General features: G+C 67.0%; 207 protein-coding genes and 3 tRNA genes (2 of these 210 only partly in view). 118 read left to right on the top strand and 92 right to left on the bottom strand.

Going from position 1 to position 230,686, the window contains the following annotated elements; all coding sequences use genetic code 11:
- From DMB86_RS12265 to DMB86_RS12250, 4 genes are all read left to right on the top strand, one after another.
- Positions 1–677 carry the 3' portion of a histidine phosphatase family protein gene (locus DMB86_RS12265; RefSeq protein ID WP_227878344.1) on the top strand. It extends 100 nt beyond the left edge of the window, so the window shows 677 of its 777 coding nt (coding positions 101–777); its start codon lies beyond the left edge, outside the window; its stop codon occupies positions 675–677.
- A 128-nt stretch (positions 678–805) separates the two neighbouring features.
- A tRNA-Ala gene (locus tag DMB86_RS12260) sits at positions 806–881 on the top strand.
- Between the two features lie 50 nt (positions 882–931).
- Positions 932–1,007 (top strand) — tRNA-Ala (locus DMB86_RS12255).
- Between the two features lie 118 nt (positions 1,008–1,125).
- Positions 1,126–1,539, top strand: a complete 414-nt coding sequence (locus DMB86_RS12250; protein WP_113719542.1) for a YchJ family protein — start codon at positions 1,126–1,128, stop codon at positions 1,537–1,539.
- Between the two features lie 35 nt (positions 1,540–1,574).
- On the opposite strand, the gene DMB86_RS12245 is transcribed toward DMB86_RS12250, so the two are convergent.
- Positions 1,575–2,546, bottom strand: a complete 972-nt coding sequence (locus tag DMB86_RS12245) for an MIP/aquaporin family protein (RefSeq protein ID WP_113718058.1) — start codon at positions 2,544–2,546, stop codon at positions 1,575–1,577.
- A gap of 175 nt (positions 2,547–2,721) precedes the next feature.
- Between DMB86_RS12245 and DMB86_RS12240 the strand changes: the two genes are divergently transcribed.
- Together DMB86_RS12240 and DMB86_RS12235 are read left to right on the top strand one after the other, a co-directional pair.
- A complete protein-coding gene (locus DMB86_RS12240; protein WP_113718057.1) occupies positions 2,722–3,909 on the top strand; it encodes a class I SAM-dependent methyltransferase in 1,188 nt (395 codons plus the stop codon).
- A 182-nt stretch (positions 3,910–4,091) separates the two neighbouring features.
- A complete protein-coding gene (locus DMB86_RS12235; protein WP_113719541.1) occupies positions 4,092–5,294 on the top strand; it encodes an ROK family transcriptional regulator in 1,203 nt (400 codons plus the stop codon).
- 10 nt (positions 5,295–5,304) lie between these two features.
- Here the strand turns inward: DMB86_RS12235 and DMB86_RS12230 are convergent, their stop codons facing one another.
- The gene (locus tag DMB86_RS12230; RefSeq protein ID WP_113718056.1) at positions 5,305–5,502 is read right to left on the bottom strand and encodes a hypothetical protein; all 198 of its coding nucleotides are present in this window, start codon (positions 5,500–5,502) and stop codon (positions 5,305–5,307) included.
- Between the two features lie 483 nt (positions 5,503–5,985).
- Here DMB86_RS12230 and DMB86_RS12225 point away from each other — a divergent pair, with 483 nt between their 5' ends.
- From DMB86_RS12225 to DMB86_RS12210, 4 genes are all read left to right on the top strand, one after another.
- On the top strand, positions 5,986–6,948 hold the full coding sequence (locus DMB86_RS12225) for a methylenetetrahydrofolate reductase (RefSeq protein WP_113718055.1): 963 nt from the start codon (positions 5,986–5,988) through the stop codon (positions 6,946–6,948).
- Between the two features lie 58 nt (positions 6,949–7,006).
- Positions 7,007–9,322 (top strand): 5-methyltetrahydropteroyltriglutamate--homocysteine S-methyltransferase, encoded by a 2,316-nt coding sequence (gene metE, locus DMB86_RS12220; RefSeq protein WP_113718054.1) that lies wholly within the window; start codon positions 7,007–7,009, stop codon positions 9,320–9,322.
- Between the two features lie 219 nt (positions 9,323–9,541).
- Entirely contained in the window at positions 9,542–10,411 is an 870-nt protein-coding gene (locus DMB86_RS12215) for a DUF222 domain-containing protein (protein WP_171814465.1), read from the top strand.
- Between the two features lie 163 nt (positions 10,412–10,574).
- The gene (locus tag DMB86_RS12210) at positions 10,575–12,068 is read left to right on the top strand and encodes an aldehyde dehydrogenase family protein (RefSeq protein WP_113718052.1); all 1,494 of its coding nucleotides are present in this window, start codon (positions 10,575–10,577) and stop codon (positions 12,066–12,068) included.
- A gap of 163 nt (positions 12,069–12,231) precedes the next feature.
- Here the strand turns inward: DMB86_RS12210 and DMB86_RS12205 are convergent, their stop codons facing one another.
- On the bottom strand, positions 12,232–13,164 hold the full coding sequence (locus tag DMB86_RS12205) for a LysR family transcriptional regulator (RefSeq protein WP_113718051.1): 933 nt from the start codon (positions 13,162–13,164) through the stop codon (positions 12,232–12,234).
- Between the two features lie 526 nt (positions 13,165–13,690).
- Here DMB86_RS12205 and nrdH point away from each other — a divergent pair.
- From nrdH to DMB86_RS12180, 5 genes are all read left to right on the top strand, one after another.
- Positions 13,691–13,945, top strand: a complete 255-nt coding sequence (gene nrdH / locus DMB86_RS12200) for a glutaredoxin-like protein NrdH (protein ID WP_113718050.1) — start codon at positions 13,691–13,693, stop codon at positions 13,943–13,945.
- Between the two features lie 125 nt (positions 13,946–14,070).
- On the top strand, positions 14,071–14,547 hold the full coding sequence (gene nrdI, locus DMB86_RS12195; protein WP_113719540.1) for a class Ib ribonucleoside-diphosphate reductase assembly flavoprotein NrdI: 477 nt from the start codon (positions 14,071–14,073) through the stop codon (positions 14,545–14,547).
- A 14-nt stretch (positions 14,548–14,561) separates the two neighbouring features.
- Positions 14,562–16,682: a class 1b ribonucleoside-diphosphate reductase subunit alpha gene (nrdE, locus tag DMB86_RS12190; protein WP_113719539.1), complete on the top strand. Its 2,121-nt coding sequence runs from the start codon at positions 14,562–14,564 to the stop codon at positions 16,680–16,682.
- A gap of 162 nt (positions 16,683–16,844) precedes the next feature.
- Positions 16,845–17,822 carry a class 1b ribonucleoside-diphosphate reductase subunit beta gene (nrdF, locus tag DMB86_RS12185; protein ID WP_113718049.1) on the top strand — a complete coding sequence of 326 codons (978 nt, stop codon included), beginning with the start codon at positions 16,845–16,847 and terminating at the stop codon, positions 17,820–17,822.
- 78 nt (positions 17,823–17,900) lie between these two features.
- Positions 17,901–18,371: an NUDIX domain-containing protein gene (locus DMB86_RS12180; RefSeq protein ID WP_171814604.1), complete on the top strand. Its 471-nt coding sequence runs from the start codon at positions 17,901–17,903 to the stop codon at positions 18,369–18,371.
- A 36-nt stretch (positions 18,372–18,407) separates the two neighbouring features.
- Here DMB86_RS12180 and DMB86_RS12175 read toward each other — a convergent pair whose 3' ends face one another.
- Together DMB86_RS12175 and DMB86_RS12170 are read right to left on the bottom strand one after the other, a co-directional pair.
- Positions 18,408–20,039: an AMP-binding protein gene (locus tag DMB86_RS12175; protein WP_113718048.1), complete on the bottom strand. Its 1,632-nt coding sequence runs from the start codon at positions 20,037–20,039 to the stop codon at positions 18,408–18,410.
- Between the two features lie 36 nt (positions 20,040–20,075).
- The gene (locus DMB86_RS12170) at positions 20,076–21,392 is read right to left on the bottom strand and encodes an FAD-dependent oxidoreductase (RefSeq protein WP_113718047.1); all 1,317 of its coding nucleotides are present in this window, start codon (positions 21,390–21,392) and stop codon (positions 20,076–20,078) included.
- Positions 21,393–21,747: 355 nt separating this feature from the next.
- Here DMB86_RS12170 and DMB86_RS12165 point away from each other — a divergent pair, with 355 nt between their 5' ends.
- The 4 genes from DMB86_RS12165 (at position 21,748) to DMB86_RS12150 (ending at position 24,424) form a co-directional block, all read left to right on the top strand.
- A complete protein-coding gene (locus DMB86_RS12165) occupies positions 21,748–22,200 on the top strand; it encodes a DUF4262 domain-containing protein (RefSeq protein WP_171814464.1) in 453 nt (150 codons plus the stop codon).
- Positions 22,201–22,341: 141 nt separating this feature from the next.
- A complete protein-coding gene (locus DMB86_RS12160) occupies positions 22,342–22,887 on the top strand; it encodes a DedA family protein (RefSeq protein ID WP_227878343.1) in 546 nt (181 codons plus the stop codon).
- A 20-nt stretch (positions 22,888–22,907) separates the two neighbouring features.
- Complete coding sequence (locus tag DMB86_RS12155) at positions 22,908–23,720, top strand: thioesterase family protein (RefSeq protein WP_113718045.1); 813 nt, start codon at positions 22,908–22,910, stop codon at positions 23,718–23,720.
- On the top strand, positions 23,717–24,424 hold the full coding sequence (locus tag DMB86_RS12150) for a lipoate--protein ligase family protein (RefSeq protein ID WP_113718044.1): 708 nt from the start codon (positions 23,717–23,719) through the stop codon (positions 24,422–24,424). The genes DMB86_RS12155 and DMB86_RS12150 overlap by 4 nt, the downstream gene beginning before the upstream one ends.
- Before the next feature lie 20 nt (positions 24,425–24,444).
- Here the strand turns inward: DMB86_RS12150 and DMB86_RS12145 are convergent, their stop codons facing one another.
- From DMB86_RS12145 to DMB86_RS12135, 3 genes are all read right to left on the bottom strand, one after another.
- Positions 24,445–25,053 (bottom strand): MBL fold metallo-hydrolase, encoded by a 609-nt coding sequence (locus DMB86_RS12145; protein ID WP_113718043.1) that lies wholly within the window; start codon positions 25,051–25,053, stop codon positions 24,445–24,447.
- Positions 25,053–26,138 carry an S-(hydroxymethyl)mycothiol dehydrogenase gene (locus DMB86_RS12140; protein WP_113718042.1) on the bottom strand — a complete coding sequence of 362 codons (1,086 nt, stop codon included), beginning with the start codon at positions 26,136–26,138 and terminating at the stop codon, positions 25,053–25,055. Before DMB86_RS12140 ends, DMB86_RS12145 begins: the two co-directional genes overlap by 1 nt.
- Before the next feature lie 139 nt (positions 26,139–26,277).
- Positions 26,278–26,535 (bottom strand): mycoredoxin, encoded by a 258-nt coding sequence (locus DMB86_RS12135; protein WP_113718041.1) that lies wholly within the window; start codon positions 26,533–26,535, stop codon positions 26,278–26,280.
- Between the two features lie 143 nt (positions 26,536–26,678).
- Between DMB86_RS12135 and DMB86_RS12130 the strand changes: the two genes are divergently transcribed.
- Positions 26,679–27,380: an SOS response-associated peptidase gene (locus DMB86_RS12130; protein ID WP_236783332.1), complete on the top strand. Its 702-nt coding sequence runs from the start codon at positions 26,679–26,681 to the stop codon at positions 27,378–27,380.
- Between the two features lie 18 nt (positions 27,381–27,398).
- Here the strand turns inward: DMB86_RS12130 and DMB86_RS12125 are convergent, their stop codons facing one another.
- The 4 genes from DMB86_RS12125 to DMB86_RS12110 all read right to left on the bottom strand — a co-directional run bounded on the left by DMB86_RS12125 (position 27,399) and on the right by DMB86_RS12110 (position 30,589).
- Entirely contained in the window at positions 27,399–28,100 is a 702-nt protein-coding gene (locus DMB86_RS12125) for a hypothetical protein (protein ID WP_113718039.1), read from the bottom strand.
- A 10-nt stretch (positions 28,101–28,110) separates the two neighbouring features.
- Positions 28,111–29,445 carry an LCP family protein gene (locus tag DMB86_RS12120; RefSeq protein ID WP_113718038.1) on the bottom strand — a complete coding sequence of 445 codons (1,335 nt, stop codon included), beginning with the start codon at positions 29,443–29,445 and terminating at the stop codon, positions 28,111–28,113.
- A 181-nt stretch (positions 29,446–29,626) separates the two neighbouring features.
- Positions 29,627–30,058 (bottom strand): VOC family protein, encoded by a 432-nt coding sequence (locus tag DMB86_RS12115; RefSeq protein ID WP_113718037.1) that lies wholly within the window; start codon positions 30,056–30,058, stop codon positions 29,627–29,629.
- A gap of 24 nt (positions 30,059–30,082) precedes the next feature.
- Complete coding sequence (locus DMB86_RS12110; RefSeq protein WP_113718036.1) at positions 30,083–30,589, bottom strand: GNAT family N-acetyltransferase; 507 nt, start codon at positions 30,587–30,589, stop codon at positions 30,083–30,085.
- 272 nt (positions 30,590–30,861) lie between these two features.
- Here DMB86_RS12110 and DMB86_RS12105 point away from each other — a divergent pair, with 272 nt between their 5' ends.
- The 6 genes from DMB86_RS12105 (at position 30,862) to pdxS (ending at position 39,388) form a co-directional block, all read left to right on the top strand.
- Entirely contained in the window at positions 30,862–31,203 is a 342-nt protein-coding gene (locus DMB86_RS12105) for a DUF6504 family protein (protein ID WP_113718035.1), read from the top strand.
- Positions 31,196–34,927 carry a DNA polymerase III subunit alpha gene (locus tag DMB86_RS12100; RefSeq protein ID WP_113718034.1) on the top strand — a complete coding sequence of 1,244 codons (3,732 nt, stop codon included), beginning with the start codon at positions 31,196–31,198 and terminating at the stop codon, positions 34,925–34,927. Before DMB86_RS12105 ends, DMB86_RS12100 begins: the two co-directional genes overlap by 8 nt.
- A gap of 230 nt (positions 34,928–35,157) precedes the next feature.
- Entirely contained in the window at positions 35,158–37,167 is a 2,010-nt protein-coding gene (thrS, locus tag DMB86_RS12095; protein WP_113718033.1) for a threonine--tRNA ligase, read from the top strand.
- 20 nt (positions 37,168–37,187) lie between these two features.
- The gene (locus DMB86_RS12090) at positions 37,188–37,724 is read left to right on the top strand and encodes an HIT family protein (RefSeq protein ID WP_113719536.1); all 537 of its coding nucleotides are present in this window, start codon (positions 37,188–37,190) and stop codon (positions 37,722–37,724) included.
- 29 nt (positions 37,725–37,753) lie between these two features.
- On the top strand, positions 37,754–38,380 hold the full coding sequence (gene pgsA, locus DMB86_RS12085) for a phosphatidylinositol phosphate synthase (protein WP_113718032.1): 627 nt from the start codon (positions 37,754–37,756) through the stop codon (positions 38,378–38,380).
- A gap of 159 nt (positions 38,381–38,539) precedes the next feature.
- Positions 38,540–39,388 carry a pyridoxal 5'-phosphate synthase lyase subunit PdxS gene (pdxS, locus tag DMB86_RS12080; protein WP_236783372.1) on the top strand — a complete coding sequence of 283 codons (849 nt, stop codon included), beginning with the start codon at positions 38,540–38,542 and terminating at the stop codon, positions 39,386–39,388.
- Between the two features lie 102 nt (positions 39,389–39,490).
- Here the strand turns inward: pdxS and DMB86_RS12075 are convergent, their stop codons facing one another.
- From DMB86_RS12075 to asnB, 3 genes are all read right to left on the bottom strand, one after another.
- Positions 39,491–40,219, bottom strand: coding sequence for a GNAT family N-acetyltransferase (locus DMB86_RS12075; RefSeq protein ID WP_113718030.1), 729 nt, complete (start codon positions 40,217–40,219; stop codon positions 39,491–39,493).
- A 3-nt stretch (positions 40,220–40,222) separates the two neighbouring features.
- Complete coding sequence (locus tag DMB86_RS12070; RefSeq protein WP_113718029.1) at positions 40,223–42,247, bottom strand: M3 family metallopeptidase; 2,025 nt, start codon at positions 42,245–42,247, stop codon at positions 40,223–40,225.
- A gap of 113 nt (positions 42,248–42,360) precedes the next feature.
- A complete protein-coding gene (asnB, locus tag DMB86_RS12065) occupies positions 42,361–45,045 on the bottom strand; it encodes an asparagine synthase (glutamine-hydrolyzing) (RefSeq protein WP_113718028.1) in 2,685 nt (894 codons plus the stop codon).
- A 143-nt stretch (positions 45,046–45,188) separates the two neighbouring features.
- Between asnB and pdxT the strand changes: the two genes are divergently transcribed.
- The 9 genes from pdxT (at position 45,189) to DMB86_RS12020 (ending at position 55,116) form a co-directional block, all read left to right on the top strand.
- Positions 45,189–45,887: a pyridoxal 5'-phosphate synthase glutaminase subunit PdxT gene (gene pdxT / locus DMB86_RS12060; protein ID WP_113719535.1), complete on the top strand. Its 699-nt coding sequence runs from the start codon at positions 45,189–45,191 to the stop codon at positions 45,885–45,887.
- Positions 45,888–45,889: 2 nt separating this feature from the next.
- Positions 45,890–46,645 (top strand): YebC/PmpR family DNA-binding transcriptional regulator, encoded by a 756-nt coding sequence (locus tag DMB86_RS12055; protein ID WP_113718027.1) that lies wholly within the window; start codon positions 45,890–45,892, stop codon positions 46,643–46,645.
- A 3-nt stretch (positions 46,646–46,648) separates the two neighbouring features.
- Positions 46,649–47,236, top strand: coding sequence for a crossover junction endodeoxyribonuclease RuvC (ruvC, locus tag DMB86_RS12050; protein ID WP_113718026.1), 588 nt, complete (start codon positions 46,649–46,651; stop codon positions 47,234–47,236).
- Positions 47,237–47,295: 59 nt separating this feature from the next.
- Entirely contained in the window at positions 47,296–47,949 is a 654-nt protein-coding gene (ruvA, locus tag DMB86_RS12045) for a Holliday junction branch migration protein RuvA (protein ID WP_113718025.1), read from the top strand.
- Positions 47,950–47,991: 42 nt separating this feature from the next.
- Positions 47,992–49,077, top strand: a complete 1,086-nt coding sequence (gene ruvB / locus DMB86_RS12040; RefSeq protein ID WP_227878748.1) for a Holliday junction branch migration DNA helicase RuvB — start codon at positions 47,992–47,994, stop codon at positions 49,075–49,077.
- A 221-nt stretch (positions 49,078–49,298) separates the two neighbouring features.
- The gene (gene yajC, locus DMB86_RS12035) at positions 49,299–49,748 is read left to right on the top strand and encodes a preprotein translocase subunit YajC (protein ID WP_227878342.1); all 450 of its coding nucleotides are present in this window, start codon (positions 49,299–49,301) and stop codon (positions 49,746–49,748) included.
- Positions 49,749–49,839: 91 nt separating this feature from the next.
- Positions 49,840–51,609, top strand: coding sequence for a protein translocase subunit SecD (secD, locus tag DMB86_RS12030; RefSeq protein ID WP_113718024.1), 1,770 nt, complete (start codon positions 49,840–49,842; stop codon positions 51,607–51,609).
- Positions 51,609–52,601 carry a protein translocase subunit SecF gene (gene secF / locus DMB86_RS12025; protein WP_113718023.1) on the top strand — a complete coding sequence of 331 codons (993 nt, stop codon included), beginning with the start codon at positions 51,609–51,611 and terminating at the stop codon, positions 52,599–52,601. Before secD ends, secF begins: the two co-directional genes overlap by 1 nt.
- Before the next feature lie 205 nt (positions 52,602–52,806).
- Positions 52,807–55,116: a RelA/SpoT family protein gene (locus tag DMB86_RS12020; protein ID WP_418202328.1), complete on the top strand. Its 2,310-nt coding sequence runs from the start codon at positions 52,807–52,809 to the stop codon at positions 55,114–55,116.
- Positions 55,117–55,177: 61 nt separating this feature from the next.
- Here DMB86_RS12020 and DMB86_RS12015 read toward each other — a convergent pair whose 3' ends face one another.
- The 3 genes from DMB86_RS12015 to DMB86_RS12005 all read right to left on the bottom strand — a co-directional run bounded on the left by DMB86_RS12015 (position 55,178) and on the right by DMB86_RS12005 (position 58,539).
- Complete coding sequence (locus tag DMB86_RS12015; protein WP_113718021.1) at positions 55,178–55,762, bottom strand: hypothetical protein; 585 nt, start codon at positions 55,760–55,762, stop codon at positions 55,178–55,180.
- 93 nt (positions 55,763–55,855) lie between these two features.
- Positions 55,856–57,616 (bottom strand): DUF349 domain-containing protein, encoded by a 1,761-nt coding sequence (locus DMB86_RS12010; protein WP_227878341.1) that lies wholly within the window; start codon positions 57,614–57,616, stop codon positions 55,856–55,858.
- Between the two features lie 122 nt (positions 57,617–57,738).
- Entirely contained in the window at positions 57,739–58,539 is an 801-nt protein-coding gene (locus tag DMB86_RS12005) for a peptidylprolyl isomerase (RefSeq protein WP_227878340.1), read from the bottom strand.
- Positions 58,540–58,785: 246 nt separating this feature from the next.
- Here DMB86_RS12005 and hisS point away from each other — a divergent pair, with 246 nt between their 5' ends.
- A complete protein-coding gene (gene hisS, locus DMB86_RS12000) occupies positions 58,786–60,132 on the top strand; it encodes a histidine--tRNA ligase (protein ID WP_113718020.1) in 1,347 nt (448 codons plus the stop codon).
- 263 nt (positions 60,133–60,395) lie between these two features.
- Entirely contained in the window at positions 60,396–62,195 is a 1,800-nt protein-coding gene (gene aspS / locus DMB86_RS11995) for an aspartate--tRNA ligase (RefSeq protein ID WP_113718019.1), read from the top strand.
- A 50-nt stretch (positions 62,196–62,245) separates the two neighbouring features.
- On the opposite strand, the gene DMB86_RS11990 is transcribed toward aspS, so the two are convergent.
- On the bottom strand, positions 62,246–62,743 hold the full coding sequence (locus tag DMB86_RS11990) for a hypothetical protein (protein ID WP_113718018.1): 498 nt from the start codon (positions 62,741–62,743) through the stop codon (positions 62,246–62,248).
- 153 nt (positions 62,744–62,896) lie between these two features.
- Here DMB86_RS11990 and DMB86_RS11985 point away from each other — a divergent pair, with 153 nt between their 5' ends.
- Positions 62,897–63,877 (top strand): GNAT family N-acetyltransferase, encoded by a 981-nt coding sequence (locus tag DMB86_RS11985; RefSeq protein WP_113718017.1) that lies wholly within the window; start codon positions 62,897–62,899, stop codon positions 63,875–63,877.
- Between the two features lie 58 nt (positions 63,878–63,935).
- Here the strand turns inward: DMB86_RS11985 and DMB86_RS11980 are convergent, their stop codons facing one another.
- Positions 63,936–64,604 carry an acVLRF1 family peptidyl-tRNA hydrolase gene (locus DMB86_RS11980; RefSeq protein WP_418202274.1) on the bottom strand — a complete coding sequence of 223 codons (669 nt, stop codon included), beginning with the start codon at positions 64,602–64,604 and terminating at the stop codon, positions 63,936–63,938.
- Between the two features lie 34 nt (positions 64,605–64,638).
- On the opposite strand from DMB86_RS11980, the gene DMB86_RS11975 reads away from it, so the two are divergent.
- From DMB86_RS11975 to nusB, 14 genes are all read left to right on the top strand, one after another.
- On the top strand, positions 64,639–66,072 hold the full coding sequence (locus DMB86_RS11975) for a replication-associated recombination protein A (protein ID WP_113718015.1): 1,434 nt from the start codon (positions 64,639–64,641) through the stop codon (positions 66,070–66,072).
- Positions 66,073–66,432: 360 nt separating this feature from the next.
- Entirely contained in the window at positions 66,433–67,059 is a 627-nt protein-coding gene (gene rpsD / locus DMB86_RS11970) for a 30S ribosomal protein S4 (RefSeq protein WP_113718014.1), read from the top strand.
- Between the two features lie 134 nt (positions 67,060–67,193).
- Positions 67,194–67,568, top strand: a complete 375-nt coding sequence (locus DMB86_RS11965) for a DUF948 domain-containing protein (protein WP_113718013.1) — start codon at positions 67,194–67,196, stop codon at positions 67,566–67,568.
- 79 nt (positions 67,569–67,647) lie between these two features.
- Positions 67,648–67,884 (top strand): hypothetical protein, encoded by a 237-nt coding sequence (locus tag DMB86_RS11960; RefSeq protein ID WP_113726201.1) that lies wholly within the window; start codon positions 67,648–67,650, stop codon positions 67,882–67,884.
- A 78-nt stretch (positions 67,885–67,962) separates the two neighbouring features.
- The gene (alaS, locus tag DMB86_RS11955; protein WP_113718012.1) at positions 67,963–70,641 is read left to right on the top strand and encodes an alanine--tRNA ligase; all 2,679 of its coding nucleotides are present in this window, start codon (positions 67,963–67,965) and stop codon (positions 70,639–70,641) included.
- 5 nt (positions 70,642–70,646) lie between these two features.
- A complete protein-coding gene (gene ruvX, locus DMB86_RS11950) occupies positions 70,647–71,249 on the top strand; it encodes a Holliday junction resolvase RuvX (RefSeq protein ID WP_113718011.1) in 603 nt (200 codons plus the stop codon).
- A complete protein-coding gene (gene mltG / locus DMB86_RS11945) occupies positions 71,246–72,541 on the top strand; it encodes an endolytic transglycosylase MltG (RefSeq protein WP_113718010.1) in 1,296 nt (431 codons plus the stop codon). The genes ruvX and mltG overlap by 4 nt, the downstream gene beginning before the upstream one ends.
- 24 nt (positions 72,542–72,565) lie before the next feature.
- Entirely contained in the window at positions 72,566–73,438 is an 873-nt protein-coding gene (locus DMB86_RS11940; protein WP_335645001.1) for a shikimate dehydrogenase family protein, read from the top strand.
- A gap of 29 nt (positions 73,439–73,467) precedes the next feature.
- Positions 73,468–74,667: a chorismate synthase gene (aroC, locus tag DMB86_RS11935; protein WP_113718008.1), complete on the top strand. Its 1,200-nt coding sequence runs from the start codon at positions 73,468–73,470 to the stop codon at positions 74,665–74,667.
- Complete coding sequence (locus DMB86_RS11930) at positions 74,667–75,245, top strand: shikimate kinase (RefSeq protein WP_113718007.1); 579 nt, start codon at positions 74,667–74,669, stop codon at positions 75,243–75,245. The genes aroC and DMB86_RS11930 overlap by 1 nt, the downstream gene beginning before the upstream one ends.
- Positions 75,242–76,333 (top strand): 3-dehydroquinate synthase, encoded by a 1,092-nt coding sequence (gene aroB / locus DMB86_RS11925; protein ID WP_113718006.1) that lies wholly within the window; start codon positions 75,242–75,244, stop codon positions 76,331–76,333. Before DMB86_RS11930 ends, aroB begins: the two co-directional genes overlap by 4 nt.
- Positions 76,334–76,834 carry a tetratricopeptide repeat protein gene (locus tag DMB86_RS11920; protein ID WP_113718005.1) on the top strand — a complete coding sequence of 167 codons (501 nt, stop codon included), beginning with the start codon at positions 76,334–76,336 and terminating at the stop codon, positions 76,832–76,834.
- 71 nt (positions 76,835–76,905) lie between these two features.
- Positions 76,906–77,469, top strand: coding sequence for an elongation factor P (gene efp / locus DMB86_RS11915; protein ID WP_113718004.1), 564 nt, complete (start codon positions 76,906–76,908; stop codon positions 77,467–77,469).
- Complete coding sequence (nusB, locus tag DMB86_RS11910) at positions 77,469–77,915, top strand: transcription antitermination factor NusB (protein WP_113718003.1); 447 nt, start codon at positions 77,469–77,471, stop codon at positions 77,913–77,915. Before efp ends, nusB begins: the two co-directional genes overlap by 1 nt.
- A 19-nt stretch (positions 77,916–77,934) precedes the next feature.
- Here nusB and DMB86_RS11905 read toward each other — a convergent pair whose 3' ends face one another.
- Positions 77,935–79,275 (bottom strand): PrsW family glutamic-type intramembrane protease, encoded by a 1,341-nt coding sequence (locus tag DMB86_RS11905; protein WP_129545521.1) that lies wholly within the window; start codon positions 79,273–79,275, stop codon positions 77,935–77,937.
- A gap of 128 nt (positions 79,276–79,403) precedes the next feature.
- Between DMB86_RS11905 and pyrR the strand changes: the two genes are divergently transcribed.
- From pyrR to DMB86_RS11840, 13 genes are all read left to right on the top strand, one after another.
- On the top strand, positions 79,404–80,012 hold the full coding sequence (pyrR, locus tag DMB86_RS11900) for a bifunctional pyr operon transcriptional regulator/uracil phosphoribosyltransferase PyrR (RefSeq protein ID WP_113719529.1): 609 nt from the start codon (positions 79,404–79,406) through the stop codon (positions 80,010–80,012).
- The gene (locus tag DMB86_RS11895) at positions 80,009–81,037 is read left to right on the top strand and encodes an aspartate carbamoyltransferase catalytic subunit (RefSeq protein ID WP_113718001.1); all 1,029 of its coding nucleotides are present in this window, start codon (positions 80,009–80,011) and stop codon (positions 81,035–81,037) included. Before pyrR ends, DMB86_RS11895 begins: the two co-directional genes overlap by 4 nt.
- Entirely contained in the window at positions 81,034–82,368 is a 1,335-nt protein-coding gene (locus DMB86_RS11890; RefSeq protein ID WP_113718000.1) for a dihydroorotase, read from the top strand. The genes DMB86_RS11895 and DMB86_RS11890 overlap by 4 nt, the downstream gene beginning before the upstream one ends.
- Positions 82,368–82,925 carry a PH-like domain-containing protein gene (locus DMB86_RS11885; protein ID WP_227878339.1) on the top strand — a complete coding sequence of 186 codons (558 nt, stop codon included), beginning with the start codon at positions 82,368–82,370 and terminating at the stop codon, positions 82,923–82,925. Before DMB86_RS11890 ends, DMB86_RS11885 begins: the two co-directional genes overlap by 1 nt.
- Positions 82,918–84,129: a glutamine-hydrolyzing carbamoyl-phosphate synthase small subunit gene (gene carA / locus DMB86_RS11880; RefSeq protein ID WP_113717999.1), complete on the top strand. Its 1,212-nt coding sequence runs from the start codon at positions 82,918–82,920 to the stop codon at positions 84,127–84,129. Before DMB86_RS11885 ends, carA begins: the two co-directional genes overlap by 8 nt.
- The gene (carB, locus tag DMB86_RS11875) at positions 84,129–87,467 is read left to right on the top strand and encodes a carbamoyl-phosphate synthase large subunit (protein WP_113717998.1); all 3,339 of its coding nucleotides are present in this window, start codon (positions 84,129–84,131) and stop codon (positions 87,465–87,467) included. Before carA ends, carB begins: the two co-directional genes overlap by 1 nt.
- Positions 87,460–88,326: an orotidine-5'-phosphate decarboxylase gene (pyrF, locus tag DMB86_RS11870; RefSeq protein ID WP_113717997.1), complete on the top strand. Its 867-nt coding sequence runs from the start codon at positions 87,460–87,462 to the stop codon at positions 88,324–88,326. Before carB ends, pyrF begins: the two co-directional genes overlap by 8 nt.
- Before the next feature lie 114 nt (positions 88,327–88,440).
- On the top strand, positions 88,441–88,761 hold the full coding sequence (gene mihF, locus DMB86_RS11865; RefSeq protein ID WP_113717996.1) for an integration host factor, actinobacterial type: 321 nt from the start codon (positions 88,441–88,443) through the stop codon (positions 88,759–88,761).
- Positions 88,758–89,378, top strand: coding sequence for a guanylate kinase (gene gmk, locus DMB86_RS11860; protein WP_418202273.1), 621 nt, complete (start codon positions 88,758–88,760; stop codon positions 89,376–89,378). Before mihF ends, gmk begins: the two co-directional genes overlap by 4 nt.
- Before the next feature lie 35 nt (positions 89,379–89,413).
- Positions 89,414–89,671 (top strand): DNA-directed RNA polymerase subunit omega, encoded by a 258-nt coding sequence (rpoZ, locus tag DMB86_RS11855; RefSeq protein ID WP_113717995.1) that lies wholly within the window; start codon positions 89,414–89,416, stop codon positions 89,669–89,671.
- Between the two features lie 25 nt (positions 89,672–89,696).
- Positions 89,697–91,133, top strand: coding sequence for a bifunctional phosphopantothenoylcysteine decarboxylase/phosphopantothenate synthase (locus DMB86_RS11850; RefSeq protein WP_113719527.1), 1,437 nt, complete (start codon positions 89,697–89,699; stop codon positions 91,131–91,133).
- A gap of 78 nt (positions 91,134–91,211) precedes the next feature.
- On the top strand, positions 91,212–92,414 hold the full coding sequence (metK, locus tag DMB86_RS11845) for a methionine adenosyltransferase (RefSeq protein WP_113717994.1): 1,203 nt from the start codon (positions 91,212–91,214) through the stop codon (positions 92,412–92,414).
- Between the two features lie 191 nt (positions 92,415–92,605).
- Positions 92,606–94,819, top strand: a complete 2,214-nt coding sequence (locus DMB86_RS11840) for a primosomal protein N' (RefSeq protein ID WP_113717993.1) — start codon at positions 92,606–92,608, stop codon at positions 94,817–94,819.
- Positions 94,820–94,965: 146 nt separating this feature from the next.
- Here DMB86_RS11840 and DMB86_RS11835 read toward each other — a convergent pair whose 3' ends face one another.
- The 5 genes from DMB86_RS11835 to DMB86_RS11815 form a co-directional block, all read right to left on the bottom strand.
- Positions 94,966–96,750: an HNH endonuclease signature motif containing protein gene (locus DMB86_RS11835; RefSeq protein ID WP_113717992.1), complete on the bottom strand. Its 1,785-nt coding sequence runs from the start codon at positions 96,748–96,750 to the stop codon at positions 94,966–94,968.
- 440 nt (positions 96,751–97,190) lie between these two features.
- Positions 97,191–98,318 carry a glycosyltransferase family 4 protein gene (locus tag DMB86_RS11830; RefSeq protein WP_113717991.1) on the bottom strand — a complete coding sequence of 376 codons (1,128 nt, stop codon included), beginning with the start codon at positions 98,316–98,318 and terminating at the stop codon, positions 97,191–97,193.
- The gene (locus DMB86_RS11825; RefSeq protein WP_113717990.1) at positions 98,315–99,238 is read right to left on the bottom strand and encodes an alpha/beta fold hydrolase; all 924 of its coding nucleotides are present in this window, start codon (positions 99,236–99,238) and stop codon (positions 98,315–98,317) included. The genes DMB86_RS11830 and DMB86_RS11825 overlap by 4 nt, the downstream gene beginning before the upstream one ends.
- A 19-nt stretch (positions 99,239–99,257) precedes the next feature.
- Positions 99,258–100,091: an aldo/keto reductase gene (locus DMB86_RS11820; protein WP_113717989.1), complete on the bottom strand. Its 834-nt coding sequence runs from the start codon at positions 100,089–100,091 to the stop codon at positions 99,258–99,260.
- Positions 100,092–100,153: 62 nt separating this feature from the next.
- A complete protein-coding gene (locus tag DMB86_RS11815) occupies positions 100,154–101,116 on the bottom strand; it encodes a sugar-binding transcriptional regulator (RefSeq protein ID WP_418202272.1) in 963 nt (320 codons plus the stop codon).
- Between the two features lie 191 nt (positions 101,117–101,307).
- Between DMB86_RS11815 and DMB86_RS11810 the strand changes: the two genes are divergently transcribed.
- From DMB86_RS11810 to holA, 8 genes are all read left to right on the top strand, one after another.
- Positions 101,308–103,086 (top strand): glycerol-3-phosphate dehydrogenase/oxidase, encoded by a 1,779-nt coding sequence (locus DMB86_RS11810; RefSeq protein ID WP_113717987.1) that lies wholly within the window; start codon positions 101,308–101,310, stop codon positions 103,084–103,086.
- A 79-nt stretch (positions 103,087–103,165) separates the two neighbouring features.
- On the top strand, positions 103,166–103,906 hold the full coding sequence (locus DMB86_RS11805) for an MIP/aquaporin family protein (RefSeq protein WP_113717986.1): 741 nt from the start codon (positions 103,166–103,168) through the stop codon (positions 103,904–103,906).
- A gap of 119 nt (positions 103,907–104,025) precedes the next feature.
- Positions 104,026–105,540 (top strand): glycerol kinase GlpK, encoded by a 1,515-nt coding sequence (glpK, locus tag DMB86_RS11800; RefSeq protein ID WP_113717985.1) that lies wholly within the window; start codon positions 104,026–104,028, stop codon positions 105,538–105,540.
- A gap of 274 nt (positions 105,541–105,814) precedes the next feature.
- On the top strand, positions 105,815–108,319 hold the full coding sequence (leuS, locus tag DMB86_RS11795) for a leucine--tRNA ligase (RefSeq protein WP_418202327.1): 2,505 nt from the start codon (positions 105,815–105,817) through the stop codon (positions 108,317–108,319).
- Between the two features lie 34 nt (positions 108,320–108,353).
- A complete protein-coding gene (locus DMB86_RS11790) occupies positions 108,354–109,337 on the top strand; it encodes a DegV family protein (RefSeq protein WP_113717983.1) in 984 nt (327 codons plus the stop codon).
- A gap of 60 nt (positions 109,338–109,397) precedes the next feature.
- On the top strand, positions 109,398–110,222 hold the full coding sequence (locus DMB86_RS11785) for a ComEA family DNA-binding protein (protein ID WP_171814460.1): 825 nt from the start codon (positions 109,398–109,400) through the stop codon (positions 110,220–110,222).
- A gap of 215 nt (positions 110,223–110,437) precedes the next feature.
- Entirely contained in the window at positions 110,438–112,144 is a 1,707-nt protein-coding gene (locus DMB86_RS11780) for a ComEC/Rec2 family competence protein (RefSeq protein ID WP_113717981.1), read from the top strand.
- 70 nt (positions 112,145–112,214) lie between these two features.
- Positions 112,215–113,210, top strand: coding sequence for a DNA polymerase III subunit delta (holA, locus tag DMB86_RS11775; RefSeq protein WP_113717980.1), 996 nt, complete (start codon positions 112,215–112,217; stop codon positions 113,208–113,210).
- Positions 113,211–113,314: 104 nt separating this feature from the next.
- On the opposite strand, the gene rpsT is transcribed toward holA, so the two are convergent.
- Both rpsT and DMB86_RS11765 read right to left on the bottom strand, forming a co-directional pair.
- The gene (rpsT, locus tag DMB86_RS11770) at positions 113,315–113,575 is read right to left on the bottom strand and encodes a 30S ribosomal protein S20 (protein ID WP_113717979.1); all 261 of its coding nucleotides are present in this window, start codon (positions 113,573–113,575) and stop codon (positions 113,315–113,317) included.
- A 171-nt stretch (positions 113,576–113,746) separates the two neighbouring features.
- A complete protein-coding gene (locus DMB86_RS11765; RefSeq protein WP_113717978.1) occupies positions 113,747–114,331 on the bottom strand; it encodes a type II toxin-antitoxin system PemK/MazF family toxin in 585 nt (194 codons plus the stop codon).
- 207 nt (positions 114,332–114,538) lie between these two features.
- Between DMB86_RS11765 and lepA the strand changes: the two genes are divergently transcribed.
- The gene (lepA, locus tag DMB86_RS11760; protein ID WP_171814459.1) at positions 114,539–116,395 is read left to right on the top strand and encodes a translation elongation factor 4; all 1,857 of its coding nucleotides are present in this window, start codon (positions 114,539–114,541) and stop codon (positions 116,393–116,395) included.
- Positions 116,392–117,621: a radical SAM family heme chaperone HemW gene (gene hemW / locus DMB86_RS11755; protein ID WP_113717976.1), complete on the top strand. Its 1,230-nt coding sequence runs from the start codon at positions 116,392–116,394 to the stop codon at positions 117,619–117,621. The genes lepA and hemW overlap by 4 nt, the downstream gene beginning before the upstream one ends.
- 355 nt (positions 117,622–117,976) lie before the next feature.
- Here the strand turns inward: hemW and DMB86_RS11750 are convergent, their stop codons facing one another.
- Both DMB86_RS11750 and DMB86_RS11745 read right to left on the bottom strand, forming a co-directional pair.
- Positions 117,977–118,369, bottom strand: a complete 393-nt coding sequence (locus DMB86_RS11750) for a DUF4870 domain-containing protein (protein ID WP_227878338.1) — start codon at positions 118,367–118,369, stop codon at positions 117,977–117,979.
- A gap of 68 nt (positions 118,370–118,437) precedes the next feature.
- A complete protein-coding gene (locus tag DMB86_RS11745) occupies positions 118,438–119,322 on the bottom strand; it encodes a DUF3097 domain-containing protein (RefSeq protein WP_113717974.1) in 885 nt (294 codons plus the stop codon).
- A 186-nt stretch (positions 119,323–119,508) separates the two neighbouring features.
- Between DMB86_RS11745 and hrcA the strand changes: the two genes are divergently transcribed.
- The 3 genes from hrcA to DMB86_RS11730 are packed head-to-tail and all read left to right on the top strand — an operon-like array spanning position 119,509 to position 122,480.
- Complete coding sequence (gene hrcA, locus DMB86_RS11740; protein WP_113717973.1) at positions 119,509–120,522, top strand: heat-inducible transcriptional repressor HrcA; 1,014 nt, start codon at positions 119,509–119,511, stop codon at positions 120,520–120,522.
- Positions 120,523–120,575: 53 nt separating this feature from the next.
- The gene (gene dnaJ / locus DMB86_RS11735; protein ID WP_113717972.1) at positions 120,576–121,703 is read left to right on the top strand and encodes a molecular chaperone DnaJ; all 1,128 of its coding nucleotides are present in this window, start codon (positions 120,576–120,578) and stop codon (positions 121,701–121,703) included.
- Positions 121,704–121,709: 6 nt separating this feature from the next.
- Positions 121,710–122,480, top strand: coding sequence for a 16S rRNA (uracil(1498)-N(3))-methyltransferase (locus DMB86_RS11730; protein WP_113717971.1), 771 nt, complete (start codon positions 121,710–121,712; stop codon positions 122,478–122,480).
- Between the two features lie 19 nt (positions 122,481–122,499).
- Here DMB86_RS11730 and DMB86_RS11725 read toward each other — a convergent pair whose 3' ends face one another.
- A complete protein-coding gene (locus tag DMB86_RS11725; RefSeq protein WP_171814458.1) occupies positions 122,500–123,456 on the bottom strand; it encodes a GerMN domain-containing protein in 957 nt (318 codons plus the stop codon).
- Positions 123,457–123,874: 418 nt separating this feature from the next.
- On the opposite strand from DMB86_RS11725, the gene DMB86_RS11720 reads away from it, so the two are divergent.
- The 5 genes from DMB86_RS11720 to DMB86_RS11700 all read left to right on the top strand — a co-directional run bounded on the left by DMB86_RS11720 (position 123,875) and on the right by DMB86_RS11700 (position 129,588).
- Complete coding sequence (locus DMB86_RS11720) at positions 123,875–125,062, top strand: PhoH family protein (RefSeq protein WP_113717969.1); 1,188 nt, start codon at positions 123,875–123,877, stop codon at positions 125,060–125,062.
- Entirely contained in the window at positions 125,059–125,532 is a 474-nt protein-coding gene (ybeY, locus tag DMB86_RS11715; protein WP_113717968.1) for an rRNA maturation RNase YbeY, read from the top strand. Before DMB86_RS11720 ends, ybeY begins: the two co-directional genes overlap by 4 nt.
- On the top strand, positions 125,529–126,887 hold the full coding sequence (locus DMB86_RS11710; protein ID WP_113717967.1) for a hemolysin family protein: 1,359 nt from the start codon (positions 125,529–125,531) through the stop codon (positions 126,885–126,887). The genes ybeY and DMB86_RS11710 overlap by 4 nt, the downstream gene beginning before the upstream one ends.
- Entirely contained in the window at positions 126,880–127,845 is a 966-nt protein-coding gene (gene era / locus DMB86_RS11705) for a GTPase Era (RefSeq protein WP_227878337.1), read from the top strand. Before DMB86_RS11710 ends, era begins: the two co-directional genes overlap by 8 nt.
- A 117-nt stretch (positions 127,846–127,962) precedes the next feature.
- Positions 127,963–129,588, top strand: coding sequence for an LCP family protein (locus DMB86_RS11700; protein ID WP_171814457.1), 1,626 nt, complete (start codon positions 127,963–127,965; stop codon positions 129,586–129,588).
- 18 nt (positions 129,589–129,606) lie between these two features.
- Here DMB86_RS11700 and DMB86_RS11695 read toward each other — a convergent pair whose 3' ends face one another.
- Positions 129,607–131,571 (bottom strand): M13 family metallopeptidase, encoded by a 1,965-nt coding sequence (locus DMB86_RS11695; RefSeq protein WP_113717965.1) that lies wholly within the window; start codon positions 131,569–131,571, stop codon positions 129,607–129,609.
- Positions 131,572–131,852: 281 nt separating this feature from the next.
- Here DMB86_RS11695 and leuA point away from each other — a divergent pair, with 281 nt between their 5' ends.
- The 3 genes from leuA to DMB86_RS11680 all read left to right on the top strand — a co-directional run bounded on the left by leuA (position 131,853) and on the right by DMB86_RS11680 (position 135,350).
- Entirely contained in the window at positions 131,853–133,592 is a 1,740-nt protein-coding gene (gene leuA / locus DMB86_RS11690) for a 2-isopropylmalate synthase (RefSeq protein WP_113719525.1), read from the top strand.
- Positions 133,593–133,770: 178 nt separating this feature from the next.
- Positions 133,771–134,523, top strand: a complete 753-nt coding sequence (gene recO, locus DMB86_RS11685) for a DNA repair protein RecO (protein WP_113717964.1) — start codon at positions 133,771–133,773, stop codon at positions 134,521–134,523.
- A gap of 5 nt (positions 134,524–134,528) precedes the next feature.
- Complete coding sequence (locus tag DMB86_RS11680) at positions 134,529–135,350, top strand: isoprenyl transferase (RefSeq protein ID WP_113717963.1); 822 nt, start codon at positions 134,529–134,531, stop codon at positions 135,348–135,350.
- An 89-nt stretch (positions 135,351–135,439) separates the two neighbouring features.
- Here the strand turns inward: DMB86_RS11680 and DMB86_RS11675 are convergent, their stop codons facing one another.
- Positions 135,440–138,406 (bottom strand): Tn3 family transposase, encoded by a 2,967-nt coding sequence (locus tag DMB86_RS11675; protein ID WP_113717962.1) that lies wholly within the window; start codon positions 138,404–138,406, stop codon positions 135,440–135,442.
- Positions 138,407–138,484: 78 nt separating this feature from the next.
- Complete coding sequence (locus tag DMB86_RS11670) at positions 138,485–139,057, bottom strand: recombinase family protein (protein ID WP_113717961.1); 573 nt, start codon at positions 139,055–139,057, stop codon at positions 138,485–138,487.
- 304 nt (positions 139,058–139,361) lie between these two features.
- On the opposite strand from DMB86_RS11670, the gene DMB86_RS20305 reads away from it, so the two are divergent.
- Positions 139,362–140,147: a hypothetical protein gene (locus DMB86_RS20305; protein ID WP_129545520.1), complete on the top strand. Its 786-nt coding sequence runs from the start codon at positions 139,362–139,364 to the stop codon at positions 140,145–140,147.
- Here the strand turns inward: DMB86_RS20305 and DMB86_RS20300 are convergent.
- From DMB86_RS20300 to DMB86_RS11660, 3 genes are all read right to left on the bottom strand, one after another.
- A complete protein-coding gene (locus tag DMB86_RS20300) occupies positions 140,144–140,665 on the bottom strand; it encodes a hypothetical protein (RefSeq protein ID WP_129545519.1) in 522 nt (173 codons plus the stop codon). The two genes, DMB86_RS20305 and DMB86_RS20300, sit on opposite strands and share 4 nt — an antisense overlap.
- Positions 140,666–141,160: 495 nt before the next feature.
- Positions 141,161–142,231 carry an alpha/beta hydrolase gene (locus DMB86_RS11665; protein WP_113717960.1) on the bottom strand — a complete coding sequence of 357 codons (1,071 nt, stop codon included), beginning with the start codon at positions 142,229–142,231 and terminating at the stop codon, positions 141,161–141,163.
- Positions 142,228–143,901: an FAD-binding dehydrogenase gene (locus tag DMB86_RS11660; protein WP_113717959.1), complete on the bottom strand. Its 1,674-nt coding sequence runs from the start codon at positions 143,899–143,901 to the stop codon at positions 142,228–142,230. The genes DMB86_RS11665 and DMB86_RS11660 overlap by 4 nt, the downstream gene beginning before the upstream one ends.
- Before the next feature lie 137 nt (positions 143,902–144,038).
- On the opposite strand from DMB86_RS11660, the gene DMB86_RS11655 reads away from it, so the two are divergent.
- Positions 144,039–145,106, top strand: coding sequence for a quinone-dependent dihydroorotate dehydrogenase (locus tag DMB86_RS11655; protein WP_113717958.1), 1,068 nt, complete (start codon positions 144,039–144,041; stop codon positions 145,104–145,106).
- 47 nt (positions 145,107–145,153) lie between these two features.
- On the opposite strand, the gene DMB86_RS11650 is transcribed toward DMB86_RS11655, so the two are convergent.
- Together DMB86_RS11650 and DMB86_RS11645 are read right to left on the bottom strand one after the other, a co-directional pair.
- On the bottom strand, positions 145,154–146,158 hold the full coding sequence (locus tag DMB86_RS11650; protein WP_113717957.1) for an aldo/keto reductase family protein: 1,005 nt from the start codon (positions 146,156–146,158) through the stop codon (positions 145,154–145,156).
- A 38-nt stretch (positions 146,159–146,196) separates the two neighbouring features.
- Positions 146,197–146,799, bottom strand: a complete 603-nt coding sequence (locus DMB86_RS11645) for a DUF3043 domain-containing protein (RefSeq protein WP_227878336.1) — start codon at positions 146,797–146,799, stop codon at positions 146,197–146,199.
- Positions 146,800–146,870: 71 nt separating this feature from the next.
- Between DMB86_RS11645 and DMB86_RS11640 the strand changes: the two genes are divergently transcribed.
- From DMB86_RS11640 to DMB86_RS11620, 5 genes are all read left to right on the top strand, one after another.
- The gene (locus tag DMB86_RS11640) at positions 146,871–148,298 is read left to right on the top strand and encodes a dipeptidase (protein WP_113719523.1); all 1,428 of its coding nucleotides are present in this window, start codon (positions 146,871–146,873) and stop codon (positions 148,296–148,298) included.
- A gap of 117 nt (positions 148,299–148,415) precedes the next feature.
- A complete protein-coding gene (locus DMB86_RS11635) occupies positions 148,416–148,799 on the top strand; it encodes a HesB/IscA family protein (RefSeq protein WP_113717956.1) in 384 nt (127 codons plus the stop codon).
- A 183-nt stretch (positions 148,800–148,982) separates the two neighbouring features.
- Positions 148,983–149,852: an aa3-type cytochrome oxidase subunit II gene (gene ctaC / locus DMB86_RS11630; protein ID WP_113717955.1), complete on the top strand. Its 870-nt coding sequence runs from the start codon at positions 148,983–148,985 to the stop codon at positions 149,850–149,852.
- Between the two features lie 12 nt (positions 149,853–149,864).
- Complete coding sequence (gene ctaD / locus DMB86_RS11625; protein WP_113717954.1) at positions 149,865–151,571, top strand: aa3-type cytochrome oxidase subunit I; 1,707 nt, start codon at positions 149,865–149,867, stop codon at positions 151,569–151,571.
- Positions 151,568–151,969, top strand: a complete 402-nt coding sequence (locus DMB86_RS11620) for a cytochrome c oxidase subunit 4 (RefSeq protein WP_113717953.1) — start codon at positions 151,568–151,570, stop codon at positions 151,967–151,969. The genes ctaD and DMB86_RS11620 overlap by 4 nt, the downstream gene beginning before the upstream one ends.
- 112 nt (positions 151,970–152,081) lie before the next feature.
- On the opposite strand, the gene DMB86_RS11615 is transcribed toward DMB86_RS11620, so the two are convergent.
- Positions 152,082–152,369, bottom strand: coding sequence for an HPr family phosphocarrier protein (locus DMB86_RS11615; protein ID WP_113717952.1), 288 nt, complete (start codon positions 152,367–152,369; stop codon positions 152,082–152,084).
- A 93-nt stretch (positions 152,370–152,462) separates the two neighbouring features.
- On the opposite strand from DMB86_RS11615, the gene DMB86_RS11610 reads away from it, so the two are divergent.
- Positions 152,463–153,230, top strand: coding sequence for a GntR family transcriptional regulator (locus DMB86_RS11610; RefSeq protein ID WP_113717951.1), 768 nt, complete (start codon positions 152,463–152,465; stop codon positions 153,228–153,230).
- Between the two features lie 143 nt (positions 153,231–153,373).
- Here DMB86_RS11610 and qcrB read toward each other — a convergent pair whose 3' ends face one another.
- The 4 genes from qcrB to ctaE form a co-directional block, all read right to left on the bottom strand.
- Entirely contained in the window at positions 153,374–155,050 is a 1,677-nt protein-coding gene (qcrB, locus tag DMB86_RS11605) for a cytochrome bc1 complex cytochrome b subunit (protein ID WP_113717950.1), read from the bottom strand.
- Between the two features lie 2 nt (positions 155,051–155,052).
- Positions 155,053–156,081, bottom strand: coding sequence for a cytochrome bc1 complex Rieske iron-sulfur subunit (qcrA, locus tag DMB86_RS11600; protein WP_113717949.1), 1,029 nt, complete (start codon positions 156,079–156,081; stop codon positions 155,053–155,055).
- Between the two features lie 96 nt (positions 156,082–156,177).
- Positions 156,178–156,966: a cytochrome bc1 complex diheme cytochrome c subunit gene (gene qcrC / locus DMB86_RS11595; RefSeq protein WP_113717948.1), complete on the bottom strand. Its 789-nt coding sequence runs from the start codon at positions 156,964–156,966 to the stop codon at positions 156,178–156,180.
- Positions 156,967–157,058: 92 nt separating this feature from the next.
- On the bottom strand, positions 157,059–157,697 hold the full coding sequence (gene ctaE, locus DMB86_RS11590) for an aa3-type cytochrome oxidase subunit III (protein WP_171814456.1): 639 nt from the start codon (positions 157,695–157,697) through the stop codon (positions 157,059–157,061).
- Positions 157,698–157,883: 186 nt separating this feature from the next.
- Between ctaE and trpD the strand changes: the two genes are divergently transcribed.
- A complete protein-coding gene (trpD, locus tag DMB86_RS11585) occupies positions 157,884–158,948 on the top strand; it encodes an anthranilate phosphoribosyltransferase (protein ID WP_252120227.1) in 1,065 nt (354 codons plus the stop codon).
- 45 nt (positions 158,949–158,993) lie between these two features.
- Here trpD and DMB86_RS11580 read toward each other — a convergent pair whose 3' ends face one another.
- Positions 158,994–159,275 (bottom strand): Lrp/AsnC family transcriptional regulator, encoded by a 282-nt coding sequence (locus DMB86_RS11580; RefSeq protein ID WP_113717945.1) that lies wholly within the window; start codon positions 159,273–159,275, stop codon positions 158,994–158,996.
- A 75-nt stretch (positions 159,276–159,350) separates the two neighbouring features.
- On the bottom strand, positions 159,351–159,743 hold the full coding sequence (locus tag DMB86_RS11575; RefSeq protein WP_171814455.1) for a DUF3054 domain-containing protein: 393 nt from the start codon (positions 159,741–159,743) through the stop codon (positions 159,351–159,353).
- A gap of 151 nt (positions 159,744–159,894) precedes the next feature.
- On the opposite strand from DMB86_RS11575, the gene DMB86_RS11570 reads away from it, so the two are divergent.
- Positions 159,895–160,368, top strand: coding sequence for a VOC family protein (locus tag DMB86_RS11570; RefSeq protein WP_113719521.1), 474 nt, complete (start codon positions 159,895–159,897; stop codon positions 160,366–160,368).
- Positions 160,369–160,416: 48 nt separating this feature from the next.
- Here DMB86_RS11570 and DMB86_RS11565 read toward each other — a convergent pair whose 3' ends face one another.
- The 4 genes from DMB86_RS11565 to DMB86_RS11550 all read right to left on the bottom strand — a co-directional run bounded on the left by DMB86_RS11565 (position 160,417) and on the right by DMB86_RS11550 (position 163,019).
- A complete protein-coding gene (locus tag DMB86_RS11565; RefSeq protein ID WP_113717944.1) occupies positions 160,417–161,139 on the bottom strand; it encodes an AAA family ATPase in 723 nt (240 codons plus the stop codon).
- Complete coding sequence (locus DMB86_RS11560; RefSeq protein WP_171814454.1) at positions 161,136–161,657, bottom strand: YbaK/EbsC family protein; 522 nt, start codon at positions 161,655–161,657, stop codon at positions 161,136–161,138. The genes DMB86_RS11565 and DMB86_RS11560 overlap by 4 nt, the downstream gene beginning before the upstream one ends.
- Positions 161,658–161,729: 72 nt before the next feature.
- Positions 161,730–162,047: a DUF4190 domain-containing protein gene (locus tag DMB86_RS11555; protein WP_171814453.1), complete on the bottom strand. Its 318-nt coding sequence runs from the start codon at positions 162,045–162,047 to the stop codon at positions 161,730–161,732.
- 138 nt (positions 162,048–162,185) lie between these two features.
- Positions 162,186–163,019, bottom strand: coding sequence for a methyltransferase domain-containing protein (locus tag DMB86_RS11550; protein ID WP_113717941.1), 834 nt, complete (start codon positions 163,017–163,019; stop codon positions 162,186–162,188).
- Between the two features lie 48 nt (positions 163,020–163,067).
- Between DMB86_RS11550 and DMB86_RS11545 the strand changes: the two genes are divergently transcribed.
- On the top strand, positions 163,068–163,874 hold the full coding sequence (locus tag DMB86_RS11545) for a helix-turn-helix domain-containing protein (protein WP_113717940.1): 807 nt from the start codon (positions 163,068–163,070) through the stop codon (positions 163,872–163,874).
- Between the two features lie 345 nt (positions 163,875–164,219).
- Positions 164,220–165,269 (top strand): alpha/beta hydrolase family protein, encoded by a 1,050-nt coding sequence (locus DMB86_RS11540; protein ID WP_193926254.1) that lies wholly within the window; start codon positions 164,220–164,222, stop codon positions 165,267–165,269.
- 62 nt (positions 165,270–165,331) lie between these two features.
- Here the strand turns inward: DMB86_RS11540 and DMB86_RS11535 are convergent, their stop codons facing one another.
- The 9 genes from DMB86_RS11535 to acnA all read right to left on the bottom strand — a co-directional run bounded on the left by DMB86_RS11535 (position 165,332) and on the right by acnA (position 176,011).
- Positions 165,332–166,387, bottom strand: coding sequence for a zinc-dependent alcohol dehydrogenase family protein (locus tag DMB86_RS11535; protein ID WP_113717939.1), 1,056 nt, complete (start codon positions 166,385–166,387; stop codon positions 165,332–165,334).
- A gap of 543 nt (positions 166,388–166,930) precedes the next feature.
- Positions 166,931–167,188, bottom strand: coding sequence for a hypothetical protein (locus DMB86_RS11530; RefSeq protein ID WP_129545518.1), 258 nt, complete (start codon positions 167,186–167,188; stop codon positions 166,931–166,933).
- 880 nt (positions 167,189–168,068) lie between these two features.
- Positions 168,069–170,459, bottom strand: a complete 2,391-nt coding sequence (locus tag DMB86_RS11525) for an ATP-binding cassette domain-containing protein (RefSeq protein WP_113717937.1) — start codon at positions 170,457–170,459, stop codon at positions 168,069–168,071.
- A 69-nt stretch (positions 170,460–170,528) separates the two neighbouring features.
- Positions 170,529–170,879, bottom strand: coding sequence for a VOC family protein (locus DMB86_RS11520; protein ID WP_113717936.1), 351 nt, complete (start codon positions 170,877–170,879; stop codon positions 170,529–170,531).
- A gap of 177 nt (positions 170,880–171,056) precedes the next feature.
- Entirely contained in the window at positions 171,057–171,623 is a 567-nt protein-coding gene (locus tag DMB86_RS11515; RefSeq protein WP_227878335.1) for a GNAT family N-acetyltransferase, read from the bottom strand.
- A gap of 14 nt (positions 171,624–171,637) precedes the next feature.
- A complete protein-coding gene (locus DMB86_RS11510; protein ID WP_171814313.1) occupies positions 171,638–172,120 on the bottom strand; it encodes a P-loop nucleotide/nucleoside kinase family protein in 483 nt (160 codons plus the stop codon).
- Between the two features lie 38 nt (positions 172,121–172,158).
- The gene (locus DMB86_RS11505) at positions 172,159–172,500 is read right to left on the bottom strand and encodes a phosphotransferase (protein WP_113717935.1); all 342 of its coding nucleotides are present in this window, start codon (positions 172,498–172,500) and stop codon (positions 172,159–172,161) included.
- 58 nt (positions 172,501–172,558) lie between these two features.
- Positions 172,559–173,101 (bottom strand): GNAT family N-acetyltransferase, encoded by a 543-nt coding sequence (locus DMB86_RS11500; protein ID WP_113717934.1) that lies wholly within the window; start codon positions 173,099–173,101, stop codon positions 172,559–172,561.
- Between the two features lie 114 nt (positions 173,102–173,215).
- A complete protein-coding gene (acnA, locus tag DMB86_RS11495; protein ID WP_113717933.1) occupies positions 173,216–176,011 on the bottom strand; it encodes an aconitate hydratase in 2,796 nt (931 codons plus the stop codon).
- Between the two features lie 142 nt (positions 176,012–176,153).
- Here acnA and DMB86_RS11490 point away from each other — a divergent pair, with 142 nt between their 5' ends.
- From DMB86_RS11490 to DMB86_RS11480, 3 genes are all read left to right on the top strand, one after another.
- Complete coding sequence (locus DMB86_RS11490) at positions 176,154–176,339, top strand: hypothetical protein (RefSeq protein WP_113717932.1); 186 nt, start codon at positions 176,154–176,156, stop codon at positions 176,337–176,339.
- Positions 176,336–176,992 carry a peptide deformylase gene (locus DMB86_RS11485; protein ID WP_113717931.1) on the top strand — a complete coding sequence of 219 codons (657 nt, stop codon included), beginning with the start codon at positions 176,336–176,338 and terminating at the stop codon, positions 176,990–176,992. The genes DMB86_RS11490 and DMB86_RS11485 overlap by 4 nt, the downstream gene beginning before the upstream one ends.
- Before the next feature lie 78 nt (positions 176,993–177,070).
- A complete protein-coding gene (locus DMB86_RS11480; RefSeq protein ID WP_113717930.1) occupies positions 177,071–178,015 on the top strand; it encodes a methyltransferase domain-containing protein in 945 nt (314 codons plus the stop codon).
- Between the two features lie 91 nt (positions 178,016–178,106).
- Here the strand turns inward: DMB86_RS11480 and yczE are convergent, their stop codons facing one another.
- Positions 178,107–178,814: a membrane protein YczE gene (gene yczE, locus DMB86_RS11475; protein ID WP_227878334.1), complete on the bottom strand. Its 708-nt coding sequence runs from the start codon at positions 178,812–178,814 to the stop codon at positions 178,107–178,109.
- Between the two features lie 59 nt (positions 178,815–178,873).
- Here yczE and yczR point away from each other — a divergent pair, with 59 nt between their 5' ends.
- From yczR to DMB86_RS11455, 4 genes are all read left to right on the top strand, one after another.
- Positions 178,874–180,283: a MocR-like transcription factor YczR gene (yczR, locus tag DMB86_RS11470; RefSeq protein WP_113717929.1), complete on the top strand. Its 1,410-nt coding sequence runs from the start codon at positions 178,874–178,876 to the stop codon at positions 180,281–180,283.
- A 63-nt stretch (positions 180,284–180,346) separates the two neighbouring features.
- Complete coding sequence (locus DMB86_RS11465) at positions 180,347–180,832, top strand: NfeD family protein (protein WP_113717928.1); 486 nt, start codon at positions 180,347–180,349, stop codon at positions 180,830–180,832.
- A 91-nt stretch (positions 180,833–180,923) separates the two neighbouring features.
- Entirely contained in the window at positions 180,924–181,859 is a 936-nt protein-coding gene (locus DMB86_RS11460; protein WP_113717927.1) for an SPFH domain-containing protein, read from the top strand.
- A gap of 264 nt (positions 181,860–182,123) precedes the next feature.
- Positions 182,124–182,465, top strand: coding sequence for an RNA polymerase-binding protein RbpA (locus DMB86_RS11455; RefSeq protein ID WP_113717926.1), 342 nt, complete (start codon positions 182,124–182,126; stop codon positions 182,463–182,465).
- Between the two features lie 98 nt (positions 182,466–182,563).
- Here DMB86_RS11455 and DMB86_RS11450 read toward each other — a convergent pair whose 3' ends face one another.
- From DMB86_RS11450 to DMB86_RS11365, 18 genes are all read right to left on the bottom strand, one after another.
- A complete protein-coding gene (locus tag DMB86_RS11450; protein WP_113719518.1) occupies positions 182,564–183,295 on the bottom strand; it encodes a polyprenol monophosphomannose synthase in 732 nt (243 codons plus the stop codon).
- A gap of 507 nt (positions 183,296–183,802) precedes the next feature.
- Positions 183,803–185,440, bottom strand: a complete 1,638-nt coding sequence (locus tag DMB86_RS11445; RefSeq protein ID WP_113717925.1) for an amidohydrolase — start codon at positions 185,438–185,440, stop codon at positions 183,803–183,805.
- Between the two features lie 110 nt (positions 185,441–185,550).
- Positions 185,551–188,424, bottom strand: a complete 2,874-nt coding sequence (locus DMB86_RS11440) for a DEAD/DEAH box helicase (protein WP_113717924.1) — start codon at positions 188,422–188,424, stop codon at positions 185,551–185,553.
- 165 nt (positions 188,425–188,589) lie between these two features.
- The gene (gene tatC, locus DMB86_RS11435; RefSeq protein ID WP_113719517.1) at positions 188,590–189,384 is read right to left on the bottom strand and encodes a twin-arginine translocase subunit TatC; all 795 of its coding nucleotides are present in this window, start codon (positions 189,382–189,384) and stop codon (positions 188,590–188,592) included.
- Between the two features lie 59 nt (positions 189,385–189,443).
- Complete coding sequence (gene tatA / locus DMB86_RS11430; protein WP_418202271.1) at positions 189,444–189,743, bottom strand: Sec-independent protein translocase subunit TatA; 300 nt, start codon at positions 189,741–189,743, stop codon at positions 189,444–189,446.
- A gap of 22 nt (positions 189,744–189,765) precedes the next feature.
- Entirely contained in the window at positions 189,766–190,098 is a 333-nt protein-coding gene (locus tag DMB86_RS11425) for a hypothetical protein (RefSeq protein WP_227878332.1), read from the bottom strand.
- Between the two features lie 48 nt (positions 190,099–190,146).
- The gene (locus DMB86_RS11420; protein ID WP_129545517.1) at positions 190,147–192,261 is read right to left on the bottom strand and encodes a helix-turn-helix transcriptional regulator; all 2,115 of its coding nucleotides are present in this window, start codon (positions 192,259–192,261) and stop codon (positions 190,147–190,149) included.
- A gap of 190 nt (positions 192,262–192,451) precedes the next feature.
- Entirely contained in the window at positions 192,452–192,847 is a 396-nt protein-coding gene (locus tag DMB86_RS11415) for an FKBP-type peptidyl-prolyl cis-trans isomerase (RefSeq protein ID WP_113717921.1), read from the bottom strand.
- 23 nt (positions 192,848–192,870) lie between these two features.
- On the bottom strand, positions 192,871–193,848 hold the full coding sequence (locus tag DMB86_RS11410; protein WP_113717920.1) for an FKBP-type peptidyl-prolyl cis-trans isomerase: 978 nt from the start codon (positions 193,846–193,848) through the stop codon (positions 192,871–192,873).
- Positions 193,849–194,038: 190 nt separating this feature from the next.
- The gene (gene pafA, locus DMB86_RS11405) at positions 194,039–195,412 is read right to left on the bottom strand and encodes a Pup--protein ligase (RefSeq protein WP_113717919.1); all 1,374 of its coding nucleotides are present in this window, start codon (positions 195,410–195,412) and stop codon (positions 194,039–194,041) included.
- A 2-nt stretch (positions 195,413–195,414) separates the two neighbouring features.
- Entirely contained in the window at positions 195,415–196,146 is a 732-nt protein-coding gene (gene prcA, locus DMB86_RS11400; protein ID WP_113717918.1) for a proteasome subunit alpha, read from the bottom strand.
- A 2-nt stretch (positions 196,147–196,148) separates the two neighbouring features.
- The gene (gene prcB / locus DMB86_RS11395) at positions 196,149–196,970 is read right to left on the bottom strand and encodes a proteasome subunit beta (protein ID WP_113717917.1); all 822 of its coding nucleotides are present in this window, start codon (positions 196,968–196,970) and stop codon (positions 196,149–196,151) included.
- A gap of 5 nt (positions 196,971–196,975) precedes the next feature.
- A complete protein-coding gene (locus DMB86_RS11390; protein WP_113717916.1) occupies positions 196,976–197,182 on the bottom strand; it encodes a ubiquitin-like protein Pup in 207 nt (68 codons plus the stop codon).
- 129 nt (positions 197,183–197,311) lie between these two features.
- Positions 197,312–198,889 (bottom strand): depupylase/deamidase Dop, encoded by a 1,578-nt coding sequence (gene dop / locus DMB86_RS11385; protein ID WP_113719515.1) that lies wholly within the window; start codon positions 198,887–198,889, stop codon positions 197,312–197,314.
- 14 nt (positions 198,890–198,903) lie between these two features.
- Positions 198,904–200,697, bottom strand: coding sequence for a proteasome ATPase (gene arc, locus DMB86_RS11380; protein ID WP_113717915.1), 1,794 nt, complete (start codon positions 200,695–200,697; stop codon positions 198,904–198,906).
- A gap of 99 nt (positions 200,698–200,796) precedes the next feature.
- Complete coding sequence (locus DMB86_RS11375) at positions 200,797–201,906, bottom strand: tRNA (adenine-N1)-methyltransferase (RefSeq protein WP_113717914.1); 1,110 nt, start codon at positions 201,904–201,906, stop codon at positions 200,797–200,799.
- Positions 201,907–202,024: 118 nt separating this feature from the next.
- Positions 202,025–203,170 carry a site-2 protease family protein gene (locus DMB86_RS11370; protein WP_113717913.1) on the bottom strand — a complete coding sequence of 382 codons (1,146 nt, stop codon included), beginning with the start codon at positions 203,168–203,170 and terminating at the stop codon, positions 202,025–202,027.
- Positions 203,167–203,916 carry an HAD family hydrolase gene (locus tag DMB86_RS11365; protein WP_113717912.1) on the bottom strand — a complete coding sequence of 250 codons (750 nt, stop codon included), beginning with the start codon at positions 203,914–203,916 and terminating at the stop codon, positions 203,167–203,169. Before DMB86_RS11365 ends, DMB86_RS11370 begins: the two co-directional genes overlap by 4 nt.
- A 113-nt stretch (positions 203,917–204,029) precedes the next feature.
- On the opposite strand from DMB86_RS11365, the gene DMB86_RS11360 reads away from it, so the two are divergent.
- Complete coding sequence (locus DMB86_RS11360; protein WP_227878743.1) at positions 204,030–204,911, top strand: PAC2 family protein; 882 nt, start codon at positions 204,030–204,032, stop codon at positions 204,909–204,911.
- Positions 204,912–204,966: 55 nt separating this feature from the next.
- Here the strand turns inward: DMB86_RS11360 and mshC are convergent, their stop codons facing one another.
- Positions 204,967–206,253, bottom strand: coding sequence for a cysteine--1-D-myo-inosityl 2-amino-2-deoxy-alpha-D-glucopyranoside ligase (gene mshC / locus DMB86_RS11355; protein ID WP_113717910.1), 1,287 nt, complete (start codon positions 206,251–206,253; stop codon positions 204,967–204,969).
- A gap of 216 nt (positions 206,254–206,469) precedes the next feature.
- Complete coding sequence (locus tag DMB86_RS11350) at positions 206,470–207,306, bottom strand: undecaprenyl-diphosphate phosphatase (protein ID WP_113719514.1); 837 nt, start codon at positions 207,304–207,306, stop codon at positions 206,470–206,472.
- Positions 207,307–207,391: 85 nt separating this feature from the next.
- Here DMB86_RS11350 and DMB86_RS11345 point away from each other — a divergent pair, with 85 nt between their 5' ends.
- Positions 207,392–208,321: an aldo/keto reductase gene (locus tag DMB86_RS11345; protein ID WP_113717909.1), complete on the top strand. Its 930-nt coding sequence runs from the start codon at positions 207,392–207,394 to the stop codon at positions 208,319–208,321.
- Positions 208,322–208,345: 24 nt separating this feature from the next.
- Here the strand turns inward: DMB86_RS11345 and DMB86_RS11340 are convergent, their stop codons facing one another.
- Positions 208,346–208,615, bottom strand: a complete 270-nt coding sequence (locus DMB86_RS11340) for a hypothetical protein (protein WP_113717908.1) — start codon at positions 208,613–208,615, stop codon at positions 208,346–208,348.
- A 114-nt stretch (positions 208,616–208,729) separates the two neighbouring features.
- Between DMB86_RS11340 and DMB86_RS11335 the strand changes: the two genes are divergently transcribed.
- The gene (locus DMB86_RS11335; RefSeq protein WP_113719513.1) at positions 208,730–208,969 is read left to right on the top strand and encodes a DUF5703 family protein; all 240 of its coding nucleotides are present in this window, start codon (positions 208,730–208,732) and stop codon (positions 208,967–208,969) included.
- Here the strand turns inward: DMB86_RS11335 and DMB86_RS11330 are convergent, their stop codons facing one another.
- The gene (locus DMB86_RS11330) at positions 208,970–210,121 is read right to left on the bottom strand and encodes an acyl-CoA dehydrogenase family protein (protein ID WP_113717907.1); all 1,152 of its coding nucleotides are present in this window, start codon (positions 210,119–210,121) and stop codon (positions 208,970–208,972) included. It lies immediately after the preceding gene.
- Between the two features lie 8 nt (positions 210,122–210,129).
- A complete protein-coding gene (locus DMB86_RS11325) occupies positions 210,130–211,434 on the bottom strand; it encodes a M20/M25/M40 family metallo-hydrolase (protein ID WP_113717906.1) in 1,305 nt (434 codons plus the stop codon).
- 195 nt (positions 211,435–211,629) lie between these two features.
- Here DMB86_RS11325 and DMB86_RS11320 point away from each other — a divergent pair.
- A tRNA-Leu gene (locus DMB86_RS11320) sits at positions 211,630–211,712 on the top strand.
- A 109-nt stretch (positions 211,713–211,821) separates the two neighbouring features.
- On the opposite strand, the gene DMB86_RS11315 is transcribed toward DMB86_RS11320, so the two are convergent.
- Complete coding sequence (locus tag DMB86_RS11315) at positions 211,822–212,148, bottom strand: tyrosine-type recombinase/integrase (RefSeq protein ID WP_227878331.1); 327 nt, start codon at positions 212,146–212,148, stop codon at positions 211,822–211,824.
- Here DMB86_RS11315 and DMB86_RS20600 point away from each other — a divergent pair.
- Positions 212,074–212,655, top strand: coding sequence for a hypothetical protein (locus tag DMB86_RS20600; protein WP_171814312.1), 582 nt, complete (start codon positions 212,074–212,076; stop codon positions 212,653–212,655). The two genes, DMB86_RS11315 and DMB86_RS20600, sit on opposite strands and share 75 nt — an antisense overlap.
- A 64-nt stretch (positions 212,656–212,719) precedes the next feature.
- Here DMB86_RS20600 and DMB86_RS11305 read toward each other — a convergent pair whose 3' ends face one another.
- Together DMB86_RS11305 and DMB86_RS20595 are read right to left on the bottom strand one after the other, a co-directional pair.
- Positions 212,720–213,430 (bottom strand): DUF732 domain-containing protein, encoded by a 711-nt coding sequence (locus tag DMB86_RS11305; protein ID WP_113717904.1) that lies wholly within the window; start codon positions 213,428–213,430, stop codon positions 212,720–212,722.
- 600 nt (positions 213,431–214,030) lie between these two features.
- Positions 214,031–214,519 carry a hypothetical protein gene (locus tag DMB86_RS20595; RefSeq protein WP_113717903.1) on the bottom strand — a complete coding sequence of 163 codons (489 nt, stop codon included), beginning with the start codon at positions 214,517–214,519 and terminating at the stop codon, positions 214,031–214,033.
- A gap of 268 nt (positions 214,520–214,787) precedes the next feature.
- Here DMB86_RS20595 and DMB86_RS11295 point away from each other — a divergent pair, with 268 nt between their 5' ends.
- A complete protein-coding gene (locus tag DMB86_RS11295) occupies positions 214,788–215,273 on the top strand; it encodes a sigma-70 family RNA polymerase sigma factor (protein WP_236783331.1) in 486 nt (161 codons plus the stop codon).
- A complete protein-coding gene (locus tag DMB86_RS11290) occupies positions 215,270–216,025 on the top strand; it encodes a zf-HC2 domain-containing protein (protein ID WP_113717901.1) in 756 nt (251 codons plus the stop codon). The genes DMB86_RS11295 and DMB86_RS11290 overlap by 4 nt, the downstream gene beginning before the upstream one ends.
- Positions 216,026–216,064: 39 nt before the next feature.
- Here the strand turns inward: DMB86_RS11290 and DMB86_RS11285 are convergent, their stop codons facing one another.
- The 5 genes from DMB86_RS11285 to DMB86_RS11265 form a co-directional block, all read right to left on the bottom strand.
- Positions 216,065–217,444: an NAD(P)-binding protein gene (locus DMB86_RS11285; protein WP_171814452.1), complete on the bottom strand. Its 1,380-nt coding sequence runs from the start codon at positions 217,442–217,444 to the stop codon at positions 216,065–216,067.
- A 76-nt stretch (positions 217,445–217,520) separates the two neighbouring features.
- On the bottom strand, positions 217,521–218,063 hold the full coding sequence (locus DMB86_RS11280; RefSeq protein WP_113717899.1) for a COG4315 family predicted lipoprotein: 543 nt from the start codon (positions 218,061–218,063) through the stop codon (positions 217,521–217,523).
- A 166-nt stretch (positions 218,064–218,229) separates the two neighbouring features.
- Complete coding sequence (locus tag DMB86_RS11275; RefSeq protein ID WP_113719511.1) at positions 218,230–219,129, bottom strand: MaoC family dehydratase; 900 nt, start codon at positions 219,127–219,129, stop codon at positions 218,230–218,232.
- 23 nt (positions 219,130–219,152) lie between these two features.
- Positions 219,153–220,514 (bottom strand): 3-oxoacyl-ACP reductase, encoded by a 1,362-nt coding sequence (locus tag DMB86_RS11270; protein WP_113719510.1) that lies wholly within the window; start codon positions 220,512–220,514, stop codon positions 219,153–219,155.
- A 5-nt stretch (positions 220,515–220,519) separates the two neighbouring features.
- Positions 220,520–221,881 (bottom strand): acetyl-CoA C-acetyltransferase, encoded by a 1,362-nt coding sequence (locus tag DMB86_RS11265; protein WP_113717898.1) that lies wholly within the window; start codon positions 221,879–221,881, stop codon positions 220,520–220,522.
- Between the two features lie 64 nt (positions 221,882–221,945).
- On the opposite strand from DMB86_RS11265, the gene DMB86_RS11260 reads away from it, so the two are divergent.
- Positions 221,946–222,665 carry a TetR/AcrR family transcriptional regulator gene (locus tag DMB86_RS11260; protein ID WP_227878329.1) on the top strand — a complete coding sequence of 240 codons (720 nt, stop codon included), beginning with the start codon at positions 221,946–221,948 and terminating at the stop codon, positions 222,663–222,665.
- Positions 222,662–224,737: an acyl-CoA dehydrogenase family protein gene (locus DMB86_RS11255; protein WP_113717897.1), complete on the top strand. Its 2,076-nt coding sequence runs from the start codon at positions 222,662–222,664 to the stop codon at positions 224,735–224,737. The genes DMB86_RS11260 and DMB86_RS11255 overlap by 4 nt, the downstream gene beginning before the upstream one ends.
- Here DMB86_RS11255 and glgA read toward each other — a convergent pair.
- Positions 224,700–225,941: a glycogen synthase gene (gene glgA / locus DMB86_RS11250; RefSeq protein ID WP_113717896.1), complete on the bottom strand. Its 1,242-nt coding sequence runs from the start codon at positions 225,939–225,941 to the stop codon at positions 224,700–224,702. The two genes, DMB86_RS11255 and glgA, sit on opposite strands and share 38 nt — an antisense overlap.
- A gap of 104 nt (positions 225,942–226,045) precedes the next feature.
- Between glgA and glgC the strand changes: the two genes are divergently transcribed.
- The 4 genes from glgC to pepN all read left to right on the top strand — a co-directional run.
- Positions 226,046–227,518: a glucose-1-phosphate adenylyltransferase gene (gene glgC, locus DMB86_RS11245; RefSeq protein WP_113717895.1), complete on the top strand. Its 1,473-nt coding sequence runs from the start codon at positions 226,046–226,048 to the stop codon at positions 227,516–227,518.
- On the top strand, positions 227,515–228,954 hold the full coding sequence (locus DMB86_RS11240) for an SDR family oxidoreductase (protein ID WP_113717894.1): 1,440 nt from the start codon (positions 227,515–227,517) through the stop codon (positions 228,952–228,954). Before glgC ends, DMB86_RS11240 begins: the two co-directional genes overlap by 4 nt.
- Positions 228,948–230,030, top strand: a complete 1,083-nt coding sequence (locus tag DMB86_RS11235) for a YeiH family protein (protein ID WP_227878328.1) — start codon at positions 228,948–228,950, stop codon at positions 230,028–230,030. Before DMB86_RS11240 ends, DMB86_RS11235 begins: the two co-directional genes overlap by 7 nt.
- A gap of 66 nt (positions 230,031–230,096) precedes the next feature.
- A protein-coding gene (pepN, locus tag DMB86_RS11230; protein ID WP_472239149.1) for an aminopeptidase N crosses the window boundary here: on the top strand, positions 230,097–230,686 show its 5' end (the start). The gene runs 2,098 nt beyond the window's last position; 590 of the gene's 2,688 nt are visible here — the first part of the coding sequence; it begins with the start codon at positions 230,097–230,099; its stop codon lies off the right edge, out of view.

Raw genomic sequence — 230,686 nt, 5'->3', positions numbered from 1 at the left:
GGCACGGGCGAACATCCTGGAATGCGGCCCGCCGATTCCAGGGCCAAAGCGACATCCCGCTCGATGAGGTGGGGGCCGCGCAGGCGGAGCGGGCAGCCGGACTGCTGGCCGGCAAGCTGGCCGCCTTCCCGGTGCCCGACGCGGTAAAGATCGTCTCCTCCGACCTGTCCCGGGCGGTCAATACCGCCCGCGCGCTCTCGGCGCTGACGGGCGGGGACGTCACGATGGACCCGCGGCTGCGGGAAACGTTTGGCGGCCGCTGGGAGGGACTCTCCTTCGACGAGATCGAGCGCGCCTACCCTGCCGAGATCAAGCTGTGGCAGCTGGACGAGCCCAATGTCCGGGCCGGTGGGGGAGAGACCCGGGCGGAAGTGGCGGGACGCATGGTGGACGCCATCCTGGATGGGGTGGCGGGCACGCCCGAGGGAAGCACCCTGGTGGTGGCCACGCATGGCGGGGCCACGCGCGTGGCGCTGGCCAAGCTGCTCGGCCTGCCCGAGGAGCTGTGGCGCACCCTGTCCGGACTGTCCAACTGCCACTGGTCCGTGGTGGAGCAGTCCCAGCCCTCGCTGGCAGGCGCCAGCCAATGGCATTGGCGGCTGACCGAACACAACGTGGGCACCCTGCCGCAGCCGTTTGAAGCGCCGGAAGACCTTGCCGAACCGGTGGAAGACTAGGCCCTTTTGGGCCAAAATCGGCATATAACCGGGGACCGGCAGTCCGATTTGGCAACCCGAAGATACGTGTTCTAGGATAGACAAGTTGCTTCGGCCAAGACCGGGAGGTCAGGGAAGGGCACGGGTTTGGGGCTGTGGCGCAGCTGGTAGCGCACCTGCATGGCATGCAGGGGGTCAGGGGTTCGAGTCCCCTCAGCTCCACCAAACACAGAGTGGTCACCACACTGGTTTGCAATTGAATACCACCGAGTTTTGGGGCTGTGGCGCAGCTGGTAGCGCACCTGCATGGCATGCAGGGGGTCAGGGGTTCGAGTCCCCTCAGCTCCACCAAAACAAGAAGTCCGAAGTGTTGCACCGGGGTCCGGCCCGGGCAGCAATCGGACTTCTTCGTGTTTAAACGCCATCGGCTCCCGGTCCGGTTCGATGCGAGAATGGTGCCGTGACCACGATGGATCAATACCCGGTTCCTGCCGGCGGAGACGCACGGAGATGCCCGTGCCTCAGCGGCGACACCCTCGCGGCGTGTTGCGGCCGGTTCCTCCACGCGCCCTCCGGAACCACGTTCCCGCCGACGGCGGAAGCCCTCATGCGCTCCCGCTACACGGCCTTTGCCACCCTGTCGGCGGACTATCTGCTGCGCACCTGGCACCCGGACACCCGCCCCGACACCCTGGAACTCGACCCGCAGCAGCACTGGTACCGCCTGGAGATCCTCAACACGGCGCGCGGCGGCCCGTGGGACAACGACGGCGTCGTGTCATTCAGGGCCTGCTACCGCCACAGGGGCGTCCGCGACAGCCTCGCCGAAACCAGCCGGTTCGTGCGGCTGGGCAAGCAATGGCTGTACGTGGACGCGCTGTAGACGTAGGCGCGTGGCGCCCCCGGGCCCGGGCGGCCCTACTCCTCGTCGGACGTGCTGCCGCCCTCAGTGGTCCGTCCGGGTTCAGCGGACTCCGCCAGCGCCTGGCGGGCGTGCAGGATGTCCCCGATGAACCAGTCATAGAGGAAGACGCCGATCACGCCGCCGACCAGCGGGCCGACGATCGGCACCCAGAAGTACCAGCTAAACGCTCCCGGGATGCCGCTCACCGTGCCCGGGAGGGCTACATCGCCCCAACCGGCCATCCAGGCGAACAGCCGCGGGCCAAAATCACGGGCCGGGTTGATGGCGTATCCGGCGTTGGCGCCGAAGGACATGCCAATGGCCGCCACGGCCAGCCCGATGATCAGCGGGCCCAGATTGGCCTTTACCGCCATGTTCCGCACGTCGATGATGGCCACAATCAGGATCACCAGCAAGGCGGTGCCCAGCACCTGGTCGATGAACGGGATGGTCAGGTTTCCGTTGAAGTACGGTGCCGGGAAGGTGGCGAAGATGGAGAAGGTGATGAAGCCCTTTCCGGTGTCCCTTGCCTGGTTTCCGAGCGCCTTGTTAAACGCGTCTATGGCGTTGTAATACACCAGGTACAGCAGCGCGGCCGCGGCGAACGCGCCCACCACCTGCGCCACGATGTACGGAATGACCTTGTTCCAGGCAAACTTTCGCCGGACCGCGAACGCCAGCGTGACGGCGGGGTTGATGTGGGCGCCGCTCACCCCGCCGGCAACGTAGACCCCCATGGCCACCGCGAGTGCCCAGCCCCAGGTGATCAGCAGCCAGTCGCCCGCTCCCTGGAAGAAGACGGTGGCCCCTGCCGTGCGGCCGCTGCCGGGCAGCGCCGCCACGGCCATGGCCACCACCCCGTCCCCAAAGAGAATGAGGACGAAGGTGCCCATAAACTCGGCCAGGCACTCGCCCCACAGACCCCCCACGCGCTTCAGGCCACTTCCATTGCGCAAGGTGTTCCGCAGTGGAGTAATTTCGCTCATGATAACCCCTTAAGTCGTCTTTGACGGCGACATCGCTGTTGACTCGAGTGAATGTCTTGATTCTAGGACGGATGTGATACGAAACACATGTCGACTATGTCACACCGCCACGGCGCCCGGCGCGCCGCTAAGCTTGGTGGATGCCCCGCCGCCGGGGAAACATTGAAGGGGCACCATGAACGGCACGCAGCACCCGGGCCCGTCCGGCCCGGCCACCGACACCTTTGACTTCGCCGCCCTGCGGCGCCTGCCGGACATTGAGGCTGCGAACCTCTTCGCCCACGACGCCACGGACGAGCTGATCCTGGCCGCAGCGGCCGAACGGCTGGCCGGCCTGGCCGCCGGCCCGGGCGGTGCTTCACTGACAGTGGTGGGTGACCACTACGGCGCACTGGCACTGGGCGCCGCAGCCATGCACGGACTCACGGGCGTCCGCGTCCACCAGGATGCGCTCTCGGGCGAGCTGGCCCTGGCAAACAACGCCCAAAGGCTCGGTCTCGCAGGCCGGTGCACCTCCATGCCGCTCTCGGACACTCTTTTTGCCGGTGCTTCCCTGGTCTTATGGCAGCTGCCGCGGAGCTTGGACGAGCTCGATGAGACGGCGGCGCTGATCCGTGCCCACGCCACACCGGGGGTCACCATCATTGCAGGGGGACGGCTCAAGCACATGACACTGGCCATGAATGATGTTCTGGCCCGCCACTTCCACGAAGTGTCGCCGGGCCGGGCCTGGCGGAAGTCCCGCCCGCTTGAGGTGCGCGGGCCGCGGGAGGGGGCGCCGGCGTCGGCCTTTCCACACAGCGAGTTCAACGAGACCCTCGGCTTGTGGCTGTGCGCCCATGGGGCCACCTTCGGCGGCACCAAGCTCGACCACGGCACGCGCTTCCTCCTGGACTTTGAGCCCCGGATGCGCACGGCCGGGAGCGCCATCGACCTTGGCTGCGGCAACGGGAGCATCGCCGCCGTCCTGGCGAAGGCACGGCCCGCGCTGCAGGTCTGGGCCACCGACCAGTCCGCCGCCGCCGTGGCATCCGCCGGCGCGACGGCGGAGGCGAACGGGCTGGGGACGCGGATCACCGCGGTGCGCGACGACGCCCTGGCCAGCTTCCCCCCGGCGTCCGCCGAACTGGTGGTGCTGAACCCACCGTTCCATGTGGGGGCAGCCGTCCACGCCGGCATCGCCCTCAAGCTCTTTGACGCGGCCGCGCGCGTTCTGGCACCCGGCGGCGAGCTGTGGACCGTCTATAACAGGCACTTGGACTACCGGGCGCAGCTGAACAAACGCGTGGGGGACACGGACGTCATGGGGAGGAACAGCAAGTTCACCGTGACGCGGTCCGTCGCGGCGGGGCGCCGTGAGTGACTCTGCGCCGGAAGTGAGACCGCGCACTTTCCGTGGCCTGCCGGACTGCCACAGCCTAAAGGGGTAGTGTTTCAGCGGAGGCCGGGGACGCCTCGCCGCCAATGGTCGTGTTGCAAGGAGCTGACGTGGATGTTCCAGGGGCAGGGGTGCCACAGCGGCGCCGCGGCACGAACCTGCCGAAAATGGGCGATTTCAACCAGGCCGTCATCCTGGACTCCATCCGCCGCTCCGTGGAGGGGCTGAGCCGGGTGGAACTGGCGGGCTCGGCCGGACTGGCAGCCCAGACCGTATCCAACATCTGCCGCCGCCTTCTGGACGCCGGCCTGATCATGGAAGCGGGCAAGGAGGCCTCCGGCCCCGGCAAGCCGCGCACCATCCTGCGTCTGAACCCCAAAGGCATGTACGCCGTCGGCGTCCACATCGACCCGGCCGTGACCAGCATTTCCCTCGTGGACGCCATCGGCACGGTGCTTGAATCGCTGGAACGCCCCACCGACCTGGCCAGCACGCCCGAGGACTCGGTGGCCGCCTTGGGCCGGGAAATCCGCGCCGTCATTGACCGCTCCGGGGTGGACCGGCTCCGCGTCGCCGGGGTGGGCGTAGCCACGCCGGGCCCGATTGACGCCGCCACCGGAACGGTGGTGGACCCGCCGCACATGCCCGGCTGGCGCAGGGTGCCGGTACGCAGCATCCTCCAGGAGGCCACGGGCCTGCCCGTCGTCATGGACAAGGACGTCACCGCGGCGGTGGTGGCGGAACTGTGGACCGGCGCCACCGGCAACGCCACGAGCCTGGTCTACATCTACATCGGCACGGGCATTGGAGCGGGGCTGATCCTCGGCGACGAGGTGGTGCGCGGCTCCTCGGGCAATGCGGGCGAAATCGGCCATATCATCACCGACCCCGACGGCCCGGTGTGCGACTGCGGGCGGCGCGGCTGCGTCAAGGCCAACTGCATGCCCGAAACGCTCGTGGCCGAGGCCCGCGACCTGGGAGTGCTGCCGCCGACGGACCCCGCGAACCCGACGGGCCTGCAGCAGGACCTGGCGGCGCTGGCGGCCGCTGCGGAAAATGGCAACGCGGCGGCATCGGGCATCCTCGCCCGCTCCGCCCGGCGCATGGCCGCCGTCGTCTCGGCGCTGACCAGCCTGCTGGACGTGGAAAGGGTGGTCTTTGGCGGCCCGTTCTGGCCCCCGCTGTCCGCCACCTACCTCGCACAAGTCCCGGGAATCGTGCGGCAGCTGAGCGTGACCGGCAACGTCCACGCCCTGGACATGGCCGGCACACGGCTGTCCGGCGAGGAAGCCGTGGGCGCTGCCTGCCTCGTCATGGAAAAGACGTTCAGCCCCAACGCCGGCCAGCTGCTGCTGGACGCGAAGGGCTGAAGCCGCCGCGTCAGTCCACGGACTCGACAATTGTGCCGAACGGCAGTCCTTCGTCGATGTGCGCCTGCACCACATGGGGATCCAGCACCACCCTGACACCGTTGATTTGACCGGCGGTGGACTGTTGCAGAATTGGCCTGACTGTGGCGATGAAGGACTCGTCCTTGCCCTCAAGGTAGCTCGCGTATGACTCCGGTAACTGTTTCATGCCCCCACAGTAGCCCGGGGGCCCGCGGGGGAGAAGAGCCAGGGGGAACATCTGCCCATGGCGCGTGGCCTGCCGTGGCGGTCGGGGCATCAAGCCGGCGGTGGGACCCTGCGTGGGAGCGCCCCCGGGGCGCGGTGGGCGCTTAATTCGATCCGGCGGTGCCTGACGGGAGCCCCACGGTTCAAATCGACGGAAACAATCCGTAAGAACGCGCAAAATTCGGTGTGGCGCTTGTCGCCGCGGGCGGTGTTGCGTAGTGTGGGTGGTGCGTTGGTTCTCCAACGTGTGTCAGCGACCCTTCAATTGTTCAAGGGTGTGGGTGCCCCCATGTGGGCCTGACATTTGCTTGGCGGAACTTCCCACCGGCCGCGGTCCGCGGCGACGGTGGCCTGTCTCCGCTGCCACCAAAACGACAACCCGTCCAGCCCCCGGTGTTCTAGATGCCGCACGGGGCAGGGCCGACCCCTCGCCAAGGATCAGCAAATGTCCCCACCCGTCAGCCATCAGTCGCCCCCGGGCACCAGTGCACCGATCGCGCTCTCCTACGAACTCTTCCCGCCCCGCAATGAAACGGCCTCGGCGTCCCTGTGGGACACCATCCGCGAACTGGAGGGCACCAACCCGGACTACGTCTCCGTCACCTACGGGGCGAACGGCAGCAACCGGGACACCGCCGTCGACCTTCTCAACAGGCTCATGACGGAAAGCACGCTGCGGCCCCTGGCCCACCTGACATGCGTGGGCAACTCGGCCGCCGAGCTGGCCGGGACCATCGCCGAGCTGCTGGACCACGGCGTGCGCGGGATATTGGCCCTCCGCGGGGACCTGCCCACGAAGCCCGCCGACGCGCCGGACGCCGGGTCGCTGCGGTACGCGCAGGACCTGATCGAACTGATCCGGCACGTTGAACAGCAGAGGTCCGCCCTGCTGTGCGCCGGCAGGGTGGCCATTGGCGTGGCGGCGTATCCGGCCAAGCACCCCGAATCGCCGTCCATCGAGCACGACCTGGAGGTGCTGTTGGCCAAACAGCGCTCGGGCGCCGATTTCGCCATCACCCAGGTGTTCTTCCACGCGGACCAGTACCGGGAACTGGTGACCCGGGCCCGCCGGGCCGGCGTCACCATCCCGCTCATTCCCGGCGTCATGCCGCTCACCAGCCTGCGGCGCGTCAGGAGGCTGGGCGAGCTGACCGGCGTCGAACCTGCCCCGGCGCTGCTGGATGCGCTCGGACGGACCACCGGGGCCGCCGAAGCGCGCCGGATCGGCGTGGCCGCCACAGTGGACCTGGCACTGGCTGCGCTGGACGCCGGGGCACCCGGCATCCATCTCTACACCTTCAACGAACACGCCGCCGCCCTGGACGTGCTGGACAGGCTCGCGCTGCCACGTCCGGCCCGCCCCGGGCCGCTCCGGCGCACCGCACTCCCCGAACTTGTGCAGGCCTAGGAACCATTTCCCGGCCCCGCATCACCGCCGACCGACCCCATACCCCGAAGGAAAACCCATGAACTCCACACCCGCATTCCCCGCTGCCTCCCTGCTCGGCTACCCCCGCATCGGCCGCCGCCGCGAACTGAAGAAGGCCGTCGAAGCCTACTGGGCCGGCACCATCGACGAAGCCGCGCTCGACACGGCCGCCCAGGAAATCCAGCTCACCACCGCCCGGCGGCTCTTCGACCTGGGGCTGACCGAGGCCGCCTCGATCCCCGGCACGTTCTCCTACTACGACCAGGTGCTCGACGCCACCACGCACATCGGCGCCGTCCCCGCCCGCTTCGGCGAGCTGCGCAGTGCCGCCGGCAGGCTGGACATCAACGCCTACTTCACGCTGGCCCGCGGCACCGCCGAGATCCAGCCGCTGGAAATGACGAAGTGGTTTGACACCAACTACCACTACCTGGTGCCGGAAATCGGGCCCGAGACGGACTTTTCGGTCACCTCCAACCGCATCGTCGAGCAGTTTGAACTCGCCAAGGCCAATGGCTTTGAGACCCGGCCCTACCTGGTGGGCCCGGTGACCTATCTGCTGCTCAGCAAGGCCTCCGACGACGCCCCCGCCGGCTTCTCCCCGCTGTCCCGCCTGGAGGACGTGCTGCCGGTGTACGCCGAACTGCTGTCGCGCCTGGCCGCCGCTGGGGCCGCCTGGATCCAGCTTGACGAGCCGGCCCTCGTTTCGGACCAGGACGTGCCGGTGGCCGAGGTCAAGGAGGCCGTGGCCCGCAGCTACGACGTGCTCACCTCCGCCACGGAGCGTCCGGCCATCCTGGTCTCCACCCCTTATGGCGCGCTGACGGAACTGCTGCCCACGCTGGCCGCCACCGCCATCGACGCCCTCCACATCGACGCCTTCAAGGGCGCCGTGCCCTCCGCGGGCGAGCTGGCCCTGCTGGCCGGCAAGACCGTGGTGGCGGGCGTGGTGGACGGACACAACATCTGGCGCAACGACCTCGCCGAATCCGCCGCCCGCCTGGATGCGCTGAAAGACGCCGGACTGACCGTGGCCGTGTCCACCTCCACCTCGACCCAACACGTCCCGCACGACGTCGAGGAAGAGGCCCAGCTTTCCGCCGAGCTGCGCAGCTGGCTGGCCTTCGCCGACCAGAAGGTGGGCGAGGTGGTGACGCTGGCCGCCCATGTGGGGGACCCGGCGTCGGCCGCCCCCGCCCTCGCAGAGGCCACGGCCGTCATCGCCTCCCGCGCCGCGGCGGCCGGCGTGAGGCGCCCCGAGGTGCGCGCGCGACTGGCGGCGCTGACCACGGCGGACTTCAGCCGCTCCTCCTTCTCCGTGCGGGAAGCGGCCCAGGAGCAGACATTGCACCTGCCGCCGCTGCCCACGACCACCATCGGCTCGTTCCCGCAGACCAGCGAAATCCGTGGCGCCCGCGCCCGGGCCAACAAGGGCGTCATCACGTCTGAGGACTACACGCAGCTGATGAAGGCTGAAATCAAGCGCGTCGTGGAGCTGCAGGAAGAGCTCGGCTTTGACGTCCTGGTCCACGGGGAACCCGAGCGAAATGACATGGTCCAGTATTTCGCCGAGAACCTTGAAGGCTTTGACGTCACGGTGCACGGCTGGGTGCAGTCGTACGGCAGCCGCTGCACGCGTCCGTCCATCCTGTGGGGTGACGTCACCCGCGAGCACCCCATCACGGTGGAGTGGGCCGCCTTTGCGCAGTCGCTGACGGAGAAGCCCATGAAGGGCATGCTGACGGGCCCGGTGACCATCCTGGCGTGGAGCTTTGTACGGGACGACCAGCCGCTGGGCGAGACCGCGAACCAGGTGGCCCTGGCGCTGCGTGGTGAGATTGCCGACCTGGAAGCCGCCGGCATCAAGGTCATCCAGGTGGACGAGCCCGCCCTGCGCGAGCTGCTGCCGCTGCGCCGCGCCGATCAGCCCGCCTACCTGGACTGGTCCGTGAACTCCTTCCGCCTTGCCACGGCCGGTGCCGCCGACGGCACGCAGATCCACACCCACCTGTGCTACTCGGAATTTGGGGCAGTCATCGACGCCATCGACGGGCTGGACGCCGACGTCACCTCCATCGAGGCGGCCCGCTCCCGCATGGAGGTTGTTGGCGACCTGGAAAGCCACGGATTCGGCCGCGGCGTGGGCCCGGGCGTGTACGACATCCACAGTCCCCGCGTCCCCGGCCGGGCCGAGGTCTCCGAGCTGCTGGGCAAGGCGGTCAGGCATGTTCCCGCCCGCCAGCTCTGGGTCAACCCGGACTGCGGCCTGAAGACGCGCGGCTACGCCGAGACCGAGGAGTCCCTGCGCAACCTCGTCGCGGCCACGAAGGACGTGCGCGCCCAGCTCGTGTAGCTTTCTGTCGAACCTGTTGGTTCGTGCTGGGCCTCAGTGGTCCCGGCGCCAGCCTCTGATGTACGACGGCGGCCCCTCCTGTGGGGGCCGCCGTCGGCCGTTTAACGGGCGGTGCCTCTTCCACAGGGGGGCCCTGCCGGCGGCTGCCGTGGACGGCAGCCCAACTTCGGTGCCGATGCATCGCCCTCCGGTGCCGTGCCTGTTGCCGTGGACGGCCGCGTGCGCGACGTTGTCAAGGCGGCAGGCGCGGCCTTGATTGACGCCATCAGGGAGTTGGAGAACGTCAAGAACGCCGCCAGTGCGGCACAGGCGAAGGCCGAGGTCCTGTTCGAGGTGGTCGAACGCACCCGGCAGGTACAGGCGGGGATCAAGGGGAGCAGTCTCGGAAGGGGGACCGTGCTCGCCCTGGCGCTGGCCCGCCGCGAGTCCCAGTGGAAGGCCGCCCGGCGCCTCGCTTCGGCCACCAGGATTGTTCGGGAAATGCCCCGGACCATGGAAGCGTGTTCGAACGGTGTTCTCACGGAACGCAGGGCAGCAATCATTGAGTCCGGCACGGAGTTCCTCACCCCGGAACAGCGGCTGGCCATTGACGAGACCATTGCCGGCGACCCTGACACGCTTGAGTCCCTGGGCGACAAGGAACTGGACGCGGCGGTCAAGCAAATGGCGTATGAGTTTGACCGCGAGGCATTCACCAAGCGCCTCCGGAAGGCCGAAGGCGAACGGCACGTCAGCCTTCAGCCTGTGGCCGACGGCATGGCCGCGCTGAGGGCGCTCCTGCCGCTCAGGCAAGGCGTTGCCGTGCTGAAAACGCTGGCTGCCGTCGCGGACTCCGCCCGCAACGCCGGGGACAAGCGCACCAAGGGGCAGTCGATGGCTGACGTCCTTACCCACAGGCTCCGCCAGCACCTTCCCTGTGGGGAGTCAGAGGCCGCTGGGACTTCGGCCACCACCTCCGGGGGCGGCGTCTGCCTCACGGCAGGGGAGACGGACATCCACCTCCATTTCCAACGGGCAGGGCCTGTGTCAACGCTGCAACCTGGCCAAGGAAGTGCCCGGGTGGAGCAGCCATGCAGCCACGGGGCCTGACGGACGGCCCGTCACCATCACGCGGACGCCGAAGGGGCACAGCTACAGCTCCACCAAGCCGGTGCTTCCGGGCGCCGCACGCCGGGCAAGCCCGTCGCGGCTGACGGGCTCCACGGCTTCCGACCCACCGGACGACGTGCCTTGACGCGGGTACATTGAGACCATGAGCACATTTGCATCCCCGTTGGAAGCTGACGGGAGCGGTTCTGGAACCGCCGGGAATGACGCACGGGATTTCGCCGGGCCTATCCGTGAAACGGTCTCGGCTACACGGGCGGTCTTCACGTCGGGCGTGACCCGGCCCCTTACATGGCGGCTGGCCCAGCTCAAGGCCATGAACCAAATGCTCCTGGACCACCGCAGCGACTTCACCGCTGCGCTCGCCGCCGACCTGGGCAAGAACCCCTCCGAGTCGTGGCTGACGGAGATCGGCTTCCTGACCGCCGAGATCGCCAACACCGCCAAGCACCTGGAACGGTGGCTCGCGCCGCGAAGGGCCGACGTACCGCTGGCCCTCCAGCCAGCCAAGGCGCACACCGTTCTGGAACCCCTGGGCGTCGTGCTGGTCATCGCGCCGTGGAACTACCCGGTCCAGCTTCTCCTGGGTCCCGTCATCGGCGCGCTCGCAGCCGGCAACACCGTGGTGGCCAAGCCCAGCGAGATGGCACCGGCGTGCTCGGCGGCCCTGGCCCGCTGGATCCCCAAATACCTGTCCGGCGCTGTCACGGTGGTGGAGGGCGGTGCGCCGGAGACGACCGCATTGCTGGAACAGCGGTTTGACCACGTCTTCTATACCGGCAACGGGCGCGTCGGCCGCATTGTCATGGCGGCCGCGGCCAAGCACCTGACACCGGTCACCCTGGAATTGGGTGGCAAATCCCCTGTGTACATCGACGACACCGTGGACATGAAGGCGGCTGCGGCACGCATCGCTTGGGGAAAATTCATGAACGCGGGCCAGACCTGCGTCGCACCGGACTACGTCCTGGGAACCGGCGATGCGCTGGCCGGGCTTGCCGCGGAGCTGCCGCGGTCCATCCGTGCCATGTACGGCGAAAATCCAGCGCACAGTCCGTCCTATGGGCGCATGGTCAACGACGCCGCCTTTACCAGGGTGGCCGGGATGTTGGACCGGGACCTGCAGCAGGATGGCATGTCCGCGCTCGTCTGTGGAGGCCACCATGATGCCGCCACGCGGTACATTGAGCCCACGGTGATCCACGTGGAGGTCGGCGCGGCACTCATGGAGGGAGAGATCTTTGGCCCTGTCCTGCCACTGGTGACGGTGGACTCGGCGCAGGAGGCCATGCGCTTTATCAACGCCCGGGACAAACCGCTGTCGATTTACGTCTTCAGCGAGGACCGCGGCGTGCGGTCCGGCTTTTCCGAACAGACGTCGTCGGGTGCCCTGAACTTCGGGGTACCGGCGGCGCACCTGTCAGTTCCTGCCCTGCCGTTTGGCGGGGTGGGGGAGAGCGGCATGGGCAGTTATCACGGGCAGCACTCAGTGCAGGCGTTTTCGCACCGGAAGGCAGTCCTGGACAAGCCGCTGGCACCGGACACCCTCGCCTGGATCTACCCGCCGTTCGGCATCTTGAAGAGGCAGGTCATCGAACGCTTCGTGGCGCCGGCAAGGAAGCGGTTGGGCAACGGCTGATGCACCGGAGACGGCGCGGCTCCACAGCGGGCGGCAGAGGACTTCATTGCGCCGGACGATGAGCCGGCGCAGGTAGGAGCCGAGGAACGGGCCCTGGACCTGGTGGTCAACGTACCGGTTGGGCCTTCGCCTATGTGGCCGGTGACCACCCCGCCGACGCCGCTCATGCTGGTGTGTCCAGCGAGCTGGTGCGCGTCAGTTCGCCCATGATGCCGGAGAGCTTGTCCATGAACACCTCAGTCCGCGCGGTATGCCTGTCGTTGATCAGCAAGGCGAAAATATTGCGGGCCAGACGGATTTCCGGCACGTCCAGCACCACCACGTCGTCCGGCCGCCGGGTCAGTGCCAGTTCGGGCACCAGTGCAGCGCCAAGGCCGACGGAGGCCAGTTGGAGGCTTGCGTTGAAGTCGTCGCTGTACGCGGCAACCCGCGGGTGCAGGTTGCAGCTGGCAAACAGCCGTTCGATCACTGTTGCGTCGCTGGTCCCCGGATGGTGCATGATCCAGGGCATGTCGGACAGCTGCGCCGCCGTCACATGGGCGCCAGGCCGGATGCCCCACACCTTGGGCAGCACCACACGGAAGTTGTCGTCGCCCATCCATTGCCGGTTGAGGGTGTGGGGCCAGGCCAGTCCCGCCTGACCCACCTGATAGACCAGTGCCACGTCCAGCTCCCCGCCGATGCGAAGCCCCGATATGGTCTGCGGCGGCTCACCTACCGAGACATGGAGGCTGATGCCCAGCCCGGGCCAGTCGGCGCTGCGCAGCAGCCGGGGTAGGACGTAGGTTGCCAACGATGGAAAAATGCCCAGCCGGAGTTCCTGGGTGGTGCCGTGCTCCGTCCTGGCACTGGCGGCCAGCAGTGCGTCGATGTCCGTCAACACCTTTGACGCGTGGCGGCTCATTACGAGCGCAGCTTCCGTGGGCGCTATGCTGCGGGCCGTGCGCTGGAAGAGGGTCACGCCGGCGTCGCGCTCAAGGGCGGACATTTGCTGTGAAACGGCCGAAGCCGTGTAGCCGAGCACCGTGGCGGCCGCGGCGAATGAACCGCGCCGCACTACTTCCAGCAGGGTTTTCAGGTGGACCGGGTTGATCACTCCATGCTCCTTCCCGCATCGCGCCCTTGCGTCCCTGCGGCTTCACGCACCGGGCCTGTCCCGACTGGTCCTGCAAGCATATGTCCGCCGGCCATGTCGGGTGGCGCTGCCGGAAGCCGGGGACCGTGACAGTACGGCGTCGGGCGGTGCGGCGCCCGGCCGCCGTCGGCAGGTGGACGCGACACGCCGTCACCGCGCGACACGCCGCCCTGAATTAAGTGGGCAACTACTCCACAGGCTGTGGACAGCGGGCACTTAAACGTTGGATTCCTGCGCTTTTATGCTGCCCCGTCTGTGGACTATCGGTGCATAAAATGACATACTTGTAATACATCATCTTGGGGTCGTTCCGGAGGACGTGCACTACATGTAGTATCGACTACATCAAATCAAGCAGTTCGGAAAGTCATCCGAAACGCTGGCGAGGCCGTCGCAAAAGCTGTCAGGCCCCACCGACAGTGAGCGCGCCGTACGCGGGACGCACTTGCCAATTTCACACCGTTTTTATGACAAGGGGATCTCGATCATGACCGTCACGGTTTACACCAAGCCCGCCTGTGTTCAGTGCAATGCCACGTACCGGGCCTTGGACAAAAAGGGCATCACGTACCAGAGCGTGGACATCACCGAGGATCCCGCAGCGCTGGAACGGCTGCTCAGCCTTGGCTACCAGCAGGCACCCGTCGTGATCACGGACGCCGACCACTGGTCGGGCTTCCGCCCGGACAAGATCGCTGCCATCAGCCAGTCGAGCGTGAACGAAGCGTCAAACGTCGCTTAGGCCCCGGCAGGGATTGAACCTGCCGGGCCACGAACTTCTCGTGCCGCAAGCGCACGAAATAGTGGGGCTGACCGCCCCTGCGTCGGCCCCACAACAGCAGGCAAGTACCGCAGGAAGTGATGACCATGTCAGCCGTTGCAGCAACGCCGGCTTTTGGCTTGGAAACCGGAAGGCGGACAAACAGCCGCCTGATCTATTTCTCGTCGATCTCCGACAACACCCACCGGTTTGTCGAAAAGCTCACCATGGATGCAGCCCGCCTGCCGCTCTACACCCATGCGCAGACAGTGGTGGCGCTTGAGCCGTTTGTCCTGGTCCTGCCAACGTATGGCGGGGATTCCGGACACGGGGCAGTGCCCAAGCAGGTCATCAAGTTCCTCAATGTGCCGGGAAATCGGGAGTTGATCCGCGGCGTCATTGGAGCCGGGAACACAAATTTTGGTGAAACGTATTGTTTGGCCGGGGACATCATCTCGGTCAAATGCAAGGTACCGCATCTGTACCGTTTTGAATTGATGGGCACGTCCGAAGACGTGGACCGCGTTCACGAAGGATTGGAAGAATTTTGGACACGATTGTCTCAGCAGCAGACCCGGCCGTGAAGTCGGCCAAAGACATGCCCGCGGCCTGGGAGGGCCTTGGCTACCATGAGCTGAACGCCATGTTGAACCTGTACAACGCCGACGGCGAAATCCAGTTCGACGCGGACCGCGCCGCTGCCCGGCAGTACTTCCTGCAGCACGTGAACAACAACACCGTTTTCTTCCACGACTTGGAGGAAAAGCTGGACTACCTGGTCAAGAACGAATACTACGAGCGCGAGACGCTTGACCAGTACACGATGAACTTCATCCGCGACCTTTACAACCACGCGTACAAGAAGAAGTTCCGCTTCGAGACGTTCCTGGGCGCGTTCAAGTTCTACACGTCTTACACACTGAAGACATTCGACGGCAACCGCTTCCTGGAACGCTACGAGGACCGCGTGTGCATGGTCGCACTGCACCTTGCCCGCGGCGACGAGCAGCTTGCGCTGAAAATGGTGGACGAGATCATCGAAGGCCGCTTCCAGCCGGCCACGCCCACGTTCCTGAACGCCGGCAAGAAGCAGCGCGGCGAGCTCGTCTCCTGCTTCCTGCTGCGCATCGAGGACAACATGGAGTCCATCGGCCGCTCCATCAACTCCGCCCTGCAGCTCTCCAAGCGCGGCGGCGGCGTGGCGTTTGCGCTGACGAACATCCGTGAGGTCGGCGCGCCGATCAAGCAGATCGAGAACCAGTCCTCCGGCGTCATCCCCGTCATGAAGCTCCTGGAAGACAGCTTCTCCTACGCCAACCAGCTCGGTGCCCGCCAGGGTGCCGGCGCGGTGTACCTGCACGCCCACCACCCTGACATCAACCGCTTCCTGGATACCAAGCGCGAGAACGCCGACGAAAAGGTGCGCATCAAGACCCTCTCCCTCGGTGTGGTGGTCCCGGACATCACCTTCGAGCTGGCCAAGCGCGACGAGGACATGTACCTGTTCTCCCCGTATGACGTCGAAAAGGTCTACGGCATGCCGTTCTCCGACATTTCGGTCACCGAGAAGTACTACGAGATGGTGGACGACGCCCGCATCAAGAAGACCAAGATCAAGGCCCGCGAGTTCTTCCAGACCCTCGCGGAGATCCAGTTCGAGTCCGGCTACCCCTACATCATGTTTGAGGACACCGTCAACCGGGCCAACCCGATCGACGGCAAGATCATCATGAGCAATCTCTGCTCGGAGATCCTTCAGGTCTCGCAGCCGACCAGCTACCACGACGACCTTTCCTATGACGAGACCGGCAAGGACATCTCCTGCAACCTCGGCTCGCTGAACATTGCCAAGACCATGGACTCCCCGGACTTCGGCAGCACCATTGAGACGGCCATCCGCACGCTGACCGCGGTGTCGGACATGTCCAACATCACCTCGGTGCCGTCCATCGCCAAGGGCAACGACCAGTCGCACGCCATCGGCCTGGGCCAGATGAACCTGCACGGTTACCTCGCCCGCGAGCGGGTCCACTACGGCTCCGAAGAGGGCCTGGACTTCACGAACATCTACTTCTACTCCGTGGTCTACCACGCCATCCGGGCGTCGAACCTGATCGCCAAGGAAACCGGTTCCACCTTTGCCGGCTTCGAGAAGTCGACGTACGCCAGCGGCGAGTTCTTCGACAAGTACACGGACGCCGAATGGGCGCCCCAGACCGCCAAGGTCGCTGAACTGTTCGACGGCATCCACATCCCGACCCAGGACGATTGGCGCGAGCTGAAGGCCTCCGTCATGGAGTATGGCATCTATAACCAGAACCTGCAGGCCGTCCCGCCCACGGGCTCCATCAGCTACATCAACAACTCCACCTCATCCATCCACCCGGTGGCGTCGAAGATTGAGATCCGCAAGGAAGGCAAGCTGGGCCGCGTGTACTACCCGGCTCCCTACCTGACGAACGACAACCTCGAGTATTACCAGGACGCGTACGAGATTGGCTTCGAGAAGATCATCGACACCTACGCTGCCGCCACGCAGCACGTGGACCAGGGCCTGTCCCTGACGCTGTTCTTCAAGGACACCGCCACCACGCGCGACATCAACAAGGCCCAGATCTACGCCTGGAAGAAGGGCATCAAGACCATTTACTACATTCGTCTCCGCCAGCTCGCGCTGGAAGGGACGGAGGTGGAGGGATGCGTCAGCTGCATGCTATGACAACTTTAATACGTTGATTGTAGTGGCGCTTCATGGGACCACGGGCATGGGCGGCCACACGATAACTGAAGAGCACGGCGGCGGCGAGTCCCGCCGTCGTGCCTTTGGCTTAAAATTGACTAGGCCCCAGCGGCCCCAGGCTTTTATAAAGAAAGAAGAACCATGACACCGGAAAAGCTGAAGTTGGCGAGCCACGTAACGGCCATCAACTGGAACCGCATTGAGGACGAGAAGGACGTTGAAGTCTGGAACCGCCTGGTCAACAACTTCTGGCTGCCGGAAAAGGTGCCGCTGTCCAACGACATCCAGTCGTGGGCCACGCTGACCCCGGAAGAGCAGCTGCTCACCATGCGGGTGTTCACCGGCCTGACCCTGCTGGACACACTGCAGGGCACGGTGGGCGCCGTCTCGCTGATCCCGGACGCCATCACCCCGCACGAGGAAGCCGTCTACACGAACATCGCGTTCATGGAGTCGGTACACGCCAAGAGCTACTCCTCGATCTTCTCCACGCTGTGCTCCACGAAGGAAATCGACGAGGCCTTCCGCTGGTCGGTGGAAAACGTGAACCTGCAGAAGAAGGCGCAGATCATCGAGTCGTACTACTACGGCGACGATCCCCTCAAGCGCAAGATCGCGTCGACCCTGCTGGAATCGTTCCTGTTCTACTCCGGCTTCTACCTGCCCATGTACTGGTCCTCACGGGCCAAGCTGACAAACACGGCAGACCTGATCCGCCTCATCATCCGCGACGAGGCCGTGCACGGCTACTACATCGGCTACAAGTACCAGAAGGGCCTGGAGGGCCTCTCCGAAGAGCGCAAGGCGGAGCTGAAGGACTACACCTTCGAGCTCATGTACGAGCTGTACGAGAACGAGGTCCAATACACGCATGACCTCTACGACTCCGTGGGCCTGGCCGAGGACGTGAAGAAGTTCCTGCACTACAACGCCAATAAGGCCCTGATGAACCTGGGCTACGAGGCCATGTTCCCCTCGACTGTCACGGACGTGAACCCGGCCATCCTCTCCGCCCTGTCCCCGAACGCGGATGAGAACCATGACTTCTTCTCCGGTTCCGGTTCCTCGTACGTCATCGGCAAGGCTGTGAACACCGAAGACGACGACTGGGACTTCTAGCCCTTGTCTAAACCTGAGTCGGCGCATCCCGACAGTGCAGCCGCGGCAGCCCGGTTCGTCCGGGATGCCGCGGCCGTTGTGCGCCCAGGCCACATTGCCGGGCCCCGGGACCCCGGCGACGCCTGGGTGGACGGCGACGCCGGCAAGTTCTGGGGGAAGTTCGGCTCGGCCGGGCTTCTGGTGTTCGACGCCGGACGCGGAGTCCTGCTGCAACACCGGGCGGTCTGGTCCCACCACGGCGGCACGTGGGGGCTGCCCGGCGGCGCCCTCCACGAGGGCGAAAGTGCGGTGCACGGCGCGCTGCGCGAGGCCTGGGAGGAAGCCGGAGTGCCCAGGGAAAAGGTTGAGCTGCTGTTCACCTCCGTGTACGACGTCGGCTACTGGCGCTACACCACGGTTGCCGTGCAGGCGGTCACCCCCTTTGCGGCCACCATCAGCGACCCGGAAAGCCCGGCGCTGGACTGGGTGCCGCTGGACAGCGTCGAGAGGCTGCCTCTGCATCCCGGCTTTGCTGCGGCATGGCCCGGGCTCCGGCGTCGCCTGCACTAGCCCGTCCTTGGATCTCGACAAGCCCGACCACCGGACTTACCCCAGGCCCAGCAGCTCCACGGTCCGCTGGCGCATGTCCATCTTGCGCACCTTGCCCGTGACCGTCATGGGGAATTCATCCACCACCAGCACATAGCGCGGCACCTTGTGACGGGACAGATGCCCTTCGCAGAAGGCTGCCACGCTGGCCGCGTCCAGCGGCGCCGCGCCCGGTTTCATCAGCAGCCAGGCGCACAGCTCCTCGCCGTACTTGGGGTCCGGGACGCCGATGACCTGCACGTCGGCGATGTCCGGGTGCGTGTACAGGAACTCCTCGATCTCACGCGGGTACAGGTTCTCCCCGCCGCGGATCACCATGTCCTTGATCCGCCCGACGATGTTGACATAGCCGTCGTCGTACATGACGGCGAGGTCGCCGGTGTGCATCCAGCGTGCGGAATCGATGGTGGCTGTTGTCTTGTCGGGGTCGTTCCAGTAGCCGAGCATCACCGAGTAGCCGCGCGTGCAGAACTCGCCGGTTTCCCCGCGCGGGACCGTCAGCCCGGTGGCCGGGTCGATGATCTTCACCTCGAGGTGGGGGTGCACCCGGCCCACGGTCTCGGTGCGGTGGGCCACGTCGTCGTCGGGCTGGGTTTGCATCGACACCGGAGAGGTCTCCGTCATGCCGTAGGCGATGGACACCTGCGCCATGTGCATCTCCGTCATGCAGCGCTTCATGACCTCCACGGGGCACGGGGAGCCGGCCATGATGCCGGTGCGCAGGCTGGAGAGGTCGTAGGAGGCGAAATCGGGCAGGTTCTGCTCGGCGATGAACATGGTCGGCACGCCGTACAGCGTGGTGCAGCGCTCGTCCTGCACGGCCTGCAGGGTGGCGGCCGCGTCAAAGGACGGTGCCGGGATGACGATTGCCGCCCCGTGCGAGGTGGCGCCCAGGTTGCACATGACCATCCCGAAGCAGTGGTAGAACGGCACGGGCACGCACAGCCTGTCCGCCTCCGTGAAGCTGATGGACTCCGTGACGAAATAGCCGTTGTTGAGGATGTTGTGGTGGCTGAGCGTGGCGCCCTTCGGCGAGCCCGTGGTCCCGGAGGTGTATTGGATGTTGATGGGGTCGTCGGTGCTCAACGTGGCCATCGCACGTGCGAGCGCGTCCGCCGGCACTGCGTTCCCGCCCGCCACGAGCGCGTCCCAGGAAGGGGTGCCGATGTAGACGGTCTCGGTCAGGTCAGGGCACTCGGCGCGGATTGCCTCGATCATGCCCGCGTAGTCCGAGCCGCGGAATTTGGGCAGGGCCACGATCATCCGCATCCCGGACTGCCGCACGGCGTATTTGAGCTCATGCAGGCGGTAGGACGGGTTGACGTTGACCAGGATTGCGCCAATCTTTGCGGTGGCGTACTGGATGAGGACCCATTCGGGAACGTTGGGGGCCCAGATGCCCACGCGGTCGCCCTTGGCTACGCCGGCGGCGAGGAGCCCGCGGGCCAAGGCATCGATGTCGTGGTCCAGCTGGGCGTAGCTCCAGCGGCGGCCGGACGGAACGTCAACGAGGGCCTCCCGGTGTGGAAAACGCGCGGCGGTATCGGCGAAGTTCGCGCCGATGGTGTCACCGAGCAGCGGGATGGTGGAGGTTCCGGAGGTGTAGGAGAGGCGGGCTTGATTGGTCATGGTTCGATGCTAATGCCCGGAAACGGTTAACGTGCGCTAACTCACATGCGAAGTGTGCGCAGCGGGAAGGCCGCGGAGCCGTTCTGGCAGGAAGCCACGCCCCACCAGCCTGGCCATGACCGGGCGGGCGGCCCTGGACCCGAGGGTGGCCAGCCGGGCCTGCCACCAGGGCATGGAATCAAGGTTGGCCGCCGACGCGCCGGAGACGATCTTATGGACCTGCTGCTGAAGCGGCTGCATCAGCCGCACCGGCCATTCCCGCCGGTGCTGGATCCGACGCACGGCTTCGTCGGTGGGGAGGCCGGCGAGCAGAGGGGGCGCCAGCAGCCGGGCGGCCGCCACGGCATCCTGCACGGCATAGTTGACCCCGACACCAAAGACCGGGCTCATTGCATGGGCGGCGTCGCCGATGCACAGCAGTCCCGGCACCGACCACTGCTTCAGGCGGTCCAGTTGCACGGACAGCAATTTGACCTCCTCCCAGTCCAGCAGCGATTCCACTGCCTGGCCCAGGAACGGGGCGCTGGTGCGAATTCGCTGCCGAAACGCGGGCAGCCCGTCTGACCGGATCTGCGCGAAACCGCCCTTGGGGATCAGCATGCCCATCTGGTAATAGCCGGTGCGCGGGATGGTGATCAGCATGGTGCCTTGGCGCAGGTAGCCAAGCGTGTCCGGCGGCGGAGACGGGGGAGTGGGCAGCCGGAACCACAGCACGTCAATGGGAACACCCAGCGTCTCCGGTCGCAACCCGGCGGCGTCGCGGAGCTGGGAGGCGCGGCCGTCCGCCGCGACCGTCAGGGGCGCGGTGATCCGCAGGGCGCCCCCTGGCGCCTGCGCCAGCACGCCGGAGACGGCGGGGCTCGAAGCGGCCGGGCTCGTAGGGGCCGGGCTCGTAGGGGCCGGGCTCGTAGCGGCTGGCCCGTCGTGGAGCAGACCGGTGGCCTCGGTCTCCATGAGCAGGTGGAAGTTGTCCAGCTTCCTGGCCTCCTGCGCCAGGAGGTCCAGAAAATCCCACTGCGGCATCAGGGCAATCCGCTTGTTGGGGCCGCCCAACGTGCCGAAGTCGACGGGCGTCAGGCGCGTTCCGCCCACCACAACGTCAAGCGTGGTGATGCTGTTTTGGGGAATTCGCAGGAACTTCGCGCGCAGGCCCAGCTGGTCGATCAAGTCCAGGGTGGAGGGGTGGATCGTGTCTCCCCGGAAGTCCCTGAAGAAGTCCGCGTGCTTCTCCAGGACGGTGACATCAACCCCTTCGCGGGCCAGTAGGAGCCCCAGCATCATGCCCGCAGGCCCGCCGCCGGCAATGCAGCAGGTGGTCTCCATTGCGGTTTCACCAGGTACAGCTTCAGTCATGGGGCGCCTCCGGTGCCGAGCCTTGGCTTGCCCCTCCGATGCTACGCCCCGGCGTGGGAGTGCGGCAGTGTCCACGGCGGCGGTGTCCAAGGTGGCGGTGTCCAAGGTGGCTGTCTCCGAGCCGGCGGTGTCCGATCGACCGGCTTCCAGTCGGGCGTCCGGTGGCGGGCGTGCAGTCCAAAAGTAACGCGTGCAGTCCAAGGGGAAGTCGCCAATAGTCCCTGCACAGCAGCGGGCAGGTGGCGGAGGATCCACAATCGGTTCTGCGGGCCGGCTGCCCTTCCAGCCAAACGGGAAGACTTGAATCCTGAAGGCACGAAGGAAGGAGCGGGACGTGTGCGACATGTGCGACGGAATGACATGGGAGCAGGTTCGTGAGCGGAACAGGAAACGGATAGCCCGGTACGGGTTCACCACCGTCCTGGTTGAAGGCTCTCCTGGCTCGCCTCCGTTCGGCTACACCATGGGACTCACGAAGTCGGGGCACCCGGAACTGCTGGTCACCGGCCTGGCCGACGGGGCGGCGCAGACAATACTGGGCCTCTTTGCGACGATGGTGCTCTCGGGGCGGCAGTCGTTTGTCGCCGGCGGGTCGTGGCTGGGGGATGAATGCGCGGTGTACTTGCTGGAGGTTCTCCATCCGGAAGACGTCTTGATCTGGGCACATGAGATGTACGGGCGCCGCTTGTCGGCCATCCAGCTGGTCTGGACCGACGACGAGGGCCGGTTTCCATGGGCGCCCAATGCCAACCCGGAGCTCGAGCAGCCCTTGCATGGAATCCTGCCGCCATCCTGGGGCACAGGCTGAACGACCGGGCTGAAACGCGGGCCGTGGAAGGCCGGGCCCAAGAACCGGCCATTAGCGGAACCCGACGGGCGTTCGCTACGATGAAGGGAGCCAATTAGTGCAAGTTTAAGTTGCGGAATTTCTTACGGGGGCAGTACACGAATGATGGACAGCATCGGCTCCCTGCCGTTCCTGTGGGCCTACCTGGCGCTGTTTGTCGTCGTCATGCTGCGCTCCAACGCCACCTATTGGGCGGGCCGGGGCATTGCTGCAGGAGGCCGGAAGACGAGACTGCAGCGCTATCTCGACTCCGCTTCGGCGACGAGGGCGGAGAAGGCCGTTGCCAGGTGGGGCGCCGCTGCCGTGAGCGTGAGCTTCTTGACCATTGGTGTCCAAACCGCCGTCAACCTGGCCGCGGGACTGGGCCGGATGCCATTGCGCCGCTACATCCCCGCCACCGTGGTGGGGGCGTTGGCATGGGCGGCCATCTACGCCACCGTTGGCCTGGCGGCCTTCGACGCCGCTGTGGCCGCTGCCGCCGGATCGCCCGTGGCCCTGGTGCTTCTGCTGATCCTTGCCGGCGCCGCTGCCCTGGGCGCCCACTTGTTCCGAGTGTCCCGCCGTCGCACGTTGGACCGTGCGGCCCTGGACGACTGCCCCGTCATGAACCCGGAGCTCGACGCCGGCCCGTCAATGCCAGGTCCCTGACGGGCGGTAAAGTCGTACCCATGCAGGAAACCACCACGGCCATCCAAGCGGAGGCGTACTACCGCCATTTGGGCGGCGACCTTTACGAGTCCACCCGCCACGCCCAGGGGGCGTGGAACGACCACGAACAGCACATGGCGCCAGTGACGGGTCTGATGGTCCGGGCGCTGGAGCGGTTCCAGCCGCGCGAGGGCATGCGGCTGACCCGGTTCAACTTCGACATCTTTGGCCTGATTCCGGCCGGCGCTTTCAGCATCGAAACGACGGTGCTGCGCCCGGGGCGGACCATTGAGCTGCTGCAGGCGGCGTTGATCGCCGGCGGCCGGATCGCCGTGCGCGTGACCGCGTGGCGCATGCTGACGGTTGACACGGGCGCAGTGGCGGCCGTCGAGGACGAACCTTTCCCGTCCTTGGAAGAGTCCGAGACGTGGCACGGCCTGAACGTCTGGCCCGGCGGGTTCATCGCCTCGCTCGAAGGACGTACGGTCGACGGGCACCGGCCCGGCCGCGGCCGCGCCTGGCTGCGCACGCCCCACGGGATGGTTGACGGCGAACCGACCTCGGCGCTGGTGCGGCTCCTGGGACTGGTCGACAGTGCCAACGGCATTGCCGCGCGCGTGCCACCCGGGGCGGGCAGCTACATGTTCCCCAACGTAGACCTGTCGGTGCACGTCTATCGTGAGCCGGAAGGGGAATGGCTGGGGCTCGACACGAAGGTCACCTTTGCCGGCGACGGCATCGGCCTGACATCTTCGGTGCTGCACGACGTCAAGGGGTCGTTCGGGCACTCCGAACAGATCCTGACGGTGCGTCCCATCCCGCACGCCAGGTGAGCCGCTTTCTCGCGCCCCGGCTGGCGGTGCACCGGCAGCCGGCATCGCTGGGCGCCGAAGCCGACCTGAACCGCGGACTGGACCTGCTCGGGGAGGTCAAGGCCGGGCGACTGCCCGCCATGCTGCGTTTTTACCGCCCGGAACCCACCGTTGCCTTTGGGCAGCGGGACACCCGGCTGCCTGGGTTTGGGGCGGCCCGGGAGGCTTCGCTGGCGCGCGGCTTTGTCCCCGCCGTCCGGCGCGCCGGGGGACGGGCCGCGGCCTACCACCGGGGAAGCCTCATCGTGGACCACATCCAGCCGCAGGAGGATGCCATTGCCGATGCCAAGGCCCGCTTTGGCTTCTTCGGGGACTTGTTCGCCGGTGCATTGGCGGGCCTGGGCGTGGACGCCGGCGTCGGGGAGATCCCGGGGGAGTACTGCCCGGGGGAATTCAGTGTGTTTGGCCGGGGGCCGGCCGGGTCGCTCAAGCTGGTGGGCACGGCCCAGCGGGTTGTGGCGGGGGCGTGGCTGTTCAGCTCGGTGATAGTCGTCGAAAACTCGGCGCCCATCCGGGACGTGCTGGTGGACACCTACGCGGCTCTCGGCCTGGACTGGGACCCCGGCACGGCTGGCGCCGCCGAAGACCTGGTCCCCGGCGCGACGGTCGACGCAGTGGAAGCCGCAGTCCTTTCAGCCTACGGCTCCCACGCGGAACTTTCTTGATGCTGCCCAGGCGCCGGCGCCTACTTGATCCCCGGCGCCTCCGCGCCGATCGTCGTCGAATCGCCGTGGCCGGTGTTGACCACCGTCTCCGGCGGCAGCACCAGCAGTCGGTCGGTTATTGATTTCACGATGGTGGGATGGTCGCTGTAGGACCGTCCCGTCGCGCCGGGCCCGCCGTTGAACAGGGTGTCGCCCGTGAAGACGGTGCCCAGCTGTTGGGCGTAAAAGCAGGTGGAGCCGGGGGAATGGCCGGGGGTGTGGATGGCCCCCAGCCGGACTCCCGCCACCTCGAACACCTGGCCGTCGGCGATGGGTCCGTCCGGCGCGGTGCCCGGGTAGACGTCCTCCCAGAGCATCTGGTCTGACGGGTTCATCAGCACCGGCGCCGCCGCCAGCCGCGCGAATTCGAGGGCGTGGCGGATGTGGTCGTCGTGCCCGTGGGTCAGCAGCACCGCCTTCACGGTTCTGCCGCCCACCGCGGCCAGGACGGCCTGCGGGTCGTGGGCGGGGTCGACCACCAGGACCTCGGCGTCGTCGCCCACCAGCCAGACGTTGTTGTCCACGTCCCAGGTGCCGCCGTCGAGCGAGAACGTGCCGGAGGTGACCAGGCGCTCAATCCGTGCCGCCACTACAGCACCACCACCGATCGGAGCACGGAACCGTCACCCATCTTCGTGAACGCGGCCTCAATGTCGTTGATGCCGATGCGTTCGGTGACAAACGCGTCGAGGTCCAGCCTGCCCTGCTTGTACAGGTCGATGAGCATGGGGAAGTCCCGCGAGGGCAGGCAGTCGCCGTACCAGGACGATTTCAGGGACCCGCCGCGGCCAAACACGTCCAGCAGCGGCAGCTCCAGCACCATCTCCGGCGTGGGCACGCCCACGAGCACGACGGTGCCGGCCAGGTCGCGGGCGTAGAACGCCTGCTTGTAGGTTTCCGGGCGTCCGACGGCGTCAATCACCACATCCGCGCCGAAGCCTCCGGTGAGCGCCTGAATGGCGGTGACGGCGTCCTCGTCGGTGGAGTTCACCGTGTGCGTGGCGCCCAGTGCCTTCGCGGCCTCCAGCTTCCGGGGGTCGCGGTCCACGGCGATGACCGTCGTGGCGCCGGCCAGGGCCGCGCCGGCGATGGCTGCCGAACCCACGCCGCCGCAGCCAATGACGGCCACGGAGTCCCCGCGCTTCACGCCGCCGGTGTTGATGGCCGCGCCCAGCCCGGCCATGACGCCGCAACCAAGCAGCCCGGCGGCGGCGGGGTCGACGTCGTCGTCCACCTTCGTGCACTGGCCGGCAGCCACGAGGGTCTTTTCAATGAACGCCCCGATGCCCAGGGCCGGAGACAGGACGGTGCCGTCCTCCAGGGTCATCTTTTGGGTGGCGTTGGCGGTGTTGAAGCAGTATTGGGGCTGGCCCTTGGCGCAGGCCCGGCAGGTGCCGCACACCGCCCGCCAGTTCAGGATGACGCGGTCGCCGGGGACCACGTTGGTGACGCCGGGCCCCACGGCACTGACCACGCCGGTGGCCTCGTGGCCCAGCAGGAACGGGAATTCGTCGCTGATGCCGCCCTGCTTGTAGTGCAGATCCGTGTGGCACACGCCGCTGGTGAGGATGTCCACCAGGGCCTCGCCGGGGCCGGGATCCGGGACCAGTATTGTCTGGAGGGTGACGGGGGCATCCTTGGAAAGCACCACGGCGCCTTGAACCTTGTGAACCAATTGCTTGCTCCTTGTTGAGTGAACGTGCCATGGCTTGTCTATCACGGGAGCAGTTAAAAGCCCATCGCCGCCGCGGCCCCATCAAAGAAGGGGTGGCGGCGGCGACGGGGAAAACCGTGCGGACACGGTGTTGCGGCGGCTAAACAGCCAGCTTTTCCATGACGTCATTGAGCGACGGATTGGTGGCTGCGGAGCCGTCCGGGTAGATGACGGTGGGAACAGTCTGGTTGCCGTTGTTAAGCTTTTCGACGAGTTCGGCGGTCCCCGGCGTCTCCTCGATGTTGATTTCCGTGTAGCCGATCCCCTTGGCGTCAAGCTGCTTCTTGAGCCGCTTGCAATAGCCGCACCAAACGGTGGAGAACATGGTGATGGTGCCCGATTCCGGGGTGTACTGCACGGGTGGCTCCTTGCGTTGGGGGACGGGCAGACGCGCAGGGCGCCGCACCGGGGTTCACTTCTGTAACGTTACCGCCGGTCCGGCCTATTCCCGCGCTCATGGCCGCACCGTGGCACCATGGAGTCATGTGCGGACGATACGTGATGGCCCGGGCCGTTGGCGACCTGGTGGCCGAACTCGAAGCCGAAGCCGACGCCAACCTTGAACTGCGGGCGTCGTGGAACGTGGCACCCACCGCGGATGTGCCCATTGTGCTGGAGCGCCTGGTGGACCGCACACCCCGCCGGCAGGTCCACGTGGCCACATGGGGGCTGGTGCCCCGCTGGGCGAAGGACCCCTCGGTGGGCGTGCGTTCGTTCAACGCCCGCAGCGAGACGGTCCTGGAGAAGCCGACCTTCCGTTCGGCCGTCAAGTCCCGGCGCTGCGCGGTCCCGGTGGAGGGATATTACGAATGGAAGAAACATCCAGACGGCGCAAAGCAGCCCTACTTTGTGCACAATGCTGACGGAACGTTGACGACCCTGGCCGGCCTTTACGAGTGGTGGAAGGACCCGGCCAAGTCCGACGGCGACGGGGACAAGTGGCTGCTGTCCTGCAGCATCCTCACCATGGCCTCCCCGCCCGACGGCGGCCTGGCCGCCCTCCACGACCGGCTGCCCGTGCCGCTGGGCCGGGACGGACTGGCCGAATGGCTCAACCCCGCGGCAACGGACCCGGCCGCCGTGTTGTGCGCGGTCCTGTCCGACGCCTACCGGGTTGCCGCGGGATGGCGGCTTGACCCGGTGCGTGCGGACGTGGGAAACGTCCGCAACGATTCATCGGAGCTCACCGTGCCCGTCGGATAGCCGAGACAACATGCCCGCTCAGGAAAGGGTGAAGAAGCAGGCGGCAAGCGCCGCCGCGAACAGTGCCTCGAGCGTGCCAAGCACGCGTGAGGGCCGTTCGGACGGCTTTCCCGGGGTGGCGAACGCGCTTAAAAGCCAGCCCGCGGAGGCCAGCAGCAGGACTATCCACACGATCACGTGCTGAATCAGGCTGCCCAGCTGCTGGCTGGCGGGGCGGGGTCCCAGCGCGTTGGCCAGGGAGACGGCTGCCCACGCCGCCACGGCCGTCAGGACCAGGTGGTAGAGCGCTGACGCCCTGCCCGAACCGCCAGCAGAGACGCGGGCGGGGACGCGGCCGGAACCGGTGGGACGGTCCGGGAAGCCGCCTGGCACGGCGGCGCGGTACACAAACCACAGGGCAATGACGCCCAGCGGGGCCAGCAAGGCAGCTCCGGCACCGTGCCACCCAAAGACCTGCCACCCGAAGACGACGGATGACGGAACGAACACCGCCGCCCACATGGCCAGGGCGTCCAGCCGGCTGGCCGCCCCCCGGGCAGCGGGCCTTTCAACCGGTCCGTCAGCAAATCCATCCTCCGGCCTTTCAACGAGTCCTCCACCAGGTTTTGCAGCCAGCCGTTCCACCGCCCCGCCTGCCGCGTGGGGCCGCGAAACGGCCCGGACTACGGCCAGGACCAGGGCGCCCAGCAGCAGCGCCGCCAGCAGCACCTTGATCACCATGGCCGCCCCGCTACTTCACACACGTGACTGAACCGCCCTGCAGGGCGCCGGTCCAATCGGAATAGGTCGTCGTGGCGGGCGTTTTGGCCGGCGCCTTGGTGGCGGATGCCGGGGAGGGGCCTGCGGAAGACCCGCTCCCCGGCGCACTTCCCGTGCCGGAAGCACCGGAAGAAGCCGTACCGGAAGCAGCGGGCGCCCCCGCCGCCGGGGGTGCCGTGGCAGGCTTCTTGGCCGGGGCCTTGGGCGCCAGCAGTTCCTTGACGGCCGCCTGGACCTGGGCCACGTCCACGGTGTTGATCGACTCGCCGGCAGGGGACGTGCCAAATCCGGTGATGGGCAACGTGGTGAAGGAAATGTTGCCGGAGGTGATGGATCCGGCCTGCTGGGCCATGTCCAGCAGGTTCAGCCCGGAGTCCACCACAATGTTGCTGCTGACGGCGGTGAGCACCTGCTGCATTTTGGGGATGTCCGTAAATGTTCCCGCCTGCTTGAGCTGGTGGATGACGGAAACGATGAAAGCCTGCTGTCGACGTTCCCGGTCCAAATCGCTGAAGCTGTAGCTGGGGTTGGTGGTGTCCCTGCGCTGGCGGACGAAGGCCATGGCCTGCTTGGCGTTGATTTTCTGCACGCCCTTGACGAAGTTGGCGCCCGAGTAGGTGTCCTGCGTGGCCTGGTTGACGCAGACGGTGATGGGCGCCACGGCCTGGGCCACCTCGTAGAAACCGGCCATGGTGACCTCGACAAAATGGTCGATGTGGACGCTGCCGAGGAACTTCGAGACGGTGGCGATCTCTGCCTTGCGTCCGGCCTCCCGGGCCTGCTGGTAGGTCGCCTGGTCGTTCGGCTTGCCGGCGGCGAGCAAAGCCGTCTGCTTGGCCGCGAGACCGTAGCCGTAGGCTTCCTTGATCTTGGCGTCGAGGGGCTGGCCGGGAATGCCCGCAAGCTGGACGTAGTCGTCCCGGGGAATGGACATGGCCGTGGCCTTGGACCCGTCGGCCGGGATGTGGACCAGCATGAGCACGTTGGCGTTGTAGCCGCCGGTCGATTGGTTCCCGGCATCAAGGGCGCTGTACACGGCGGCGGAGAGCGGCTGGCCCTTCTCGTCGACGCGCGAATCCAGCCCCATGACCAAAATATTGGTGTCCTTGGTCAGTTTCGGCACCGACTGCGCCCCGTTGAGCGCATCGGAGCGCATGACGTTGTTGTTGGCCTGAACCACGGTGGCCACCACCAGGCCAACGGCCACCAGGACGGCGGCCACCACCACCGCCAGCAACGCGAAGGTTGTGCGGCGCCGGCGCACCCTCCGCCGGTCGCGGAGAATCAACTGGTCATACAGGCTCATGGGTTTGCTCCTTGCTGCGCGCCCCAAGCCGGGCGGATCGTTGGCCCGCCGCTGCGCCGGGCACCTGCCTCCCATCGTCACACGGCACCGCGCCGGTACCGGCGGAAACGGCGCAATTTACCGGGAAGTCCCAGATGATTCCCAGCCGGCCGGCATGCCCAGGGCACGCAGGCCGGCTCGCTCAAACGGTGACGTTGCCGGCGTCGTCCACGGCCCAGGTGGGGTTGAAGGCCACTTCCCAGCGGAAGCCGTCGGGATCGGCAAAGTAGCCGCTGTACCCGCCCCAGGCCTGCTGCCTGGGCGGATGGACGACGTCGGCCCCGGCCTCCCGCGCCTGGCGCACCACGGCGTCGACCTCTCCGGGGCTGCCCACGTTGTGACTCAGGGTGAGCGGAGAGGTGCCGGCCTGGAGTTTGTCCTCGGAAACGCCCAGCTCCGCGGCCATTTGTGCACGGCTCCACAGCGAAAGGACCAGACCGTGGTTGACCTGGAGGAAGATGACCTCGGCAGGCACCTCCAGCCGCGGTGTCCATCCCAGCCCGTCAACATAAAAACTGCGGGAGCGCGCAACATCGCGGACCCCCAGGGTGATGAAGTTCAGCTGTTGCTGCACCGTTCCGGCGGCCTGGTCCTCGTCCTAATCTTCGTCGTCGTCCGGGGTCCACCGGCGGAAGTCGAGGGAGAGGTAGAGGGCCAGGGCCGCGGAGTTGCTTTCCTCAACGCGCAGCGCCACTTCTTCCTTGCCCTCGTTGAACAGCGTGTCCATGGTGGCCAGGACCAGGTCCTCGGCCAGGCCCTGCCGGCGGTGGCTGCGGTCGGTGATGAGTTCAATGATGAACGGGGTCTCCGGTGTCTCCGGTCCAAGGGCCCGTTCCACCACGAGCACGGCGGCCACGATCTTGTCGTTTTCGTCCAAGGCCACGTGGGAGGCCTTGGGCAGGAACTGCCCGTACTTGCCGGCCAGGGAGGCGCGCATGCTGTCCACGGCGACCTGCAGCGTTTCACCGGCGATGCCAGGGTCGTAGGCGGTGAAGTAGAGCTCGCCCAGACGGGGAAGATCGGATTCTTCCACTGTCCGCGACGTGGTTTTGAGTTCACGTTCAAGCGGCGTTGTCCTGGCGATGAGGGTGACCATGTCTGTCATGGGGCGCTCCTTAAATCGTTGAGGCGCCAGCAGCTCGAACTGCGTCGAAGGCCTGATGCATCCTGACGCCGGTGCCGTGGCAGGGTAATTGCTTAACGTCCGACCGGCCGGGTAAATGCCCGTTCGGCGTGGAATTCTTCCCAATGGGCGGCTTTCTTGCCGCGTGAAGTGAGCGTACACTAATTTCATTAGAATATATTTTCTAGTGAACAATGAGCGCCGTGTACATATTGCATGGCGCGTGGTGCGGCAGGCGGAGGTGGCGGACACGCATGGGCACATTCAGCGACAGCATAGGGGTGAAGGAGAGCACCGGTGGACAGCCGCTGCATCTGTCATGGCGCGGCAGCCGCTACACGCTCGCAGCCGAACCCGTCCGGTGGTACCGCCGGCGCAACTGGTGGGACGAGGAAACCCGCGCCGCGCCAGGGGCGGGAGTGGGCCTGGTGGACAGGGAAATCTGGCGGGTCCAGGTGCGCCGCGACGAGGCTTCCGGCGATGCCCCCCTGTTGACCCTCGACCTGGTGAGGTACCTGCCCGCAGGCCGGTGGCGGGTCATTAAAGTTCATGACGCGTTAAGCGAATCGGTGGAAGAGCTGGACCCTGGTGCCTAAGTTCGTGCATTTGCATGTGGCCAGCGCCTACAGCGCCCACTACGGCGTTTCGTGGCCCGAGGACCTGGTGGAGGCTGCGGCGGCCGACGGCGCCGACGCCCTGGCCAGCACCGACCGGGATGGGCTCTACGGTGCCATCAAGCACGTCAAGGCCTGCATGGCAGCCGGGATCGACCCCATCCTCGGCGTGGACCTGGCCATCCTGGAACCCGGAGATTCGGCGGGAAGGGGAGAATCGGCGGGAAGGACTGTACAGGCGGACGGGCGGGCAGGCGCCCCAGGCCGGACCGCAGCTGCAGGCGCCGGCGCCTCAGGCCGGACGTCGGCCCCTGCCGGAGTCCGGGTTCCCCTCGTCGAAGCTGGACGGGTCGCCATCCTGGCCCACGGGGGCCAGGCACTGCGTCCCGGAGCGGGCTACGCGGCCTTGTGCCGGCTGATCTCCACTGCCCATGCCCGCCCCCAGGGCCCCGTGGGCGTCACCCTGGCGGAACTGGCCGCCGGGGTGCTGGACCCGGAAACCGGCGGTGTGGCACTGACTGTCCTGGTGGGCCCCTTCTCCGACGTGGCCCGGGCCATGGGCGGGCGGCGGTACCTGGCTCCCCGCACCAGATTTTCAGCCTGGACGCACGCGCTGCCCGCCGGAGCACTGGCCGTTGAGGTCGTCAGCCACTTCAGCGAACCCGGCAGCCCCCTGAGCACCCCCCTCGCGGTGCGCATGCTCAAGCTGGCCGAGGAATTTGGCGTCCCGGCGGTGCTGGGCAACGCCGTGCGGTACTGCTCGGAGGACGACGCCCCCACCGCGGATGTGCTGGACGCCGCCCGCGCCATCACACCCCTGGGACAACTGCCCGGACTCCAGCCCACCGGGCAGGGCTGGTTGAAAAGCGGCGCGGACATGCACCGGGCGGGACGGGAAATTGTTGGCCAGGGCGGCTACGGCGCAACGGAATTGGCACAGCTGTGGGCCAACACGCACCGGTTGGCGGACAAATGCCGGCTGGATCCGGCGTCGGACCTGGGCTGGAAGAAGCCGGTCACCCCCGAGGCGGGCGTGCTCGGCCTGGGACAGTCCCCGGCCGCGGAACTGCGGCAGCGGGCCGAGGCCGGGCTGAACCTCCGTTTCCCCGGCATTAACGGGGACAAGCTGATGACCGTCCGGGACCGGCTCACCGTGGAGTTGGACACCATCAACGGGCTGGGCTTTGCCTCCTACTTCCTGACCGTGGCCGAGGTCTCCGAGATGATCCGTGGCATGGGGGTGCGCCGGGCCGCCCGCGGTTCGGGCGCGTCGTCGCTGGTGAACTACGTGCTGGGCATCAGCGCGGTGGACCCCATTGCCAACGACCTTCTCTTTGAACGCTTCCTTTCGCGCGACCGCTCCACCCTGCCGGACATTGACCTGGATGTGGAAAGCGCCGAACGGCACAATGTCTACCGTCGCATCTTTGACCGATTCGGTTCCCAGCGCGTGACGCTGATGAGCATGCAAAACGGCTACCGGGCGCGCGGCGCAGTCCGCGATGCCGGCCTGGCGCTGGGGATGGACCCGGAGGACGTGGACGGCATTGCCAAGCAGTTGTGGCGCTTTTCGGCGGGCTCCTTCCGGGAAGCCCTGGTGGAAAAACCGGAGCTGCGGGACTTTGCCGCCCGGGTGGAACAGGCCCACCAGGCCGGTGCGGGCACGCAGCTGGACCTGCTGGTGGACCTGACCGAGCGGCTGGACAGGCTGCCCCGGCACATATCGATGCACCCGTGTGGGGTGATCCTGGGCGATGCGACCCTGCTGGACCGCACTCCCGTGCAACCCAGCGGCCTGGGCCTGCCCATGAGCCAGTTCGACAAACACGACATGGACCCGATGGGCATGCTCAAGCTGGATGTGCTGGGCGTGCGCATGCAAAGCGCCATGGCCTATGCGGTGCGGGAAGTGGTCCGGCTGCATCCGTCCAAGGCGGAGGTGGTGGCGGCCGGGCGGCACCCGGTGGATGGCGGCGGGAAGGGTCCGGCCTATGTGGGGGAGGACGGCACCATCGACCTTGACGCCGTCCCGCTCGACGACGAACCCACCTTTGAGCTGATCCGCAGCACCCACACGCTGGGGTGCTTCCAGATTGAATCCCCGGGCCAGCGCGAGCTGGTGGGCAAGATGGCCCCGCGCGAATTCAACGACCTCATCATTGACATTTCCCTTTTCCGTCCCGGGCCCATGAAATCGAACATGGTCAAGCCCTACCTGGAAAACCGGCACGGCTTTGCCCCGGAACACTATGCGCACCCGGACCTCAAGCCGGCCTTGAGCGAAACCCACGGGGTGACGGTGTTTCATGAGCAGGTGCTGCGCACCTTCCACATCATGACGGGCTGTACCCTCTCGCAGGCCGACGAACACCGCCGCCGGCTGGGCAGGCCGGAGCAGGAACCGGCGGTGGAGGCCTTCTTCCGCACCAGTGCCCGGGCCAGAGGTTATGGCCCGGAAACCATTGACGAGGTGTGGGAGACCCTGAAGGCCTTTGGCAGCTTTGGCTTTTGCAAGGCCCACGGCGCCGCCTTTGCCGTGCCCACCTACCAGTCGGCCTGGCTGAAGGCACACCACCCGGCCGAGTTTCTGGCCGGGCTGTGGGAACACGATCCCGGCATGTATCCGCGCCGCCTGCTCGTGGCGGAGGCCCGCCGCCTGGGAATCCCCATTCTGCCCCTGGACGTCAATGCCAGCACCGGCTCCTACCGGGCCGAGCGCGTCCCGGCCACAGCAGTCGGGGGACCGGCCCGTGGGGACGTGACGGGAAGGGCGGAAGTGACCGGAATCCGGCTGAGCCTGGCGGACGTGTACGGCCTCTCCGGCACGGAGCTCAAGCGGATCGTGGCCGGGCAGCCCTACGACTCCCTGGCGGATCTGCGCAGCCGGGCCCGGGTATCCCGGCCCATCCTCAAAAGGCTGGCCCAGCTGGGCGCCCTGGACTCCCTGCAGCGCAGCGCCCAGCAGGCCACCGGCAACACGGCCAACAGGGCGGACCTGGTGGCGCATGTGAACAGCCTGCCGGCGTCGAAGTCGGGGCGGCGCGGCGACGCCATGGAGGGGCAGCTGCACCTGCCGCTCGGGGAACTCGAGCTGGGCACCCTGCCGGCCAGGCTGCCGGCACCCACCCCGGCGGAGACGGTGCGCACCGAACTGGACCTGTTGGCGCTGGATGCCAGCGCCCACCTGATGGACAGCTATGCGCCGCTGCTTGGGGCATTGGGGGTGACGACGTCGGACAAGCTGCTGGGGCTGCGCAACAACACCGAGGTGCTGGTGGCCGGGGTGCGCGTCGCCACCCAGACCCCGCCCATGCGTGGCGGCAGGCGTGTGGTGTTCATCAGCATCGACGACGGCGCCGGCTGCGTGGACGCCACGTTCTTCCATGAGGCGCAGGAACGTTCCGGGCCCCTGCTCTTTGGCACGCGGATGCTGCTGATCCGGGGGCTGACCCGGCGCACCGGCCCGCGCGGCATCAGCCTGCAGGCGCTGGAGGCGTGGGACCTGGGCCAGCCTGACACCTTGCCGGGGCCCGGATACCTGCGGGACCCGGCGAGGCCGCAGGACTCCCGGCCGGCCGGGTCCGGACGCGGGAGCTCCGGGCAGTCCGGCGCGGTGGCTCCCGGGGAGCGCAGGCCGGCGTCGCCGACCGTCGCCGAACTGGCCCGTCGCATGGAAGCCGAAGGACTGGACCACCGGACCGGCTGAGTCGCGCTGACCCCGCGCGGGATGGAGGTGCCGGCCCTCAGGGCCGGCGGAGGACCAACGCCGTCATCGCCCGCCGGGAATCCCTGCACGGGGACCCCGTTCCGCCCGCACCATAAGAGGCTGTTGTGTTGGTTGGAGCTGCGCGGAACCGATACGATCAAGGTGGCCCACCGCAACCCCCGTATGTTGCTGGGACTTGGGGCCAAACATGACAAATCAAGGAGTTGCCAGTGCCAGTGGATACGCAAATCACCATTAAAGTCGACGGCGAGACGACGACGGTGGCCACCGGCACCACCGCAGCGGAGCTGTTTTTTGAACGCCGCGAAGTCGTGGTGGCCCGCGTGGACGGCGTCCTGACCGACCTGGACACCCGGCTGGCCGAGGGCACCGCCGTCGAACCCGTCACCATCGACTCCCCTGACGGGCTGAACGTGCTCCGCCACTCCACCGCCCACGTCATGGCCCAGGCCGTGCAGCAGCTGCGCCCCGACGCCAAACTGGGCATAGGGCCGTACATCACCGACGGCTTTTACTTCGACTTTGACGTGGCCGAGCCCTTCACGCCGGAAGACCTGAAGACACTTGAGAAGACGATGCTCAAGATTGTCAACCAGAACCAGAAGTTCGTCCGCCGCGTGGTCTCCGAAGACGAGGCACGCGCCGCCATGGCCGACGAGCCGTACAAGTTGGAGCTGCTGGGCAGGAAGTCCGACGCCGACACGGCCGGCGAGGGCGTCAACGTCGAGGTGGGTGCCGGTGACATCACCATCTACAGCAACATCGACCGCAAGAGCGGCGACGAAGTCTGGTGCGACCTCTGCCGCGGGCCGCACCTGCCCAACACCAAGCTGATCTCCAACGCCTTTGCCCTGACCCGGACTTCCGCCGCCTACTGGCTGGGCAACCAGAACAACCAGCAGCTGCAGCGCATCTACGGCACGGCCTGGCCCACCAAGGACGCCCTGAAGGCGTACCAGGAGCGCATGGCGGAGGCAGAGCGCCGCGACCACCGCAAGCTCGGCGCGGAACTGGACCTGTTCTCCTTCCCGGACGAGCTGGGCTCCGGCCTGCCCGTCTTCCACCCGAAGGGCGGGATCATCCGCAAGGAAATGGAGGACTACTCCCGCAAGCGCCACGTGGAGGCTGGCTACGACTTTGTCTACACGCCGCACATCACCAAGGCCAACCTCTACGAAGTCTCCGGGCACCTGGACTGGTACAAGGACGGCATGTTCCCGCCCATGCACGTGGACGCGGAACTCAACGAGGACGGCACGGTGCGCAAGCCCGGCCAGGACTACTACCTCAAGCCCATGAACTGCCCGATGCACAACCTCATCTTCCGCTCCCGCGGACGGTCCTACCGTGAACTGCCGCTGCGCCTGTTTGAATTCGGCTCGGTGTACAGGTACGAAAAGTCCGGCGTGGTCCACGGACTGACCCGTGTGCGGGGCATGACCCAGGACGACGCACACATTTATTGCACGAAGGAGCAGATGAAGGACGAGCTGACCACCACGCTCAACTTTGTCCTGTCCCTCCTGAAGGACTACGGCCTGACCGACTTCTACCTGGAACTGTCCACCAAGGACCCGGAAAAGTTTGTCGGCTCCGACGAGGTCTGGGAGGAAGCCACCCAGACACTGGCCGACGTCGCCACGGCCTCCGGACTGGAACTCGTGGCCGATCCGGGCGGGGCAGCGTTCTACGGACCGAAGATCTCCGTTCAGACCAAGGATGCGCTCGGCCGCACCTGGCAGATGTCCACCATCCAGCTGGACTTCAACCTGCCCGAGCGCTTTGAACTGGAATTCCAGGCCGCCGACGGCACCCGTCAACGTCCGGTCATGATCCACCGGGCCCTGTTCGGTTCCGTGGAACGCTTCATGGGCGTGCTGACCGAGCACTACGCCGGGGCGTTTCCGGCCTGGCTCTCGCCCGTACAGGTGGTGGCCATCCCCGTGGCCGAGGCATTCAACGACTACATGTTCGATGTTGTCGCGAAGCTCAAGGAGCAGGGCATCCGTGCCGAGGTCGACATCTCCAGCGACCGCTTCCCGAAGAAGATTCGTACGGCCAGCAAGGAAAAGGTCCCGTTTGTGCTGATCGCCGGCGGGGACGACGCCGACGCCAACGCCGTCTCCTTCCGTTTTCGCGACGGCAGCCAAGACAACGGCGTGCCCGTCGACGAGGCCGTTTCACGGATTGTCGAAGCCGTCAGGAACCGTACGGCGTGACCGAACAGGGTGTGGCGTCCATGCAGGACGACTTTGAGCTTCCGGGGGTGCCGGACGCCTTCCAGCGGCTCTGGACGCCGCACCGGCTCGCCTACGTCAAGGGCGGGCAGGAGCAGGTCACCGGCCCGCACAACTGCCCGTTCTGCGAGGCGCCGGGGCGCAGCGACGCGGAATCGCTGATTGTCCACCGCGGAACCCTTGTCTACGTAGTGCTGAACCTCTTCCCCTACAACCCCGGCCACCTCCTGGTGTGCCCCTACCGCCACGTGCCCGACTACACGGACCTTACCGTGGAGGAGACGGCGGAGTTTGCCGCGGCGTCCCAGCAGGCCATGCGCGTGCTGCGGGCGGTGTCCAACCCCTCCGGATTCAACCTCGGCATGAACCAGGGCGCCACGGGAGGGGCTGGCATTGCCTCGCACCTGCACCAGCACATCGTGCCGCGCTGGGGCGGAGACGGAAATTTCCTGCCCATCATCGCCGGCACCAAGGCCATCACGCAGACACTTGGCGAGGTCCGGGAGCAGGTTGCCGACGCCTGGGAGGGCATCGGCTGACGGTCACCAACCATCACGAGGAACGATCAATGCTGAACAAATACGCCCGCGCGCTCTTCGCAGCCATCTTCACGCCCGTTGCGGCGCTGCTGGTGCGCCTGAAGGTGTCGCCGGACGCCGTCACGATCGTGGGCACGCTGGGCGTTGCCGCCGGGGCCCTGGTCGGCTACCCCATGGGTCAGCTGTTCTGGGGCACCGTGGTCATCACGGTCTTTGTCTTTTCCGACATCGTCGACGGCCTCATGGCACGCATGCTCGACCGTTCGGGCCGGTGGGGTGCCTTCCTGGACTCCACCCTTGACAGGGTGGGGGACGGGGCGGTCTTCGCCGGGATCGTCATCTGGTTTTACACCGGCGGCCACAACTCCTTCATCGCAGCCATGGCCTTGGCCTGCCTGGTCCTTGGCTCCATCGTCTCCTACGCGAAGGCCCGGGCCGAGGGACTGGGCATGACCGCCAACGTGGGCATCGCCGAGCGTTCCGACCGGCTGGTGGTAGTGCTTGTGGCGACCGGGCTCGTGGGCCTGGGCATCCCGGAAGCAGTGCTCGCCGTCGTGCTGGTCCTGCTGGCCCTTGCGAGCCTGGTGACGATCGTCCAGCGCGTGGCCACTGTACGCCGCCAGGCCCTGGACGGCAATCTGCCCGCCGAACGGTAACAGCGGTTTCAACCCGGGCGCCGGGCGGGAATAGAATGGGCGTACCCGTGTGGCATGCCACGTTCGGGCAAAACAATTTTTTCGTTCCTTCCCAGAGGGGTTTTTGTGTCTACAAGCGATGTATCAGCGGTAACGGGCAGCAGCCGCGTCAAGCGGGGCATGGCCGAGATGCTCAAGGGCGGCGTCATCATGGACGTGGTCAATGTCGAGCAAGCCAAGATTGCCGAGGATGCCGGCGCCGTTGCCGTCATGGCGCTGGAGCGCGTCCCCGCGGACATCCGCGCGCAGGGCGGCGTCTCGCGAGCCAGCGACCCGGACATGATCGACGCCATCATTGCCGCGGTCTCCATTCCGGTCATGGCCAAGGCCCGCATCGGACACTTCGTCGAGGCGCAGGTGCTGGAATCCTTGGGCGTGGATTACGTGGACGAGTCCGAGGTCCTCACCCCGGCCGACTACGAGCACCACATCGACAAATGGAACTTCAAGGTTCCCTTCGTCTGCGGCGCCACCAACCTCGGCGAGGCGCTGCGACGCATCAACGAAGGTGCGGCCATGATCCGTTCCAAGGGCGAGGCCGGCACCGGGGACGTCTCCAACGCCACGGGCCACATGCGCAAGATCCGCACGCAGATCGCCCAGTTGGCGGCCCTGCCCGAAGACGAGCTGTACGTGGCCGCGAAGGAACTGCAGGCACCGTACGAGCTCGTCAAGGAAGTTGCCGCGACCGGCAAGCTGCCCGTGGTGATGTTCACCGCCGGCGGCATCGCCACCCCGGCCGACGCCGCCATGATGATGCAGCTCGGCGCGGACGGCGTGTTCGTCGGCTCCGGCATCTTCAAGTCCGGCAACCCGGCCCAGCGCGCCGCCGCCGTCGTGAAGGCCACCACGTTCTACGACGACCCCAAGGTCATCGCGGACGTCTCCCGCGGCCTGGGCGAGGCCATGGTGGGCATCAACGTCGCCGACATCCCCGAGCCGCACCGCCTCGCCGAGCGCGGCTGGTAGCGCCGGGGAGGCGGACGGGTTCCGCCGCCCCTGTCATAACGACGACGAGTCCGTCGGGACCTCACGGTCTTGGCGGGCTTGTTGCCGTTGGCTGCGGGTCCGCTATTGGGGCAGGTGGTGCCACCAGGTGCGGCCCTTGCCGATGAGCTGGAAGCCGCGGCCCCTGTAAAGCTGAAGCCCCTCGGGGGTGGCGTTGAGCAGCAGGTGCTCCGCCCCGGCGTCGGACGCAGTTTCCGCCAGGCAGTCCAGGAGGGCAGTGCCCAGCCCGTCACGGCGGTGTTCGGGGGCCACATACATGTCAAAGATGCCGGCCAGGTGCTTGGCGCCCTGTTCGGGAGGCATGAAAAGGTACGACTGTCCGGCCCATTCTTCGCCGTTGCGCGCCGTGGCCAGCCATGCCTGCGGGGGATCGAGGCTGCAGACCCCGTCCGTGGGCGTGTCGATGCGCACCCGGTCGTCCCGCTCCCGTGCGCCCGGGCCGACCTCTTGCAAGCCACCAGCATCCGTGCCAACCGGTCCGGGACCGAGCGGCGCCGTCATCCACCACGGCTGCCAACCGCGCTCGAAGCGGTGCCGTTCCAGCTCGGTGCTATTGACCGCGGCGTTCAGCCAGACGCCCACCGCGGCGGCTCCGCGGCGCTCCGCCTCGGCCATGGCGGGCAGGAGCCCGGCGTCGGTGATCTCGGTGGGGAACATGCACAGCATCTCCCGCGATTCGGGCAGCCACACCCAGTCCATGCCGTACGTGCCGAAGGCGCGCCCGCCGGTGGCCGCGGCCTGGGCCTTGAACCAGGCGTGCTGGGTGCGTTCGCAGTCTGCGAGGGTCACCACGGTCTAGGCCAGGCCCCTGCGAGCCAGCAGCGGCTCGGTGTCGGCGTCCCGGCCGGCAAAGTCGCGGAAGGCCTGCAGTGGAACTACCGAGAAGCCGCGGCACAGCAGCGTTGACCGGAAGTGTTCGCCGTTGGCACGCGAGAGCCCGCCGTTCGCCTTGAACCAGGCAACGGTGTCGGCGTCGAGCACCTCGCTCCAAATGTACGAGTAGTAGCCGGCCGCGTAACCGCCGGCAAAGATGTGGTTGAAATAGCCGGTCCGGTAGCGCGGCGGAACGGCAGGCAGGTCCACGCCGGCCGCGGCCAGCGCCGCGGCCTCGAACGCCAGCGGATCCTCCACCGTGGTCCCGGCGGGCAGCTCGTGCCAGGCCAGGTCCAGCAGGGCGGCGCCCAGATACTCGGTGGTGGCGAAGCCCTGCCCCCACAGTGAGGCGGCCCGCAGCCGCTCCGCCGTGCCGTCCGGCAGCGGCTCCCCGGTCTTGTGGTGCCGGGCATAGTTGGCCAGCACCTCAGGCCACAGGATCCACATCTCGTTGACCTGGGAGGGGTACTCGACAAAGTCGCGCGGCACGTTCGTGCCCGAGAACTTCGGGTAGCCGACGTCGGAAAACAGCCCGTGCAGGGCATGGCCGAACTCGTGGAAGCAGGTCACCACCTCGTCGTAGCTCAGCAGCGTGGGCTCGCCCTCCGGAGGTTTGGCGATGTTGAGGTTGTTGACGACGACGGCGCGTGTCCCGTCGAGGGCCGACTGCTCCACGAAGGAGTTCATCCAGGCCCCGCCGCGCTTGGTCTCGCGCGCGTAGTAGTCGCCCAGGAACAGTCCCAGGGCGGAACCGTCCTCGTTGAACACTTCCCAGACGCGCACGTCGGGGTGGTACCCGGCCAGGTCGGTCCGCTCGGTGAAGGACAGCCCGTACAGCTTGGAGGCGGCGTAAAACACTCCGTTTTCCAACACCGAGTCCAGCCCAAACCAGGGGCGCAGGGCGGCGAGATCCACGCCGTAGTCGTCCCGGCGGACCTGCTCGGAGTAGAACGCCCAGTCCCACGCCTCGATGGCGTGTCCGGCCGTCGCGGCAAGCTTCTCCGCCTCGGCCCGTGCGTTGCGCACTGCCGCGGCAGTGATGGGGGAGAGCATGGCGTGCACCGCCTCGAGCGACGGGGCCGTCTGCGGTTCGATGGAACGCTCCGCCTCGCAGGCATGGCCGAGCAGGGCCGCCCTTTCTGCGCGGAGCGCGGCCATGGCGGCCGCCAGCCCCAGCACGTTGGAGCCGTCCGCGCCACTGCCCCGGCCTACGGAGGCCAGGTGCAGCCTGCGGCGTGTCTCCCGGTTGGTCAGCACCTCCAGCGCCGGCTGGGCGGTGGGCAGGATCAAGGTCAGCAGGTAGCCGGAGCCGTGCCCGGCGGCGCGCGCCGCGGCCGCCGCGGTGGCAAGGTCGTCGGCGCTGAGCCCGTCGAGCTCCGCCGCGTCCTGGACATGCACGGCGGCGTCGTTGCCCGCCTGCGTGACCCGTTGGGCAAACTGCGTGCTGAGGGAGGAGAGCTCCCCGTTAACGACGCGCAGCCGCTCTTGCCCGGCTGCGTCCAGCCCGACGCCCGCGCGGGTGAAGGCCTTGCGGTATTCGTCCACCAGCCGTGCCGACTCCGCGTCCAGCCCATCCGTGGGCACGTCGAGGAAGCGCCGGTGGAGGGCCCCGTTGAGCAGGATCGTGTCGGCGTGCCCGGCCAGGCGCGGGGCGATCAGCTGTTCGATCTCCTGGACGGCCGGCGTTCCGTCGGAGCCGGCAATGTTGAAGAACACGTTGGCCACGCGCGTGAGCACGGCGCCGCTGCGCTCCATGGCCGCCACGGTGTTAGCGAACGACGCCGGTTCCGGGTTCGCGGCGATCGCCGCGACCTCCGCGAGCTGCTGGGCAAGGCCCGCCTCAAACGCCGGCAGGTAGTCGGCGTCGCGGACGGAGGCGAAGTCGGGCAGCTGGTACGGCAGCGTGCTGGGCGCCAGAAACGGATTCCTGGAAAATTCCAAAGTCATGGTCCGACTCTTTCACGTTTTGACCCAAGGACGACGGCGAAACGTACGTTTCGGCGTCGTCCTTGGGTTGTGCCCGCCCCGGCGGGGTCCACTGCGTCTGCGCGGGGCGCTGCCTACTTCCGGGTGAACACCAGGGACATCGGCGTGGTTTCCGTGGTCTGGCCCTGCGGGTTGTCCCGGAAGATGTCCTGCAGCACGGCCTTGGTGAGCGCGGTGTCGTGCCCCAGGGCCACCACGCCCAGGTCATTGGCGTCCATGATCGCCGTGCCGGCAAACGTGGCGGCGTATTCGGCCGGCACCGATTGGCGGACCAGGGCGCTCAGACGGGCCGCGACGCCGTCGGGGTCCAGAGGCGCGTATTTGACGGAGTGGGTGGACGTGCCCACCTGGTAGCCGGCGGCGCCGTCAATGGCGTTGATGTTGTGGCCCACCACGTCGTAGAACACGCCGGACTTGCCCTGCAGCTTGCCGATCACCGAGCGGGCGGAGGCGTACATGATCCGCGGCAGGCCCACCTCGTCAATGGCCAGCTGCATGGACCAGGGACTGGCCAGGCCGATCCCGCCGGGATTGCGGGTGACGAACTTGCTGAAGACCCGTGCGGCGCCGGAGACCTTGATGTCCCAGACCGGGATGGACCGGCCCTGGGTCATGGCCACGATCTTTTCGGAGACGAACAGGTACCAGGGGGTGTCCGCCGTCACGGCGCCGTGGTCGCCCCCGGCGGCGGGCAGGCCGTCGAAGAAGCGCCTGACGTACCGCATGACGGTGGGGTCGAAGTCGGTGTCCTTGTAGAAGACCTCGGTGCGCAGCGGGTAGCGGCGGAAGGTCCCGGCGCCGTCGGGCACGGTGATGTCCAGCTGCTTGTCGGCGTTGGGGATGTAGTCGCTCTTGCCCTCGATGCCGGCCTTGACTTCCTCGACGTCAAAGAACTCGCGCAGCCACAGCTCGGTGTTGATCAGGCGCCAGAACACCATGGTGGAGCCGGCGGACTTGCCGCTGAGGTATTCCTCAAAGGCATAGATGACGGCGTCCTGGTCCCAATACGGGCGCGAACCGAAGGAGGAGGACAGGAAGATTTCGTAAATCTTTTCCTTCATCAGCGAGAACCACTCGGCTTCGGGGGTGGTGAAGCCGATCTTGTTGCGGCGGTTGCTGATCATCTCCGGCAGCAGTCCGCGGGTGGCATCGCGCAGGATGCGCTTGTTCCAGCCGCCCTTGATGATGGATTCATCGTCGAGGCTGAACAGGAACTTCACGACTTCCTTGTCCAGGAACGGCACGCGGCCCTCCAGGGAGAAGCGCATCGTGTTCTTGTCCTCGTACCGCAGGACGGCCGGCAGCGACTTGTGGAACAGATCGTCGATGAGGCGCAGCTTGAGGTTGTCCGGGATGTTGGAGAAGGTCTCGGACTTGTACTTGGCCGTGAACTTCTTGTTCAGCAGGGGGGTGATGCCGCTTGCCTTCTTGAACGCCAGGGCGCCCTGGATGCGGAAGCGGGCCAGCCGGAACAGGATGTCCGAGCTGGAGGCAAGTTCCTTGGCGAGCTTGCCGTTCTGACCGCTCTTCTTCAGCTGGCGCAGGTAGGCGAAGTAGTACGGGATGTAGCCGGCCATCATCTCATCGGCGCCCTGGCCGTCGAGCAGGACGGTCACGTGCTTGGAGGCCTCGCGCATCACCTGGTACTGGGCGTAGGGGCCGGAGGAGATGATGGGCTCCTCCATGGTGCGCACAAAGTCCTCCAGGTCCTCGACAAACTCGGAGGCCTGGGGGTGGATCTTGTGGCTGGTGACGTTGCCTTCACAGCGGGCCAACACGGCGTCGGCGTACTTTTCCTCGTCATTGAGGGAGTTGGGGAACACGGCGGAGAAGGTCTGCTGCGTGGCCCCCAGGGAATCCGTGGCGGCGGCCTTTTCCTGCATGAGCTTGTTGATGGTGGCCACGACGGCGGAGGAGTCCAGCCCGCCGGAGAGGGCCGTGCCCACGGGGACTTCGGACTGCAGGCGCAGGCGCACGCCCTCCGTGAAGCGTTCGCGGTATTCGTCGATCACCGCCTGAGAATAGGGGGTCTCGATCTTGGCCAGCTCGGCCAGCTCTTCCTTCAGCCGCGTGTAGGGGCTGATGGTGATGGTGCCGGCCGGGCCGGTTTCCGTGGCCGTGGTGTTCAGGACCAGCTTTTCGCCCGGCATCAGCTTGTGTACGCCGGCAAAGAACGTCTCGGCTTCCTCGTCGTGGATGCGGAATTGCAGGTAACGGAACAGGATCCGCTCGTTGACTTCCTTGTCCAGCTTGCCGGCGGCCAGCAGCGGCTTGATCTCGGAGGCGAACAGCAGGGTGGGGGCCTCGGCGGTGCCCGCCGTGGCGTAATACAGCGGCTTGATGCCGAAATGGTCGCGCGCCAGCACCAGGCGGCTGTTTCTGCGGTCGTGGATGGCCAGGCCGAACATGCCGTTGAACCTGTCAAAGGCCGCGTCGCCCCACTCCTCGTAGGACTGGAGCACCACTTCGGTGTCGGACTTCGTGGAAAAGGTGCGTCCCAGGCCCTCGAGCTCGGCACGCAGGTCGAGGTAGTTGTAGACCTCGCCGTTGTAGACAAGGACGGTCTCACCGTCGGCGCTGTACATCGGCTCCTGCCCATGCGCCACGTCGATGATGGAGAGCCGCCGGTGCGCGAGACCTACGTTGCCATCGGCATGGATGCCCTCCCCGTCCGGCCCGCGGTGCACCATGCACGTGTTCATTGCCTGCAGGAGAGTTTCGTCTTCCCCATAACCGTAGTACCCGGCGATTCCGCACATGCTGAACGTTCCTCATCTGTTGTTCGTCAGTCCACGGACCATGCTACTTCCTTGCCGGTGGACGGCCGGCCAGGCCTCCCGGCGCGCGGGGTGCGCAATCGTGTGACATTGCGCCCATCTATGATGGAAAAGTGAGTGCACCCATCCCTGAAATTCCCCTGTCCGGCAACGGATCGCGCCCCCTCGTCGGAATCCTGGCCCTCCAGGGCGATGTGCGTGAACACGCCCGCGCCCTCGAAGCCTGCGGGGCGCGTGTCGTGCCGGTCCGGCGCCCGTCCGAGCTGGCGGCCGTCGACGGACTGGTGCTCCCCGGCGGGGAGTCCACCACGATCGACAAGCTGACCCGCATCTTTGGGCTGCGGGAGCCATTGCGCGACCGCATCCGGGAAGGGCTGCCGGTCTATGGCAGCTGCGCCGGGATGATCCTGCTCGCCGATGAAATTGCCGACCCCGCCACGGACCTGGCCGGCAAGGCGCAGCAGACGCTGGGCGGGCTGGACATCACGGTGCGCCGCAACGCTTTTGGCCGCCAGGTGGATTCCTTCGAAACGGAGCTGCAGTTCACCGCGCTGGCGCCCGCAGGCGAACCGGAAAAGACTGTCCACGCCGTCTTCATCCGCGCCCCATGGGTGGAACGCGTCGGGGCCAGCGTGCAGGTCCTTGCTAGTGTGGAAATCCCCGCAGCGGCGCACCCTTCAGCGCAAAACGGTAGAATTGCACCCAAGGTACGTGCCGTTGCCGTGCGTTCGCAGCACTTGCTGGCCACCTCCTTCCATCCGGAAGTGACGGGCGAGCGCCGCATCCACGGACTTTTTATTCGCATGATCAGAGGAGAAGCGTAACCATGTCAGGCCACTCCAAATGGGCGACCACCAAGCACAAAAAAGCCATCATTGACAGCCGCCGTGCCAAGTCGTTTGCCAAGCTGATTAAAAACATCGAAGTTGCCGCACGGGGTGGCGGTCCCGACCTGGTTGGCAACCCGGCCCTTGAGCTGGCCGTGACGAAGGCCAAGAAGACCTCGGTGCCCGCCGACAACATCGACCGCGCGATCAAGCGCGGTGCCGGCCTGCTCGGCGACGCCGTCGACTACCAGACCATCATGTATGAAGGCTACGGCCCGCAGGGCACGGCCATCCTCATCGAGTGCCTGACCGACAACAAAAACCGTGCCGCCTCCGAGGTCCGCCTGGCTGTGGGCCGCAACGGCGGCACCATGGGCGATCCCGGCTCCGTGGCGTACATGTTCACCCGCAAGGGGATCGTGGGGCTGCCCAAGAACGGCCTGACCGAGGACGACCTCCTCATGGCCGTACTCGACGCCGGGGCGGAGGAAGTCAAGGACGACGGCGAAAATTTCGAGATCATCTCCGACACCGCGGACCTGCCCGCCATCCGCGCGGCCCTGACCGACGCCGGCATCGAGTATGACACCGACGACGCCGGCTTCGTGCCGTCCATGCAGGTGGAGCTGGATGTGGACAACGCCCGCAAGTTCATGAAGCTCTACGACGCGTTGGAGGACCTGGACGACGTGCAGAACATCTACTCCAACGCCGACATGAGCGAGGACGTCCTCGCCGCCCTCGGAGAGGATTAGGACCTGCGCGTCCTGGGCGTGGATCCCGGCCTGACCCGCTGCGGACTGGGCGTGGTGGACGTTGCATCGAACCGCACGGCCACCCTCGTGGGGGTGGGCGTGGTGGGCAGTTCACACGAACTGTCCCTTGATGCCAGGCTGCTGGTGATCGCCAATGCCATCGACCAGTGGCTGGACGCGTTCACGCCGGACGTCCTGGCCATTGAGAGGGTCTTTGCCCAGACCAACCTCAGCACCGTCATGGGCGTGGCGCAGGTGTCGGGCGTTGTCATGGTGGCCGCTGCCCGCCGCGGCATACCGGTGGCGATGCACACGCCGTCGGAGGTGAAGGCCGCGGTGACCGGCAGCGGGCGGGCGGACAAGGCGTCCGTGACGGCCATGGTCACCCGGATCCTGCGCCTGAACGAGCCCGCCCGCCCTGCGGACGCGGCAGACGCCCTGGCCTTGGCCATCGCCCACGCCTGGCGCAGCGGCAGCTCCGTTGACACCGGGGCCCCGGGGACGACGACGGCGCAACAATTGTGGCGTGATGCCGAAACCAAGGCGAAGCTGACGAAAAACAAGGAGAAGCCCGGCGCGGCCTGGCGCTAGGTATTCGTAGTTGTGTTCGATAAGCTGTGTGGCAGGTTAGTTTTATAAGGAGCAACGCAATGATCAGTTTTGTCCGCGGACCGGTGGCCCACCTTTCACTGGCGCAGGCCGTGATTGACGTCAACGGGGTGGGCATGCTGGTGCACGCCACGCCGAAGACGCTCGGCGGCCTGAGACTGGGGGAGGAGGGCACGCTCACCACCTCCATGATTGTCCGTGAGGACTCGATGACGCTGTACGGCTTTGCCGACGCGGAGGAACGTGAGGTCTTTGACATCCTCATGGGCGTCAGCGGAATCGGTCCGCGCCTGGCCCTGGCCATTCTGGCCGTGCTGGAGCCCGAAACCATCCGCCGGGGCGTGGCAGGCGGCGACGGGAAGGCCTTCACCAAGGTCCCCGGGGTGGGTCCGAAAGTTGCGGGACGCATCGTGCTTGAACTCAAGGACAAGCTGAAGCCCACCGGCGTGGGAGCCACCGCGGCAGCTCCGGCGGCCCAGGTGCCGCTGGCATGGAAGGACCAGGTGGTGGCCGCCATGACCAGCCTGGGCTGGAATGAAAAGGACGCGCTGAAAAGCATCGACGCGGCCGTCGCGGCCGACCCGGAACTCGCCGAGGGTGCCAATGTCCCCGCCATCCTGCGTGCCACGCTGCGCTGGCTGGGCCAGGACGGCGCCCGCCAGGGAAGTTCACGCCAGCCGAGCCGGGTGCTCTAGGCCGTGGCCGAGCTGAACGGCGGCGGGCTCCTCCCGGGCCAAATGAGCCTTGGCGCCACAGCCCCCGCAGGGAGGTCCGGCTCCCCCAGTGAACTGGCCCCTGCCGCCGAGCCTGAGGAGCGGGAGCTGGAAGCGGCACTGCGCCCTAAAAACCTGGACGACTTTGTGGGCCAGGAAAGGGTCCGCAAGCAGTTGGCCCTGGTGCTGGCGGCCTCAAGGATCCGCGGCCGCAGCGCAGACCACGTCCTGATGTCCGGTCCGCCGGGCCTGGGGAAAACCACCCTGGCCATGATCATCGCCGCGGAAATGAACGCACCGCTGCGCATCAGCTCCGGACCGGCGATCCAGCACGCCGGCGACCTCGCCGCCATCCTCTCCTCCCTCTCAGACGGCGAGGTGCTGTTTCTGGACGAGATCCACCGCATGTCGCGGCCCGCCGAGGAAATGCTGTACATGGCCATGGAGGACTTCCGTGTGGACATCATCGTCGGCAAGGGGGCCGGCGCGACGGCCATTCCGCTGGAACTGCCGCCCTTTACCCTGGTGGGGGCCACCACGCGCGCCGGCCTGCTGCCCGGGCCGCTGCGCGACCGCTTTGGCTTCACCGGGCATCTCGAGTTCTACTCGGTGGCGGAATTGGAGCTGGTGCTGCGCCGGTCCGCCGGGATGCTGGACCTGAAACTGACAAGTGCCGGCTTCTCTGAAATCGCCGGCCGCTCCCGCGGCACGCCGCGCATCGCCAACCGCCTCCTGCGGCGCGTGCGCGACTGGGCGTTGGTGCACGGTGTTGAAACCATTGACGCCCGCACCGCCTCGGCCGCCCTGGATATGTACGAAGTCGACGCCCGGGGACTGGACCGCCTGGACCGTTCGGTGCTGGAGGCCCTGGTTAACAAGTTCAACGGGGGGCCGGTGGGGCTCTCGACCCTCGCCATTGCCGTGGGCGAGGAACCGGAGACCGTGGAAACGGTGGCCGAACCGTTCCTGGTCCGGGAGGGCCTGCTGGGGCGGACCCCGCGCGGACGCATTGCCATGCCGGCCGCTTGGGACCACCTGGGCCTGAAGATGCCCGGCAACGCCGTCGCCGCCGCCATGCTGCCGTTCGACGACGACGATCCCGGCGCGTAGGACCGCGGCCCCGGTTTGGTCCGCCCGCATGAATATCCGTCTTTCCTTGTGTCTTGACGTGCCGCTGCCGGGTGTCTTGACGTGCCGCTGCCGACCGGCGGCAGGCAATTGGTGGCCCCGCTTCACCCCGTACTCAGAAATACCCCCTAGACTGGTATGACGTCCGGCACGTCTCCTGCGTCCCTGGCACCACCTGGATTTCTATGAATGGAACTTTTGCAGTGACCCTCAGTAGCATTTTGGCCGCCGACCAGGCCGCCCCCGCCGGCGGATTCAACCCCATGAACCTCGTCCTGTTCGCCTTGTTCGCGTTGCTCATCATCATGATGATCCGCAAGCAGCGGAAGACCAAGGCCGCGGCCCAGGAAAAGCAGTCGAAGCTGGCTCCCGGCGTGGACATCATGACCAACTTCGGCCTCTTCGGGCATGTCAAGTCCGTGGACTCCGAGAACAACAAGATCCAGCTGGAGATTTCTCCCGGCGTCGTGGTCACCGTGCACAGCCAGACCGTTGCCAAGATCACCGAGCCGGAGGACGCCGGGCTGTCCGGGACCGCCGTCCCCGACGACGCGTCCTCGCTGACGCGGGACCTGGACACGCCGGACCGCTCCCATGAGACCGTCGACGAAACCGTGGCACGCTTGAACCAAGAAAACAATAAAGACAACTAGGCATTCCGGGGTTGGCGCTGCTGTAGCGGGAGGTCCTGCTGCGGCAGTTTTGCCATGTTCCTACACCTGTGACCAATAGAAGGATCCCTTGATGGCACGAACCGGTCCGACGTCCATGGCGCGCAGAACACTTCTGTGGCTTGGGGCGCTCATTATCGTATGCATTGTGGCTGTGGGAGCTGGAGTGATCTCCGGCGCCGCATCCTGGGCGCCCAAGCTTGGCTTGGACCTTGAGGGCGGAACCCAGATGATCCTGGAGCCCAAGGTTGAGGGCAACGGCAGCGTTTCCGCCGACCAGTTGAATCAGGCCGTGTCCATCATCCGGCAGCGCGTGGACGGTTCCGGGGTGTCGGAGTCGCAGATCTCCACCCAGAGCGGGCGCAACGTTGTGGTCCAAATGCCCGGCGCCCCCACTGATGAACAGCGCGCCCTCATCACGGCGTCGGCCAACATGAACTTCCGGCCCGTCATCGTCTCCAGCGAGGCCGCAGCGGGTGCCGTGCCGGTGGCACAGCGCACCCCGGCAGCCAAGCTGCCCAAGCCCACCGCGAAGCCCACGAACGCCAGCGACCCCAACTGGGTCGATGCCGCTGTCATGAAGAAGTACGAGGCAACCAGCTGCGTGGCACCGACGACGCCGCCGGACACGAACGCCGACCCGGCGAAGCCGATGGTTGCCTGTGAGGCCGACTCCGGCTTCAAGTACATCCTGGGCCCGGTGGAAATTCCCGGAAAGTGGATTCAGACAGCGTCCTACGGACTGCAGACCGGCGCCCAAGGAGCGACGACCAACCAGTGGCAGGTCGCCCTGACCCTGGTCAAGCCGCAGGGCGCCGACGCGTTCAAGACAGTGACGCAGCGCCTGTACGCCAAGTACGTGGCCAACCCGAACGATCCCCAGGCCCGCTTTGCCATCGTCCTTGACGGCAACGTGGTCTCCGCTCCCGCGTCCCAGGCGGTCATTACGGACGGCCAGTCCTCGATCACCGGAAACTTCACCGAAGCCAGCGCAAAGACCCTGGCGGACCAGCTGAAGTTCGGCGCGCTGCCCATCAGCTTCACCATCCAGTCCGATGAGCAGATCTCCGCCACCCTGGGGCTGCAGCAGTTGGAGATGGGACTTCTGGCCGGACTGATCGGCCTCGGCCTGGTGGTCATCTACTCGCTCTTCCAGTACCGCGCACTCGGCTTTGTCACCATCCTGTCCCTGGTCATCGCCGGCGGGCTGACGTACCTGGCGATTATCCTGCTCGGCTGGAGCGAAAACTACCGGCTGTCACTGGCCGGCGTGGCCGGCATCATCGTCTCCATCGGCCAGACCGCCGACTCCTTCATCGTGTACTTTGAACGCGTCAGGGACGAACTGCGCGACGGCCGGGGACTGGTGGCCGCCGTCGACAACGGCTGGATGCGTGCCAAGCGCACCATCCTGGCCTCCAAGGCAGTGAACATCCTCGCCTCGGTGGTGCTGTACTTTGTGTCCGTCGGCAACGTCAAGGGCTTCGCATTCACGTTGGGGCTGACGGCGGTGGCGGACCTCATTGTGGTCTTCATGTTCACCCACCCCACCTTGCTGCTGCTGGCACGGACAAGGTTCTTTGGCGAGGGGCACCATTTCTCCGGCCTGGATCCCGTCCAGCTCGGCGCCGTGCCGCTCTACCGTGGGGCGGGCCGGTTCCGTTCCCCCGAGGACACGCTCGCCGTGGCCAAGGGCAAGAATGCCCGTGCCGCAGGCGAAGCCGAACGCCGCCAGACCATCGCCGAACGGCGGCTGGCCGCGAAGGAAGCGGAAATGGTGGGCAGCAGGGGCGCAGGGGCCAAGAAATCCGAGCCCAGTGACGACTCCAAGGAGGCCAAGTAATGAAGAGTTTCGCCACTTTCGGCAACGAGCTGTACACCGGCGAGCGGACCTTTCAGTTTGTCGGCAAGCGCAAGATCTGGTTCAGCATCACCGCCGTTGCCGTGCTGTTCTCCATCCTGGTCCCGCTGCTGGGCGGCGGGTTCAACTTCGGCATCGAGTTCCGCGGCGGGTCCCAGTTCACCATTTCCAACGTGTCCAACACCAGTCCGGCCATTGGTGAAAAGGCCGTGGCTGCGGGGGCGCCGGGCACCGTGGCGGTGGTGACCAACATCGCCGGCAAGACCATGCAGGTCCAGACCGACCGGCTCTCGGACGATCAGACCAGCAAGGTCAAGAAAGCCCTGACATCCGCCTATGGCGTGACCAATGACCAAGTGACATCCACCTTCGTCGGCCCAACCTGGGGACAGGACGTGTCCAGGCAGGCCATCATCGGCTTCGTGGTGTTCGTGCTGCTGGCCACCCTCATGATGGCCCTGTACTTCCGGACCTGGCGAATGTCCGTCGCCGCCATTATTGGCCTGTTGGTGGTCATGGTGGTCACCGCCGGAATCTACGCGGCGTCGGAGTTTGAGGTGACGCCGTCGGCCATCATCGGCTTCCTGACCATCCTCAGCTACTCGCTGTACGACACAGTGGTCGTGTTTGACAAGATCAGGGAGAACACGGCCGACATCAAGTCCTCCACCCGGCGGACCTTTGGCGAAGAGGTCAATCTGGCCGTCAACCAGACCCTGGTGCGCTCCATCAACACCATGATGGTGGCCGTGCTGCCCGTGGGCTCCATCCTGTTCATTGGCGCCCTGCTGCTGGGCGCCGGAACGCTGCGCGACCTTTCCCTGGCATTGTTCATCGGCATCATCGTCAGCACGTTCTCCACCGTCTTTGTCGCGGCGCCCATGTACGCATGGCTGCGCGAGAAGGAACCCGAGCTCGTCAAGCAGGCCAAGAAGGTCCAGGCCAAGCGCGCGGCGCAAACCGTGGACGCCTAAGGCCTGCGGGACCGCATGGCGTGGCGGGCCGGGACGGGCGCATCGAGCGCCCGTCCCGGCCCGTAACGTGACAGGGACCGGCGTGCACCGGGATTAGACTAAGTAGATGCTGTGGGCCCAGGGCGCGCCCGTAAGGCGCCGCAAGGGGCAGGATGGACGAGGGAGGTAGCGCGCTGTGAACGATCAATCACCCTCGCATGAAATTTTGGCGGACGACTCCACGGACGGGAACGCGGGCGCTGCCCATTCCGCCGCGGACCTGCGGCCCACCTTCCCGGGACGCCGGGAACGCACCCGCTCCCGGCTGGCCCGGCTGGCCGGCTGGTCCACCGAAAGCCATTCGCCCATCCTCGAACCCCTCCTGCGCATTGTGCGGGCGAACAATCCGAAGGAAGACTTCGAGCTGATCACCCGTGCTTTCGCCGTCGCGGAAAAGTACCATGAGGGGCAGAAGCGCAAGAGCGGGGACCCCTACATCACGCACCCCGTGGCAGTGGCCACGATCCTGGCCGAACTGGGGATGACCGGCCCCACGCTGGCCGCTGCGCTGCTGCACGACACGGTGGAGGACACCTCCTACACGCTCGAGGAGCTCCGGCACGACTTCAGCGACGAGATTGCCAAACTCGTGGATGGGGTGACGAAGCTGGACAAGGTGGAGTTTGGCGACTCCGCCCAGGCAGAGACCGTCCGCAAGATGGTGATCGCCATGGCCCAGGACATCCGGGTGCTGGTCATCAAGCTGGCCGACAGGCTGCACAACGCCCGCACCTGGAGGTTCGTCAGCGCCGAGTCCTCGGGCCGCAAGGCCCGCGAGACGCTGGACATCTTCGCGCCGCTGGCCCACAGGCTGGGCATGAACACCATCAAGTGGGAGCTGGAAGACCTCTCCTTTGCCGCCCTGTACCCAAAGGTGTACGAGGAACTGGTCCGCATGGTCCAGGACAGGACTCCGGAGCGGGACAAGCAACTGGGGGTCATCCGCCGGCAAATCAGCGAGGACCTGCGCGGCGCAAAGATCAAGGCCGAGATCACCGGCCGGCCCAAGCACTACTACTCGGTGTACCAAAAGATGGTGGTCCGGGCCAAGGACTTTGACGACATCAACGACTTGATGGGCGTGCGCGTGCTCGTGGATACGGTGCGGGACTGTTATGCGGCGCTGGGGACCATCCACGCGCGCTGGAACCCGCTGCCCGGCCGGTTCAAGGACTACATCGCCATGCCGAAGTTCAACATGTACCAGTCGCTGCACACCACGGTGATCGGCCCGGACGGCAAGCCGGTGGAAATCCAGATCCGCACTCACGAGATGCACCAGCGCGCGGAGTACGGTGTGGCGGCGCACTGGAAGTACAAGACCGGCAACAAGAACCCGGTCTCGGGCCAGGAGGACATGAACTGGCTGCGGACCCTGGTGGACTGGCAGCAGGAGACCTCGGACCCCGGCGAGTTCCTGGACTCCCTGCGCTACGAAATGAACGCCCGCGAGGTGTTCGTCTACACGCCCAAGGGCCAGGTCATCGCCCTTCCTGCCGGGTCGACGCCGGTGGACTTTGCCTACGCGGTCCACACCGAAGTGGGGCACCGCACCATCGGCGCCCGCGTCAACGGCAAGCTGGTGCCGCTCAACAGCGAGCTGGAGCACGGCGACACCGTGGAGATCTTCACCTCGAAGGCCGAAGGCGCCGGCCCCAGCCAGGATTGGCAGAACTTCGTCAAGAGCGCCCGCGCCAGGAACAAGATCCGCCAGTGGTTCAGCAAGGAACGCCGCGAAGAGTCCATTGAAAAGGGCAAGGACTTGCTGACCAAGGCGATGCGCAAGCAAAACCTGCCCCTGCAAAAGATGATGACCCATGACGCGCTCACGGCCGTCACACAGCACTTCCGCTACGTCGACATTGCCGGGCTCTACGCTGCGGTCGGTGACGGACACACCTCGGCCCAGTCCGTCGTTGAACGGCTGGTCGATGTGCTCGGCGTCAACGACGACATCGAAGACGCCGCTCCGCCCGTTGCCACCCACGTCTCCAACGCCCGGTCACGGGTCTCGGACTCGGGAGTCATTGTGCACGGCGTGGGGGAGGTGCTGGTGAAGCTGGCGCGCTGCTGCACCCCGGTGCCGCCGGACCCGATTGCCGGTTACGTCACCAAGGGCTCGGGCGTGTCGGTCCACCGCGAGGACTGCCCCAACCTCAAGCACCTGAGGAATGAGCCGGACAAGCTCGTGGATGTGGAATGGGCGCCCACCCAGTCGGGGGTGTTCCTGGTGGAGATCCAGGTGGAGGCCCTGGACCGCAAGAGCCTGCTTTCGGACGTCACCCGCGTGCTGTCCGAAAGCCACGTCAACATCCTGGCCGCCAGCGTGAACACCTCGCGCGACCGTGTGGCACTCTCGCGCTTTGCGTTTGAGATGGGGGACCCGAAGTACCTGCACCACGTCCTGAACGCCGTGCGCCGCATCGACGGGGTGTTCGACGTCTACCGGACCTCCGGCTCGCAGCGCCGCAACTGAGGCGCCTGCGGACCCGGGGCGTCGTGCGGCGGCGGCCCTGCAGACGTGGCACGCCTTTCGGCTATTCCTCCAGCAGGGTGCGTAGCAGCGCCTGCGCCCGGCGTTTGCCCGGGATGTGGCGGGCCATGGCGACGGCAGAGTTGATGCGCCCCAGGGGACAGCCGAGGTCCGCCGCTCCCGCCAATGCCAGCAGCAGGGGAGCAGCCGTTGCCTCGGGTTCATGCATGGCGATGTCCACCGCCGTGCGCAGCGCGCGGGTGACCCGCACCCCGCCCACGCGTTCGACGTCGTACGGGCCCAGCATGACCTCATGGACCTCGCAGCCGCTGCGCGGCGGCAGCATGGTGGTGCGGCGTGCCCGGTCGAGCAGGAGACAGATGGTTTGCGGAGGAGGCGCGCAGCCGAAGACCCAGGCTGCTGATCCGCGGCCCAGCACCGCCCGCTCCGCCAGTCCTGCGGGAACGTGGTGTGCCAACGCCGAGGCGCGGTGGGCCGGGGTTTCCGGCTCCGCGACAGGGCGGAAGGCCTGGCCGAACACGCGCGCAAGCACGCCGTCGCGTTCCATGGCGCACAGTTCGGCGACGGTGAACTGGCCGCCAGCGGCAAGGATGCCGTCGGGCGCGGGCGCGGGCACGGTGGGCTGCATGGGCCCAGCCTGCACCTTGGGGCGGACGACAAAAAGGCCCCCGGGGCCGGATTGTGGACAACCCGGCCCGGAGGCCTCCTAAAACCGCGTTCGTCAGCTAAAGTCCTCTGCGGCCTTGCGGATCTGCTCGAGCCAAAGTTCCCTGGCAGCGAGGGCCTCCCGGGCCTTTGCCGCCTTGCGGGCGTCACCCGACTTCTCAGCGGCAGCGAGGTCTTCCTTCAATCCGGCGATGGTGGCCTCAAGCTGGGTCAGCGCACTGCTGGTGCGGGCCTTCGCCTCGGGGTCGCTGCGGCGCCAGTTGTCGTCGTCGGCCGCCTTGACGGCGTCTTCCACCTTGCGGAGGGCGCCTTCCACGCGCTGCATGTCCGCCCGCGGCACCTTGCCCGCCTCTTCCCAGCGGTCGCGGATGGACTGCAGGGACTTCTTGGCTGCGGCCAGGTCGGTGACGGGCAGCAGGGCCTGCGCCTCGGTGATGAGGGCTTCCTTGACCACCAGGTTGGCGCCGAATTCCTCGTCGATGGCGTCGTTGGCGGACTGGCGTGCCTTGAAGAACTTGTCCTGGGCGGCACGGAAGCGGCCCCAGAGGGCGTCGTCGTCCTTGCGGCTGGCACGTGGAGATGCCTTCCACTGGTCCATCAGGCGGCGGTACTCACCGGCGGCGAAGCCCCACTCAGTGGAGGAGGACAGCTCCTCGGCCGCCGTGATCAGCGCCTCCTTGGCGGACTTGGCCGCGGCGTTGTTGTTGTCCAGCTGCGAGAAGTACGCGCGGCGGTGCCGGTCGAAAACGGTGCGTGCGCTGCGGAACCGCTTCCACAGGCCCTCTTCCGTTGCCCGGCCCAGACGCATTCCGGTTTTCTGCGCCTGCTTCCACGATTCGAAAAGCTCGTTCATGCGGGCGCTGCTGACCTTCCACATGACCGTGGCGGGGTCCTCCGCGGCGATGGTCTCCGCCTCGGCCACGATCGCTTCGCGGGCGGCAAGTTCCACGCCGCGGGCAGCCTCATGGGTGGCGCGTTCCCGCGCCTGGAGGGCCTTGATGGCCTCCTCCAGTGCGGTGAGACGTGCCAGGGCGCCATTGATGTCTCCCACGCTGGTGCGCTCAGCGAGCTGGGCACGCAGATGGTTGACGGTCTTGTTCATGTCCGTTGTTGCGGCCTTGGCCTCAACGCGCTGCTCCAGCAGCGTGATCTGGGCGGTGATGTCCTCGAACTTGCGGGCAAAGTAGGCCAGGGCCTCTTCCTTGCTCGCACCGGGATACTGGCCCACCGGGTATTCTTCGCCGTCCAGTTTCAGGAAAACGTGGCCGTCGTCCTCGGCCCGGCCAAACTTCGCCGCTTCCTCCAGGTTGACGGCCGTGGCGGTCACGGGCGCGGGTGCGGGGGCTGGTGCCGCAGCGGCGGGCAACTTGGGACGGGCCGCCAAGGCTGCCGGCGACGGGGCCCGTGGTGCGGGCGCAGGCGAGGGCGCCGGCGCCGGCAAAGCGGGTGAGGGAGCCGCTGCAGCATCCTGTGCCGGAGCCTCCGCCGGAGCCTCGGGCTGTGCCGGAACTTCAGCCGCCGGGGCTTCGGCGGTAGGGGCTTCGGTCGCAGGAACTTCAGCCGCAGGAACTTCAGCCGCGGGAATGCCAGCGGCCGGGGCCTCGGCTGTCAGGGCTTCAGCCGGCGTGCCAGTTGCGTCGGCCGCTGTGTCGTCGGGGGCTGCCTCCTGCGCAGCTTCGGGGGCTGCGCCGTCCTCAGCGACGGCCACCTCCGTTGCTGGCACACTCTCGGGGACCGTGCCGTTGATGGGAGTTTGGGCGTCCGCCGGCTCAGTGCTCAGGGCCGTTGTGTCGTCGGATTGTTGACTGTGTGTCACCGCTAAAAGTCTTTCGCTGGATGGAAATCTGGCAGGTCTGAAACGGAAATCGATGTGGCCGGGATCGAACGTGCTGCGGTCCCAGAGGTGTGCTGGCACCCTCGAAGGTGTGGCCTTTTCAATTACTTCAGCGTAAACGAGTCTATCGTCACCTTGGTCTTGGGTGCACCGTCCGTGGCGCCGCCCGCGCCGGGCGTGATGCCGCCGGCAGCGATCTTGGTGATGACATCAAGGCCGCTGGTGACCTTCCCCATCAGGGTGTAGCCGCCGTCGGTCTGTGGCAGCGTGGTGTCTTTGTAAGTGATGAAGAACTGCGTCCCATTGCTGTAGGTGCTGGAGCCGCGGGCCACGGCGATGCTGCCCGCGGGGTAAAGGCCGTTGGCGGGGGAGTTCTCCACCGGGCCCCACTGATAGTTGGGGTCGCCATTGCCGTCGCCCTTGAGCGAGCCGCACTGCAGCAGCGCGAAGTTCGCCGAATCCGTCAGCCGGTGGCAGGTCTTTCCCTTAAAGAAGCCGCTGTCCGCCAGCGATTTGAAGACGGCGGCCGCTTGGGGAGCCTTGGTGCCGTCAACTTGGACGCCCATGGGCTGGCCGTTGAGCGTGAGGGTTCCCGTGAACGTCTTGCCCGCGGCGGTGGCGGCCTTGGGAACCGTGGGGCTGTTCGTCCCGGCGGGTGTGCTGGAGGTGGGGGACGCACTGGGGGATGCGGCGGGCGTGTCCGTGGCAGCGGCGTCGTTCTTCGGGCCGGTGAACACTGTCAAGGCCAGGACCACGGCGACGGCGATGGCGATGGCCATGGCGGCGGCGGCAATGATGTTGTCGCGCTTGCGGCGGGCGAGCTGCTCCCGGTGCATCTGCTGGTTGGCCGCCATCCGGGCCATCCGTGCCTTGGCCTCCCGGCCGTCCTTTTTGCTGTTAACCAACGGTATTTCTCCATGATTTCTTCGCGTGGTCCGGGCCCGCGCACCATGCGCACTGCGGGGACTGGTTGGGGCGGCCCGCCAAACCTTATAAAATGGCAGCCGGATGCCAGTTTACCCACGGAACTGCCCGGTGGACGCCGGACACGGCGGCTGCATCCGCAACACCATGACCTTGTTATGCGGGCCGCGCCGGCCGCAGTTTCCCGGCTGCACCGTCCCGCCCGTCTTGTTAGGAGAGTTCCACCCATGGCACGCACCGCCTCCCTGTCAGGTTTCCCCGAGTGGCTGCCACAGGAGCGGCTGGTGGAGCAGCATGTGCTGGACACGCTCCGTCGCACCTTTGAACTGCACGGCTTCAGCTCCGTGGAAACACGCTCCGTGGAGACCGTGGGGCAGCTGCTGCGCAAGGGCGAGATCGACAAGGAGGTCTACGCGCTCTCCCGCCTGCAGGACGACGACGGCAACGCCGCGGCCAGCGCCAAGGGGGACCCGAACCAGCTGGCGCTGCACTTTGACCTGACCGTGCCGTTTGCCCGGTACGTCGTGGAAAACTCCGGTTACCTTGCCTTCCCGTTCCGCCGATACCAGATCCAGAAGGTGTGGCGCGGCGAGCGTCCCCAGGAGGGCCGGGTCCGGGAGTTCACGCAGGCGGACATCGATGTGGTGGCCGACGGCGTCCTTCCCTTCCGCTACGACGTGGAGCTTGCGCTCGTGATCGCCGAGGCGCTCTCGGCGCTGCCGATCCCGGCGTTCAAGCTGCGCATCAACAACCGAAAGCTGGCCGAGGGCTTCTACCGCGGCATCGGCCTGAGCGACACCGCCGGGGTGCTGCGGAGCATTGACAAGCTGGAAAAAATCGGCGCCGACGCGGTGGCGCAGCTGCTCACGAGCGAGCTGGGCGCCACCGAGGCACAGGCCGCCAAGGCGTTGGCCCTGGCGTCCATCCGCACCGAAGACACCTCCTTCGTGGAGCAGGTGCGCGCCCTGGGCGTCAACGACGAGCTGATGGAGGAAGGCCTCAACGAGCTCGAGCAGGTCATCGCCGCGGCCGTGAAGAGCGCCCCCGGATCCGTGGTGGCCGACCTGTCGATCGCCCGCGGCCTGGACTACTACACCGGCACCGTCTACGAGACCGTCCTCGTGGGCCACGAGGCACTGGGCTCCATCTGCTCCGGCGGCCGCTACGACGCGCTGGCGTCCAAGGGCAGCCGCACGTTCCCCGGCGTCGGGCTTTCCATCGGCGTCACGCGCCTGATCTCGCGCATCCTCAGCCAGGACCTCGCCACCGCCTCCCGCAGCGTCCCGACGGCGGTGCTGGTCACCCTGGCGGACGAGGACAGCTGGACGGCCGCCCAGGAAGTCGCGGCCAAGCTGCGTGCCCGCGGGATCTCCACGGAGGTGGCGGCCAAGGCCGACAAATTCGGCAAGCAGATCAAGTACGCCGACAGGCGCGGCATCCCGTTCGTCTGGTTCACCGACGGCGACGGAGCCCATCAGGTCAAGGACATCCGTTCCGGTGAACAGCTGCCGGCAGACCCCGCGGACTGGATGCCGGCAGCCGAAGATCTCAAGCCGCGGATCGTCACCGCGTAAACCGGCTCGCTGCTCCCGCTTGCGTTCCTCGGGCCGACCGCTCGCGGCGACATGCGCAGAGGAGCAGGAGCCGGCATTTTTTGTAGGTGACGTAAAGGAGACGCCCAAGGCCGCCCGCGGCCGACGCGTCGGATAGTCACCGGAAAAATGGCGGGCCTGCTCCGCACGCGACCACCGGCGTTTAGATTCACCGGTAAACTCGAGCGGAGACATACTGAGGGTCCGTCTGGAACGGGCCGGTCACCACGATTGGAAGGAATGCTGTGCTGCGCACACATGACCTGGGCTCCCTGCGGGCTGAGCACATTGGACAGACTGTAACCCTCGCGGGGTGGGTTGCCCGCCGCCGTGACCATGGTGGTGTTGCCTTCCTGGACCTGCGTGACGAGTCGGGCGTGTCGCAGATTGTCGTCCGCGAGGAGGACGTGTTCCACTCGCTGCGCAACGAATATGTGCTGCAGGTCACGGGCACCGTCTCGCGCCGCCCCGAGGGCAACGAAAACCCGGCTCTCGCAACGGGTGAGATCGAAGTGGTGGCCGATGACGTCGTCGTCCTCAACGAGGCCGCACCGCTGCCCTTCCAGGTGGACGAGCACGTGGAGGTCGGCGAGGAGGCGCGCCTGAAGCACCGCTACCTGGACCTGCGCCGCCCGGCCATGCAGCGGAACCTGCGGTTGCGCTCGGAGGCCAACCGGGTGGCCCGCGAACTGCTCCACGAGCAGGGCTACGTGGAGATCGAGACGCCGACGCTGACCCGCTCCACCCCGGAAGGTGCCCGCGACTTCGTGGTGCCCGCCCGCCTGGCGCCGGGTTCCTGGTATGCCCTGCCGCAGTCCCCGCAGCTGTTCAAGCAGCTGCTGCAGGTGGGCGGCTTCGAAAAGTACTACCAGATTGCCCGCTGCTACCGCGACGAGGATTTCCGTGCCGACCGGCAGCCCGAGTTCACGCAGCTGGACATCGAGGCGAGCTTCGTGGACCAGGACGACATCATCGCCCTGGGCGAGAAGATCATTTCGGCCCTGTGGAAGCTGATCGACGTTGAAATCCCCACTCCCATCCGGCGCATGACGTACCTCGATGCCATGGCCCGCTACGGCTCCGACAAGCCGGACCTGCGCTTCGGCCTGGAACTGAGCGACCTCACCGAATTCTTCAAGGACACGAACTTTGGCGTTTTCAAGGCCCCGTACGTGGGTGCCGTCGTCATGCCCGGCGGGGCGTCACAGCCCCGCCGCCAACTCGACGCCTGGCAGGAATGGGCCAAGCAGCGCGGCGCCAGGGGCCTGGCCTACGTCTTGTTCAAGGAGGACGGTGAACTGGCCGGCCCGGTGGCCAAGAACCTGACCGACGCCGAGCGCGCCGGCCTGGCCGGTGCAGTGGGCGCCAAACCCGGCGACTGCATCTTCTTCGCCGCCGGCGAAGTCAACCCCTCGCGTGCCCTGCTGGGCGCCGCCCGCGTCGAGATCGGCCACCGGACCGGACTCATCGACCCGGCCGACTGGGCGTTCGTGTGGATCGTGGACGCGCCAATGTTTGAACGGGCCGCCGACGCCGTCGCCTCCGGTGACGTGGCCGTGGGCAGCGGCCAGTGGACCGCCGTCCACCATGCGTTCACCTCCCCGAAGCCCGAATTCTTGGACACCTTCGACAAGGACCCGGAAAGCGCCCTGTCCTACGCCTACGACATCGTGTGCAACGGCAACGAAATCGGCGGCGGCTCCATCCGCATCCACCAGCGCGACGTGCAGGAGCGCGTGTTTGAACTGATGGGCCTGGACAAGGAATCGGCCGAGACCAAGTTCGGCTTCCTGCTGGAAGGCTTCAAGTTCGGCGCGCCGCCGCACGGCGGCATCGCCATCGGCTGGGACCGCGCCGTGTCCCTGCTGGCGGGCGTCGACTCGATCCGCGACGTCATCGCCTTCCCGAAGTCCGGCGGCGGCTACGACCCCCTGACCGCGGCACCGGCCCCGATCACGGCGCAGCAGCGCAGGGAGGCCGGCGTGGACTTCAAGCCGGAGGCAAAGGTACAGCCCAAGGCTGAGGTGCAGGCCGCAGCCGAGTAGTCTCTGCCAGATATGCCGGCCTCCCGCTACGGGAGGCCGGCATATCTGCCTTAACGCCCCTCTCTGGTGAGCCCCGCCAAAACCGCCGCCAGCTCCGGGACGCCCCGGACGACGTCGGACTGGGCACCCGCCGCCGAGACCTTGCCACCCACGCTGATGTCGTCCAGCGATCCCTCCAGTTCCATGGCCGGCACGCCCGCGCCTCCGGTGCGCACGTCCCCGCCCACCGAGGCCGTGCCAATGCGGCCGCCGGGCTTGATGCCCAAGGCGATGGCGGCCAGGGGAAGCAGCACCCCCTTGACGAGCGATTCGCCGGTGCCGCCCTCCGTGCGCAGGTCCCCGCGGATGGTCAGGCAGGGAAGCTCGCGGCTGACCTGCACGCCCACGGAGCCGTCGCCGTGCGTGGTGGTGGTGCCCAGGTTGCGCACCTCCCGGCGGAGCGTCACCGTCGGCATTCCGCGCAGGCTGCCGAGCACCTCAATGGCCAGGGTTCCGGATTCAAGCGCTTCCGCGAGTTCCTTCGCGTTGGTCACCCTTGTCCATTCCATGCTGAACCGCCTCTTCCTTGACAACTGCCGTGATCGGGGCCCGACTGCCCGCAATCGGCGTAGAGCGGCCTGCTGAAACTCTAGTTCGTCCCCGGGGCCCTGGGCAGTGGCAGAGCGGAAATGTCCGGCCGGCGGCTCGCGTAGCATGTTGCAATGACCCACGCCGCCCAGCCGCCAGTTGGACTGGACGAACTCGAATCATTGATGCACCGGGCCTGGCTGGCGCCCGAGCGGGAGAGTCTCGACGGCTGGGTCATGCGGTCCGCCGGGTCGGTCACCCAGCGGGCCAACTCGGTATGGCCCTCCAGCGCGCCGCCGGATCTGGACGCCGCGCTCGGGGCCGCCGCCGCCTGGTACGCCTCCCGCCGCCAGCCGGTGACCTTCCAGCTGACGGACCGGCCGGAAAACGCCGCCCTGGACGGGCTGCTTGATCGGCAGGGCTATTCCCGCCAGTCGGAGACCGTGATCATGACCGCTGTCGGCCCTGGCCCGGTGCAGCGCGCCGCAGGCCACGGCACGGTGCCGACCGCTGCCGGCCCCGGCACGGTGCCGACCGCTGCCGGCCCCGGCACGGTGCCGACCGCTGCCGGCCCCGGCACGGGAGCGGGGCGCGGCGCGAAAATCCGCCTGTCGGGCCACCCGTCGGAGGAGTGGCTGGACCTGTGGTGGCGGGTGGACGGCAGGGGAGGCGCGGCGGAACGCGACATTGCCCGGTCCATCCTTCTGGGCACGCCGTCCGTGTACGCCTCGGCCGTGGATGGCGCGGGTGCCGTCCTTGGCACCGGGAGGCTGAGCGTGCTGGATTGCTGGGGCGGCGTGTATTGCATGGCCGTTCACCCGGAATTCCGGCGGCAGGGCTTGGCCACCGCCGTGCTTGGCTCGCTCATGGAGGCCGGGCGGCGAGCAGGCGCGTCACGTTTCTGGCTCATGGTGGCCGAGGCCAACGTCGGTGCCCGTGGGCTGTATGAAAGGGCGGGTTTCGCCGAGTGGGGACGTTACCATTACCGCCAGGCCCCACTCCGGAGGGCATCCAGCGCCGGTGGTCCCCGGCGTCGAGGTAGCGGCATGGCGCCGAAACCTGCCACAATGAGGGCCGGTCTCGATCGGGACCCGCTACCTCGGCGAAAACGGTGATTCGGGGTCCACTGCTTCGGGGCGGACCCGCTACCTCGGCGGTGTCGGCTTGCGGGGGTCAGGCGGGGTCGGTGACCTGGATGCGGACGGAGCAGAAGTCCGCCGCCGCCCGCTGCAGCACGGCCGCGTTGGGATCGGCCACCGCCAGCGGGGCCAGCCGCGGCCGCGCCGCGTAGGGCTTCAGCGCGGATTCAGCCAGCACGGCCTCCACCAAGGACCTGTCGCCGCCCGTGGCGAGGTACTCAAATGCCTGTCCTCCCAAGCCCTGCCCGCTGAAGATCCGTGCGGCCTCCACAGCGGCCTTCCCCACCAGGGCATCGGCCTGGTTGCCGCGGCGGCGCGCGAAACGGTGCTGCGACTGCCCTCCGGCTGCCGTGCGCGACTGCACATATTTGGTCCCGCACTTGTGCGCCAGCAGCGTCCCTCCCACCGCAAGGCCCACGGCATACCCTCCGCGGCGGACGAGGAGCAGACCCATGGACCGCTCCTGTGAGGCGAGGGATGCCAGCCGCTCGAGGGGGCCCTGGCCGCGCCCGGGCCGTCCGTCGTCGCTCCAGGGAGGGGAGAGGAGGGCCACGGCGCCGTCGTCCATTCGCAGTTCGAGGCCGCGGTCCGTGTCTGACAGGCCGGTCTGTCCCCCGTGGGCGGCGGCGAACCGCTCCACCCAGCCGGCCAGGCGGGCTGCGGGGACAAAGGCGGTGCGGCTCGGCTCTCTCACGCCTGCCACGATACCTGTCGCCGGCGGCGGATAGGCTAAAGGGGTGACTGACCTCTTTGACAGTGCGTTCGGGGACGACGCCGGGGACGACTCCGGCACCCCCACCTTTGGCGGCACGCCGGACAGCGGGTCCCGCCCCCGCAGTCCGCTGGCCGTCCGCATGCGCCCGCGCACCCTGGACGAGGTGGTGGGACAGCAGCACCTGCTGGGCGCCGGCTCGCCGCTGCAGCTGCTGGCTGGCGGCGGCACGGCAGGCGGCCCGGCCGGCCCGGCTTCCGTCATGCTCTGGGGCCCGCCCGGAACCGGCAAGACCACCCTGGCCCACGTCATCGCCCGCGGCCCGGGCAGGAAATTCGTGGAGCTTTCCGCCATCACCGCCGGCGTCAAGGACGTGCGCCGCGTCATGGACCAGGCACTCACGGACCGCGACCTCCACGGACGCACCACGGTCCTGTTCCTGGATGAGATCCACCGCTTTAACAAGGCGCAGCAGGACGCCCTGCTGCCCGGCGTGGAAAACCGGTGGGTGGTGCTCATTGCGGCCACCACGGAAAACCCGTCGTTCTCGGTGGTCTCGCCGCTGCTGTCCCGTTCCATCCTGCTCACGCTCAAGCCCCTGACCAACGGCGACATCCAGGGCCTGGTGGAGCGCGCCGTCACCGATCCGCGCGGGCTGGACGGGCTGGTCAAGCTGACGGGGGACGCGCTGGACCACCTGGTCCGGCTGGCCAGCGGGGATGCGCGCCGGGCACTGACCACACTGGAGGCGGCGGCCGGGGTGGCACTCTCCGAGGCGTCGGGCCCGCACGACGCCGGCACCCCGGTGATGGTCGACCTCGACATTGCCGAGCGGGCCATCGACGCCGCGGCGGTGCGCTACGACCGGGCGGGGGACCAGCACTACGACATCATCAGCGCCTTCATCAAGTCCGTGCGCGGGTCCGACGTCGACGCTGCCCTGCACTACCTGGCGCGGATGCTGGAGGCGGGGGAGGACCCCCGCTTCATCGGGCGCCGCATCATGATTTCCGCGGCCGAGGACGTGGGCATGGCGGACCCCACCGCGCTGCAAACCGCCGTCGCCGCCGCCCAGGCCGTGGCGCTGATCGGCATGCCGGAGGCGCGGATCATTCTGGCCGAGGCTGTGGTGCATGTGGCCACGGCGCCCAAGTCCAACGCCGCGTACATGGGCATCAACGCGGCGATCGCGGACGTCCGGGCCGGGCGCGGCACCATGGTCCCGGCGCCGTTGCGCGACGCCCATTATGCCGGCTCCGCCGGACTGGGCCATGGCAAGGGCTACATCTATTCCCACGATTCCCCGCACTCCATCGCCGCCCAGCAGTACCCGCCGGACGACCTGGTGGGGAGAAACTACTACCAGCCCAACGGCAACGGCCTGGAGCGGGACCTTTCGGTCCGGGTGGAACGCCTGAGGGCGATCATCCGCGGGACTGGACCCGCCGCCGGCAAGTAACGGACGGCCCCCGGACGGCCCCCGGACGGCACCCGGACGGGAATGCCGGACGGGAATGCCGGACGGGAATGGCGGGCGGGAATGCCGGGCGCCGCAAGGGCGAGGGGACTTCCGGCGTCGCAAGGGCGGGAGGCGTTCCGCCGTCGGGCGGCAGGCAGGCCAGGTGGTAGAGTGGTGTGCGCACTGGCAAGCCCCGGCTCCATGCCCAACCCCAAGAACTTTTGACCCGGCCTCACCGCCGTGGACGAAGCAGGCGCGGATGGTCATGCCCGGGCGCTGCAGCGAAAGGGCCGCAACAGCCCCAACTCTCCATAATGGAGGCCAGGACATACATTTGTTGCAACTATTGGAAGGACACAAGTGGCTAACAGCACACGTGCCCGCCGGCAGGCCCGCCTTTCGCGGTCCCTCGGCATTGCTCTGACCCCCAAGGCAGCCAAGTACCTCGAGCGCCGCCCGTACGGCCCCGGTGAGCATGGACGCGCCCGCAAGAAGCAGGACAGCGACTACGCCGTCCGCCTCCGCGAAAAGCAGCGTCTGCGCGCCCAGTACGGCATCCGCGAAGCACAGATGACCCGTGCCTTCGAAGAAGCCAAGCACACCAAGGGCATGACCGGTGAAAACCTGGTCGAGATCCTGGAAACCCGTTTGGATGCCCTGGTCCTGCGTGCCGGCTTTGCCCGCACCACCGCCCAGGCCCGCCAGCTGGTTGTGCACCGCCACATCATGGTCGACGGCGCCCGCGTGGACCGCCCGTCGTTCCGCGTTGCCGAGGGTCAGCTGATCCACGTGCACCCGCGCAGCCAGACCATGGCCCCGCTGCAGCTTGCTGCGGCCGGCGCACACCGCGACGTGCTCCCCAACGTCCCGGCCTACCTGGACGTAAAGCTGGAGAGCCTTCAGGCCCGCCTGGTTCGCAGGCCGAAGCGCGTCGAAGTTCCCGTAACCTGTGAAGAGCAGCTGGTCGTCGAATTCTACTCACGCTAAATTCGTTAGCGAAAAGTAGGGCCGGGGCAATCCGGTCCGACACCTTGGGAGCAGCCCGCGGCACTCGCCGCGGGCTGCTTTTGGCTAAGGTATTCAAAGGGACATTCGACTAAACGGAAAAGAGGCGGCCCTCCATGACTGGTGGAGACATTGCGGGACTGATTGCAGCAGGCGTATTTGCCATTCTGGTTGCCTTGCTGGCCGTGCCGATCTTCAAGCTTGGCAAGGTCCTGGATGAAGTCCGGACCACCATCAAGCAGATCGGCGACGGGACGACGCCCCTCATCGACGAGGTCACCAGCACGGTGGCGACCACCAACACGCAGCTGGCCAAGGTGGACGGGATCTCCACCAACATCTCCGACGCCACCGCGAACATCTCCGCGCTGTCGTCGCTGTTCGCCGCCACGCTGGGCCAGCCCCTGATCAAGGTGGCGGCGTTCTCCTACGGTGTGCGCCAGGCGTTGGCCAGCCGGAAGAAGCCCGTCCGCGCCCGCCGGAGCCGCTAGGGCTGCCAGCCGCCGTTGAACCGAGCGCGAACGGGCGGCAGGAACGCACGTTGGAGCACTTTTTGGAGGGAAAACACGCATGAAGAAGATTTTTTGGCTGGGCGTTGGCATCACCATCGGCGTCGTTGCCGCCCGGAAGCTGGCGGCCGCCAAGGGCGCCATTGGCCCCGAGGGCCTCAACCGTGCGGTTGGCCGGGCGGCCGACGCCGTCCATGACTTCGCCGACGCGATGCGCGAGGGCATGGGCGAACGGGAGACCGACCTCCGGGCCGCGCTGGGCCTTGATCCCGGGCGTCCCGTGGGCCCGCGCCACTAGGTTTCTTCCTCCGCAGGCAGCCACCGATAATGAACCGCTGATTTTGACAATGAACCGTTGTAAGGAGCCACCAGGCTAATGAAATCCCACGAAATTGCAGATCGCTGGATCACGTTCTTTTCCAGCAGGGGCCACACCCCGGTGCCGTCGGCGTCGCTGATCTCGTCGGATCCATCGCTGCTGTTCACCGTGGCCGGCATGGTGCCCTTCATTCCTTACCTGACCGCCCGGGAGGAACCGCCGTACAAGCGGGCCACGAGTGTACAAAAATGCATCCGCACCGGCGACATTGACGAGGTCGGCAAAACGGTGCGCCACGGCACCTTCTTTCAGATGTGCGGCAACTTCTCCTTCGGCGACTACTTCAAGGAAAAGGCCATCCCCTACGCCTGGGAGCTGCTGACCAGCCCCGTGGCCGACGGCGGCTTCGGGCTGCCCGTCGACAAGCTCTGGGTCACCGTCTACACCGAGGACGAGGAAGCCCTGGCCATCTGGCGCGACACGGTGGGCGTGGCCCCGGACCGCATCCAGAAGATCGGCAAGGAAGACAACTACTGGTCCACCGGCCAGCCCGGCCCGGCAGGCCCCTGCTCCGAGATCTTCTACGACCGCGGGCCCGAATACGGCGTCGAGGGCGGCCCCATCGCCGACGAAACCCGCTACATCGAGATCTGGAACCTGGTGTTCATGCAGTACCAGATTGACAACGTCACCTCCAAGGTCGACTTCGACGTGGTGGGCGAGCTCCCCAACAAAAACATCGACACCGGACTGGGACTGGAACGGCTCGCCATGATCCTGCAGGGCGTGGAGAACATGTACGAGACCGACCAGGTCCGTCCCGTCCTGGACAAGGCCGCCGAGCTCTCCGGCAAGGAGTACACCTCCACCGAGGATCCGGCCGACCCCCACCACGTCGACGACGTCCGCCTGCGCGTGGTGGCGGACCACATCCGTTCCGCGCTGATGTTGATTTCCGATGGCGTGACGCCCTCAAACGAGGGCCGCGGGTACGTGCTGCGCCGCCTGATCCGCCGTGCCGTGCGCGCCATGCGCCTGCTCGGCGTGGAATCCGCCGTCCTGCCGGAGCTGCTGCCCGTCTCCCGCGACGCCATGAAGGGCGCCTACCCGCTGGTGGAAGGCGACTTCGCCCGCATTGCCCGCATCGCCTACGCCGAGGAGAAGTCTTTCCTGCGCACCATCGCCAGCGGCACCGCCCGCCTGGAGGAGGCCGTGAAGGAGTCCAAGGCCGCCAACACCTCCCTGTCCGGCGCCGAGGCGTTCGCCCTGCACGACACCTACGGCTTTCCCATCGACCTGACCCTGGAAATGGCGGGCGAGGCGGGCCTGGCCGTGGACGAGGCCGGGTTCCGCACTCTGATGCTGGAGCAGCGGGACCGCGCCCGCAAGGACGCCAAGTCCAAGAAGAGCGGCCACGCCGACCTGAGCGTCTTCCATGAGCTGCTGGCCCAGGGCGAAACCGTCTTCACCGGCTACACCGAGCTGGAGGGTCAGGGCCGGGTCCGGGCCATCCTGTCCGACGGCGCCGCCGTGGCCCAAGCGGCCACGGGCGACGAAATCTCGATCGTCCTCGACGAGACCCCATTCTACGCGGAAGCCGGCGGCCAGGCCGCCGACACCGGACTGATGACCGGCGACGGCTTCGTCGTCGAGGTCCTCGATGTGCAAAGGCCGGTCAAGGGCCTGAGCGTTCACAAGGCCGTCGTGCGGGAAGGCGAACTGCCGGCCGACGCCCTGGTGCGCGCCGCCGTCGACCGTGAACGCCGGCACTCCGCCGAGCAGGCGCACACCGGCACGCACATCGTGCACGCCGCCCTCCACCAGATCCTCGGACCGGAAGCGCTGCAGCGCGGCTCCTTCAACAAGGCCGGGTACCTGCGCTTCGATTTCTCCTGGGGCGAGGGCCTGAGCGCCGCCACGCGCTCGGAAATCGAGGAAGTCTCCAACATCGCCATCCGCAACAACTACCGGGTGGACACCAGGGTCATGGCCCTGGACGACGCGAAGGCACTCGGCGCCACCGCCCTCTTCGGGGAGAATTACGGTTCCGAAGTGCGCGTGGTGGAGATCGACGGCGCCTGGTCCCGGGAGCTGTGCGGCGGCACCCACGTGGACAGCACCTCCCGGATCGGTTCGCTGACCCTGCTGGGAGAGCAGTCGGTGGGCTCCGGCAACCGCCGCGTTGAGGCCTTCGTGGGCATGGACGCGTTCCGCCACCTGGCCGCCGAGCGCGCCCTGGTGTCATCCCTGACGGACATGCTCAAGGTGCCCTCGAACCTTCTACAGGAACGCGTCGCCGCCACCCTGGCCAAGCTCAAGACGGCCGAACGGGAGCTGGAACGCCTGCGCAAGGAACAGCTCAGCGCCACCGCGGCGGGCCTGGCCGGCACGGCTGTGGACGCCGACGGCGTCAAGGTCATCGCCCACGACGCCGGCGAGGTCTCCGGGGCCGACGACCTCCGCGCGCTGGCCCTGGACCTGCGCCAGCGGCTCGGTTCGGCCGCGGCCGTGGTGGCTGTGGCCGGGGCCAGCAACGGGCGCCCGGTGGTGCTCATCGCCACCAATGAGGCGGCGCGCGACGCCGGAGTGAAGGCAGGCGCGCTGGTGAAGGTGGCCGCCGGAGTCCTGGGCGGCGGCGGCGGCGGCAAGCCGGACGTGGCCCAGGGCGGCGGAACGGACCTGCAGGCCATCCCGGCCGCGCTGGCGGCCGTCACGAACGCCGTCAAGGACCGCTAGGGCGCATGGATCAGCCAGGCTACCGCCAGGGAGTGAAACTGGGGATCGACGTGGGCATGGTCCGCGTCGGCCTGGCATGTTGCGACCCCGGCGGCATTCTTGCCACGCCCGTCAAGACGCTGTCGCGGGACGCGAAGAAGAACTCCGACATCCGCGTCGTCGTCAAGGAGGCGGCCGGGCGCAACGCCGTGGAGATCTTTGTGGGCCTGCCGCGCACGCTCAAGGGCGCCGAGAAGGCCTCGGCCGAGATGGCCCGCAGCTACGCGCAGCTGCTCGTTGCCGCGCTCGGCGCGGCCGGACTGGACGTGCCCGTGCGCCTCATTGACGAACGCCTGACCACCGTCAGCGCCCACCAGGCGTTGCGCGCGGCTGGCATCGGCAGCCGTGATCATCGTAAGCTGGTAGATCAAGCAGCGGCCGTTGGCATCTTGCAGCAGGCCCTCGACATGCAAAAGGCACGCAACGCCACCGTTGGGGAGCTGGTGCGTGCACCAAAGCCGGGCACCGTGGGGAATGCCATTCCGTCCGAAGAAGAAGAAGGTTCGGCCATTTCCGATTCAATGCCTGTGCCGCCCACCGGGCCTGCCCACAGACGGGCTGCCCAATGAGCGGGCGCAACAGCGGCAGCCACCACCCGTCCCACCTGGTGGATAACCCAGAACTCCACTGGTCCGAGGAACATGACCTGCCCGTGGAAGGTGCCTGGCGCGACCCGGGGCCCGCGACTGGCCACGCCGCCGGGCAGGGCGACCACTGGGACAGGGACCACTACGGGGAGGAAGCCCCGTACTTCGACGGGGCGCCGCTGCCGTCGCGGCGCAGCACGCGCGTCTCCAAGCGGATCCGCCGGCGCCGCCGTACCGTGGTCTTCTTCATCGTCCTGGCACTGTTCGCCGTCGTCGTGTTTTTTGTGGTGCAGACCGTCAAGCCCCTGCTGGGCGGGTTTCAGGCCGCCGACTACCCCGGCCCGGGCACCGGAAGCGTGCAGGTGGTGGTACCGGAAGGATCGTCTGCCCGCTCCGTTGCCGCGGAGCTGCGCACGGAGGACGTGGTGGCCAGCGAACAATCGTTCCTGGATGCCCTGGGCGTGGCCAACGGCACCGGTTCGCTGCAGCCGGGCTCGTTCAAGATGCGCAAGCAGATGAAGGCCTCCGACGCCGTCGCCGTGCTGCTGTCCAAGGACGCCGCCAAGGTCCACTACGCCGCCGTGGCGCAAAACCTGCGCATGGGCGAAACCCTGGCCGTGCTGGCCAAGAGCACCGGCATTCCGCTGGCCGAATTTGAACAGCTGGCCAAGGACCCCAAGGCCTTCGGCCTGCCCGCCAAGGCCAAGAATCTTGAAGGCTACCTGTCCCCCGGGGAGTACCGCTTCGCCGTCGAGCTTGGCGCCAAGGCGATCCTGACGCAGATGGTGGACGCCACCAAGGCCAACCTGGACAAGGCTGGCGTCACCGATCCCGCCGAACAGTACCGCGACCTCACCATTGCCAGCATCATCGAATTTGAAGGCAACGAGGCGAACTACGGCAAGATCTCCGGGGCCATCGAGAACCGCATCAACAACCCCAACGGCGAGACGGGCGGCCGGCTCGAATCCGATGCCACGGTCGCCTACGGGCTCGGTATCAAGACGTACAACATCACCGACGCCCAAAAGGCGGACAAAAAGAACCCGTACAACACCTTTGCCAACCCCGGCCTGCCCGCGGGGCCGATCGGTTCCCCCGCGGAGGCCTCCATCGAGGCGGCCGCGCACCCGGAAAGCAACCCGTACTACTTCTGGGTCACGGTCAACCTGAAAACGGGCGAAACCCTGTACGCCACCACCTACGCCGAGCACCTGAAGAACGTTGCCAAGTACACGGCATGGTGCCAGGCCAATGCGTCGGAGTGCAAATAGATGGGCGCTGCGCTTCAAGGCGCCGTGCTCGGCCACCCTATCGGGCACTCCAAATCACCGGCCATGCACCGCAGCGCCTACGCCGAGCTGGGGCTTGACTACAGCTACGGCGCCGTCGACCTGGACGTTCCCGGACTGGCCGCGTTCCTGGACCGGGTCCGCGCCGACGGCAACTGGTACGGGCTGTCCGTCACCATGCCCCTCAAGACCCGGGCTGCCGAACTGGTGGACACGCTGACCCCGGCGGCCCGGTCCCTGCACTCCGTGAACACCGTGGTGGCCACGCGGACGGACGACGGCGGCACGCACCTTTTGGGCGACAACACGGACGTCGCCGGGCTCGTCCACGCGCTGCGCCACGCCGGCGCGCCGCGGCTGCCCAGGGGCGCAGTGCTCGGCGGGGGCGGGACCGCCGTGTCCGCCGTCGCGGCACTGGCGGGACTTGGCGCCCCAGCCGTGGACATCTATGTCCGCAACCCGGCCAAGGCCACGGCGACCGTGGAAGTGGCGCAGCGCCTCGGCGTTGCGGCGACCCTGGTGCCCTTCGAACGCGCCGCGGCCGCACTGGCGGGGTACGGCGTCGTCATCTCCACACTGCCCCCCCATGCACCGGACCGGCTCGCGGCGGAGATCGCCGCCTCCGGCATGGACGCGTCCGGCCGGTGCCTGCTCGACGTCGCGTACGACCCGTGGCCCAGCGCCCTCGCCGCGGCCTGGACGCAGCGCGGCGGCACCGTGGTCCCCGGGATCGAGATGCTTTTGTACCAAGGGCTGGAGCAGGTGCGCCTGTTCGCGGCGGCGGGTGGATTTGCGGACCGGGCCGAGGAACGCTCGGCGGCCGTCCTAAATGTGATGTGCGACGCACTTGGGCTCCGCCGGCGCCCACCGCACGAATAGGCCCGGCAGAACATGACAGGATGGAATACATGTTGCGTTGGTTGACCGCCGGGGAATCCCATGGACCGGCCCTTGTGGGAATTATTGAAGGCGTTCCGGCCGGGGTGGAGCTCACCGGCGCCCTCGTCCGGGACGCCCTGGCCAGGCGCCGGCTCGGCTACGGGCGCGGCGCGCGCATGAAGTTCGAGCAGGACGTGGTCACCATTCTTGGCGGCGTGCGGCACGGCCTGACCCAGGGCGGACCCGTCGCCATCCAGATCGCCAACTCCGAATGGCCCAAGTGGGAACAGGTCATGGCCGCGGACCCCGTGGACCCCGCCGAGCTCGCCGAGCAGGCACGCAACGCGCCCCTGACACGCCCGCGGCCCGGCCACGCCGATTTCACGGGCATGCAAAAGTACGGCTTCAGCGAGGCCCGCCCCGTTCTGGAACGCGCCAGCGCCCGGGAAACAGCCACCCGCGTGGCGCTGGGCGTGGTGGCGGCGCAAGTCCTGGCCGCCGTCGGCGTGGAACTCGTCAGCCATACGGTGCAGATAGCCGGCGTGGCCTCGCCGCCCGACGCCGCCGTGCCCACCTTCACCGACGTTGCCGCCCTGGACGCTGATCCGCTGCGCTGCTTTGACGCCGAAACCTCCGCCGCCATGGTCGCCGAGGTCGACGCCGCCCACAAGGAGGGCGAAACCCTCGGCGGCGTCGTGGAGGTCCTCGCCTACGGACTGCCTCCGGGACTGGGCAGCTACGTGCACTGGGACCGGCGCCTCGACTCCCGGCTCGCCGGCGCCCTCATGGGAATCCAGGCCATCAAGGCCGTGGAGGTCGGCGACGGCTTTGCCACCGCCGCCCGCCGCGGTTCCGCGGCGCACGATGAAATTGTGCGCGATGCCTCCGGCCGCGTCACCCGCACCTCCAACCGGGCCGGCGGCATTGAGGGTGGCATGAGCATAGGCGACGTCCTGCGCGTGCGGGCCGCCATGAAGCCCATCGCCACGGTGCCCCGTGCCCTGCAGACAATCGACGTTGCCACCGGCGCTCCCGCCAAGGCCCACCACCAGCGCTCGGACGTGTGCGCCGTGCCGGCCGCAGGCGTCGTGGCAGAGGCAATGACCGCCCTGGTCCTGGCCGAAGCGCTCCTGGAGAAGTTCGGCGGGGACTCCATGGCCGAGACCAAGCGGAACATGGACAGCTACCTGGCCGCCATCCCGGCCAATCTGGACACCTTGGGTCGCTGATGGCAGCGCGGACGGGACACTCCGGGGAGCCTCAGCCGCGGCCGGACCGCTCCATCGTCATGATCGGGCCGATGGCCGTGGGCAAGTCGGTGATCGGCGCCGAACTGGCGCGGAAGTTGGGGCTCGAGTTTGTCGACACCGACCAGCGGATCGTCGCCAAGCACGGGGCCATTCCGCGCATCTTTGCCGCCCGCGGGGAACACTATTTCCGCCAGCTCGAAGCCCGCACCGTGGCCGACGTCCTGGACCGGCCGGAGCCCAAGGCGGTGGTGCTGTCCCTGGGCGGCGGGGCCGTGCTCGACACCGGCACGCAGCAGCTGCTGGCGAAGGCCACCGTCGTGTTCCTGCGGGCGACCGTGGAGACGGTCAAGGAACGCATTGTCCGCAACACCGGCCGACCCCTGCTGGCCGCCGATCCCGTGGCCGCCTGGTCGCGGCTCGCGGCCGCGCGCGGCCCTGTCTATGCCCGCCTGGCCGACATCACCATCGACGTCGGCAAGTCAAGCGTGCCGGAGCTGGTTGACCAGCTCATCGCCCTGTTGGCCGCTGAATCAAGGAAAGAGAACACCGCACCGTGAATGAATTGAACACAGTCATCAAGGTCACCGGCACTGCCGCCGCCGACAACTACGACGTCGTGGTGGGACGCGGGCTGCTGTCGCTGCTGCCCGGACTGCTGGGGGAGCGGGTCAAGCGGGTGCTGGTGATCCACCCGCGCGCCCTGCGGGCCACCGGCGAAGCGGTCCGCGAGGACCTGGCCGCCGCCGGGTTCACGTCGCTGACCGCGGAGATCCCCGACGCCGAGGAAGGCAAGCACATCCAGGTCGCCGCCTTCTGCTGGCAGGTGCTGGGACAAAATGACTTCACCCGATCCGATGCCATCGTGGCCGTGGGCGGCGGCGCCGTGACGGACCTTGCCGGCTTTGTGGCCGCCACGTGGCTGCGCGGGGTCAAGGTGGTGCACCTCCCCACCTCGCTGCTGGGCATGGTGGACGCCTCCGTGGGCGGAAAGACCGGCATCAACACCGCCGAGGGAAAAAACCTGGTGGGCGCCTTCCACCCGCCGGCCGGCGTGCTGGTGGACCTGGACACCCTGGATACGCTGCCGCCCAACGAACTGCTCTCCGGCATGGCCGAGGTGGTCAAGTGCGGCTTCATCGCCGACCCCGCCATTCTGGAGCTGATTGAGGCCAACCCGGAGGCCGTCAGGGACCCGCGTTCCGACGTGCTGCGCAAGCTGATCGAGCGCGCCATCACCGTCAAGGCGAAGGTGGTCTCCGAGGACCTGACCGAGAATGGACTCCGCGAGACGCTCAACTACGGCCACACGCTGGGCCACGCGATCGAACACGCGGAGCGCTATTCCTGGCGGCACGGCGCGGCGGTCTCGGTCGGCATGATGTTCGCCGCCGAACTGGCACGCAGCGTGGGACGCCTCAGCGACGCCGATGCGGACCGCCACCGCAGCATCCTTCAGCTGCTGGGCCTGCCCCTGACGTACCGCAAGGACCGCTGGCAGGCTCTGCTGGACGGCATGCGCCGGGACAAGAAGACCCGCGGGGACCTGCTGCGCTTTGTGGTGCTGGACGGGATCGGCCGCCCCGGCATCCTCGAGGTGCCGGATCCGTCGCTGCTCTTCGCCGCCTACCAGGAGATTGCGTCCTAAATGGCATTGAAGGACTGGCCATCGGCGGGATTCCCCGGCACTGCCGTGAACCCCGAGACCCTGCTGCCGGAGGTGGTGGACGAGGACAAGTGCGCGGCGGCCCTGGAGGAATCCGGGGATGCGGCGGACCACGTGTTCGTCCTGCTGGCCCGCGGGCTCAACGCCGAGGCCGCGGAAATGGCCGCCGACGCCCGTCTCCTGGACCCAGGCTCGCTGCGGCTGCAGGTCCTGGACGCGGAGGTGCTGCGTGCCATGGGGCAGTTCGACCGGGCCGAACGCGTGCTTAAGGCCCTGCTGCCCACCGTTGCCGACTCCTCCCTGGAGGCCTGGGTCAACCAGCAGCTGGGCAAAGTGTACTTTTCCAACGGCAACTTCGCCGCCGCCGCACGGTGCTTCTCCACGGCACTGGACCAGCGGGTCGCCTCGGGGGCGGACGCGGCCGCGATCTATTCCTCCACGGTGTCCCTGCAGCGGGCCCAGGACCTGGCTGAGCGCGCGTAGCCGGCAGCCGCCACCCGATGCGGTAGTATGGTCAATGGATTTTTGATAACACTTATACGTTAGAGGCAACTGTGGCAACGACCAACGACATCAAGAACGGCACTGTTCTCAAACTTGAAGGACAGCTTTGGAACATCATCGAGTTCCAGCACGTCAAGCCCGGCAAGGGCGGGGCCTTTGTCCGCACCAAGATGCGCAACATCCTCTCCGGCAAGGTCGTCGACAAGACGTTCAACGCCGGCCTCAAGATCGAGACCGCCACCGTCGACCGCTCCAACTATGAGTACCTGTACCAGGACGGCGAAGACTTCGTCTTCATGGACACCCAGAACTACGACCAGCTCACGGTCGCCGGTTCCGTGGTCGGCGACGCGACCAACTTCATGCTGGAAAACCTGCACGTCACCATCGCCCTCCACGAAGGCAGCCCGCTGTACCTGGAACTGCCGCCGTCGGTCCAGCTGCGTATCACCTACACCGAGCCCGGCCTGCAGGGCGACCGTTCCTCGGCCGGCACCAAGCCCGCCACGGTGGAAACCGGCTACGAGATCCAGGTGCCCCTGTTCATCGAGAACAACACGCTGGTCAAGGTCGACACCCGCGACGGCAGCTACCAGGGACGAGTCAGCGAATAGTGGCAGGCAGTCAAGGCGGCCCCGGCACCAAGCCGAACTCGGCCCGCAGCAAGGCACGCCGCCGCGCCTTGGACATTTTGTTCGAGTCCGAACAGCGCGGCGTCACGGCGTTCTCCGCCCTGACGGCCCGGCGTGAAAAGACCGACCAGATCATCAACCCCTACACGGTCGACCTGGTTGAGGGCGTCACGGCCATGCAGGAAAGCATCGACGAGCACCTGCAGACATATTCGCAGGGTTGGACGCTGGAGCGCATGCCCGCCGTCGACCGCATCATCCTGCGCCTCGGAACCTGGGAACTGCTGTACAACGACGACGTGCCCGACGCCGTCGCCGTCAGCGAAGCCGTGGAATTGGCCAAGGTGCTTTCCACGGACGAATCCCCGCAGTTCGTCAACGGGCTGTTGGGGCGCCTGCAGCAGGTCAAGCCCACCCTGCTCGCCTAGCCCCCAGACTAGTTCGCATTTAAGGGCGGGCGGCGTGGCGGGACAGCAGTTCGCTGCGGGCGGCCGTCGCGGCGTTAAGCAGTTCCAGCTCCTGCTGCTGCGCGGCCTTGAAGCGCCTGGCCGCCGCACTGCCCGCGGCGCCCCGGGCATCGACCATGAGGCGCTGGCGCGTGAACGCCAGCCGTGTCGCCAACCGGATGAATTCCTTCATGGGACGGTCCGCGCCAAAGGTCTTGGACCACGCCAGCGCACGACGCCGGCCCGCACCGGAGGCCAGCATCGGCACTTCGGGCTGGCTGAACCAACCGGACGGGACGTAGTCGGCCAGGCGCCGGCGGGTCAGCCTGGCCTCGGCCCGGCGCAGGAGCACGATCCCGGCGATGAACAGGACGAACACGGGAACCTGCAGGACCAGGTACAGCACAAAGAAGTTGCCGTGGATGAACGTCAGGCTGTTCCACAGCCCGTGCAGCAGCATGGCGGGCACCAGGCCCACCGCCCAGGCGCCCAGCACCATCGCCGTGCCGCCGTGCCGGGCCGCGTACCCCACGCAGGCACCCAGGGCGCTCGTGAACATGACGTGCGCAAACGGGGACATCAGCCCGCGCATGACGAAGATCCCCACCAGCCCGCCGGCATGGCCGCCGCTGTCCTTGAACGCCTGCCCGAAGTACAGGATGTTCTCCGTGAACGCGAAGCCGGCGGCAACCATGCCGGCGTAGACCACACCGTCGATGGGGCCGTCAAAGGTCCGCCGGCGCAGGAAGAACAGCAGGAGCACCCCGGCGCCCTTGCAGACCTCCTCCACCAGGGGCGCCTGCACCACCGCGCCCACCATGCCCGGATCGGCCGACGCGTTGGAGGCCATGAGCAGCGGCTGCACCCAGCCGCCCACCACCAGGGCCGTCACCACCGACATGCCCGCGCCCCAGCAAAAGCCGAGGACCAGGGCCGCCTTCGGCTCCGGTTCCCACCGGTCGATCCACACCAGCGTCATGACACAAATGGCCAGCGGGACCAGGGCCAAGGCGCCGCAGACCAGAAAGACGCTTGTGCCGATGGCAAACGCGAACACCGCCAGGGTCCCCAGCGCCACGGCGACGAACAGGCACAGCACGATGATGTTGGTCACTTTTGCCCCCGGCGCCTTCCGCCTTGGGGGGCGCGCGGCCGGGGCCGGATGGGACCAGTACGCGGCGGCCGGGGTCAGCTGGGTTCCCGGCGCTGCGTGGGGATGCGTTCCCGGCGCCAGTCCCGGTGACTGTCCGGGCTGCGGGTCGCCGGCAGGGAGCGGCGGCCGCGGCGCGCCGCGCTGCGGATCCTGCCACGGCTGGCTGTGCCAGTTCCCCGGTTCGCTCATGCTTCCAAGCCTAGCGGCCGAGGGGCCCCGCCGGCGGCAGACCGGGCAGGTCGCTGTGGTAGTTTTGGGAGCAGCAACCAACCTTTTAATTCCGTCCTGTGAGGCGGGGAAAGGGGACTCAAAGTAAAATGGCCAGCACCTCCGCAGCATCCGCCGAACACCCGGCCAGCGCGCCAGCGCCCACCTCGTCCCGTACGGTCCTATCAGCGGCTGACATTGACCGCGCACTGACCCGGATCGCCTATGAAATCCTCGAGGCCAACAAGGGCCCGGCGAACCTGGTCCTGCTCGGCATTCCACGCCGCGGCTACCCGCTCGCCCAGCGCCTGGCCGCGAAACTGGCGGCCGCCGATCCGCGCATCGAACCCGCCGCCATCACGGGACAACTCGACGTCACCATGTTCCGCGACGATCTGGCCCGCCAGCCCACCCGTGCACCGCAGCGCACCGAACTGCCCGTCTCCGGGATCGACGGCAAGGTGGTGGTGCTCGTGGACGACGTCCTCTACTCCGGGCGCACCATCCGTGCGGCCCTCGACGCCCTCGTCGACCTGGGCCGGCCGCAGGCCGTGCGCCTGGCGGTCCTGGTGGACCGCGGCCACCGGGAACTGCCCATCCGCGCCGACCACGTGGGGAAGAACCTGCCCACCTCCTCCGCCGAAAAGGTCCGCGTGCGCCTGGCCGAATTCGACGGGCCCGGCACAGCCGATGAAGTTGTGATCGAGGCCGGCGCATGAGGCACCTGCTGGACACGGAAAGCCTCAGCAGGGACAACGCCATCGCCATCCTGGACACCGCCCAGGAAATGTCGGCGGTGGGCGAACGCGAGGTCAAGAAGCTGCCGGCGCTGCGCGGGCGCACCGTGGTCAACCTCTTCTTCGAGGACTCCACCCGGACCAGGATCTCCTTCGAGGCCGCGGCAAAGCGCCTTTCCGCCGACGTCATCAACTTCAGCGCCAAGGGCTCCTCTGTTTCCAAGGGTGAATCCCTCAAGGACACCGCCCAGACGCTGGAGGCCATGAGCGCCGACGCCGTCGTCATCCGCCACTGGGCCTCCGGCGCCCCGGCCCGGCTGGCCACCTCGGGCTGGATCGACGCCGCCGTCATCAACGCCGGCGACGGCACCCACGCCCACCCCACCCAGGCACTTCTGGACGCCTTCACCATGCGGGCCCACTGGTCAAAGCTGTCCGGCACGCCCTCGGTCGGCGGGGACCTGGCGGGGATGCGCGTGCTCATCGCGGGGGACGTGCTGCACTCCCGCGTGGCCCGCTCCAATGTGTGGCTGCTGCGCACGCTCGGCGCCCACGTCACACTGGTGGCCCCGCCCACCCTGCTGCCGGTCGGCGTCGACCACTGGCCCTGCGACGTCAGCTATGACCTGGACGCCGCCCTGGAGAAGGGCGTGGACGCCGTCATGATGCTGCGCGTCCAGGCCGAACGCATGAACGCGTCCTTCTTCCCCTCCACCCGCGAGTATGCCCGCCGCTGGGGCTTCGACGACGCCCGGCTCGCCCGGCTGGACGCGCTGGCGCTCAAGGACACGATCGTCATGCACCCCGGCCCCATGAACCGCGGACTGGAGATCTCCTCCGCAGCGGCTGACTCGCCACGCTCCACCGTGCTGGACCAGGTCAGCAACGGCGTCTCCGTGCGCATGGCCGCGCTGTACCTGCTCCTCTCCGGCGGCATGGCGGCCGCCCCCGCCCGCACGCCGGCCCTGCCGGCCGCAATACTGACTTCCGCAAAGGACCCTTCATGAACCACGCCAGCTACCTCATCCGCTCGGCCTCGCTGCTGGGCACGGCGACGGCGGACGTGCTGGTCCGTGACGGCGTCATCGCCGCCATCGGGGAAAACCTGGGCACGCAGGACGGGGAGTCCACGGCCGGCGCCACCGTCGTTGACGCCGCGGGCCTGGTGGCCCTGCCCGGCCTGGTGGACCTGCACACGCACCTGCGCGAGCCCGGCCGCGAGGACGCCGAGACCGTGGAAACCGGCACCCGCGCCGCGGCCCTGGGCGGGTTCACCGCCGTGCACGCGATGGCCAACAGTTCGCCCGTCGCGGACACCGCGGGCGTGGTGGAGCAGGTCTGGCAGCTGGGCCGCGAGTCGGGCTGGGTGGACGTGCGCCCCGTCGGCGCCGTGACCGTTGGCCTGGCCGGCGAGCAGCTGGCCGAGCTCGGCGCCATGGCCGACTCCCGCGCCCGCGTCCGGGTCTTTTCCGACGACGGCATCTGCGTCAGCGACCCCGTCATGATGCGCCGGGCACTGGAATACGTCAAGGCGTTCGACGGCGTGATCGCCCAGCATGCACAGGAGCCGCGCCTGACGGCCGGGGCGCAGATGAACGAGGGCAAGGTCTCCGCCGTCCTCGGCCTGGCCGGGTGGCCCGCCGTCGCCGAGGAATCCATCATTGCCCGCGACGTCCTGCTGGCCCAGCACGTGGGCTCCCGGCTCCACGTGTGCCATGTGTCCACGGCAGGCTCGGTGGAGATCATCCGCTGGGCCAAGGAACGGGGCATCAACGTCACCGCCGAGGTCACCCCGCACCACCTGCTCCTGACGGAGGAGCTGGTGCGCAGCTGGAACCCCGTGTACAAGGTCAACCCGCCGCTGCGGGCCGACGCCGACGTCCACGCCCTGCGCGCGGCCCTGGCCGACGGCACCATCGACATTGTCGGCACCGACCACGCCCCGCATCCCAGCGAGGCCAAGGACTGCGAATGGGCGTCCGCAGCCATGGGCATGACCGGCCTGGAAACGGCCCTCTCCGTGGTGCAGGAAACCATGATCGAGACCGGCCTGATGACGTGGGCGGACTTTGCCCGCGTCACCTCCACCGCCCCGGCCCGGATCGGGCAGCTCGACGGCCAGGGACGCCCGCTGGAGGTGGGGGAGCCGGCCAACCTGGTGCTGGTGGACCCGGCGGCCCGCTGGAACGTGGATCCTGCCGCCATGGCCACCAAGGGACGCAACTCCCCGTTCGCGGGCCTGGAACTGCCCGGGCGGGTGGTGGCCACGTTCTTCCGCGGCCACCCCACGGTCCTGAACGGCGCGCTGAACACCCCCTACCGCCATGGGGCGAACTGATGGGCGCACGCACGGGGCCGGTCATCATCACCTTCCTGATCCTGCTGGCCATCTTCGCCCTCATGTGGTGGGGCTGGCGCGGCAGGCTCAGGCGCCAGGCCGGCGTCGCGGACCTCCCCGCCATCCCGGACGACGCCGGGCCCCCCGCCCTGAGCGTGGCCGGCCAGTACGTCACCACCACCTCGGCCGGCGACTGGCTGGACAGGATCGCCGTCCACGGGCTGGGCATCCGCACCAACGCCACCCTGGAACTGCGCAGCACCGGCGTGCTCCTGCTCCGCCAGGGGGCGCCGGACATCTACATCGCCGCAGCCGCCATCGACGACGTGGGCACCGCGGCCGGGATGGCGGGCAAGTTCGTGGAAAGGGACGGCCTGGTGGTCATCACCTGGACCCTGGGCGGCAAGCTGGTCGACACCGGATTCCGGACCACGGAGGCCACGGCCAAGAAGCCGCTGCTCCAGGCCCTGAAGGCGCTGGCCCCGGCACAGGCGGAAACGCCCACAACAGAACGACCTGATGCAGACACAAGAAGAAAGAACGATGAGAATGAGTGAAGCAAGCGTGCCCGCACAGGCAACAACACCGGCCCTGCTGCTGCTGGAAGACGGCCGCGCCTTCCGCGGCACCAGCTACGGGGCCGTCGGTACCACTCTTGGCGAGGCGGTGTTCACCACCGGCATGACCGGCTACCAGGAGACGCTGACCGATCCCTCCTACGCCCGCCAGCTGATCGTCCAGACGACCCCGCACATCGGCAACACCGGCGTCAACGCGGCGGACAATGAGTCCACCCGCATCTGGGCCGCCGGCTACGTGGTCCGCGACGCCGCCCGGCGCCCCTCCAACTGGCGCTCCGAAGGGACGCTCGATGACGAACTGGCCTCCCAAGGGGTTGTCGGCATCCAGGGCGTGGACACCCGCGCCATCACCCGCCACCTGCGTGAACGCGGCGCCATGAAGGCCGGCATCTTCTCCGGCGGCTCCGCGGCCCGGCCACGGGCCGAACTGCTGGAGGAGGTCCTCGCGCAGCCGGCCATGGAGGGCCTCCAGCTCGCGGAGGAAGTCAGCGTGGCCCAGGCCTACGCCGTCGAACCTTCCGACCACGGCTGGGAGGGGGAGCCCTTGTTCACCATCGTCGCCCTGGACCTGGGCATGAAGTCCATGACGCCGCACCGGTTTGCCGAGCGCGGCGTGCGCGTCCACGTGGTGCCGGCCGCCACCACCTTCGAGGAGGCCATGGCGTTCGAGCCCGACGGCGTGTTCCTCTCCAACGGCCCCGGCGACCCCGCCACCGCGGACCGCCAGGTCGCGTTCGTGCGCAGCTTCCTGGACGCCGGCGTGCCGTACTTCGGCATCTGCTTCGGCAACCAGATCCTGGGCCGTGCCCTCGGCTTTGGGACCTACAAGCTGCGCTACGGCCACCGCGGCATGAACCAGCCGGTCATGGACCGCGGCACCGGCAAGGTGGAGATCACCAGCCAGAACCACGGCTTCGCCGTTGACGCCCCGCTCGAGGGCGCCACCCGGGCCCCCGAGGAGCGGTTCGGCATGGTTGAGGTCAGCCACATCAGCCTCAACGACCAGGTGGTGGAGGGCCTGTCCTGTCTGGACATCCCGGCCTTCTCGGTCCAGTACCACCCCGAGGCGGCGGCCGGCCCGCACGACGCGGCCTACCTGTTCGACAGGTTCATCGCGCTGATGAACGACCATCCGAGAAATTCCGCAGCAGAGAAGAACGAGACCGAGGAATCCAAGTAATGCCGAAGAGAGAAGACCTTAAGTCCGTCCTGGTCATCGGATCCGGGCCCATCGTGATCGGCCAGGCCGCCGAGTTTGACTATTCCGGCACCCAGGCGCTGCGCGTGTTGAAGGAGGAAGGCCTGCGGGTCATCCTGGTCAACTCCAACCCGGCCACCATCATGACCGACCCCGAGTTCGCCGACGCCACCTACGTGGAACCCATCACCCCCGAGGTGGTGGAGAAGATCATTGCCAAGGAGCGTCCCGACGCCGTCCTGCCCACCCTGGGCGGCCAGACCGCGCTGAACACGGCCATCGCCCTGGACAAGAACGGCGTACTGGCCAAGTACAACGTGGAACTGATCGGCGCCAACATCGCCGCCATCGAGCTCGGGGAGGACCGGGAAAAGTTCAAGGGCGTCGTGGAGCGCTGCGGGGCAGAGAGCGCGCGCAGCCACATCATCCACACCCTGGAGGAGGCCTTCGCGGCCGCCGAGGACCTCGGGTATCCCATGGTGGTCCGGCCCTCCTTCACGATGGGCGGGCTCGGTTCAGGCCTGGCGTACAACCCGGACGACCTGGAACGCATCGTCGGCCAGGGCCTGCAGTACAGCCCCACCACCGAGGTCCTGCTCGAAGAGAGCATCCTCGGCTGGAAGGAATACGAGCTGGAGATGATGCGGGACAAGAACGACAACGTCGTGGTGGTCTGCTCCATCGAAAACTTCGACCCCGTCGGCGTCCACACGGGCGACTCCATCACGGTGGCCCCGGCCATGACGTTGACGGACCGCGAATACCAGAACCTGCGCGACATCTCCATCGCCGTCATCCGCGAGGTGGGCGTGGACACCGGCGGCTGCAACATCCAGTTCGCCATCGAGCCCGACACCGGCCGCGTCGTCGTCATCGAAATGAACCCGCGCGTCTCGCGCTCCTCGGCGCTGGCATCCAAGGCCACCGGCTTCGCGATCGCCAAGATCGCCACCAAGCTGTCCCTGGGCTACACGCTGGACGAGATCCCCAACGACATCACGCAGAAGACGCCTGCCTCCTTCGAGCCCACGCTCGACTACGTCGTGGTCAAGGTGCCGCGCTTCGCGTTTGAGAAATTCCCGGCAGCCGACCCCACGCTGACCACCACCATGAAGAGCGTGGGGGAGGCCATGGCCATCGGCCGCAACTTCACCGAGGCCCTGCAGAAGGCGCTGCGCTCCCTCGAGCAAAAGGGGGCCAGCCTGGACTTCAGCTCGGTCAACGCCCTGGACGTGCCGGACCTCATCGAGGCCGCCAAGCGCCCGACGACGGACCGGCTGTCCCAGGTGCAGCGCGCCCTGCTGGGCGGCGGGACCGTCGAGGAGCTGTACGCGGCCACCTGGATCGACCCCTGGTTCCTGGACCAGCTGGTGCTGCTGAACGAGGTCTCCGCCACCATCCGCCAGTCCACGGCCCTCACGCCGGACATGCTGCGCCTGGCCAAGCGCCACGGCTTCTCCGACGCCCAGATCGGCGCCCTGACGCACAACTCCGAGGCCGTGGTGCGCGGCGTCCGCCAGGCACTGGACATCCGGCCCGTCTACAAGACGGTGGACACCTGCGCCGCCGAGTTTGCCGCCTACACCCCGTACCACTACTCGTCCTACGACGAGGAGGACGAGATCGGCCTGCACGCCAAGCCCTCCATCATCATCCTCGGCTCCGGCCCCAACCGCATCGGACAGGGCATCGAGTTCGACTACTCCTGCGTCCACGCCTCCATGGCGCTGCGCAAGGCCGGCTACGAGACCGTCATGGTCAACTGCAACCCGGAAACCGTCTCCACCGACTACGACGTCTCCACGCGCCTGTACTTTGAGCCGCTGACCTTGGAGGATGTGCTGGAGGTCATCGCCGCCGAGGAACGCACCGGCGGCGTCATGGGCGTCTTTGTCCAGCTGGGCGGCCAGACGCCGCTGAAGCTGGCACAGGAGCTGGCCGACGCCGGAGTCCCCATCCTGGGCACCTCCCCGGAATCGATTGACCTGGCCGAGCACCGGGGCATGTTCTCCCGAGTCCTGGACGAGGCGGGCCTGGTGGCCCCCAAGAACGGCACGGCCGTCTCCTTCAGCGATGCCAAGAAGATCGCCGACGAGATCGGCTACCCTGTCCTGGTCCGCCCGTCCTACGTCCTGGGCGGACGCGGCATGGAGATCGTGTACGACGAGGCGAACCTCTCGCGGTACATCAAGAACGCCACGGAAATCACCGAGGCCCACCCGGTCCTGATCGACAGGTTCCTCGAGGACGCCATTGAAATTGACGTCGACGCGCTCTACGACGGCAAGGACATGTACCTGGGCGGCATCATGGAGCACATCGAGGAGGCCGGCATCCACTCCGGCGACTCCGCCTGCGTGCTGCCTCCCATCACGCTGGGCCGGGACGTGCAGGAGCGGGTCCGCAAGGCCACCCTCGCCATCGCCGAGGGCGTGGGGGTGCGCGGGCTGATCAACATCCAGTTCGCCCTGGCCTCCGATGTCCTGTACGTGCTCGAGGCCAACCCGCGCGCCTCCCGGACGGTGCCGTTCGTCTCGAAGGCCACGGGCGTGCAGATGGCCAAGGCGGCGGCCCTGATCGGCACCGGCGTCTCCATCGCGCACCTGCGCAGCGTCCACCACATCCTGCCCGAGGTGGGCGACGGCGGCTCGCTGCCCGACTCCGCGCCCGTCGCCGTCAAGGAGGCCGTCATGCCGTTCAGCCGCTTCCGCACCCCGGAAGGACACGTGGTGGACTCCCTGCTGGGCCCGGAAATGCGGTCCACGGGCGAGGTCATGGGCATCGACAAGCACTTTGACACCGCCTTCGCCAAGAGCCAGGCCGGGGCCAACGGCGCCCTGCCCGTCTCCGGGAAGGTCTTTGTCTCGGTGGCCAACCGGGACAAGCGCTCCATCATCATGGCCGTCAAACGCCTGGTGGACCTTGGCTACGAGATCGTCTCCACCGGCGGCACTGCCGACGTGCTGCGCCGCAACGGCATCCACGCCACCACCGTGCGCAAGATCGGGGAGCGCGCCGTAGGTGCAGAAAGTGCCGGCGACGGCGGGAGCATCGTGGACCTGATCAACGACGGCGAGATCGACATGATCTTCAACACGCCCTCCGGCGGACAGGCCCGCGGCGACGGCTACGAGATCCGCGCCGCAGCGGTCTCCAACGGCCGCCCGTGCATCACCACGGTGGCGGAGTTCAACGTAGCCGTCCAGGCCATGGAGGCCCTGCGCACCTACGAGTGGGACGTGACCAGCCTGCAGGAACACGCGGCCGTCCTCCAGGCCGGCCTGGCGGAGCAAAACAGCCTGGCGGAACAGCATGCCTGAGTCGGGCGCGGCGGCCCCCGGCGCCGGCGCCCGGGAACCCTTCGGCTCCCGCCTGGCCGAGGCCATGCACGCCAGGGGACAGCTCTGCGTGGGCGTCGACCCGCACCCCGGGCTGCTGGCGGCCTGGGGCCTGGACGACTCCGTGAACGCCCTGCGCACGTTTTCCCAGACGGTGCTGGATGCCGTGGCTCCCGTGGCCGCAGCCATCAAGCCTCAGGTGGCGCTCTACGAACGGCATGGCTCGGCCGGGTTCGCCGTACTGGAGGAACTCCTTGCGGCGGCGGCCCGGGCAGGAGTGCTCACCATTGCGGACGCCAAGCGCGGGGACATCGGATCCACCATGGCGGGCTACGCCGACGCGTGGCTGCGTGACGGTTCGGCCCTTGCCGCGGACGCGGTGACGCTGAGCCCCTACCTGGGCTTTGAATCGCTGCGGCCGGCGCTCGACGTGGCCGCTGCCAACGGCAGGGGGGTCTTTGTGCTCGCCCTGACCTCCAACCCCGAAGGAGCATCGGTCCAGCATGTGGGCGGCGCCGATTCCGTGGCCCGTCGCATCGCCCACGCGGCAGCCGTCGAAAACCAGCGCCACGCCGCAGATGTCCTGGGCCCCGTGGGCCTGGTCGTCGGCGCCACGGTGGGGACGGCGCTGGCGGAGCTGGACATCGACCTGGCTGCCGTGCACGGGCCCATCCTTGCGCCCGGGCTCGGCGCGCAGGGGGCAACGGCGTCGGACATCAGGAAGACGTTCGGCGCCGCCTACCCGGCGGTCCTGGCCACCTCCAGCCGCGGCATACTGCAGGCAGGGCCCGGCGCGGGTGCGCTGCGGCGCGCGGCCGAGAAATCGCTGCGCGGACTTTGACGCGGCAGGCGGCGCCCCCGGTGGATTGATTTTGGCGCCCAGGTGCGGATAGGTTCGACTCACACCCCGTTGTGCTGGACCTGTCCGCACCGCTGCCACGCCAAGGAGCCCGTTGTGAGTTTGCCGCCACTCTCAGACCAGGAACGCGCCGCGGCTCTGAAGAAGGCGGCTGCGGCCCGGACCCTCCGCTCTGACACCAAGGGCAGGCTGAAGAGCGGGGCCGTTTCCGTGGCGGATGTGATCGCCGCCTCAGCGGCGGAACCGGCGCTTGGACGGCTGAAGGTGACAGACTTATTGGAAGCCCTCCCGGGCATTGGAAAGGTACGTGCAACTGTGATCATGAGCGAGCTGGGCATAGCCCCAACCCGCCGCCTGCGGGGCCTTGGCGTCCACCAGCGCCGCATGCTTGTGGACTATCTGGGCCAAGACCTGTGAGCGGAACCGCCGTCGACGTGCCGGGCGAGAACGTCGTGCGGACCAAACCGCGCAGCGGGGTGACTGTCCTGGCCGGACCCACCGCCGTCGGCAAGGGCACCGTCTCCACCTTCATCAGGGACAACTACCCCCAGGTGTGGCTGTCCGTTTCCGCCACCACGCGCCCGGCCCGGCCCGGCGAAGTGGAGGGCGTGCACTACTTTTTCAAAACCCCGGAGCAGTTCGACGAACTCGTGGGCCGCGGCGACCTGCTCGAATGGGCCGTGGTCCACGGCGCCAACCGCTACGGCACGCTGCGCAGCACCGTCGAGGCGGCCGTTGCCGCAGGCCGTTCGGTGCTGCTGGAGATCGATCTCCAGGGCGCACGCCAGGTCAAGGCCGCCATGCCCGAGGCGGATTTCGTGTTCCTTTCCCCGCCCAGCTGGCATGAACTGGTCCGCCGCCTGGTGGGCCGGGGCACGGAATCGGCGCAGGAACAGCACCGCCGCCTGGAAACCGCTAAACTGGAACTTGCTGCCCAACCGGAGTTTGACTTCACCATCGTCAACGATGATGTCAGCCGTGCCGCAGCCGAGCTTGTCACCCTGATGGGGCTAACGCCCAACCACGGTGACTGACCCGGCACCACCCATACAAATTTTGGAGAAGTAAATTGACTACACTGCCCGAAGGCATCATCAATCCGTCCATCGACTCACTGCTTGAAGCCGCGGACTCGAAGTACGGGCTGGTCATCTTTGGTGCCAAGCGCGCCCGCCAGATCAACGCCTACTACGCGCAGCTGCACGAAGGCCTGTTCGAGTACGTCGGCCCGCTGGTGGACACGAAGCTGAACGAGAAGTCGCTTTCCATCGCCTTCCGCGAGATCGACGAGGGCCTTCTGGTCTCCACGCCGATCGAAACCGCCTAAGGGCGGATTGCGTTCCTTGGCCGTGCTGAACGTTGTCCTGGGGGTGGGGGGCGGCATCGCCGCCTACAAGTCCGCCCTGCTGCTGCGCCTGTTCACCGAGGCCGGCCACCAGGTCACGGTCATCCCCACGGAGGCCTCCACGAAGTTTGTGGGCGCTGCGACCTGGGAGGCGCTCAGCGGCCGGCCCGCCACCAACAGCGTCTTTGACGCCGTGGAAACGGTCAACCACGTCCGGATCGGCCATGAGGCGGACCTCATCGTGGTGGCCCCGGCCACCGCGGACCTCCTGGCCAAGGCGGCCGCCGGACTCGCCGACGACCTCCTGACCACCACGCTGCTCATGGCGCGCGGCCCGGTCCTGTTCGCCCCGGCCATGCACACCGAAATGTGGCGCCACGCGGCCACCACGGCGAATGTGGCCACCCTGCGCTCCCGCGGCGTCCACGTGCTGGAGCCTGCCACCGGCCGGCTCACGGGCCCGGACACGGGTCCCGGCCGCCTGCCGGAGCCCGAAGAAATCTTTGCCGCCGCCATCGCGCTCGTGGACCCGACCGTTCCCCGCGCCGCGCACGACGCCGCGTCCCCGGCTTCCGCGGGGTCGCCGGCGTCCGCCGCGCCGGCCAACGCCGCGGGCACCGGCTTCGGCACGGCTGCCGGGCATGCGGCTACGCCTTCGCCGCCGGCAGGCGCCGGGGCCGCCGGTTCCGAAGATGCAGGTTCCCAAGACATTGGTTCCGAAAACGCTGACGGGGCGGCCGCGGACAGCCAGCTCCTGCAGGGCAGGCGCGTCGTCATCACCGCCGGCGGCACGCGCGAGCCGCTGGACCCGGTACGTTTCCTGGGCAACAAGTCCTCGGGCAAGCAGGGCGTGGCCCTCGCCGAGGCCGCACTCGCGGCCGGCGCCGAGGTCATCCTGATCCACGCCCACATGGAGGTGGCCCCTCCGTCGAGCGCCAAATTACACAGCGTGGACACCGCCCTGGAACTGCGGGCCGCCACGCTGTCCGCGGCGGCCGGCGCCGACGTGGTGATCATGGCGGCCGCGGTGGCGGACTTCCGCCCCTCCACCGTCTCGACGGGCAAGATCAAGAAGCGCGACGACGCCGCGGACCCCGTCATCAAGCTGGTCCGCAACCCCGACATCCTGGTGGAGGTCGTGGCGCACCGTGCCGCCCAAAACCTGTCCCAGCTCATTGTCGGCTTTGCGGCGGAGACCGGCGACGACGAGCACGACGCCCGCAGCTACGCCGAGGCCAAGCTGGCCCGCAAGGGCTGCGACCTGCTCGTGGTCAACGAAGTCGGCCCGGGGGAGACCGGACAGGAAAAGGTGTTTGGCCAGGACGGCAACCAGGTGGAGATCCTGGCCCGCGACGGCGCCGAGCCGGTGCAGGCCTCAGGGTCCAAGCGCCAGGTGGCGGACGCCGTCGTACGGGTCGTGGCGGAGCGGCTCGGCACCATGTGAGCGCACGCTCGTGAACCTGTGTGTCAGCCCACGCACCGCCCCCGCCGGCGGCCGCCGTCGAACCAGTAGAGTAGAACAGTGACTTCAGCGAACCCCTTGCGCCTTTTTACCTCCGAATCCGTGACCGCAGGACATCCGGACAAGATCTGCGACCAGATCAGCGACGCCATCCTTGACGCGTTGCTGGCCGAGGACCCCAACTCCCGTGTGGCCGTGGAGACCATGGCCACCACCGGCCTGGTCCACGTGGCCGGGGAGGTCACCACCGACGCCTACGTGGAAATCCCGCAGATTGTCCGCAACACCATTCTTGACATCGGCTACGATTCATCGGCCAACGGCTTCGACGGCGCACGCTGCGGCGTGTCGGTCTCGATCGGCCAGCAGTCCCAGGACATCTTCGAAGGCGTGTTCAACTCCCTGGAGGTCCGTGAAGGCACCGCCGTGGACGACGACGATTCCCAGGGTGCCGGCGACCAGGGCCTCATGTTCGGCTACGCCAGCAACGAGACCGCGTCCTACATGCCCACCCCCATCTTCCTGGCGCACCGGCTGTCCGAGCGCCTGACGGACGTGCGCAAGTCCGGGCTGCTGGCCTACCTGCGCCCCGATGGCAAGACCCAGGTCACCATCGGCTACGACGGCGACGTCCCGGTCTCCGTGGACACCGTGGTCATCTCCAGCCAGCACGCCGAGGGCACCTCCCTGGACCGGCTCCGGGCCGACCTGCAGGAATTCGTCATCGCGCCCGTCATGGACGCGTCGGGATTGGACGTCTCCGCCATCAAGACGCACCTGAACCCGGCCGGCCCCTTTGTGGTGGGCGGTCCGGTGGGCGACGCCGGGCTGACCGGGCGCAAGATCATCGTGGATACCTACGGCGGCATGGCGCGGCACGGCGGCGGCGCGTTCTCCGGCAAGGACCCGTCGAAGGTGGACCGCTCCGCCGCGTACGCCATGCGCTGGGTCGCCAAGAACGTAGTGGCCGCCGGCCTGGCGTCCCGCGCCGAGGTGCAGGTGGGCTATGCCATCGGCGTGGCGCGCCCGGTGGGCATCTACGTGGAAACGTTCGGCACCGAGACGGTGGATCCGCGCCGGATCGAGCAGGCCATCGAGTCCGTCTTTGACCTGCGCCCCAGCCCCATCATCCGCGACTTGGACCTCAAGCGGCCGATCTACGCGAAGACTGCCGCCCACGGCCACTTTGGCCGCGACGACCCGGACTTCACCTGGGAATACCTGGACCGCGTGGAAGCGCTCAAGGCCTTCTTCAACGCCTAGGTGCTGAATTATCCACAGCCGAGCACAGGAACCGCCCGCATGTCGGAGGCCTGTGCTTTGCTGGTTTCAGGGCAGGTTGTCGGCGAAGGCTGCAGGCCCGGACAGGCAAGCCCGCACCGCGCAGGCCGGGCACTGCAGGCCCGCATCGTGCCAGCCCGCATAATTCAGGGCCGGCCGGGAAGGAGGACGCCTTGGAAGGGCACCCCGAAGCACATCCTGAGCAGGGCATCCAGCTGACCCTGCTCAGCGGTTTCGTGGGCCGCGAACGCGTGGCGGACCCCCACAGCGGCGTGGAACTGGCCCCGGCGCTCCCGGTGGCACAGGTGGCCATTGATTCCCCGCTGCCACATCTGGACCGCATCTTCGACTATTCCGTGCCCAAGGCACTCGACGCCGACGCCCGGCCGGGCGTGCGTGTGAGGGTGAAATTTTCGGGCCAGGACCTTAACGGGTTTCTCGTGGCCCGCATTGAATCCTCGGAATCGGACCAGCTGGTGCCGTTGTCGCGCGTCTATTCGGCCGTGCCGGTGCTGGCACCGCGGGTCCTTGAGCTGGCCCGGCGGGTTGCTGCCCGCTACAGCGGCACGGTGGCCGACGTCCTGCGCATCGCTGTGCCGCCGCGCGTGGCCAGCCTGGAGAAGGGCTACCTGCGCAAGGGGACGAAGGACGGCGGGGCGGCCGGTGCCGGGGGGAGCGCAGCACACCCGGCTGCTGCCGATTCCGGTCCGGACTCGCATGCCGCCGGCGGGCATGCCGCCGGCGGGCACGACGCGCCGGAACCCGTCCCGGCCGCCCATCCGGGGCCGTCCCTGTTCTCCGGCTACTCCCACGCCGAGGAGTACCTGACGGAACTTGCCCTGGGCGCCTCGCCCAAGGCCGTGCTGCAATGCCTTTCCGGGTACGGGTCCTTTTCCTGGCACCACCAGATGGCGCAGGCGGCGGCTTACTGCCAGTTGTCGGGGCGGGGGGCCATTGCGGTCGTCCCGGACCTTCGCGACCTTGAACTGCTGGAAGCCGCCTTTGCCGCCGTCCTGCCAGAGGGCAGCTACGTAAAACTGACGGCCGACGACGGCCCCACCCTGCGCTACGACAACTTCCTGCGCGTGCTCAGCGGCGAGGTGAAGATCGTGATCGGGACCCGCTCGGCTGCCTATGCCCCGGTGCAGGACCTGGGGCTGGTGTGCTGCTGGGACGACGGCAACGAACTCCACATTGAACGGCGTGCCCCGTACCAGCACAGCCGGGACGTCCTGCTGCTGCGCTCCGAAATTGAAGGGACCGCTGTGCTCATGGCCGGGCACAGCCGCAGCACCGAATCGCAGCGGCTCGTGGCCACCGGCTGGGCCCAGCCGCTCGTGGCCGGGCGGTCCGTGGCACGGACGGCCACGGCACGCGTCATCAGCACGGCGGACAGCTTCGAACAGGAACGGGACCCCCTCGCGTCGCGGGCCCGGCTGCCCCACCGTGCCTGGGAAACTGCCCGGGCCGCCCTACCGCACGGTCCCGTGCTGGTCCAGGTGGCCCGCACGGGCTACGCTCCCGCCCTGGCCTGCCAGCGCTGCCGGGAGGTGGCCCGCTGCACGGAATGCACCGGCCCGCTCATGCAGGCCCGCGCCCATGGCACCGCCGCCGTGCTGGTCACCTGCCGGTGGTGCGGCCGTGCCGAAACCAATTTCAGCTGCCCCACGTGTGGACACCGGTCCCTGCGCGCCCTGGCCGTCGGCGCGTCGCGGACGGCCGAGGAACTGGGCCGGGCCTTCCCGTCCGCAACGGTGATCTCGTCCTCCGGCGACCACATTAAGACTGTTGTCCCGGACCGTCCGGCCATTGTGGTCGCCACGGTGGGGGCCGAACCCGTGGCGCCGCGCGGCTACGCCGCAGCGCTGCTTCTGGACGGCGACTCCCTGCTGCGGCGCGAGTCGCTGCGTTCCGGCGAAGACACGCTGCGCCGGTGGATGAACGCGGCGGCCCTGGTCCGGCCGGCCCGGGACGGCGGCGTCGTGGTGGTGACCGCCGAGGAGTCCGTTGAGGTGCAGGCGCTGGTCCGCTGGGACCCTGCCGGATATGCCGAGCGCGAGTTTCTGCTGCGCCACGAACTCGGCCTGCCGCCGGCCGTCCGTGTCGCTTCCCTGACGGGGACGGAGCAGGATGTCGCCGCATTCGCCGCTGGACTCCACCTGCCGGAGGCAGTGCGCGTCATCGGCCCGGCGCCCCTCGCGGCGTCGTACGCCTCCAGTCCGGGCACAGACACGGACGACGCCCCCGATTACCGCACCCTGCTGTTCTTTCCCTATTCCATGGCCGCCGCCGTCACCGGCGCCATGCGTTCCCTCAAGGCATCCAATGCCGCCCGCCGCATCGGCTCGCCGGTGCAGGTGCGTTGCGACGGCGTCGACGTCATTTAGCCGGTTCCCCCCTTCGCACTGAGCTACCGTGGAAGGTCCGGTCTGTGCAGTCGGCGTGAACTGCGGCGGGCGCGTGGCGGCCCGGCGGCCTTGGGCGCGGGGGAGTGGTGCCGTCCACGTCCTGCAGTCCGTGGAACCGGGCATGGTCAGCCGTGGCCGCGCAGCTCCTCGATGGCTTGGATCATGGTCGGGGCCGGAATGATCGGCGGAGCGGTGGCCGTTGCGTCCGGCGGATAGAGGTAGCCGGCAGGGGAGATCCAGCCTGGTTTCTCATCCGGGGCGTTCGTTGCTGTGGGTGTCCACCCCCGCAGGATTCCTGACTCCCGTCCCGGCGCGCGATCACGGCGGTACCGGGCTTCCCGTGGCATTCTGGTCCCGTCCCGGGACTTGCCGTCCTTGAAATGCTTGAGCCGGTGATGGACACCACATTCATTCTTGAGGTTTTCAGGAACTGACGTTCCACCATCTTCCCAGGCGAGGACATGGTCGAGCTCGGTGTCGTCAGTCACCGTGTTGCAGCCGGGGAAAACGCAGGTGCCGTCCCGTGCGCGCAGCAGTGCCCTGAGGGCGCCGGTGACCCTGTATTGGGTTGGATCCATGGACAAGTACTGGTTCGTGAACGGGTCCACCATGATCCGGTACAACGTAGGACACTCCGCGGCCAATTCCCGGGCCATTTCCGGCGGGATTGGCCCGTATCCTTCAAGCTCCGCGGGGTCGGTGGAGCGGCCGAGCAACGTCAGGAGGGGCACGGTGACCAAAACCTGGGCACGGGGCCGCGGGATGCCTGCGAATGGCCGACCGGATCCCGGACCGTCGTCGGCTGGCGGTTCGCCGTCGATGTCCTTGCCAGGGCTAGTGCGCGGCTTACGCCCTGTGCCTGGGTCGGGGACCGCCCCGGCTGACCATTCAGCTTCCGGTTCGTTGTCAATTGCCGGGGCCCGGTCCGATTCCGGGGCTTCGTTCCTTTCGGGAACGGCGGTGCCGGTTGCGAGCAGCCATTCCGCGAGCACGTCCACGCGCAGTTGTGTCAGCGTTCGGTGTTCGGCCGGTCCCTGCAGGGTACGGGCCGTGCGGGTGGCCTGGTTCCAGATCCCTTGTGCGGAGTCGGCGGGCAGGAACATGGAGAGCCACGACATGCCGTCCCTGTCCGGCATCAGGACCAGTTTCCGGTCCCCCAATGCCTTTGCGTGCCGCTGGGCAATGCTCTCGGGGTGGGCTCGTTCCCTGAGCCGCCGGGCCTGGAGCTGGAATTTTGCGGTGGTCATCCCCGGCGCCAGCTCCAGCAGCTGGTGTTCGAAGCCGTCGAGCGAATCGGCCGAAAGGGCCGGCCCGCCCGTCGGGTCCTTGAGGTCCTCAAGTGTTTCAAGCTGGTCCAGGGCCACCACCGCGTTGCGCCACGAGATGGATCCGCTGGACAGTGCCTCCAAGGTGTCCGGGTGCTCCCGGACCAGCGCGACGCTTTGGCCCTTCAGCTCCCCGCCCGTGCGTATGGGGAGCGCCAGCGCGGCGCACAGCTCTGCCGTGGTGGAAATCGCCAGGACCTCCTGTTGCCACGGTTCAAGTTGGGCGGCAATGCCAAGCCGCGTGGAGGCCGTGTCGAGCCGTTCAATCACTCGCGCCTTCAGGGCAGCCAGCCCTGATTCAGCCAGCGCGAGGCTGCGCAGCGCCGCGACGGCGCATAGGTATTCAGCCTCTGCCAGCGTCTCCATGGAATCAATGTCCAGATCCGCGGAGGAGGTTTCGGGGTGCGGCTTGCCGGCCAGCTTCCGGGCCGCCGCGAACGGGTCAGGTGTGGGCTGGTCGTGCGGGGCCGGGGATGGTGGCTCGTCTACTTGATAGGCGGCGACGATTCCAGGGGCAGGCGACCAAAACCCGGCGGCACGCTGGCGGCCGCCGCTGTGAGTTGCATCTGGCTGGAAGTTCTCCATGCCTCCATTCCATCACATAGAGTAGAATATGTAAACCTCAGAAATCAAATAGGCTTTAGTCTACCCAAATATCAATTCGAATCGTGACGACATGGGATGCGCCCTGGGGGGCATCATGGCGAGCACATCCGGACCAACGGAAGCGCGATCGATGGGGTCTGTTGTCGAGTACGACAACGAAAACTTAGGAACCAACGTGGCGCCCACCGGTTCCGGCGCGGAGCACCCCGCGGCAACGCGCGGGACGGGTTCACCCGGCGCCGTGGCGAAAGCCGTGCGGGCCACGCGGCCGCGCGGGCCATGCAGCCGCGCGGGCAACGGACAAGTGGGGTTGGGCCGAGAGCGCGTCCACCACCGTTCCGACCATGGCTGGGTCCGGCTGGTTCCAGCCGGGCATCAGCCGAGGCGCACCGGAAACCACCCGGGGCGGGCGCACCGCTTCAGCCCTGTCCGCGCAGTTCCTCCACGATTGCCAGCAGCTCCCGGGCCGAATCGTCCCAGCTGAACGTTGACGCCTGGGCCACCGACGCCGTCGAACTGGCCGCCCAGGCGTCGTGGTCGTCCAGGGCCCGCACGGCGGCGGCGAAGGCGATGGGGGAGTCGGCGGGGACATAGTGCGCCGCCGAGCCGCCCACCTCGCGGAAGATGTCGGTGTCCGCCACCACCACGGGCGTGCCCAGGGCCATCGCCTCCACGAGTGGCAGGCCGTAGCCTTCGGCCTTGGACAGGGTGACCAGGGCGGTGCTGCGCAGCAGCAGCTCGTCATATTCGGCATCGGTGACCCCGTTGTGGAACACCACCTTCGCCCCCGCGGGAATAAGCGACTCCAGCTTGGCCCGGCGTTCGGCGGTGATCCGGCTGAGCAGGTGCAGCGTGAAGTCCGGCAGCCGGGCCATCCCGGCAATAAGCGTCTCAACGTTTTTGTACGGCATGAATGAGCCCATGTACGCCAGCGACTTTTCCGGCGCCACCGCGGGGTCGCGGGGGACGCGGCCGCCCTGCGGGGCGTTGCCCACAATCCGGATCGGCTTGCGCGTCAACCGGAATTTGTTCATCAGCCCCAGCGTGGTGTGGCTGATCGTCGCGACGGTGTCCGCACGGTTCAGCAGCAGGCGCTGCGGCCAGTACGCCTTGTGGTACAGCCGCCACAATACGCGCACGGGTGCCGGCAGGAAGCCGGGCGGGGCCGGGTGCTCGTAGTAGATGAGGTCGTGCAGGGTCAGGACCAGCGGGTACTTCCGGCCCCAGGTGCCCATGGTCTGCATGGGGCAGAACACCACGTCCGCGCCCAGCTTGTTCACGTGGCGGGACACGAACAGTTCCAGCGGGGACAGGGGTGAATTGACCTTGACCCACGGCAGCTTGGGCAGCAGGGCCAGTTGGCGTTCGTCGTGGATGAGCATGGTGACGTCGGCATAGGGGGCGACGGCGGCCATGAGGCTTGCGCCGTAACGGCTGATCCCGTCGTGGTGGTCCATCCGGGTGAACCGGGCATCCATGACGATCCGGGGCCGGCCGCCGCCGGACGGGCCGCCGTCGGACGTGGCGGGGCTGCTACTGGGGGTCATGGGGCGGGATGCCTTTCCAGGAAGTTGAGGATGGCTGCGGCAGCCGGCCCTGGCGTTTCGTAGTGGATCAGGTGGCCCACGTCGCTGATGACCACCAGCTCGCCATCCGGCAGCAGGTCCATGAGCTTGTGCTGGTTGGGGAGCGTGGCAATCTCGTCCTCGGCGCCGGCGACGAGGAGCACGGGCAGGGTGAGCCTGTCAGCCACCTCCCTCACGGTGCCGCCGACGGAGGCGCGGAATGCCTCCAGCAGCATGTCCCGGTTCGCGAATCTGCTGAAGTACGCGTGGTGCTGGCCGTGGATGAACGTCAGCAGTGCGCGCTCCTTGGTCTTGGCCATGGCCATGCTCATCGCATGGACAATGAGCCAGTTGCGCAGCAGGGCATTGCCGAGGGGGGCCGGGAGTTTCGCCGCGGCCCGGTAGTAAAAGACCGCCAGCTTGGTCAAATGGCCGCTGGGGCCTTCCAGCGCCGGCGCGGCGATGGGGTTGACCAGGATCAGGGCATGCACCCGTCCGGGGCGGGAGGCGGTGAAATGGCTGGCCACGATGGAGCCGAAGGAGTGCCCCAGCAGCACGGTTTTGCTGCCCAGGGCCAGCGCGTCCAGGAAACCGGCCAGGAAGTGGCCATAGCCGGCAATGCTGTGCTCGGTGCGGTCGAAGGCGGGTGAAGCCCCAAAACCCGGCAGGTCCGGCATGATGACACGGTGGTCCGGCAGTAGTTCCACCACCCGCTCCAGCCCGTGGTGGTCGCCGCGGAAGCCGTGCACCATGACGATGGTGCGGGTGGCGGGCGTCCATTCCAGGGGCGCATAGTCCCAGTAGCGCACGGCCGCGCCAGCCACCTCAACCGTGTGGTCGGCGGCCCGGCCGGACAGGTCAACAGCGATGGGTCCGGTGCCCGGCGTCGTACGTTCCTTCACGTTCCTCCTCACCGGGCCGCTAGTTCACATTGTTGGGGTCGGAACCGGAGCGCCGACCGCTGTCCATGCTGGCAATCACGGCCATGTCAGAGGCTGAGAGCTGAAAGCCAAAGACGTCAAGGTTCGCGGCGATCCGCTCCTGGCTTGAGGCCTTGGGAATCACGAGGTGGCCGGACTGGACATGCCAGCGCAGCACCACCTGCGCCACGGACGTCCCGTGCGCGTCGGCCAGGGCTCTCAAGGCCGGCTCGTCCAGAAGCTGGCCGCGGGCCAGCGGGCTCCACGCCTGCGTGGCGATCCCCAGTTCGGCATGGAGGGCGCGCAGCTCATGCTGCTGCAGCCAGGGGTGGAGCTCCACCTGGTTGACGGCCGGGACCACCTCGGTGGCATCCAGGAGCCGGCGCAGGTGCTCCGGCTCAAAGTTGCTGACCCCAATGGCCCGCACGCGGCCCTCGTGGTAGAGCGTTTCCAGCGCCTGGTACGTGGGAATGAACAAGTCCTGCTCCGGGCAGGGCCAATGGATCAGAAACAGGTCAAGGTAGTCGAGCTTGAGCCGGTCCATGGTTTCGCCAAAGGCGGCGAGGGTTGCGTCGTAGCCGTGGCGGTCGTTCCACACCTTGGACGTGACAAAGAGCTCCTCGCGGGGCATCCCGGCCGCAACGGCGGCGTGGACGGCCTGCCCCACGCCTTCCTCGTTGCCGTACAGGGCGGCCGTGTCCACGGTGCGGTAGCCGGCGTCGATGGCGGTCGAGACCAGGTCCGCGCAGCCCGCGGCGGGGACCTTGTAGACGCCGAAGCCGAGCGCGTCAATGAAGACGCCGTTGTTGAGCGGGACTTTTGGTGCGAGGTGCATGGATACGACTCTACCGATTAATGCGTCCGGTGCCGGTGCATCGCGCCTGGGCTTCACCCGCTTCAGACCCCGTCCAGGCTGTTCAGGAAGTCGAAGATCGGGTCGCTGGAATGCGCGTCCGCCTCGACGAGCTCGCGGGCCGTGCCCTCGTCCAGGATCAGGTCGGTGGCCAGGCCGGCGGCGAGCGCCCCCCTGAGCCCCTTGATCTTTTTGGCCCCCGAGACCACGCATATGCGACGCCGGACCCTGCGCAGGCTGTCCAGACCTGGTCCGCTGGAGCGGTCATTGAGCACGATCCCCGTGTCGGTGCCGTCGTCGCGGAAGAAGACCGTGGCGACGTCGCCAGCCACGCCGGAGGCCTCGAGCTCGTCCAGGTCGGTGGAGTCCAGGTAGCCGCCGGCGTAGACGTGGCTCGGGACGTCCGCGTCCATGGATCCCACGCCGAAGATGGCGATCGTCATGCGCTCCTGGAGGTCAAGGATGCGCCGCACGCTGCGTTCCTCCCACATCATGCGCTTGGTCTCGGCATGGTCGAAGAAGGCCGGGACCGGGAACTGCTCCACCTTTGCCCCGTAGGCGCTGCCGAAGCGGCGGATGATCTCGGAGGCGTAGGTGATGCCGGTGGTCTGCGTGTTTCCGGCGCCGTTGAGTTGGACGATGGTGGTTCCATGCGTGGTCTTGCGGGTCAGGTGCCGGCTCACCGCGCTGAGCGTGGATCCCCAGGCCACCCCGATGACTGCGTTGGAGTCGACCAGAGGCGTGATGGTCCGGGCCGCCTGCATGCTCACGCGGTCAAGAACCTCCACTTCGTCCAGCGTGTCCAGCACGGGCACCACATGTACCTCCACCTGGTATCGCTTGCGGATGGCCCGTTCCAGCTCAGGCGCCCGGTCGGCCGGCGTCTTGACCTGGATCTGCACCAGGCCGGTGTCGCGTGCCGTGGAAAGCAGGCGCGAGACCGTGGAGCGGGAGGTGCGCAGCTCCCTGGCAATGGCATCCATGGTCTGGTCCTGCAGATAGTACATTTGTGCAGCCCGCAGGGCATCTGATTGCTTGGGGCGCCTGCTTGGCATGGTAAACACTGCCTTTCTGCACGTTTGTGCAAACGGGTTGATTATATTTTTCAATTCGTCAAAGAATAGTGGGAACAGGCGCCCGATGGCCAACAGCCGCCCGGTGCGCACCCAACACGAACTCGAATGAGGTCACCGTGAGAATGCTCGGCAAGCCGGCCAAGAACGCCAACGACTCCGAAGCGGCCCCGCGGCCGCACGTGGAGGCGTTGCGCAGCCGGCCCCATGCCCAGGTCCTCATCATCGGGGGCGGGATCAACGGCGTGGGCACATTCCGCGACCTGGCCCTGCAGGGCATCGACGTGGCACTCGTGGAGCGCGGCGACTATTGCCAGGGCGCCTCCGGTGCGTCGTCGCACATGATCCACGGTGGCATCCGCTACCTGGAAAACGGCGAATTCCGGCTGGTGCGTGAATCCGTGGTGGAACGCAACCGGCTGCTGAAGATCGCCCCCCACTACGTGAAGCCGCTGCAGACCACCATCCCCATCTTCAGCACTTTTTCCGGCATCCTGGCCGCCCCGATGCGCTTCCTGACGCACAAGCAGGGCAAGCCCCAGGAGCGTGGCGCCTTCCTGATCAAGGCGGGCCTGGCCATGTACGATTCCTTCTCCCGCGACGGGGGCAGCGTCCCCCGCCACGAGTTCAAGGGCCGCGCCAAGGCGCTGGCTGAACTGCCTGCACTGCATCCGGGCATCAAGTATGCCGCCACCTATTACGATGCTTCCGTGCACAACCCGGAACGCCTGACCCTGGACGTGCTCCAGGACGGTGAGAAGGCAGGGCAGTCCGAAGCCGGCACTGCGGCGGACGGCGCCAGCCGTGCGCGGGCGACCAACTATGTGGCGGCCACGGCCATCACGGACCGGGGCGTCCAGCTCACCGACCAGCTCACCGGCGACGAATTCGCCTTCACGGCAGACGTGATCGTCAACACGACCGGCGCCTGGGTGGACTCCACCAACGCCGCAATGGGCGCGGCCACCCGGTTCATGGGCGGCACCAAGGGATCGCACATTGTGCTGGACCATGCCGAACTTCTGGCCGCGTGTAACGGCCGCGAAATCTTCTTTGAGCACACCGACGGCCGGATTGTCCTGATCTATCCCATGGGGGACCGGGTGCTGGTTGGCACCACGGACATCGACGCGGACATCACCGAGGAGGCCGTTTGCACGGAGGAGGAGATCGACTATTTCTTCGAGCTCATCGGCCACGTCTTCCCGGCCATCAGCGTCACCCGCAACGAGATTGTGTACAGCTTCTCCGGCGTGCGCCCCCTGCCCCGGCACGACGAAACCGCGCCCGGCTTCGTCTCCCGCGACTACCGCATCGAGCGTTCGGACATGGCCGTCGCCGGTGCCACGGTCCCCGTGTTCAGCCTGGTCGGCGGGAAGTGGACCACCTTCCGCGCACTGTCCGAGCACCTCGCCAACGACGTCCTGGCAGCGTTGGGGGCCGAACGGAAAACCTCGACGGCGAAACTCGCCATTGGCGGAGGGGCCGGCTTCCCCGCCACCGGAGCCGCCGTGGAGGCCTGGATTGCCGCCCACACCGGCGGCGGCGTCGACGCCGCCCGCGCTGCCGTCCTGCTCACCCGCTACGGCACGCGCGCCGGCCAGGTCCTGGCATACCTCGCCGCCGGCGAAGACGAGTCCCTTGAATCCACCCGCGAGCTCAGCCGCCGGGAAATTGAATTCATGGCGGCCCACGAACACATCGGCCACCTCGTCGACGTGATGATCCGCCGCACCTCCCTGGCCTTCCGCGGACTGGTCACGGCCGAGTTGCTGGCGGAAACCGCGAAGGCCCTGGCGGGTCCGCTGGGCTGGTCCAGGGAACGGCAGGCTGAAGAGGTCAGCCATGCCGAAGACGTTCTCTCACGCCTCCACGGCGTGCAGATACAAAACTTGATCGCCTAAACGCCTCTGGGCAACGGGGCTCAAGAACCGCGGCCGCGAGAGAGCCGCAGTCCACAAAAATGAATAGAAGGAGTCAACGATGAACCTTGGAATAGTGTTCCTGTCCGAAGTGATGGGAACAATGATGCTCACCCTGCTGGGTTGCGGCGTCGTGGCCAACGTGGCGCTGAGGGGAACCAAGGGCAACGCCGGCGGCTTCCTCATGGTCAACTGGGGCTGGGGCCTGGCCGTCATGGCCGGCGTGTTCGTCGCCGCCAAGTCCGGGGCCCACCTGAACCCCGCCGTGACCGTGGGCATCCTTTCCAGCGGTGCCACGGACTATGCACCCAACGTGCCCATCACCTTCGGCTCGACCCTGACGTACTTTGGCGGGGAAATGCTTGGCGCCTTCATCGGCGCGGTGGTGTGCTGGCTTGCCTACAAGCAGCACTTCGACGACGAGCCGGACGGCGCCACCAAGCTCGGCGTCTTCTCCACCGGGCCGGCCAAGCGCAACTATGGCTGGAACGTGGTCACTGAAATCATCGGCACCTTTGTGCTGGTGTTTGTCATCCTGCACTTCGGCGGCGGCGTGACGGGCCTGGGCCCCCTGCCTGTGGCACTGCTGGTTGTCGCCATCGGCGCGTCACTCGGTGGACCGACCGGTTACGCCATCAACCCCGCACGTGACCTCGGTCCGCGCATAGCCCACGCACTTCTGCCCATCAAGGGCAAGGGTGCCAGCGACTGGAGCTATTCCTGGGTCCCCGTCGTCGGCCCGCTCGTGGGCGGCGCCCTTGGCGGGCTCATGGCACAGTGGCTGCCGCTCGTCGTCAAATAGCGGCGGGGCCGGGCCTTGGAAGGCAGCCCCTTGTTGTTAACTGCCTTATGAAGTAGACCAAGTAGAAGTTGGATCGGGCCGCAGCTTGCTGGCAGGCTGCACAAACAAAGGAAACAATGATGTCTCAATATGTAATTGCCATCGACCAGGGAACCACCAGCAGCCGTGCCATCGTCTTTGACCACGACGGCAACATCGTCTCCAGCGGGCAGCTCGAGCACGAGCAGATCTTCCCCAAGGCCGGCTGGGTGGAGCACGACGCGACCGAAATCTGGAACAACACCCGCGAGGTCATCGGCACCGCGTTGGCCCAGGCCAACCTCACCCGGCACGACATCGTCGGCGTCGGCATCACCAACCAGCGCGAGACCGCCGTCGTCTGGGACAAGACCACCGGTGTCCCGGTCTACAACGCCATTGTCTGGCAGGACACCCGCACGCAGGCCATCGTTGACGAGCTCGCCGCCGACGGCGGCGTGGAGCGCTTCAAGCAAAAGGTGGGGCTGCCGCTGGCCACCTATTTCTCCGGCACCAAGATCAAGTGGATACTGGACAACGTCGAAGGAGCCCGCGCCAAGGCGGAGGCCGGGGACCTGCTGTTTGGCAACACTGACAGCTGGGTTGTCTGGAACCTCACCGGCGGCACCGACGGCGGAGTCCACATCACCGACGTCACCAACGCCTCGCGCACCATGTTCATGGACCTGGAGACCCTTTCCTGGGATGAGGAGATCCTCTCGACCTTCGGCGTGCCGAAGTCCATGATGCCCGAGATCAAGTCCTCCTCCGAGGTCTACGGCAAGGTGCACGGAAGCCAGCTGCTGCGCGAGACTCCGGTGGCCGGCATCCTGGGCGACCAGCAGGCGGCCACGTTCGGCCAGGCGGCGTTTGAAAAGGGCGGGGCCAAAAACACCTACGGCACCGGAAACTTCCTGATCGTCAACACGGGCGAGGAGATCGTGCACTCCAAGAACGGGCTCCTGACCACGGTCTGCTACAAGCTCGGCGACGCGAAGCCGGTCTACGCACTGGAGGGCTCGATCGCCGTCACGGGCTCGCTGATCCAGTGGCTGCGCGACAACCTGGGCATGATCAAGTCGGCGCCGGAGGTCGAGCAGCTGGCGAAGACGGTCGAGGACAACGGCGGCGTGTACATTGTGCCGGCGTTTTCCGGGTTGTTCGCGCCGTACTGGCGCGCCGACGCCCGCGGGGCCATCGTCGGCCTGACCCGCTTCGTCAACAAGGGCCACATCGCCCGGGCGGCGCTGGAGGCAACGGCGTTCCAGACGCGGGAGGTGCTCGACGCCGCCAACGCGGACTCCGGGGTGGACATGGAGGACCTGAGGGTCGACGGCGGCATGGTCGCCAACGACGCGCTGATGCAGTTCCAGGCCGACATCCTCGGCATCCCTGTCGTCCGCCCGAAGGTGACCGAGACGACTGCCCTCGGGGCGGCATACGCGGCAGGCCTGGCCGTCGGCTTCTGGAAGGACACCGACGAGCTGGCCACCAACTGGGCCGAGGACAAGCGCTGGGAGCCGAGCATGGACTCCGCCGAACGCGACCGCCAGATGCGCCTGTGGAAGAAGGCAGTCAACAAGTCCATGGACTGGGTCGACGACGACGTGAAGTAACATCCCCCCGACTGTGTTGCACTTGTTGGACGAATTAGGACGAATTAGACGTCATTTCGCTGATATCGGTCCTGTGATCTCGGTCCAAGAAGTGCAACACAGTTTTGGGTTAAGGGGAGGAGACAGTGCGCTAAAGTGGAAAAGTGCACACAACGCTCCTCCTTAGCTAGCCGCAACCAGTTCGTTGCGGCCGCCCCTTGCTGAGTCGAGGGGCTTTTGTGTGTATATGGCATGACAGTGCAAGAGGCCACAGATGATTGAAAAGGCAGGGTACGTGAGCGTGCAGTCCCAGACTGAAGAGAACAGCGACGAGGGCGTCTACAGTTTCGCCGCGATGGAGGCCAAATGGCCGGCCGTCTGGGAGGACCTGAAGGTATTTACCCCCCTCGACGACGGCTCCAAGGAACGCCGCTACGTCCTGGACATGTTCCCGTACCCCTCCGGCGACCTGCACATGGGCCACGCGGAGGCCTTTGCCATGGGAGACGTCGTCGCCCGCTACTGGCGCCAGCTCGGCTTTGACGTGCTACACCCGATCGGCTGGGACTCCTTCGGCCTGCCGGCGGAAAACGCCGCCATCAAGCGCAACGCGCACCCCTCCGAGTGGACCTACGCCAACATCGCCACCCAATCGGAGTCGTTCAAGCGCTACGCCATCTCGGTGGACTGGTCGCGCCGCCTGCAGACTTCCGACCCCGAGTATTACCGGTGGACGCAGTGGCTGTTCAAGCGCTTCCACGAGCGCGGCCTGGCCTACCGCAAGGATTCCCCCGTCAACTGGTGCCCCAAGGACCAGACGGTCCTGGCCAACGAGCAGGTTGTCAATGGCGCCTGTGAGCGCTGCGGCACCATCGTGACCAAGAAGTCGCTGAACCAGTGGTACTTCAAGATCACCGACTACGCCGACCGGCTGCTCGATGACATGGACGCACTGCAGGGCAACTGGCCGGACCGCGTGCTGGCCATGCAGAAGAACTGGATCGGCCGCTCGGAAGGCGCGCACGTCACGTTCGTCATCGAGGAATGCGGAGCCGAAAAACCTCAGCAGGAGCTGACGGTCTTCACCACCCGCCCCGACACGCTCTACGGCGCAACGTTCTTCGTGGTGGCCGCGGACGCGCCACTGGCACTGGAACTCGTCACGGCCGAGCACGCCGAGGCCCTGAGCGAGTACCGAGAAAAGGTCAAGGCCCTCAGCGACATCGAACGCCAGTCGACCGACCGCGCCAAGACCGGCGTCTTTACCGGACGCTACGCCGTCAACCCGCTGACCGGCGAAAGGCTGCCCGTCTGGGCGGCCGACTACGTGCTGGCGGACTACGGCACCGGGGCCATCATGGCCGTCCCGGCCCACGACCAGCGCGACCTCGATTTCGCCAAGGCCTTCGACCTGCCCGTGCGCGCCGTCCTGGACACGGGCGAGGAGGACCCGGCGGTGTCCGGCACCGCGACGACAGGTGAGGGGACGCTGATCAATTCCGGCGAACTCAACGGCCTGTCCAAGGCCGAGGCCATCCCGGCAGCCATCGCCATCCTGGAGAAACTGGGCACGGGAGAGAAGTTCGTCAATTTCCGCCTGCGCGATTGGCTGCTGTCCCGCCAGCGCTTCTGGGGCGCGCCCATCCCGATTGTCCACTGCGCCGAATGCGGCGAGGTTCCGGTCCCGGACGACCAGCTGCCCGTGCGCCTGCCGGACAACCTGCGCGGCGAGGCCCTCTCCCCGAAGGGCACCTCGCCCCTGGCCGCGGCCAGCGACTGGGTTAACGTCAGCTGCCCGCGGTGCGGCGGCGCGGCCAGGCGCGACACCGACACCATGGACACGTTCGTCGACTCGTCCTGGTACTTCCTGCGCTTCGTCTCGCCGCAGTACACGGAGGGCCCCTTCGACCCGGCCAAGGTCAACGACTGGATGCCCGTGGGCCAGTACGTGGGCGGCGTCGAGCACGCCATCCTGCACCTGCTCTACGCGCGCTTCTTTACCAAGGTCATCCACGACATGGGCATGCTCGAGGCCACCGAGCCGTTCAGCCGCCTGCTCAACCAGGGCCAGGTGCTCAACGGGGGCAAGGCCATGAGCAAGTCCCTGGGCAACGGCGTGGACCTGGGCCAGCAGCTGGACCGCTACGGGGTGGACGCCGTCCGCCTCACCATGGTCTTCGCCGGCCCGCCGGAGGACGACGTCGACTGGGCGGACGTTTCGCCGTCGGGCTCGGCCAAGTTCCTGGCCCGCGCCTGGCGCCTGGGCCGTGATGTGTCCAGCGAACCCGGCACGGACCCGTCCACCGGCGACCCCGCGCTGCGCTCCACCTCGCACCGCACCATCCACGAGGCCAAGGCCCTGCTGGAAGGCCACAAGTTCAATGTGGTCGTCGCCAAGTTGATGGAGCTTGTCAACGCCACCCGCAAGGTCATCGATTCCGGCGCCGGCCCGGCAGACCCGGCGGTGCGCGAGGCCGTCGAAGCGGTTGCGATCCTGCTGAGCCTCTTCGCCCCCTATACGGCCGAGGACATGTGGAATGCCTTGGGCCACCCGGCATCCGTCGCGAACGCGGGCTTCCCGGAGGTCGACGAGGCCCTGCTGGTGCAGCAAACCCTGACGGCAGTCGTGCAGGTCAAGGGCAAGGTGCGCGACCGGCTCGAGGTTTCCCCGGACATCACCGAGGCCGAACTGCGCGACCTTGCGTTGGCCTCGGAAGCGGTGCAGAAAGCCCTCGACGGCGCAGGCATCCGCACGGTGATCGTCCGGGCGCCTAAGCTGGTCAACATCGTCCCGGCCTAGCACGGGAACCACCGGCACAAACCAGGGGAGCGGCATGGAAAAGGCCGGAGCGCGCGACTGGCTGCGCCACCATGCCGCCCGGTTGCGCCCGCGGCCGGGCGACGCCCGGGAAACGGGGCCGGCAGGGCCGCGGATCGCCGTCGTCACCGACTCAGCGGCGGCCCTTCCGCCTGACTGGGTCGCCCAGCACGGTGCCGGCGGCCGCCTGACGGTGGTCCCCATGCCGGTCATCATCGGCGGCGATGTCTTCGCCGACGACGACGCCGGGCTGGAAACCCAGATGTCCCTTGCCCTGGCCTCGGGCACGGAAGTGCGCACCTCCCGCCCGTCGCCGGGCCAGTTTGAACGCGCCTACCGGGACGCGGCCGCGTCCGGCTTCGACGCCGTGGTCTCCGTCCACATTTCCGCGAAGCTGTCCGGGACGCTGGACTCCGCCACCCTGGCCGCCGCCGATGCCGGCATTCCCGTGCACGTGCTGGATTCCGCCACGGTCGGGATGGGGCAGGGCGCCGCCGTCCAGGCAGCCGTGCGCGCGGCCGCCGGCGGCGCCCCGGCCGGCGCTGTCCTGGAGGCGGCACGGCAGGCGGCTGCCGGCGCCACGGTGTACTTTTACGTACCCAGCCTCGAGCAGCTGCGCCGCGGCGGGCGGATCAGCCTTGCATCGTCCTGGGTGGGGACCGTGCTGGACATCAAGCCGCTGCTGGGCATTGCCGACGGGGCCGTCGTGCCGCTGGAAAAGGTGCGCACCGCCGTCCGCGCCATAGCACGCCTGGAACGGCTTGCCGCGGAGGACATTGCCACGCGGCCGCCGGGCACGGCCCGGGTCAGCGTGCACCACTTCGGCAACGCCGGGCAGGCGCTTGCCCTGGGCGAATCGCTGCGGGCCGCCTGCCCCGGCCTGGCCGCAGCCGGGCTGACCCGGCTGCCGGCGGTCCTGGCGGCCCACGCAGGGCTTGGTGTGCTCGTGGTGGTCGTATCGGACGCCGACGGTCCTCCACAGGGGGATCCGGCTCCGTAACTGCGCACATCCGGTCCCCGGCCCCCGCCGCGACGTCCAGGCCGTGCCTAGCCTATGGACATGAGAGGCGAACGCCGCCAGGCGGCATGGACACCGGACACCGGAGCGGCCGGCCCCGGCACCGGCACCCCGGAAGGCAGGGGGCCGCGCTGGGCCACGTCACTGCGCGCACTCGTCGTCCTCCTGGCAATGGCCGCCGCGGCTGCCGGCGTCCTGTGGCTGGAACAGGCAGGCAGCTCGGCCGCCGCCGCCCAGCTCGCCTCGCAGGAGCCGGCCAAGGTTGCCGTTCCGCCGCTGGCCGCCGCCGCCGGGACCGCCTCGCCGGCTCGGACAGTGCCCACCCGGACGGCGCCGGCGGCGGGCCCGCCGGGGGACGGGGACGTCGTCGTGCACGTGGCGGGGGCCGTCAGGCACCCGGGAGTGTACGCGCTGCCGGCGGGCAGCCGAATACAACAGGCACTTGGGGCCGCCGGCGGGGTGTTGCCCGACGGGGCGCCCGATGCGCTGAACCTTGCCGCCGTCGCCGTCGACGGAACCCAAATCCTGGTGCCCACGCGCGCGCAGGTCCTGGCGGGGACGGGCGGTGCCGGCACGGGTGGTACGGGGACGGGTGCCGCCGGCGCCGGGACGGGCGCCGCCGGCGCCGGGACGGGCGCCGCCCCGGGGCAGGGGACGGCCGGGACCCCGGGCGCACTGCTGAACCTGAACACGGCCACCGCGGAGCAGCTTGATGCCCTGCCTGGCGTGGGCCCGGTGCTGGCGGCGCGGGTCGTTGCCTGGCGGACCGACCACGGCCCGTTCACGTCGGTCGATGAACTTGACGCCGTCTCAGGCATCGGGCCCAAGATGCTGGCGAACATCAGGCCGCTGGTGACGGTCCGGTGAGGCGCCCGGACCCGGGGTGGCGCCGGTATTCGAGGGCCGCGGTGAATGGGGCCGGTCGGGCGGCCCGCGGTACCGGACCGTGCGAGGACGCCGCCAGCGGCGAAGACGCAGGCCGTGACGCCCCCGGAGGTCCTCACCAGGCGGGCGGGCGGCGGGTGGGTGGCCGCCGTCGTGCGGCCGGACTGCGCCGCACGTGGCGCCGTCCGGCCGCTGGGGTGCGCGAAAAGATTCACGCACTGGCCGCCCCGGCAGGCGATGCGGCTGATTCCAGCCGCCGGCCCCGCGCCGACGTGCGCCTGCTGCCTGCCGTCGCGGCATCATGGGCGGGGGCCGGCGTGGCCATTGGACAGCCCTGGCAGTTCGCCGCAGTGTCGGCGGCCTGCTGCGTGACCGGGTGCGTGGGCGCGGCAGCCGCCTCCTGGCTGCTGCAGGCAGGCAACCGGCGGGTGGGCCCGCAGGGCAGCCTTGCTGCCCGTGCCACAGCAACCGTGGCCCTGTCGGCGCTGTGCCTTGGCACCGTCTTCTTCGCTGTGGCCCTGCACCAGCACGACCGGCAGACCGCGCCACTGGCCGCAGCCGTGGCGGCCGGTCAGGAGCTGTCCATCACGATGGAGGTCACGGAGAACCCGCGGCTGCTGGGCCCGGGCCAGGGACCGCGCCAGGTGGGCTTTGCCGCCGTCGTCCTGCACGCTGGCGTCCACGGCCGGCGTCTTGCGGGGCGGCTGCCGGTTCGGGTGGTGGCCGGACCGGCCTGGGCGCACGTTCCCGCCGGGGCCACGGTCTCCACCGCCGGAAGGGTATCGCCAACCGGACTCCGGGACCGCGGTGCCGGGATACTGCGGCCGGCAACGGCGCCCCTGGAGGTCCACCCCGCACGGGGCGGCACGCCTGGCCTCATCTTCAGGGCCGGATGGCTCGCGGCGGCGCAACGGACCTGGGCCGACAGCTCGCCGGACGTTGCCGGCCTGTTGCCGGGAATGGTCATGGGCGACCGCAGTGCCAGCCCGCCGGGCCTGGACGAATCGATGAAGACCGTGGGACTGACACACTTGACGGCCGTCAGCGGGGCCAACTGCACGTTGGTGTTGTCGGCGTTGATGCTCGGGTTGCGGACGCTGCACGCCCCCCGTGCGGCCGCCGCGGGCACGGCCCTGCTGGGCCTGGCCGGTTTTGTCGCCGTCGTTGGCCCGGACCCCAGCGTGCTCCGGGCGGCCGTCATGGGCGGGATCGGCTGTGCGGCCATGCTCAGCGGAAGGCCACGGCGCGTCGGGGCCCTGCTGTCCGCCAGCATTGTGGTGCTGGTGGCCGCCGATCCCTGGCTGGCCCTGGACTACGCGTTCATCCTGTCGGTGCTGGCAACCCTGGGACTGCACCTGATGGGATCGCGCTGCGCGCGCATGCTGGGAGCCTGGATGCCCGTTTGGGCGGCGCAGGCGGTCGCCATCCCCCTGGCCGCCCAGCTGTTTTGCGCGCCCGTCATTGTTTTGCTGCAGCCGCGTCTTGCCCTCTACACCGTGCCGGCAAACATGGCGGCGGCACCGGTGGTCGCGCTGGTGACCACGGTGGGCACGCTCGGCATGGTGGCCGGTCCGCTGGCACCGCCCGTGTCTTCCTTGTGCGCTTGGGTGTCGGGAGCCGGAGCATGGTGGGTGGCAGTTGTTGCCCGCTGGATGTCGGGGCTGCCGGCGTCGAGCGTGCCCTGGCCCGACGGTGCCCGGGGCGCGGTGCTGATGGCGGCGATGAACGCAGCCCTCCTGGGCGCGCTGTTCGCGCTGGTGGAACGGAAGCGGGTGTCCCGAGCCTTCCAAGTCCTGCAGGATCGGCTGCCGCCGGGATGCCGGTTCGTGCTGGGCTTCGGCAGCCTCACCGGCTTCGCGGCGGTCCTGGCCGCCCTGTGGACTGCGGCGGCTCTGGGGTGGTGAGCCGCTTGGGAAACTCGTGCCGAGGTGGCAAAGTGGATGCAGTGCACACACCTCTGACTGGAACAGTTTCATGACGCCCGCGGCCCGGCATTCTGCGGGCGCCGACTGGCGGGACGTGCCGCTGGCGCCCGTGGTGCTGGTCTTTGGCCCGGAGGACTTCATTGCCAGCCGCGCGCGGGACGGTATCCGCCGAAAGCTGCGCGCCCACAACGAAGATCTGGAAATCACCGCGCTCGACGCGGCCGCGTATTCCGCGGGGGCGCTGGGCATGGCTGCCAGCCCCTCGCTCTTCAGCGAACCCAAGCTCATTGAGGTCTCGGGCCTGCAGTCCATGAGTGACGATTTCCTGGCCGACGCCCTGGCCTACCTGAAAGATCCTGCTCCGGAGGTCACGGTGACCCTGGTGCACGGCGGCGGCACCCGTGGCAAGAAGCTCCTTGACGCGATCAAGGCGGCCGGCATGCCGCGCGTCGAGTGCCTGGCCCTGAAGAAGGACCAGGACAAGGCAGCCTTTGTGACCTCCGAATTCCAGCTGGCCAAGCGGCGCATCGACGCCCAGGCCGTGCGCGCGCTCGTCGCGGCTGTGGGGGCGGACCTCTCCGAACTGGCCGCCGCCTGCCAGCAGCTCATCGCGGACACCACCGGCATGGTGGACAGCGACGCTGTGGATAAGTACTACGGCGGCCGTGTCGAGGCGACGGCCTTCCGCGTGGCAGATGCCGCCCTGGCAGGCAACGCGCCGGTGGCGCTCTCCAGCCTGCGCCACGCGCTGGCCACCGGCGTCGACCCGGTGCCGCTGGTGGCCGCCCTGGCCATGAAAGTACGCCAGGTGGCCAAGGTGTACGGGGCCCGGGGCGGCTCGGCCCAGCTGGCCAGGGAACTGGGCATGGCGCCCTGGCAGGTGGACGCGGCGCGCCGGGACGCCGGTCACTGGAGCGCAGAGGGCCTCGCCGCGGCGGTCCAGGCCCTCGCCGAAGCAGACGCCCAGGTGAAGGGTGCCGCGCGGGACCCGGTGTACGCCGTCGAACGGGCCGTCACCCTCATCGCCACCAGCGCCCGGCGCTAGGGAAACCAGCGCCCGGCGCTGTCCCATAACAGGAGGAACAGCGAAAAGGCCCCCGCCAAATGGCGGGGGCCTTTCGTTTGAGTTGCGAAGCGGGTCGGCCCAGCTTAGAGGGCGTTAACCTTCTTGGAGATGGCCGACTTGCGGTTGGCAGCATTGTTGGCGTGGATGACGCCCTTGCTGACAGCCTTGTCCAGCTTGCGGGCTGCGTTCACCAAAGCAGCCGCGGCTGCATCCTTGTCGGCCTTGGCCACGGCCGTGTTTACAGCACGGATCGCGGTCTTCAGCTCGGACTTCACCGAGAGGTTGCGCTGGCGCGCCTTCTCGTTGGTGAGGATGCGCTTCTTCTGGGACTTGATATTAGCCACGTTGTCTAACTCTCTTTTGATACGAAAATACGGTCGTAGAGGGCGTAGCCTGACCGTCGACAGCGGCGTGGGGATGCTCGAATTATGGTGAACGTCTGGCCAGGCTGTTGTGACCGCCGACCTGCACGGACACACACGAGGAAAAGTCTAGCAGACGGGCACCGGCGTACCTTACGACCAGCCGTGCCGGCTGCGCAGCCCGGCGGCGACGAGGCCGAAGCGTTGTGCGTCCAGCACTGCCCCTTCGCGGCGGATGTCCGCTTCATTGACGCGCAGTATGCGGTCCAGCTTGGCCTCGCTCGGCCTGCCCTGGCGGTCCCAGGGCCCCGCGCCCAGATCAACGTAGTCGTTGTCGCCGCGGTGGTCGCCGGTATGGTCCTTGCTGGTGAGCATGACGGCCAGCAGGTGCCTGCCGGCGCGCCCCACCACCAGCACCGGCCGGTCCTTGCCCTGGCTGTAGTCCTCCTCGAACGGCACCCAGGTCCAGACAATCTCGCCGGGGTCCGGGGCGCCGTCGGGCTTCGGGGCATACAGGGCGCGCGAGGCGCCGTGAAAATCGCCGGGGTAGGGGAACGCAAGTCCCTGTGCCGTACCGGACGACGACGGACGTCCCGCCGGGCGCGTCCCTCCCCGTGCGCCGGGCCTGCGGACGGGCGGCGCCGTCGTGCTCCCGGACCTGGGCGTGCTCCCGGGCTTGAGGAAGGCTCCGGCGAGGCTGCGCAGGAGGCCGAAAATGCGGTCGGAGGTTGATGCCATGGGACCCAGCTTATCGAAGGGGCGCCCGGGACCGCCTTGGATGCAGCGCAGGCGGCGGGCCGGTTCCGTACCCGGGAGTCAAACGTGGGACACTTGAGGCTGATCAGTGTCCGGCGGCTGCCGCACGGCCACAACCCCGGCACGGCCCGGCCCACAGCCGGTCCGCGCCGTCCCGCCACAGCGTCCATGCAACAGTAAGGAACCCCAGTGTCACCCATGGCCCGCACTGCCCCGGTGCCCGCCGCCACCGATCCGGCGATCATCAGGAACTTTTGCATCATCGCCCACATCGACCACGGGAAGTCGACCCTGGCGGACAGGATGCTCCAGCTCACCGGAGTGGTCCAGCAGCGTGACATGAAGGCGCAATACCTTGATCGCATGGACATTGAGCGCGAACGCGGCATCACCATCAAGTCCCAGGCCGTGCGCATCCCGTGGGAGGTCGACGGCACGTCGTATTGCCTGAACATGATCGACACCCCCGGCCACGTCGACTTCACCTACGAGGTGTCGCGGTCCCTGGCCGCCTGCGAGGGGGCCATCCTCCTCGTCGACGCCGCCCAGGGCATTGAGGCGCAGACCCTGGCCAACCTGTACCTGGCGATGGAAAACAACCTGACCATCATTCCGGTGCTGAACAAGATCGACCTGCCGGCCGCCCAGCCGGAAAAGTACGCCGCGGAGCTGGCCAACCTGATTGGCGGCAAGCCTGAGGACGTGCTGCAGGTCTCGGGCAAGACCGGCATGGGCGTCGAGGCGCTTCTGGACCAGATTGTCCGCGAACTTCCGGCACCCGTGGGGGATCCGGCGGCCCCGGCCCGCGCCATGATCTTCGACTCCGTCTACGACACCTACCGCGGCGTGGTGACCTATGTCCGTGTGATTGACGGCCAGCTGAGCCCGCGCGAGAAGATCCAGATGATGTCCACGCGGGCCACGCACGAGCTCCTGGAGATCGGCGTCAGCTCGCCGGAACCCCACCCGTCCAAGGGACTGGGCGTGGGCGAGGTGGGCTACCTGATCACCGGCGTGAAGGACGTGCGCCAGTCCAAGGTGGGAGACACCGTCACCACCTTCCTCAAGCCCGCCGCCAAGGCGCTGGCCGGCTATCACGACGCCAAGCCCATGGTCTTCTCCGGCCTGTACCCGATGGACGGCACCGACTATCCGGTCCTGCGCGACGCGCTCGAGAAGCTCATGCTCAATGACGCCGCGCTCATTTATGAACCGGAAACGTCGGCGGCCCTGGGATTTGGCTTCCGTGTGGGCTTCCTGGGCCTGCTGCACCTGGAAATCACCCGTGAGCGCCTGGAACGTGAACACAACCTTGACCTGATCTCCACCGCCCCCAACGTGGAATACGAGGTCACGCTCGAGGACAGGAAGGTCATCAAGGTGACCAACCCCAGCGAATACCCCTCCGGCAAGATCTCCGAGGTCCGCGAGCCCATGGTTGCCGCCACCATCCTGGCTCCCACCGAGTTTGTGGGCGCCATCATGGAGCTGTGCCAGACACGGCGCGGCATTCTGGGTGGAATGGACTACCTCTCCGAGGACCGGGTGGAGATCCGCTACCGGCTTCCCCTGGCCGAGATCGTGTTCGACTTCTTCGACATCCTCAAGTCCAAGACCCGCGGCTACGGTTCCCTTGACTGGAAGGCCGACGGCGACCAGGTGTCCGACCTGGTCAAGGTTGACATCCTGCTTCAGGGCGAGCAGGTGGACGCGTTCAGCGCCATCACGCACCGAGACAAGGCCTATGCGTATGGCGTCATGATGACCGGCAAGCTGCGTGAGCTGATCCCGCGCCAGCAGTTCGAGGTGCCGATCCAAGCGGCCATCGGTGCACGCATCATCGCCCGCGAAAGCATCCGCGCCATCCGCAAGGACGTTCTGGCGAAGTGCTACGGCGGCGACATCTCCCGCAAGCGCAAGCTGCTGGAAAAGCAGAAGGAAGGCAAGAAGCGCATGAAGATGGTGGGCCGCGTCGAGGTACCGCAGGAAGCCTTCATCGCGGCTTTGACCACCGGTGAATCGCCCAAGGACAAGTCGAAGAAGTGACGCCCAGCGCACTGCCCCTGGGCGATCCGGCCCCCGCCGACGGCGTCCTGCCCGGCCAGGCGGCCATCGGCGCGGCGGACCGCCAGTTCAGCCTGTATGCGCACATCCCGTTTTGTGCCGTGCGCTGCGGCTACTGCGACTTCAACACGTACACCGCCACCGAACTGGGAGGGGGTGCGTCCCAGGACGCCTACGCCGCCACGGCCGTGCGGGAGGTGGAGTTTGCCGCCCGGGCCATGGCAGCTTCAGGCCTCCAGGACCGCAGGCTGGGCACGGTGTTCTTTGGCGGCGGCACGCCGACGCTCCTGGCGGCAGGCGACCTCACGCGCATCCTGGGTTCCGCCGTCGAACAGTGGGGGCTGGCCGATGGCGCGGAGGTCACCACGGAGGCCAACCCGGACTCCGTCACCAGGGACTCCCTGCGGGAACTGGCCGACGGCGGCTTCACCCGCGTGTCCTTCGGCATGCAGTCGGCCGTCCCGCACGTCTTGAAGGTGCTGGACCGCACGCACAGCCCGGAGCGCGTGCCGCAGGCGGTGGCCTGGGCGCGCGAGGCCGGCCTGAACGTCAGCGTGGACCTGATTTACGGCACGCCGGGGGAGTCGGTGGCCGATTGGGAGACCTCGGTGCGGACCGCCCTGTCCTACGAACCGGACCACATCTCCGCCTACTCGCTCATCGTGGAGGAGGGCACCAAGCTGGCCGCCCAGATCCGCCGCGGCCAGGTGCCGAACATCGACGACGACGACCACGCCGCGAAATATGAGCTCGCCGACGCCCTCTTCCAGCAGGCCGGCCTGTCCTGGTACGAGGTCAGCAACTGGGCCCGCACCCCGGAGGATGCCTGCCGGCACAACCTGGCGTACTGGCGCGGGGACGACTGGTGGGGGATCGGCCCCGGCGCGCACTCGCACATGGGCGGCGTGCGGTGGTGGAACGTCAAGCACCCCACCGCCTACGCCAACCGGCTGGAGAAGGGCGAATCCCCGGCTGCCGGCCGTGAAACGCTTGACGACGCCACGCGGGAACTGGAGCGCATCATGCTGACCTCGCGGCTGTCGGACGGACTGAGAATCGACACCCTCAGCCACGCCGCCCGGAAGGCCGTCGCCGGGCTCATCGCCGGCGAACTCATCGATCCCGTCAAGGCCTTCCACGGCACCCTCGTGCTCACGCTCAAGGGCCGCCTCCTGGGCGACGCAGTCACCCGCGCCCTGCTCGACTGAGCCTGGCGCTCACCCGCCCACTCCATGCGGTGGCGCCATCGACAGTACAGCTTCGGCGACCTCCGTCGCCGCCAACCCGCCAGATTCGTACAACCGGTGTTCGGGACGGCCCGCCAACCCGCCATATCTGCCCGTTCGAGTAGAAAATACGGCACGAGCCACGGCTCTGGCGCGATTCGGCGCGGCGAGCCATACGGAAAGGCTGCGGACCGGGTCCGGCGGGTCCTGATTGCGTTCGGCGGCGGAGCCGGCATTTTTTGTCGTCCGGCGTCAGGGAGGCCCGGGGGCCGCCCGCGGCCGAGGACCGGAAAGCCGGACGGAAAAATGCCGGTCCGCCGCTGCAAAAGCGAAGACGTTACTGGATCCTGCGCAGGTTCCAGGCGTAGCGGTAGGGGTTGCCGTTGTTGACCTGGATGGCGGCGATGACGGACCAGACGGTCAGGAACACCCAGATGAGCAGGGCGAGCAGCGAAAAGACGGTCCCGACGGACGGATTGAATATGCGCACCACCAGCGCGATGACGTTAAGCACCAGCGCAAGGATGGTGGGCGGCAGGGTGAAGTTGAGCGCCTCGCGGGATTCCTGGGCCGTGAACGGGCCGCGGTCCGCCATGAACTTGTAGATGAGCGCGGAGGGGATGCAGCCCAGAATGCCGCCGCAGTGCGCCAGGAACGCCCACTGCTTGTCTTCTGCCGGGGTGAGTGGGGGCTTCGCCGGGTTAGTAAAGTTTTTCGCCGGATTGCTCACGTGTAACTTGCCTCTCAACAAAATGATCACTGCTTTGCACGGAACTGTCGGCGTGGTGCCGGCCGTTCCTACAAGGATACGGGTGCGGTGAGAAAGTCTATGACTTCCTCGACGCGCCCCAGCAGCGAAGGCTCCAGGTCTGAATAGCTGTTGACCCGTGACAGCAGGCGCTGCCAGCCCAGCCCGATGTCCTCGGCGGTGCTGTGCGGCCAGCCAAACGCCTGCAGGATGCCCTTTTTCCACTCCATGGTGCGCGGAATCACCGGCCAGGCGGGGATTCCCAGCGTGGCGGGCTTGATGGCCTGCCACACGTCCACGTACGGGTGCCCCACCACCAGCACGTTGTTTTTCGCCGAGGGCGATCGCATGAGATCCGCCACAATGCGCGATTCCTTCGAGTGCGGCACCAAGTGGTCCACCAGCACACCGAGCCGCCGGGTCGGGCCGGGGGCAAAGTCCTTGACCGCAGCCGTGAGGTCGTCGATGCCGCGAAGGGGTTCGACGACGATCCCCTCCACCCGCAGGTCGTCTCCCCACACCTTTTCAACCAGTTCGGCGTCGTGCTTGCCTTCCACCCAGATGCGGCTGGCCTTGGCCACCCGGGCGCGCTGCCCCTCCACCTTGACCGAGCCCGACGCCGTCCTGCCGGCTTTCCGCGGGGGCGTGCCCGCCACCGGCGCCACCACTTCCACCGGTTCGCCGTCGATGAGGAAGCCGAAGCCCAGGGGAAAGGCCCTGACCTTGTCCCGCCGGTCGGCCAGCTCCATGATGTGCATGCCTCCGGATTTTTCGATCCTGACTACGGCGCCCACCCATCCGGTCTGGACGTCCTCGACCACCAGCCCGCGGATTGCCTGCACCTGCGGGAGCGCGCGGGCCTTGGGTGCGCTGAGGTCCTGGTAGCCCCAATTGCTGGTGCGGCTGCCGGCGGACGGGCCGTTATTGGACTGCACTGTGCGTTTCCCCTTGGCTCTCGGAACGTCCGTCGGCGCGCGGCCGGGACGGAAAATTCCATGCTAGCGCCACCACCTGGCCGGAACGCGAAGGACGGGGTGGGCGGCGTGCCGAAAACAGGAGGATGGGAAAGTATTAGACTTGGCACTTGAGTAGGTAGAGTGCCAACGAAGGAGGTGCCAGACATGAGCGAACCACGAAAGCTGGAAGTGCTCCGAGCCATAGTCGAAGACTATGTCCACTCCCGCGAGCCGGTTGGTTCCAAGGCCCTCGTAGAGCGGCACCGGCTGGGCGTTTCCAGTGCCACGATCCGAAACGACATGGCGGCCCTGGAAGAGGAGGGGCTGATCGCGGCCCCCCACACGAGTTCGGGCAGGATCCCCACGGACAAGGGGTACCGGCTCTTCGTGGACCAGATCGCGACCGTCAAGCCCCTTTCATCCGCTGAACGGCGCGCCATCGCCACGCTCCTGGACGGTTCGACCGACCTCGACGACGTCCTCGAGCGGACGGTGCGCACGCTGGCCCAGCTGACCAACCAGGTCGCCGTCGTGCAGTACCCGCGGTCGGCCAAGGCAACCGTCCGCCACATCGAATTCGTCTCCCTGGGGCCGACCCAGGTCCTCGTGGTGCTCATTCTGGCCTCGGGGAAGGTCGAACAGTCGGTGCTCGACGTCGGTGCCGCCGTCGACGATGTCAGGTTGGCTCGGCTGCGACACGAGTTTCTGTCCGTGCTCACCGGCTGCACCGTGGCCGGTCTCCCGGCCGCACTGGCCCAGCTTCCCGCAGGACTGCCGGTGGAGGACCAGGACACGGCCCACCGGCTGGCCCACGGGCTGCTGCAGCTCTCGAGCGCTGCCAGGGAGGACCGGATAGTGCTGGCCGGCACGGCCAACCTGGCCCGGTCCAACGTCGATTTCCCCTTGAGCATCGGCCCCGTCCTGGACGCGCTGGAGGAGCAGGTGGTGCTGCTGCGCCTGCTCGAGCAAATGGCCCAGGACTCCCTCGGCATGGCCGTGAGCATCGGCCGGGAAAATCCGCACGACTCATTGTCGGAGGCGTCAGTGGTGGCCACCAGCTACGGCCCCGGCGCCAGCGCCAAGCTCGGCGTGCTGGGACCCACCCGGATGGACTACCCCAACACCATGTCCAGCGTCCGGGCCGTCGCCCGGTACCTGTCCCGGATTCTGGCGGGCTAAGCGCCTCACCCAAGCAAAAACACGTACACGTTCCACTGAAGAGAGTAAGAATTTTGAGCAACCATTACGAGGCGCTGGGCGTTTCCCGCGATGCCACCGCGGAGGAAATCAAAAAGGCCTACCGCAAGCTCGCGCGCAAGCTGCACCCGGACGTCAACGACGCCCCCGACGCGCAAGACCGTTTCAAGGCCGTCACCCACGCCTACGAGGTCCTCTCGGACCCCCAGAAGCGCCGGGTCTACGACACCACCGGCAACGAGAACGGCAGCAGCAACGGCGCCGGCAACTTCGACGGACAGGGCTTCGCCTTCCAGGACATCTTTGAGACCTTCTTTGGCGGCGGAGGCGGTCAGGGCCGTGGCCCCGAACAGCGCATGCGCCGCGGCCAGGACGCCCTCATCACGGTCCGGATCGACCTGCGCGAGGCGGTCTTCGGCGTCAACAAGAAGCTTGAAATTGACACGGCAATCACCTGCCCCACGTGCGAGGGCAGCTGCTGCCGGCCCGGCACCCACCCGGTCACCTGCGACGTCTGCCACGGCAGCGGCCAGATCCAGCGCCCCATGCGCTCCATCCTGGGCAACGTCATGACCCTGGCCACCTGCAACTCCTGCCAGGGTTACGGGACCCGCATCGAGGATCCCTGCAACGAGTGCATGGGCGAGGGCCGCATCCGCGACCGCCGCACGCTGACCATCAAGGTCCCCGCCGGCGTTAACACCGGCACCCGCATCCAGCTCGCCGGCCAGGGCGAGGCAGGCCCCGCCGGCGGGCCGTCCGGGGACCTTTACGTGGAGATGAAGGTCAACAACGACCCCTCCTTCCTGCGGGAGGGCGACGACCTCCATGCCACCCTAAGCGTGCCCATGACGGCCGCCGCACTCGGCACCGAACTGACACTGGCGACGTTCGATGGCGAACAGCCCATCAACATCAAGCCGGGAACCCAGGCCGGGGAGGTCGTCAACCTGCGCAGCCTCGGCGTGACGCACCTGCGCGGCTACGGCCGCGGCGACCTGCTGGTCCACATCCACGTGGAGACGCCCACCAGGCCCGACGCCGCCCAGGAGGAGCTCCTGAAGCAGCTTGCCGCCCTGCGCGGGGAGACGTTCAGCGAGGGCAGGCTGGTGAGCAGCGGCGGCATGTTCGCAAAGCTGCGGGACAAGCTCGGCAACCTCTAGGGTCCCGTGAGCAATCCTGTCTTTTACGCCGGGTCGCGGCAGCTCAAGGCCCTGGCCCCTGGTGACGGCTTCAGCCTGGACGGGGCCGAGGGCCGACATGCGGCCACGGTTAAAAGACTCGCCGCCGGAGAGCCCGTTGACGTGTGCGACGGCGCAGGGCTGCGTCTGGTGTGCACCGTCACCGCGGCGGCGGCCGGGGTCCTGGACGTCCGGGTGGACCAGGTGATCGCCGAAACCGCCGGGGACTTTGAACTGGTGCTGGTCCAGGCCCTCGCCAAGGGCGACCGCGACGAGCTGGCCATCGAAACCGCCACGGAACTGGGCATTGACACCGTGGTGCCCTGGCAGGCGGAGCGCTCCATCGTCAGGTGGAAGATGGACAAGGCAGTGAAGGGCCGGGCCAAGTGGCAGAACGCGGTTTCCGCCGCGGCCAAGCAGGCCCGCCGGGCCCGAATTCCGGAGGTCGGCGAACTTGTCGGCACGTCCGGGCTGGTGGAACTCATCAAGGGTGCGCGGCTGGCCCTCATCCTGCACGAGGACGCCCCGGTCACGGTGTCCGGCGTCGTGCGCGCCTGGCGCGGGGACGGCGGGGGACAGCCGGGACTCGCAAGGATTCTCATGGTCGTGGGCCCGGAAGGCGGCATCAGCCCGGCCGAGGTCGAGGCGTTTGTCGCGGCGGGGGCACATACCGCCCTCCTGGGCCGGCACGTACTGAGGTCGTCCACGGCCGGACCGGCCGCCGTCGTGCTGCTCAGCCAGGAACTGGGGCGCTGGTAGGGCCCCTGCCGCGGACCAGCTACTTCCGGGCCGGGGTGGGCGACGGGCCTGCCAGCGTGACCACCTTGCTGTCCACGCCCACCTTCCCTCCGGGCGCCGACGGGTCGGTGATGAAAACGGAAATCTCGTAGGTGCCCAGCGGCGGGACCAGGTTGAAGCTGAACGGGCCGAACTGGTCCGGGCCCTTGGGGATTTTGACTGTTCCCGTTTGCTGGACGCGGCCGGCCTTGCCGTCAACAACCTTCGCCAGGCTCCACGTCAGTGAACCCGTCGGGGAAATGCCCTGGCCATCCACCTTCAGCGGCAGGGCGTGATACGTCGAGTCGTTCCCGGGGTCAATGATCCACACCGGGGCCAGCAGCGAGGGGTCGCGCGTTTGCGGATTGTCGAGACTGACTTGCCCAAAGGCCTTATAGCCGGTGTGCCCGTCCACCAGGACGGAGACCTGGGGCGTGCTGTCGGGGTTGATCAGCCCGGCCATGGCCGCCGCTGCCGTGGCCGTGTACACCAACTGCGCCACGGCCCGCTGGGCAATGCCGGCGTCCACCGTCTGGGAAAAGGCATCGGAGGAGACGTCCACGGTAATCACGTTCTTGGCCGAGATGGACGCGCCCAGCCGCGACGGCTTCTTCCAGACTGAAAAATAGTCGGGATCCTTGGGGGAGCGGGTCATCATGGCCTCCAGCGACGCCACGATGGGTTCATCCGTGGTGGGGGAGGCCAGAAATTCGCGGTACAGGTACACCGAACTGTCACTGTGGCCCAGCCAGTAGACCGGGATCGTCTGGCCTGCCGTGGCCGTTTCCAGCGGCGCGCTCGTGACCAGGCTGGTGGACTGCGCGCCGGCAGTCGTCGGCATGACGGTGTCATCGTGGTTTCTGATGCCTGTCGTGCAGCCCGTCGCCAGCAGGGACGCGGCCGCCAGGGCAGCCGCCAGCCGGGCACGCCTGCCGGGGCGGGCGGGGCCCCGGCGCATCGGTCGATCCGGCACGGAGGCGTGCGGTCGAGGGGTGCGCGGATGTACAGGCATGCGGATAGGTTGCTCGCTATTCAGTGTCGTTGGGGGGCGGCCGCATCGCGGCCGCAGCAGTGTTCCAAGCGCCCCCACAGACTTTGAACCTCCAACAGCTTGGCACACGGAACGTGCGGCGGGCCGGCTTGGGCGGCCAAATGCGTGAACTGAAACCGTATCGAAACACTAAAGTGACCTCGCCTTAATCAATCGGGCGCGCTGACAGCCCGGCGCCTCCGCGCCGGCGCGGATGCGCCGGCGCCAGCGCCACCCACCGGCGGGCCGGCGTGCACTAAGATTGACAGGAGAAACGCCACGCGAAACAAGCCGGTGCACACCGGCCACATCAAGGAGAGATCACAGGCCTGGGACGGCCGCACTTATGCCAGAGACAACAGCCAGCCGACACGAACAGCTTCCGGAACCCGGATCGGGGCGGCAGTTCCCACATTCCGTGGACGGCACGCGCACGGAAGTGGTCCATTTTTCCTCCAGCGAACAGATGGTGGCCACCTTGGGCCCCGAAGACGAGGGCCTGCGCATAGTGGAAGGGTTGTACCCGTCGGTCAGCTTCATGGCCCGGGGCAACGTGCTCTCCATTTCCGGCCCCGCCGTGGTGGTGCCGCGCATCATGCACCTCATGGAGGAGGCACGGGGCATGGTCGCCAGACAGACCACGCTGAACGCCGCCGCGTGGGAACAGCTTGCCACCATGCTCAAGGCGCGGCCGGAGGCCTCGGTGGTGGACATCCTGACCCAGGACATCCTCTCCACCCGGGGACGCACGATCCGGCCCAAGACCCTGAACCAGAAGTCGTACGTCGATGCGATCGACCGCAACACGGTCGTGTTTGGGATTGGCCCGGCAGGGACGGGGAAAACCTACCTGGCGATGGCCAAGGCCGTGCAGGCCCTGCAGCGCAAGGATGTCAGCCGGATCATTCTCACCCGCCCCGCCGTGGAGGCGGGGGAGCGGCTGGGCTTCCTGCCGGGCACGCTGAACGACAAGATCGACCCGTACCTGCGGCCGCTTTATGATGCCCTCCACGACATGATGGACCCGGAAACCATTCCCCGGCTCATGGCCGCCGGAACCATCGAGGTGGCCCCGCTGGCGTACATGCGAGGGCGGACCCTCAACGACGCCTTCATCATCCTCGACGAGGCACAAAACACCACGCCGGAACAAATGAAGATGTTCCTGACCAGGCTCGGGTTTGGGTCCAAGATTGTGGTCACCGGCGACATCACCCAGGTTGACCTGCCCACCGGCACCCGGTCCGGCCTGCGCGTCGTGGAGGAAATCCTGCACGACGTCGATGACATCAGCTTTTCCATCCTCGACGCCACGGACGTCGTCCGCCACCGGCTGGTGGGCGCGATTGTCAGCGCGTACAACGAGTGGGACGAAGCCCACCACACGCTCGTCAGCCCGCAGCTGCCCACCCCGGCCCCCGCCGTCACGCTCAACGGCACCGGGCGCGCCCGCCCCATGTCGCACCGCGCCACCTCCCTCGACGGCGATGCGGCACCCGCCCGCCCCACACCCAAGGACCAGCACTCCCGATGAGCATTGAAATCAACAACGAGTCCGGCGTCGAGGTCCGCGAGGAGGAGCTGGTCAAGCTGGTCAGGCACATCCTCGAGCGCATGCACGTCCACCCCGAGACGGAACTGTCCATCATCATGGCGGATCTGGAGTACATGGAGAAGCTGCACATCGAGTGGATGGACGAACCCGGCCCCACCGATGTCCTGTCGTTCCCCATGGATGAGCTGCGTCCGGGCACCCCGGAGCAGCCTACCCCCGCCGGCCTGCTCGGCGACATCGTCCTGTGCCCGGCGGTGGCCCGGGAACAAGCCGCGGCGGCAGGCCACTCCCTGGAGGAGGAACTGCTGCTGCTGACCACGCACGGCGTCCTGCACCTGCTTGGGTATGACCACGCCGAGCCGGAGGAAAAGGAAGAGATGTTCGGCCTCCAGCGCGAACTGCTCGCCGGGTTCCTGGGCCGCGAAGCGCCTCGGGAGACAATGCAGTGACCCTGGTCGTCCTGCCGGCCATGCTGGTTGCGTTCACGGCCATCGCGGCCCTGTTGACGGCCGTCGAATCGGCACTGAATTACTTTCCCCGGCACGACGCCGAGGCCGTGGCCGCCCACAGCCGCGGCACCTCCCTGTCGCGGATCCTCGAGCAGCCGATGGCGCACCTGAACGCGCTGCGCTTCTGGCGGGTCTGGTTCGAGATGGCCGCCGCCGTCGCCGTGTCCCTGTTTCTGGTGGGCTTGATTCGGAACGAATGGGTGGCCGGACTGAGCGCCACGGCCATCATGGCCGTGGTGAGCTTCATTTTGGTGGGCACGTCGCCCCGCCGCCTGGGCCGGCTGCATGCGGGCACGCTGGTGGGCCGCACCGCCTGGCTGGTGCACCTGCTCCTGCGCATCCTCGGCCCGCTGCCCGGTTGGTTTCTCCGGCTGGGCGGCGCCGTCACCAAGGACGTGTCCGGTTCCGAGGAGGGCTTTGTCACGGAGGAAGAGTTCCGCGAATTTGTCGACCGCGCCACCGACTCCGACATGATCGAGGACACCGAGGCCGAATTCATCCAAAGTGTATTTGACCTTGGCGAGACGATGGTGCGGGCCGTCATGGTCCCGCGGACCGACATCCGCAGCATCGAACAGGGCGCCAGCCTGGAAGACGCCATGGACGTGTTCCTTGAATCCGGATACTCCAGGGTGCCTGTCATCAGCGGGGACACCGACCACATCCTGGGCATCCTCTACCTGAAGGACCTCGTGGCCACGATGCACCGGCTCGGCGCCGCCGATCCGCGCCCACTCGTGGAAAGCCTGGCCCGCAGCGTCCGCTACGTGCCGGAGTCCAAGCCGGTCGACGACCTGCTGAAGGAACTGCAGGGCGAGTCGACCCATGTCGCGATTGTTGTTGACGAGTACGGCGGAACGGCCGGCCTGGTCACCCTGGAGGACCTGATCGAGGAGATCGTCGGGGAGATTTCCGATGAATATGATTCAGTGTCCCCGGATGTGCAGGGGCTGGGCCACGGCCGGTTCCGCATCCGGGCACGCATGGGCGTGGAAGACTTTGGCGAACTGTTTGGCAAGGAACTTGACGACGACGAGGTGGACACCGTGGGCGGGCTGCTGGCCAAGCAGCTTGGTCGCATTCCCTCATTGGGCAGCACCGTGGTGGTCTCCGGAATCCGCCTGGTGGCCGAACGCATGGAACCGGCACGCAACCGCGTCAGCCACGTGATTGCCAGCCTGGTTCCGGACACCGGCACGGCCGGCCACGTGCCGCAACACCAGGCCACGAACGAACACGGTGCCCCGGGCCGTGCCACGAAAAGCAACGCACACCACAGGAGCAACCATGAGTAAGAAAAAGGGGGCGCTGGCCATGCCGTCGCCCAAAAGCGAAGGCTTCCGCGCCGGTTTTGCCGTCCTGGCCGGCCGGCCCAACGCCGGAAAGTCAACCCTCACCAACGCCTTGGTGGGCCAGAAAGTGGCCATCACCTCGGCCAAGCCGCAAACCACCCGCCACACCATCCGCGGCATTGTCCACCGCGACACGTTCCAGCTGGTGCTCGTGGACACGCCAGGGCTGCACCGGCCCCGCACCTTGCTGGGGAAGCGCCTCAACGATCTAGTGGCCGAAACCTTGTCCGAGGTGGACGCCATCGGCTTCTGCCTGCCCGCCAACGAAAAAATCGGGCCTGGCGACCGCTACATCGCCCAGCAGCTGGGCCAGGTCGGCAACAAGCCCGTCATCGCCATCGTGACCAAGACCGACACCGTGGACCGCCAGGCCGTCACCGACCAGCTCATCGCCGTCGAGGCGCTGGGACGGGAGGTCATGGGACCGGACGGTTTCGCCGCCGTCGTCCCCGTCTCCGCCGTGGAGGACTTCCAGGTGGAAACCCTGGCGGGCGTCCTGGCGGGGTACATGCCGGAATCCCCGGCACTTTATCCCGACGGCGAGCTGACAGACGAGCCCGAGGCCGTCATGGTTGCCGAACTGATCCGTGAAGCCGCGCTGGAGGGCGTACGCGACGAACTGCCGCACTCCCTCGCCGTGGTGGTGGAGGAAATCGTCCCCCGGGAAGGCCGCACGGAAGGACACGAACTGCTGGACGTGCGGGTCAACCTGTACGTGGAACGGCCCTCGCAAAAGGCCATCATCATCGGCAAGGGAGGGGCACGGCTGCGGGAGGTTGGCACCAACGCCAGGCACGGCATCGAGGCCCTGCTGGGCACGCGGATCTACCTGGACCTGCATGTCAAGGTCGCCAAGGACTGGCAGCGCGACCCCAAGCAGCTCGTCAAACTCGGCTTTTAGCCGCATCGGGAGGCCTGGGGGTCGGGCACTGGCGGGACGGGACGCGGTGTTGCGGAGGTTCCCAGCCTTCACCGGTAAACTCGGTGAAGTTCTTTGTCCGTAATGAAAGGTTCATCCATGCCGCGACGCCGCGCCGATTCGGCGGCAGCCAAGGCTGCCGCCGCGTCCCCCCGGGGGCATGTGCCCGACGGACCGCCCATTGGCCGGCACTTCACGCCGCGGCACAAGGCCCCGCTGTGGCTTAAGATTACGGCCGTGGCGCTCTCCGGCGTGCTGGTACTGGTGCTGGGCACCGCGGGGGTGCTCGTCATGAAGCTGCAGCAAAACGTCACCACCGCGCCGCTGAACGCCGGGCTGCTCAAGGACGGCAAGACCACGGCCCCCGTGGAGGACTCCGGCTCGCTGCAAGTCCTGATTCTCGGCACGGACACGCGCGCGGGCAAGAACAGTGAATACGGCACCGCCGCGGAATCCGGCGGCGAGGGCAACTCCGACGTCATGCTGCTGATGAACATTTCGGCGGACAATTCCCAGGTGTCCGTGACCAGCTTCCCCCGCGACCTCATGGTCCCCATTCCGGACTGCAAGTCGGCCACCACCGGCCAGATCGTGCCGGGCCAGGCGATGGGGCAGCTCAACTCGGCGCTGTCCGCCGGGCCCGGCTGCACCGTGGCGGCCATCAACGAACTGACCGGGCTGACCATCGACCACTTCATGCTCGCCGACTTCACGGCGGTTAAGGAGCTCTCCAACGCCCTCGGCGGAGTTGAGGTCTGTGTGGACCACGCCATGTACGACGTCGACGGCTCCTTCCTGAAACTGCCGGCCGGCAAAAGCCTGGTCAAGGGCGAACAGGCTCTGGCATTCCTGCGCACCCGCCACGCCTTTGGCGACTCCAGCGACCTGGACCGGATCAAGGCGCAGCAGTACTTCCTCGGATCCATGGTCCGCAAGGTCAAGGAGGAGGGGACCCTCACCAACCTGCCCAAGCTGTACCAGCTGGCCGACGTGGTCACCAAGAACCTGACCATCGACGAGGGCCTGGCCAACATCCCGGCCATGGTGGGCATCGCCACCCGGCTTTCCAAGATCAACCTCGCGAACATCTCCTTTGTCACGGTGCCCACGGAACCGTACGTCGACGATCCCAACCGGGTCCAGCTGAAGGAGCCCTCGGCCGGCCAGTTCTTTGCCGCGCTGCGCCACGACACGGCATTGACCAAGCCGGCGGCCAAGCCAAGCACCGCGGCCGTTCCCGCCAAGGGATCGTCCTCGGCCGCCACGTCCGGCGCTGCGGGCACGGCGCCTTCCACGCCGGCGGCGCCGTCCACGCATGCAGCACCGGCGGTGAGCACTCCCGCCTACGACAAATCGGCGCAGCCCATCAGCGTCACCAACGCCTCGGCCATTGTGGGACGGGCAACGGAGGTGCTCCAGGGACTGGCCTCGGCCGGTTTCACCAATTCCTGGTCCGGCGGCGACGTCGCGGCCGCGAACCAGACCAAAGTGCTCTATGGCCATGACATGGCCGACGTCGCCACCGACGTCGCGAAGCTCTTCGGCATTCCGGCCTCCGCGGTGCGGTCCGACCCTGCCGTCGCCGGCGTGCAGCTGGTCATCGGAACCGACTGGACCAGCGGCACCGAGTTCGGCAAGATCGTTGTCCCGAAGGACATCGTCGCCAGCACCGCCGACCAAAGCGGCGGCTGCCTGACGGTCAACCCGCTGTACTACACGAAATAGCCGCCCCTGCTCCTGCGCCTACCAGATGCTGACGCGGTCCGCGGGCTCCATCCACAAACCGTCTTCGGCCGTCGTGGCGAAGGCTTCGTGGAAGGCGTCAAGGTTGCGGACCACCGCGTTGCAGCGCCATTCGCCGGGGGAGTGGGGGTCCACGGCCAGCCGGCGCACGGCCTCTTCATGGCGAATCTTCGTCCGCCAGCATTCAGCCCAGGAGAAGAAGAACCGCTGCGCGCCGGTCAGGCCGTCAATTTCGGCCGGCCTGGTTCCGTCGAGGCTCAGCTGGTAGGCCTTGTAGCCGATGGCCAGACCGCCCAGATCCCCGATGTTCTCACCCAGGGTGAGCTCCCCATTGACGGTCTGGTCGGGTGCGGCCGAAGGGGACAGGGCGTTGTATTGCTCCACGAGTTTCGCCGTCAGGGCCTCGAAGGCGGTCCTGTCTTCGTCAGTCCACCAATTGCGCAGGGTCCCGGTGCCGTCAAACTGTGAGCCCTGGTCGTCAAAGCCGTGGCCGATCTCGTGGCCGATCACGGCGCCGATGCCGCCGTAGTTGGCGGCGTCGTCGGCGTCCGCGTCAAAGAACGGCGGCTGGAGGATCGCGGCGGGGAACACCACCTCGTTCATGGTGGGGTTGTAGTAGGCGTTGACCGTCTGGGGGGTCATGAACCATTCCTCCCGGTCGATCGGCTGGCCGATCTTGGCGAGCTGACGGGCCAGCTCGAAGGCGTTGCTGCGCTCGATGTTGCCGATCAGGTCCCCGGGCAGGATGTCCAGGGAGGAGTAGTCGCGCCACTTGGACGGGTAGCCGATCTTGGGAGTGAAAGCCTCCAGCTTGGCCAGGGCGCGGTCGATGGTCTCCCGGCTCATCCAACGGAGCCCGGCGATGCTTTCCCGGTAGGCCGCGATGAGGTTGGCCACCAGGACCTCCATCCGGGCCTTGTGGCTCTCGGGGAAGTGCTCGGCCACGTACAGCTGGCCCACAGCCTCGCCCAGGGCCCCCTCGACCAAGGCCACGCCGCGCTTCCAGCGGTCGCGGATGGCCGGCGTGCCGGTGAGCGTGGTGCCGTGGAAGGCAAAATTCTCATCCACGAAATCCTTGGACAGGTACGGAGCGGCGCTGGCGATGGTGCGCATGGCGAGCCAGGCTTTCCAGTCCTGCAGCCGGTCCTCCACCAGCAGCGGCGCCTGACCTCGGAAAAAGTCGGGTGTGGCGACCACCAGTTCGGCGCTTTGTCTGGCACTGACCCCCAGGGCGTCCAGCCAAAGCTCCAGGGCTGGCAGCAGTTCCAGCGCGTCGCGCCTGTCCATGAGGTTGTAGGTCTTCTTCGGGTCCCGCAGCGTCACCTTGTCCCAATGTGTGGCCGCAATCTCCGTCTCCAACGCCATGACGCGGGCCGCCTTGTCCGCGGCGTCCGCCCTCCCGGCCAGTTCGAGCATGGCCTGGACATGTGCCACGTAGGCGTCCCGCACGGCGGCAAACTTTTCCTCCCGGTAGTACGACTCGTCCGGCAGGCCCAGTCCCGATTGGAAAAGGTGGAGCAGCGCACGGTCAGGATTTCCGGCGTCGTTGTTGACATAGGCCCCGAACAGCCCGTCCCCGCCGCTTCGGTCCAGTTCGCCCATCAAACTGACGACGGCGGCAATGGAGCCGGCCTCTTCGACCGCCTTGAGCCTGGGGGAGAGCGGCGCGGCTCCGGCCGTTTCCACGGCGGACTCGTCCATGAAGGCCGCGTAGAGGTCGCCGATCTTGGCTTCGATGCCGCCGGCCGCGGTGTCGGGCCGGGCGGCGGATTCGGCGGCGCGTTCAATGATGGCCCGGACCGCGGCCTCGGATTCGTCGCGCAGGACTGTGAAGGAGCCGGTGAGGGCACGGTCGTCCGGAATGACTTCACGCGCAAGCCACCGGCCGTTCACATGGGCGTAGAGGTCGTCCTGCGGCCTGACGTTCTGGTCGACGTTGTCCAGGTTGATGCCGGAATGAGTCAAAGTGATCTGTCCCCTTGGATTGATGGGTGCGTTCCGCCGGACTTGCCAGGCGCCTCTTGTGGTTCGTTACGGGCCGCAAACGCACAAATGGTGAGCCCTTTCACCATCATCCTAGTGCCGTGCTACGCTAAAAATGTGCGCACTGGAATGCTCCGTCTTAGCTGCCGCGGCGAGGCCTGAACCAACGTTGAACTGATCAACGTGGCATTGGCCGCCCTCGCTGCGGTGTAAGTGGCGCCCGGCCGAGCTACCCAAAGTTGAACAAGATTAAGGTCACCTCCATGCGAAACGCACAAAAACCCTCAGGGATGCCGGTCCATCGCTACATTCCCTTCCACGAGCAGATTAACGTCAGCCTGCCGGACCGCACCTGGCCGGACAAGGTCATCGCCAAGGCCCCCCGCTGGTGCGCAGTGGACCTGCGCGACGGCAACCAGGCACTCATCGATCCCATGAGCCCAGGCCGCAAGATGAAGATGTTCCAACTGCTGGTCAAGATGGGCTACAAGGAAATTGAGGTTGGTTTCCCGTCCGCGTCACAGACGGACTTTGACTTTGTGCGCCAGCTGATCGAGGGCGGCCACATACCTGACGACGTCACCATCCAGGTCCTGACGCAGGCCCGAGAGCACCTGATCGAGCGGACCTACGAGGCACTCGTGGGGGCCAGGCAGGCAATCGTCCACCTTTACAACTCCACGTCCGTGCTGCAGCGCCGGGTGGTCTTCAATCAGGACGAGGACGGGATTTTGGACATCGCGCTTCAGGGCGCCCGGCTGTGCAAGAAGTACGAGGAGTCCCTCGCCGACACCCGCATAACCTATGAGTATTCCCCGGAGTCCTATACGGGCACGGAGCCGGAGTACGCGTTACGGGTCTGCAATGCCATCGCGGACATTTTTGAGGCCTCGGAGGACAACCAGGTCATCATCAACCTGCCCGCCACGGTGGAAATGGCCACCCCGAACGTGTACGCGGACTCCATTGAGTGGATGAGCCGGAACCTGCACCCGCGGGAGGGAATCATCCTTTCGCTGCACCCGCACAATGACCGCGGCACCGGCGTCGCGGCCGCCGAGCTGGGATACCTGGCCGGCGCGGACCGGATTGAGGGCTGCCTGTTCGGCAACGGTGAGCGCACGGGCAACGTGGACCTGGTCACGCTGGGCCTGAACATGTTCACCCAAGGCATTGACCCCATGATCGACTTCTCCGACATCGACGACGTACGCCGCACGGTCGAGTACTGCAACCAGCTTCCGGTAGGGGAGCGGGTCCCCTATGGTGGGGACCTCGTCTTCACGGCCTTCTCGGGCTCACACCAGGACGCCATCAAGAAGGGCCTGGAGGCGCTTGAGGCCGACGCCGCCGTCGCCGGCAACGCGGTCTCCAACCACCCATGGGCCGTCCCGTACCTGCCGGTCGACCCGAAGGACCTGGGCCGCAGCTATGAGGCCGTGATCCGCGTAAACTCGCAGTCCGGCAAGGGCGGCGTGGCCTACCTGCTGAAGAACGAACACAGCTTGGACCTGCCCCGCCGTGCCCAGATCGAGTTCTCCGGAGTCATCCAAAAGCGCACCGACACGGTGGGGGGAGAAGTCAGCGGCAGCGAGCTGTGGAACATCTTCACCGACGAATACCTGCCCGCCGAAGTCTCCAATGACGCCTGGGGCCGCTACCGCATCGGCCCGTTCACGACGTCCACGGATGACGACGGCGAAATGACCCTGATTGCGAACATGTCCATTGACGGGGTGAAGGCCACCCGTACGGGCACCGGAAACGGGCCCATCGCCGCCCTGCTGGCCATCCTCGGCGAGGACGGCGTCGACGTGCGCGTCCTGGACTACTCCGAGCACGCACTGAGTGAAGGTGGCGACGCCCGGGCGGCGGCGTTCGTTGAGTGTGCCGTGGGCGAGCGTGTGCTGTGGGGTGTGGGGATCGACGCCAACACGTCCACCTCATCCCTCAAGGCAGTCATCTCCGCGGTCAACCGGGCCGTCCGGGACGCCACGGCGTAGGCAGCCATGCCATCAGCTGATGGCGTTCGACGCCGGAGGGCGGCTCCATCGGGGCCGCCCTCCGGCGTCGCCCGTGCGATGCGGCCAGCGGTCACCGCCGTTGACGGGTGCTCCGTCGGGCGCGCCGAGGGGCGTGGGGGAGGACGGCAAGTGCGCCGCCAGGTGGGAGAATGGTGGGGTGTCCAATCAATCGTTCGCCGCACGCACCTACCGGGACGACGCCGTCATCCTGCGCACCCATAAACTGGGCGAGGCGGACAGGATCATCACGCTGCTGACCCACCGGCACGGTCAGCTGCGCGCCGTTGCCCGCGGCGTGCGGCGCACCAGCAGCAAGTTCGGGGCCAGGCTCGAACCTTTCATGGTGGCCGACCTCCAGCTGGTCAAGGGCCGCACCCTGGACATCGTCACGCAGGCCGTGGCGAAGGCCAGCTATGGAGACGCGATAGCTGCCAACTATGACCGGTACGTGGTGGCCGCAGCCATGGCTGAGACCGCCGAGCGGCTGACCGATGTCGACGGCGAAACATCCACTGCCCACTACCTTCTGCTGGTCGGGGCCCTCGCCGCCCTGAGCCGGGGTGCCCACGCACCGGAACTGATCCTGGACTCCTATCTTTTACGGGCCGTGTCCATTGCCGGCTGGGCGCCCAGCTTTGGCGACTGCGCCCGGTGCGGGGATCCAGGCCCGCACGGAGCGTTCAATGCGGCACTGGGCGGGGCCGTGTGCCCGGACTGCCGGCCGCCGGGATCGCCCGCCCCTGCTCCGCCGACCATGGCGCTGCTCGCCAGCCTGCTCAGCGGGGACTGGGCCGGGGCGGATGCGTCCGAGTACATTCACCGCCGGGAGGCGGCAGGCCTGGTGGCAGGCTATGTCCAGTGGCACTTGGAACGCACCGTGCGATCCCTGAAACTTGTGGAGCGTGTGTAGAACCCATGGCAGGACACCAAAGCAGCCGCAGCAAGGCACGGACCGCCGTCACGGCGCCCTGGCCGCACCCCTCAGGCGCGGCCATGCCGGAGATCCCGGCCGCCCTCGTGCCCAAGCACGTGGCGATTGTCATGGACGGCAACGGCCGCTGGGCCAACCAGCGCGGGCTGCCGCGCGTGGAGGGCCACAAGGCCGGCGAACCTGCGCTCCTGGATGTCATGGCGGGCGCCATTGAGATGGGGATCAAGTACGTCAGCGTCTACGCGTTCTCCACCGAGAACTGGAAGCGCTCCCCGGAGGAAGTCCGCTTCCTGATGGGATTTAACAAGGACGTATTAAGACGCCAGCGCGATCAGCTGGACGCGTGGGGGGTGCGCATCCGATGGGCCGGCCGCAAGCCCCGCCTCTGGGGCTCGGTCATCAAGGAGCTTCAAGTGGCCGAGGAACACACCAAGGATAACGACACGATCACGTTAACCATGTGTGTTAATTACGGCGGCAGGGCAGAGATCGCCGACGCCGTCGCCGCCCTGGCCGCGGACGTAGCGGCCGGGAAGGTCAATCCCAAGTCCATCACCGAGCGGAGCATCCACAAGTACTTGTATGTTCCGGACATGCCGGACGTGGACCTCTTTCTGCGCTCCAGCGGCGAGCAAAGGACGTCCAACTTCCTGCTTTGGCAAAGCGCCTATGCTGAATTTGTCTTCATGGACACGCTGTGGCCGGACGTCGACCGCAGGACGCTATGGGCCGCAGTGGATGAATTTGCCCGCCGCGACCGTCGGTATGGCGGCGCCGTCGATGCCGCCGCCGCGGCCAGACAATAGGGGCGCGTAGCGCGGCCATGGACCGGTCCCGGTCCGAACGGCACGTTTTTCGAAAAGGGGTGGCTTGTGAAAAAGTGGAATATCCAACGCTAAGGTTTTGCCGGGCGTCGTAGTGGCCTGTATTTGCCGGGTTTGATCTGGTTGGCGCGGGGCCAGGTGTAGTCGCCGGTGAGGTTGATGTGTTCCCAGCCCAGGGGTGAGAGGAACCGCAGCAGGTCCGGGTCGATGTCACCGCCGTTGCTGGTCAGGGTGGTGATGGTGCGGTCGAGGTAGACGGTGTTCCAGTGCACGATGGCCGCGGTGAGGAGGTTCAGTCCGCTGGCGCGGTAGCGTTGCTGCTCAAAACTGCGATCCCGGATTTCGCCGAGGCGGTTGAAGAAGACGGCACGGGCCAGGGTGTTCCGGGCTTCGCCCTTGTTCAGCCCGGCCGTGACCTTGCGGCGCAGGCCCGGGTCCTGGACCCAGTCCAGCAGGAAGAGGGTCCGTTCCAGCCTGCCCAGTTCTCGCAGGGCCGTGGCGAGTCCGTTTTGGCGTGGGTAGGCGCCGAGTTTGCGCATCATCAACGATGCGGTCACGGTGCCGGTCTTGATGGATGCGGCCAGGCGGAGCATCTCGTCCCAGTGCGCGGCGATGGTTTTCGTGTTGATGGTGCCGCCGATCAGCGGCGCCAACGTGGCAAGCTCTGGAGCGTTGGTGGGTGTGTAGAGGCGGGTATCGCCGATGTTGCGGATCCGGGGCGCGAACCGGTAGCCGAGCAGGTGCATGAGGGCAAAGAGATGGTCGGTGAATCCGGCGGTGTCGGTGTAGTGCTCCTGAATCTGCAGTTCGGACTCGTGGTAGAGCAGCCCGTCCAGGACATAGGTCGCGTCACGCTCCCCGACGTTGATGAGTTTGCTGTGGAAGGGCGAGTACTGGTCCGAAACATGCGTGTAGATCAGCCGTCCGGGCTCGGAACCGTATTTGGGGTTCACATGCCCGGTGGATTCGGCATGGCTGCCGGCACGGAAGCGCTGCCCGTCCGAGGACGAGGTGGTGCCATCGCCCCAGTGCGCGGCGAAGGGGTGCCCGTGTTGGCTGTTCACCAGTTCCGCCAGGGCGGCGCTGTAGGTTTCATCCCGGATGTAAGCGGCCTGGTGGCGGTCCAGCTGGGCGTAGGTGACTCCGGTGCATGACTCGGACATCTTCGTCAGGCCCAGGTTGATTCCGTCGGCCAGGATGGCGGTGAGCAGGAGCTGTTTGTCCTTGGAGGGCTGTCCGGATTTGAGGTTGGTGAAGTGGCGGGTGAATCCGGTCCAACCATCGACTTCCATCAGCAGGTCGGTGATCCGGATCCGTGGGAACATGGCGCTTGCCTGGTCGATCAGTGGTTGCGCGTGCGCGGGGACGATCGTCTCCAGAGGGGTGATTTTCACACCTTTCTCGGTGACCAGCACCCCGGGGAGTTCGTCGCGGGCGGCGCGGTCGTTGACTTCCTTCAGCCGCTTCTGAAGGAGGGCAAGCCTGCCCTCGAGGTACTGGGTGCTTCCGTCGGTCGTGATCAGAGGCAGCTTCCCGGAGTTCTTTATCCCGGTGTAGTCATCGCCGGCAAGAAGGTAGCCATCGAAGTCGCGGAACTGACGTGATCCGGTGACCCACATGTCCCCGGAACGCAGGGCATTCTTTAGTTCCGCGAGGGCGCAGAACTCGTAGAATCCCCGGTGGAAGCCGTCGTCGGTGAAGACCAGTGGCTTCCACCGGGGCCTGATGAACGAGGTGGGTGCATCCTCCGGGATCCTCCGGACGCCGGTGGTGTTCAGGGCTCGGATGACGTTGATCGCGGCCAGCAGGCCCTGCGCCGCCGGTGCGGCGTGGAGGTCAAGGACGGCAAGGAACGCCGGCGTATAGCGGCGCAGCGTGGTGAAGTGTGCGCTGACCAGAGCGAGGTGGTCTTCGAGGGCCGGCCGGGTGAGCTCCTTTGCCTGGGCGATGCTTTCGGCCAGGGATTCCCAGCCGATGGCTGTTTCGATTGCGGCGAAGGGATCCTCGCCATTTTCCTTGGCCTCCAGCAGGGCATCACCGAGCTTGGAGTGCAGGCGCATCATGGCCGCGACGGTGGCGCGGGACGCCAGGATGTTCTGGTTTTGCTTGTTCTGGGCGGTGCGAATGATCCGGGCCATGATCCGATCGTGCAGCTCAATGATTTCGTCGGTGACGGTAGCCATGCTTTCCACCGACAGAGCGAAGAGGGTCGCGTAGCGGCGTCCGGGTTCAAACTTGGCCAGGTCTGCCGCCGTCATGGAGGCGCCCTCGCGAGCCAGCTTCAACAGCCTGTTCCGGTGCACCAGTTTGCCGGCGGCCCAGGGAAGATCGAGGGCACGCCAGGCAGTCAGCCTGTCGATGTGCTCATTCATGGCCCGTGCGTTGGGGCGCCGGGGTGCCTGCCGCAGCCAGCCGATTTCGGTCAATGAACTATCGGGGCGACGAAGCAACAACCCATCCAGGCGTTGCCGGTGGCCCGCGGACAGTTGCTCACCCAAGGTGGCGTAGATTCGCCGGTTCACCCTGGTCAGCGCCTGCGCACAGGCCCGTTCAATGACGCCGATCCCGGGAAGGGCGACCTTCTGTGCCTGCAGGAAGTCCCTGGCGCTTTCGACCAGGAGCAGGCCCTTGTCCGTTTGCGCGGCCACATCACCCACGTGCTCCACGAGCCGGCGAAAATCCTCGATGCCGAACGCAGACATGCCCAGGTAGGTGCGCAGTTCCTTGGCGTGGTCTTGCCGCGTTTGCTCTCGGTCCCCGTAGCCTGTCCACGCCTCGGCGGAGACGGCCAGGCGCGAGGCCAGCCAGGCGACCAGCTCCAAGGGAACATCGGTATCGTCGCCCAGCGCGATTCCCGGGTGGCGCAGCAGACACAGCTGGACGGCCAAGCCCAGCCTGTTCACGTCTCCGCGGCGTTGCCGGATCAAGGACATGTCCGCCTCGCTGAGCGTGTAGTGGGCTGCCAGGTCCTCCGTTCCAGTGGGAATTGCCAGGATCTGGCTACGCTCGGCAGCCGTAAGCAAGGAACGCAGGGCCACTTCAGACGTTCCTATCCGCTAAACGGGCGAGAACAACGGTCTTGCCGTCGTTCTGGTGTGACGCGCAGGGCCCGGCGTTCATGGTTTGGCCAGGTGCCGGTAGATGGTGGGCCGGGTGACGCCGAATTCCTGGGCGATGTGTTCGACGGTGTGGGCACGTTTCCCGTCGGCGTCCTTTTCCTCATACATGTCGCGGGCCAGTTTGACCTGCCGGGGACCGAGCTTTGGTTTCTGTCCGCCCGTCCGGCCCCGGGCCCGAGCGGCGGCCAGCCCGTCACGGGTCCGCTCGGACATCAGGGCGTGTTCGAACTCGGCGATCGAGCCGAGGATCTGAAAGAACATCCGTCCGGCAGGTGATGACGTGTCGATGCCCTGGTCCAGGACCACCAGGTCCACGCCGCGCTCCTGCAGTGTCTTGGACAGGTCGATGAGGTTTTCCAACGAACGCCCGAGCCGATCGAGCTTGGTGACAACAAGCTGATCCCCTGCCCGGTTGGCCGAGAGCAGCGCCTTGTCGAGTTCGGGACGGCGGGCCAGCGTCCCCGACGCCGTGTCGAGAAAGACCTGCTCGCAGCCAGCCGCGGCCAGGGCGTCGTGCTGGGCCTCAGGGTGCTGATCGCGTGTTGAGACACGCCCGTATCCGATTCGCATACCCAAAATGTATCACCAACCCGGTTTAACGTTACATTGCTGCGTACACGGGAAGCGTTACAAAATGGGCCGCGTGGTTCCGCGGTTCCCGAAACTGGGTTGACAGTGTCTCGCGAACGATCGATACAGTACACTGTTCGCCTAACGCCACCTGTCAGTAGAATGATCTGGGCACTCGATCAGAACTACAAGGGTTGCATAGTGCTCACGCCCTGCCGTGCATATGGGCTGATCGAGAGGCCGACATTTGGATGGTAGGCTACGCCTCTATTGATGGTAATTAATACTCAAGGAAGCATCGAAAATGGAATCGTTTATTGAAAATAGACTAAATGAATTCAATTCGAAACTGATTCGATATGATAATTCCACTTTCGAATTGGCCATTCAATTTGAACCCACAACAATTCAAAAACGGATGTTCGCTCTGATTAATTCAATCTACCCGGAGGCCGAATTAGGTCAAACCGTTCTTGACAGCGACGCCGACCCAGAATTTGTCGACGACGTGGTAAATCATTCAAACGAACTTTTGAAACTAAATGAGGAGCATCTAGCTCGAAGGAGGTCTGGCATTCAGTCTTGGATGGTCTCGGGGCGCGCCACCAGTCCAGGACCGTCCTTGCAGAAGTTTAACACTCCGACAGATCCTTCTGATTCATGGGCTGGCAAACCGGCTAAATCAGCAATATTTACCTCAGTCGCTTCACCTGAGGATCTTGGAATGTGGTTTCTGTACGTAATCACACACGAACATATTTACACACGGCCCTGGTTTGCATGGAATTTGGAAATAGAGGAAAAAGCTAAACAGTTGATCGTCGATTCATCAATGGACTGGTGCTCATTTGTTTGTCGATTTCCACGCCAGGGAATATCTGGTGTCAGTGTAAATTGGGTTGCTGCGGCAGAAGAATATGATGCAATTCACATAACGCCTAAAGCTGTTGCTTCCATCGATAGTATAGAATTTAATTGGCATGGCAAGGTTATCGAGGCTTCATTTTGGAGCGTCGAGACGACGGTGTGGCTCCGCTGGAAATTTAGGGCTGGTAAACAGATTACTCTTCCAGCGGAACCAACCGCTTAGAGCTTTCTGGCGACTATTGTGTACAAGGGCTGGCTTGACGGGGCAGTTGCTCCGGCTTTGAAGGCTACGCCGCAAGCCAATGCGAACCATGCACTGTTTTGATTTCCCACTTGCGGTGTGGGAGTGTAGCCGGCGGGGAAGTGCACCACCGCATTGACTCGGGTCTGAAATGTCCCTGGCGCTTCAGCGCAGCTTTTCGCTGCATTCCCGCTCAAACGTCCGCCAGTGGGATAGAAACGATCCTGTGTGGTTGAAGACAGATAGCCGTTGCTTTTGGCCAAAGTAACCTTGAGATAGATCTCGTTTACAAGGCCATCACATTCAACTCGTCCAACGGCGTTGATGGTTCCACTGACATGATTCGACGCGTGGGGATAGTCTGCATAGATCCCGCAAGTGATAACACTTCCACCCGGTCCAACTGCTGCATTAGCAGTCATGGTCCCGGCAACAATGAAGGCAGCAGTCAGAAACAATCCCAATGTTAACCGCAAAAATTTTCTAAAGTTCACGATCATCCTCTTCTTAATCCGAGAGGGAAGTTGACTAAGCGGCAACGTCTCAACAGTTCAGTCCTGTTCCCCCAAGATGAGACTGGCTCATGTGAGTCAATCGCGCTTTTTCAGCGTATGCTCATCGTTACACATTCATCGCCAATAGAATAGGCCGGTTTTCTAGATTTCTTGATTTTTCCGAGGCAAGATGCTCAGAGCACGGGGATGAAGTCCATCCAAGTTGTGTGTGATCGCCCAGGCATCGCTGTGGGTATCTTGGTTGTTATCCCTTGAATGTGCGAACTCTTGTGCTTCGTCACCGGGTTCTGCCGGATTTCAGTCGCTACCACGCCGATGAAGTGTCCGTGGCGAAGGCCAGCGTTCGCTTGTAAGGTGGCCGGCGGCAGGATCTTCCGGCTCTCGCCTGCATCCCGACCGCTACGAGGTGACAAAGCCTTGGCGTTGGATATTCTACTTTTTCACAAACCACCCCGAAAAGCGCGTTATGGCACAACTGTGTCATAACGTGCCGACGGGCCCGTAGCCGCGCAGCCAGCGCTCCAGGCGGTGGTAGGCATCCCGGCGCACCTCGACAGGGGAGAGGAACACCTCGTGCAGGCCGCCGTCAATCCGCTCCACCGTGATGCTGTTCCCCAGGGAAACGGCGCGCAGCGCCAGCGCGCGCACGTCAAGCACCACGTCCGCCCGCAGCATGGCGTCGTTCCACACAGGTCCCAGCATGCTGCGCGACGAGAGCAGGACAAGGACGGGCATGGGCAGGCCCAGCCCGCCGGCCACGTGGCGCTGCGCCGCCAGGACGGCCCTCATCCAGCCCGCCCGGACCGGGAAAGCCTGGGGCGGCCGCATGGAACGGTCCACATGCCATTCACCGTAGGCTTCATCGCTGATGCCGCGCCAGTAAAATGTCCGTTCCGGCACGCGCATCCGGGTCAACGGGCGCAGGTCGGCCACCGGCCGCACCAATGGAGTGGCTGCCCGCCTGATGGCCGCACCGCCCTGGATCTCCAGCCATGGGCTGTTAAGTACCAGCTGGCCCACCTTGGCCGGAAACCTGTGCGCCCAAAGGGTGGCGACCAACCCGCCAGTGGAGTGGCCCATGAGCACGATGGGAAATTCGACGGCATGATTGCCAGCCACTTCCCCAGCTGCGTTCCCGTCCCCTGCCCCGGCTCCGGCTCCGGCTCCGGCTCCGGCCTGGATGGTGGCGTGCGCCAAAGTGATTTCGTCGTCGTAGTCCGACAGGTCGTCCACGTACCCGCCGAGTTCGTGGCTGGCCAGGTTGCGGCCGTGGTTGTGCAGGTCCAGTGCGTAGAAGTCATAGCCGTGGCCGGTGAAAAACTCCGCGAGCCCCGTGTTGTAGAAGTAGTCGCTCCACCCATGGATGTACAGCACTGCCGGTCGCTGCGCGGGACCCGCCCCGGCGGCCGCCAGCTCTTCCGGACCCGCCGGACGGTGCCGCACCAGGGTGGCCTGCCGGGGAGTGCCGTCGGGGCGCGGGACCGCCAGCGTCAGCGCGCTGTAGTCCGGCCCCAGGATGTCCTCCGTCCAGCCGCCGGCGGCACCGGTCACGATGCGGTGTCCGCGGCGGCGCTGCGTCCGGCGCTCCGGCCGGAGAAGAGGCAGCCGCCCAGGAAGGTCCCTTCCAGCGACCGGTAGCCGTGCACGCCGCCGCCGCCAAAGCCGGCGGCCTCGCCCGCGGCAAACAATCCCGCCAGGGGTTCACCGTGGGTGTCCAGCACCCGGGCGGCCAGGTCCGTTTGAAGCCCGCCGAGGCTCTTGCGCGTCAACACGGACAGGCGCACCGCAATCAACGGCCCGTGCTCGGGGGCCAGCATCGGGTGCGGCGGCACCACCCGCATGAGCCGGTCGGTGGCGAAGCGGCGTGCCTCCCGGATGGCGTTGAGCTGGGCGTCCTTGCCGAGCCCGCTGAGCACCTGCCGGTCCCGCGCGGCCAGCGTCTCGTGCAGCCCCTGCGGGTCCACCAGGTCCTCGCCAATGAGCGCGTTCATTTTCGCGGCGAGCTCCTGGGCTGTGGGCGCGTGCAGGAAGTCCATGCCACGGTCCAGGAACTTCTGCACCGGCCCGGTGGCCCCGGGCAGGGCCCGCTTGGCCAGCATCCTGACGTCCCGTCCGGTCAGGTCGGGGTTCTGTTCGGAACCGGACAGGGCAAATTCCTTACCGATGATCGTCTTGTTCAGCACAAACCATGAATGGCCGCGGCCCGTGGTGCCCAGATGCCGCAGCGTGCCCAGGGAATCGAAGCCGGGGAAGAGCGGCACGGGAAGCCGGTGGCCGTAGGCATCCAGCCACAGCGGGGAGGGCCCGGAAAGGATGCGGATCCCGTGGTTGGGCCAAACGGGATCAGGGTTGTGGATGCCTTCGGGATAGTGCCACATCCGGTCGGTGTTGACGAGGTTGCCGCCGGCGCGGGCCACCGCCTGTTGGAACTCCCCATCCACGGAGGCGGGGACGCCGGCCAGCATGTACGCCGGGCTGGCCTTTCCGGGCCACTGGCTGCGCACCATGGCGTGGTTGCCGCCGATGCCGCCGGTCGTGACCACGACGGCCCCGGCGGCGGCCGTGAACGCGCCCGCCACGTCCCGGCTGCTGGCCTCGCCCCGCCCGGCGGTGGAGCCGGCGAGGACGTCCCCGCGCACCCCGGTGACGCGTCCGGCCTCGAACACCATCTCGGTGGCCCGGTGGCGGAACGCCAGCTGCACGCGGCCTTCGGCCACGCCGTCGGCCACCTTGGCCAGAAAGGGTTCCAGGATCCCCGGCCCGGTGCCCCAGACCACGTGGAAGCGGGGGACGGAATTGCCGTGCCCCTGGGCATCGTAGCCCCCGCGCTCGGCCCACTGGACCAGCGGGAAGAAGCGCACACCGAGCGCGTGCAGCCAGGCGCGCTTCTCGCCGGCAGCAAAGTGCACATAGGCGTCCGCCCACTGGCGTGCCCAGCGGTCCTCGGGGCGGTCAAAGGCGGCAGAGCCCATCCAGTCGGACAGGGCAAGGTCCTCGTTGTCCTTCACGCCCAGCCGGCGCTGTTCGGGGGAGTCCACCATGAACAGCCCGCCGAAGGACCAATGCGCCTGGCCGCCCAGCGAAGCCTCGGGCTCCTGGTCCAGCAGGAGCACCCTCCTGCCGGCGTTGTAGGCCTCGGCGGCACAGACCAGCCCGGACAGGCCGGCCCCGACCACCACCACATCGGCCTGAAACGCGGATTCCCCGCCATTGCTTCCCATGCCGCCATGCTATCCCCAGCCGCTCCCACTGCCCGCACGTCCCCAGCGGGCCCCCCGCGGTTGTGGGTCCCGGCCGCCATGTCATCCCGCGGGCCGGCGTTTTGCAGTTGCGACCGCGAGACGGAAAACTAGGAGGCATGCGCATATACCCCACCTTCTTTAGGCTCTGCTTCTCATGGATCGACGCCGAAAGGGCGCACAAAATTGGTTTCACCCTCATCAAAGCCGCCCACCGCGCGGGCGCCGGAGCCGTGCTGCGGCGCATGTTGGCCCCCGCACCTTCGCTGCAGACCACCGCATTCGGCCTGTCGTTCCCCACGCCCTTCGGCCTGGCCGCCGGATTCGACAAGGAAGGGAAGGGCATCAACGCCCTGGCCAACCTGGGGTTCGGCCACATCGAGGTCGGCACCATCACGGGCCGGCCGCAGCCCGGCAACCCGCAGCCGCGCCTGTTCCGCCTCGTCGAGGACAGGGCCGTCATCAACCGCATGGGCTTCAATAACGACGGCGCCGCCGCCGTTGCGCCGCGCCTCACCCAGGCGCGGGCGGAGCTGGGCAACACGTATGACGCAGCCCGCCCCGTCGTGGGTGTGAACATCGGCAAGACCAAGGCGGTGGAGCTGGACGACGCCCTGGAGGACTACCTCCTTAGCGCCCGCACCCTGGCCCCGTCGGCCGATTACCTGGTGGTCAACGTCAGCTCGCCCAACACCCCCGGGCTGCGCCTGCTGCAAAATGTGGAAACGCTGCGCCCCCTGCTGGCCGGGGTGCGGGAGGCCGCCGATTCCGCTGCGGGCAGGCATGTGCCGCTGCTGGTGAAAATCGCACCAGACCTCTCCGACGAGGACATTGCCGACGTCGCCCAACTGGCACTCGACCTGGAGCTCGACGGCATCATCGCCACCAACACCACGATCAGTCGTGACGGCCTGGCCAGCCCGGCCCCGCTCGTGGAGGAGAAGGGTGCCGGTGGGCTGTCCGGGGCGCCGCTGAAAACCCGCTCCCTGGCCGTCCTGCGCCAGCTAAAGGCAGCAGTGGGGGACAGGGTGGTCCTGGTTTCCGTGGGCGGTGTGGAAACGGGTGTCGAAGTGCAGGAACGGCTCGACGCCGGCGCCACCCTCGTCCAGGGGTATACCGCGTTCCTCTACGAAGGTCCGTTCTGGGCGGCCCGGATCAACAAGGAGCTGGCCAGGCTGCGGAAGTAGCTGGCGGCCATTTGCGTGGTGTCCCGCCCGAAAATCCCGGGAGCTCCCTATGCGGGGCGCGACGCCGGGCTGGTGGTCTTGGCGGGGTCGTTTTCGATGCTCGGTGCCAGGGCGTCGTCGATGGCTGACATGAGCTCCGGCGGAATCTTCACGCCGGAGGCCTTGACGTTCTCGGCCACCTGATCCGGGCGGGACGCTCCGACCAGTGCGGTGGCGACGTTGTCGTTTTGCAGCACCCAGGAGATGGCCAGCTGAGCCATCGACAGGTCCAGCTGCTCCGCGATGGGGCGCAGCTTCTGCACGTTTTCGAGGATGGAGTCATCCAGGTACCGGCTGATCGTGGACTTGCCGCCGTGCTCGTCGGTGGCCCGGGAGCCTGCCGGAGCGGGCCGGCCGGGCAGGTATTTGCCGGAGAGCATGCCCTGGGCCATCGGCGACCAGACCACTTGGGACATGCCCAGCTCCCTGGCCGCGGGGATGACCTCGGGCTCGATCACGCGCCACAGGGCGTTGTACTGGGGCTGGTTGGACACCAGCGAGAAGCCGGCCTGGCGGGCCAGCGCCTGACCGCGCCGCATCTGGTCCGCGGTCCATTCGCTGACGCCGATGTACAGGGCCTTGCCGGACCGGACCACGTCGGCAAAGGCGGCGATGGTTTCTTCCAGCGGCGTTTCGTGGTCGAAGCGGTGGGCCTGGTACAGGTCCACGTAGTCCATGTTCAGGCGCCGCAGCGAACCGTTGATGCCTTCCATGATGTGCTTGCGGGACAGGCCGGTGTCGTTGGGCCCTTTCGGCCCCACGGGCCAGTACACCTTGGTGAAGATTTCCAGTGACTCGCGGCGCTGCCCGGCCAGCGCGGCGCCCAGCACTTCCTCCGCCTTGCCATTGGCGTATGCGTCCGCCGTGTCAAAGGTGGTGATGCCGGCGTCGAGGGCGGCCTGCACGCATGCGGTGGCGACGTCGTTCTCCACCTGGGATCCGTGGGTCAGCCAGTTGCCATAGGTGATTTCGGTGATTTTCAGGCCTGAGCGGCCGAGGTAGCGGTATTCCATGCCACCAGACTATCGGCCGAGGGGCCCCGCGGGTGGGATCAGCTGGGCCATTCCCCGCGCTTGACCATGGGCTTGGGCAGGCGCAGGCGGCGGAACTGCAGGGAGCGCATGGTGCCATACCAGACGACGCCCGAGTCGACGGAACCGAACTTTCCGACCAGCTGTCGCTTGAGCTTGCGGGACATGAACCAGGCGTCAATGGCCACGCCGGCCACCAGGATCCAGAACAGCATGAAGATGTAGATCTGCGAGTTGTTGGTCGAGGGGATGACCACGGTGAGGATCACGATGGCCAGGGCCGCGAACATGACGTATTCCCCGAGGCTGAAGCGCGCGTCCACAAAGTCGCGGGCGTAGCGTTTCTGCGGGCCCTTGTCGCGGACCGGCAGGAACCGCTCCTCGCCGGTGTCGAGGGCGCGGCGCATGCGGGCCTGCTCCTCGCGGCGGGCGTCCCTGGCCGCCTCCTTGGCGGCCGCGCGGTCGTTGGGCACCAGCGGGCGCTTGCGGGCGGCCTCCTGATCCTTGCGCGAGGGCGTGGGCACGCCCTTGGCCGATTGCGGGTCCCTGAACCTGTCAATCGGCGCGGCGGGGGCAGGCGCGGCCTGCGGGTCGGGGGCTTGATCTTTCTTACGTCCAAACACCCGTAAAGGATACCCCGGAAGCGGCCGGCCCCTTGACGGCGGCCCCTGCCGACGGCGGTAGGCTGGCTGACATGATTGAAGAAACCCTTCCCGCACCCGCATCCGGCCTCGGCGCCGGGGTCCCCATCGACGAGCTGCGTGCCAGCGTCCGGCGCAGATTCACAGACACTGTTGCCGAACTGAAGGAACTCGTTGCGATCCCCGGCATCGCGTGGGACGCCTTTGACGCCGCCCAGCTGGACCGCAGCGCGGAGGCGGTTGCCGCCCTGGTGCGCGGCCTGGGCCTCGAGGACGTGCAGATCCTGCGCGTGAACAAGGACGACGGCGCACCCGGGGGACCCGCCGTCGTCGCCCGCAAGCCGGCGAAGCCGGGCTACCCTACGGTGGTGCTGTACGCCCACCATGACGTCCAGCCTCCCGCGGACCTTTCCTTGTGGGAGACCGAACCCTTCACCGCCGTCGAAAAGGACGGACGCCTGTTTGGCCGCGGCGCTGCGGACGACAAGGCCGGCATCATGGCCCACATCGGTTCCATGCGCGCCGTCGCGGACGTCCTGGGGGACGACTTCGGCCTCGGCGTGACCCTGTTCATCGAGGGCGAAGAGGAGGCAGGCTCGCCGACGTTCCGCACCTTCCTGCAGACGCACCGCGCGCTTCTCGGCGGCGACGTGATCGTGGTGGCCGATTCCTCCAACTGGAAGGTGGGCGTCCCGGCACTGACCACCAGCCTGCGCGGCCTGGTGGACGGCACCGTGGAGGTCCGCGTGCTGGACCACGCCGTGCACTCGGGCATGTTTGGCGGCCCCATCCTCGACGCGCCCACGTTGCTGGCGCGCCTCATTGCCACCTTCCACGACGACGCCGGATCGGTCGCCATCGAGGGCCTGGCCTCCAGCGAGCACGCCATCTTGGATTACCCGGAGGCAACCTTCCGTGCGGACGCCGCCGTCCTGGACGGGGTGGTCCTTGCCGGGACGGGCAGCATCACCTCGCGGCTGTGGGACAAGCCGGCACTGTCCATCATCGGCATGGACATTCCCTCGGTGGCGATGAGCTCCAACACCCTGCTGCCGGCTGCCCGGGCCAAGATCAGCCTGCGCCTGGCGCCCGGACAGGACCCCGAAGCCGCCATGGCCGCACTGGATGCGCATGTGCAGCGGCACGCCCCGTTCGGCGCGCACGTCACCTTCACGCCGGGGGAGGCCGGCCAGCCGTTCGCCACGGACACGGACGCGCCCGCCGCCAAAACCGCGCTGTGGGCGCTGGGGGAGTCCTGGGGGGTTCCTGCCGTGGAAAGCGGCATGGGCGGCTCCATACCCTTCATTGCCGACCTCACCGAGGTGTTCCCCGCCGCGCAGATCCTGGTCACCGGCGTCGAAGATCCCGATTCCCGCGCGCACAGTGCGAATGAATCGCTGCACCTGGGCGACTTTGAAAAGGCGGTCACCGCCGAGGCGCTGCTGCTCGCCGCGATGAACGCCGCGACGAACCGGGCTTAGCGGCGCCCTGGGGAAGGCCGGCGGGGGAACACAAACGGGCGTCCTGCTGTTGCCTTAAGTTAGCGCCCCTGCCGGGCCCGACGTAGCATGTATTTGTACCCCACGTAAGGAAAAGCCATGACTGCAAATGTCCACGAAGAAACCACAGCGGCCGTTGATGTGGCCGAGCTGCCCTCCCACGGCGTGCTGATCAGCGATGTCGCCGCGGGCAAGGTCCGCAGCCTCCTTGAGCAGGAAGGCCGCACCGACCTCCGGCTGCGCGTCGCCGTGCAGCCCGGTGGGTGCTCGGGACTGATCTACCAGCTCTACTTTGACGAGCGGCTCCTCGACGGGGACGCCGTCCGCGGGTTCGACGGCGTCGAGGTCGTCATCGACAAGATGAGCGTGCCCTACCTGGACGGTGCCAGCATTGACTTTGAGGACACCATCTCAAAGCAGGGCTTCACCATCGACAACCCGAACGCCGGAGGCTCCTGTGCCTGCGGCGACTCGTTCCACTAAAGAGAGCTTTATAGCCGATGCAGGGCCCGACGGCGGATTTTCACTTTTCGACGACGACGCACGGTGGGTTTGGTGCGCATTTTGCGCGCCATGGCGGTAAGCTCTACATCGAGTAGTAAAACCCGTTTCGTACCGCAGGCCCCAAGCCTGCCCGGTGCGCAGTAACAAGAGGAAGGGCCGTCTGTGAGTTCGCAGGACCGAACCGGCAGCCGACGCGCAAAAGTCATCCCCATAACGGGGCTGGCGATTGCCGGAGCGTTAGCTTTGTCAGGATGTACGGCAGAGAATAGAAATGGCTGGTTGCCGTCGACGCGTGAGACCACCAACCACACGGCAGGGATCATCGACCTGTGGGTGAATACCTGGATCACGGTCTTGATCATCGGCCTGATCACGTGGGGCCTGATCATCTGGTGCATCATCGCCTACCGCCGCCGCAGGGGGGCCACGGGGTTCCCCCGGCAGACCAGCTACAACCTCCCCTTGGAGGTTTTTTATGTGCTGGTGCCGTTGTTCATGGTGCTGGTGTTCTTCCACTTCACCGATGTTCAGCAACAATCCATCAACGCACGCGTGGATCATCCGGATTTGGTAGTCGACGTCCGGGCAAAGCAGTGGGCTTGGGACTTCAGCTACCTCCAAGGCAGTAACGTCTCCGAGAGTGTCTATGACGTTGGCGTCCAGGCACCCCTTGACGGGACTGCGATCGATAAATCAAAGTTCCCCACCTTGTACCTGCCGATCAACAAGAGTGTTGAACTGCAGCTCAACTCCCGCGACGTCATCCACTCATTCTGGGTGCCGGCTTTCCTGGACAAAAAAGACGTTCTGCCGGGTGTCACCAACTACATGACGCTGACACCCACTGCCCTTGGCGAGTACGACGGTAAGTGCGCGGAACTGTGCGGTGAATACCACTCTGAGATGCTCTTCAACGTCAAGGTAGTCACGCAAGCGGAATTTGAGACCCACATGGCAGCACTGAAGGCCAAGGGCCAAATCGGCGACCTGGGCAGCAAGTACGACCGCAATCCGAATCTGAATCAGAAGTAGGGGGAGAGGAAAGTGTCTACACTCGAGTACTCGGCAACCGAAGTAAATTCGGTAGCACCTAGGGTGGTCCCCGTATCCAAGGGCCGCATCGTGGTCAACTGGATCACGTCCACCGACCACAAGACGATCGGATACATGTACCTGATCGCCTCATTCATCTTCTTTTGCCTTGGTGGCGTTATGGCGCTCATCATCCGCGCGGAGCTGTTTGAGCCGGGGATGCAGATCCTGCAGACCAAGGATCAGTACAACCAGCTGTTCACCATGCATGGAACCATCATGCTGCTCATGTTCGCCACGCCGCTGTTTGCCGGCTTCGCGAACGTGATCATGCCTCTGCAAATTGGTGCACCCGACGTCGCCTTCCCGCGACTGAACGCTCTGGCGTTCTGGTTCTTCCTATTCGGTAGCACCATTGCCGTCTCCGGCTTCATCACCCCCCAGGGTGCTGCAGCGTTTGGTTGGTTTGCTTACGCACCTCTCTCCAACACCACCTTCAGTCCAGGTATCGGTGGGGACTTGTGGGTGTTTGGTCTAGCGTTGTCAGGTTTCGGAACCATTCTCGGTTCGGTCAACTTCATCACCACCATCATTACCCTCCGCGCCCCCGGTATGACGATGTGGCGGATGCCCATCTTCACGTGGAACACGCTCATTACGGCCATTCTGGTCCTGATGGCCTTCCCGCCGCTGGCCGCCGCGCTGTTTGCCCTCGGAGCGGACCGCCGATTCGGTGCGCATATCTTTGACCCGGAAAACGGCGGTGCCATGCTATGGCAGCACCTGTTCTGGTTCTTCGGCCACCCGGAGGTCTATATCATCGCTTTGCCGTTCTTCGGCATAGTTTCTGAGATCTTCCCCGTGTTTAGCCGAAAACCTGTGTTCGGCTACAAGGGCCTGGTCTTTGCCACCATTTCCATCGCAGCTTTGTCGGTCACTGTGTGGGCTCACCACATGTACGTGACCGGACAAGTTATGCTGCCGTTCTTCTCCTTCATGACGATGCTGATCGCGGTACCTACCGGCGTGAAGTTCTTCAACTGGATCGGAACCATGTGGCGTGGTTCGTTGACCTTTGAAACGCCCATGCTGTGGAGTTTGGGCTTCATTGTGACGTTCCTCTTCGGTGGCCTGACGGGGATCATCTTGGCATCGCCGCCCTTGGACTTCCATGTCTCTGATACCTACTTCGTGGTGGCCCACTTCCACTACGTAGTGTTCGGCACGGTGGTGTTCGCCATGTTTGCCGGCTTTTACTTCTGGTGGCCCAAGTTTACGGGAAAGATGCTCAATGAGCGTCTCGGGAAAATCCACTTCTGGATGCTGTTCCTCGGCTTCCACGGCACGTTCTTGATTCAGCACTGGCTTGGTGTACTTGGTATGCCCCGCCGCTACGCCGATTACCTGCCGCAGGATGGCTTCACGTGGATGAACCAGTTCTCCACGATTTCCTCGTTCGTCCTTGGCGCTTCCATGATCCCGTGGTTCTGGAACGTCTACATCACCTGGCGCAGCGGCAAGAAGGTCGAAGTTGACGATCCCTGGGGCTTTGGCGCCTCGCTGGAGTGGGCCACATCCTGCCCGCCTCCGCGCCACAACTTCACCTCACTGCCGCGCATCCGTTCCGAGCGTCCGGCATTGGACCTGCATCATCCGGAACTGGCTCCGCACTATCAACCGGTACCCGTGGCCGCTTCATCGAAGGGGGGAACCAAGTGAAGGTGGAATCCTGGTTTTTCATTCTCTTGGGCCTGTTCTTCATCCCGGTTGGAATCGTGTATGGATTCATGGTGGGATGGCATGAACATGTGGGCTACCTTGCCCTGTTCCTCGTCGCCGGCCTGTGCCTCCTGATCGGCACGTACCTGTACTACACCGGCAAGCGGGTTGGCCCCCGGCCGGAGGACCGCGGTGATGCGGAAATCCACGAAGGCTCCGGCGAACAGGGGCATTTCAGCCCCTGGAGCTGGTGGCCCCTGGTGCTGGGCCTCTCGGGCGCTATCAGCTTCCTGGGCGTTGCCGTGGGTTGGTGGATCTTGTTCCTTGGTGCGGGCCTCGCCGCCATTGCGTTGATCGGCTGGGTGTACGAATACAGTCGCGGAGACCACGCGCACTAGGCATGGGCTCCAGGCTTGCGCCTTGGAACGCGTCAGGGGCCCGTCCCCCACTTCACAGTGGGGGACGGGCCCCTGACGCGTTAACTAACCCGGGGGCCGGATGCTCCCCGTGTCAGGAAGGGTCTGTCAGGTCCGTGCCCAGGAGTGCCGCCAGGCGGTCGACTGCTGACTGGACCAGCTCTTCATCCAGGCCGCCCGCGCGAACGGAGATCTCCACTTCGGTGCCGCAGAGGAAGTCCGCCGTCATCACTTCCAGGAGCGACCGCCCGTCGACGGGGGCCAGGCCTTCCTTCGCCAGCAGGATGGGGAGCCCCGTTTGGTTGACGGCGCGGACAAAGACCGCGGCTGGCCGGGCGTGGAGGCCCACGGCGGCCGCCACGGTCGCTTTCCGGGTGTACATTGCTGTCTCCTTGGAGGTAGTTGCTTTTACGTATTGAGAGTAGTCGTGTTTTAGGCTGGATCAGGACAGCAAAGGAGTTCAGTGGGTTATTTAGTGCCTCCGGCAAGCGACGTCCCGGGACACCTGGAACGGGCATCCGGCGTCTCGGTGCACATCCAGCTCCGGGAACTGTTCCGCGCATACGTCACCGGACAGGCCAAGGCCGGCAGCCAGCTTCCCTCCGAGCGGGACCTGGCCGCACACTTTCGTGTGGCGCGGATGACCGTCCGGCAGGCCATCGAGGCCCTGGTGGATGAGGAACTGCTTGACCGGGTGGTGGGCGTGGGCACGTTTGTTTCGCACCAGAAGCTCGATGTCCAGGTCAAGCTGACCTCGTACTCCGAGGAGATGCAGCGCCGCGGCATGCGCCCGGCGGCCCGGACACTCTCCTTTGAACAGATCCCCGCCACGGCCCGCCTGGCGCGCGAGCTGCAAATGGAGGAGGGCCAGGCGGTCATCCGGTTTCGGAGGCTGCTGTTGGCCGACGAGGAACCCATGAGCGTCGATGAAAACTTCATTCCGGCCTGGCGCGTCCCCGGCATCCTTGACCAGGGCCCGCCGACCTCGCTCTACAACCTCTTGAGCGAACGCTATGGCCTGGCCATCGAGTGGGGGGAGGACATCGTGGAGGCCAACGCTGCCACCCCGTCCATTGCCCGGCTCCTGAAGGTCGACGTCGGCGCCCCGGTCCTGCGCATGGAGCGCCACGCGTTTGTCTCCCGCTCCTCGGTGGACTACTCCATCTCCTTTTACCGGGCCGACCGCTACAAGCTGCGTGTGCCCCTGCAGCGCCCCGGGGTCCGCACCCGCCGCAGCTACTAGCCCGCGGGGCCGCCCGGGCGCCTGACGGCGTTCTGCGCCTCCAGGGCCCGGTTCGTGGCTGCGGCCGGCAGCGACTAACGCAGCAGAGGGCGGTTCCCCTGGGGGAACCGCCCTCTGCTCTCAATCAGTGAATCTGCTGGCGCCTAGTACCGGGAGACCGGCCTTCTCTCTTCGCCGGCTTCAATGGCCTCGTGGTGTCCGTGGCCCGCCGCCAGTTCGGCTGGAGTGGCCGGGGCAACTCGGTCCTCGAAGAAGAAGCGGCTCAGTGCGGCACGGCGCTTCTCGCTCTTGGTGACGATGCCGTTTTCGTTCGGAATGCCGTCCTCGGCGACCGGGGACTCGTAGCCCACCAGCTTGTACCGTTTGTAGTCGTCAACCTGGGCATGCATTTCCTGGAACTCGCCATGCGGCAGGCGCACGATGCGCCCTGTTTCGCGGCCGTGAAGGGCGATCTCGCGGTCCTTGCGCTGCAGCGCCAGGGAGACCCGCTTTGAAACGATGAAGCCCAGGATCGGGCCGACAAAGAACAGCGCGCGCAGCCAGTACGTGACGTCGTTGAGCGAGACCTGGAAGTGGGTCGCGATCAAGTCGGAGCTGGCGGCAGCCCACATGACGCAGTAGAAGATAAAGCCTGCGACGCCGATCGCCGTGCGGGTCGGTGCGTTGCGGGGACGGTCCAGCACATGGTGTTCGCGGTCGTCACGGGTGACCCAGCGCTCGATCCACGGGTACGTGAACAGCAGGGTGAACACGAGTCCGGCAGGCACCAGGGCCGGAAGCAGCACGTTCAGGCTCAGCGTGTTGACACCCCAGGGGAACGGGATGTGCCATTCCATGGGGATGTTGAACAGCCAGCCCGGCATGAGGCGCAGGGCGCCGTCCACCCAGCCGATGTACCAGTCAGGCTGGGTGCCTGCGGAGATGGGGGAGGGGTCGTACGGTCCGTAATTCCAGATCGGGTTGATGGTAAAGAACGCCGAGACCAGTGCCACGATGCCGAAGATGATGAAGAAGAAGCCGCCGGCCTTGGCTGCATAGACCGGGCCGAGGGGGTAGCCCACCACATTGCGGTCGCTGCGGCCCGGGCCGGGGTACTGGGTGTGCTTGTGCACCACAACCATGAACAGGTGGACAGCCACCAGGAGCAGGATGATGGCCGGAATCAACATGATGTGGAACATGTAGAGGCGGCTGATGATGGCCGTGCCCGGGAACTCCCCGCCAAACAGGAAGAAGGAGATGTAGGTCCCCACCACGGGGATGGCCATGACCACTCCGTCGATGATGCGCAGGCCGTTGCCGGAGAGCAGGTCATCGGGGAGCGAGTAGCCGGTGAAGCCGGCAGCCATGGACATGATGAGCAGGACGCCGCCCACCACCCAGTTCAGTTCGCGGGGCTTGCGGAACGCGCCCGTGAAGAAAACGCGCAGCATGTGCACGGAGACGGCAGCGACAAACAGCAGTGCGGACCAGTGGTGGACCTGGCGCATGAAGAGGCCGCCGCGGATGTCAAAGGAGATGTTCAGCGTGGAGTCGTACGCCACGGACATTTGCATGCCCTTGAGCGGTATATAGCTGCCGTTGTACGTCGTCTCCGCCATGGACGGATCAAAGAACAGGGTCAGGAAGGTGCCCGAGAGCAGCAGGATGACAAAGGTGTACAGGGCCACTTCACCGAACATGAAGGACCAGTGGTCGGGGAAGACCTTCCGGCCAAATTCGCGCAGGATGCCGGACCCGCCAACCCGTTGGTCAACAAAGTCGGTGATCCGGCCGGTTGACGTCTTCGGCGTATAAGGTGCTTGCGTTGAAGAACTCATGGTTAGCTGCGCTCCCAGAAGCTTGGTCCGACAGGTTCGTGGAAGTCGCTCTGGGCGACCAGGTACCCTTCACTGTCCACCGTGATGGGCAGCTGCGGCAGCGGGCGGACGGCCGGACCAAAGATGACCTTGCATTCCTGGGTCAGGTCGAATGTCGACTGGTGGCACGGGCACAGCAGATGGTGTGTCTGCTGCTCGTAAAGCGCGACGGGGCAGCCCACGTGCGTGCAGATTTTGGAATGGGCGGTGATGCCGTTGTAAGACCAGTCCTCACGCCCCGGCGACGGGTGAAGCAAATCGGGATCCAGCCTGACCAACAGGACGGCAGCCTTGGCCTTTTCTTCAAGCTTGCCCTCTGTCAGCTGGTTCAGCGACTCGGGGATCACGTGGAACACGGAGCCGATGGTGACGTCGGAGGCCTTGATGGGAGTTCCGTCGGGATCGCGGGCCAGCCGTTCGCCCTGCTTCCACAGGGTGTGGTGCAAGGCATTGCCCGGAAGCGGGCCGAGGTCGCGCAGGATTGCAATTGCCGGCAGCGGTGCCAGGGCCATGGCGCCGATGAGCGTGTTGCGGATCAGCGGCCGGCGCTTGATGCCGGTTTCCTCGATGATGTCGTCAACGATCTGCACGGCGGCAACGCGGTCTTCTTCGGTGCGCATCGCGTGTCGTTCTTCGGAGACTTCGTGGTCGGGCATGAGCGCCCTTGCCCAATGCACAATGCCGGTTCCAATGCCCAGCATGGCGAAGCCGACGCCCAGGCCCAGGAATGTGTTCTGGAGCCGCAGCGTGGTGAGCGTCTGGTCCAGGCGAATGCCGAAGTAGGCAAAGAAGAACAGCAAGGTGCCGACGGCGGAAATCCCAAACAGGATCGCCACCTGGCGCTCGGACCGTTTCGCCGCCCTGGGGTCCGTGTCGGCCAGTCGCAAACGGTGTGGAGGAAGTCCAGGGTCCTGGAACTTCTCCACCTCGTCGTGACCAGCCTTAGCTACGGCGCCCGAGCTGGCCGGCGTGCCGTCACTATGGTTGCCCATAATCCCCTCATCCTTCTCTTATCCCGGTACTGTCCCGGGGTCGTAATGTATGTTTCACACGGCTGCCAGCGGCAGCCAAAATCCTGTGGTGCCGGACTAGGAAGTCCGCGACGTCAGCCAGATGGTAAAGCCGATGACGGCACCCAGCACGAGCGTCCAGACGAGAAGACCTTCCGAGACCGGGCCGAGCGAGCCAAGTGCGGCGCCGCCGGGGGAGCCCTGGTGCTCGATGGTGTTCAGGAACGTGATGATGTCCCGCTTGCCCTCGGGCGTGATGTTGGCGTCATTGAAGACCGGCATGTTTTGCGGCCCGGTGACCATGGCCTCGTAAATGTGGTCGTTCGACACGCCGGCGAGGGCCGGGGCGAACTTGCCGCGGGTCAGGGCGCCGCCGGCGGCCGCCGCGTTGTGGCACATCGCGCAGTTGACGCGGAACAGCTCCCCGCCGACAGTGGCGTTGCCCTTGCCGTCAAGGTACTGGGCCTCGGGGATGCCCGGGCCGTTGCCCAAGGTGGCGACGTAGGCCGCCAGCTCGTTCGTCTGGTCGGCGTTGAATTGTGCCGGCTTTTGGAGGGCCTGCGGTCCCTGCATCTGCATCGGCATGCGGCCGGTGCCCACCTGGAAGCTGACCGCTGCGGCACCCACGCCGGCGAGCGACGGGCCGTTGGCTGTCCCCTGGGCACCGATGCCGTGGCACGTGGCGCAGTTGGCCACGAAGAGCTTTTCGCCTTCGTGGGCCTGACCGGCGGTGAACGTGGTGGTATCGGCCTTGGCTTGGTTCACGGTGGTGACAACTGCGTACAGCCCACCTGTAAGCATGAGCCCCAACACCAGCAGCGCTACTGCTGCCAGCGGATGACGTCGCTTCTGCGAGAGTGCCTTCACTTGGTGGTTCCTTTGATCTATGTATCCGGCAGCCCCTAGTGAGAGCCGCAAGTGCTATTTCTGCCTCGTGTAGAAGAAAACTGACTGTCAGCTTACTTCAGGATATAAATGACCAAGAACAGGCCAATCCACACCACGTCGACGAAGTGCCAGTAGTACGAGGTAACGATTGCGCTGGTCGCCTCGAAGTGTCCAAACTTCTTCGCGGCGTAGGCGCGCCCAATGATGAGCAGGAAGGCAATGAGGCCGCCGATCACGTGGAGGCCGTGGAAGCCCGTGGTGATGTAGAAGGCCGAGCCGTAGGCGTTGGCGTTAAGGGTGATGTGCTCGGATGTCAGCGTCGCGTATTCGGTCGACTGACCGGCCACGAAGATGGAACCGAGGACGAATGTCAGCAGGAACCACTCTGTCATTCCCCAACGGGAGAACTTGAGGCGGCTGCCGATGCGGCGCGGCTGGAGGTTCTCCGCGGCAAACACACCCATCTGGCAAGTAAAGGAGCTTGATACCAGGACGAGGGTGTTGACCAGTGCGTAGGGAACGTCGAGCTTGGCCGTTTCTTCCGCCCAAAGTCCACCGGTGGTGGAGCGGAGCGTGAAGTACATGGCAAAGAGGCCGGCAAAGAACATCAGCTCACTGGACAGCCAAACGACGGTTCCTACAGAAACCATGTTGGGGCGGTTCAGCGTCGGATGCGCCGGAGTACTGGGGGCATGGGTCGCAGTTGTCACATAGACATTATGTCTATAAACCGGCCCAGTTCCCAATGCGAAATGCCGTTTCGGCGATCTTTTTCTACAAACTTGCGAAATTCCGGCGGATTCTCAGCGTTAACCCAGTCGGGTATGCACAGCATGGACCCGGTGTCAACGGTCACATTCAGGTCCGATGGCCCTGTTTCGTCTAGCATCATGAGGGTGAACCCTCCTGATGGCCCCCCGACAGCCACTCCGACCTGGCCGAACCTCACCGCGTCCCTGATTGCGCGCAACGACCTGTCCTCGGCCGAAACCGAGTGGGCCATGAACACGATCATGGCAGGTAACGCCTCGGACGTGCAGATAGCCGGCTTCCTCGTTGCGCTGCGCGCAAAGGGCGAGACAGTCGAGGAGGTCAACGGGCTGGTCGAGGCCATGCTCTCCAACGCACGTCCGCTGGAGATCGCCGGCGAGGCGCTGGACATTGTCGGAACGGGGGGCGACAGGCTCAACACCGTCAACATCTCCACCATGGCCGCGATGGTCTGCGCAGGCGCAGGAGCCATTGTGGTCAAGCACGGCAACCGCGCGTCGTCGTCCGCGGCGGGCTCGGCCGACGTCCTGGAATCGCTGGGTGTCCGGCTGGACCAGTCGGTGGAACGTGTGGGGCGGGCTGCCGCCGAAATTGGCATCACCTTTTGTTTTGCAAACCTGTTCCATCCGTCCATGCGCCATGCAGCGCCCGCCCGCGCGCAGCTGGGCGTGCCCACCGCGTTCAACCTGCTCGGCCCCTTGACGAACCCGGCCCGGGTGGCGGCATCGGCCATCGGGGTGGCGGAGGCGCGGCTGGCGCCGCTTGTGGCCGGCGTGCTCGCCGCGCGCGGCGTCCGCGCCCTGGTGTTCCGCGGCAGCGACGGCCTTGATGAACTGACGACGACGGGTCCCTCCAGGGTGTGGGAGGTCCGCGACGGGGCGGTCGTCGAGACCGACCTGGACCCCCTGGACGTCGGCATTGCCCGAGCCACCATCGAAGACCTGCGGGGGAAGAATGCGGACTACAATGCCGGGGTGGTCCGCCGTGTCCTGGACGGGGAACGCGGTCCGGTGCGTGACGCCGTCGTCCTTAATGCCGCGGCGGGCCTGGTGGCCTACGACGCCGAAGCCAGGGGCACCCTGGAGGAACGCCTCCGCTTTGCCGTGGCGCGGGCCGAAGCGTCGATCGACGGCGGCGCGGCCGCCAGCGTGCTCAAGCGCTGGGTGGCACTGAGCACCGGCCAGGGCTGAGCAGCCCCAAAAGACGGGGCGGCCCAGCAACGTCACAGACGGCGGTCAGTGCTCGAAGCCGAGCGCGAAGGCTGCGTCGAGGTCGTGTTGGGAGTAGGCGCGGAATGAGATCTGCGTGGTCGTCGACATCACCGAGCTGACCTTGGAGAGCCTGTCGGCAATGACGTCTGCCAGGTCCTCATGCTTTTGCACCCTGGCAATGGCGATCAGGTCCCATTCACCGGTGACTGAGTACACCTCGCTGATGCCGGCGAGTTCAGAGATTTCCTGTGCGGCCTCCGGAATGCGGGAGGCGTCGGTCTTGATCAGGACGAAGGCGGTGATCACGGGAAGGGTCCTTTTCGGCAGGGGCACGGGCGGGTGGTGCGTTCGTTTTTGATGTTAGCCCACGCGGGGGCGGATTCAGCGTTTCGGGCGGCGGCGGCTTAGCAGGTTGACAATGACCCGCTGCCCCAGAAGGAAGACGCCGAGCACCAGCGTGGCCACCACGACGAAGGGCGTCTCCGCCGTTGCCCCGGACAGGAGGCGCAGGGCCATGCCGCCGGCCACCGTAATCAGCCAGATGCACACGCCCTGGGGCCACAGGGAGAAGGGCCGCTGCCAGTTGCGGGTCAACAGCCAGCCGAGCGCGAGGGCGGCTAGAAACGGCCACGCCGTGGTGAGGATGCCGCCCGCGGACAGTGATTCATGGTGGGAGCTGCGGCCGGACAGGGCAAAGATGGCGACCAGCACCACGTCCGCGACGGCTGCAAAGGCAATGAACGTGGGACTGGTTTTAAGCGGGGCTTGTATCACCCAGCCAGCTTAGCCGCAATGGGCCAGCCGGCTTTTCACGTGCCGGCGCGCCCGGCGTCCGCGGCTGCCAGTCATCTGGCCGCAAGTGTTGTAGCGGAGCCCCGACGCAGCTAGAGTTTTCTGCACATCGACCGGCAGGGGAGTGGTGAGCGTGGGCCAGATTGGAACGTGCCTGTGGTTTGACGGGCGGGCGGAGGAAGCGGCGGAGTTTTATGTGGGGCTTTTTGGGAATTCCAGCATCAAGGACGTGGCCCGGTGGGGTGATGGCGGCCCGTACCCGGCAGGCACGGCGCTGACCGTCCAGTTTGAACTGGACGGACGCAGCTTCCGGGGCCTGAACGGCGGCCCTGACTTCACGTTCAACGAGGCCATCTCCTTTGAGCTGTTCTTTGACACCCAGGAGGACCTGGACGCGAAGTGGGACGCTCTGACGGCCGACGGCGGCCAGGAGAGCCAGTGCGGATGGCTGAAGGACAAGTTCGGGGTGTCGTGGCAGCTTATTCCGAACATGCTCCCGTCCGTGCTCAGCGGCCCCGAACCCGCCGGTGCCGCACGCGCCATGCAGGCGATGCTCGGGATGCGGAGGCTGGACATTGCGGCGCTGCAGGCCGCCTACGACGGCTAGCGCCCGCCCTGCGGACGCGCTGTCGCCCGAGGCTGCAGGTCGCGGCAGCTACAGGTGGCGCAGGAAGCGCTGCGGCGCGTCCAGGAAGGAACGCCAGTCGCGCACCAGCTCCAGGGCTTCCCACTGGGCAGGCCGCAGCCCCCACGCGCCCACCTCGTAAAGGTCGGCGCCTGGCAGCGCCGCCAGCAGCGGCGAGTGGGTGGAGAGAATGACCTGGGAACCACCGACGGCCAGCAGCTGCCGCAGCACGCTCAGGAGGGACAGGCAGCCGGAAAACGACAGCGCGGACTCGGGCTCGTCCAGCATCCACAGCCCGCCGCCGCGGAACCGGTCCGCGGCCAGGGACAGGAACGATTCGCCGTGCGACATCCGGTGAAACGGCAGGTCCGTCCTGCTCGTGGAAGGATTGTCCTCCAGGTAGCTGAAGAAGCCGTGCATGGTTTCGGCCCGCAGGAAGTAGCCATACCTGCTCGCGCCTGCGTTGCGGGTCAGGCTCAGGCAGGCGGCCAGCTCGGATTCACTGGCCCGGCTGCGATGCATGGCGCCCGTGGATCCGCCCTCCGGGTTGAGGCCGTAGGCCATCGCGATCGCCTCGACCAAGGTGGACTTCCCCGCGCCGTTCTCCCCGACCAGCACGGTCGCCCGGCCGAGCTCCAGGCCGTGGTCCAGAAGCTGTCGTACGGGGGCCAGCGTGGCCGGCCATGCGTTCCGGGGGAGGGGCTCGAGCGGGTTTTCCGCGACCCTCCGCACTGGCGTGGCGGTGTCCCTCATGTGGCGTCCGGCGCCTTCGCAAGGCCCGCGACGATCTCCACATGGGGCAGCTTGGCCAGTTCGTTTGGGTCCAGCCGGAGCTTGCTCGTGCGGTTGCCGCCGCCCATGATGACCTCGTGCCGGGCGAGGACTGCGCTGTCGACGTAGATGGGCAGGTCGACGACGCCGAAGGGCGTGACCCCGCCGATGGCCATCCCGGTCCGTGCCATGGTGAGCGCGGCGTCCGCGAAGGACGCCCGCTTCACGCCGAGGAGTTCCTTGGCCTTTTTGTTCACGTCCAGCCGCGTGGTGCCCAGCACCACGCACACGGCCTGCTTCGAGGGCTCGACCTTGCGCGAGGTCACGACGATCGTGTTGGCTGCCTGCTCGAGCGCGACCCCGTAGTGGGCACAAAACGCCGCCGTGTCCGCGAGTTCTTCGGCACAGGGAAGCACCTCGCAAACAATCCCGTGGGCGGCGAGCGCGTCACGGACGGCGGGCAGGAGGAGGCCGGTTCCAACGGCGTCATGGATGCTCATGGCACCAGCGTAGCGGCCACGCCCCATGCCACGGCGGCATTCCCGGTGTGCCGGCCGGGGGAGTGCACGCGCCTACTGGGTCCTGACGAACAGGTTGACCAGGTAGAAGATGAACGCAACGGCACCCACGGCCATGCCGGCAACCGCCAGGCCGCGGCCACGCGCCCGGCCGGAGCGGATTTCCCGCAGGCCCATCACACCAAGAATCATGCCGAGCACGCCCAGGAAGCCGAGAACGACCAGGCTGACGCAGGCGACCACCAGCCCGGCAATGGCTGTCCGGGACAGGGGCGGGCGCGCGGTGACGCGGGTGCCTTCCTGCCCCATGGGAACGTAGACGCCCGGATAAAAGTACTCCTCGCCGGGAGCGTTGGACGGCCGATCTGACATGGTGGTACCTTCCCGCGGATGCTGTGTGCTGTATCCATTTTGGCGCATCCACCGCGCCCCGGGCGGCCCGACACGAAAGAATTCCGTGGAGCTCCACCCTGTATGTGCGGCACGCTCCGGGCAGGCTGCCGCGTGGCCCTACGGCTTGCGTGCGGCCCACGCCGTCCGGCCGCCGCGCACCACCGTCCCCGGACCGCCCAGGGGGGAGTCCGTCCCGCGGTCTGCCAACACGCGCCGGAGCGCAGCCAGGTCCCCGGCAGCCGCGACGCCCTCGAGCGCTGGGCCCATCCGGGCCAGGAAGGCGCGGGCATAGCGGGCTGCCAGTTCCGGCGCCGGACGTCCCTCCGTGGGGAAGGCACGCCGCTGCACGTCGGCGAACCCGGCCCGTTCGAGCCCCGGCTGCCAGTCGGGATGGGCGTTCCAACCGCGCCGCGCCAGGAGCGCGTGCAGGCGGGGCTCGAGCCCGCCGTGAAAGCTGTCCGGCAGGAAACGGGGCAGGCCGTCCATTTCCACAACCACCGCCAGGCCGCCGGGATTGAGTGCGGCGAAGATGTCACGCATGGCGCGTTGCGGGTCGGCCAGTTCGTGCAGCGAGGATGAGGCCCAGATCAGGTCGACGCCGCCGAGGGCGGGCCAGGCCCTGTCGAGGTCGGCCTCCACGGCCCGCACCCGGCCCGCCACGCCTGCCGACCGTGCGGCCCCAAGGGTCCGGGCGACCATGTCCGGGGACCTGTCGACGGCAAGGAGCTCAGCGGCCGGAAAGCGCCGGGCCAGAGCCACGGTGCCTGCACCGGTGCCGGAGCCAATATCGACTATGGTCCCCGCGCGGTGGACGAGCCCGGCGGACCAGGCCGCGGCCCCGTCCAGGTAGTCGCCCAGGACCTGGGCGTCGAGATCCAGTAGTGCCGGGAGCCCGGCGTCGTGCTGGTGCGTGTGCGGGGCTGGGTGCTGGTGCGTTGCGTGGTCGGTCATGGAGGCAACGATAGTTCCATGTTGCCGGATTGGCATATAGTTTTGCGTATGACGCAAGAACTGCCCATGGACATGATCATCAGGAGGCGCCTGCGGGGGCTTCGCCTCGGCCGCGGGTGGTCGTTGGAAAACCTGGCCGGCCGCTGCGGGCTCAGCCCCTCGACCCTGAGCCGCCTGGAGACGGGCCGGCGCCGGATCGCGCTGGACCAGCTGGTGCCGATCGCCCGCGCCCTGGACACCACCCTGGACGCGCTGGTCGAACCCGTGGGGCAGAACGACGTCGTCATCCGCCCGGAGGCCGGACACGCCCAGGGCCTGACGACCTGGATCCTTTCCGACGAGCGGGCGCTCCAGGGCAAGGTCGTGGCCAAGATGCGCATCACGGCCGAACGTCCGGCCCAGGTGGGGAGCCATCCGGGCAGGGATTGGTTCACGGTGCTTTCCGGCACGGCCAGGCTGGTCCTGGGGGAGCGGACCCTTCTGGTGCACCCCGGCGAGGTGGCCGAGTTCTCCACGATGGTGCCGCACTCCATTGGGGCCCACGGTGGGCCGGTCGAGATCCTGAGCATCCTCAGCCACGACGGCGGGCTGGCACACCTGCACGGACCCGCGGCAGCCGGACCGGCGCGCGCGCCGCTAGGCCGCGCGGAGCTGGGCCAGGACCAGCCCGACCGGGGCGCTGACCAGCAGGATCACGACCATGGCGCGGAACGCCCACAGCAGCAGGGGCAGATGCCGGCCGCCGCCCCGCACGGCCCAGACGAACATCGCGAGCCCGGCGACGAGCAGCCCGGCACCGAGGTAGCCCAGGGCGGGCGCGGCGAGCACGGTGCCGAGCAGCACGGCGATGGTTGAGAGGTTCAGCGTTGCGGCCTCGGCCGCCAGGAGCCCGCGAGGCGGCGCCTGGGGCGCCAGTGCGGCCTGGCCGACGCCCAGCACCAGCTGCGCCACGCCTGCCACGAGCACCAGGTAGGCGACGGCCCACGACGACGTATAGCTGGGGGAGGGGGCGCTGGCGGCCGAGACCAGGCCGCCCACCATGACGCTGAGACTTCCGATGGCAACGAAGGGGATGGCGGCGCTTTTCACACCTCCGATCATATGTCCCTGCCCGGACGTGGCACGGGCCGGCCGCGCTGGGGCGCCGGGGGAACGACGGGAACCCTTGTGGCCGCGGATGTTCGCTGTGAAACTGGTGCCATGGCTGAATCACACGAGGTGTCGTGGGAGCTGGATGGCATCGCGATGGAGGGGACGCTGGTCCGGCCCGACGGCGCGGGACCGTTCCCCGCCGTCGTCCTGGTGGCCGGCAGCGGGCCGACCGACCGCGACTGGTGTTCGCCGCTTCTTCCCGGCCGCAACGGCAGCGGCCGCCTCTTCGCCGAAGCGTTCGCCCAGGCCGGCATCGCGTCCATCCGCTATGACAAGCGGGCCTCCGGGCCGCGCGCAGCCGTGAATGTCCCGAAGCTGCTCGGCAGGCTCAGCATGCAGTCGCATCTTGACGAACTGGCCGGGGCCGTCAGGGCCCTGGCCGGGACGGGCGTTGCCGACCCGGACAGGATCGTCGGGCTGGGCAACAGCGAGGGCGCCCTTCATGTGCTCCACTACGCCACGGGCTCCCAACTGTTGCCCTTCGCCGGAATCGTGCTGGCGGCGCCTCCCGGACGTCCCATCCAGGAGGTCCTGCTGGCGCAGTTGGCGCTGCAGTCCGCCCAGGTTCCCGGCGGGGCGGAAATGATGCCCAAGGTCCGGGAGGCAGCCGAGCGATACTCGGCGGGGCGGCCGATGAACCCCGATCCGGCGCTGCCAGACAGCGTGAAGATGGTCTTGTCCAGCTTTGAGGCGCCCGCCAACCTGCCGCTGGCCCGCGAGCTGTGGGCCGAGTCAACGTGTGACTCCTTGGACAGGGTCCGTATTCCGACACTGGTGCTGATTGGGGGAAGAGACGTGCAGATTGATGTGCAGGCCGACGGCGGTCCTCTCCAGATGGCGGCCGCGGGGATGCCGAACGTGAGCTTTGCGTTCCCGCCCAACGCGAACCACGTGTTCAAGGAAGACCGCCGGACCCCTGCCGAAGTCGCGGCGTCGCCTGGAAACGGGTACAACGAACCCGGCACGAGGCTGGATCCCGAAAGCCTGGAGGTCATTCTTGCGTGGCTGAGGGGCAGCGCCGGGGTGCTCTCCGGCGCAAGCAAGCTGGACGGGGACAGGCCCGGACAATGGCCTTATGGGCCGGCTGCGGCGCGATGACCTTGCCGGGAAGCGGCTTCATCCCTCGCAGCTCTGCGGAGCCGCCCTTTCAAACGGCACTGCTAGGGGGTCAGCAGGACCTTGATGGCGCGTCGTTCATCCATCGCGCGGTAGGCTTCGGGGGCGTCCTCGAGTGGCATGACGGCGTCAAAGACGCGGCCCGGGTTGATGCTGCCGGCCAGGACATCGGCAAGCAGCTCCGGAATGTACGTCCGGGCAGGGGCCATGCCGCCGCCGATGGTGATGTTGGTGTCGAAGAGGTAGCGCAGCGGAATCTCGGCACCGCCCGTGGGAACGCCGACAAAGCCCAAAGCCCCGCCGGGGCGGACACTGTGCAGCGCCTGCTCCATGGAGCCCTTGGTGCCAACGCACTCCAGGACAGAGTCCGCCAGCACCCCGCCAAGGAGTTCACGGACCTTGGCCACGCCTTCATCCCCGCGTTCCGCCACGATATCCGTCGCGCCGAATTCCCGGGCAATGGCCTGCCGGTCGGCATGCCGGGACATGGAAATGATCCGTTCGGCGCCCAACCGCTTGGCGGCCAGCACCCCGCACAAACCCACGGCACCATCGCCGACGACGACGACGCTCCGGCCTGGGCCGGCCTTCGCGGCGAGGGCGGCATGGTGGCCGGTCGCCATGACGTCTGAGAGGGTCAGCAGGCTGGCGCGCAGGGCATCGTCAGGCTCAGTGTTTCCAGGGACCTTGACCAGGGTCGCCTCGGCCAGGGGGACACGGACCGCCTGGCCCTGACCGCCGTCGACCGGCAGCCCGGCGGCGTCCTTGCCGCCCCAGCCGGCCAAGCTGTCGCAGGCCACGTTGACGCCGTTGCGGCACTGCGCGCACGTTCCGCAACTGACCACGAAAGGAGCGATGACCAGGTCGCCCACCGCCAGCGTGGTGACGGCGCCGCCGAGGCTTTCCACCCGGCCGATGAATTCATGCCCAATCGCGGACGGCTTGTGAGTGGGCTTCACGCCGCGGTAGGGCCACAGGTCGGAGCCACAAACACAGGCGGCGGTGACGCTCACGACGACGTCGGTGGGCTGCAGGACGGTGGGGTAGTCGCGGTCCTCGACCCGGATATCGCCGGGGCCGTAGATGATGGTGGCGCGCATGAAAACTCCTCGGTTCGTGGACAGGGCCGAAGTCGAGTTTAGTTCCAATTCGCTTCGGCAGGCTCACAGCATCCGGCGAGTGGAGAGGGCTGCGGGGGAAGAACTGAGGAGACATTTAACCGCCAGCTTCGGCACGCAAGTATGTGAGGGTGCCGTGGCCGAGCACGCGAAAACACCACGCCTCAGCGACTACGGACATTGATCTCGTCCCTTCTCATCTAATTTGGGCCATGAAAAGGGCGACGGCTAGCGAAATGGTCTGACTGTAGTGAGACAACTTCAGCAAGTTCGTCTCACTACAGTTGGACCAAAACCTCGAAACCAGTCGCAAAATACAGCTCGTACATTTGATTCGTGCCCAGGGCGTCGGGTAGCCCGTAGGGGGAAGCCCTGCGGGACAGCGTGCTCGAAAGGGCTAATCAGAGAGAATGCAGTTTTCCCCGTCTATTACCACTCGCAGCGTGGGCGACTCTGAGGTGAGCACTCTTTTAGCTGTGCACCCGGACGATGCCTCGACTGAGACCTGGACGGTTGGGCATGTAATCAGGGGCAGGTCTTGCCGATGGGGATGTTGATGGTTTGGGTCGTTTGGTCCGTCGTTACCTGGAGGGGAACGCATCCAGGTTCCTTGAGCCAAAACCCGCCCGGGTAGACAAGCCAGCTGGCGTTGGCTTGTGCGGATGTACAACCGGCGATTACTAGTTCGTCGGCGAGTGTATAGCCGGAATTTGACCAGCCGATCTTCATCCTGCCGCGCATTTCCGGGGGGACGCTCAACGTGAAAGCGGTTGCCGCCTTCATGATGAGGCCCATCTTTTGGAATTGGAGCCCGTCGGAGGTAACTCCGGCGCCCCACTGGTTTGGGCCGGTTCCGGTGGAGGCCGTGTCGATGGAGAGGACTTCCGGTACTCCTGGTTTTTCCGCCCCCACACCAAGATCGGGTGCTGTTGGCCCAGTACCGATGGGGTTCTCGCATTCGAATTGAAGCGTGCTTCCCTTGGCATGCGGACTAATGTCAGAATCCCGTAATGATGCGGACACGCTTGATGAGGGGACGGGGAGGGGGAGAGTGGACTCGCTCGTTTGCTGTGGGGCCCCGGTGCACGCGGATAGTGCGAGCAAAGTAGCAGCCGTACAGGCAAGAACTGTAAAACACCTCTGACTACGCCATTTGATCCCCATTCAAGAAACTTAGGGCAGAAGCCAAGGGCTGACAAGGCTACCCTTGACGCGCTTTCTGAAGGGGTGGCTCGCAGAGATGCCTTCCTTTTTTCAACATCTCCCACCCAATCTGCAACAACAGGTGAACATTGAACGCGTCTGGAGCAGGCCCCCGCGTGAGGTCACTTTACATAATGTAGATTATCGGCGCTATTGAACCGTACGAATGAGTGGCCGTGGGTGCGCCACGCGTAGTGGAATCGGGCCCGCAGAATCAAGTGCTCACCGCCCAAGGACTCGCTAATCAATTGGTTGGTCATCCTGAGATCGTCCTGTCAGCCCCAAGCCAGAACGTGTAGCCGTCCCAGGCATGGGGGTGTAAAAACGAGTCTCGTTCGCCGAGGTCTTGCCCGTGGTAATTGCCGGCGTTCGCCAGCTGCAGGCTTTCCAGGAGTCGCCTCGAGTTCGCAGGCACGCGGAACAGGTGCGCTGGATGCCGTCTGGCGTGGGCACACCCCTGTCAGGCGCCCACGTAGGCAGCCAGGTGCTCCCCCGTCAGCGTCTCCCGCGAAGCCACCAGCTCGGCCGGCGTGCCCTCGAAAACGATGCGGCCGCCGTCGTGCCCGGCTCCGGGACCGATGTCGATGATCCAATCCGCGTGCGCCATGACGGCCTGGTGGTGCTCAATGACGATCACCGACTTGCCCGAGTCCACCAGCCGGTCCAGCAGGCCCAGCAGGTTCTCGACGTCGGCCAGGTGCAGGCCGGTGGTGGGCTCGTCGAGGACGTAGACCCCGCCCTTCTCCCCCAGGTGCGTCGCCAGCTTGATGCGCTGCCGCTCGCCACCGGACAGCGTCGTGAGCGGCTGGCCCAGGCTCAGGTATCCCAGTCCGACGTCGGACAGGTGGCCCAGGATCTTGTGGGCCGCGGGGATGCGGGACTCCCCCGTGCCGAAGAACTGCTCGGCCTCGGCCACCGACATGGCCAGCACCTCGCTGATGTCCTTCCCGCCGAGCTTGTACTCAAGCACCAAAGCCTGGAAACGCTTTCCGCCACATTCCTCGCAGGGGGTCGAGACGGTGTCCATGAATCCGAGTTCGGTGTAGATGACGCCGGCGCCGTTGCAGACCGGGCAGGCGCCCTCGGAGTTGGCGCTGAAAAGGGCCGGCTTGACGCCGTTGGCCTTGGCGAACGCCTTGCGGATCGGTTCGAGCAGTCCCGTGTACGTTGCCGGGTTGCTCCGCCGGGAGCCCTTGATGCCGGCCTGGTCGATCGAGACCACGCCGTCCCGGCCGGAGACGGAGCCGTGGATCAGCGAGCTCTTGCCCGAGCCCGCAACGCCGGTGACCACCGTCAGCACGCCCAGGGGGATGTCGACGTCGACGTCCTTGAGGTTGTTGGCGTTGGCGCCGCGCACCTCCAGGGCGCCCGCCGGCCTGCGGGGCGCCTTCTTCAGCGCCGCGCGGTCGTCCAGGTGCTGCCCGGTCAGCGTGCCGCTGCCCCGCAGGCCCTCGACGGTCCCTTCGAACATGACCTCCCCGCCCTTGGTGCCGGCCAGTGGCCCCAGGTCGATCACGTGGTCGGCGATGGCGATCGCCTCCGGCTTGTGCTCCACCACCAGGACGGTGTTGCCCTTGTCGCGCAGCTGCAGCAGGAGCTTGTTCATCCGGGCGATGTCGTGCGGGTGCAGGCCGATGGTCGGTTCGTCAAAGACGTAGGTGATGTCCGTCAGCGAGGAGCCCAGGTGGCGGATCATCTTGGTTCTTTGCGCCTCGCCGCCGGACAGCGTGCCGGACGGGCGGTCAAGGCTGAGGTAGCCGAGTCCGATGTCCACGAATGAGTCCAGCGTTTCCCCCAGCGACCCCAGGAGCGGCGCCACGGACGGCTCGTCCAGGCCGCGGACCCAGGCGGCGAGGTCGCTGATCTGCATGGCGCACACGTCGGCGATGTTTTTGCCGTTGATCTTTGAAGACCGGGCCGGGGCGGCCAGCCGGGTGCCGCCGCACTCGGGGCACCTCTGGAAGACGACGGCGCGGTCCACGAAGGCGCGGATGTGCGGCTGCATGGCGTCGCGGTCCTTGGCCAGCATCGTCTTCTGGATCTTCGGGATCAGGCCCTCGTAGGTCAGGTTGATGCCCTCGACCTTGATCTTCGTCGGCTCCTTGTGGAGCAGGTCGTTCAGCTCCTTCTTCGTGAACTTGCCCAGCTTCTTGTCCATGTCAAAGAAGCCGGAGCCGGCGAAGATGCGCCCGTACCAGCCGTCCATGCTGTAGCCGGGGATGGTGAGGGCGCCCTCGGCAAGGGACTTCCCGGCGTCGAACAGGGCGGCCAGGTCAAAGTCGCTGACGTCGCCGCGCCCCTCGCAGCGCGGGCACATGCCGCCCGTGATGCTGAAGCTGCGCCGCTCCTTGACGGTCTGCCCGCCCTTTTCCAGCGTGACGGCGCCCGCCCCGCTGACGGACGGTACGTTGAAGGAGTACGCCTGCGGGGAGCCGATGTGCGGCTGGCCGAGCCGGCTGAAGACGATGCGCAGCATGGCGTTCGCGTCGGTGGCGGTGCCCACGGTGGAGCGCGGGTTGGCGCCCATGCGTTCCTGGTCGACGAGGATCGCCGTCGTCAGCCCCTCGAGCACGTCCACGTCGGGGCGGGCGAGCGTCGGCATGAATCCCTGCACGAACGTGCTGTAGGTCTCGTTGATCATCCGCTGGGACTCGGCCGCGATGGTGCCGAACACCAGGGAGCTCTTGCCGGAGCCGGACACGCCGGTGAACACCGTCAGCCGCCGCTTGGGGATCTCGACGCTGACTTCCTTGAGGTTGTTCACGCGGGCACCCTGCACGCGGATGGTCTCGTGGCTGTCTGCGATCCGCAGCGCCGCCGGCTGCTCGGCGGCGGTCGTGTCCGTGGTCATCCTGGCTCGTTTCTCTTGGCCTGCTGCTTTGGTGTCTACTTTATCCGCGGGAACGGACGACGGCGCTGCTCACCGGTCCTCGACAACGCCCAGGACATTTCCATCCAGATCCGTGACGCTGGCGACCCAGCGGGTGCCGCCGACGTTGTGGGCTGGTTCCGTCACGGTGGCGCCGGCGGCGGTCAGCTCGGCCAGCTTCGCCTCGATGTCCGCCACCTGCCAGTAGGCCACCGGCGAGGTCATCCCCTGCGGGCCGCCGTTGGGCACCAGCCCGATGTGCTGGCCGGCCGCGTCGAAGCCGACGTAGTAGGGCGAGTCCGCCTGCGGTTGCATCCCCAGCAGGGCGGAATAGACCTTCTTGGCGGCCTCGAGGTCGCTGACGGGGTGCAGGACAATCGTGATTCCTTCGGTGGTGGTCATGGCGACTCCTTGGGTTGCGGGCCTGCGCGGCCCTGGCTGTTCTGATGCGTCCAACTCTAGGTGCCCGGTGCAGGGCGCGCTTCTTGAATCCTGCCCGAACCATCGCGGGCTGCCTTGAAGCTGCGCTGTGTTGGCGGCCAATGACGCGCCACTTTTGAACTGGCGCGTCATTGGCTGCTAACCGTGCTCACCTTCAGGGTCATTGCTGTGCGGCAAACAGGCGGCCGCGCGTTCAGCCTTCATGAGCAGGCCCACGCCGCCGGTGAACTGCGTGGTGTGGAATTGGGGAGCCCGCGCCACCTCGGAAAAGCCCCACCGCCGGTGAAGCGCGATGGACGGCAAGTTGTCCACGTTGACCACGTACCAGGCGGCATCACTGCGCCGCCAGATCCAGTGCAGCCGGGCGTCGGTGAGCGCGGTGGCCACGCCCCGCCGTCGAACATCAGGCAGGACCGTCACGCCGCCCAGGTAGTGCCCGGCGGGTGCCGCCCCATCCTGGTGGTTCCAATGGTGCGTCTTGGCCCAGCCGGCCATGCCGCCTGACGCATTTGCGACAACCACCAGCCGTCCGGGGTCCTCGATGGCCAGCGCCAGCGAGCCGGCCGTGTTGGCGGGCCGACCCGCCCGTGCATTGATGTCCAGGATGACCGGGATGTCGAGTTTTGTCGCCCGGCGGACCGTCACGCTGACGGGCACCACTCCCCCGTCCCCCGTGGCAAAAGTGGCGAAGCCTCGAGTTTCCACTGGAATTTCCTCCTTCAGCCGGCACTGCTGCCCGCGAAATGGCTGTCCAGCATCGCCGCGAAGGCAGCAACATCAACGGATCTGTCGGTGGCGACCCGAACCACGGGCCCGAGTCCCAGCGGCCGCGGGCTTTTCATCCACTCGGCCCAAGGCCCGAATGACGACTGCCCGGCCGGGTGGATGGCGTGCCTTTCGCGGGCCAGATACCGCTTCCAGGCAAGTGCCGGCGGAACATCACACCAGACTTCGACGATGGCCGGGTTCCCGGCCGTGGACAAACCCTTCCTGACAAAATCGAGGTCACGCGGAGCAAACCACCACGACTCCACGATGGCGCGTCCGGGAACCAGCCCAGCCAGCCGCCACATGGTTTCAGAAGCCAGCGCTCCCAGCGCGGTGCTGCCCACCGTGTTGCCGGTGATGTCCGCCAGCGGTTCCTTGACGGCATCCTTGGACACCACTGGAATGCCCAACTCGATTCCCAGGGCCCGTGCCAAGGTGGTTTTTCCGGACGCAGGCAGGCCGTTGACGAGTATCAGCTGCCGTGCGATGACGCTTCGCCTTCTCTGAGCGCTGCCAGGTACCGGGCGTCCCGCTCGTACGGTCCGGCGTCGTCGTTCAGTTCCGGCTTGCCGAGCCGCGGGCCGGGCGAGCACATGTCAAAGTCAATGGCACCGACCGGCATGCCATCGTCAAAGGCCAGGTTGTGAGGAGCAAAGTCGTTGTGGCAAATGACTTCCGCCGGCACCTTGGCCGGGGACTGCCACACGGCGCCGTCCAAGCCAAAGCCAATGCTGGCATCGTGGAGCCGGCGGAGCTTCCTGGCACCGTCGCGCACCACGGCGTTCAAGTGGCCGCCGGGCAGAAGTTCAGTCATGGGATCCTTATTCCGGCGGGAAAGGCCGGGTCTCGATAAGCCCGACCACCAGGGCGGGCTATGCGGCCACAGACGGGTTCTTTGCCACGAACAACGCGCAGGTGGCGTTGTAGTACTTCTTGGACAGCCCCTTTTCCTTCATCCCGAGACGGCGGCACACGCTTTGGGAGGCCTCGTTGGCCGGGTTGGTCACGGCAACCACGCGGTTCAGGCCGCGGGCGAAGGCATGGGCCAGGACCGCCTCGGCAGCTTCCGAGGCAAAGCCGCTGCCCCAGTAATCCGGATGCAGGTGCCAGCCAATTTCCACGTCGTCGGAGGGCTGGAGCGGCTCCTCCCCCGACGACGGGATGGGCTTGAGCAGCAGTGTTCCCACCGGCGCCCCGTCCTCCTTGCGCGTCACGGCCCAAATGCCGTGCACAGGGTGGTCGACCGCCTTGAACCGGGCAACCCGCTCCGCCGCTTCCGTGCGGCTCTCCATGACGCGTGGCTCGTTGCCGATGAAGCGCTGGACCACCCATCGGGAGTACAGGTCATACACAAAATCGATGTCGGAGTCTTGCCATGGCCGCAGTAAAAGTCGTTCCGTAGTTATGTTCTCCATTTACCCATCATGCATGTTTCCACCCTGAATCTGTGCCCCCGGCAGCTACCGTTTGCATAACAAAGTTTTACTAAGCCGGGTTGTCAACATCTACGGCGGCCGGCCGGGCGCCCCCTACGCCTCCAGCAGCTGGCGCAGCACATACTGCAGGATGCCGCCGTGCACGTAATAGGCCTCTTCGGCCGGGGTGTCGATCCGCAGCGTGGTGGCGATGTCACGGGATGCGCCGTCGGACTCGACACGCACCGTGACCTCACGCGGCAGCGGATCCGCCCCTGCCAGACCCACAATCGAATACGTCTCCAACCCCGTCAGACCGAGCGATTCCGCGGTCTCCCCGTCCTTGAACTGGAGGGGCAGCACGCCCATGCCGATCAGGTTGGAGCGGTGGATGCGCTCAAACGACGCCGCGATGACGGCCTTCACGCCCAGCAGCATGGTGCCCTTCGCCGCCCAGTCGCGGGAGGACCCGGAGCCGTAGTCGTTGCCGGCGATGACCACCAGCGGCGTCCCTTCTGCCTGGTATGCGTTGGACGCGTCAAAGATGGTCTCCACCTCCCCCTCCGACGAACGCTTCGTGAAGCCGCCCTCGACCCCAGGCACCAGCAGGTTGCGCATTCGGATGTTGGCGAAGGTGCCGCGGATCATCACGTTGTGGTTCCCGCGCCGGGAGCCGTAGGAGTTGAAGTCGGCCTGTTCCACGCCCTGTTCCAGGAGGTACTGGCCGGCGGGCGAGGACTTCTTGATGCTGCCCGCCGGGGAGATGTGGTCCGTGGTGACCGAGTCCCCCAGCAGGGCCAGCACGCGCGCGCCGGTGATGTCCTGCACGGGCGCGGGCTCGCGCGTCATGCCGTCAAAATATGGCGGCTTGCGCACGTAGCTGGACTCGTCGGACCAGGCGAACATGTCTCCTTCGGGGACGTGCATGCCGCGCCAGTTGTCGTCGCCGTGGTACACATCCGCGTAGCCGTCCGTAAACATTTGCGCCTCCAGGCTGGCGTCGACCACGGACTTGATTTCCGCCGTCGTCGGCCAGATGTCCTTGAGGAAAACCTTGTTTCCGCCCTTGCCCTCGCCGAGGGGTTCGTTGAGCAGGTTCACGTGCATGCTGCCTGCGAGCGCATAGGCGATCACCAGCGGCGGCGAGGCGAGGAAGTTCATCTTCACCTCCGGGTGGATGCGGCCTTCAAAGTTGCGGTTGCCGGAGAGGACGGCGGCCACGGAGAGGTCGTTGCCGTTCACGGCCTGGCTGACGGCCGGGATGAGCGGGCCGGAGTTGCCGATGCAGGTGGTGCATCCGTAGCCGACCAGGCTGAAGCCGAGCTTTTCCAGGTAGGGCGTGAGGCCGGCGCGGTCAAGGTAGTCCGTGACCACGCGGGAACCGGGGGCCAGGGTGGTCTTGACCCACGGCTTGCTGGCCAGCCCCAGGTCCACGGCCTTCTTGGCCACCAGCCCGGCGCCGATCATCACTGACGGGTTGGACGTGTTGGTGCACGACGTGATGGCCGCGATGACCACGTCGCCATGGTCCAGGGTCAGCTCCTGCCCGTCCAGGACCAGCTCCGCCGGGTCGCTGGGCCACTCAAGTTCGACGCCGTCGTCCTCGAAGATGCGCGGCGGCTCGTCGCGGGCAATCCTGTCGCTGATGGCCACGGGGTCGCTGGCCGGGAAGGACTCGTCCCCGGCGTCGTCCAGCCCGCCCGCCAGCACGGCCGTTTCCTGGGACTCCCCCGCCAGCAGTCCGCGCACGGCGCGCTTGGCGCTGCGCAGCGGAATCCGGTCCTGGGGGCGCTTGGGCCCGGCGATGGAGCTCTCCACGGTGGACAGGTCCAACTCGACCACCTGGCTGTAGTCCGGCGTGTGGCCGGGATCGTGCCACATGCCCTGTTCCTTGGCGTAGGCCTCCACGAGCTTGACCTGGTGGTCGCTGCGCCCGGTCAGGCGCATGTAATCCAAGGTCTCCTGGTCGATGGGGAAGATGGCGCAGGTGGAGCCGTACTCGGGGCTCATGTTGCCCAGGGTGGCGCGGTTGGCCAGGGGGACGTTCGCGACGCCGGGGCCGAAGAACTCCACGAACTTGCCCACCACGCGGGTCTTGCGCAGCAGCTCGGCCACGGTGAGGACGAGGTCGGTGGCGGTGGTTCCCTCGGGCAGTTCGCCGGTCAGCTTGAAGCCGACCACCTGCGGGACCAGCATGCTCATCGGCTGGCCCAGCATGGCGGCCTCCGCCTCGATGCCGCCCACGCCCCAGCCGAGCACGCCCAGCCCGTTCACCATGGGCGTGTGCGAGTCCGTGCCGACCAAGGTGTCGGGGTAGGCCTGCCGGACGCCGTCGCGCTCCCTGGTGAACACCACGCGGGCGAGGTATTCCAGATTGACCTGGTGGCAGATGCCCGTGTCCGGGGGCACCACCAGGAAGTCGTTGAACGACTGCTGGGCCCAGCGCAGCAGCTGGTAGCGCTCCTGGTTGCGTTTGAACTCATACTCGGAGTTGATGGAGAACGCGGTGGGGACGTTGAAGACGTCGGCAATGACGGAGTGGTCAATGACCAGTTCCCCCGGGATCAGCGGATTGATCTTCGTCGGGTCCCCGCCCAGGTCCGACATCGCGTCGCGCATGGCCACCAGGTCGACCACGCAGGGGACGCCGGTGAAGTCCTGCATGAGCACGCGGGCCGGCGTGTACTGGATTTCCGCGTTCGCCTCCGCCGCGGGGTCCCAGTTCCCCACCGCACGGACCTGCTCGGCGGTGACCAGCCGTCCGTCCTCATTGCGGAGCAGGTTCTCCAGCAGGACCTTCAGGCTGTATGGCAGCCGGGCCGAGCCCTCCACCGCGGCCAGCCGGTGGATTTCGTAGACCTGGCCGTCGACGGTAAGTTCACCGCGTGCATCGAAACTGTTGGAAGACATGGCATTCCTTTTCGCAGCTACCCGTTTTAGCCCACACTAGCGACCTGCCCGCGGATAGCAAGGGCAGGCAGGATGGGCTTAGGCGGGCCCGGGTTTGGCACAATGGTGTCAAACCCATCCGCAGCACGTCGAGGAGCCCGCCATGAAGTTCGTCCTGGAAGTTGACCTGGACGCCGTCCAGGACGCGCCCGTCGAGGAACTGGGGCGCATCCTGCGCTACTGGGCCGGCAATGTCAGGCACTATCCGCTGGAGCCCGGCTCCGGGGACACCGTCAGGGACAGCGCCTACACCGCCGTCGGCTCGTGGCGCATCGAGGCCGGGCAGTGAACGGGCCCGTCCCCGGCGGCCGGCAGCTTTTCACGGCCGACGACGTCCGGGCCGCCGTTGCCGCCGTCGTGGAGTCCGGCGCCCTGCCCGCCATCGTCCAGGCCGGGCACCCCGTGCTGCGCGCCCAGGCCGTGCCCTTCACCGGTCAACTCCCCGAGACGCAGCTGGCCCGGCTCATCGACATCATGCGCGACACCATGCACGCCGCGCCGGGCGTCGGCCTGGCGGCGCCCCAGATCGGCATCCCCTTGCAGCTGGCCGTCCTGGAGGACCTCTACGACGTTCCCGAGGAAAACGCCGCGGCCCGCGAGCGCCGGCCCCTGGAATTCCTGGCCATCCTCAACCCGCGCTGCACGCCGGTCGGGACGGAGACGGCGTCGCACTATGAAGGATGCCTCTCCATGTCCGGCTGGCAGGCGGTGGTGGACCGGGCCGCGACCATTGACCTGGCGTACGACGACGACCACGGGGTCCCAGCCGTCCGCCGACTCACGGGGTGGCAGGCAAGGATCGCCCAGCACGAGACCGACCACCTCTCCGGCACCCTGTACCTGGACCGGGCACACACGCGCTCGGTGACCTCCGATGAAGAATACGCCGCCCACTGGGCCCGGCCCGACATCGCCGAGGCCCGCCAGGTCCTGCACTTCTGAGCAGCTCCTGCACTGCTGAGCCCTGGGCGGCCTGTGGCTGGACCGAGGGTTTAGCGGCCGCCAGCCTAGGATGAAAACATGGACAACAGCGTGCTCGACGCCCTCATCTGCCCCGTCTGCGGACTTGAATTCATGGACGTCCTCCCCAGAGAGACGGCGCTTGCGTGCATCGACGGGCACAGCTTCGACATCGCCCGCCAAGGCTACGTCAACCTGCTCACCGGGCACGGCACCAAATTCACCCACGACACGTCGGCCATGGTGGCAGCGCGCGACGCCTTTCTCGACGCCGGCCATTACCGGGAACTGGCCGACGCGCTCGCAGGCACGGTGCGCAACGTCCTCACGGGCGCGCTGGAAGCTCCCGGCCGGCCCGCGGCCCGGCACGGGACCGAAGCCGCGCACCGGCCCCTCATTCTCGACGCCGGGACCGGCACCGGCTGGTACCTGCAGCAGCTGTTGAACAAGTTGGGCGGCGATGAGGCCGTGGACGCCGTCGGGCTGGACATTTCCAAGTTCGCGCTGCGCCGGGCCGCCCGGCGCAACCCCGCCGCCGCCAATCTGGTCTGGGACCTGTGGCAGCCGCTGCCCGTGGAGGCCGGCCGGGCCGACGTCGTGCTGGTGGTCTTTGCGCCGAGGAACGCCGCCGAGTTTGCCCGGGTGCTCAAGCCTGCCGGGAGGCTGGTGGTCGTGACGCCGCGGCCGGGGCATCTCGCGGAGATCGCCCGGCAGGCCGGCCTGCTGGGCATCCAGGCGGAAAAGGAAGCGGCCCTCGCAGCCTCCATGGACGCGCACTTTGAGCTGGAAAGCAGCCGGCCGGTGGACATCGCCCTGCACCTCTCCCCTGCCGACGTGGCCAATGTGGCACTCATGGGACCTGCCGGGCACCACCTCGCGCAGCAGGATGTGGAACAGGCGGCCGCAGCGCTGCCCCGGCTGACGGAGGCGACGGCCCAATTCACCCTCTCAGTCTTCCGCCCCCGCCCCGTTGACATTCGAGATAGCCACGTCCCCGCCCGTTGACATTCGAGATAACCACCGATCGCACGACGCCGGAGCGGTGGTGATCTCGAACCTCACGCCGGAGCGGTGGTGATCCCGGGGCGCTCCAACCTCAACGCAGGGGCGGTTCGCCTTGGCCGCTGCAGAGTGCTTCCTCTCCGGGCTGGATGGCTGCCGGAACGTCAATGTCCACCATGCGCGTCCTGGAAGACTTGCCGTGCAGGTCCACCTGGAGCCACTTCAGCGTCACCTGGGTCAGCGGGCCAACACCCAGCGCAAACGCGGCGGTGCCGGCACCAACAACGCCGCCCATGAAGAACCCGACGACCACCACTGTCAGTTCGATGCCGGTGCGGATCATCCATACCGGCCTGCCCGTGACGCGCACCAGCCCGGTCATGAGCCCGTCGCGCGGGCCCGGACCCATGCCTGCGCCAATGTAGAGCGCCGTGGCAAAGGCCAGGATGAACAGGCCCGCCGCAAAAAGCAGGACCTGGAACAGCAAGTGGCTGGCCTGCGGAATCACGGCGAGTCCCAGGTCCGCAAACGCTCCCACCAGCACCGCGTTCGCGATGGTGCCCGCCCCGGGCTTTTGCTTGAGCGGGATCCAGAACAACAGGACGATTCCGCTGATGATGATGGTGCACAGCCCAAAGGAGATTCCCGTGGTCCGAGAGGTGCCCTGCGCAAACACGTCCCAGGGCGAGGCCCCGATATTGCCTCGGATCATCAGGGAGATGGCGATCCCATACAGGAACAGGCCCGCCAGCAGGCGGACAAGGCGGACGGGAAGGTTTTGGGTGGTGAACACGCGCTGCATTCCTCAAGCCTAGCGAAACTGGCCTTATGCAGTAGAGCCAATTCGCCTAAGGTGGATTCATGAGCACGCTTGTTACTGGACGGCGCCTGGCCCGCGAGCTGGGCGAGTGGCGCTCCACCGGACCGGCCTACCGGGCCTTGGCGGACAGAATCCGGGTGCTTCTCCTGGACGGCCGGCTCGCCAGCGGCACCAGGATCCCCGCCGAACGCGAGCTCAGCAGTGCCCTCGGGCTGAGCCGCACCACTGTAGCGGCGGCGTACTCAAAGCTGCGCGACGACGGCTACCTCGCCAGCGTGCGCGGCTCCGGCAGCACCCTTGTCCTGCCCGGACTCGAACGGGGCGACCACGCGCCCGGCAGCGGGCTGCCGCTGGATTTCACGAAGGCCGTGACGCTTGCCTACCCCGGCGTGGCCGCCGCCTACGCCGCCGCCATCGAACAACTGCCCGCCTATCTCGCCCACGACGGCTTCGACATGGTGGGCATGCCGGACCTGCGCGAGGCCATTGCCCAAAGCTACCGGAACCGCGGACTGTCCACCTCGGCGGAGCAAATCATGGTGACCACCGGCGCCCAGCATGCACTGAACCTGGTGACACGCAGCCTGTACTCCCCCGGCGAAAGGGTCCTGGTGGAACAGCCCACCTACCCGCACGCACTGGACACCTTTGCCTCCGTGGGCGCGCGGATGCTGTCCTTCCCGGTGAGCCAGGATGGCGGCTGGGACCTGTCCGAGGCGCAGCTGCAGCTCCGCCGCGCGGCGCCGAGCATGGCCTTTCTCATGCCCGACTTCCACAACCCCACGGGAAAGAGCATGACCATTCCCGAACGGGAGTTCCTGGCGGCGGCCGCCACGCGTGAGGGGACCGTGCTGATTGCCGACGAGACCACTGCGCTATTGGACATCGACCGTGGCGCACTGCCGCCCCTGGCCTGCTTCTCTCCGGGCGTCATCACGCTGGGGTCGTTGGGCAAGATCGCCTGGGGCGGGCTGCGGATCGGCTGGATCCGCGCCTCCAGGGACGTCCTGGCGCGTATCCTGCGCCATCGCCCGGCGCAGGATCTGGGGACGCCCCTGGTGGAGCAGCTCGCGGCGACGTCCCTGGTCCGCGAGCTCCCGGTGCTGGCCGCCAGCAGGAGCCGGGACCTGAAGCTGCGGCGGGACATGCTGGTCCAGCTGTTGGGGGAACAGCTGCCGGAATGGGACGTCGCCGTGCCCGACGGCGGCCTGTCCCTGTGGATCAACACCGGAACCATGTCCACGTCCGCGCTCGCACTCGCCGCACGCAGTGAGGGCCTTGGCCTGGTGCCCGGCCCGCGTTTTGGTTTGGACGGCGCCTTTGAACGGTTTCTGCGCCTGCCCTTTGGCCACGACGTCGAGCAGTTGCGCGACGCCGTGAAGGTCCTTGGCCGCATCAGCTCCAGTGTGGGGCCGGACCCGCTGCGGATGCCGCTGCAGGCCGTGATTTGAGCAGGATATTCCAAGCCATACGTAGTAGGCTGAATTGTACGTTAAGTCACAAAGGGGGACTCAATGCTCGAATGGATCAATGACTTCGGCTGGATCATCTGGCTGACAGTTTTCCTGCTGCTTGCAGTCGCTGAAATGCTCACGCTGAACCTGTACTTCATCTTGATGTCAGTCGGCGCCCTGGCTGCCCTCGTCGCCTTCCTGTTCCATGCCGAGCTGTGGCTGCAGATCGTCATCTTCTGCGTCGTGGCATTGGCAACAACGGTGCTCATCAGGCCGTTGGCGCTGGCGCACCTGCGTCGCGGGCCGGCCGACTCGCTCTCCAACGTCGAGCGTCTGATCGGGCACCACGCTGTGGTCCTGGAGGCAGTCAGCGAGAACAGCGGACTGGTGAAGATCGGCGGGGATGTCTGGACGGCGCGCACCCGTGGCGGTGCGGACGTGCCGGCGGGGGCCGCTGTGGAGGTATCCGCCATCGACGGCGCGACGGCGATCGTCAGCTTCCCCAACGTGCACAAGTCGCCGGGAACGGCCGCCACCACCGCCTAGCGCCCTTCAGCCGAAGCCGCCAGGCCCTTAACTCACCTGTGCCATCAGGCACCGGACATACGCATTCTTCACACAGAAAAGAGGGGATTTCATGCCAGGTGGAGCCGGAGCAGTAGTGTGGCTTTTCGTTGTTATTGTCCTGCTGATATTCGTCGTTATTGTCCTTGTCCGGTCCGTGCGGATCATCCCGCAGGCCCGTGCCGGGGTCGTGGAACGGCTGGGAAAGTACCAGCGGACGCTCAATCCCGGCCTGACGGTGTTGATTCCGTTTGTTGACCGGCTGCTGCCGCTGCTGGACCTGCGCGAACAGGTGGTTTCGTTTCCGCCGCAACCGGTCATCACCGAGGACAACCTGGTGGTTTCCATCGACACCGTGGTCTACTTCCAGGTGACCGACCCCCGGGCAGCCACCTACGAAATCGCCAACTACATCCAGGCCGTGGAACAGCTGACCACCACCACGCTGCGTAACGTGGTGGGCGGGCTGAACCTTGAAGAAGCGCTGACCTCCCGTGACCAGATCAACGGCCAGCTGCGCGGCGTGCTCGATGAAGCAACCGGGCGCTGGGGCATCCGTGTCAGCCGCGTTGAGCTCAAGGCCATTGACCCGCCCCTGTCCATCCAGGACTCCATGGAGAAGCAGATGCGCGCAGAACGTGACCGCCGCGCCGCTATCCTGACGGCCGAGGGCACCAAGCAGTCGGCCATTTTGACTGCTGAAGGTGAGCGCCAGTCCTCCATCCTGAAGGCCGAGGGTGACGCCAAGGCGGCCATTCTTCGCGCCGACGGTGAGTCGCAGGCCATCCAGAAGGTCTTCGACGCCATCCACAAAGGCAACCCCACGCAGAAGCTGTTGGCCTACCAGTACCTGCAGACCTTGCCCAAGATTGCCTCAGGTTCCTCGAACAAGCTGTGGATCATTCCCAGCGAGGTGGGCGAGGCCTTGAAGGGCATCGGCAACGTGCTCGGCACCACCGTCGCGGACACGGACGACGCCGCCGACGTCACCCGGGATGCCCTGCCGTAGGCAACACCGAAGAAGCACCGCACGGGGCGCCGGTGAACCGGGACTGCCTGTGTGGACCGAACGGCCAAGCACGTATAATGGGTGTTTGGCCGTGCGGCGTATTGCCCGGCCACATATTTCACGTCATGCACGGAACCGCGGAACATCCGCGCCCGGCAATGCGTTGAACAAATCAGAACGATGGCTGTGCCGACCCCTTACGGGAGCAGCACGGCCAGGCCGCCGGTTCGGCTGGTGAACCGGCAACAACATGAGGGAGAAGTCATGAGCGATCGTAGCTTGCGCGGCATGCGCCTGGGCGCACAGAGCATGGAGACCGAATCCGGCGTGGAGCCGGCACCGCGGCAACGCGTGGAATACCGCTGCGCGGACGGCGAGCAGGTGTTTGTAACCTTCTCCTCCGAGGCGGAGATCCCGGCGGTGTGGGTTTCCAAGACGGGCAAGGAGGCCCTGCTGGTCAACGGCGAGGCTCCCGACACGTCCAACGACAAGCCCGTGCGTACGCACTGGGACATGCTGCTGGAGCGCCGCTCGCTTCCCGAGCTGGAGACCATTCTGGCTGACCGTCTGGCAATCCTGCGCGAAAAGCGCGGCGAGAAGGTCTAGGCTCCCGTCAGCCCAACTGACCCGCAGTAGTTGTCGTAAAACGGCGCGAAATCGCGTTTTTTCGACAACTACTGCGGGTCAGTTTGTGTGTGGGCGGGCTACTTGTTCCGCGCGGTCAGTTTGTTCCAGCGCGCCGTCAGTCCCCACTTCGTGACGTTGAACATGGCCTCCTGGACAATGTTGCCGCTCATCTTGGACGCGCCAAATTCCCTTTCGACAAACGTAATGGGTACTTCCACCACCTTCATGCCCTTTTGGCACACGCGCCACAGCATGTCCACCTGGAAGCCATAGCCCACCGAGTCGACGGCGGCCAGGTCGAGGGCTTCCAGGGTGGTTCGGCGAAAGGCCCGGTAGCCGCCGGTGATGTCCCGCACGGAGATGCCGAGGAGAATCCGTGAGTACAGGCTGCCGCAGGTGGAGATCAGCTTGCGGTGCAGCGGCCAGTTGACCACCTTCCCGCCGGGAATCCAGCGCGAGCCCAAGACGAGATCGGCGCCCTGGTCGACGGCCTCCAGCAGCAGGGGCAGCTGTTCGGGCTGGTGGGAGCCGTCGGCGTCCATTTCGACCAGGACGTCGTAGCCTGCTTCCAGCCCCCAGGCGAACCCTGCCAAATAGGCGGCCCCGAGGCCCGCCTTGCCGGCCCGGTGCAGCACATGCACCTGCGGGTCGGCGGCGGCGAAGTCATCGGCAATGCCACCCGTGCCGTCCGGGCTGTTGTCGTCGGCAATCAGCACATCCACATGGGGCGCTGCCGCGCGCAGCCGCGAGAGCGTCTTGGGCAGCGACTCCAGCTCGTTGTACGTGGGGATGATTGTCAGGACACGCAACACAGGTGCCTTTCCGTAAAGAAAAAGTGGAGGGAAAACAAGGATGGCGCCGCCAGCCGCCCGCTACCGCAACTGTGTACGCAGACGCGGTGCACGACGGCGCGCGGGTGCCGGTGGCGCGTGGCGCCAAGTCCCCATTATAGGTTGCGTGGAGGCCGGCCCAGGCCGGGGGCCCGGGCGGACGCAAAAAGAGACAAGTCCACGCGCCTTCGGGCCAAGCTGGGCGGCGGCGGGTGGCCGACGGTCCGGTTTGTTTTCTACTGGCGCGTGAACTTATCTCCCAAGCGCCGGAAACGTGCACTGCCAACAAGGCTGGCCAAGGCCGGTTCCGGCTGGGACCCCCGTGTGGGGCTGTCCACTTCAATAAAAGCTAATTCCCGCCGCGGCGGCTGTCAACACCGCCCTGACCTGCACGGATGCGCGTCGCTGCAGGTCAGCGCGGCGAGCCGGATCCCGGGAAAATCGGGCCGCCACGGCGTGTTGCCGTCCTGCCGGCCGTGGCGAAAACTAGTGGAAATCCGGCGCCGCGTAGAGTTCACGGCCACGGTGGACCGTTTGCAGGCAGCGGGGGTCGTTTTCCGTGTCCAAGGCCGGCAGCAACGGCGTTCCGGCGCGCGGATCGGTGGACCAGGACTGCACCCGCTCATCCGCGACCTGGACCATGAGCTGGTCGATCTCCCAGACCGCAAAGCTGGCGGGCGCGCCGGGAGCCAGCTGGCCCAGCATGGGGTTGGACCCGCGGGCGGCCCGCCAGCCGGCGCGCGTGTGGCCGATGAAGGCGGCCCGGGCAGAAATCCGCTGGTCCGGCTGGTGGTGGTTCAGCGCCGCGCGCACGCTTGCCCAGGGGTTCAGCGGGGTCACGGGGGCATCCGAACCGAAGCAGACCGGGACCCCGGCCGCGTAGAACGTCGCCACCGGGTTGAGGGCGGCCGCGCGCCGCGCACCCAGCCGGCCCGCATACATGCCATCCCCCCCGCCCCACAATGCATCGAAGACGGGCTGGACGGACACGGTCACGGCGTGGCGCGCCAGCACGTCCATGGCGCCGGCGTCGACCATTTCGGCGTGTTCAAAGCGGTGGCCGGCCGCCCGCACCTTGTCCAGGCCGACCCGCTCCGCGGCCTTCACCAAACCTTCGCAGGCAATGTCCATGGCGCCGTCGCCAATGATGTGGAACCCTCCGGACACGCCCAGCTCGGACACGGCCGCAAGGTGGTCGGTGACCTGTTGGACATCAAGGTGCGCCCGGCCCCGGTTGCCCGGCGCACCGGCAGGAAGGTCCGCGTAGGGTTCGCGCAGGAGTGCCGAATGCGATCCGAGCGAACCGTCAATGTTCAGGTCGCCGGCCAGCCCCAGCACCGGCGTGCCCAGCGATGCCAGCAGTTCCCGTGCCTGTTCCACGCTGGAGACCGCCTGCCCCCAGTACGGCAGGACCTGCGGCAGGGCCACCGGCGCGTCGCCGGCGGTCAGCGCAGCCAGTGCGGCGAGGTCGGCGGGCGAGCCCACATGCGGGGCAGCCATCTCCGCGAGGGCAACGTAGCCGTTGGCCGCGGCGTAGTGCAGGGCACGTTCCTGTGCATGCCGGCGGGCGGCGTCGTCCAGCAGGCGCGTGGCATCCCGGACGGCCGCGTGGGCATCCCCCGTCACCAGCCCGCTGCCGTCCCAACCGGAAAGCCGCGCCAGTCCGCAGCGCCGGGCCAGGGCACCGGACACAACGCCCGAGTGGACGTCCACGCGCGCCAGATAGACCTCCCGACCGCCGGTGGCGCGGTCGAGCTCGGCGGCCGTCAACGGGCGCTGCTCGGCCCAGGCAGAGTCGTCCCAGCCGTGGCCGAGCAATATGCCCGCGCCCCGGGCGGCCGCAGCGGCCACCAGGTCCAGCGCCTGGGCCACGGACCGGGCACCCGAGAGGTCCACCGAATCAAGGGCCAGGCCGGTCTCCGTGACATGGACGTGGGAGTCGACAAAGCCCGGCGTGACCAGTGTGCCGTCGAGGTCCACGAGCCGCATGCGCGCGTCAAGCAGGGAAGACGCGGCGTGCTCGGATCCGACCCATGCCACGGTGTCGCCGTCCACCAGCATGGCGGTGGCGAACGGGTCGGCGGCGCTGTACACGGAGCCGTTGCGGTACATGGTCAGTGACATGGCGAAGAAGGGTCCTTTCAAAAGGGGATTCCCTGCCGCCCCGAATCGGGGCACGCGGGGCGGAACAGCCCGAGTGAGACATCGGCTAGCGCGGAACTGGATTCGGGGTGCTAGTCAACGACGGTGGTGTACGCCACCACCCCGCGTCGGACCAGCGTGATGGCCTCAATGCACAACCGGGCGAATCCGCGTTCCATTCCCGGCACCTTGGCGAGCTGGTCAAGCAGGTCCACCACCTGCTTGGTCCAGCGCACGAAGTCGCCGGCGGCCAGTTCGGTGCCCTTGAGCGCGTCCTGCAGGCTGCGCCCCTTGGCCCATTTGTACATGGGCCATACCAGTCCAAGCTCCGGCTCTCCCGTCAGCGGCAGGCGGTGGGACTCCTCGGCGTCCTCCAGGACCGACCAGAGACGCACCACGGCCTCCACGGACGTCTCGAGGCTGACGCTGGGCATCCGGGGCCGGGCGCCGGCGTCGTCGCGCTTGGCGGCGAAGACAACGGTGGTCGCGAACGCCGCCAGCTCGACGGCGTCGAGGTCGTCAAAGGCTCCGTCGCGGAGGGCCAGGGCGATCAGGAGGTCCTTCTCGCCGTAGACGCGCCGCAGCCGCTGGCCGTCGGCGCTGGGACGCAGGTTCCCGGCGTCGTCCGTCTCCACGAAGCCGTACGCGGCGAGCAGGTCAGTGACCCGGTCAAAGGTCTTGGCGATGGTGTTGGTGCGCTGTTGGATGGCGCGGACCAGCCCGTCGGTCTCACGCCGCAGCTTCCACCAACGCTCCGACCACCGTGCGTGCTCCTCGCGGTCGGGGCAACTGTGGCAGGGGTGGGCACGCACGGCGCGGCGCAGCATGTCGATGGCCTCGTCCTCGCTGCGGGCGGAATCCTGCCGGGTGAAGGCGGCGGCACGGTCGGGGCGCAGGGCACCGCCGTCCGCCACGGCATCGAGGACCTGCTGGGCCAGGTTGCGGCGGTCCTTGGGCACCTTCGGGTTGAAGCCCTTGCCGATGCGCACGCGGGCCAGCGGCAGGGCCGGCCCGTCCAGTTCGTGGATGCCCAGGCGGCGCAGTTCCTTGTTGGCAGTGAGGATCCCGGGGCGGGGTTCGCGGGCGTGGGGATCGGCCTCAAGGACGACGGCGGGGCCCGGGTTCCTGCCCGCCGGCACCATGATGACGTCCCCCTGGCGCAGGACGGCCAGGGACTCCGCCAGCCGTGCCCGGCGCTGCTTGGCCTTCGTCCGTGAGGCGCCGGACTCGTGGTCCGAAAGTTCGCGTCGCAGCTTGGCGTACTCGGTGAAGTCGCCCAGATGGCAGCTCATGGCCTTCTCGTAGCCGGCGAGGGACTCCTCGCGGCTCCGGACCTGGCGGGCCAGGTCCACCACGGACCGGTCTGCCTGGAACTGCGCGAAGGATGATTCAAGGATGTCGCGGGTGCGGCGGCGGCCAAACTGGGCCACCAGGTTCATGCTCATGTTGTACGTGGGGCGGAAGCTTGAGTTCAGCGGATACGTCCGCCGTGACGCGAGCCCGGCCACGGCTGTGGGGTCGGTGCCGGGCTGCCACAGGACCACGGCGTGGCCCTCCACGTCGATCCCGCGGCGTCCGGCCCGGCCGGTCAGCTGGGTGTACTCCCCCGCGGTGATGCCCACATGGGCCTCGCCATTGAATTTTTCCAGCTTTTCCAGCACCACCGTGCGGGCTGGCATGTTGATGCCAAGCGCCAGGGTCTCGGTGGCAAACACCGCACGGACCAGGCCGTCCGCGAAAAGGGACTCCACGACTTCCTTGAAGCTGGGCAGCAAGCCGGCGTGGTGCGCGGCCAGCCCACGCAGCAGGCCGTCCCGCCATCCCCAAAAGCCGAGGACCTCGCGGTCGGAATCGGGCAGCCCGGCGCAGGCGGCATCGACGCGGTCCGCGATTTCGGCCCTTTCGGCGGGTGTGGTGAGCCAGAGGCCGGCGGCGGCGCACTGCTGGACGGCCGCGTCGCAGGCCGCGCGGGAGAAGATGAAGGTGATGGCGGGCAGCAGGTCCTGGCTTTCCAGGGCACGGATCACCTGCGGGCGCGAGGCCCGCCTGACCAGGCCGCCGTCGTTGGGGTTCTGTGCGGCGACGTTTCCGCGGTCCCGGCTGCCGCGCCGGTCCCGACCGCCGCGGCGCGAGTTGTAGCTCCCGCGGTGCGACTGCCCCGACTCGCTGCGCGCGAGTTTCAAGAGCTCGGGGTTGACCTTGAAGCGCCCCGCCGCCGCGGTGGCATCCGTGCCCGGCTCAAGCTCCGCGGCGATTTCGTCAAAGGACTTGTTGGTGGCGAACAGGTCCACGATCTCGCGCTGGACCATGACGTGCTGCCAGAGCGGCACGGGGCGGTGCTCGGAGACCACCACGGCGGTGTCGCCGCGGACGGTGCCCAGCCAGGCGCCGAACTCCTCCGCGTTGGAGACGGTGGCGCTCAGCGATATCACGGACACCTCGGTGGGCAGGTGGATGATCACTTCCTCCCACACCGCTCCGCGGAACCTGTCGGCCAGGTAGTGGACCTCATCCATGACGACGTAGGCCAGCCCGGAGAGCGTGTCCGAGTCCGCGTAGAGCATGTTGCGCAGGACCTCGGTGGTCATGACGACCACCGGCGCCTCGGCGTTGATGCTCGTGTCACCGGTCAGCAGTCCCACGTGTTCCGTGCCGTACTTGCGGGCAAGCTCCTGGTATTTCTGGTTGCTGAGCGCCTTGATGGGCGTGGTGTAAAAGGCCTTGTTGCCGCGGGCCAGGGCCAGGTGCACGGCAAACTCGCCCACGATCGTCTTCCCGGCCCCGGTGGGGGCGGCGACCAGGACCCCGCGGCCGGCCACCAGGGCCCGGCAGGCGGTGATTTGAAAGTCGTCGAGCTCAAAGTCAAAGCCCCGTCTGAACGCACCAAACTCGGTGCCGGCATCCGCGGAGTTCAGCTTGGCCGCAGCGTAGCGCTCGGCGGGGGTCGCGGGTTCGTTCATCGGCATGCTTCCAGCCTATGTCAGCGGGCGCGGTACCCGTGCGTGACGAAGCTGTACAACCGGCCCCCAGCTGCGTGTGGGCCGGACGGTGTCGGACGTTCACGGGCCGGACGGTGCTGAACGACGCGCGGGCCGGGACCTAAAAGCCTCCACCCCTGGAGTCCCCCGGGCCTACAGTCCCTCGAGTTCGGACATCGGCGTGGCGGTGTCCGCGGTGGCCGCGGTTTCATCGGCCTTCTTCGCCTCGCGGCGGTCGCGTCGTTTGTCATTGAGCATGCACAGGCCGATCGCGCCGAAATAAAGGACCAGGAGCGGGACGCCGAGGAAGAACATGGACATGACGTCCGAGCCCGGTGCGGCCATGGCCGAGACGATGGTGACGCCGAGGATGGTGAAGCGCCACGCCTTCAGGTAGGTTGCGCCGCGTATGATGCCCACCGCGTTCAAGGCAAAAAGCACCACGGGAACGAGGAATGCCACACCCATGAACAGCATCAACTGCAGCGCAAACTGCAGGTAGTCGATGGCCTCCATGATGTTGGTGCCACCCTTGGGGGTGAAGGCGGTCAGCGCCCTGACGATGTTGGGCCAAATCAGCCAGCCCGCATAAATGCCGGCCAGAAACAACGGCACCGCGGCAAAGAGGTACGACAGCGTGTAGCGGCGTTCCTTCTTTGTGAGCCCGGGCGTGATGAAGGCCCAGAGCTGGTAAATCCACACGGGCGACGCCAGCACAAGCCCCAGGATCAACGATATCTGCAGCTTGAGGTCGAACGATGTGGTCACGCCGGCAAAGTTGAGGGACGCAACAATGTCCCTCTCCCTGCTGATGTCCTGAAGCGGCTGCGTCAGGGCGGCCATCAGGGGATCGTAGAGGATCCATGCGATGACAACGCCCGGCAGCATGGCCAGGGCGCTCTTGAACAGCCGGTTCCGTGCCTCGATCAGGTGTTCTTTGAGCGGCATCCGGCCTTCGGGATTGGCCTTGCGGCCCTTCGAGGCGTTCACCGTCGCTGCGGCGGTTTCTATGACTGGGCGCCGGTACCGGTGCCGGTCCCGTTGCCCGACGCGCTGCCCGGCTGGGTCGGGTTGTTGACGATCTTGCCCTCAACAGGGGCTTCCGGGGTCGCGGCAACAGGGCCTTCCGGGGTCGCGGCAGGCTTGTCTTCCTTGCCGTCGTTCTTCATTTCCTTCACCTCGGACTTGATGATCCGCATGGACTGGCCCAGGTTGCGGGCAAGACCCGGCAGCTTCGGCCCGGCAAACAGGAGGATGGCCACGAGAATGATGATGCCAAGAACCCAAGGTTCCCTAAAAATTGACACGGTTAACGCCTTTCCTTTTGGTTCATCCTACGTCTTCAAGTGCTTTGATGTCGCGCAAGGATTGGAGCTGTCCGCGTTCTTTCCTGCGGGCGACGCGCCGTTGGAGCCGGGAAAATCGCCGGGCCTCCTTGGCCGCCAGATAATCATCCTTCATTTGTTCCGGTGTTGCAAAGACGGCCGCGCCCGGTGCCGTGGTGCGTGGTGCGACGGGCCGCGCCTCCGAAGCCGCACTGGAACGTTTGGCCCAGTATGCGCCCATTTCGTCACCAACGGCCGTGACGGCATGCAGTGTCTTCAGCCCGTCCCGCCAGACCTTCAAACCCATGAGAACGGCAAACAGAAGGGCCAGCGCCACGAGCGCAACCCAAATTAAGATCCAAGACCACCAAGGCATGCGTCGAGTCTAACGATCGGTGCTGGGTGTTTGCGGTGCACTTTCGCCCACAGCGTGATCCGGCTCATACGCGCGGAGGGCAGCGGCCAGCCATTCGTCCACCTGGCGGCGGACCGCCTCCGGTGCCAGGACGCGCGCGTGCCCGGCCAGCCTGGCCATGAGCGGGGGCACGGTGGACGGCTCCCCCACCAGAACCCGCAGGCCCAGCAAGCCCTCCCGGCCGGCGCCCGGCTGGTGCAGCACACTGTCGTACGCGGGGGCCAGGCGCCGTGCCGTGGTGGCGTCCGCCAGCAGGGTCACCTCCGTGTCCCCCGCGCCTGGCGTGTAGGCGCTGGGCGGAAGGGGCTCAGGCGCGCCTGCACCATGTTCCTGCGGCCCCGCCGGCGCCAGCGAGCGGATGTGGTCCACCCGGAAGCTGCGCAGCTCCCCCGCGGTGCGGCACCAGGCACGCACGTACCAGGTTGAATCGATGGAGAAGATGCGGCGCGGCTCGATGGTCCTGTCGGTCAGTTGGTCACGGCTGCGGACCAGGTACGTGATGCGTGCGGCCGTCCTGCCGTGGATCATGGCCTGCAGGGCGGCTATGGTCACCAGTTCCTGTCCGTCCACCAGGGCAAGTGCGACGGCGTCCGCCAGCCAGGCATCCCCGCCAGCGACCCGCTTCACGGCGTCGATGGCCGTACGCAGGGAGTCGGCTTCGGTGCTGCCTGCCAGGGCGGTGAGCGCGTCAAGCCCGACCAGCAGCGCGCAGGCCTCCTCCTGGGTCAGGCGCAGCGGCGCGGAGAGCGTCTCGGCGTCGCGGATGAACACTTGGCCCGCTTCCGTGAAGACGTCCATGAGGTCCCCGTGCAGGTATCCGGGCAGTCCTGTGACGCTGAGGGTTTCAAGGTCGCGCGCCAGCTGGGCGGGGGCAAGGTTGAACTCGGCGGCCAGTTCCGTCTCGGGGATGCCCGGGTTGGCGACCAGGAAGGGTGCCATGGACAGCAGCCTCAGCAGCCGCTCCCGGGAGTCGGTCCTTTTGCTGTCTTTCCGAGGCAGTTCGGGGCCCAGGCCGTCGGGTGACGTCGGGGAGTCGGCGCCGGGAGCGCCGTTGCCAGGGGCGTCGTTTCCAGGGGCGTCGTCATCCCCGGCCGCATCGGCGGCCGCCCGAAGCCGGGAGACCACCGCCCGGCGCAGTTCTTCCGGCTCCCGGACCACGGCGTGGGCGCCAAGTGCAGCCAGGTCGTCGGCCATGAGCTCCGGTTCCCGGTAGCTGATGGACAGGACCTCCGTCCCCGGACGTCTCCCCGCGCCGACGACGGCAGTGCGCTCGCGGCTGCGCAGGTAGTGCGCGCCGCCCACGGGAACCTCGACCCGTGCGGTGAACGGCTCCCCCGTGCCCAGACTGTGGAGCACCTCGGAAATGAAGAATCCTTCGGGGCGCGCGAAGCGGCCCTCCACGTCAATGGCGACGTCGGAGCGGATGCGGGACAGTCGGAAGTTCCGCAGGGCACCACGGTCGACGTCGAGGCCGGCAAGGTACCACTCGCCATATTTGTTGCCCAGGCCCCACGGCTGGACGGTCCGGGCGGCGGTCTCGGCGGCGCCCGCCCCGCGGTAGTCGAAGGTCACGGGATGGCCCCCGCGCAGCGCCGTCCACAGCGGTTCGAACGCCGGTTCCAGGGTGCGGATGCGTGACTGGACGGTCGTGTCGTCGTCATACCAGCCCAGGCCGGCGCGGGTCGCCACCTTGCGCAGCGCTGACTGGGCGGCTTCGCTAAATGCTGCCCCGCTCCACATGTTCGCGGCCACTGCCAGCATCGTCATGGCGGGTTCGTCGAGGCGGACCGCGGGTACCCGGTAGTCGGCCGGATCAATGCGGTAGAGGGTTTGCTCCTCGTCATCGTCGCCATAGCTGGTGGTGGTCCGGATGGGGATCCCCACCTGTCGCAGCGTGTCCTTGTCCCGTTCGAACATGCGCTCAAAGGAGCCCTGCAGCTTGGCTTCTTCAGCGGCGGTGGCGGCGGGGCCGGCGTAGCCGTTGACGTTCTCGCGGATGAACTTCCGGCTGCGCCCGCGCCGGGTTCCCAGCAGGGCTATGACCAGGTTGAGCAGGCGTTCCACCGCGTCGATTTTATTTGGCACCCCACCAGCCTAGTGGCTGGCAGGGCGCTCCCCCGCCCGTGGCCGGCGGACCGATGACGCCTCGGTCTGTTGCCCACGCGCCTGGGTCCCCGTTTGCAGGTCGCTCGTGGGAGGGCGTGGTGGGCCCACGCGCCCGAGGGGTCCCCGTTTGCAGGTCGCTAGCGACCTGCAAACGGGGAGGGCGTGGGGATTAGCGCACGCCCACGAGGTCTACCACGAAGATCAGGGCCTCGTTGGGGCCGATGGCCCCGCCGGCCCCGCGTGAGCCGTAGGCCAGCTCGGAGGGGATCTCCAGGCGGCGTCGGCCGCCCACTTTCATGCCGATCAGGCCCTGGTCCCAGCCCTGGATGACTTGGCCTACGCCGGCGCGGAAGTCCAGCGGGGTGCCGCGGCCCCAGGAGGAGTCGAACTCCTCGCCGGTGGAGAAGGCGACGCCCACGTAGTGTGTGGAGACTGTGCTGCCGGGGACCACTTCGGCGCCGGTGCCTTCGATGATGTCCTCAATGACGAGTTCAGTGGGGACGTCGTGGTCCGGGAAGTCGATTTCCGGCTTGGTGCGGTCGTAGTCGCGGGTACCAAATGACATGGCGCTCCTTGGGGTTGGGTGGATTACTTCTTCGAGTCAATCTTAACAACGAACACCAGGGGTCCGGCGGGCTGGCCGGACTGCGGTGAGTCGCCATAGGCGAGGGAGGACGGAATGGTCAGCAGGACGGTGGATCCGACCTTCTGTCCGGCCAGGCCCATGGTCCAGCCGGGAATGACCTGCGCCAGGCTGAACGAGGCGGCAGCCCCGCGGTCGTAGGCGGAGTCGAACTTCTTGGCATCCGACCAGCTCCAGCCGGTGTACCAGGCGGAGATGGTGTCGCTGGCCTTGACGACGTCGCCCTTGCCCTCCGTGAGGACCTGGACGGCGAGGTCGGCCGGCGCCGTCTTCTTCGGGATGGTGATGCTGGGTACGCCCTTGGCGTCAAACTTCGCGGTCGGCAGGCCGCCGGATTTTTCGAGGGCCTTGACAGCGTCGGCGCTCATGAGCTTGGCGGGATCCTTGGCGCTGGAGATCTGGAAGATGCTCAGGCTGGCGGCACGGGCTGGCTGGGCCGCGGCCGTGGCGGTTGCGGCCACAGCAGGCGTGGCGGGGGTGCCGTACGCAATGTAGGCACCGACCTTGGCAGCGGTGAACGTGGCGTAGACCAACGGGAATTGGCTCTTGAACGTTGGGCTGAGAGTCACTGTGCTGCCGGCGGCCTGGGTGAAGTTTTCACCGACCGTCTTGCCGGTTGCGGCGTCCAGTGCGATCTCATGGAAGTCCACCGTCTGGCCGTCCTTGACGGCGGCTCCCGTGCCGTCCTTGAGCAGCTTCATCGACTCAGCGGTGATCTTCAGGGGTTTGGTGAAGCTGACCGTGGGCGACTTGCTCTTGCCCTGGTCGGCCACCTTGACGGACGCCAGCGCCTCGGCATGGGCCGGCGGGATGGTGACGGCCGCGCTGGCGGTTGGTGAACCGCTCGTCGTGGCCTGGGATCCCGCGCCACAGGCGGTCAGCAGGAGCAGGAATGGAAGAAGCAGTGCAAGAAGTCGGCGCACAGAGGACACTTTCTTGTGGCAGGGTCGGTGGGGCAAAACGTGCAGCCCCGCCACGCGTTGTGGGCGTTGGGACCAAACAAGCCTAACTGCCTAAGCTGGATAAAAGCTGTCCGCCCCGGACGGCCACCGCCGGCAAGGCCGGAGCCGTCAGGCCACCGCCGGCAAGGCCGGAGCCGTCAGCCCGGAGCCGTCAGTATCCTGGCTTGAGGGAGGCGATAAGTTCGTCCACGCGTTCATCGGTGTTCTGGAATGGGTCCTTGCACAGGATGGTCTGGTGGGATCGGTCGTTGAGCTTCAGGTGGACCCAGTCCACCGTGTAGTCGCGGCCGGAATCCCGCGCGGCCTGGACAAAGCGGCCCCGCAGCTGCGCCCGGGTGGTGGACGGCGCCTCGTCGACGGCCCGGGCAATGGCCTCATTGCTGGTCACGCGGGCGGCGGCGCCCCGGCGCTCGAGGACGTTGAACAGGCCGCGCTCCGGGGAGATGTCGTGGTAGCGCAGATCCAGCTGCGCCACGCTGGACGAGCCGAGGTCGACGTCGTGCCGGGCCGCGTAGGCGCCGAGCAGCTTGAGCTTGATTGCCCAGTCGATCTCGGTGTCGATGGCTGCGTAATTCTGGCCTTCAATGGCGTCCAGGGTGCGCTCCCACAGCTCCATGATCCGAGGAACCAGCTCGTTGTGCGCCCCGTGCGAACGGACGAATCCCGCCACCTTTTCCAGGTAATGACGCTGGATGTCGATGGCGTTCATGGTGCGCCCGTCAGCCATCTTGACCGCGTGCTTGCCCGTGAGGTCGTGGGAGATCTCGCGGATGCTGCGGATGGGGTTTTCCATGCGCATGTCCGTCATGATGGTCCCGGCCTCGATCATGCGAAGGATCAGGTCCACGGTGCCCACCTTGAGCATGGTGGTGGTCTCGGACATGTTGGAGTCGCCCACAATCACGTGGAGGCGGCGGTAAAGTTCGGCGTCCGCGTGGGGCTCGTCCCGGGTATTGATGATGGGGCGGGAACGGGTGGTCGCGGAGGACACGCCTTCCCAGATGTGGTCCGCCCGCTGGGAAAACGCAAAGTGGCCGCCCTGCTGGGGGCCGAGCACCTTCCCGGCGCCGGCGATCAGCTGGCGGGTCACCAGGAACGGGATCAGGATGTCAGCCACTCGGTTGAATTCCCCGCGCCGGGTGATCAGGTAGTTTTCGTGGCTGCCGTAGGAGTTTCCGGCGGAGTCCACATTGTTCTTGAACAGGAAGATCTTCCCCGCATAGCCCTCGAGGGTGAGCCGCGACTGCGCCTCCATGACAAGGTCGTGCAGGATCAGCTCGCCGGCGCGGTCATGGGCGATCAGCTGCTCCAGCCCGTCACACTCGGCGGTGGCATATTCGGGGTGGGAACCCACGTCCAGGTAGAGGCGGGAGCCGTTGGGCAGGAAGACGTTGGACGACCGGCCCCAGCTGACCACCTTGCGAAAAAGGTAGCGGGCCACCTCCTCGGGCGACAGCGGGCGCGAGCCCGGCGCCGAGTAGGCGATGCCAAACTCGGTCTCGATGCCAAAAATGCGACGGTCCACCGTTACTCCCTTCCGTTGGCGCTGAGCATGCCTTCGACGTCGGCCGCGGCCAGGCGCCGGAACGCCCGGTGGGTGCCCCGGACTTCGCGCACCTTGCGTTCCAGGACGGCCACCTCCAGGTTGGCAGGACCCAGCGGATCAGCCGTCTCCGCACCCGCCGCGGCTCGGGGCGCGCGCAGGGCGTCGACCGCCCACGTCAGCGCCACGGCCAGGTCGGCGCCCGGATGCCAGGCATCCGCGAGCCGCTGCTGGACCAGGTCGGCCTCGCCGCCCATGCCCAGATAGCCCGGTTCGTCGGCAATGGAGCCGTCAAAGGTCAGCCGGAAGATATGGTCCGCGGACTGGGTGAGGCCCACTTCCACCACGGCCAGTTCCACCTCGAAGGGCTTTTGTTCCGCAGTGAAGACGGATCCCAGGCTTTGGGAATAGACGCTGGCCAGGCCCCGCGCCGTCACGTCGGCACGGTCGTAGGAGTAGCCGCGCACATCCGCGTAGCGCACCCCGGCCTGGCGCAGGCTTTCAAATTCGTTGTACTTGCCGACGGCGGCAAAGCCGATCCGGTCGTAGATCTCACCGATTTTGTGCAGCGTGGGCGACGGGTTCTCGGCCACCAGCGCAATGCCGCCGGCAAAGCTGAGCACCACCACGGAGCGGCCGCGCGCTATGCCCTTGCGGGCAAAATCAGCGCGGTCCTTCATGATTTGTTCCGGGGAAACATAGAACTGCTGTGCCATGTTCAGGCCTCCCTTCCGTCCGCGGTGCGCTGGTCGACGATGGCCTGGACCGCGGGGGCCAGGGATTCGGCCGGGACCCGGGTCGCGCCGTCGTCCGTCACCACATAGACAATGGGCCAGAGCTTGCGGATCAGGTCGGGGCCGCCGGTGGCGGCGTCGTCGTCGGCGGCGTCCATGAGCGCTTCCATGGCCACGGCAACGGCACTGTCCTGGTCCATGTCCGGGCGCCAGAGTTTTTTCAGGGCGCCCCTGGCAAAGACGGAGCCGGAGCCCACGCTGTGGTGTTCACGTTCTGCGTAGCGGCCGCCGGTGACGTCGTAGGAGAACAGCCGGCCGTGGGACGTGCCGGTCTCCACGCCGGCAAAGAGCGGCACCACGGACAGGCCCTGCAGCGCCATCGGCAGGTTGGCCCGAACCATGGCGCCGAGCCGGTTGGCCTTGCCTTCCAGGCTGAGCAGCGTGCCCTCGATCTTCTCGTAGTGTTCGAGTTCCACCTGGAAGAGCCGCACGATGTCGATGGCTATCCCGGCCGTCCCGGCAATGCCCAGCACCGAGTAGCGGTCCGCCGGGAACACCTTTTCAATGTGCCGGTTGGCGATCATGGTGCCCATGGTGGCGCGCCGGTCCCCGGCCATCAGCACGCCGCCGGCAAAGGTCAGGGCGACGACGGTGGTCCCGTGCGGGGTCGGCGGCAGCTGCCCGGCCGGCAGGTTCCGGCCAAAGGGCAGCAGCGCCGGGTTGGACTGCGTCACAAAGTCAAGGAACGACGACGATGATCCGGCGGCTTCCAGCGAGGGGATGCCGCCCCTGTGGTGGGATTCCATGCGGCCTACTGTCCGCCCTTTTGGACAAAACCGCGCACAAATTCCTCCGCGTTTGACTCCAGCACGCCGTCAATTTCATCCAGCAGGTCATCGACACCGGACGTGGCGCCCTGGCCTGTCCCGGATTCCGGCGCGGGGGTGGGCTGCGGGGTGTCGTCAAGCTGTTCTTCCTCGGTGTGGGAGGAAACGTTCCTTTGTTCCTGGGAAGCCATGATGTGCCCTTCTGCCTGGTAGCCGGTCCTTTGGTTCCATCCTGCCACGGCGGCACGAACATTGCGCCTTGTGGCGGGGAACGTGTTTGGCGTGGGGTGTGGCGCCGCCGTCCAGCCGCGGGTGTCCGCTTAGTGCGGTCCGGCGAGAAGCCTGCCCAGGAACGTGGCCGCGTCCGGGCTGGACTCGAAAAGCACGCCGGTCAGCTCCTTGGTGCCGCGCAGCGGTTCCTTGGTCGGAATGCGCTGCAGCCGGCGCTGGGAAGGCAGCTCGAATATGACCGAATCCCAGCTGGCTCCCACCACGTTGGGACCGTAATGCTGGATGCACTTTCCGCGGAAAAAGGCGCGCGTGTCCTCCGGTGGCTGTTCCACGGCGCCGGCAATGGCATCATCGGGGAGCAGCCGTTCCATGGCGCCGCGCTGCAGCAGCTGGTAATACAGTCCCTTCTCGGGACGGATGTCCGACCATTGCAGGTCGATGAGCGCCAGCCGGGGATCCCTCCAGCCCATGCTGTCCCGGGCGCGGTACTGCTGGAGGAGCTTGAGCTTGGCTATCCACTCGACCTGTCCGGCCAGGGCCATCGGATCGCTGCCCAACAGGGTCAGCACCTGTTCCCAACGGGCCAGCACCGCCGCCGTGTGGCCGTCGCCCGAGGTGGGGTGGGATGAGCCGTTGGCGGCCGCATGGGCCGTGGCCGCTTCCAGGTAGCACCACTGGATGTCCAGCGCGCGCAGGCGCCGGCCGTCGGAAAGCAGGTGCGTCTGTCCCAGCTCCCAGTCATGGCTGACCGCCTGCAGCGTTGCGACGGGGTCCGCCAGGGCCACCTCCGGCGCCGTGCCGTGCTCAATCATGTCCAGCACCAGCGCGGTGGTGCCGAACTTGAGGTAGTTGGACACTTGGCTCAGGTTGGCGTCGCCGATGATCACGTGCAGGCGGCGGTACTTTTCCGAGGTCGCGTGGGGTTCGTCGCGGGTGTTGATGATGGGCCGGCGGATGGTCGTTTCAAGCCCCACCTCGGCCTCAAAGAAGTCCGCCCGCTGGCTGACCTGGAACCCGGTCCCGGAGCCGTCCTGGCCGCGGCCCACCCGGCCCGCCCCGCAGATGAGCTGGCGGGTGGCAAAGAACGGCGTCAGGCCGGTGACGATGTTCTTGAAGGGCAGCTCGCGCGGCATGAGGTAGTTTTCGTGGCTGCCGTAGGAGACGGACTTGTTGTCCGTGTTGTTCTTGTACAGGTTGATGGCCGGCAGTCCGGGCGTGGCGGCGATGCGGCGCACGGCGGCCAGCGCCACCAGGTCCCCGGCGGCGTCCCAGCGGACGGCATCCAGGGGGTTGGTGACCTCCGGGGAGGAGTACTCCGGGTGGGCGTGGTCCACGTACAGCCTTGCCCCGTTGCCCAGCACCATGTTCATCATCAGCGGCGCGGAACGGTCGAGCGTTTCCCCGCCCTCCAGGGCGATCTGGGCTGCGGTCAGTTCAGGCTCGACGTCGGTGAGCTGGCTGGGGTGGGCATTCTCGCGGGGCACGACCCAGCCCCGCGCGTCGGCCAGCGGATCCTCGTCGGTGTAGTCCCAGCGGGTTTCCCCGCCGGCGGCGGCACGGTGCCCGGTCTCCAGTGAATAGGCGTGCACCACCTGCGTGGACAGCCAGGTGGCGTTGAACGTGTTGGTCCCCGGAGTGTGGATGCCGTATTCGGTTTCGGCCCCCATGACCCGCACTGCGCTCACAGGTACTGCCCGGTGTTGTGGACCGTTTCCAAGGTCTTGCCGGGCACCTGGCCTTCCTTGCTTTGGACGATGGTGCGGATGTAGGTGATCCGCTCGCCCTTCTTGCCGGAAATCCGGGCCCAATCGTCGGGGTTGGTGGTGTTGGGCATGTCCTCGTGTTCGCGGAACTCGTCCACCACGGCACGGAGCATGTGCTCGATCCGGATGCCCTTTTCGCCGCTCAGGAGCAGGTCCTTGATGGCGTACTTCTTGGCCCGGTCCACCACGTTTTGGATGACGGCGCCGGAGTTGAAATCCTTGAAGTACAGCATCTCGGTGTCGCCGTTGGCGTAGGTGACCTCCAGGTACTCGTTGGACTTGTCCGTGGCATACATGGCCTCGACGGTGCGCTGGATCATGGCGTCGACCGTTTCCTGCAGGCTGCCGTTGTTCGCCTCCACGTCAAAGTGATGGAACGGCAGCTCAGTGTTGACGTACTTGGCGAAGATATCCGCGGCGGCCTCGGCGTCCGGGCGGTTGATCTTGACCTTGACGTCCAGCCTGCCCGGGCGCAGGATGGCGGGGTCGATCATGTCCTCCCGGTTGGATGCGCCGATGACAATGACGTTGTCCAGCCGTTCGACGCCGTCGATCTCGCTGAGCAGCTGCGGCACAATGGTGGTTTCCACGTCGGAGGAAATGCCGGTGCCGCGGGTGCGGAACAGCGAGTCCATCTCGTCAAAGAAGACGACGACGGCACTGCCGTCCGCGGCCTTCTCGCGCGCCCGGGAGAAGATCAGCCGGATTTGTCGTTCCGTTTCGCCGACGTACTTGTCCAGCAGCTCCGGTCCCTTGATGTTCAGGAAATAGCTCTTCTGGTCCTTGACGCCGGAGCGTTCGGCAGCCCGGGCGGCCAGCGAGTTGGCCACGGCCTTGGCAATGAGGGTCTTGCCGCAGCCGGGAGGACCGTACAGCAGGATCCCCTTGGGCGCCTTGAGGCCGTGTTCGCGGTACAGGTCAGGGTGCAGGAAGGGCAGTTCGACGGCGTCGCGGATCTGCTCGATCTGTGACGCCAGCCCGCCGATGTCCGCATAGGAGATGTCCGGGACTTCCTCGAGGATCAGGTTTTCCACCTCGGAGCGCGGGATCTTCTCCAGCGCGTAGCCCGTCTTGCCCTCCACGGTCAGGGCGTCGCCAACGCGCAGCTTTTCTTCCTGAAGGACACCTGACAGACGGACCACGCGCTCCTCGTCCGAGCGGCCGGTGACCAGGACGCGGTCGCTGCCGAGCAGTTCCTTGACCGTGACCACCTCCCCCACGCGCTCAAACCCCAGGCCGGCGATGATGGTGAAGGCTTCGTTGAGCAGCACTTCCTGGCCCACGCGCAGCTGTGCGAGCCGTACCAGGGGGCTCACGCCCACGCGCATCTTGCGGCCCGACGCGTACACGTCCACGCTTTCCTCGGTGACGGCCACGCCGGGCGCGGCCCCGGCCGGCACCGCGCCGCCACGGGGGTGCAGGGCGACAATGGTGCCAAAGCCGTAGGGCGGCTGGCCGTCGTTTTCCAGGGCACTGCGCAATTTCTGGATCTCGGCCTTGGCCGTCTCCAGCATGGTGACCAGCTTGGCGTTGTTTTGCGTGGCGGCGGACAGCTGCCGGTCCAGGTTGCGGGCCTTGTCACGCAGCACGTTAAGCTGTCTTTCCAGAACGGACAGCTGGCCGGGGCCCGCCGCGTACGACGCCGAGAACGTCCCGGGCGCCGGCTGTTCCGCCGCGCCGTGGCCGGCTGGGTTATTCGTTGCGTCGCTCATGATGCTCTCGTCCTTCCGCAAGGAACTGGTGGCGGTGCGGACCTGGGGCCGCGCGCCGCTGTCGTGCCGCAGTTCGCCAAATTGCTTCTACTACTGACCTTAGTGGCCCCCGGCGCCGGCCGCCGCTTCGGCAGCAGTGTTACCCGGGGATTTATCGGGTTCGCCCTTGCTCTTCGTCCGCTTGGTTTGCACGGTGGAGGCGGCGTCCCGGGCGGCGCGGCGGAGCTTGCGGTCGGAAACGGCCCGCTCCCCCACGGCCTCCGGCGTCCAGTGGCTCAGGTCCTCGTCGCTGAACTCGGCCTTGGCCTTCTTCTTCAGGTTCAGCCCGGTGACGCCGTCGGCCAGCCGGCGGGTCACCATGAGGAAACCGGTGTGCGCCACCATGCGGTGGTCCGGGCGCACGGCCAGCCCTTCCAGGTGCCAGCCGCGGACCATTGACTCCCACGCGTCGGGCTCGGTGAAGCGGCCGTCGGCGCGGATGGCCTCCGCCGTACGGGACAGCTGCGTGACCGTCGCGACGTAGTTGACCCAGACGCCGCCGGGGGCCAGCACCGTGGCCACGGCGTCCATGCACTCCCACGGGGCCAGCATGTCCAGGACCACCCGGTCGATGCTGCCCGGCGCCTCCTGGGCCACCACCTGGTCCTGAAAGTCGCCCAGGGAGATCTTCCAGGCGGCGTGCGGGCCGCCGTAGAGCGTTTCGACGTTGCCGCGGGCAATGTCCGCAAATTCCTCGCGACGCTCAAAGGAGTGCAGGTAGCCGGAGTCCCCGACGGCGCGCAGCAGCGAGATGGACAGGGCTCCGGAGCCCACGCCCGCCTCGACCACCCTTGCGCCGGGGTAGATGTCACCCATGGTGATGATCTGCCCGGCGTCCTTGGGGTAGACCACGGCGGCGCCGCGCGGCATGGACAGCACAAAGTCGGAGAGCAGCGGGCGCAGCGCCTGGTACTGCTGCCCCACGTTGTTTTCCACCACCGAGCCTTCCACCTGGCCGATGAGGGAGTCGTGGTTCAGAAAGCCCTTGTGCGTGTGGTACGCCGTGCCGGGGGTCAGGGTGATGGTGTTCATGCGGCCGCGTTCATCCGTCAGCTGCACCCTTTCGCCGGGGCGGAAGGGCCCGCGCCGGGCCGCCGCCCCATGTGGCTCGGCTGCCGGTGCCGTGCCGGTGGCGGCGCCGATGCTGCTGTTGTTTTCGCTTTGGCTCATGCTGGGGTGTCCTTTTCGGGCGTCTGGGTGCGAAGCGGGGAGTCGTGTCGGTTTAAGGGGAAGAGTGAAGCGGAAACGCGAACGAAGGGCCGTGTCCGCAGCGTCCTGCGGGACCGGGCTATTTGCCGGTGATTGCGGCAACCACCTTCGCCTGGCTGAGCAGCCCCGTCACGCTGCCCCGGGCGTCAATGACCGCGTACTCCGTGTCGGGAAGCTGGGAGAGGTACTGGACAAGCTCGGCCCCCGACGCCGTTTCCGGGACGAACGCGCCTGAGGTGATGGACCTCGCCACCGCGTGGGCGGGCGTCTGGCCGGCGGCCTGGGGCGGCACCTGGGCCAGCGCGTGCTCGTCGACGACGGCGGCGGGCCGGCCGTCGGCGGAACACAGCACAATCGGCGCGCCCGGGTAGCGGGAGCGCAGGGTCCACAGCTGGGCCACGCTGCAGTCGACCGCCGCGCTGACGGCCGGCGCCGCCAGTGCCGAGGCCGTGATGGCAGGGAGCCGCAGCCGGATAGCGGCTGCCTTGATGGACGCCGAGGCACCCATCCACAGGAAGCCTGCCAGGAGCACCACGATGAACGTGTTGGTCAGGTCGGGCTGCGATCCCATCATGTACGGCAGCACCAGGGCGCCGGCCACCATCAGGACGACAATGACACGTCCGGCCCACCCGGCCGCAACTGTGCCCTTCTCCTGGTTCCCCGTCGCTTTCCACACGATGGATTCCACCAGCCGGCCGCCGTCGAGCGGCAGTCCCGGCAGGACGTTGAAGAGTCCGATCAGCAAGTTGGCCCAGATGAAGATGTTGGCCAGCAGGAACAGGATGCTTCCCGACAGGGACTCCGGGTGGGACGCTGCAATCTGGACCGGCCACGCCAGGGCAGCCAGCACGAAGTTGGCTGCGGGCCCGGCAAAGGCCACCACGAGGGCGCGCCCGGGCGTGGCCTTGCTGAAGTCGAACTCGGTGTGTCCGCCCCACAGGTTCAGCACGATCTTGTGCGTGGGCCAGCCGTACATCTTCGCTGCCATGGCATGGCTGAGCTCGTGGATGAACACGGAGAACAGCAGCAGCAGGGCATAGGCAAACGCCACCAGGTAGGCGGCCGGAGCGGGATAGCTCGCTTTCAACAGTCCGCCAAAGTACCAGGCGGTGAGCCCGGCAATCAGGAACCAGGAGTAGGCAAGGATGACCGGGGTGCCGCGCACGGAGCCCAGGACAAGACCTTCCCGACGCTGCTTGCCGGCGGTGACGGGACCGCTCATACGGCGACCCCCGTGGCCGGGGACCGCGCGGCCAAAACCGCGGCGACGTCGTCGTACGTCCGGCCGGCAAGGGTGGCCCAGGTGGTGCGCGCGGGATCCTCGGGCAGCGGCACCACGTGCGGGATCCCGATGGTGGGCACGTCCGCCGCCATGGCGGCGGCGACGCCGGGGATGGAGTCTTCCAGGGCCACGCACGTTTCCGCGGTGAGCGTGGGATCGGTTCCGCGCAGGAGTTCGATGGCCGTCAGGTACGGTTCCGGGTGGGGCTTGCCGTTTTTCACCTGGTCCCCGGTGACCAGGAATTCGAAGTACGGTTCGTCGAGGGCGTTGACGATCTCCTCAGCCAGGGGGCGCTCGCTCATGGTCACCAGCACGCAGCGCACGCCGTGGCCATGCAGCCCGGCCAGCAGTTCGCGGGCACCGGGGCGCCAGGGCAGCTTCCGCCGGACATCGTCAATGACGCGGTTGGAAAGCTGGTCCACGATCTCGCGGACGGACAGGTCGACGCCCATGCCCCGAAAGATTTCAGCGCTCGTATCCAACGCGTTGCCGACCATGGAGGTGGCCAGTTCCTCGTCCCAGTGGCCCCCATGGGCGGTGACCAGCTCAATCTCGGCGGCGATCCAGTAGGGCTCCGTGTCAACGAGCGTGCCGTCCATGTCCCACAGGACGGCCTTCAGTTCAGGGGCTGCGGGGACAGCCGGCGCGAGGCGGGATTGCAGGGCCTGGTCAGCGGGTACATACATGCCTCCAGTCTACGTGGCTTGCCACGGGGCAATAATTGCGCCCGCGCCCGAGGGTGGTGCACAGTGGCGCAATTCGCCGCGCGACGTAGGCTGGAGGCGTGACTAGCGAGAACATCAACCCAGCCGCAGACAACCACCGCCTGCTTGGCCCCGCGGGCGACGGCGGGCGGGTCACCGTGCTCCTGGCGGCCTTCGAGGGGTGGAACGACGCCGGCGAGGCAGCCAGCGATGCGCTGAAGTACCTGCACCGCCTCTGGGGGGCCAAGCGGGTCAGTGTCATCGAGCCGGATGAATACTATGACTTCCAGTTCACGCGGCCGGAGGTCCGCCACACGGCCTCGGGTGCCCGCAAGATCAAGTGGCCCGTCACGAAGATTGCCAAGGCAACCATCCCCGGAACGGACGTTGACGTCATCTTCATTCACGGCGTGGAACCTTCCTACCGCTGGCGGGCCTACACGGCGGAGCTGCTGGCAAAGGCCTCCGAGCTGGGCGTGGACTATGTGATCCTTGTCGGCGCCCTGCTTGCCGACGTCCCGCATTCGCGCCCCATTCCCGTGACCGCCACGTGCGACGACGACGAGCTGCGGGAGCGGCTGAACCTGGAGTCCAGCGAATATGAGGGCCCCGTGGGCATTGTGGGGGTGCTCAACGAGCTTTCCCTGCTGGCCGGCCTGCCCACGGTGTCGCTGTGGGCGGCCGTGCCGCACTACGTGGCGCAGGCGCCTTCGCCGAAGGCCGAGCTGGCCCTGCTGAACAGGATAGAGGACTTCCTGCAGGTGTCGCTGCCCACGTCCGAGCTGACCGACGATGCCCAGGCCTGGGAACGCGGAGTCAACGAGCTGGCGGCCGGCGATTCCGAAATAGCCGCCTACGTCCGTCAGCTCGAGGACGCCAAGGACACCGAAGACCTCCCGGAGGCTACCGGCGAGTCGATTGCCAAGGAGTTTGAGCGCTACCTGCGCCGCCGCGGCCGCGGCCGCGACCAGCCGTAGCTTGGCGTCAGTGGTGGATTCCGGTGGTCGAACTTCCCGGGGAGCGGTGCCGGCGTTAGAGCTCAACGCCGAGGAGGGCCTCCACGGCGTCCGACACCAGGGCGGCGTCGCGCTGCGAACAGTCCTGCCCCCCTGACCGCGCCTGCCGGGCCCAAAGGTCGACGGCGGCCAGTGCCCTGGGTGCGTCGAGGTCGTCCGCCAAGGCTGCCCGCATTTCGGCAACGAGCGCTGTGGCTGTGCCGGCGGGGGCGTTTTCCGCCGCCCGGCGCCAGTCGGCAAGCTGCTGCTGGGCGTTGGCCAGCAGGGCTCCGGTCCAGCTCCAGTCGGAACGGTAATGGTTGGCCAGGATCGCCAGCCGGATGGCGGCGGGCTCGACGCCGTCGGCCCGCAGCTTGGAGACAAGGACCAGGTTGCCCTTGGACTTGCTCATCTTTTCGCCGTCGAGTCCCACCATGCCGGTGTGGGCGTAGTGCTGGGCCATGGGGACGTGGCTGAGGGCGAACGCGTGTCCGGCACCCATTTCATGGTGCGGGAAGACAAGGTCGGAGCCGCCGCCCTGCACGGTGAAGGGTTCGGGCAGGAAGCGTTGGGCGATCACCGTGCACTCAATGTGCCAGCCGGGACGTCCGGCGCCCAAGGAGCCGCCGTCCCATTGGGGCTCGCCGTCGCGGGCGACACGCCACAGGAGGGCGTCGAGCGGGTGTTTTTTTCCGGCCCGCGCGGGGTCTCCGCCGCGCTCGGCGAAGACCGGAAGCATTTCCGACTCGCTCAGTCCCGATACCTGGCCCAGCCACCACGCGCCGTCGATCCCGCCGCGGTCCGACGTCGCGGAGGCCGCTTCAACGGAGAAGTAAATGTCGCCGTCGGGCTCGCCGCCGCTGCCGGACACGGGGTAGGCCATCCCGGCCTCCACGAGCGCCTCGATCCGGGGCACAATCCAGCCGATGGCTTCCACGGCCCCGATGTAGTGGGTGGGGCCCACCACGTTCAGTGCTTCCATGTCTTCGTGGAACAGGGCAGTCTGCTCGGCGGCAAGTTCGCGCCAGTCAACGCCGTCGCGGGCGGCCCGCTCCAGGAGGGGGTCGTCGACGTCGGTGACGTTTTGCACGTAGCTGACGCTCCGGCCGGCGTCGAGCCACGCCCGGTTCAGCAGGTCGAAGGCCACGTAGGTGGCGGCGTGTCCCATGTGGGTGGCGTCGTACGGGGTGATGCCGCAGACGTACATGCTGGCCTGATCCCCGTCGGGGAGGGCGGCGAGCCGATTGGCGCTGGTTTCATGGAGGAAAAGCTTCGGCATGGTGCCGGGGAGTTCAGGAACAGGACGGGATTTCCAAGTTTTCACACCCCCCAGCCTAGCGCCCGAGGGGCCCCGCCCGAGCGCAGCGAGGGTGGGGAGGGCGTGACGGCGCTAGCGCCCGAGGGGCCCCGCTGGGCCCACGGCGGCGAGGGCCCCGCCGCGAGCCTGCGAGCGGTGGGAGCCGCTGGGGAGCAGCGAGGGTGGGGAGGGCGTGACGGCGCTAGCGCCCGAGGGGCCCCGCCCGAGCGTGGGGCCAACGTGTCAGGCGGTGATGACGCGCAGGCCCAGCAGAATGAACAGCAGCAGCCCCAGCGCGATCCGGTACCAGACGAAGGGACGGAAGCTTTGGGTGGAAATGAACTTTAGGAACCAGCCGATGATGAGATATCCCACACCGAAGGCGATGAGGGTGGCCAGGGCGATCTGTCCGACGCTGAACGGGCCCTGCACGCCTTCGTGCTTGGCCAGTATTTTGTAAAGTTCGTAAAAGCCGCTGCCGAACACGGCGGGGATGGCGAGGAGGAAGGAATACCGGGCGGCGGCTTCGCGCGTGTAGCCCATCAGCAGCCCTGCCGTGATGGTGCCGCCGGAGCGTGAGACACCCGGTATGAGGGCCAGCGCCTGGGCAAAGCCGTAGATGATGCCGTCCCGGTAGCTCAGGTCCTTCAGTTCGCGCTGCTGCGTGGCCATGGCGTCGGCCACGGCGAGTATCAGGCCAAACACAATCAGGGTGACGGCCACAATCCACAGGTTGCGCAGTGTTGATTCAATGTATTTCTGGAACACCACGCCCAAGACGGCGATGGGGATGGTGCCGATGATCACCAGCCAGCCCATGCGGACATCGGGAGCGTCGCGTGCAACGGTGCCGCGCAGGGATCCGAACCAGGCCTTGATGATGCGCACGATGTCACGCCAGAAAAAAACCAGCACGGCGGTCTCGGTGCCGAGCTGGCTGACGGCCGTAAAGGCGGCGCCGGGATCCTCGCCGGAGGGCAGGAACTTGCCCACCACGAAAAGATGGGCGCTTGAGGAAATGGGAAGGAATTCCGTCAGGCCTTGGACCAGGCCCAGGAAGGCCGCTTCAAACCAGTTCACGCGATTCAGCATATGGCATGCACCGTAGGGCGCCGGGCGGGCCGCGCCGTCAAATCACACCCGTGTTCCCCGTAAGCTTGAACGCATGGAACAACGATTCGTGGGCACCAGCGGACTGCGGGTGTCCGCACTGGCATTGGGCACCATGGCATGGGGCAGGGAAACCGACGCCGACACCGCACGCGAGCTGTTGGGTCATTTTGTTGATGCCGGGGGAACCACCGTGGACACGGCCGTGAGCTACAGCGAGGGCCGCAGCGAAGCGATCCTGGGCGAACTGCTCGGCGACGTGGTCCCGCGAAGCGACGTTGTGGTGGTTTCCAAAGCCGGCATCAGCCACCGCGGCGGCAAGCGCATGGTGGACACGTCCCGGCGTGCCATGTTGGCGAGCCTTGATGCCACGCTGGCGCGCCTTGGCACGGACCACCTGGACTTGTGGCTGGCGCATATCTGGGATGAAAACGTTCCCTTGGAAGAAACCTTGAGTGCGCTCGACCTGGCCGTTTCCACGGGCCGCGCCCGGTACGCGGGCGTGTCCAACTACAGCGGCTGGCAGCTGGCCCGGGCCGCCACATTGTCCGAAACGGCGTTGGTCGCCAACCAGGTGGAGTATTCCCTGTTGGCCAGGGGCATGGAACAGGAAGTGCAGCCGGCCGCCGAACATGTCGGCACGGGCGTGCTGTGTTGGGCGCCCTTGGGCCGCGGCGTGCTGACGGGCAAATACCGTGGTCAAATCCCGACCGACTCCCGCGGCGCCAGCGACGCGATGGGCAGTTACGTGGAGCCGTACCTTATGGGCAGGCCCACCCGGGTCACGGAAGCAGTGGTGACCGCGGCCAAGGGCCTGGGTCGCGCGCCCCTGGACGTCGCACTGAGCTGGGTTCTGGACCGGGACGCCGTGGCAGGAGCCGTGGTGGGCGCCCGCACCGTTGAGCAGCTGCAGGAGATTCTTGGCTCCTCGCTTCAGCCCCTTCCGGAGCAGATCGCGACCGTCCTCAACGAGGTGTCCAGCTGACGGAGGGCTCCGGCACGGCCGGCATCAGTCGTCGATGGGGTCCAGATCGTCGTCGAGCGACTCGTCGGAGTCCTCGTCACGGTCGGATTCGTCCTCACCGTAGATGACCAGCGGGGTCACCTCGTCATACGCGTCGAAGAGGGCTTCCTCGTAGACCTCGAAGGCGTCAATGATGGCCAGGAACGTGGCCTCCACGATCGGGTCCTCTTCTCCGCGGCGCACGGAAGCGGCAGCCAAGTGTTCTTCCAGGGCGGAGGTCAAGGCGTTTAATGCAGCCCGCGGATCAATGCTCATGCGCTCGACGCTACCAGTGTGTCTGCCAACATGAAAGACCCCGCGGGGGCCCTGAAAGGGTAGCTTTAATGAAGAGCTGTCGAACTCAGCGTGGCGGATGAAGAATGGATGGCCATGAAGGAAACGTTGCAACCGGTCCGCACCGGAAAGGGTGCGCCGAACCGGCAATACGAGTACTTGATTTTGTCCGTCCGGCCGGATGAACCCGTGCCGGTGGCCTATGACAGGCTGCGCGAGCATGCCGAGTACGGCAAGTGGGAGCTGGAGCGCAGCCGCCTGTATTTTGGCGGCGGCCGCAAGTACTGGCTGCGCCGGAAGGTCTTGCGGGTGGAGCGGACACTGGACGTCTACTGATTAATCCTCCATCGGCCCCAGCCACGCGTTGGCCACGGTGGCGTGGGCCGATTCGTCGTCGGAGGGGTGAAAGATTCCTGCCAGCACATCCCGGTATAGCCGGCCCAGTTCGTTTCCGGAAAAGTAGCTTCCGCCACCGCTGACCCTGATTGCCTTGTCCACTACGTCGCGGGCCGTTTCGGTGGCCCGCACCTTCAGCCCCACCAGCTTGGGGAACCACATGGCCCCGTGGTTCACCAGCGCGTCGACGTCGCCGGCCACGGCGTCGAGCTGGGGGTAGAGCCCGTCCATGGCCATGGCGGCGTCGGCCAGGCGCCAGCGGATGTCGGGATCCTGGGAGTAGGGCCTGCCCGCCTTTTTGGACATGCGCCGCTGCACGGTTTCCATGCCAATCTGCAGGGCACGCTCCCCCAGCCCGGTGTAGACGGCGGCCAGCAGCGTCTCGAAGCAGGCAAAAATGGCGAAAATCAGTGGATCGGCGTTGGGGCCCACCGGCAGTTTCCGGAACACGCGCGCCGCCGGAGCCACGACGCCGTCGAGCACGGTGGTGTTGGACTGGCTGGCCCGCATGCCCAGCGTGTCCCAGTCGTCCTTGACGGTGTACCCAGGCGTTTCCCGCGTGATGAACGCATGCACCAGCACCGGTTCCTCCCCTGTCGAGTCCTTGCCGAAGATGCCCAGCCGCGTCCAGGCGGGGGAAAGGGACGTGAAGATTTTGGTTCCCGTGAACGAATAGCTGCCGTCGGCCAGGGGCGTGGCCACCGTGTCGGAGTCGAACAGCACGGAATCGTTCCCGGCTTCCGAGTTGCCGAAGGCAAACACCTCCCCGGCTGCCGCCTCCGCCAGGACATACTGCAGGGAGTCGTCGCCGCGCTCCCGCAACAAATGGGCGACGCCGGTCCACACCAGGTGCATGTTGACCGCCAACGCGGTGGCTGGGGCGGCCGTCGCCAACCGGCGCTGCGCGGCGGCGGCCTGTTGCAGGCCAAAGCCCAGTCCGCCGTCGTCCGTGGCGGCGAACATGCCCAGGTAGCCGCGGGCCTTCAGCTCCGAGAGGTCCTCGTGAAAGAACTCGTTGCGCTCGTCATAGCCGGCGGCCCTGGCACGGAAGCGTTCCAGCAGTTCATCGGGCAGCAGTTGTGCCGGTTCCATGGCGGTCCTTAGTAGTTGCTGAGGAGCCGGTCGAGCACGCGGGCGCCAAACTTCAGCGACGCGGTGGGCACTCGTTCGTCGACGCCGTGGAACATGCCGGTGAAGTCCAGGTCCGGCGGCAGCTGCAGCGGGGCAAAGCCGTAGCCGGTAATGCCGAGCCGGGAGAGAGACTTGTTGTCCGTGCCGCCGGACAGCGTGTAGGGCAGGACGGATGCGCCCGGGTCCTCAGCGTGCAGGGCGTCGACCATGGCGTCCACCAGGTTGCCGGCGAACGGCGTTTCCAGGGACACGTCGTCGTGGATGGTGCTCACGTCCACGCCGTCGCCGGCCAGTTCGCGCACCTTGGCCAGAACCTGTTCGTGCTGGCCGGGCAGGGTCCGCACGTCCACCATGGCCTCGGCCGTGGCGGGAATGACGTTGGCCTTGTAGCCGCCGGAAAGCAGCGTGGGGTTGGCGGTGTTTTGCAAGGTGGCGCCAACAAAGCGCGCCACGGTGCCGAGCTGGTCCAGCAGGGTCTGGGGATTTCCTTCGTCAAATTCGACGCCGGTCAGTTCCGAGACGCCTTCCAGGAACGCCCGGGTGGTGTCGGTGTATTCAACGGGCCATTCATGGTCGCCGATCCGGGTCACGGCCCGTGCCAGTCGGGTGACGGCGTTGTCCGTGTTGATCTGCGAGCCGTGCCCGGCCCTGCCGTGGGCGGTCAGGCGCAGCCACGCAAGGCCCTTCTCCGCGGTCTGGAGCAGGTAGGTGCGCCTGCCGCCAATTTCCGCGGAATAGCCGCCCACCTCGGAAATGGCTTCCGTGGCGCCTTCAAAGAGGTCGCGGCGGTTGTCCACGGACCAGCGGGCGCCGTACGTGCCGCCTGCCTCCTCGTCGGCGAAAAAGGCAAAGACAATGTCGCGCTTCGGCTTGCGGCCGTCCCGTGCCATGGAGCGCATGACCGAGAGGATCATGGCGTCCATGTCCTTCATGTCCACGGCACCGCGGCCCCAAATCAGGCCGTCCTTCTCCTCCGCGCCAAACGGGTCCACGCTCCACTCGTGTGCAAGGGCCGGGACGACGTCGAGGTGGCCATGGACCACCAGCGCGGGCAGGGAGGCGTCACTGCCCTCGATCCGGGTGACCACGTTGGCGCGCCCGGGATCCGATTCGAAGAGGTTGGCGGACAGCCCCACCTCCTCGATCAGTCCAGCCACGTGTTCGGCCGCTGCACGCTCCCCGGGACCTTCATTGTTGCCAAAGTTGGTGGTGTCGATGCGGATGAGATCCTGACAAATGCCGACGACTTCGTCTTCCGGCCGGACGGTGTTCACGAGGGGCTCCTTAGGGCTCTTCTGGTGGTCACTTCAGCGTACATCCCGGTGCCTGCCGAGCCCCGGAAAGCGGCTGCACTCCCCTGCTAATTACCCGATTGTTGTTTCCGTGAAAAGCTGTGCTATCGTATTTCTCGCTGCTTCGGGGGCGAACGATACATCTTGACGGATGGTTGATGTCCCCGAAATCACCTTGCGCGGGTGGCGGAATGGCAGACGCGCTAGCTTGAGGTGCTAGTCCTGGAAACGGGGTGGGGGTTCAAGTCCCCCTCCGCGCACAATTGTTTAGGCTCTCGATCCCTTTGTTTACGGGGATCGGGGGCCTTTTCAATTGCCCTAAAACTGGTGAAAAGCGACCCGTGATACTCCCGTGATACTTAGGGCGTATCACGGCGCTCCCCCGTAGAGCAGAGCGCCGATCTTTTCAGCGGCTTCCTGCTGCATCCCAGGCATGACGTGAGCGTACACCCCGAGGGTAATAGTCGCGTTGGCATGACCAAGACGCTCCAAGACGACCTTCACCGGAACCCCAGCCGCCAACAACAGCGTTGCATGAGTGTGGCGCAGGTCGTGCAAACGCAGTTTTAAAGCGGCGTGAGAAGCGCTCAGGGTGTCGAATGGTGCCTTGCAGGTTGGGCATTGCAGGCGTACATCCTCAACATGCGGGGAACGACGATAACGAACCGCATCAACTCGATCTACTCGGAGAACCACATGTACAACGGGCGTGGCGGCAGTGGTGGGCAGACTGCGGGCGGGTACACGGGCGGCAACGGCGGTTCGCTCGCTGGCCTCGCTGGCGGCGGAAAAGTCCCCGGCTCGGCACCAACAAACTCCATTGGTGACAACATCCTTGCCATGGTCAACGGGGAACCGTTTGGTCTGCGGTCTGAGGAATGGGTCATCAACGGGGCGCAGTCGAAGAAGAACGGCCACTGGTTGAAGGCGATCAACGACGGCCTGAATCTGGATGATGTTCTTGGTCCGCCCACGATGATGCGCCGCTCATCTGCCGAGTCCATCGGACAGCCGGGTTCGAATCAAATGAACAGCACCGGGAAGCTGCCAGCGGCCGGCGCCGATGGCCCGTTTACGATGACGGGAACGTTGGTGCTGGACTCGGGCGAGATCCTGGGAAAGTTAAACGGGATTGCCACACGCGCTGTCCAGGCCGGGTTCCAGCAGGCTAACAACGACGCCGGACGCCGGCCCGCCCGGTAGCCGCTACTTGGACTGAAGCACGGAGCCGCCCAATGCCTTCACAACGGCTTGGTCGGCTCCGCCGTTACATGTTGCCGCTGAATTCCGGGCAGTAAGCGATCTCGGCTGTCCCAATCATGAATGCCGCATCACCGGGAGTCGCCCCGCCATTGGATTCTAGGATCTGCACTTCTTGGGCATAAGTCGTGCCCACCTTGAATTCATCGCAGATATTCAAGGCCTGGGCGATGGCAAGCCCGTCGCTCTGGTGGGGGAAGAAGGTCTTCCAGGACGCCAGGAATGCATCGTCGACAGCCTTCGGACCAGACGTGGTTGGCCTGCCAACGATGGTAGTTGATTCGGGCTTTGCCGTTGCACGTGAAGGAGTAGTTGCTAGCTGCCCAACATATACAGGGCATGTGTATTCAACAGCGGCATGGATCATCAGACCAGCCGTGACCAAGTTGATCCCCTGCGCAGCCTCAATGGATTGTTCCTGAGTCCCCATGTCAACGCCTGCTGCGAACCCGCTACATAGAGCAGCGGCCAGTTGGTCTACGGTGTCCATGTTGTCGCCCGGCTCGATCATGTCCCAGACGGTGTGGAACGTGGTCATGTCGACGTTGGCTGACGATGTCGGTGCCGGGTCCATGGTGGCCGTAGGGGATGGTGACGCGCTCGCAGTCGTGGGAGCCGGTGCGACCGTCGCAGACGGGCCGCTACAGCCTGCCAGGGCCAGCAGCAGGGACGCCGCAGCGATCGCGACGGCTGGGCGGGTGATGGTGTGCATGGTCATGATGGTTCCTATGGTTGGTGGTGTCTGGAGCCTAGACCCAGGCGCCGACAATTAAAGGGCCTCTAGTCCGCATCGGCATTGCCAGCGCAAGATTAGGATTGCGGCATGGCAATGGACGAGGAGTACGCGAGGATCCGCCTCAAGGTATTTGAGGTAATCCGGAACCTTGGACAATGGGATAGACAGGCGCATCGAGCTTTCGCACAGACTCATCGCGAGTTCTGGGCGAAGCCTCAACCCGTATCGCGAGACACAATTGACGCAGCTTGTGCGGGCTGTGAATACGTTTGGCCGTGCGGCGTCGTACGTGGCCTCATCGTTGGCTAGTCGTCCGCCGCCCTGATCACCTGCATGCGTGTTTCCAGCGCCGCAAGCCGGGTAGCCTGAGAGTCGATGTCCGCTGTACGAATTGGCTCAGTCTCGTGAGCCTGGGCCAGCGTAAATGAGGGTGTGCATCCGGTCATGGTGTGCGGTATCGACTGCAGGTCACGCGCACAATTGAGGCCTGGAAGATCGTCAATGATCTTCCGGGCCTTTTTGCTGCCCGGACCGCTGCCTGTACCAAGAACTGCGTCCCGGCCGGGAGGAGGCGGGCCCTGGTCAGGACCCGAGCAGGCCGCCCCAGACGGCGCGGGAACCCGCCTCCCCGATGATCGCAACATCGGCGAGAACCCCGGTGCAGGCGAAGAGCACCGCGGCGGTAACCAGCATGCTCGCGGCAAGGCCCCAACCCCTCCCCAGTCGCTCGGCAATGCGCTGCCGGAGTGGATACCGGTGCCAGAGCCAGGCAGCCAGGGAGGCGCCGAAGAGGGCCCAGGCCCAGGGCAGCAGCGTCCTGCCGTCGTTGGCGTGGGCCAGGACGGCCGGGGTGGGCGCCACCCGCAGCAGCAGCCACTCCCCCGCCCGCTGGGTGACGAACACCAGGGCCGGACTCAGCAGGCCGAGCAGGGGCGTGGCCAGTCCCAGGCGGCGGCGTGCGGCGGGCCAAAGCATCGTTGCGGCGGTGCACAGGGATGCCACGGGAAGCGTGACGACCACGGCATGGACGAGGAGAATGTGCAGTGGAAGGCCATCAAGTTCATAGTTCATTCAAATGCCCCTGGGACTGAAAGCCGGACTGCCGGCGTGGTAACTCACAGCCCTAATACGCACTCCGGCGGGCCACGGTTCATCGGGCACGTAGCAGACACGCGGGGGGCCCAAGGGGCCCATCCGCCGGTTGTTTCGTGCGATGAACCATTTCGGCACGGCCTCCGTTAGTAGGGGTAGGCCGGCGCTGCCGCCGGCAGCCGGAGAGTGGAAAGGGGCGGTTGTGGACCTGAAGGCCCGCACAGGGACGCCAACGCGTGAGGAAGCCATGCGTGCACTCCACCAGGACTATGCAGCCCAGCTGACCCGCTTCGTCCAGCGCCTGACCAGCGAGGGAACCGTGGCGCAGGACGTGGTGGCCGAGACCTTGCTCCGCGCCTGGGAGCACACTGACGTCCTGCAGCGCACGGAGCCCGCGCTGCGGGGCTGGTTGTTCACCGTGGCCCGGAACCTGGTCATCGACGACTGGCGCAGCGCCCGGCACCGCCATGAAATTGGCACGGACCAGCTGCCTGAGCATCCGGGACCGGACCAGACGGACCGTGTCCTGGATGCCTGGCTGGTCGAGGATGCCCTGCTCACCCTCACGCCGGATCACCGCGAGGTGATCCGGCGTGCCTACTTTGACGGCCAGGACACGCGCACCATCGCCGCCGCCTTGGGGGTCCCGGACGGAACCGTGAAATCCCGCCTGCACTACGGCCTCCGGGCCCTGCGGCTGGCACTCGAGGAAAGGGGTGTGAGCAGCCGGTGAGCACCCCTGCCGCCATTGACCCGTATTCCTCCTGGGACGCGGCCTATGTCCTTGGTTCCCTGACGGCGGCCGAGCGCCGCGAATACGAGCAGCACGTGGACGGCTGCGACGCGTGCCGCAACCGTCTTGCCGAGTTGTCCGGCCTCCCCGGCCTGCTGTCCCTGGTGGGACGGGACGCCGTGGATCCCGAAGCGTCCGTGCCGTTGCCGAGCACCGCCCCGTACGCCGTCTTTGCCCGGAAGGTACGACGCCGGAGGGCCGGGCTGGCGGCCGCGGCGGCTGCCGCCGTCCTGGTGTTGGGCGGCGGCACGGCCGCGGTCACCGCCAGCCTGCTTCCCCCCGCCGCGCCGCCGGCGGCGCACGCCACGATGACGCCCGGCGGGGCAACGGTCCGGCTCGCCTTCACGAGTTCCGGGCAGCGGGTCCTGACGGCACGCGGCCAGGCGAGCGCGGAACCGTGGGGCACCGTGCTGTCCTGGACGTGCAGCTACACGGCCAGCGCCACCCCTGCACGCTACGGAAGCCTGGAAGGGCCCGCCGAGTCCAACTCTTCGGAGTCCAGGTCCTATGTCATGGTGCTCGTCACGACCGCCGGAGACCGGGTTCCGCTCGCGACGTGGCAGGCCTCGCCGGGAAGCACGGTGTCCCCCGTGGCGACCACCAGCGTCCCGTTGGGCTCCATGCGGGAACTGCTCATCCAGGAACAGGGCACACCCGCCCCGGAAGCGCCGCTGCTGCGGGCACAGCTGTAGCCCACCCGCCCCTGCCCGGATGGGCCGGGCGGTACAAGCTCAGGCAAGCTGCGGCAGTCGGACGATGGCCGCGGCCACGTTGGCCACAAAGCGGGCGCTGGCCGCGGTCGCCGCGACGTCACCCGTCCGCTCTTCGAGCCCGCGCAGCAGGTTCAGGCGGCTGTGCGCGACCCAGCGGAGGATGTCGGGTTCGTGCCGCCACGACCGCTCGGTGGCCCAGGTGCGGGCGAACATCCTGGCCATGTCGCGGGGCGTACTGGCATAGGGGTTTGGCGGAGCCAAACGGTTCTTTTCTGCGACGTCGTCCCGGTGGGCCTCTATGAATCCGAGGAGTGCAGCGTTGAATGTCGGCGAATTATGCCGTACCTGCTGGAGCCGGATGCTGCCGCGGGCGAAGATCGGCACCGGCGGGGAGGCGGCCAGCCCCCGTGCCGAGCAGTCGACCGCCAAGGTGTGCGGTGGGATGGCCACTACGCCACCGCCAAGCAACAGGTGGCCCGCACCAACGGCCTTGACGTGCCCGAGCCGGATCACGTTTCCGATCCGGCGCAGCGCCACCAGTTCCGGGCGGCTCAACATGGTGCCCCGGTACATCGTGGGCTCAACCCTGGTGTCGAGCCGCATGAACCTGCCGGCATCCTCCAGCCGATGGCAAAGGTCGACGAGGTTCCGGGCATGGGCGCCCGCCTCGGCGTCGTCAGCCAGGCCGTTCATGATGGAGGCGACCTGCTCGAGAGGCTGCATTCCCGCTCGATCGGTGGACCACATCTCGCGCGGCCTCACCCAGAGGATCCGGTCGGGGTCGGTACCGGCGTCCAGCAGCCACAGGCATGCGTCGGCTGCGGTCTTGCCCGCGCCGATAACCATGAACTCGCGGTAGTCGCCGACCCGCTCGGGCAGCATCCCGATGGGCGCGAACGCCGCTTCCGGGTCGACGGCATATGACGGCGTGTGCGTGGCGGGTATCGAGGCCTCCTGGTACCGGGCGTCGACGACTCCGCGGCGCACCCCAATCTTGTCGACCCGGCCGGTCGCAGCGTTGCGGACGCGGGCGATCCCGGCCTGGTGGTCCAGGAACTCCCGACGTCCGAGGAACAGGGCGCGTCCGGATGACTCCAGCCGCTGGACCCGTACGGCCTCGAAGTACGCGCCGACTTCGGCACCGTTGGCCTGTTCGTAAAATCCGACGTTGCGGCCGGAGGTGATGAGCCGGTTCCGCCCGAGTGGCAGCGAGTCGACACCGTAGTACGCCGACGGCGTGTGGAGGCGCACAAAGGGATAGGCGTCGCGCCAGTGGCCGCCGACCTCCGAGCGCCGATCCACGAGCACGACCTCGGCGTCTGACTCGCTGAGTACCGTGTCCGCAAAGGCAAGGCCGCTCGCACCCGCCCCAATGACGAGATAGTCGGTGACTTTCACAGTGGCTCCACTGAAAGCTGCTGCATGTGAACACGGACCACTTCGGCCCAGGGGCAAGCCATGCGGCGCAGTATTGTCAGTAGCCCTGCCCGGAATACGGGCTGGGCGTGGCAGCCGGGGCGGAGGTCAGCTTGGTGCCGTCCGGCTGCACCACCCACCACCCCGCGCCAAAGCCATGACTTCCCTGCCCGGTGGCATCGCCCGCCTTGGAGTCGGCCGCGTAGGTGTACAAAGGCAGGCCGTTCAGCGTAACCTGTTTGGTTCCGCCGGGCAGCATGATGGCGCCAACTTTCCCTGTGACACCGGAAACCTGGGGCGTATTCGTGGCGGTCTTGATGGGCGGCCAGAATGAAACGCAGGCGCCCGTGCACGCGCTGGTGCCCGAATTGGCGGTGTCCTTGTCAAAGACATAGGCCGTCATCCCCTGCCCGTTCACAACGACAGTCCCGAAGGGCGTCTGCCCGGTCTTCAACACGGCACCGCCCTGTGTTGTGCTGCCCTGGCTTGCGACGGCGCCGCTGCTTGGCGCCTGCCCGGGTGCGGTTCCCCCGCCGGCGCAGCCAGCCAGGAGCAGCGCCCCCGCGGCCGCAACTGCCAGCTTCCCTAGTGGCCGATTCATGACGTTGGACTCCGTTCGTTGAGGCGTTGCGGCTTTTACGTGCCGCAACCCTTGAACGGTGTGGCGCCGCCCCGGGTTCAGCGGGGAGCCGCATCTCCGCGTCGCTCAACGCAGCGGACCCGCCAGCAGTCGAAGCTGGCGGGTCAGGACTCAGCCCTCAGGCCTCTCAGGCCTGCGCGGTGCCGGCTGTGACGCAGCCCCGGAAATGCACCCTGGCGGTGCGCGCGTTCCAGGCGGTAAACTCGCTCCCCAGCCAGCCGCCGTCGTCCGTCAGGGTGTCCGCAATATGAAGGGAAACCGTGGCGGGCAGGAAGATCGGCGCCTCGAAGGTGATGTCCCAGCTGAACGCGTCGGGCTTGGGCGAACCGATGTCCGAGACGACCCGTGACGCCGCATACATCCCATGGGCAATGGAGCGCCGCAGAGCCAGCGCCTTGGCGGAAAGGACGCTCAGGTGGATGGGGTTGAAGTCGCCGGACACCGCGGCGTAGGCGCGCCCGGTGTCGACCCCGAGCCTCCATTGCGCGGTGGGCTGCGGCGGGGAGAACACCTCACGGGACGATCCGGGAGCCCGCGGGGTGGGCTTGTCCAGGCCGGGCAGGTAGATCCCCTTGGCCAAATAGGTGGAGACCCCACGCCACAGCAGCGCGGTGCCCTCGTTGTTGCGGACCTCCACCACGAGCTGGACCTGCGTGCCGGCCCGGTGCCCGGCAAGGTTCCTGGCCCAGGACCTGATGGTCAGCACATCCGTATAGGTCACGGGCGCGTAGTGATCCACCTGGTTGCGCAGGTGGATCATGCCGAGCAGGGGCAGCGGGAAGTCCTCCCGCACCATGACGCTCATGGCGACGGGGAAGGCCAGTGCATGGATGTAGCCGGACGGCAGCACGTCGCGGGCCGGATGGCCCACCAGGTGGTGGAACGCGGTGACCTTGGCCAGGTCCGCCGTGACGCCGCGGACCTCCACGGCACGGGTGGGCAGCCCCACCACGGGGTCGGAGCGGACCAGCCGCTGCATGGCCGCAGTGGCCGCGGCGTTGATGTACAGCTTGGACAACGACGGCATTTCCGTCAGCACGTTGTCCACGGTCACTGCCCCACCAGGTTCTGTCCGCAGACACGCAGAATGTTGGCCGTCACTCCGGCCGAGGCCTCCGACGCGAAGTAGGCGATGGCCTCCGCCACGTCCTCCGGTGCGCCAGCCTGCTGCAGGCTGTTGAGCCTGCGGGCAACCTCGCGGGTCGCGAACGGGATTTTCGCGGTCATGGCGGTTTCAATGAATCCGGGCGCCACGGCGTTGACCGTGCCGCCCCTTTCCTCGAGCAACGGCGCGGTGGAGCGGACCATGCCGATCACGCCGGCCTTGGACGCCGCATAGTTGGTCTGGCCGCGGTTGCCGGCAATGCCGCTGGTCGATGACACACTGATGATCCGGGGGTTGTCGGAAAAATGGCTGCTGGCCAGAAATGCCTGGTTCATGCGCAGCTGGGCGGCGATGTTGACCGCGATCACGGAGTCCCAGCGTGCGGCGTCCATGTTGGCCAACAGCTTGTCCCGCGTGATTCCGGCGTTGTGCACCACAATGTCCAGCCGGCCGTGGCGCTGCGCGGCGTGGTCGAGGATGCGGGCGCCGGCCTCGGTGGCCGTGATGTCCAGCTGGAGCGCCGTGCCGTGGATTTCATTCGCGACGGCGGCCAGGCGGTCTCCCGCGGCAGGCACGTCCACCGCGACCACCTTGGCGCCGTCCCGGGCCAGCGTCCGGGCGATTGAGGCACCGATGCCCTGGGCGGCGCCCGTGACGACCGCGACCCTTCCCGCCAGGGGATTCTCCCAGTCCGGCGCGGCCGGGCTCCCGGCCGAAGAGGCGGTCAGGAACTGCCCGTCCACGAACGCGGAGCGGGCAGAGAGGAAGAACCGCAGCGCCGAGAGGGCGCTGGGTGCGGCCGCGGACGTCCCGCTGCTGAGCACCACGCCGTTGGCCGTGGCACCCGCACGCAGCTCTTTTGCCAGGGAGCGCACGATGCCGTCGACGGCGTTGCGTGCGGCGGCAGCCTCCGGCGCGTCCTCGGGCTGGGCGCGGCGGGATATGCTCACGACCCGGCCGTTGCGGTGGAGGTCGCGCAGCGCGCCGCCCACTTCGCGCAGAGGTGCGGAGAGCTGGTCCGGGTGGGCCAGCCCGTCCAGCACCAGCACGATCGCGCCGAGCTTCTCCTTGGGTGTGGCGTGGCGGCGCACGTCCTGGCCCCAGGACAGGAGAACGTCGGCAACGGCGTCGGACCCCTCCGTGTGGCCCACCACCAGGATGGGGCCCAAGACCAGCGGGGCGCCGGGCGTGTAGCGGCGCAGGATGGCGGGCTGGGGCAGCCCCAGCCGCTTTGCCACGTCACGGCCGAGGCCGCCGGAGACGAATTCGGTGTACTTGTCCGCGCGCACCTGGCGCTGTGCGGCCATGGCGGTCACCTGGCTTCCAGCAGGGCGGCGACACCCTGGCCGCCGGCGGCGCAGACCGAGATCAGACCGCGGGCGGGCCGCCCATCGACCTGCCCGCGTTCGCTGAGCATCTTGGCCAGTGTGGCGATCAGCCTGCCGCCGGTGGCAGCGAAGGGGTGGCCCGCGGCGAGCGACGAGCCGTTGGTGTTGAGCTTGCTGCGGTCCACCGTGCCAAAGGCGCCGCCGAGGCCGAGCCGTGTCCTGCCGAATTCCTCGTCTTCCCAGGCTGCCAGCGTGCTCAAGACGGTGCCGGCGAAGGCTTCGTGGATTTCAAAATAGTCGATGTCCTCCAGCGTCAGTCCGTTGCGTGCCAGCAGGCGTGGCACGGCAAACGCGGGGGCCATGAGGAGCCCGTCCCTGCCGTGCACAAAGTCGACGGCGCCGGCCTCGCCGTCAACAACGTTGGCGAGCATGGGCAGTTCGTGGGCCTGGGCCCATTCCTCGGAGGCGAGCAGCACGGTCGATGCGCCGTCGGTGAGCGGGGTTGAGTTGCCCGCCGTCATGGTCGCTGCGTCCCCCAGGCTCCGTCCAAAGACCGGCTTGAGCTTGGCCAGCTTCTCCATGGAGGAATCGGCGCGAAGGTTGGAGTCCCTCGTCAGGCCGCGGTACGGGGTGACGAGGTCGTCAAAGAAGTGCCGGTCGTAGGCGGCCGCGAGATTCTTGTGGCTGGCAAGCGCCAGCTCGTCCTGGGCTTCCCGGGTGATGTTCCACTGGGCGGTGGTCAGTGCCTGGTGCTCCCCCATGGAGAGCCCGGTGCGCGGCTCCCCGGTGGACGGGGCATCCGGGGCGAGGTCCTTGGGGCGGATGCGGGCCACAATCCTGGCTTTCTCGGCCAGGGACTTGGACCGGCTGAGGTCCAGGAGGATGGAGCGAAGACCTTCGCTGACGGCAATGGGGGCATCCGAGGCCGAATCGACCCCGCCGGCAATGGCTGAGTCGATCTGGCCCAGCTTGATCTTGTTGGACAGCCCGACGGCCGCTTCCATGCCCGTGGCGCATGCCTGTTGGAGGTCGTACGCCGGAGTGGTGGCCGACAGGGCGGAGCCCAGCACGGCCTCGCGCGTGAGATTGAAGTCTCGGGAGTGCTTCAGCACGGCACCGGCGGCCACCTCTCCAATGGTCTCGTCCTGCAGGCCGAACCTGGCCACGAGCCCGTCGAGCGCGGCCGTGAGCATGTCCTGGTTGGAGGCATGGGCGTAGGCGCCCCCCGACCTGGCGAACGGGATGCGGTTGCCTCCCACGACCACCGCCTTGCGGATGCCCTGCGTGGTCTTGTTGCCGGTTTCGTTGGCGCTCGCCGACGTGGTTGATGCCGTGGGGGAACTCATGGAGCAGTCTCCTTTGTTGTGGCGTGGATTACTGATACCCAGCGTACCTGATACGCTGGGTATCGTGAACACGTTGGAAGTCCGGCAGGCCGTGCCGGCGCCGGTCCCGGCCCCCGTCGACGCCCCCGTCGACGGGCGCTCGGCCAGATGGGAAGCGCACCGCGAGGAACGCCGTCGGGCGCTCATCAAGGCGGCCCGGCGCGCCATCCACCGTTTGGGCTTCGACGCCTCCATGGAAGACATCGCCACCCGCGCCGGCACCTCGAAGTCCGTCTTTTACCGCTACTTTGGCGACAAGGCCGGGCTCCGGCAAGCTGTGGGGAAGGTGGTGATCGGACAGATGCAGGACACGATCGTTGCCGCCGGAAGGACCGCCAGGACACCCCGCGAGGGTCTGGTGAACATGGTGGCCGCGTACCTGCAGATGGCGGAGACGTCACCGAACGTGTACACCTTTGTGACGTCCCCGTTCGACGCCGGGCCCCTCCCGGAGGGCGATCTCACCGGATTCTTTGACGCCGTCACCGCCATGATCTCCGAACCCCTGCGGGACCTGCTGGGCGATCCCGACTCGCCGCTGTTGGGGTACTGGCCGACGGCGGCAATCGGCCTGGTCCGCACGGCCGGAGAATTGTGGCTGAAGACGCCCGCGTCTGCGGCCAAGCCCGACCACGCCGCGATGGCGGAGCAGATTGCCGCCTGGCTTTTTGACGGCGTCGCGCAGCAGGTCTCCCCCGCTCCACGGAGCATTGTCCACCCATTGCAAGCAGAAGGAACCCCATGACTGACGTATTGACCCCTGCCTCGACGGCTGCCAGTGACCACGCTGCCGGCGTTGATGTCGCCGTCCTGGGCCAGGCACTGTTGGGCCGGTGGGCCGATGTCCGCCTCCAGGCGCGTGAGCTGGCCGGGAGGCCGGAGCTGCACAAGGTGGAGGGACTCACCCACGCCGAGCACCGCGAGCGTGTGTTCCAGCAGCTGGGCGTGCTGGTGGAGCAGAACGGGGTCCACCGCGCGTTCCCGTCGCGGCTGGGCGGAACTGACAACCACGGCGGCAACGTGGCCGGCTTTGAGGAACTGGTGACGGCTGACCCGTCGCTCCAGATCAAGGCCGGCGTGCAGTGGGGGCTGTTTGGCTGCGCCGTCCTCCACCTGGGGACGCAGGAACACCAGGACAAGTGGCTGCCGGGCATCATGTCCCTGGAGATCCCCGGGTGCTTCGCGATGACGGAGATCGGGCACGGGTCGGACGTCGCCTCGATTGCCACCACGGCCACCTACGATCCGGAAACCCGGGAGTTCGTCGTCAACACCCCGTTCCGGGCTGCGTGGAAGGAATTCATCGGCAATGCCGCCGTGGACGGTCTGGCGGCAGTGGTGTTTGCCCAGCTCATCACCCGCGGCGTCAACCACGGCGTCCACGCCTTCTACGTGGAACTGCGCGACCCCGCCACCCAGGAGTTCCTGCCCGGCATTGGCGGCGTGGACGACAACATCAAGGGCGGCCTCAACGGGATCGACAACGGCCGCCTGCACTTTTCCAACGTCCGCATTCCGCGCACCAACCTGCTTAACCGCTATGGCGACGTGGCCGCGGACGGCGCCTACTCCTCCCCCATCACGAGCCCCGGACGGCGCTTCTTCACCATGCTCGGCACGTTGGTGCAGGGTCGTGTCTCGCTCGACGGCGCGGCCGTGGCGGCGTCGAAGGTGGCACTGAGGATTGCCATCCAGTACGCAACGGAGCGGCGCCAGTTCAACGCGTCATCCGACACCGGGGAAGTGGTGCTGCTCGACTACCAGCGCCACCAGCGCCGCCTCCTGCCGAGGCTGGCCACCACGTACGCGGCAGCTTTTGCCCATGAGGAACTGCTGCAGAAGTTCGACGGCGTCTTCTCCGGTGCTCAGGACACGGACGAGGACCGCCAGGACCTGGAGACCCTGGCTGCGGCATTTAAATCGCTCTCCACCTGGCACGCACTGGACACGTTGCAGGAATGCCGGGAGGCCTGCGGGGGCGCCGGGTTCATGGTGGAAAACCGGTTCACGTCCCTGCGTGCGGACCTTGACGTCTACGCAACGTTTGAGGGCGACAACACGGTGCTGCTGCAGCTGGTGGCGAAGCGGCTGCTGGCCGACTATTCGAAGGAATTCCGCAACCTGGACTTCGGTGTCCTGGCCCGATTTGTGGTGGGCCAGGCCGCCGAGCTGACGTGGCACAAGACCGGGCTGCGCCAAGTGGCGCAGTTTGTTGCCGACTCGGGTTCTGCGCACAAGTCGGCCAAGGCGCTCAAGGACGAGGACACCCAGCACGAGATGCTCGCCGGCCGGGTCCAGGCCATGGTGGCCGACGTCGCCGCGGCCTTGAAGGAAGCGGCCAAGCTGTCCAAGGAAAAGGGCGCCGAGCTCTTCAATGAACATCAGAACGAATTGATTGAGGCCGCGCGGGCACATGCCGAACTGCTGCAGTGGGAGGCGTTCACGGAGGCGCTGCGCGGCATTTCGGATCCGGGAACGCACCGCGTCCTCACTACGTTGCGCGACCTGTTCGGCCTGACCCTGATCGAGAAGCATCTGGACTGGTACCTCATGAACGGGCGCATCTCAATGCAACGGGCACGCACGCTGGCCCCGTACATCAACCGCGTGCTGACCAAACTGCGGCCCCACGCCATGGACCTGGTGGATGCGTTTGGCTATGGACCCGAGCACTTGCGGGCCACGATCGCCACGGGGATCGAGCGGGAGCGCCAGGACGAGGCCCGCGAGTACTACCGCCGGCTGCGTGCCAGCAAGGATGCCCCCGTGGATGAAAAGGTCATGGTGCAGAAGGCCAAGAAGCAGCGCGCGAAGTAGGCGCCGCATTCGGCAGCACGCTGCGGTACACGTCCAGGGTCTTTTCCACGATTGACTCCCAGGAAAAGTTTTCCTGGGCTCGGAGGCGGCCCTTCTCCCCCATCGTGCGGGCGCGGGCCGGGTCGCTGACAACTTCGATGAGCGCGGCTGCGAAGTCGGCAATGAACTTTTCGGGGTCAAGCGGCGTGCCCGTCCCGTCAGTCACCTGCTCCAACGGCACCAGCAGCCCGGTCTCACCGTGGGCAACGACTTCCGGGATCCCGCCGGTCGCACTGGCCACGACGGCCGCACCACATGCCATCGCTTCAAGGTTCACGATGCCCAGTGGTTCGTAAATCGACGGGCACGCGAAAACCGTGGCATGGCTGAGGACTTGAATGAGCTCATGGCGCGGCAGCATGCGTTCAATGACGATGACCCCGTCGCGCTGTTCTTTGAGCCCTTCAATGAGGGAATTCACTTCGGCGCCCAGCTCAGGTGTGTCGGCGGCGCCGGCACACAGGACCAGCTGGACCTCCGGCGGGAGCGCGGCGGCTGCCTTTAACAGGTATGGCACTCCCTTTTGCCGCGTCACGCGGCCAACCCACACCACGCTGGGACGGGAGGGATCGATCCCCAGGGAACGGACGACGTCGTCCTTCGCGTCCCGCTGCCAGGAGGCGACGTCAATGCCGTTGTGGATCACCTTGACCTTGTCGGGGTCGACGTCGGGATAGCTGCGCACGATGTCCTGCCGCATGCCGTCGGACACGGCAATGATGGCGGCCGCAGCCTCGTATGCCGTCTTCTCCACCCACGACGACAAGGCGTAACCGCCGCCAAGCTGCTCGGCCTTCCAGGGGCGCAGCGGCTCCAGGCTGTGCGCGCTGAGCACATGCGGTATGCCATGCAGGAGCGACGCCAGGTGGCCGGCCATGTTGGCGTACCAGGTGTGCGAGTGCACCAGGTCGGCCCCTGCTATGTCGGGAACGATCTGCAGATCCACCCCCAGCGTCTGCAGTGCGGCGTTTGCCACGCCCAGCTGCGGAAGGTTCCCGTAGGAGGACACCGCGGCGCCGTGGAAGTCCGCTGGACGGTCGGCGCCGAAGGCGTGAACCCGCAGATCCACCCGCCCGGCAAGGACACGGCTGAGCTCGGCGACGTGAACGCCGGCACCGCCATATATTTCCGGGGGAAATTCCTTAGTCACAATATCGATACGCACGTTCCCAATGTAGTGTCTTTGAACTGGTTGTTCTAGTGTGAAGGAGATGTACCTGTTCGCGGGGCGTTTTCCATCGCAACATTCAAGCTGTCGGAGGTTGGGGCATGGCTGTCAAGAAAGTTCTGGCGATTGTATTGGCGGGCGGCGAGGGCAAGCGTTTGATGCCCTTGACGGCTGACCGTGCCAAGCCTGCAGTTCCCTTTGCGGGATTCAGGCTCGTCGATTTTGCGTTGTCCAATTTGGTGAATTCCGGATACTTGAAAATAGTGGTCCTGACGCAGTATAAGTCGCACAGCATGGACCAGCACATTTCGCAGACGTGGCGGATGTCAACGCAGCTGGGCAATTATGTGGCCAGTGTCCCGGCGCAGCAGCGCCGCGGCAAGAGCTGGTTCTTGGGCAGCGCAAACGCCATTTACCAGTCGATGAACCTGATCGTCGATGCCGCACCGGACATCGTGGTGGTGGTCGGGGCCGACCACGTCTACCGCATGGACTTTGAGCAGATGGTCCAGAGCCACATCAAGTCAGGGGCGCGGGCCACAGTTTCCGCTGTGCGTCAACCATTGGGCATGGCCAACCAATTCGGCGTCATCGAAGTGGACAACTCCGTCGAAACGGGCGTCACGGGAGCCCACAAGATCTCCGCGTTCGTTGAAAAGCCGGAGTCGACACCCGGCCTGGCGGATGCCCCTGACCAGTTCCTGGCCTCCATGGGCAACTACGTCTTCGACACGGATGCCCTGGTCGAGGCGCTCGAACAGGATGCAGTCAAGAGCGACACCAAGAATGACATGGGCGGTGACATCATCCCCCACTTTGTTGACCGGGGTGAAGCCTTTGTCTACGACTTCACGACCAACGACATCCCCGACGCGACGGACCGCGACCGCAACTACTGGCGCGATGTGGGGACCATCGATTCCTACTACGACGCCCACATGGACCTCATCTCGCCCCTGCCGATCTTTAATCTCTACAACCGGGCATGGCCGATCTACACGCGCAACACCACCTCTCCGCCTGCCAAGTTTGTCCATGGGGAGCACAATGCCGTTGGAGCGGCACTGGACTCCATCGTTGCCCCCGGCGTGGTGGTTTCCGGCGGCGTGGTGGAAAACTCCGTCCTCTCCAACGATGTTTTTGTAGGCACCGGTGCCCGGGTCATGGATTCGGTGCTTATGGACGGCGTGGTGGTGGGAGCGGGCGCCGTGGTAAAACGCGCGATCATTGACAAGTCCGTGCGCATTCCCGCCGGTGCCACGATCGGCGTCGATCCGGAACTCGACCGGGCACGCGGCTTTGCGGTCACCGAGTCCGGAATTACGGTCCTGAAAAAGGGTCAGATCGTTTCGGTACCGGAGGCCGAAGAAATAGCCGTGGCCAAGGCGGCCGCCGCGGCGACGCCGGCGGCCCTGGAACTGGCCATCGCCGAGCACCGGTTGTCGAAGGAGACCATGGACCTGGTGGTGGACAACCAGCTCACCGCAGCGGACGCGGCCTCCGGCCGGCGCACGAGCCCGGCCGCGGGCAGCGTGTCGGCGTCCGACGGGAAAGCGGCTAAAATTGTGGAGTGAGCGCCGCTGAACTGACCCCTGAAGAAATCCAAAATTGCATCAAGGTTTTGGAGAATATTCATATTTATGACGAAGAAGATCCGGATTACGTCACTGTCCGCCGGGCGACCGGAAAAATGTTCAAGGCGGTCAAACGATACCGCCGGAATGCTAAACGGGATGCCATCAATGACGCCGACCGGGCCGTGATGGCAAAGACTGCCACCGCGGCCCCGGACCGGATTGACGACGAAACACGCGGTAACAAGCTCAAACCGTCCACCACCGGGAAAGTGGCGGGAACGCTGCAACGTTCCCGCCCCTGCTATGTCTGCAAGCAGCATTACACGCAGGTTGACGCGTTTTACCACCAGCTGTGCCCGGACTGCGCCGCCTTCAACCACTCCAAGCGGGACGCCCGCACGGACCTGGCCGGCAAACGCGCCCTGCTGACGGGCGGCCGCGCCAAAATCGGCATGTACATCGCCCTTCGCCTGCTGCGCGACGGTGCCCACACCACCATCACCACCCGTTTTCCCAAGGACGCCGCCCGCCGCTTCGCCGCAATGGAGGACAGCGCCGATTGGCTGCACCGCCTGCGCATCGTCGGCATCGACCTGCGCGATCCCGCACAGGTCGTCGCGCTCACGGACTCGCTCAACGAGGCCGGACCGCTGGACATCATCATCAACAATGCCGCCCAGACCGTCCGGCGCTCCGGGAACGCCTACAAGCCGCTCGTCGACGCCGAGCTGGAACCGCTTCCGGACGACTCCCCCATGCCCGAGCTGCTGACTTTCGGACACGCGCACGACAGGCATCCCCTGGCGCTTGCCAGCCAGATTTCCGCGCATCCGCAGCTGGGCGGCGACGAGATCGCAGCGCTGGCCCTGTCCATGGGGTCCGCCTCCCCGGAACGGATGGCCGCCGGCACAGCCATCGACGCCGGGGGCCTGGTGCCCGACGTCGCCACCGTCAACAGCTGGACGCAGGTGGTGGACCAGGTTGACCCGCTGGAAATGCTCGAAGTGCAGCTGTGCAACGTCACGGCGCCCTTCCTCCTGGTCTCCCGGCTGCGCCCGGCCATGGCGGCCTCCGAAGCGCGCAGGAAGTACATAGTCAACGTCTCCGCCATGGAGGGGCAGTTCTCCCGCGCCTACAAGGGCCCCGGCCACCCGCACACCAACATGGCCAAGGCAGCGCTGAACATGCTGACACGCACCAGTGCCCAGGAAATGCTCGACGCCGACGGCATCCTCATGACCGCCGTCGACACCGGGTGGATCACCGACGAACGCCCGCACTTCACCAAGGTCCGCCTGGCGGAGGAAGGCTTCCACGCTCCCCTGGACCTGGTCGACGGTGCCGCGCGCGTCTACGACCCGATCGTCATGGGCGAATCCGGGGAAGACCAGTACGGCGTCTTCCTCAAGGACTACACGCCGAGCCCTTGGTAGGCGCGGCCAGGACGGCCCCTGACACGCTGCCCGGCCGGGCCGCCCCCCTCATCCCGGGCCTGGCCACCGCCGTGGCCGCCGTCGCCGTTGCCCTGGCAGTTCACGCGGTGGTGCCGCTGCTCCCGGCGATGACCATCGCCGTCGTCCTCGGCATTGCGGCCGTCAACCTTCCCGGGACGTCCGGGCTGTGCGATGGCCCGCTGCGCGCCGGACTGAACTTCGCCGGCAAACACCTCATGCGTGCGGGCATCGTCTTTCTGGGCCTCAAGCTGAGCCTGGGCGACATCGCCGCGCTCGGCTGGGCGACGGTGGGGCTGGTGGTGGGCGTTGTGCTGCTCAGCTTTGCCGGCACCTATGCGCTCGGAAAATTGTTCCGGCTCGACGGCGACCTCCCCCTCCTCATTGCCACGGGCTTTTCCATTTGCGGGGCGTCGGCCATCGGCGCCATGGCCGCCGTGAAGGGCACCAGGCACGCCGACACCGTGCTGCCGGTGGCGCTGGTGACCCTCTGCGGCACCCTCGCCATCGGCGTGCTGCCGCTGCTGATGCACCCGCTGGGGCTGGACGCGCTGCGGTTTGGCCAGTGGGTGGGCGCCGGTGTCCACGACGTGGGGCAGGTGGTGGCGACGGCCCAGACCGCCGGGCCGGCGGCCCTGGGCGCGGCGATCATCATCAAGCTCACCCGGGTGGTGCTGCTGGCGCCCATCGTCGCGGTGGTGGGCGGACTGGAACGACGCCGGCACGGGCTCAGCGCACGTGCCTCCGTGTCACCCGCCGGCGCGCCACGACTTGAGCCCGCGGCCCCGGGGAAGTTCCCGCCGGTGGTGCCGCTCTTTGTGGTCGGATTTTTGGCCATGATCCTCCTGCGCACCACCGGCTGGCTGCCGTCAGGGGTCGTCGCGGCGGGCTCCACGGCCCAGGACATCGCCCTGGGCGCCGCGCTCTTTGGCCTCGGCGCATCCGTGCGCGTGCGTCAGCTCTTCAAGACCGGAGCGCGGGCCACCGTGATGGCACTCTGTTCCTGGGTGCTCATCGCCGCCCTTGCCTTTGGTGCCGTCCACCTTATGGGATCGTAGTTCCGGGATCGCGGGACGGGGCTTGCCTGCGGGGAGGGGCATGCCGCCTGCCCGTGGTTGAATGAAATGGTGTCGAATTCAAACCTGGGCCGTGCCGAAGCAGCCACGCGCAAATCACTGGTCACCGTCCATGCCTACGACGTCCGCGTGGACATCAGCAATGCCCCGAAACTGGACGAGCCCGGGTTTGCCACGCAAAGCACCATCACCTTCAGTTCCACCGTCGAAGGGGGGGAAACCTTCCTGGACTTCATCGGCCTGGAGGTGGAATCCGTGATGCTCAACGGCCGCGAACTGGACGTGGGGAAGGTGGTTCAGGACGCCCGCATCGCGCTGCCCGGACTCGCTTCGGAGAACGAGGTCACCGTCAGGGCCACCGCCGCCTACTCCCGCAGCGGCGAGGGCCTGCACCGATTCCAGGACCCGGCGGACGGCCTGGTCTACACCTACACGCAGTACGAGCCCGCAGACGCCCGCCGCGTCTTTCCCAACTTTGAGCAGCCCGACCTCAAGGCGCCGTTCACCTTCCACGTCACGGCCCCGGCGCAGTGGGAAGTCGCATCCAACCAGCCGGTGGCCGGCCGTGCCGACGTCGCCCCTGGCGACGCAAGGCCTGGCGACCCCGCCTTTGGCGACGGGTCCGGGTCCGCGTCCGC

Origin of the sequence: Arthrobacter dokdonellae (assembly GCF_003268655.1) — a bacterium.
GTDB classification, from domain to species: domain Bacteria; phylum Actinomycetota; class Actinomycetes; order Actinomycetales; family Micrococcaceae; genus Specibacter; species Specibacter dokdonellae.
This window is presented reverse-complemented; position numbering and strand designations above follow the sequence as displayed.

Excerpts from the sequence above, each read along its gene's own strand:
- pgsA (WP_113718032.1), top strand. The coding sequence starts at position 37,754 with ATGCTGAACAAATACGCCCGCGCGCTCTTCGCAGCCATCTTCACGCCC.
- prcA (WP_113717918.1), bottom strand. The coding sequence starts at position 196,146 with ATGGCACAGCAGTTCTATGTTTCCCCGGAACAAATCATGAAGGACCGC.
- DMB86_RS11295 (WP_236783331.1), top strand. The coding sequence starts at position 214,788 with ATGCGTGCACTCCACCAGGACTATGCAGCCCAGCTGACCCGCTTCGTC.
- DMB86_RS11255 (WP_113717897.1), top strand. The coding sequence starts at position 222,662 with ATGACTGACGTATTGACCCCTGCCTCGACGGCTGCCAGTGACCACGCT.
- holA (WP_113717980.1), top strand. The coding sequence starts at position 112,215 with ATGACGCCCGCGGCCCGGCATTCTGCGGGCGCCGACTGGCGGGACGTG.
- DMB86_RS11415 (WP_113717921.1), bottom strand. The coding sequence starts at position 192,847 with ATGTCATTTGGTACCCGCGACTACGACCGCACCAAGCCGGAAATCGAC.
- DMB86_RS11275 (WP_113719511.1), bottom strand. The coding sequence starts at position 219,129 with ATGCCGTCGTTGTCCAAGCTGTACATCAACGCCGCGGCCACTGCGGCC.
- DMB86_RS11930 (WP_113718007.1), top strand. The coding sequence starts at position 74,667 with ATGGCAGCGCGGACGGGACACTCCGGGGAGCCTCAGCCGCGGCCGGAC.
- DMB86_RS12015 (WP_113718021.1), bottom strand. The coding sequence starts at position 55,762 with ATGCAGCCCACCGTGCCCGCGCCCGCGCCCGACGGCATCCTTGCCGCT.
- DMB86_RS11680 (WP_113717963.1), top strand. The coding sequence starts at position 134,529 with ATGGCAGGACACCAAAGCAGCCGCAGCAAGGCACGGACCGCCGTCACG.
- DMB86_RS11650 (WP_113717957.1), bottom strand. The coding sequence starts at position 146,158 with ATGGAATACCGCTACCTCGGCCGCTCAGGCCTGAAAATCACCGAAATC.
- DMB86_RS11340 (WP_113717908.1), bottom strand. The coding sequence starts at position 208,615 with ATGAGCATTGATCCGCGGGCTGCATTAAACGCCTTGACCTCCGCCCTG.
- qcrA (WP_113717949.1), bottom strand. The coding sequence starts at position 156,081 with ATGGGCAACCATAGTGACGGCACGCCGGCCAGCTCGGGCGCCGTAGCT.
- DMB86_RS20595 (WP_113717903.1), bottom strand. The coding sequence starts at position 214,519 with ATGAACTATGAACTTGATGGCCTTCCACTGCACATTCTCCTCGTCCAT.
- DMB86_RS12110 (WP_113718036.1), bottom strand. The coding sequence starts at position 30,589 with ATGACAGACATGGTCACCCTCATCGCCAGGACAACGCCGCTTGAACGT.
- DMB86_RS11550 (WP_113717941.1), bottom strand. The coding sequence starts at position 163,019 with ATGACCGACCACGCAACGCACCAGCACCCAGCCCCGCACACGCACCAG.
- DMB86_RS11765 (WP_113717978.1), bottom strand. The coding sequence starts at position 114,331 with ATGGCATCAACCTCCGACCGCATTTTCGGCCTCCTGCGCAGCCTCGCC.
- asnB (WP_113718028.1), bottom strand. The coding sequence starts at position 45,045 with ATGTGCGGAATCGCCGGGTACTACGGTTATGGGGAAGACGAAACTCTC.
- DMB86_RS11790 (WP_113717983.1), top strand. The coding sequence starts at position 108,354 with ATGGAAAAGGCCGGAGCGCGCGACTGGCTGCGCCACCATGCCGCCCGG.
- mltG (WP_113718010.1), top strand. The coding sequence starts at position 71,246 with ATGAGCGGGCGCAACAGCGGCAGCCACCACCCGTCCCACCTGGTGGAT.
- DMB86_RS11720 (WP_113717969.1), top strand. The coding sequence starts at position 123,875 with ATGCCAGAGACAACAGCCAGCCGACACGAACAGCTTCCGGAACCCGGA.
- DMB86_RS12240 (WP_113718057.1), top strand. The coding sequence starts at position 2,722 with ATGAACGGCACGCAGCACCCGGGCCCGTCCGGCCCGGCCACCGACACC.
- DMB86_RS11530 (WP_129545518.1), bottom strand. The coding sequence starts at position 167,188 with ATGAAGGCGGCAACCGCTTTCACGTTGAGCGTCCCCCCGGAAATGCGC.
- DMB86_RS11615 (WP_113717952.1), bottom strand. The coding sequence starts at position 152,369 with ATGTACACCCGGAAAGCGACCGTGGCGGCCGCCGTGGGCCTCCACGCC.
- DMB86_RS11265 (WP_113717898.1), bottom strand. The coding sequence starts at position 221,881 with ATGAGTTCCCCCACGGCATCAACCACGTCGGCGAGCGCCAACGAAACC.
- DMB86_RS11560 (WP_171814454.1), bottom strand. The coding sequence starts at position 161,657 with ATGAGCATCCATGACGCCGTTGGAACCGGCCTCCTCCTGCCCGCCGTC.
- nrdI (WP_113719540.1), top strand. The coding sequence starts at position 14,071 with ATGTCAGCCGTTGCAGCAACGCCGGCTTTTGGCTTGGAAACCGGAAGG.
- DMB86_RS11335 (WP_113719513.1), top strand. The coding sequence starts at position 208,730 with ATGAAGGAAACGTTGCAACCGGTCCGCACCGGAAAGGGTGCGCCGAAC.
- glgC (WP_113717895.1), top strand. The coding sequence starts at position 226,046 with ATGGCTGTCAAGAAAGTTCTGGCGATTGTATTGGCGGGCGGCGAGGGC.
- pdxS (WP_236783372.1), top strand. The coding sequence starts at position 38,540 with ATGGCCGAGATGCTCAAGGGCGGCGTCATCATGGACGTGGTCAATGTC.
- DMB86_RS11670 (WP_113717961.1), bottom strand. The coding sequence starts at position 139,057 with ATGCGAATCGGATACGGGCGTGTCTCAACACGCGATCAGCACCCTGAG.
- DMB86_RS12225 (WP_113718055.1), top strand. The coding sequence starts at position 5,986 with ATGTCCCCACCCGTCAGCCATCAGTCGCCCCCGGGCACCAGTGCACCG.
- DMB86_RS11565 (WP_113717944.1), bottom strand. The coding sequence starts at position 161,139 with ATGAGGGACACCGCCACGCCAGTGCGGAGGGTCGCGGAAAACCCGCTC.
- DMB86_RS11895 (WP_113718001.1), top strand. The coding sequence starts at position 80,009 with ATGAGGCACCTGCTGGACACGGAAAGCCTCAGCAGGGACAACGCCATC.
- DMB86_RS12055 (WP_113718027.1), top strand. The coding sequence starts at position 45,890 with ATGTCAGGCCACTCCAAATGGGCGACCACCAAGCACAAAAAAGCCATC.
- DMB86_RS12170 (WP_113718047.1), bottom strand. The coding sequence starts at position 21,392 with ATGACTGAAGCTGTACCTGGTGAAACCGCAATGGAGACCACCTGCTGC.
- DMB86_RS11725 (WP_171814458.1), bottom strand. The coding sequence starts at position 123,456 with ATGCGCCGGGGCCCCGCCCGCCCCGGCAGGCGTGCCCGGCTGGCGGCT.
- DMB86_RS11490 (WP_113717932.1), top strand. The coding sequence starts at position 176,154 with ATGAAGTTCGTCCTGGAAGTTGACCTGGACGCCGTCCAGGACGCGCCC.
- secF (WP_113718023.1), top strand. The coding sequence starts at position 51,609 with ATGAAGAGTTTCGCCACTTTCGGCAACGAGCTGTACACCGGCGAGCGG.
- DMB86_RS12245 (WP_113718058.1), bottom strand. The coding sequence starts at position 2,546 with ATGAGCGAAATTACTCCACTGCGGAACACCTTGCGCAATGGAAGTGGC.
- hisS (WP_113718020.1), top strand. The coding sequence starts at position 58,786 with ATGGCACGCACCGCCTCCCTGTCAGGTTTCCCCGAGTGGCTGCCACAG.
- nrdH (WP_113718050.1), top strand. The coding sequence starts at position 13,691 with ATGACCGTCACGGTTTACACCAAGCCCGCCTGTGTTCAGTGCAATGCC.
- DMB86_RS11365 (WP_113717912.1), bottom strand. The coding sequence starts at position 203,916 with ATGTATGTACCCGCTGACCAGGCCCTGCAATCCCGCCTCGCGCCGGCT.
- DMB86_RS11985 (WP_113718017.1), top strand. The coding sequence starts at position 62,897 with ATGACCCACGCCGCCCAGCCGCCAGTTGGACTGGACGAACTCGAATCA.
- DMB86_RS11810 (WP_113717987.1), top strand. The coding sequence starts at position 101,308 with ATGCTCGGCAAGCCGGCCAAGAACGCCAACGACTCCGAAGCGGCCCCG.
- ruvB (WP_227878748.1), top strand. The coding sequence starts at position 47,992 with ATGAGCCTTGGCGCCACAGCCCCCGCAGGGAGGTCCGGCTCCCCCAGT.
- DMB86_RS12090 (WP_113719536.1), top strand. The coding sequence starts at position 37,188 with ATGCAGGACGACTTTGAGCTTCCGGGGGTGCCGGACGCCTTCCAGCGG.
- DMB86_RS11455 (WP_113717926.1), top strand. The coding sequence starts at position 182,124 with ATGAGCGATCGTAGCTTGCGCGGCATGCGCCTGGGCGCACAGAGCATG.
- ybeY (WP_113717968.1), top strand. The coding sequence starts at position 125,059 with ATGAGCATTGAAATCAACAACGAGTCCGGCGTCGAGGTCCGCGAGGAG.
- hrcA (WP_113717973.1), top strand. The coding sequence starts at position 119,509 with ATGAGCGAACCACGAAAGCTGGAAGTGCTCCGAGCCATAGTCGAAGAC.
- DMB86_RS11640 (WP_113719523.1), top strand. The coding sequence starts at position 146,871 with ATGATTGAAGAAACCCTTCCCGCACCCGCATCCGGCCTCGGCGCCGGG.
- DMB86_RS11805 (WP_113717986.1), top strand. The coding sequence starts at position 103,166 with ATGAACCTTGGAATAGTGTTCCTGTCCGAAGTGATGGGAACAATGATG.
- DMB86_RS11990 (WP_113718018.1), bottom strand. The coding sequence starts at position 62,743 with ATGGAATGGACAAGGGTGACCAACGCGAAGGAACTCGCGGAAGCGCTT.
- DMB86_RS11525 (WP_113717937.1), bottom strand. The coding sequence starts at position 170,459 with ATGACCACGGACACGACCGCCGCCGAGCAGCCGGCGGCGCTGCGGATC.
- DMB86_RS20305 (WP_129545520.1), top strand. The coding sequence starts at position 139,362 with ATGGAATCGTTTATTGAAAATAGACTAAATGAATTCAATTCGAAACTG.
- DMB86_RS11965 (WP_113718013.1), top strand. The coding sequence starts at position 67,194 with ATGACTGGTGGAGACATTGCGGGACTGATTGCAGCAGGCGTATTTGCC.
- DMB86_RS12160 (WP_227878343.1), top strand. The coding sequence starts at position 22,342 with ATGATGGACAGCATCGGCTCCCTGCCGTTCCTGTGGGCCTACCTGGCG.
- DMB86_RS11345 (WP_113717909.1), top strand. The coding sequence starts at position 207,392 with ATGGAACAACGATTCGTGGGCACCAGCGGACTGCGGGTGTCCGCACTG.
- nrdF (WP_113718049.1), top strand. The coding sequence starts at position 16,845 with ATGACACCGGAAAAGCTGAAGTTGGCGAGCCACGTAACGGCCATCAAC.
- DMB86_RS11520 (WP_113717936.1), bottom strand. The coding sequence starts at position 170,879 with ATGACCACCACCGAAGGAATCACGATTGTCCTGCACCCCGTCAGCGAC.
- alaS (WP_113718012.1), top strand. The coding sequence starts at position 67,963 with ATGAAATCCCACGAAATTGCAGATCGCTGGATCACGTTCTTTTCCAGC.
- ruvX (WP_113718011.1), top strand. The coding sequence starts at position 70,647 with ATGGATCAGCCAGGCTACCGCCAGGGAGTGAAACTGGGGATCGACGTG.
- DMB86_RS11540 (WP_193926254.1), top strand. The coding sequence starts at position 164,220 with ATGGCTGAATCACACGAGGTGTCGTGGGAGCTGGATGGCATCGCGATG.
- yczR (WP_113717929.1), top strand. The coding sequence starts at position 178,874 with ATGAGCACGCTTGTTACTGGACGGCGCCTGGCCCGCGAGCTGGGCGAG.
- era (WP_227878337.1), top strand. The coding sequence starts at position 126,880 with ATGAGTAAGAAAAAGGGGGCGCTGGCCATGCCGTCGCCCAAAAGCGAA.
- qcrB (WP_113717950.1), bottom strand. The coding sequence starts at position 155,050 with ATGAGTTCTTCAACGCAAGCACCTTATACGCCGAAGACGTCAACCGGC.
- DMB86_RS12175 (WP_113718048.1), bottom strand. The coding sequence starts at position 20,039 with ATGACCAATCAAGCCCGCCTCTCCTACACCTCCGGAACCTCCACCATC.
- DMB86_RS20300 (WP_129545519.1), bottom strand. The coding sequence starts at position 140,665 with ATGATCGTGAACTTTAGAAAATTTTTGCGGTTAACATTGGGATTGTTT.
- DMB86_RS11655 (WP_113717958.1), top strand. The coding sequence starts at position 144,039 with ATGCGCATATACCCCACCTTCTTTAGGCTCTGCTTCTCATGGATCGAC.
- tatC (WP_113719517.1), bottom strand. The coding sequence starts at position 189,384 with ATGCCGCTCAAAGAACACCTGATCGAGGCACGGAACCGGCTGTTCAAG.
- DMB86_RS11445 (WP_113717925.1), bottom strand. The coding sequence starts at position 185,440 with ATGTCACTGACCATGTACCGCAACGGCTCCGTGTACAGCGCCGCCGAC.
- pyrR (WP_113719529.1), top strand. The coding sequence starts at position 79,404 with ATGGCCAGCACCTCCGCAGCATCCGCCGAACACCCGGCCAGCGCGCCA.
- DMB86_RS12250 (WP_113719542.1), top strand. The coding sequence starts at position 1,126 with ATGGATCAATACCCGGTTCCTGCCGGCGGAGACGCACGGAGATGCCCG.
- ruvA (WP_113718025.1), top strand. The coding sequence starts at position 47,296 with ATGATCAGTTTTGTCCGCGGACCGGTGGCCCACCTTTCACTGGCGCAG.
- DMB86_RS11815 (WP_418202272.1), bottom strand. The coding sequence starts at position 101,116 with ATGTACTATCTGCAGGACCAGACCATGGATGCCATTGCCAGGGAGCTG.
- DMB86_RS11960 (WP_113726201.1), top strand. The coding sequence starts at position 67,648 with ATGAAGAAGATTTTTTGGCTGGGCGTTGGCATCACCATCGGCGTCGTT.
- DMB86_RS11635 (WP_113717956.1), top strand. The coding sequence starts at position 148,416 with ATGACTGCAAATGTCCACGAAGAAACCACAGCGGCCGTTGATGTGGCC.
- DMB86_RS11660 (WP_113717959.1), bottom strand. The coding sequence starts at position 143,901 with ATGGGAAGCAATGGCGGGGAATCCGCGTTTCAGGCCGATGTGGTGGTG.
- DMB86_RS11480 (WP_113717930.1), top strand. The coding sequence starts at position 177,071 with ATGGACAACAGCGTGCTCGACGCCCTCATCTGCCCCGTCTGCGGACTT.
- metE (WP_113718054.1), top strand. The coding sequence starts at position 7,007 with ATGAACTCCACACCCGCATTCCCCGCTGCCTCCCTGCTCGGCTACCCC.
- DMB86_RS11505 (WP_113717935.1), bottom strand. The coding sequence starts at position 172,500 with ATGACTGAACTTCTGCCCGGCGGCCACTTGAACGCCGTGGTGCGCGAC.
- aroC (WP_113718008.1), top strand. The coding sequence starts at position 73,468 with ATGTTGCGTTGGTTGACCGCCGGGGAATCCCATGGACCGGCCCTTGTG.
- DMB86_RS11545 (WP_113717940.1), top strand. The coding sequence starts at position 163,068 with ATGACGCAAGAACTGCCCATGGACATGATCATCAGGAGGCGCCTGCGG.
- DMB86_RS12230 (WP_113718056.1), bottom strand. The coding sequence starts at position 5,502 with ATGAAACAGTTACCGGAGTCATACGCGAGCTACCTTGAGGGCAAGGAC.
- DMB86_RS12235 (WP_113719541.1), top strand. The coding sequence starts at position 4,092 with ATGGGCGATTTCAACCAGGCCGTCATCCTGGACTCCATCCGCCGCTCC.
- DMB86_RS12165 (WP_171814464.1), top strand. The coding sequence starts at position 21,748 with ATGACATGGGAGCAGGTTCGTGAGCGGAACAGGAAACGGATAGCCCGG.
- prcB (WP_113717917.1), bottom strand. The coding sequence starts at position 196,970 with ATGGAATCCCACCACAGGGGCGGCATCCCCTCGCTGGAAGCCGCCGGA.
- DMB86_RS12120 (WP_113718038.1), bottom strand. The coding sequence starts at position 29,445 with ATGAGCCTGTATGACCAGTTGATTCTCCGCGACCGGCGGAGGGTGCGC.
- DMB86_RS11885 (WP_227878339.1), top strand. The coding sequence starts at position 82,368 with ATGGGCGCACGCACGGGGCCGGTCATCATCACCTTCCTGATCCTGCTG.
- DMB86_RS11830 (WP_113717991.1), bottom strand. The coding sequence starts at position 98,318 with ATGACCCCCAGTAGCAGCCCCGCCACGTCCGACGGCGGCCCGTCCGGC.
- carB (WP_113717998.1), top strand. The coding sequence starts at position 84,129 with ATGCCGAAGAGAGAAGACCTTAAGTCCGTCCTGGTCATCGGATCCGGG.
- yczE (WP_227878334.1), bottom strand. The coding sequence starts at position 178,814 with ATGCAGCGCGTGTTCACCACCCAAAACCTTCCCGTCCGCCTTGTCCGC.
- DMB86_RS12105 (WP_113718035.1), top strand. The coding sequence starts at position 30,862 with ATGGGCACATTCAGCGACAGCATAGGGGTGAAGGAGAGCACCGGTGGA.
- DMB86_RS11535 (WP_113717939.1), bottom strand. The coding sequence starts at position 166,387 with ATGCGCGCCACCATCATCTACGGCCCCGGCGATATCCGGGTCGAGGAC.
- DMB86_RS11270 (WP_113719510.1), bottom strand. The coding sequence starts at position 220,514 with ATGGCCGCACAGCGCCAGGTGCGCGCGGACAAGTACACCGAATTCGTC.
- arc (WP_113717915.1), bottom strand. The coding sequence starts at position 200,697 with ATGAGCGACGCAACGAATAACCCAGCCGGCCACGGCGCGGCGGAACAG.
- DMB86_RS11440 (WP_113717924.1), bottom strand. The coding sequence starts at position 188,424 with ATGCCGATGAACGAACCCGCGACCCCCGCCGAGCGCTACGCTGCGGCC.
- DMB86_RS11305 (WP_113717904.1), bottom strand. The coding sequence starts at position 213,430 with ATGACCATGCACACCATCACCCGCCCAGCCGTCGCGATCGCTGCGGCG.
- nrdE (WP_113719539.1), top strand. The coding sequence starts at position 14,562 with ATGCCCGCGGCCTGGGAGGGCCTTGGCTACCATGAGCTGAACGCCATG.
- DMB86_RS11905 (WP_129545521.1), bottom strand. The coding sequence starts at position 79,275 with ATGAGCGAACCGGGGAACTGGCACAGCCAGCCGTGGCAGGATCCGCAG.
- DMB86_RS11785 (WP_171814460.1), top strand. The coding sequence starts at position 109,398 with ATGAGAGGCGAACGCCGCCAGGCGGCATGGACACCGGACACCGGAGCG.
- DMB86_RS12155 (WP_113718045.1), top strand. The coding sequence starts at position 22,908 with ATGCAGGAAACCACCACGGCCATCCAAGCGGAGGCGTACTACCGCCAT.
- DMB86_RS11280 (WP_113717899.1), bottom strand. The coding sequence starts at position 218,063 with ATGAATCGGCCACTAGGGAAGCTGGCAGTTGCGGCCGCGGGGGCGCTG.
- DMB86_RS12125 (WP_113718039.1), bottom strand. The coding sequence starts at position 28,100 with ATGGTGATCAAGGTGCTGCTGGCGGCGCTGCTGCTGGGCGCCCTGGTC.
- DMB86_RS12130 (WP_236783332.1), top strand. The coding sequence starts at position 26,679 with ATGGCCCGGGCCGTTGGCGACCTGGTGGCCGAACTCGAAGCCGAAGCC.
- DMB86_RS11460 (WP_113717927.1), top strand. The coding sequence starts at position 180,924 with ATGCCAGGTGGAGCCGGAGCAGTAGTGTGGCTTTTCGTTGTTATTGTC.
- pyrF (WP_113717997.1), top strand. The coding sequence starts at position 87,460 with ATGCCTGAGTCGGGCGCGGCGGCCCCCGGCGCCGGCGCCCGGGAACCC.
- carA (WP_113717999.1), top strand. The coding sequence starts at position 82,918 with ATGAGTGAAGCAAGCGTGCCCGCACAGGCAACAACACCGGCCCTGCTG.
- DMB86_RS11375 (WP_113717914.1), bottom strand. The coding sequence starts at position 201,906 with ATGAGCCAAAGCGAAAACAACAGCAGCATCGGCGCCGCCACCGGCACG.
- secD (WP_113718024.1), top strand. The coding sequence starts at position 49,840 with ATGGCACGAACCGGTCCGACGTCCATGGCGCGCAGAACACTTCTGTGG.
- DMB86_RS11555 (WP_171814453.1), bottom strand. The coding sequence starts at position 162,047 with ATGTCAGATCGGCCGTCCAACGCTCCCGGCGAGGAGTACTTTTATCCG.
- DMB86_RS11890 (WP_113718000.1), top strand. The coding sequence starts at position 81,034 with ATGAACCACGCCAGCTACCTCATCCGCTCGGCCTCGCTGCTGGGCACG.
- DMB86_RS11920 (WP_113718005.1), top strand. The coding sequence starts at position 76,334 with ATGGCATTGAAGGACTGGCCATCGGCGGGATTCCCCGGCACTGCCGTG.
- DMB86_RS11330 (WP_113717907.1), bottom strand. The coding sequence starts at position 210,121 with ATGGAACCGGCACAACTGCTGCCCGATGAACTGCTGGAACGCTTCCGT.
- glpK (WP_113717985.1), top strand. The coding sequence starts at position 104,026 with ATGTCTCAATATGTAATTGCCATCGACCAGGGAACCACCAGCAGCCGT.
- DMB86_RS11390 (WP_113717916.1), bottom strand. The coding sequence starts at position 197,182 with ATGGCTTCCCAGGAACAAAGGAACGTTTCCTCCCACACCGAGGAAGAA.
- DMB86_RS11820 (WP_113717989.1), bottom strand. The coding sequence starts at position 100,091 with ATGCACCTCGCACCAAAAGTCCCGCTCAACAACGGCGTCTTCATTGAC.
- acnA (WP_113717933.1), bottom strand. The coding sequence starts at position 176,011 with ATGTCTTCCAACAGTTTCGATGCACGCGGTGAACTTACCGTCGACGGC.
- DMB86_RS12070 (WP_113718029.1), bottom strand. The coding sequence starts at position 42,247 with ATGACTTTGGAATTTTCCAGGAATCCGTTTCTGGCGCCCAGCACGCTG.
- DMB86_RS12210 (WP_113718052.1), top strand. The coding sequence starts at position 10,575 with ATGAGCACATTTGCATCCCCGTTGGAAGCTGACGGGAGCGGTTCTGGA.
- leuA (WP_113719525.1), top strand. The coding sequence starts at position 131,853 with ATGCGAAACGCACAAAAACCCTCAGGGATGCCGGTCCATCGCTACATT.
- DMB86_RS11465 (WP_113717928.1), top strand. The coding sequence starts at position 180,347 with ATGCTCGAATGGATCAATGACTTCGGCTGGATCATCTGGCTGACAGTT.
- DMB86_RS11500 (WP_113717934.1), bottom strand. The coding sequence starts at position 173,101 with ATGGAGAACATAACTACGGAACGACTTTTACTGCGGCCATGGCAAGAC.
- DMB86_RS11370 (WP_113717913.1), bottom strand. The coding sequence starts at position 203,170 with ATGAGCGGTCCCGTCACCGCCGGCAAGCAGCGTCGGGAAGGTCTTGTC.
- DMB86_RS11835 (WP_113717992.1), bottom strand. The coding sequence starts at position 96,750 with ATGGAGAACTTCCAGCCAGATGCAACTCACAGCGGCGGCCGCCAGCGT.
- dop (WP_113719515.1), bottom strand. The coding sequence starts at position 198,889 with ATGGGGGCCGAAACCGAATACGGCATCCACACTCCGGGGACCAACACG.
- DMB86_RS11700 (WP_171814457.1), top strand. The coding sequence starts at position 127,963 with ATGCCGCGACGCCGCGCCGATTCGGCGGCAGCCAAGGCTGCCGCCGCG.